We start from the raw sequence: 230,686 nt of genomic DNA, 5'->3' as shown, positions 1-230,686 counted from the left end.
TCCGCTGACCTCCTGAAGACATTAAATTGCTCTGCGACTCCAGCTATGATTGAACTGATAGAAAATAAATGATCGCTCCTATTCGAGAGTTCCTACGAAAAAATCTTCCGGCTCAGGCCTATCGGTCCATTGATTGGGTCTGGTGGACTGGGCGCCATTATCTACCCCGCCGGGGAGCCTCTCTCTTATCCCGTCGCAATCCGAAGGTTCAAAGCTTCCCGGCTAAAAAGACCGCCTCCAAGTTGAAGGACCAGCTTGGCAGTATCAACGTCATTAGGGTCACGAAGATATGCCATATCATGACCTGGCATGGCAGCGACAAGGGTATAGGTCGTCACGACTATACGAAAGTTTATTCTGCTCTCTTCCATAGCCTGCAGGATAAACCCCTGCGCCTTTTCGAACTTGGCCTCGGAAGCGGAAATCCAAGCATGCCGTTCTACATGGGAGAGAATGCCAAACCGGGGGCGTCTCTCCGCGGATGGAGGGAGGTCTTCCCCTCTGCGCGGATCTTTGGCGCGGATCTCGATCGCGATATCCTCTTCCAAGAAAATCGCATTTCCACCTTCTACTGTGACCAGCTTGACCAGACTGCGATATCCAGCCTATGGTCACAACCCGAGATGCAGGGAGGAATGGACATCATTATCGATGATGGCTACCACAGCTTCGAAGCGAATATTTCATTCCTGGACGGATCGTTGAAGCACCTCCATCCAGGTGGTATTTATATTGTCGAAGACATTACGAGAGGCGCCCTGGAAGAATGGAGAACAGTGCTCGAAAACACCTATTCCCATCGATTTCCAAATCATGAATTCGTTCTCGTAGAGCTTCCAAATGCCATGAACAATGATGACAATAATATGTTGGTCATCCGCAGAAACACGTAGCTCTTAGCGGGAGTAAAAGTATTATCATGCCGCCAGAATCACTAATCTCGCAACCGGAGATCTCGAAGCACGAATCGACCATCGCGAGCAACACCGAACCCGTCAGAATCGACAGTCTCACCATCCTTCTACTTCTTCTTGAAGGAAAGAGGACGATCTTTCGATGGGGCTTCGGATTCCTGATCCTGTCGACTATCCTTGTGTTCTTCGTGCTCAAACCGACATTCACCGCGGAAGCGCTCTTTATCCCGCCCCAAAGTTCACCGGGGAGTGCCATGTCACAGTTGGCTGGGCAGATCAGCTCGATGGGAGCCGTTGGAGCATTAACGGGACTCAAGAACTCTGGAGAGGTCTATGTCGGTATTTTGCAAAGCCGCACGATTGCAGATGCAATCATCAAACGCTTTCATCTCCAGGATGTTTACAAGACAAAGAAACTTAGCGATACCGAAAAAGTTTTGAAATCACACGCCAAATTTACGACCGGCAAAGACACGATGATCAAGATTAGCGTGGACGAAAACAATCCCGACCGTGCTGCCGATATTGCGAATGGATTTCTCGATGAATTGCAGCGGCAGAACAGTCGACTCGCCCTCACAGAGGCATCACAGCGACGATTATTCTTTGAGCAGCAGCTTGTGAATGAAAAAAACGCCTTGGCAGATGCGGAAGTAGAGCTAAAAAAAACGCAGGAAGCCACCGGCCTCATTTCCCCCACGGGACAGGCACAGACCGAAATACAGACCATGGCCAACCTTCGCGCGCAAATCATAAATCGTGAAGTTGAACTTACAACTCTGCGGCAGAGCGCCACGGATCAGAACCCGGAAGTAATTCGCCTGCAAAGCGATATTTCTGGTATGCAGCACCAATTGCAAAACCTTCAAAATAGTGATCAACAGCAGCAACCGGGAAATATCCAGGTTCCCACCTCAAAAGTCCCTGCATCGGTTCTTGAATACATTCGAAAGCAACGTGACGTGAAGTATCACGAGTCACTGTTTGAGGCTTTATCCAAGCAATTCGAGATGGCGAGACTCGACGAATCCCGCGAAGCCCCTGTGCTGCAGATCATCGATCGTGCCACCATACCAGACAAAAAATCGGGCCCCCATCGCTTACTGCTTATGGCTGCATTCACTATCCTGGGCACAATCATCGGTGCCATCGTCGTGATCTTTAGGCAATATCTGGCAGTGGCGAAAGAGAATCCAGCTACTGCTGAGCGGATCGCATCTCTTGAAAAAGCTGCTTCATTGCGGACCTAATAAAGGCTTGAGCGACGCAATATGAGAACTATAATGGTTAGACTGCATGTTGATCACGATCATCACCCCCAGCAGGAATCAGGGGCAGTACATCAAGGACTGTCTTGAATCCATCTTCGGTCAAACACATAAAGAGATCGAGCACATTGTGCTTGATGGAATGTCCACCGATGATACTGCTGATGTCGTAGCCCGATATCCCTCTACATTCCTGCAAAAAAAAGACTCCGGTCCAGCCCAGGCAATCAATAGGGGCCTGAATATGGCTCGGGGAGAGATTGTGTGCTGGCTAAACTCAGATGATTTGTTCTTTAGCCCGACGACCCTGCAAACCGTAGCCGAAATCTTCAGCCAGCAACCTAGTGTTGATGTCATTACAGGCGATGGTTACTACATGAACCATCACGGCAAGATGGTTCAACCTATTGTTCCGACACACCCTAACCGGATGACGCATGCCTGGATCAGACGGTATGACATGTTTCTGCAGCCAGCCACATTCTGGCGTCGCAACTCGATACAACTTGACGAGAATCTCCACTACGGCTTCGACTGGAAACTATGGAATGATTTCTACCTTAATGGGTTGAGCGTTCTCTATGTTCCACAATACTTCGCTCTTTATCGAATCCACACCAGCAGCCTAACGCAACTGGATCCCCCAGCTCGCCGCAAAGAGCTCTATCAACTCGTCTGCAAGTACAGCGGCAGCAAAATGCAAAGGGTTTGGTGCTGGATCGTATGGAAGGCATATTGCTTGGACGAACACTTGCCCGGCAACTTCGTGAGGCCGCCACTAAACATAATGAACCGTATTCTGGGAAAACTTACCTCTGGAAAGATTACCTCGGTCTAGCAGGTCAACCCCCTGCTGACGCATGTGAATACAGGAAGATGTCATGGCAACAGAAGCACCAGGAAGAGTGGAGGGCGGAGCACGGCTGACAGAGACGCCTCAAGGCCACCCCCTGCTCTCCATTATTATCGTGGTCTTCTGCGACAAGGATGATCTTCAAGACATCCTTGAAAGCATTATGCCTCATAAGATACAGGATCTCGAGATCGTTGTGATCGACGGCGGATCCCGCGACGGGACTGTAGCGCTTCTTCAATCATTTGGATCTAGGATCGATTATTGGCTTAGCGAACCAGATAGCGGCATCTATAACGCAATGAACAAGGGGCTCCAGTTTGCCCGCGGCCAGTACATTCTCCACCTGAACGCCGGCGACCGTCTCCTCATGGTCCCTTGGCAGGAGCTCAGGAAGTGCGCAGCAAGTCGGGTGGATGTCATCTGCTGTCGAGTATTGCTTGATAATTCCATCCAATTTATCTCTACAACGGGAGTTCTCTCCAAAATCGTAAACACCTGGCACCACCAGGGGACCTTCTACCGGCGCACATCGCACCTTGGATACAACGAAACCTATAAGGTCTTCGGCGACTTCGATCTTAACCAGAGATTGTTAAAGTCAGGATGCATCATTGCAAACTTCGATCACGTGGTGGCCAATCACAACAGTGATGGACTCACGGCACACATTACAGATAATCGCGAGACATACAAAATTGTTCGTAAGAACTTCGGATGGCCGTATATCTTACCTGCGCGTCTTCGATTCAGATTTCTGCAGTTACGTTCGTATCTTAGACAAAAAGCAGCGCCTAAAAGCTAGGCATTCCCTCATCCGCTATCGAACCACGCCCAAGGAAAACCGTAAGTGTTCTCTTAAAAGTTGATAGCGCCACCTCAGCCTACTGAGAAGGGATATCTGGCGGCTATAGTTCCGCGGATGACGCCTGTAAAAGAGAAGGGGTTCATCGATATACGCGACCTTCCCTCCTATGCGATCGTTGCTCGTCCCAATCCAGGCATCATGCAAAAACTCCACATTTTTTGGCAAAGGAAGAATATGTGCCAGTAGCGTTGCTCGAAATGCCATCGCCGACCCCTGGTATCGATTCACCACGACGTTCTTCCAAAAACCTGGTCGAAACTTAACCTGGTTTGAATAGATTTCGTCGAACGTAGCATTATCGTCCTTATCGATCAATGAAACACCTGACGTAACGATCTGGATAGAGTGATCCGAACGAAACGCTTCCAGCATCTTGGCTACTTTATCGGGAGCCCAGATATCATCATCGTCAGACAGAAAAATAATGTCGCCCGTTGCGTTTTCCATTGCTTCTTGAAATGTCGCAACCACACCGCAATTGCGCTCGTGCTGAATCAAACGAATCCTCGGATCGCGTATCAATTGAATCACCGACAAGGTCCGATCTGTAGACTTATCCTCCACGATCACGACTTCATCCCGACTGCCAAGCTGCGAAAGTATTGAATTCAACTGCTTCTCTACAAACTCTTCGCCGTTGTAAGCAGCCATGCATACTGAGATTTTTGGCTCAAGAGGTAATGGCCTAGTGTTCATTGCAGCAGGTTGTATCTCTGGCCTGGAATCACCGAAGCGCTCCACCATTTCCTTTTGCCAGGCGGCGAGCCTGCCACGCCTTGTCCAAAATAACCTGCGAAGCAGAAATTGCCCCGTCACCCGTCGATATTTCGACGAAGTGCTTCTCACCTGCCTGAAATAACGAACAAGGAGCCGTAAAGTTCTTTCGCCGCCTGCAAGCATCCCCATATCCAGATCCCAGAATGCCGACTCTGCAGAGAGAGCGTTTCTATAACGCTCCAGCGACATGCTCTTTTCAATACTGAGCATCGAGAAGTTGTGTTCTAGCTGAAGATCGCCTGCGATGTACACCGATTTTCCATATCGTTGCAGCTGATAGAACATATGCGTGTCGCTATTGTCCAGCCAGAACCATCTCGCGTAACCATGGATCTGCTGAAGTGCTGTCACACGCACCATCGTGCCCGAATTGAAGGCAAAAACAGCATCGTCTGGAATCCCAACATAGTCCTTTCGAAACCAGCGAGCCGTCACGCCACGCCAGAACCAATATGGTGAAAGCAGCCGCTGACCACTGACAACATGAGGAACGATCGCTCCCACCCGGGGGGTATTCGCTACCTTGATTGCAATCTCTCCCATTCGCGACAAAAAATTAGCAGGGAGCTCCGTGTCTTGATCCAAGGTCAAGAGCCACTGACAACCCTTTTCCTCAGCAATACGAGCAGCAAAGTTGTAAGCCTCAGCAAGACCTTTGTTTTGAAATGGGTGGTAGTACTCAACTCCAGTCGGCAAATCGGGAGGAAGAAGGGCCCCCGGCGTATTGTCGTACAAGACGACGCGCAGAGAGATAACGTCCAGCGATGCATTTTCTGCCGCCACCATAAGGCTCTGGTAGCTCTTCGATTCGTCAAGATGCATCTTATATAGCACGATAACGGCAAGCAGCTCGACTGGCTTGATCTCGGGAGCTGTTGCTTGAATAGCGAAATCCGTATCTCCCAAAGCCTTCATCAATATCCTCATCCGTTAAACCTGCATCACAACGGATCGTTCGATTTCTCAATCCCATTTCAATACAATCAATTCCGTACTGTGCGACACGCGCTTTGTGCTTTTTAAAGCATAGACCGCCAGCAATCGATCAGCATAGAGGAGGGCGGGTTGTTTGACTTCATCAGCAGTCTCGGACTTGACCCCAACGCCCTTCTGGCTTCAATCGTCATTGCAGCGGTCGTACTTTATCTCGCTTATCGTCGTTACATCGTTGCTGCGCTTGAACCACTGACGATGTACGTACTCATACTCATTGCAGACTCGACACTGATGTTTGCTCTCCCTTGGAATAACACAGACCGCTGGAAGTATGTCGGCTTCCTCTTTGCCTTCTGGATAGGATTCGTCTGTCGCCGCAAGGCCCGCCTCTCCAAAGATCGAATACAGCTAAAGAGTGAGAGCGTGTTCGACCTATGTACCATCCTCGTACTTTTATGCGCCATCATTGTCGCAGGCAATCTTTTTCTTGGCCTGACTGCCGGATTTCCACTTTTATCCGACAACCCAAGCGCCGCAAAAGTGACTGACCTGACAGGCGGTCTAGGCACTATCAAACGCCTCAATATGGGGCCTTACCTTTTCTTTTGTTGTGGCTGCATCCTCATGGCGGCCTTAGGACACCAGCGGCGACTGGTGTTATTCATGCTCTTTCTTGCCACATCTCTGGTCATACTCGGAGGTAGCAAGAGCGTTCTCCTGCCCGTGGTCTATGTCATGTCTCTTGTCGTGTACCACAAAGGGATGGGGGTAGGAGTCGCGCTCCAGAAGGCTGCACGTAAGTACACACTAATTGCCTTGGGAGCCGCCATCGGCATTGCTCTTCTCGTTACAACCAAAGATCAGGGTAGCCTCATGATGGGCGTGTCCAACCTTTTCTCAAGAGTGCTGCTTTCAGGAGACGTCATCCTGTACTACTTCCCCAGACGGGACGCCATTATCGGCGCTTTGGATGCCAGCTTCTTTGGTTTCGTCAGCAACCTGTTCTCCGATACGCTTGGATTTCTCCGTCTGGCCTCCTATCAAGAGGCTCTTGGGTCTATTATTTTAGGAAATAGTGAGGGCTTTGGCCCTAACGTTCAGTTCTTCATCCAGGCAGACTTATTTTTCAACCTTGTTGGCGGTCTCATCTTTAGCTGCTTGCTGGGTTACCTCGTAGCCAGCCTGCGGCATCTCTACTTTGCATCCCGCACCAAATCAGCGATCACTCTCACCTTTCAGTGTGTTCTCGCTCTCTGTGCCTTTGATCTAGCAATTGAGTCCGGTATGTTCATGACGGAAATCTTCACCCTAATGCTTATTGTTATGCCACTATGGGGCATGGCAAGGATCATTCGTCTCGTCCTAACCACGATCGCATCGGCAACGTCTACCGAACCAGTCAAGAGCTCCGGTTAGCAGCGAAATCTCCGGCACTCTTTCCGCTGCTAGTTGTACTCCAGCTCATGCGGCGCAGGATAAGTCAGCGTGCCATCCTTCTTCTCGTACCACATGAAGATCTTCTTCCCCCCGTTGACGCGCACCGCCACGATGATGCCCGTGCCGAAGGTTCCCGTGCCGTCTGTCTTCGAGATGTCGACGTGGTGGGTCGTGATCGGGCCGACCGGGCTCTCCGTGGTCCAGTCCTCGGTGAAGCGCTTGAGACTGTAGTCGTACTTCTGCGGATGCTGCTGCCAGTCGGCATCGTTCATCCAGATGCCGTACGCCTTGTTGTAGTCCTTGGCTTCGAGCGCGGTAAAGAAGTGGTCCACCGTATGTTCCGCATGCGTATTGGTGAACATCCAGCCGTGCCCCAGCAGAAATCCGCCGACTCCCACAAGCAACAGGACAAGCACCAAGCCGATTCCGCCAAAGATCAGCACGCTCTTGCGCTTCTCGTTCCCGGCGTCATACTTCGGCGCATTCAACAGCGTCATCGATTCCTCCACCTCACTCAAATCACTCGCCTAATATTAGACGCTTCCTGCCACCGCGAATGTTCCCTCGCCCCCGCCCTCTTCTTATAATCTGTAGCCCATGACGACAACCTCCCCGTCGGCATCGCTGCTGCAGCGAGCATGGCTTCGCCTCCAGACGCGCACCATGCGCCGTCTGGCAGCGCTCGCGCGTCGCCGCAGCCAGCGGCCGGCGCATCTGCTCACCGGCGAGCATGGCGAACGGGAGGCCGTCTTCTACCTGCGCCGGCGCGGCTACGTCGTCGTGGCGCGGCGATGGCGATCCGCCAAGCTGCGCGGCGATCTCGACCTCGTCGCCTGGGACAGCGGCACGCTCTGCGTCCTCGAGATCAAGACCCGCTCGCAGCGGCATCTCGTCGCGGCAGAGGCCGCAGTCGATACCGACAAGCAGACCACGCTGCTCCGGCTCGCCCAGGCCTACCAGCGGCGGCTCCCCGCAGCAGCGCAGCAGGCGCCCATCCGCTTCGACATTCTCTCCGTCTATCTCCCCTCGGACACCCATCTGCAACCAGACTCCGAGCCTGACTTCGCTCTCTATCAAGGAGCCTTCTCGTGGAAGTGAACTACACCCCGCCGACCGATCCAAAGCTGCTCGACCCTGTCGCACTCGCAGACCAGCTCTCTGCGACGCTCGATGCCGCTGCGCCATGGCTCGGCCGCCTGACGCCGCAACTGGCGGCGACGCCGCTCGCTGAGGGCAAATGGTCGCCGCAGCTGGTCATCGGGCATCTCACCGACTCCGCCACCAACAATCTTGCCCGCATCGTGCGCCTGCAGATCAGCCCGGAGCCATTGCCCAGCTACGACGCCGACACCTGGATCGCGCTGCAGCACTACGCAGGCCGCGAGTGGAAGCAGGTCTTCGATCTTTGGCTCGCGCTGAACCGCCATCTCGCCTGGACCATCCGCCAGGTTCCGCAGCACAGCCTCTCCAACCATGGCACCGTGGGCGGTACCGTCGTCTCGCTCGGCTTCGTCATCGAGGACTACATCGCCCACCTGCGCCACCACCTGGATCCTCTGCAAGCCTGGGTGCGGGCACAATCTCAGGGCTAGACCATCATTTTCTCCTGCAAAAACAAGATCTTTATCAAGCGGTAATTTGACACTGCAATGCCTTAACGGCAGAATACTGTCATGAGTTCGGCAATGCCCACCTTGCGCGACCGACAGACTGCCTCCACCCGCGAGCAGATCCTGCAGGTCGCCATGCAGCAGCTTGGCCAGGGGCCGCGAGGCACCTTCTCGCATGAGTCCATCGCCAACGCCGCCGGCATGGGTGCCCGGACCGTCTATCGCCACTTCCCCGATCGCGCGAGCCTGCTCGAAGCGCTCTGGGCGAGACTGCGCGAGGCCACGCAGGTCAGCTTTCCCACCGCGGAGAGCGACATCCTGCCCATGGCCCGCACCGTCTTCCGCGAGTTCGACGCCAACGAGCTGCTGGTGCGCGCGGTGCTGAACTCACCGGCCGGGATCGAGGTTCGCGAGCGCGGAGGCGTCGAAGGACGCGCCGCATTCGAGCAGAGCCTGGCTCCCCTCATCGACGACCTGCCCGAGCCTCGGCGCGCGCAGATCGTCGCCGTATTTCTTGCGATCTACAGCGCTCAATTCTGGGATCTCCTCCGCGAGCGCGGAAGACTTTCGGGCCCCGACGCACAGGAAGCCGTAGTCTGGGCCCTCGACACGCTCCTGCGCGCCACCAAAAGCTAGTTCCCGCCATCCGCCACCAAAGAGCGGACGGGGACGAAGAAAGTGAAGCGCATCATCATGAATCCGTCCGAGAAGTTCGATATTCTCGGCGTCGAGCTGGAGTGGAAACTCACCGCCGCCGAGACAGACCATCAGTACTGCGTCCTTGAAGCAGTTCTTCCCCCGGGAGTCGTTGTCCCTCCCCATCGTCACCCCGAACAGGAGGCCTTCTTCATCCTCGAAGGTGCGCCCGAGTTCGTCACCAGCACGCCCCGCGGGCTTGAGTGGTGCTTCGCCGTCCCCGGCGAGACCATCAACGTCAACCCGATGTCCATCCACGGCTTCCGCAACCCCACCCACTCCGACGTCCGCATGCTCATCACCTGCCCGGCGGCGCTGGGGAATTTCTTCCACGAGGCTGGCCTGCCCATCCTCCACGGCAGCCCCTACCGCTTCACCGTGCCGGCAGCAGAACAGATCGCCCGCGTCATGGTGATCGCCGAACGCATGGGCCACAGCTTCTCCTCCGAGAAGCCGGGCCAGTGCGGCTCCGCCCCGCACCCTCACGCACTCGGCCGCCTTCTCAGCCATCCCACGCGGTCCAGCGTGAACCGGGCCTACCTGTTTTAAGCCGATATACCCGCTTTAAGTCACAGAGAAACCCCACCGGCAGGCTACGATGCACTCACCGCAGCCTGCCAGTACACCTCACCTCACCCCACGGGCCCCGTAACGACAATCCCTTGATGGAGTACACGTCATGACGACGCCTGCAACCCTGTATGCGCCTTCACCGAAGGCCTCTCTGCCACACCGCGCCCTCGACAGGATCTTCTTCGGCGTCATGTCGCTGGTGATCCTGGCGATCGTCTTCTTCGGCTTCGCCCGCACCTACTTCCTCGCCGGCACCGTCCACGCCCCGCTTCCCAACCTGCTCATCCATATCCATGGAGCCGTTTTCACCCTCTGGATCGTGCTCTTCCTCGTACAGACCGCGCTCATCGCCACGCACAACGTCCGTATTCACCGCAGGCTCGGCATTGGAGGCTTTACTCTCGCCTGCTGCATGATCGTCCTCGGCGTGCTGGCCGCGGTCGACGCCATGCGCCGCGGCTCCGGTCCGCTCGGGCTCGACGCGAAGAGCTTCTTCATCATCCCCATGTCCGACATGCTGCTCTTCGCCATCTTTATCGCGGCCTCCTTCCGCGCGCGCCGTCGCCCCGAGGCCCACAAGCGCCTCATCCTCATCGCCACCATCGCCCTCACCGACGCCGCCGTCGGACGCTGGCCCATCGCCCTCTTTCAGCACCATCCACCCACGCAGGACATCGTGCCGCTGCTCCTGCTGCTGATGATCGCCGCCTTCGATCTGACCACGCTGCGCCGCCTCAGCCGCAGCACCCTCTGGGCAGGGGCCCTGCTGATGGCCGTACACCTCACCCGCGTCCCCATCGGCTTGAGCCACGCCTGGCACACCTTCGCCGACTTCATGCTGCGCACCGTCTGAAGCATCCCGTCAACAGAACATCGCAGACGCAAAAAGACCCGGCCATCTCGGCCGGGTCTCTTCTCTTTCTTTGCTCAAGGACTACTTACCGGCAGACTTCCCGGCGCCAACGTAGCTGATGCGCCAGATCGCGTCATACGCGTCGTCGCTCACCAGCAGCGAGCCGTCGCTCGCCGCAGTCACCGCAACCGGACGTCCCCACGCCTCACCCGAAGGCAGCACGAACCCGGTCATGAAGTCCTCGTACTCGCCCTTGGCGCGGCCCGCCGGTGTCATCGGTACGCGGATCAGCTCGTAGCCCACGCGGTCGGAGCGGTTCCACGATCCATGCTCAGCAGCGAAGAGGTCTCCCTTGTACTCCGCGGGAAACTGATTGCCCTCGTAGAACATGATGCCCAGCGAGGCGTTATGCGGATTCAGCAGAACGTCCGGCACGATCGCCTTGGTCTTCAGCTCCGGATGCTTGCCTGCATGGCGCGGGTCCTGGTTCGCGCCCATATACCACCACGGCCAGCCGTAGAAACCACCCGGCTTTACATGCGTGATGTAGTCCGGCACCAGGTTGTCGCCCAGCGCGTCGCGCTCGTTCACCGAGCACCACAGCTCGCCCGTCTTCGGATGGATCGCCTCGCCCGCGCAGTTGCGGATGCCGTAGGCGTAGACGCTCATTCCGCTGCCGTCCGGATTGAACTCCAGCACATCGGCGCGATCCTTCTCGCCCGGCGTCGTGTCCGGGTCATCCACGTTCGAGCCCGAGCCCACCGAGACCAGCATCTTCTTGCCATCCGGCGTGAAGCGGATATCGCGTGTCCAGTGGCCGCTGCTGCCGTGCGGCAGGTCGGCGATATGCTCCGGCTTGCCCGTCGCCGTCAGATCGCCGTTGCTGTACGGAAAGCGGACCACCGCATCGGTATCGCCGATATACAGCCACTTCGGATTCGGCCCCTCCGGATAGAACGCGATGCCGTAAGGCCGGTTCAGGCCGGTCGCATAGACGCTGGCCTTCTCCGCCTTGCCGTCGGCGGTCATGCCATGCAGGATCGTCACCTGCCCCTTCACGCTCTCCGCGACGACGATATCGCCGTTCGGCGCGGTGCGCAGCATACGCGGGCCGTCGACATCCTTGGAATACAGCTCGACCTTGAAGCCCTCCGGCACCTTCGGCCACACGCCGTCGGGCTTGGTGACGACCTTCGGCGAATTGGCAGCGGACTGCGTCGCATAAGGCTTCGGCAGGTCGGCGACCGTGATCTTGCGGCTCAGTCCCGGCTTCTCGAAACGGAAGTCGGTGAACGGAGGCGCCGGATCGGGAGCCTCGAACTTCGTCGTCGAGGGAGCGGGCTTCACCTCGGCACCGGCAGCAGCCTTCGTCGCCGCCGCTCCACCGCCGCCCAGAGACTTCAGATAGCTGACCACCTGCCAGCGATCCGTCTCCGGCAGCATCGCCCACGAGGGCATGCCATTATTCAAATCACCCTTGGTGATGTACCAGAACACCTCGCCCGGCTTGGCCGCCTGGGTCGCTCCGGTCGCCAGAGCAGGAATATTGGCCTGTCCCTTGGCGGTCGGTCCGTGACACGCCGCGCACCGCGCCTGGTAGACCTTGCCGCCGGCCTCGATATCCGCCGCCGACATGTACTTGTTCTCCTGCGCCGCCGCATCCGCGGGAGCACTATGAAAGCTCTGCGCCGACAGTACGGCAGAAGCAGCCAGTACAGCGACCGCCAGGGCGGAATCTCTCAACTTGAGGCTCGTCTTATTCATGTTCATGCTCAATCCATCTCCTCCCGGCGGTCTGCGCAGGGGATGTTTTTCGGGGTCGGAAGATACTCTAGCAGCCAGGCACTGCAACCTCTTGGGACCTTTGCCCTAATCCATTTCTACGGGTCTGGCAATAAGACGCTGGTCGAACTATTTAGGCCTCATCCGCTCGTCAATCTTGATGCAGATTTCTCGCTCCACACCTACTTTTGGCGTCTTTTGAATGCGCCGCACAGCCTCCCGGGGCACTTCGCCCGCCTTGCCTCAAGCCCATAACCCTGCGATACTTAATCGTGCACACCACGCACAAATCTCCAAAGCAATTCAAGAGGTCGCGGAAATGTCTGCAAAGTACATCTTCGTAACGGGCGGCGTTGTGTCTTCGTTAGGAAAAGGTCTCGCAGCAGCCTCCATTGGCTGCCTGCTGGAGGCTCGCGGACTCCGCGTCAACCTGATGAAGTTCGATCCTTACCTGAACGTCGATCCCGGAACGATGTCCCCGTTCCAGCATGGTGAAGTCTTCGTCACGGACGACGGCGCAGAGACCGATCTCGACCTCGGTCACTACGAGCGCTTCACCCACGCCAAGCTCTCGCGTGACAACAATCTGACCACAGGCCGTATCTACGAGCAGATCATCACCAAGGAGCGCCGCGGCGACTACCTCGGCAAGACGGTCCAGGTCATCCCGCACGTCACCAACGAGATCAAGAACGCCATGCGCAAGGTCTCGCAGGACATCGACGTCGCCATCGTCGAGATCGGCGGTACCGTCGGCGACATCGAGTCCCTGCCCTTCCTCGAAGCCATCCGCCAGATGCGCCAGGACCTCGGCCGCGAGAACACCGTCTTCGTCCACGTCACGCTGATCCCCTGGATCGCCGCCGCGCAGGAGCTGAAGACCAAGCCGACCCAGCACTCCGTCAAGGAGATGCTCTCCATCGGCATCCAGCCCGATATCCTCCTCTGCCGCTCCGACCGCGCCGTGCCGCGCGAGATGCGCCAGAAGATCGCCGCCTTCTGCAACGTCGAAGAGGCCGCCGTCATCGCCGCCCGCGACGTGCCCAGCATCTACGAGGTGCCGCTGAACTTCGCGCAGGAGGGCGTCGATACCCTCGCCCTCAAGTATCTGCATATCGATACACCCACCCCCGAGCTCTCCAAGTGGCAGGACATCGTTCACCGCGCCTATAACCCGCAGGACGAGGTCTCCATCGCCATCGTCGGCAAGTATGTGGAGTACGAGGACAGCTACAAGTCCGTCAAAGAAGCTCTCGTCCACGGTGCGCTCGCCCACAATCTCAAGCTGCGCGTCACCTGGATCGAAGCCGAAGGCCTCGAGACCCGCGACGAGGACGGCAAGCCCAACTTCGACTACCAGCACCAGCTCTCCGGCTATGACGGCATCCTCGTCCCCGGAGGCTTCGGCAAGCGCGGCATCGAAGGCATGCTCAACGCCATCCGCTATGCGCGCGAGAGCGGCACCCCGTACTTTGGAATTTGTCTGGGCATGCAGACCGCCTGCATCGAGTTCGCCCGCAACGTCTGCGGCCTCACCGGCGCAAACTCCGGCGAGTTCGACCCCGCCACCCCGCACCGCATCATCTACAAGCTGCGCGAGCTCACCGGCGTCGAAGAGATGGGAGGCACCATGCGCCTCGGCGCGTGGCCCTGCCTGCTCGAACCCGGCTCGCTGGCCGCCACGGCCTACGGGACCACCGAGATCAGCGAACGCCACCGCCATCGCTACGAGTTCAACCGCGAGTACGAGGCGATCCTCACCGGAGCCGGTCTGCGCCTGACCGGTACCACCCCGGACGCCACCTACGTCGAGATCGTCGAGATCCCCGGCCACCCCTTCTTCCTCGGCTGCCAGTTCCACCCCGAGTTCAAGTCCAAGCCGCTCGAGCCGCACCCCATCTTCCGCGACTTCGTCGCCGCCAGCTACAAGAACCGCGGGAAGAAGGCACCGGCACAGCTGGGACAGGCCGAATCGCAAACCGCATAATCAGAAATACGGCATCAAGCGAAAGAGCCAGCATCCCCATTGCTGGCTCTTTTCGTTTTTTCCGCCATCTTCCAGCCGGAACAAGTGTGCCGGTGGTCCAACCAATGTCGTTCCTGATACTCTCCCCTGCGGAACAGATTCCCCGGTCCCGCTCAGGAGAACCATGAAGCCGACGTCGCTCGTCCGCCGTAACCTTCTCAAAACCCTCGTCGCCGCGCCGGTGCTCGGCAGGATCTCCCCCGCGCAGCAGACGGCTGCGCCTCACACGGCCAGGCGTCCCGCTCGCCCCAGGATGATGCTCAACGTCCGCGACTACGGCGCCACCGGCGACGGCACCACCCGCGACACCGTCGCTCTGCAGCAGGCCATCGACCGTTGCGGCGTCCTCGGTGGGGGCGAGGTGCTGTTTCCTGCCGGGAACTATCTCACCGGGGCCATCCAGCTGCGCTCGCACGTCCTTCTGCGGCTCGACAAGGACGCCACCCTCACCGGCACGCCCGACTTCGCCGACTACCCCGTCGCCCAGGTCCGTTGGGAGGGCAAGTGGATCCAGGGCCACTCCGCCTTGATCTACGCCAATGACGCGACCGACACCGGCATCGTCGGCCCCGGCAGAATCGTCGGCAACAACGCCCTCGGCGGCAGGCCGAAGCCCGATAGTCCGCTGCGTCATCCCGCGCTCATCGAGCCCATCAACTGCGCGAATCTGCGCTTCGAGGACTTCTCCAGCAGCTACCACCTGATGTGGTCGCTGCATCCCACCTGCTGCAAAAACATCACCATCAAAAATCTCACCATCCGCTCCACCGGCGGCAACGGCGACGGCATCGACATCGACTCCTGCCAGCACGTCCGCATCGACGGCTGCGACATCGCCACCGGCGACGACTGCATCTCGCTGAAGTCAGGCCGCGGCGAGGAGGGCTACCGGCAGCTCAACACCACCGAAGACGTCACCATCACCAACTGCACCTTCGCCGACTCCATCTTCGCCTGCATCGGCATCGGCTCCGAGACCTCCGGCGGCATCCGCAACGTCCGCATCGACAACTGCAGGTTCACCGGCGCGAAGACCTTTGCCTTCTACATCAAGAGCCGTCCCGGCCGCGGTGCGTTTATCGAAGACATCGTCGCCACCAATCTCGACGTCAAGGGAACGGTGGGCGGCTTCCTGAGGCTCAACATCCTCAACTCCGGCATCCAGGACGCCGACCCCGTCCCCGGCCGTGAGGGCATCCCAACCATCCGCAACTTCCGCTTTATGAACATCCACGTCGACGATGTGCCGGTACTGGTCGACGGCACCTCCATCCACCCGGACAAGCCGCTGCAGGGCTTCACGCTCTCCGACGTCACCGGCACCTGCCGCAGGGGCATCTCGCTGGCGAACGTAAAGAACGCCGTGCTGCGCGGAATCAGGGTCACCGGATACGAAGGGCCGCTTGTGAGTATCGCCGGTGTGACCGGCACAGGGCTCGAAGCAGCAGCTCATATCGACCCGCCGAAGACGCCCGATCCCGTTCCGGAACCAGCCACACCCTACAAGCTGCACTAAATGATGCGTTTTCGTCGCCGTTGAAATAGCATCCAAGCAACTATGACGACGCAATACAAGTCCAGCGGCAGCGGCCTGGGAATCTTCGTTGCCCTCATTCTTGCCTTGATGATGGGCGGAGCCGTGCTTGCCCTCTTCCTGCGCCACGCCACTACCGGCGTCATGGCCACTCTGGCCGAACGCATCGTCGGACGGCAGACGACCATCGAGCCCTCGGTGCCGATCGTCGTGCAGCGCATCCAGAAACTCAGCCGCCTGGAGACGGTCGTCTATTCGCTGGACACCATCATCGAAGGCTCGCGTTCGAGCACGGTGCTGCCCGATCTGCTGGCCGGCGACCGCATCCTGCTGGTCGTGCACGGCCAGTCCATCGCGGGCATCGACCTCGGCCAGCTCAAGCCGGAGGATGTGCGCATCACCAAGCAGGACAATGGCAATCGCTCCATCCGCGTCACTCTGCCCGCATCGCAGCTGTTCTCCACCACGCTCGACAACCAGCACACCCGCGTCTATGCACGCTCGACGGGGCTGCTGGTGCCAGTCGACCAGAATCTGGAGTCCGAGACCCGCGCCCGCGCCGAGCAGCAGCTGCAGCAGACGGCGCTGAAGGACGGCATCCTCGATGCCGCCACCAAGAACGCGCGCGCCTCCGTGACCACGCTGCTCTACAGCCTCGGTTTCCAGCAGGTTGACGTCAATTAATCTGGGCGGATCTGGGGAGGAATCGGCAGTCGACACGCCCCTGTGCGGCGATCCGTATTGGTACAGGATGTACCTTCCATGAGGCGGCATCCCCTGTGGAACCTGCCAGACATCCCCAACCTGCGCTATCATCCTTAGCATGACGTCCGCTGGCAAAGACGATTCCGCAACTCCGTCCAACGTTCTCCCCTTCCCGGAGACGCAGGGAGAGTCGGCTCTCATCAAGACCCTTGGCTGGATCTCGGCCGGTCTTGGCGCTGTGGCCCTCGGCCTGTTCGTCGGTCGTGAGCTGCGCCAGCGTTACAAGTTCAACCGCCGCACGCCATACGATTTCTATTCGCACTCCGGCGATGAGCAGGACGTGGACTTCGGAATCGGCATCTAAGCTTCTGTCATGAAATGAATGACTTTGGAAGAGCAGGCGCAGGATACGAAGCTGCGCTTACAGCCATAGTGAAGCGATTTGCCATCTAATCTCCGAGAACGAGAGACTTTCCTTCGCGCCGGTTCTGTACAGAGCTGCACCTGTGACCCGGACGAAGAGTCTAGCCCAGGTGAAGTTCATTGAACAGTTCCGCTGCCACAGACTCTCAGGTCAAGGGCTTGACTCCTGCACTTCGGAGCTTGACTCCTGCACTTCAAAGAGCGATCAGAAGACGGAAGCAGAGGTTGTCCATTCTGCGGGGCATCCAGCGCCGTCGGCTCATGCTGCACGTCTCCCTCCTGTTGCTCGTGCAGGCCATCTGCTCGCACGCCCAGCAGTTTACCTTCCGCCACTATGGGCAGGACGACGGCCTCCGCAACCTCGACGTCTTCAGCATGGTCGAAGACGCCGACGGCTCGCTCTGGATGGGCACCGAAAACGGCCTCTTCCGCTACGACGGCTCCTCCTTCCAGCGCTTCGGCGAGCAGCAGGGACTGGGCGAACAACTGACGCCCGGACTCTACAAAGACGACTTCGAGCGCATCTGGATCACCACCAACAATCACCTCTACCTCTTCAACGGGCAGCGCGCCACCTCCGTTCCGCTGGGCGACAGCGACGCCCACTTTACCGAAGGCCAGACCGTCGCCGCGCTGAACCGGACGCACCTGCTGGTGCTGATCCGCGGCGGCGTCCGCCTGCTGACCGATACAGGCTCCGGCTGGACGGCGGCTCCGTTCTTCGACGCGCAGAACCTCGTCGCGCATCCTGAGCTGGGAAAGATCCACAGCATCCTCTTCGCGGACAACACGCTGTGGATGGGCTGTGGCGCCAGCATCTGCCGCCTGCGTTATCCGCTCGAGACCGCACAGCACCCCGAGGTTGAGTTCTTCTCCTCCGGCCAGCAGCTTCCCGTTGACGACAACTGGCTGCGCCTCTTCATCGACCGCCAGGGCACGCTCTGGGCACGCGGCGAGCAGCACATCGTCGTGATGCTGAAGGGCGAGCAGAAGTTCATGCTGCGCGATATTCCCGACGGCACGACGCCCTATCACGGCTCCGGCATCCTCTCCTTCGCGCAGGATCCCGAAGGCGATCTCTTCACCCAGATCAATCGCGGCGTCGCCGTCTGGAAGAACAACGCCTGGCGCACCTACGACAAGAACAACGGCGTCTCCCTCAACGACATCAGCACCATCCTGATCGACCACACCGGCCACCACTGGTTCGCCACGCGCGGCCACGGCATCTACCGCTGGCTCGGCTACGGCGTCATCGAGAACTGGACCTCCGCGCAGGGCCTCGGCGACGACGTGGCATGGCCCATCTTCCGCGACAGCCGCAGCCATCTCTGGATCTCCGATCAGTACCAGGTCGGCCTGCTCGACCAGACAACGCATCGCATCAGCCCGCCACCGGCCTTCGCCGCGCATCCCTTCCCCCACGGCGTCGGCATCAACGAGAGCAGCGACGGCTCGCTCTGGTTCTCGCGCATCGACGGCGAACTCGTGCGCACCGATCCCCAGGCGCAGCAGATCACCTTCCGCTCCCATCTGCCCCCGCTCATCCGCTCCTTCGCCGACTTCGAGGGCCGCCTCTGGCTGATGAGCCGCAACGGCCTCTTCGTCGTCCGCGACCCCACCGCAGCAGATCCTGTCATCGAGGCCATCCCCGACAGCCCCCTCTCGACCGACGCCTTCGCCGACGCCGCCGAGACGCCCGATCACGATCTCTGGTTCCTCGCCGACCAGCACCTGTACCACTACACCAACAGCACCGGCCACTTCAACATCATCCCGCTCGACCCCGCAGCGACACGCGGGCAGCTGCGCAACCTCGCCGCCGCCGCAGACGGCACGCTGTGGATCGGCGGTGGCATCCCCGCACTGTTGCACCTCCGCATCACCGGTAGCGAGGCCCAGCTCATCGAGTCGGTCGCCATGCCGACCCTGGTCTCCAACGTCGTCCAGATCGTGCGCTTCGATAAGCGGGGATATCTCTGGATCGGCACCGACCAGGGCATGAACCTCTACGACGGCAAGACCTGGCGGCTTCTCACGCAGCGCGACGGCCTCATCTCCAACGATACGGACGAGGGCTCCTTCTTCGCCGACAACGACGGCTCCGTCTGGTTCGGCGTCAATGGCGGAGCGGTCCACGCCTCTCTGCCCAAACGCTTCTTCAGCGCCGTACCGCTCGACGTCACCATCACCTCGGCGAGCATCGCCGGCAGGACGCTGGAGCTGGATCAAAGAACGGCGCTGCGCTGGGAAGACGGTCCCTTCGACGTCAGCTTCACCTCGCACAACCTTGCCCGCGACTCCGCCCTCCACTTCCGCTACAAGCTCAACGGCCTCGAAGAGACCTGGGGTGAGACCGCGGCGCACCGTCTGCACTACGCCGCCCTGCCCCCCGGCAGCTATCGCTTCGAGCTGCAGGCCATCGATCCGGATCGCCAGTGGCAGTCGCCCGTTACCTCTCTCCGCTTCATCGTCCGCCCGCCCTGGTGGCGCAGCCGGTCGTTCTACCTTCTGCTCAGCATCGCCTCCTTCGCCGGCGTGGTCTTTATCTGGAACTGGAGGCAGCGCACACTGATCAAGCGGCAGCGCATGCTGCGGCACCTGATCGCGCAGCGGACCCGCGAGCTCGAGGCAGAGAAGGCAGAGCTGCTCGCCACCCGCGAAGAGCTGCGGCAACAGGCCACGCGAGACTCGCTGACCGGCATTTACAACCGCTCCGAGATCCTCAACGTGCTGCGCCGCGAGATCGAACGCGCCCGCCGCTCCAACGCTCCTCTCGCCGTCGTGCTGGCTGACGTCGACCACTTCAAACAGATCAACGATACCCATGGCCACCTCGCCGGCGATGCCGTGCTGCGCCAGGCCGCGCAGCGCATGCTCGAAAGCGTGCGGCCCTACGACTTCATCGGGCGATACGGCGGCGAGGAGTTTCTGATCGTGCTTCCCGGCCTTCCCTTCCAGGACCCCCACGCGCGGCTGAGCCAGCTGCAACATTCCTTCACCAGCGAGGCCTTCGTCTACGAGGAACGCGCCATCGGTGTCACCTCGAGCTTCGGCGTGGCCTGGCTCGATCCCACGATGGCGACGGTCGAAGACCTCATCCGCTGCGCCGACGAGGCCCTCTACCAGGCCAAGGGCGGCGGCCGCGACCGCGTCATCTTCTACGTCGAAGAGGCCGGCAGCAGCCTTGACAAGCAGTTCAGGCTCTGAGTCTTCGCCGATAAAACTCATTGGACAGATACTTCCGTTTGTTACAAACTGTGGTCCATGCAGAGGTTGGGGCTCGCACAATGATGGCGTTCCCGCAGCTCGATCCGCTGCATGGGACAGGTCGTGGGTATGCGGCAACTTCTCGATTCGTCCAGCCTGATCACCAGTCAGGCCATTCTCTCCACCTTCTTTGTCTGCATCTTTCTTCTGGCCGCAAAGCTCTACCGCACGATTCGCGGCACAAAAACCTTTGCCGCGGCATATCTCTGCATCATGCTCGCGCAGATCTGCTACTCCGCATGCGACTTCTCGCACATCGCTGCATTCTGCTCTCTCGCTGATGCTCTCGTAACCGTTGGCTCTGCTCTCGAATACTTCGGCCTGCAGGAGTTATTCAACGAGGTCGGCCGCCGATCCCGCCTCCTCACCTGGGCTGGCGTGGCACTCACTATACTGCTCGCCGGGTCCTTTCTCCTCTACCCTCCATGGGGATTCTGCAACCCCATCGTCTATTGCCTCTTTTTCTTCTCGATTCGCTGCGCGATGGCAAGACTGCTCTTTCGCCATGCCAAGCACAACAGGCTGGTGCGCGCCTTCGCCATCGTCATGACCGCCTTCACCCTCTACGCGCCAAACCAGTTCGTCCGGCAGATCCTCAGCCACAACGGCATCCTCACCATCTTTGGCCTCGCCCGCGTCGAGATCGTCTTCCTGCTCGCCAATATCCTCTTCTCCTCGCTCCTAGGCTTCTTCCTGATCTTCCTCGTCGTGCAGCGCATCCTGCACGCGCTGGAGAAGGAGTCCCTCTCCGATCCGCTGACCGGCAAGCTCAACCGCCGCGCGCTCGACCAGATGCTCGGCCGCGAGCTCAACCGCGCCCTGCGCCAGCGCGCCAGCGTCTCCGTCGCCATCATCGACATCGACAACTTCAAAACCATCAACGACCGCTGGGGGCACGCCGCCGGCGACGACGCCATCCGCTCCGTCGCCTCCCTCATCGCCGCCCACGTCCGCCCCTACGACGAGTTCGGCAGGCACGGCGGCGACGAGCTCATGATCATCATGCCCTCCACCGAACGAGAGCAGGCCATCGCCATCGCCGAACGCATCTGCCACAAGGTCAGCGAAGCCCCCCAGGCCCACGGCGCCCCCCTCTCGCTCAGCATCGGCGTCGCCCAGTCCGAGCGCGGCGACTCCATCGAATCTCTTCTCCAACGCGCCGACACCGCCCTCTATCAGGCAAAGAATGAGGGCCGTAGCCGCGTCCGCTTCCACCCCTTCACCCCGTTCCCCGCTCACTGATCGCAGCCGGGGGCGCGATTTTCGCTCCGCCCCCCGGCTTTCCCACGCGGCCTTTCCGTCATCTAAACTGGATAGCGATGAATAAACCAGTATTTCTCTTCCCCGGACAAGGCTCGCAGAGCGTAGGCATGGGTCGCAGCTTCTACGACACCCACGCCATCGCCCGCCAGACGTTCGAAGAGGCCGACGAGGCGCTCGGCTTCTCCATGACCAGGCTCATCTTCGAGGGCCCCGAGGACCAGCTCAAGCTCACCGAGCACACCCAGCCCTCCATCCTCACCGTCTCCGTCGCCGTTGCGCGCGTCCTCGCCGCGCAGGGCATCACGCCCGCCTTCGCCGCCGGACACTCGCTCGGCGAGTACTCCGCGCACGTCGCCGCAGGCACGCTCAGCTTCGCCGATGCCGTCCGCACAGTGCGTAACCGCGGCCGTTACATGCAGGAGGCCATCCCCGAAGGCGAAGGCGGCATGGCTGCCATCCTCGGACTCGACGCCGCGCTCATCAGCGAGATCTGCGCCCAGGTCTCCGACCAGATGACGCCGCTGCCCACCGACCCCGCCGCCAGGGAGTTCAATCCCAACTCCGCCATCGTCGCCCCGGCCAACTACAACTCGCCCGCGCAGGTCGCCATCTCCGGCTCCAAAGAGGCCGTCGAACGCGCCGCCGCTCTCTGCAAAGAGGCAGGCGCCAAGAAGACCGTGATGCTGCACGTCAGCGCACCCTTCCACTGCCCGCTGATGCAGCCCGCACAGGATCGCCTCGCGCAGGACTTTCACGCCATCGCCTTCAACGACCCCACGATCCCCGTGGCATCGAACGTCGACGCCCTGCTCGTCCATCGCGGCGACACCGCACGCGACTGCCTCGTCCGCCAGGTCACCGGAACCGTCCGCTGGGTCGAGTGCGTCAACCTCCTCGTCGCCCAGGGAGCCACCCACCTCTTCGAGGTCGGCCCCGGCAAGGTCCTCACCGGCCTCAACCGCCAGATCCTCGGCAAGGACTCCACCCTCCCCGCCGCACACATCGACGATGTGGCCTCAATGGAGAAGGCGCTCGAGACCCTGCACCACCCTGTAAGCGCATAACCGCAGCAGCATCGAAGCCCCGGACAGAACCATCTGCTCCGGGGCTTTGCTGTGTATGCCCGCGTATCGCCATCTCCGCGTATCGCCATCTTAGTCCGTCCCTTCCCCCTCCCCCGGCCTGTCATCCCGACCGGAGGCGCGTAGCGCCGTAGTGGAGAGATCTGCTTTTCGACCACTGCTGTCCGGGCACACTTCCGAGCCGCTTTCAACGTAAAGACCGCCCGCGATTGAACTCAAATTCACAATCTGCTGCCCGCGTATCATAGGCAGTACAGGAGAACAGCACCCATGAATCCCGGCGACCTCGTAGAAGACTTCACCCTCAAGAACCAGGACGGCAAGGACGTCTCTCTCTCCGGCTTCAAAGGCTCGCCCGTCGTTCTCTTCTTCTATCCCCGCGCCGACACCCCCGGCTGCACCATCGAGTCCTGCGGCTTCCGCGACGCCTTCACCAAATTCAAGAAGGAAGGCATCGTCGTCCTCGGCATCTCGCGCGACACCGTCGCCGCGCAGAAAAAATTCCAGACCAAGTACGACCTGCCCTACGACCTGCTCGCCGACGACCAGATGGAGCTCATCAACCGCTACGACCTCATCAAGCCGAAGAACATGTACGGCAAGCTGGTCAAGGGCGTCAAGCGCACCACCTATCTCATCGGACCCGACCAGAAGCTCATCCACGTCTTCGAAGACGTGAAGCCCGAAGGCCACGCCGAAGAGGTCCTCAGTTTGTTGAAGCAGCAGAAGGCGTAGCCGTCGCCGCAACAGCGGGCGGCGCAGGCCGCTCGCCCGACGGCTGCTGACCGCCGCCGTCCGTCCCAGCCGCATCGTCGATCTTCTTCGGATAGATGTCGTGCTCCGACGTGATCCACCAGATCCCCATCGAACGCTTCAGCGTCAGTCGCGACGGAATCCAGCGCTCGCGCACATGGCCTCCCTGCGGCTGCTCCATCACATGCTTCAACAGCGAGATGTTCGCAATGTCACCCTTGCGATCCACCTTGACGTTCTCCATCTTCTCCGTCCACAGGCCGCGCCGCTTCGCAATCTCCGCCTGCTTCAACACCTCAAGATCGTGGCGGCTGACGTTGTGCTTCCACATGTACTGCTCGACCGGCACGGCATAGTAGGCCACCTGGCTCGCCGCATCGCTCGAGCGCATCGCCAGCTCCCACTGCCGCAGCGCGCCCTCCGGCCCGGCATCGACCGGCGGAGGCACGGGCTTCGCAACCTGCGCCTTCTCCAGCTGGATCACCGGGGCGGCCTGCTTCGGCTGCACAGCTCGCCACACAAACGGCGCTGCCGCCAGCACAAGACCGGCCGCCACCACCCAGCGCAGCCACGGACGATTCGGCTCCGCCGGATCATCCTCTACCGTAGCCTGCGCCTGCGCCTGCGCCACAGCTTCAGTCTGCGCTTCGGCCGCTGCCGCTCCCGCTTCTGTCTTCGATTCTTGCGCAGCCTGCGACTCTTGCGCTGGCAACGACTCCTGCACTTCCTGCACTGGCAACAGCACACTCGCCACAGCAGCTGCACTCTTCTCCGCTTCCCCGTTCTTCGCTGCAGGAAGATCCTTCGCTACAGGACTCGCTACAGGAAGAGGCGCCTGCGCAGCCTCACTCACCGCCGCCTCAACTTCAGCCCGTGTCTCGCTGCGTCTCTCAGCAGGAGCAGCCGCCGCAGGCTTCACTTCAAACTCACGCGCAGGCGAAGCAACCTCACGCACAGGCGGAGCGACCACCTCGCGCCGCGGCACAACCGGCACCGTCCTCTGCGCTCCGCTCTCCGTCAGCTCTGCCTCAAGCTGCTCCTTCGTCGCGCCGAAGATCCGCTGCAGCTTGCCGCGAACGATCTCCTCCTGCCCCAGTGGAGCCATCAGCGACGATGCCTGGAAGCTGACCTCCGCATCGATCATCGTGCCACCCTCTTCCGGGCGCACCTCAATCACCGTCATGTCGCGCAGGTTGATCGTGCGCGGCGAAGGCCCCAGGCCCGAGAGGATCAGACGCCTGCCTTCGCGCTCCACGCCACCCGCAACCCTACGGCGCGACTGCTGCTCCAGCACCGCGAGCACATGCTCCGCATCGCCCTCGGGAACTCTTTCGACTGCCTGAAAATGCACGCTGTTCCCCCTTATTGCGATGGCCCTCTCTCCCTCTCCGGTACAGCCGAGAGCAGATGCGCATGCACGATGAACCGCTTTGGAGCAGGCCCGATGTAGTCGAACGGATAACAGGTCACCAGCGTCAACCCCGGCCGCTCTGTTACCGCAAGCACGTCCACCCTGTCCGGCATCACGATCTCGGTTGAGTCAACAGTGTAGCGATACGTTCCTGTTTTGTCAGAGAGAAGGATCTGCGTCTGCGCCGCGATATGCCGCAGCGGACGGAAGTACGAATCGCGATGACCCGCGAGCCCCGCCGTGCCCAGACCTCCCGGCATCGCCGTGCCGCGAATGTGCCCCACGCCACGCCGCAGACTCTCAGGATCGTCGTCCGACGTAATCGGAGCCGAGAGCTTCAGCACCGGAATATCGATGCGACCGATCACCTCGTCTTCTTCCGATGCAGGCTTCGCCGCAGTCTCCGTCGTGAGCCCTGTCTCCGTTGTTGTTGCCCCTGTCTCCATTGCAGGCCCCGATGCGACCGACGCCGCCTGCACCATTCGATCCGCAGCGCGGCGGCTCGCAACTCCCCTCGCACTCACGCACACGCAGTACGTCAGGCAGAGCGCGCCGCCAGTCCACAACAACCTCTCAAGCCGACGCTGCAGCATCGTCTGTCCTGCGCGTCAGCCGCAGCAGCCCCGCCGCCAGCATGCTCAGCACACCGGCCAGCCACAGCAGCGGCATCCCGCTCGCCGTATGCGGCAGCGCAGCCACCACCGGCCTCTGCTTCGGCGAGGCGGAGGCCATGTAGTGCTCCGCCTGCACACCGCCGCCCTCGCTGCCTACGCGGTCAACGTGCAGCAGCCACAGGTTCAGCAGCTGCATATCGTTCTGCGAGATGGTGTTGTCCGCGGGCTTGCCCTCCGACGCCGGATCCACCGCAGGCACCTTCGCAGGATTGGCCTGCGCAATCTTCACCGCAGCGTCCTTGGGATACACAAACTCCACCGGCAGTCGCGAGCCGCTGAAGCTCCAACCCTTCATATATTTTTCGCCGCCCACATCGTTGTTCCACAGCACCGCGCCGCCACTGGACTTCGGCATCACGCTCTTGCTCTCCACGCCGAGAAACGTCGTGTTCACCGCGCCATCGCCACCATCGATCCGCAGCACCACGCGATCCGCAAGCCGGTTGACCACATGCAGCGTATACGCTCCCGGAGCCAGCACCGCGCCAGGAACCGCCGTCTGCTCCGTCACCGTGAACGGAGATCCCTTATCGCTTCCGGCAGCCATCATCTGCCGCACCGGCATCAGCAACACGACCATCGCAACAGACACAGCCTTCCACGTTTTGAAGATCATCATTGGAGTACGACCTCAATCTTTGAAATTGCACTGTCTGTTACGACGCCTCTCTTCCGCTCCGCAACGGCCCGCACCAACTCAATCTCTCGAATCTTTGGTTTCCCCTTCGAACAAACCAAGGTAACCCTGCAAAGGCCCGGCAAAGTCCGACAGATAAACCGCGTGCCGGCTCCTGTCCGCGCCCTGCGGCGTCTGCATCGGCGGTAAAGTATGAAACCATAGGAGATATGGCTGACGGTGACAGTCCCATTCCCCTGCGGGCGACCGACGCATTCCGCTCCCGCAACTTCCGCCTCTATCAGAGCGCGCGCCTTATGGTCATCCTCGGGGCCGAGGCGCAGGCCGTGGCCGTCGCCTGGCAGGTCTACCAGATCACCCACTCCGCACTGAAGCTCGGACTCACCGGCCTCGCCCTCTTTCTGCCCGGAGTCTTCTGCATGCTCGCCGCCGGGCACGTCGCCGACCTCTACGAGCGCCGCAACATCATCCTGCTCTGCTACGCTCTGCAGGCCGTCTGCACCGGCGTGCTCCTCTGGCTCTCGCTCACGCCCTGGACCATCGCCAACGGCCGCGTCTGGCCCATCTACGCCGTACTCATCGGCATCGGCATCAGCCGCGCCTTCTCCGGCCCGGCCTCCAGCGCGCTGCTGCCTTCCCTCGTTCCCAAGGAGCACTTCGTCAACGCCGTCACCTGGGGAGCCACCGTCTTCCAGGTCGCCAACATGTCCGGACCCGCCGTCGGCGGCCTGCTCTTCACCCTTCCGCTGATCGGCGTTCTTCGCGGCGCGCCTGTCGTCTACATCTTCACGCTCATCATGCTCGCCGGATTCCTCGTACTCATCAGCATGATCCGCCCCGCACCCATCGAGCGGAAGCCCACCGTCTTCAACCTGCGCACCATGCTCGCCGGACTCGAATACGTCTGGACCAACAAGCTGCTGCTCGGCTCCATCTCGCTCGATCTCTTCGCCGTCATGCTGGGCGGAGCCGTCGCCCTGCTGCCCATCTTCGCCACCGACATCCTGCACGCCGGTCCGCGCGGCCTCGGCCTGCTGCGCGCCATGCCCTCCGTCGGCGCGCTGCTGGTCTCTCTGCTGCTCGTGGTCAAGCCCATCAAGCGCCGTGCCGGCAAGACCATGCTCATGTGCGTCGCGCTCTACGGCGCGGCCACCATCATCTTCGGCCTCTCCAAACATCTTCAGATGTCCCTGCTCGCCCTCTTCATCCTCGGAGCCGCCGACATGTTCTCCGTCGTCGTGCGTTCGTCGATGCTCCAGCTGGCCACGCCGCCCGAGATGCGCGGCCGCGTCTCCGCCGTCAACTGGCTCTTCGTCGGCGCCTCCAACGAATTCGGCGAGTTCGAGAGCGGCCTCACCGCCAGCTGGTGGGGAGCCGTCCCCGCCGTCGTCGTCGGCGGCATCGCCTCCCTCTGCGTCACCGCCACCGCCTCCATCATCTTCCCCCGCCTGCGCCGGGCCGACGCGCTCACCGCAGAGTCCCTGCTCGCAGCCGAACAAGAACTCGCCACCGCCGAACCCCGCGACTGAAGACGCCTCCCCGGCAGCCACTTCTCACCGCCAGAATCTTCCCCGACAGGCATTTCACACCGCCAGGATCTTCCCCGGGCAGGCATTCCACATCACCAAAAATCCTTTCCCCGGACAGGCGCCGCACCTCCAGAACATCTCTCCCCGCACCTCTCACACCTCCAAAACTGTCATCCCGACCGGAGGCGCGCAGCGCCGTAGTGGAGGGATCTGCTTTTCGACCACGAACGCCTCCCAGCCACCATCTCCCCACCCCACATCCCTTAGCCCTCCGTTTACCGACAGCCGGCGTCATTTTTTGCATTCATGAATAAAACATTTCTCTTATGAGCAAAATATGTGGTTGACAGACCTTGAGGCTCACTCCTACCCTGTTGGGCGATTTTCATCCATGAATATTGCCGTTTGCAGAGGAAAGGCGCCTCACATGCCAAGCACCATCCGCACCCGTTTTTTTCCGTACCCCGCTCTTCTCGTACTCCTTTTCCTCGTCGGTCCTTTCCTCTCCATTCCGGCACTCGCCCAGCTATCCTCTGCCGCCGTTAACGGCACCGTCCGTGATCAGACCGGCGCCAGCGTCCCCAAGGCGATCGTGACCCTGCGCAGCACCGCCACCTCTGTCGAACGAAGCACCCTCACCAACGATGACGGCAACTACGCCTTCCCCAGCGTCTCGCCCGGCACCTACATCCTGCGCATCTCCTCCCCGTCCTTCCAGACCGAGCAGATCAACGCCTTCACCGTCGCCGTCGACCAGGTCGTCGCCCTCAACTCCACACTCAAGCCCGGCGACGTCAAGATCGCCGTCGAGGTCGAGGCCCAGGGCGTGCAGATCGAAAGCTCCACCTCGCAGCTCGGCACCGTCATGGAGCAGAAGAAGGTGCAGGACCTGCCGCTCAACGGCCGCAACTTCACCCAGCTGCTCACCCTCACCCCTGGCGCCACCCCGGTCAGCGTCGGCCAGAACTCCAACGGCGGCAACACCGCCGTCACCGCCGGATCGACGTTCTCCTTCCCGTCGATCAACGGCCAGCCCAACCGCTCAAACCTGTACCTCGTCGACGGCATGAACGACAACAACGCCTGGTACAACACCTACGCAGTCGCTCCCGTCGTCGACTCCATCCAGGAGTTCAAGGTCAACTCGCACAACGACGCCCAGTACGGACAGGTCACCGGCGGCGTGGTCAACGTGGCCACCAAGTCCGGCACCAACCAGTACCACGGCACCCTCTTTGAGTACATTCGCAACAACGCCTTCGACGCGCAGCCGCGCTTCACCGCCCTGTCGGCCTATCACCTGAACCAGTTCGGCGGCGTCCTCGGCGGTCCGCTCAGCATCCCCAAGCTCTACGACGGCCGCAACAAGACCTTCCTGTTCCTCTCCTATGAGGGCACACGCTACAGCAAAGGCAACGGCACCTACTTCCTGCAGCCCACCGCCGCGCAGTTAGGCGAGAGCACCTGGGGCGGACCGCAGGACCTCGGCGTCGCCGACTTCAGCACCGCGACCACCGGCATCTCCGGCTGCGCCGACAAGACCGCCACCAGCACCGCCAGCTGCCAGCTCTACGACCCCACCGTCGCCAACACCGCCTCCAGCCGCCCGGCCTTCACCGGCAACCAGATCCCCGTCTCCAAGATGGATGCGCGCGCCGTCGCCACCATCCACAAGATCTTCTCTGCGCCCGTCACCGTGCCCGGCTTCGCGCCCACGCAGTACAACGGCGTGATCACCACACCCACGCGGCAGACCAGCGACAACTACAGCGGCCGCATCGATCAGCACATCGGCGATAAGGACTTCATCTTCTTCCGCTACAGCGGCTTCCAGCTCAACACCACCGCACCCGGAGCCATCCCGCACCTCAAGGCCCTCACCGACCTTCCGGCGCAGCAGTACGGCGTCAGCTGGCTGCACATCTTCGGACCCCGCACCAGCATGCAGGTGCAGTATGGCCGCACCCACGTCGAATACAACACCACCACCCTGTTCGACATCTCCAACTCCGACCTGCTCGGCACCTATGGCGTCGATCCCTCCTTCTCCACCTATGTCGGTGGCGTCTCACTCTTCCCCACCCTCGGCCTCACCGGCTACTTCAGCGGCGGTGAGAGCAGCACGCCCTCCAAGAACCTCTCCAGCATCCACGAGTGGAAGGGACAGGTCATCCATACCCTCGGACGTCACCAGGTCAGCTGGGGCGGCGGCTGGGACCAGGCCAATTTCGAGCAGTACCAGCGCAACGGCTCCATCACCTTCAACGGAGCCTCCACCGGCAACTTCACCGGAAATCCCGGATCGACCATCTCCTCCGGCCAGTCCGCGCAGTCCGGCAACGCTCTCGCCAGCTATCTGCTGAACTATCCCTCCAACTTCAACTTCCGCAACGTGCTCATCACCGAGCGCCCCGGCGGCATCGCCTCCGCCTTCGTGCAGGACTCCTTCCGCATGACCTCCACGCTGACCGTCAACATCGGCGTGCGCTATGACCGCGGCGTCACCCCGCAGTACGGCACCGACGCCACCATCGGCCAGCAGGGCTCCATCGAGACCGGAGACTTCGACTTCGCCACCGGCAAGTACATCATCCAGGTCGCTCCGCCGCTCTGCTCCATCCGCGGACACGCTCCCTGCCTGCCCTCGGCCAGCCTGCCCGCCAACGTCGTCATCTCGCCCAACCGCAAGATCATGCGCGGCACCAAGACCAACATCGGCCCGCGCTTCGGCATCGCCTACAGCGCCAACTCCAAGCTCGCCCTCCGCGCCGGCTTCGGCATCAACTACGACAACTGGTCCACCATCATCCAGCTGCCGCAGAACTTCCAGGGTTCATGGCCTGACGTAGGCACCCGCGCCCTCGACAACACCAACGCCGCTGGCACCAACTACACCTCCGCGCAGAACCCCTTCGGCTCCAGCTCCGGCTCCGTCCCCGCCGCCACCCCCTTCGACGCCAGCAACGTCAACTACTTCGTCGATCCCAACATCAAGAACCCCTACTCCGAGCAGTGGAACCTCGGCCTCGAACAGCAGCTCGGCAATTACACCGTCTTCTCCCTCAACTACGTCGGATCGCAGGGCCACCGCACCGACATCGGCGGCTACACCAACATCGGCCAGCCCGGCCCCGGAGCCTCCTTCGCCGCTCGCCGCGCCGCCGGAACCGCCGGTCAGCCCTTCCCCTACACCGTCCCCAATCGCTGGGACAGCTCCAACGGAAACTCCAACTACAACGGCCTGCAGGCCTCCCTGCTGCGCCAGTTCCGCAACGGCTTCGGCTACACCGTCGCCTATACCTGGAGCAAGGCCATGGACTCAGGCCAGTCCGGCTGGTTCGGCGTCGAAGGCAACAGCCTGCAGAACCGCTATGACCTCCGCGGAAGCCGCAGCGTCGCCGCCTACGACATCCCCCATATCCTCGCCGTCGGCATCAACGGCGACCTGCCCTTCGGCAAGGGCAAGCGCTTCTACACCGGAAACCGTGCCGCAGACTTCATCCTCGGCGGATGGCAGGTCAACGTGATCTTCACCGCACGCTCCGGCCAGCCCTACACCATCACCGCCGCAGGCGACATCGCCAACGTCGGCAACGGCAGCACCTATGAGCGCGCCAACCTCGTCGGCAACCCCACGCTGGACAGCCCCTCGGCCAGCAAGTGGTTCAACACCGCAGCCTTCGCCACACCCACCCAGGGAACCTACGGCAACTCCAGCCGCAACATGCTGCGCACCCAGCGGCTGTGGAACCTCGACACCTCGGTCTTCCGCGTCTTCCCCATCTACAAGGAGATGAACCTCAACCTCCGCGCCGAATCCTTCAACGTCGCCAACCACCCCACCCTCAGCACGCCGGGCACCACCATCACCACACCGTCTACCTTCGGCATCGTCACCAGCGTCGTCGGCAACCAGCGCCTCATGCAGTTCGCTGCCAAAATCAACTTCTAACCAGCTCAACGTCTAGCCAGTTCGACCTTCGCTCGGGTGGACCTTCAAAAGACGGAGCAACCCAACTCCGCACAGCGAATCAATCTTGCCTCCGGCCTGCGCCCGCTAAGCGCAGGCCGCTTTTTTTGGCGCCGGGCCCTCCCCACCTCACCGCCATCGGGCTGCTGCGGGAACCCGGCCCGCGCAATTGCCGTATCTCCAGCAGCTCGCGATTGACCTTTACCCGGCGTCAAAGTCCAATGCTCCACAAAGCCTTTGCAGAGGAAAGCTCGACATGCTGCTTCGGTCCTCCTGCCTGATCCTCGTTGCCACCACGACCTGCGCCGCCGTGTGAGCTGCGTCTCGCTCTTATCTGGCAGAAGCATCAAGGTTTTCCACCGCTTCTCCACAGGCCTCGGTGCAAAACCGGCTCGAAATACCTGTCAAGCCCCATCCTCCTGTAAGCTGATTCCATTCAGCAGGTTACAGGTGCCTATTTGCTCCCTTCCATCCGGTAAAATAGAAACCGATACCTGAAATCAGGCTGTACCGATACACTTCCTCTGCCATAAATATCTTTACTTTCAATACTTTGACTGCAAATCCTTTCAATGGAAGACTTTAGCAAGGTCCAGCGATAAGTCTTTCTTTATCAAGATTTTGCTGGAATTGTGATGGGGGAGGGTACCCGGCTTGTCCGTTCCCGCACCCATCGTTTAGCGTCAGAGCGACCCTGGATGAGGTGAACGAAGGCATGGAGAACGGCAAGAAGGCTGCATTCGGAGGAACCCTCCTGTTCCTCGCGGTGATCGGTGTACGGGTTGGCATGATCTACCGCGAGCGCAACGCCCCCGAGAAATCGGCCCCGGCTCCGGTCCGCGAGAAGATGCCTGACGACGACCTCGTCTTCCTCAAGCACAAGCGCCAGGACAAGATGGCCGACACCGACGAGCTCATCGGCAAGCCGCTCTGGGTCTCCGCCGGCGGGCAGATGGAGTACTACCCCGCAACCGGCAAGCGCGTCGACTACACCAAGGTTGCCGGCACGCTCCTCGGCGCCGAAAAGCTCGACATCAAGGGCTTCACCCAGCAGGTCGCGCCCAAGGCCGCCACCTACCGCGTCCCCGGCGGCGACCGCCAGGTGCTGATGCTCTTCTCCCTGCCCAACTCCGTCGCACCCGGCACGGTCTACGGCGTCCCCGTTGGCTTCCACAAGGACGATCTCTATACCTTCTACCTCGACGAGATCTTCTTCTACGACGACCCCCACACTCTCTACAAGCACTGGGGCCCCGAGGTCTGGAAGGCGATCGACTCCCACCAGGTCATCCTCGGCATGAGCGAGCGCCAGACCCAGATGGCCCTCGGCCAGGTCTCCAGGAGCCTCTCCAACGACTACGGCAACCGACTCGTCGTCTACGCGAACTTAGGCAAGCCCTTCGCCGTAACATTTGTGAAGAACAAGGCGACCGCCTTCCGCCCCGACCAGGGTTTCTAGAAGAAAACAACGTTCCTGCAAAACAGAGGCCGCTTCCGAAGAAGCGGCCCGCCTGTTTCAGTCTTCGCAGCAACCGCATCAGCCTGTATTGCGCAGACCAGCGCTGATGCCGTTGATCGTCGCCGAGATGGCGCGGTCCAGCTCAGCAGGAACCTCTTCGCCCGCCGCGACCACGGCACGCTTGCGGCGGATCAGCTCCACCTGAATGAGGCTCATCGGATCGACGTAAGGATTACGCAGGCGGATCGAGCGCTCGAGCACAGGATTCGTCTCCAGCAGCTTCTGCTGGCCCGTCACCGCGAGCAGCATCTTTTGCGTCAGGTCGAACTCGTAGCGCAGCATCGTGTAGACGCGCTCGCGCAGCCCCTCATCCGCCACCAGCGAGGCATACAGCTTCGCAATGCCGAAGTCTGACTTGGCCAGCGCCATCTCCACGTTTCGGATGATGTCGACGAAGAGCGGGAAGCTCTTTGTCATCTCCTGCAGCAGCTTCAGGCCGTCCGGCGTCTCGCTGACAAACTTTTCCAGCGCGTGTCCGACGCCGAACCATGCCGGCACCAGCTGGCGCGACTGCATCCAGCCGAAGACCCACGGAATGGCGCGGAGGTCAGCCATCGACTTTTTGCCCGTGCGCTTGGTCGGCCGCGAGCCGATGCGCGCATTCTCCAGCTCCGCGACCGGCGTCGCCTGCTCGAAGTAGGTGAACGTCTCCGGGTCGTCGATGATGTGTTCGCGGTAGAAGGCGTAGGAGCTGGCCGAGATGCTCTCCATCGCGGCCTCCCACGCGGGCGTGATCTCGCCGGTCAGATGCGGCGCCGCAGGATTCTTCTGCAGCACGGCGTCAGGCCGCGCGATAGCGTCCAGCGAGGCGGCGATCATCAGCTCAAGATTGCGTTCGGCGAGGATCACATCCGAGTACTTCCAGTTGAGCACCTCGCCCTGCTCCGTGAGGCGAAGCTCGCCGGAGAAACTGTCCATGGGCTGCGCGAAGATAGCGCGATGCGTCGGGCCGCCGCCGCGTCCCACCGTGCCGCCGCGGCCGTGGAAGAGGCGCAGCTTGATGCCGCACTCGGCGGCCACGCGATGGACTTCGCGATGCGCCTTCCAGATCTGCCAGGTGCTGGTGATCATGCCGCCGTCTTTATTCGAGTCCGAGTAGCCCAGCATGATCTCCTGCCGGTGCCCCCATGACTTGAGCAGCGGCTGATAGGCCTCGGTAGACCATAGGCTGCGCATGATGGCGGGAGCGTTCTCCAGGTCTTCGATCGATTCGAAGAGCGGCACCGGCTGCAGGCCGGGATCGTAGTCGTCGCCCTCACCGCTGGACTCCACCTGAACGCCGCCCAGGCGAGCGAGCCATAGAACGTTGAGGATGTCCTCCGCGCTGGTGGCGCCGCTGATGACATACTGCTGCAGCGTCTCCGCCGGGTACTCCTTCTTGAGCGCGGCGATGGCGCGGAAGGTGTCAAGCACCTCCATCGTCTGCGGCGAGAGCGCTGGCGGCAGGTGCAGCTGGCCGTCGGTGTGCGCGGTGCATCCGGCGATCTCTGCGACTGCCGCTGCGTGAACGCGGGCGTGCTGACGAATATCCAGCGTCTGCAGGTGCAGGCCGTAGGTGCGGACCTCCAGCAGCAGCGGGTCGATCAGCATCTCCGCCAGCCGCGAGCCGTTGTTCTCCATCAGCGAGTTGCGCAGCACCGTGAGGTCGCTCAGCAGGTCGGCCGCGCGAGTGTAGCGCGAGAGCGCCGGGTTGGGCGGCAGCGGCACGGAGCTCTGCGGCGAGGCGCCCAGGCGCATCATGATGCAGGCGATCAGCAGCCGCAGGTACTCGAAGTGGAAGCGCTCCTCGAGATGCGTCTGTCCGGCGGTGCGCAGCTGCGTAAGGTAACCGTTGAGCAGTGCCTGCAACTCGGCCGAGACCGGGACCTGCTGCGTCGAGCTGCCCAGCTGCTCGAAGACATTCTGCAAACGGCGCCGATAGTGCGTCATCAACACGCTGTTGGCCATCACCAGGGCGTCGCGCGTGGTCTCGGCGGTGACGAATGGGTTGCCGTCGCGGTCGCCGCCGATCCACGAACCGAAGCGCACCAGCAGGGGCAGCTCGGCGGGGGAGGCATGCTCGTCGTACTCCGCTTCGAGCGCGGCGGCGACCTCGGCGTAGAGCACCGGAAGCGTGTCGAACAGCGAAGCCTCGTAGTAGTCGAGGGCCATGCGAATCTCGTCGCGCACCATGGGGCGGGCGCTGCGCACATCGTCGGTCTGCCACAGCGCGGTGATCTCGCCGGAGATCTCCCTTTCCAGCGACTCCAGCTCGGCCTCGGGCACGGCGACGCGATCCAGCTTCTCGAGAAGGTCGGAGATGCGGCGGCGCTTGAACATCACAGAGCGGCGTGCGACCTCGGTGGGGTGCGCCGTGAAGACCGGCGTGATGACCACGTGCGATAGCAGCTCTGCGGCCTGCTTGGCGTCGAAGCCGGCCTCTTTCAGGCGGCGCAATGTGCCGCGCAGATCGCCGCGCGGCGGTGGGGCGTCATTCAACTGCGCCGAACGGCGGCGGCGCTTGCGATGGTTGGTCTCTGCAAGATTGATCAGCTCGAAGTAGAAGCTGAAGGCGCGGGCCAGCTGATAGGCGCGCGCGGTGTCGTCGCCGTAGCCGTGAACCGCCAGCAGGGCATGCTGCAGCGTGGAGTTTGCGGCAGCCACATCGCCGGTGGCGTCGGCTTCGCGGCGGGCGATCGCGGTGCGGCGCAGGTTTTCGACGGCGTCGTACAGCTCGTCGCCCGACTGCTCCTTGAGCACCTCGCCCAGCAGCATGCCGAGCGAACGGACATCGCGGCGCAGAGGCGCTTCTTTAAGCTCGCCGGTTGGGGCGAGGAGTTCGGCTAGGCGCTGCGGCCAGTTTGTGGGAGTCCAGAGCGACGGCATCTCTATGATTATGCACCGCCACGCGCAATGCTGGCTTGCAGCACCAACTCACGGCAAACGATTTGCCGCATTAAACAACGACAGGCTGCCAGCGGTTTGTTTCCGCACTGGCAGCCTGTCTCCCGCAACGGGTAACCCTGACTTACATCACGCGGGCCAGCTTCTCCAGCGCTTCCTGCATGCTCTGGAGCGAGTAGCCGGTTCTCTCGATACGCGAGACCATCTCACGCGCCTCGGGGTACGAGACGCCGTAGCCGCGCGTCGAAAGGTAGTTGCTGATGACATCGCCGACCTGCCATGAATCCAGGGGGGCGCGCAGCAGCTCCTCACGCAGACCTGCAAGATCCGCCTGCGAAAACTTCTCCACTCCTGCCTGTATCGTCGTGGTCATGCCATCCCCTCTCCGCGCGTGGCGCTCGTCCCTTGGTGCAGTGTCTTTGTCTGCACTCTTATTGGATGAACCAGCGGCCCACAGGTTGCGCGTCGTTGCAAATCCATCCGTTCGAAGAGAGATACGTCACCAAAGCGGCAGAAGTTCATGAAGCGGCGGCAGAAGTCTGTCGCAACGGCAGAGCGGCGCGGATCACTCCGCCCGGCTCTCCAGCAGCACCGGAATGCCGTCGACGATGGGATAGCTCCGCGCGCACCCCGTGCAGACGACCGCATTCTCTGCGGCGCGCAGGCTCTTGTGGCACACCGGGCAGACGACCTGCTGCAGCCCGCGAAAGATCTCCGTCAGCTCAACCATGTTTCTTATGCTAAGCCACCGTTACGGGCAGGGCAGCCGCCCTCGCGATACCATTAACACCAGCTATGACAAAACAACCGCACGTTCTGGACGGAGTCGCCATCGCCTCGGAGATCAAGGCCGAGGTTGGTCTTGAGGTCTCCAAGCTGGTCGAGCAGGGCATCACCCCTGGGCTCGCCGTCATCCTGGTCGGCAACGTCGCCGCCTCCGAGATTTACGTTCGCAGCAAGGTGAAGACCTGCGGCGAGCTGGGCATCTTCAGCGAGCTGATCGCGCCGCCCGAGACCGTCACCACCGAAGAGATGCTGGAGCTGGTGGCGAAGCTGAACGCCCGCGAGGACATCGACGGCATCCTGATCCAGCTGCCGCTGCCCAAGCACGTCGACACCAAGAGGCTGCTCGAAGCCGTCTCGCCGGACAAGGACGTCGACGGCTTTCACCCGGTCAACGCGGGTCGCCTGCAGAGTGGCCAGCCCGGCCTGCAGCCGTGCACGCCTGCCGGCATCATCGAGGTGCTGAAGCGCGCCAGGCTGCCCATCGCGGGTCAGAACGCGGTCGTCGTCGGCCGCTCGGACATCGTGGGCAAGCCCGCCGCCCTGCTGCTGTTGAACGAATCGGCCACGGTGACGGTCTGCCACAGCAGGACGCACGACCTGGCCGCGGTCACGCGCGGCGCGGACATCATCGTCGCCGCCATCGGACGCCCCGGCTTCATCACCGCTGAGATGGTCAAGCCCGGCGCGGTGCTGATCGACGTAGGCATCAACCGCCTGACCGACAAGGCAGACGTCGAGAAGTTCTTTGCAGGAGACGAGAAGCGCGCCGCAACCTTCGAGAAGAAGGGCTCCGTAATCGTGGGCGATATCGATCCCGCGGCGTTCAAGATCTCCAGCGCCTACACCCCGGTCCCCGGAGGCGTGGGCGCGCTGACGATCGCGATGCTGATGCACAACACCGTCAAGGCCGCCAGGCTGCGCCGCGGCTTCAGCGCAGAGAGCAAGTAACCACACATGCTGCGTGTTGGACTTACGGGCGGGCTGGGCAGCGGGAAATCCACCGCTGCCCTCCTGTTCGCGCAGTACGGCGCGTACGTGCTGCAGGCCGATGAGATCGCCCGCGACCTGATGCAGCCGGGCGAGGCGGTCTACAACGCCATCGTGCACCGCTTCGGCAGAGGCGTGGTGCAGCAGGACGGCCAGCTCGACCGGCAGGCGCTGGCGAAGATCGCCTTTGCCGACGGCCGCGTCGAGGAGCTGAATGCGATCGTGCATCCGGCGACGATCGCGGAGCAGGCCGCCATCATGACCGAGATCGCCGAAGAAGAGCCTGCTGCCATCATCATCGTCGAGTCGGCGCTGCTCTTCGAGACGAAGCACGGAGCAGCGGCAGGCGGCGATCCCGATGCTCCCTGGCGCTCGCGCTTCGACTGCATCGTGCTGGTCACGGCAAACGACGAGACCAAGATCGAGCGCTACATTCAGCGTGTCTGCGGCGATACGCCGCCAACACCCGAGCGCCGCCAGGAGCTGGAGGCCGAGGCGCGGCGACGCCTTGCGCAGCAGATTCCCGATGCAGAAAAGGAGTCGATGAGCGACTTTATCCTGCCCAACGACGGCACGCTGGAGGAGCTGGAAGAGCTGGTGGAAGAGCTGTGGGAGATGCTCGACTTCGCCGCTCGCAACACACCATAGCCAATGGCCGATACAGCCCGAAGGCTGCGTAAGGCGTCTGTCATCAGTAGGAAAGCATTGCGGCAGTTGCCGTATCTCTCGATACGCTGGCTGACAGCGAAACCTGTCGATACAATTTACGGATAGTCGCGTTCTCAACGGCGACAAGGGAGAAGACTTGCCCGGTAAGACGAAGAAACTCCGCCCAGTTCTGCTTGTCCTGCTGCTGCTCAGCGGCTTTTACTACGTAACGACGCACTCCTCGTCCGCAGGAAAGCTCTTCCCGTGGCTACATTCGGCTCCGGATGCGAATACCACGGCGGAGGAGATCTCCGGCCCTGGCGGCAGCTTTCATCTGACTGAGGCTGCGGCCGCCCCTGCCTTCGACACGGAGGAGCAACAGAACATCGGCGTCTACAAGAAGGCGCTGCCTTCGGTGGTGAACATCACCTCCACCGAGGTCGCGTTCGACTTCTTCTACGGGCCGGTGCCGCAGCAGGGCCAGGGCTCGGGCTTCGTGCTGACCAAGGATGGCCTGATCCTGACCAACAATCACGTGATCGGCAACGCGCAGCGCGTGGAGGCCTCTCTCTCCGACAAGCACAAGTACAAGGCCAAGGTGCTGGCTCGCGACGCCAACCACGACCTCGCGCTGATCAAGATCGACGCACCCAACCTGGTGCCTGTAACGCTGTCCGATTCGCGCAACCTGATGGTGGGCCAGCGCGTGTATGCCATCGGCAATCCCTTCGGCCTGAACGGCACGATGACGCGCGGCATCATCTCGGCCATCCGCTCGGTGCGCAGCCCCAACGGCGCTCCGATCGAGGACGCCATCCAGACGGATGCTGCGGTCAACCCCGGCAACTCCGGCGGACCGCTGCTGAACTCGCGCGGTGAGGTGATCGGTATCACCACGATGATCGCCAGCAACGGCGCAGACCAGAGCTCTGGCATCGGCTTCGCCATCCCCATCAACACGGCGCGCGCTATCCTCGACGACTATGCGAAATACGGCTACATCCGCCGTCCGTCGCTGGATATCGTCACCATTCCCATCGGCCCCTACATTGCCGAGCAGCTGAAGCTGCCTGTCGATTACGGCGTGCTGATCGAGCGGGTGCTGCCGGGAGGCGCAGCCGAGCATGCCGGGCTACACGGCGGCACGCAGCGCGCCTACCAGGGCAATGAGCCCGTCATGCTGGGTGGAGACCTGATCGTGGCCATGGACGGCGACGAGATCACCAGCGCACAGGACCTCGCCGCGGCGATGAACTCTCACCGTGCCGGTGATGCAGTCACCGTCACCATCTTCCGCGGAAGAAAGAAGATGGACATCAAGGTCACGCTAGGAGACGCGAAAGACCACGACAGTCGCGACCAGTCCACGTAGGCGCTGGAAGAAAAAATGACGCCGGAAGAAATACAGAGGGGCATGACGAACAATCGTCATGCCCCTCTGCTTTGCGCTTCTTTAGCTCGCATCTATTTCAGAAAGTGCCGGCCTGCTTCAGGAAGTGGCGGCCTTCGATGCGATATTCTCCGCTCAGCACACGGGCGATGGCTTCCGCGTAGGCGATGTGCTCCTCGACAAGGATGCGAGCGGAGAGCGTCTCCGCCGTGTCCTCGTCGAGCACGGGCACGGTCTTCTGCAGGATGATGACGCCATGGTCGACGGCCTCATCGACGAAGTGGACGGTGCAGCCTGCAACCTTCGCTCCGTAGTCGAAGGCCTGGTGTTGTGCGTCGAGGCCTGGGAAGGCCGGGAGCAACGACGGATGGACATTGAGAATGCGGTTGGGAAACGCCGCAACGAACGCAGGCGTGATGATGCGCATATAGCCCGCGAGACACACCAGATCGATGCCAGCCTCCTGGAGCGCGGCGATCATCCTGGCATCGTGCGCGGCGCGTGCCTCGGGGCCTTTGCCCTCCTGCGGAATGGCCAGCGCCTTCAGGCCGAGTGAGCGTGCCGCATCGAGCCCGGGCGCATCGGGCTTGTTCGAGAGCACGACGGCGATCTCGGTGTTCGGAATGCGACCCTCCGCGATGGCGCGATGGATTGCAAGAAAGTTCGAGCCTCTACCCGAGAGGAGGATGCCAAGTCGATGCACGAGAGTATTCCCTTCGCTCTCGATTTTAAACGAGGCGTTCAACACAGAGAATCCGCGCTCAGTTCGCGGAGTTGCCGATGATGTTGAATGGCGAGGTGGAGTCCACCTCCACGCGCTCCGGAGAGAAGACGTGCATCATCTCGCGCCATGCGTTCCCGATCTTGTCGGAGGCGAAGTAGAGATGCCCCGCGGTCAACGGGCCGACAACGCGGTAGTGCCCGACGGCAGCCAGCGCCATCGACGCCATGCAGCCGCACTGCGAGCAGTCCGGTTCGCCACCGAACTGGCACGGCGTGATCTTCGTCTTGAGATCGGCGGAGATGGTGTGCGTCGTGCGCGCAAAGATGCAGTCCTTCGGACTGGCCGGAGGATGCGCAATCTCGTCGACCAGACGCTCAGGCATCTGGAGTTTGGGAAAGAGGGCGCGCAGGCGATGCAGATCTTCGACCACGTAGGCGCGCTGCTCCTGGGTAAGAATCTCCGGCCCGGTGGCGCCGATCTGCGGCGTGAAGAGGCTGAACCAGATGCGATGCACCTGCGGCTGCTCACTCCAGAAACGCACGAACTCTTCGAGATAACCGGGGCGCGCGGCGATGTTGCCGGTGATGGTGGAGTGGATCGTGATCTTCGCGTCGGCCGTCGTCTTCAGGATGCGCTCGTAGGTCGCGGGCTTGCGGCGCTCATCGTGTTCCGGCTGCAGGCCGTCGATGGAGACGGCGACCGTGAGGCGCTTGAAGCGCTGCCACTCCGCCGGAATGACGCGAAAGGCGCTGGTGACGACCTGCGTGAAGATGCCGCGCTCTTCGAGAGCAGGAAGAATCTTCTCCAGCTCGCGATACCGCACCAGCGGGTCGCCTCCGACGATCGAGACGTGCAGCGGACGCTCGCGATCGACGATGGCAAGAATCTTTTGCACAAGCTCATCGCCCTTGAAGTCGGACAGCTGCCGTAGTTCTGTCTCACCGCCAAGATGAGCCGCATCGAACGCGTAACAACCAGGACAGCGGAGTGGGCATTCCTTCGTGATCTCTATCGAAAGAGAAGGCTTACGGCCGGCAAGTATCCCAGCCCAAGCATGCAGTATCTCCGATGTCTTCATCAGCCTCCTCAGGCGCTTCAACTTGTCTTATGAGATAAGACGCAAATGACGCGATCATGATTCATTGGACGCACAAAACGTGGAAAATGGTAATAATGGTGCCCAGCAGGAGTGAACCATTGACCGAGATGCTTGCGCTACAAGAATACCGCCGCGAACTGGTCCGCTTCGGACGCTGGCTCTATCGCAAAGGCTTCATGCCGGGAACTTCAGGCAATCTTTCCGTGCGCCTCGAGGACGGCACGATCCTTGCAACCCCAACAGGTTGCAGCAAGTACCTGATGCGAGCCGCGGACATGGTCATCGTCGATCTCGACGGGCGGCAGATCTCGGGCACGCGCAAAGTTACCAGTGAGATCGGCATGCATCTGGCCGTTTATCGCGCGCGCCATGACATTCGCGCTGTCGTACACGCGCATCCTCCCATTGCGACAGGATTCGCCTGTGCGGGTCGCGCGCTTGACGAGCCGCTGTGCGCCGAAGCCGTGATGACGCTAGGCCCTGTGCCGCTTGCTCCCTACGCCACGACGGGGACCGATGCGCTGGCACAGAGCCTCGCCGCGCTTATTCCTCATCACTCCGCCATCCTGATGGCAAATCACGGCGCGGTGGCCTATGGAGAGAATCTGCTGGATGCGTTTCTCAAGATGGAGACGGTAGAGCACTTCGCCAACATCTGCCTGGTAGCCCATCAGCTAGGCTCGGCGCGGCCGCTGCAGCAGCTCGCCATCGACGATCTGCTGCAGGCCAAGGAACGCTACGTGCAGAATGCACTGGCGAAGATGCACTAAACGACGAAGAGGCACTGAGCTTCCCCCTCAGCGCCGAACATCTTCAAGCGCCATCACGGCGTAGCTGGTCGCTGCATCGTTCATAAAGCGCGCGGCATCGGTCGCAGGATCGCGCTGCTTGTTGAGCGAGTAAGCGGGCCACAACCCCTGCGTTGCATCCTGGTTGACGATGAGCCACTGAACCGCACGCTTCATCTCGGGCCTGCGCGGCGAGATGCCCGACTCCTTCAATGCGAAGACCGTAAGGCCGGTGGCGTAGCCATCGCTGCGCGCATCGACCGGCGTGTTGTCACGACGCTTCCATTGGCCGAAGTCCTTGAGGCTCCAGCCTCCATCGGGCCGCTGCAGACGCTGCAGATCCTCCAGAAGCGCCTTGTGCTGCGTCTTCGTCAGAAGGCCCGGAACATTCTTCGCCGCCCACAGCACGACAAGCCGATTGGCCATCGGCTGCTTGTCATAGTTCTTCGTCAGGTACTCACGAAGCGATGCGAGACCCTTCTGAATCTCGGGGCGATTGCGATAGTGATCGGGAGCAATCGCGACAGTGACGGCAGCCAGAGCAGCGCCGTAGTAGTGCGACTCATCGGACTCCCACGGCGCATTGTGGAAGTTGAGCCACTCCCACGAGCCTGCAACATCGCCGCTGGTGAGCTGCGTGGCCCACATGTTGTGAAGCGCCTGTTCGGTAAGCGGAGAAAGATGTTTCCCCTGCAGCGAATCGTAGCGCACAAGAATCAGCGCGTTGAGCACGGACTCCGTGCCGCGCGACTCGACCGTCTTGCGCGGACCCACCTTCTGATCGCTGTAGAAGGGCTCGAGCTCATTCCACAACGTCACCCGCCGCGTGATGTAGCCGAGCATCTCCCGCTCGGGCGCAGACGGTGACGATTCGTTGAGCGCGTGACGCAGCGTCAGGCGCGACAACGCATAGGGCACCGCGGTGTGGCAGGAGATGCACGCCGTCTCGTGATCGCGGCGCGCCTTGGGCCAGTTCATCCACCACGTCTGCCGCGTGTCCAGATACTTTGCCGCGGTAAAGCGGTTCCACCCGTGCGGCGCTGCATTCGCAGAGTCACCACCGCCTGCATACGCAGAACGGCACGACGCAAACGAGAGGGACAACAGCACTGCGGCGAGGAAAGAGGCCTTCACGCGAGCGGTCTCCGGGCAGAGAAGAATGTTCAGGAAATTACGGTGAGCTTAGCACAGCTCCTGCGAAACGCAGCCGTCCTGCGTTCCCGGCACGACGCATGATGCATGCAATGGAAAGCAGCGATTCTCCCGGCTTGTCGAAGATCGAACGCTATTTTTTTTCGACTGCGCGGTAACCGAAACACCAAATGCAGCGGGACAAAAACAGTGACGAACGGTAGAAAACCGCAAGGCGACGGCTCGGCATCCGTTATTGGTAATAGTCCGTTAACCAATCGTCTATCAACACTTAGGCGAACAACGGAAGGAGTAAACAAATGAAGTACCAGTTGTGTTTCCTGTTGCTGCTTGGAACGACCGCGGCATCGCTTGCACAGGGGCTCGATGGAGTCAGTTCCAGCGCAACATCCAGCAGTTCAAGCACCGAGGTGAGCTCCGTTACGGCGCCTGCCATCGATGCTCCTCTGCCGGAGAACACTCGCGCTGCACAAACCTCGACGATGACCACCATGCAGCAGAAGAAGAAGGATCAGACACCGATCGGCTCGGTTGCGATGAGCTACGTGTATCTCTTCCAGACCAGCCCCACCGACCGCAATCACAGCATGATGGGTTTTGCGGTAACGCCTGAGATCAACCTGACCAGGCACATCGGCTTCCAGGGAGACTTCACCAGCCTGTACGTGATGGGAGTGGACTACAACCAGCGCCGGCTGATCATGGCTGCCGGACCGCGCTACACGTTTGCCCCGCACTCGCGCTTTACCCCCTTCGTCTACGGCGAGGGAGGCGAGATGCGTTCGGTGAGCTCACAGAACAACCTCGTCGACTGGAACCCCGTGGCCAAGGCCGGTGTGGGCATCGACATGAAGGTGACGCGCAGCATCGCCTTCCAGCTCATCCCCGGCGAATACCAGGGAGAGAGGGTGGACGCAAGCGGCAAGTGGAATCAGAGCTTCTCGTCCCGCGCGGGCATTGTCTTCAACCTTTACAAGTGACGCTCAAAAAAAAAATCGCGCCTGAACGCGAAAGGAGCCAGTCGATTCGACTGGCTCCTTCTTTCTGCGCTGCAGAGAAAACTAGTTGTAGCTGACCTTGCGCTCGCCGCGCACGATGCGGCCGATGATGTGGAAGCGCTCGTTGGCACGGTTGAGGATGGCCTTGGCCTTCTTCACCTTCTCGGCGGGAACGACGATGATCATGCCGATGCCCATGTTGAAGGTGCGCATCATCTCGTCCTGCTCCACCTTGCCCAGCACCTGCAGATGCTCGAAGAGCGGCGGAACCTGCCATGATGCGAGATCGACATGCGCGCCCATGCCCTTGGGGATGATGCGGGGAAGGTTCTCGGTGATGCCGCCGCCGGTGATGTGCGCCATGCCTGAGACGACCTCGCCGTTAATGAGCTTCTTGATGATGCTCAGATAGCTGCGGTGAATGCGCATCAATGCGGCGCCGGTCTTGTCCTTCAGTTCGTTGACGTACTGCTCGGGACCGTACTTGGCGACGTCGAACAACAGCTTGCGGGCCAGCGAGTAGCCGTTGGTGTGCAGGCCGTTGGAGGGCAGGCCGAGCAGGACATCGCCCACCTGGATGCCATCGCCGGTGATGATCTTGTCGCGGCTGACGGCGCCGATAATGGTTCCGGCAAGGTCGTACTCGCCGTCGCCGTAGAAGCCGGGCATCTGCGCGGTCTCGCCGCCGATCAGGGCGCAGCCGTTGGCGCGGCAGGCATCGGAGATGCCCTGCACGACGGTTTCGACGACCGAGTTCTCCAGCTTGCCGGTGGCCAGGTAATCGAGGAAGAAGAGCGGCGTCGCGCCCTGCACCGCGATGTCGTTGGTGCAGTGGTTCACCAGATCCTGCCCGACGGTGTGGTGAATGCCCAGCTCGAAGGCGACCTTCAGCTTGGTGCCCACGCCGTCTGCCGAAGAGACCAGCACGGGATTGGGATACTTCTCCAGGTCGAGTGCGAAGAGGCCGCCGAAGCCGCCGATCTCACTGAGAACCTGCTTGTTGAAGGTCTTGCGCGCCAGCATTTTGATGCGGTGCTTCGACTTGTCCGCGGCGGAGATATCGACGCCCGCGTCAGCGTAACTGATGGGCTTCTTGGCCACCGATACTGGCTTCGGCTTAGCGGAATTCTGTTTCGTCGTGTTGGCCATGGTAGCGGTGACGTTCTCCGGCAAAATGCTCTCCGTGGGTAGGGAAATATGCTGTGACGCAGAGGTTTAAGTCTAGCAGCAGAGCGGTCGCTGGCGCTAAATCCTGTATTCACAGGGGTTACGTCGGTGCTGTGCCTTTCCGCCGCTCATCGCAAGCCCACGAAGCGCTTTCGATGCTCCGCTGCAGGCAGCGGGCACACCGCGTACCTCCCAAAAAGCCGGTAACGCAGCCGGGCCACGATACCGTAGCCTGACTCGCGCAGCGGACGAGGAACTGCTGCCAAAAGCGCCGCACGCCGCCGCCACCCCAGTAGCCGCAGCGCCTCGGCGACCGCATCGGAGCGATACAGAATGCGCTGCGCTGCCGTAAGCGGCTGCAACACCAGCGCGACGCCGTCCTGCGTAGCCGCCGCGCCGTCCATAAGCTCGCGGGCCGCATCGCTGTCGAGCGCGGCGAAGCGAAAGACTCCCGCACGATCGTGCCGCAGCACAAAGCGCACCACGCCGTTGCACAACGCGCAGACGCCGTCGTAGAGCAGCGTCGGGTGGTCCGCGATGGCTGTGCGTTCGTCTGGCGTCATTCTTCGTCCGTTTACCGCAGCGTCAGCAACGACGCTATGCAGCAACCTTATACTGATTGCAATGCCGCTCAATCTCACACGCTCCCGCCAGCTGCAGCAACGCGCCGAATCGCTTCTTCCCGGCGGCGTGGACTCGCCCGTCCGCGCCTTTCGCTCCGTGGGTGGCGATCCTCCGTTCCTGGTTCGCGCCGAGGGCGCCTATCTGTACGACGAGGACGGCAATCGCTATCTCGACATGTTCGGCTCGTGGGGGCCGATGATTCTGGGCCACGCCTTTCCTCCAGTGGTCGAGGCCATCCGCGAGGCGGCAGGTTTCAGCGCGAGCTTCGGAGCATCGACGGCAGCGGAATCGACGCTGGCAGGACTGGTGCAGCAGTGCTTCCCTTCTCTGGAGAAGATGCGCTTCGTGAACTCCGGCACCGAGGCCTGCATGACGGCCATCCGGCTGGCGCGCGGCTTCACCGGCCGCAAGTTCGTCATCAAGTTCGAAGGCTGTTATCACGGCCACTCCGACGCCATGCTGGTCAAGGCAGGTTCGGGCGTTGCGACGCTCGGCATCCCCGGCTCCGCCGGCGTGCCGGACGAGACGGTGATGCACACCATCGCTCTGCCCTACAACGATCTTGAGGCCGTCAGGCAGGCCTTCGCCACGCGGCCACGCGAGATCGCATGCATCATCGTCGAGCCGGTCGTCGGCAACGCCGGAACCATCGCTCCGCTGATCGGCTACCTGGAAGGGCTGCGCGACATCGCGCACCAGCACGGCGCTCTGCTGATCCTCGACGAGGTGATGACCGGCTTCCGGCTCTCGCTCGGCGGCGCGCAGCAGCTCTACAGCATCAAGCCGGACCTGACGACGCTGGGCAAGATCATCGGCGGCGGGCTGCCCTGCGCCGCCTTCGGCGGACGCGCCGACATCATGAATCATCTCGCGCCGCTGGGGCCGGTCTACCAGGCCGGAACGTTGAGCGGCAATCCGCTGGCGATGGCCGCCGGTATCGCCACCATCGAGCACCTGATCGCCAACCAGCACACGATCTATCCCAGGCTGGCAAAGACAACCGCGGAGATCGCCAGTGGCGTCGCCGCGATTGCAACAGAGCGCGGCATCAAGCTCACAACCAACCAGGTCGGCTCGATGTTCACATGGTTCTTCACGGGAAACGAGGTGTTCGACTACGCCTCGGCCGCGACCTCGGATACAGCCGCCTTCGGTCGTTTCCATCGCGCGATGCTCGAGAACGGCGTCTGGCTTCCACCCAGCCAGTTTGAGGCGGCGTTCGTCTCGATCGCCCACGGCGAAGTTGAGGTCGCGCTGATCCTCGAAGCAGCAGGCAAGGCACTCCGGCGGTAGTTCGTTTTAACGACCGTAGCTCGTTCCCATGGCAGTAGTTCGTTTCGATGGCAGATTCCAAATAACCAACGGAGTATCGATGAGAACCAGAAGAAGCGTCCGCCTTGCTGCAATCCTGCTTCCCTTCATGATGGGCTTTGCGCCGCTGGTTCAGGCGCAGGAGAAGCTCTCCGCGCACTGGGAGGAGCTGACCGGGCCGGACTTCGTGAAGGCGATCCACCAGGCGCAGAACACCTGCCTTCTTCCCATCGGCATCCTCGAGAAGCATGGGCCGCACCTGCCCATCGGCTCCGACCTGCTGAATGCGCGTTACGTCGCGCTGCACGCCGCGGAGAAGCAGTACGCCGTCGTCTTCCCCGAGTACTACTTCGGCCAGATCGCCGAGGCGCGGCAGGAGCCCGGCACCGTCTCCTACAGCCGCGAGCTGCAGCTGGCCCTTTTGCAGGCGACGACCGACGAGATGGCGCGCAACGGCTGCAAGAAGATCCTCATCGTCAACGGGCACGGCGGCAACAACCACCTGCTGCCCTACTTCCTGCAGTCGCAGCTGAATACGCCGCATGACTACGTGGTGTATCTCTTCGACCAGCGCGTACCGCCCACCGGCGGCCCGAAGAAGAAGACCACCAACGATCAGCATGCGGGCGAGAGCGAGACCTCGAAGCTGATGATCGTGCGGCCGGACCTCGTGCATCCCGATCGCGCCGAAAAGGAGTCAGGCGCCGACCAGCATCGCCAGCCGCTGCCCGACGGCGTCTACACCGGCATCTGGTGGTATGCGCGCTTCCCCGATCACTATGCGGGCGATGGCGGCGCAGCATCGCACGAGCTGGGCGAGTTCCAGATGAACTGGTGGGTGGATTCGGTGACCAGGGCGCTGGCCGCCATCAAGGCCGATGACGTCAGCCTGAAGCTGCAGACCGAGTACTTCGAGAAGTCGACGCACCCGTTGGACACGCCGCAGTAGCGGCTACGTCCAGGCGGATATGTTCAGGAAGCTACGTCCAGGCATCGACGGTGACGAAGCTTGTCTTCTGATGCTTCGCAAGAAAGCGCTCGGTCGCCTGTACCGTCTGCATGCGATCCTGGCCCAGCCCCTGCTGTCCGCCATCGTGCAGCACGATGTTGGAGGCGAAGCCGCGGCTGCGGTTGCGGGCGACGCCGCGCTCGATGCGCTGATGCAGCTTGTCGGCGCCGATCTGCATCCAGTCGCCGCAGATCAGGTTCCACTGTACCGGCGTCATACCCATCTCGCGTGCTGTTGCGAGAACGACAGGCCGACGTGCGCCGTGGGGTGCGCGAAAGAAGCGAACCGGCTCGCCGAGGACGTCTTCGAGGACGGCGCTGGTTCCGTGAAGCTCCTCGCGAATGCGTGCAGCGCTCTGCCACGGCAGCCAGGGGTGCGTCATCGTGTGATTGCCGAGGAGGTGCCCCGCGGCGTGCATCTCACGCACGATCTGCGGACACTGGCGCACGAATCCGCCGATGAGAAAGAAGGTGGCACGCACGTTGTACTTCGCCAGGACCTCAAGCAGTGCGGGCGTGGCCGCAGGATTTGGGCCGTCGTCGTAGGTCAGCGCGATCTCCGCCGCATTGCGCGGCGCGATCAGGGTGGGGCCGAAGATCTGCGATCCGGGCGAAAGCGCGGCCCATGCCACCGTACCCGCCGCAGCCATTGCGACGGCCGCCGTACCTGAGATTGCCGCGACGTTCATGGCTTCATCATCTCGTTCATGGCTTCATCACCTCACCGATGCTTAATCATCTCACCGCCGCACCCAGCTGCCTGAGCGTGGCGTCGTCCATCGCGCCATCAAAATACTGATCGAGTGCGCGCTCAAAGACAGAACCATCACCGGAAGCCTTCGCAAACAGGGTGAGGCTGGAGCGAAACTTCAGATCGTCGGGATAGCCGAAGATCTCATCGGCGGTTTTGCCGCGTACCGCCAGAACCGCCTCGACGCACTCGATCAGTCGCGCCCCCAGAACAGGATGCGCAAGATAGGCCTTCGCCTCATCCAGTGAGTAGATCGCAAAGCGCACCGACATCTCGCTCATGCCCAGCCCCTTGATCTGCGGAAAGACGAACCACATCCAGTGGCTGCGCTTCTCGCCCGCACGCAGCTCAGCGAGTGCGCGGTCGTAGACACCGGCCTGCGCTCTGACAAAGCGCTCCAGGTCGTATTGATTGTTCTCCATCGGTCGCTCCAATTCCAGAATCCCGGTGGTCCGTTATGGACCATAAGATTATTTGATGTAACGAAACATCTCCTGCAGGGCTCTAAGGAGATGTGACGATAGAACGTTCCAGCCTGCCACGCGTCTTGTTTTCGCTTGTCATCATCGGATTGCTGGTCTTTCTGGCCGCGCAGTTCGTGAGGCCTGCGATCGGCAATCCTCCAGCGACAGCCGAGCTTGCGGCACCTCCCGAGGTCAAGCGCGTCCTCCGCAACTCCTGCTACAACTGCCACTCGAACGAGACGCAACTGGCATGGTTCGACCAGGTGGCGCCTGCCTATTGGATCGCTGCCCGCGACGTGAAGATGGCCCGCAGCCACCTGAACTTCTCCGAGATCGCGAAGCTTCCCGCCGCCCAGCAGAAGGGCCTGCTGTGGGAGGCGGTCAACCAGGCACAGCTGGGCGCGATGCCCCTGCCGAGCTATCTTGCGCTGCATCCGCATGCGCGTCTCTCCGATGCCGATCTTGCCGTCCTGAAGAACTATCTCAACCCGCCGTCTCCCGCTCCCGCCCCCGACGACAAGGCAAAGACCGCAGCCGACGAGCAGTACAACCACTGGATTCAGGCGAGCGGCACGAAGCTTGAGGTGCAACTCTCACCCAACGGCATCGCCTACCCGCAGGATTGGAAGAACTGGAAGGCGATCAGCACCACCGACCGCTTCGACAACCACACCATGCGCATCATCTTCGGCAACGACGTCGCCGTGCGCGCTATCGCGGAGCACCGCATCAACCCGTGGCCCGACGGCACCATCTTCGCCAAGTCCGCATGGCAGCAGCAGCCGGACGCGGACGGAAACACGCGCGCCGGAGCCTTTCTCCAGGTGGAGTTCATGATCAAGGACAGCGCAAAGTATGCGTCAACCAGGGGCTGGGGCTACGCGCGCTGGCGCGGCATGGACCTGAAGCCCTACGGCAAGGACGCAGGCTTCACCGCAGAGTGCGTCGGTTGCCACAACCCGGTGCGCCACAACGACTACGTCTACACCTTTCCGCTGGAGGGACTTCAGTGAACGCGCCCTGGAAGAAGTATCTGCCCGCCATCGCCTGCGGCCTGTTGGTTCTGGCCGGCTGCAACGAACGCAAGCCGGAGGCCGCAGCCACAAACCACGTCGCTGCACTCACCGGACAGCTTCCCTATAATCCGCTGGCGTGGAAGCCGATTACCACCTTGACCAATCGCGCCGCAGCGACGACCTCGACGCTCTACGGCAACGATGCAGCGGTCGCCTATGCGCGCTCCACGGCGGGCGCGGCGTATCCCGCTGGCTCGGTGCTGGCGCTGGTGACCTGGGCAGAGCGCGACGACCCGCACTGGTTCGGCGCGAAGATTCCCGGCAAGCCGCAGACGGTTGAATTTGTCAGTATCGGCGCACAACCGCAGTATGCGGTGTATCGCGGATCGCCGCTGGCACAGGCAGCAAGCGATCAGTCCGGCAGCCGCATCGACTTCATCCTGCACCTGCGTGCCGCGGTTATACCTTAGCCGTCTGGCGATTGAGACGCAGGATGAGATAGACGCTGACCAGCACCAGCGCCGCTCCCACGAGCATGCGCGGCGTAATCACCTCGTCGGCGACAAAGTGACCGAGGACGACCGCCACGACCGGGTTGACATACGCATAACTGGCCACAGTGCTGGCGGGCATATGGCTCAGCAGCCACACGTATGCCGTGTACGCAATCAGCGAGCCGAAGGTGACCAGATACGCCAGCGCCAGCCCCGCACTGCGCGAGATGTGCGGCCACGGATGCATCTCGCCGATGGCAGCCGAGAAGACAAGCAGCACCGCACCGCCGATCATCATCGAAGCGCCCGCCGTCACCGGCTTCGACGCAGGCAGCGGCAGCTTCTTGCTCCACACCGTGCCCAGCGACCAGCCGGCGACGCCAACGATGATGGCCAGTACAGGCAATACCGGCACGGTCAGCCTGGCGTCGGGGATCATCAGCACGCCAACGCCGCAGAAGCCCAGCAGTACGGCGGCCATCGCGGTCCAGCGGAAGGCCTGCAGGCCGAAGAGGATCTCGCAGGCGACGACCATCAGCGGGATCGTCGCGCCAACCACGGCGGCGATCCCGGACGAGAGATACTTCTCCGCCCAGAAGAGACCGGCATAGTTGACGGCGAACATCAGCACGCCCATGATGCTGAGGCTTCGCCACTGCTGTACTGTCGGGCGAGTCGCACCGCGCAGCTTCATGAAGCCGAGCAGAATCACCCCGGCGAGGAGCATACGGGTGCCCGCGGCGAAGAGCGGCGGAATCTCGCGCACCGCGACGCGGATGGCGAAGAAGGTCGTTCCCCACAGAAAGTAGATGGCAAAAAAAGCAGCAAATGCGCCAAACGTAAGCCCGGTGCGCGCACGGGTGCTCTCGTCGATGGGGCTGGCCTGTGCCATGGGTGATATTCACCTTACCAGCAGAAAGCCGGGCCGTCGTCGCCCTGCTGACAGCAGAGGCCAGAACGTTGACGGGTGGCGGAACTCTCGCCCTGCCCGAGTTTTCCGCCGTTAGGCCAGGGAAGCCCGCCTGCCGTGTTTCAATAGATGAGGACAGGACAAACACAGAAAATGCCTTTGAACTGCGGAATCGTCGGCCTCCCCAACGTCGGGAAATCCACCATCTTCAACGCCCTCACCTCGGCCAAGGCCCAGGCGGCGAACTACCCCTTCTGCACCATCGAGCCCAACACCGGCACGGTCGTGGTGCCCGACGCTCGCCTCGACAAGATCACTGAGCTCGTCGTCCCCAACCGCACCGTGCCCACCACGATGGAGTTCATCGACATCGCCGGTCTGGTCGAAGGCGCAAGCAAGGGCGAGGGCCTCGGCAACCAGTTCCTCGGCCACATCCGCGCCACCGACGCCATCTGCCACGTCGTGCGCTGCTTCGACGATCCCGAGGTCGTCCACGTCGCAGGCGGCGTCAATCCGCTGCACGACATCGACATCATCAACACGGAGCTGCTGCTGGCCGATCTCGACACCGTCGACAAGCGCGCCCAGCGCGTCGAAAAGCTCGTCCGCAACTCGCAGGACCCCAAGGTCAAAGCTGAGTTCGAGGCCGTCAAGAAGCTGAAGGCCGTGCTCGAAGCAGGCAAGCCCGCACGCACCGCCGACCTCACCGACGATGAACGCAACGCCGCACGCGAGCTCTTCCTCATCACCATGAAGCCTCAGCTCTACGTCGCCAACGTCGACGAGGCCGCGCTCACCGCCGGCAACCCCTACACCGAGGCCGTCGAGAAGCGCGCCGCGGAAGAAGGTTCCGAGGTCGTGCGCATCTGCGGCGCTCTCGAGAGCGAGATCGCCCTGCTGGAGCCAGCCGAGCGCACCGAGTTCCTCGAGTCTGTCGGGCTGACCGAACCCGGCCTCAACCGCCTCATCCACTCGGCCTATCACCTGCTCGAGCTCATCACCTACTTCACGGCGGGCGTGCAGGAGGTGCGTGCCTGGACGATCAAGCGCGGCACCAAGGCCCCCGGCGCGGCAGGCGTCATCCACACCGACTTCGAGCGCGGCTTCATCAAGGCCGACTGCTACTCCTCGGACGATCTCTTCAAGTACGGCAGCGAACAGGCCGTGAAGGAGAAGGGTCTGCTGCGCTCAGAAGGCAAGGAATACGTGGTGAAGGACGGAGATATTCTCTTCTTCAAGTTCAACGTCTAAACGCGACCCTTCACTTGAACAACAAAGAAGAGGGATCGGCTCTGCATCTGTAGCGCATGCAGCAAGCCGATCCCTCTTCTTCATTACCGCGCAGATCTAGCTTGCCAGTATCCGCTTCACCGCATCCACATCCCCGCCCAGCCACTCGGGATGCTTCACCGTGCCATCGAACGTAGTGCTCGTCTTGAAGAGTTCGTACTTGCCCTCCATCGCCACATCCCTTGTCTTGCCGACCAGCGTGGCGAACTCGGCGTTCGGCATCGGCTTGAAGTTCTTCACCACGGCGAACGCCTGATCCAGCACCTTCTTTGAATCGATGCCCGTAATCTGTACGGCAACCGGCAGGTTCAGCGAATAGTGCAGACACTCCGGCGCGGTCACGACTCCACTCTTCAGCAGAATGCCCGAGCCGATCGACTTCATGCCCAGCACCGCGACCTTGTCTTCCATCGCACGCGGAACCACCATCTGCGAGAAGCTGCGATAGTGCGCGTCCATCACGTTGATGGGGCACTGCAGCGTGTCGAAGTGGAAGCCGTGCTGTTTCGCCACATCGAGCATGTAAAGATGCACGCGCGGGTCCTTGTGCCCCGTAAAGCCGATGAAGCGAATCTTGCCTGCCTTCTTCGCTTCGACCAGCGCCTCCATCGCGCCGCCCTCGGCGAAGATGCGGTCAGGATCGTCGAAGCGCAGAACCTCGTGGTGCTGCATGAGGTCGATGCGGTCGGTCTTCAGACGGCGCAGCGACTCTTCAATCTGCTGTGCTGCAAGCTGCTTCGTCCTGCCGTCGATCTTCGTCATCAGGAAGGCCTTCTGCCGGTAGCCGGACTGCGCCAGCGCGTCGCCCATGCGCGTCTCGCTGCGGCCTTCGTTGTAGTCCCAGCAGTTATCCATGAAGGTGATGCCGCGGTCGATGGCCTCGTGCATCAGCTTGATAGCCTCGGCGTCAGTCATATTTCTGCCGCCGAGATGCGCTCCCCCCATGCCGATGGCGGAGACCTCTTCCCCTGTCGCGCCCAGCTTGCGGTAGAGCATCTCGTCGCGCATCTCGCCCGCAGTCGCTGCCGTGATGCGAGGAATCTTCGCAATGTCGTTCGATGTTGAAGCCGGGGTAGAAGTCGAGATGGACGTCGCGCGCGTCGCGCCGCCCTCACCCCTGGCCGTCGCCACCAGGCCGGCTGCCGCACCGGCAGCAAGGAACTCTCTACGCTTCATGGCATGCCTCCGTCTGGTCTGTCTGGTCCGTCTGATCTTCAGATGCCGACTAACAGGGCAAGGCAACTACGGAAGGCTCCGCGAGAGCAGGTTTAATGCGAATGGCCGCCACTGCTGCTTCCACCGCCGCCGGAGGGAGCGCCGCCGCCGTGGAAACCTCCACCGCCGCCTGATCCGCCGCCATGGAAGCCGCCACCTCCACCGGCCCCGTTATAGCCACCACCATGATTGATGCCGCCACTGCCGCTGGCCTGAGCGCCGCTGCGATTGAAGCTGCTCTGCGCCGCTCCTGATGGCCGCGCGCCACCTGCGTTCTGCGAGGGACGCTGCTGATTTGTATTTGCCCCCGCCTGCTGGGTCTTCCACGCGAAGCGGTCGCCGCCGGAGACCATACCCTCGGGCGAGGGACCGCGGCGCAGCGACAGTGGCGCCTGCTGCATGTTTGTCCTTGCAGCCTGATCGGCGTGGTTGCCGCGTGCCATCATCCCGTGAACCGGGCCAACGGGAGATGCGTAGACCTCGCGGTTGGCGAAGCCATGCCTCTCCACGTCATGCGAGACACCGTGCAGTCCGCCCAGCGACCCGCGCGGCACGCCCAGACCCGCTGAGTCGCGGCGGAAGACGAAGTTGTCCTGCGCATCCATCATCGACCGCACCACCGGTCCCTGCGACTGAACGATCATGGAACGCGATCGCGCTTCGGGCCGGGTCCCAGTGAGAACTCCGGGAGGGTGCACCAGGTTGCGCAGGTTCCGATTCGTGTTGACGAACGCAGTATTCTGCAGGCCGTAGAACGAGCCGCCCGGCTGCCAGCCCCAGCCCACACCCGGGCAGAAGTTCCAGGCACCGGAGTGATACGGGAGCCAGCCCCACGGGTAGGGCGACACCCAGGAGTAACCCGTCGAATACAGGGTCCACATTCCCTGCGAGTAGGGGCTCCATCCCGCGCTGACGAAGTAAGGCTGCCAGAAGCTGCTGCCGCAGCCGCCGACGAAGCTGCCGTAATAGTTCAGATCGCTGACGCCGTAGAGCGAGGTCGAACCGAAGTTATTGCCCGTCTTCATGTAGCGCTCGTGATACTTCATCGCGTCGCGGTCCCAGCCGTCGTAGGCCGTCTCGTAGATCTCCTTGTTCAGCTCGGTCGGGCCGCTGCCGCTGGGGTCGAGCGTCAGCGTCTGCTTCTTGCTGACGACCGTGCCTGCGCCGCCATCGGCCTGCACCGAGGCCTCGCCCGTAATCACCGACAGCTCCGCCTTGTTGCCCGACTTATCCAGACGAAGATGCGTCCCCGGCGCGACCGCGATCCGCGCCTTGCCCATCGCCAGCGTGAAGTCCGAATCCTTCGACTTCATCATGCTGAGGTAGACGATGCCGCGATCGATGAGGATCGTCGAAGCCTTCTGGCCGGAGCTGTGCAGCACCAGCAGAGGAAACCTGACTTCAGATTCGGGTGCAAGGCGGAGAGAACTGCCATCCTCAAACTCCACCTCGGCGTAACCGTCGCTGCCCGTCGCCAGCCCCATGCCCTGCGTGACGGGCATGTTCTGCAGCGTGGCCTCGGGGCCGCGGCCGATATTGCGGTCCATCACCACCTTGCCCTGCACCTGGCTCAGCCGCACGATGCGTACATGCGAGTCGCCGGCCTGCGTTCCTTCCGCGGCAATGGAGTGAGTCAGCGCGACATCTTCGGGATCGGGCTTCGCAGGAGCAGGAGTTTGCGTCGCAGGCTGCTGCGGACCGGGTGGCGTTGCAGAGTCCTGTTGCATGGCAGGCTCAGCCTGCGCCGCTGCATTTGTCTCGGTGGGGGTACTTTTCTGCGCAGCCGGAATATCCTGCGCACTACCGCGCGCGGCCGCTATTCCCAGCGCCGCCAGCATCATCGTTGCGAAGATCCTGCTCATTGGGAACCGCCTTCTGCGAGAGCACCAAGTATAGCGTTCGCTTCCAGGGCACGGCGAAACGCCCTCTTTATCCACTAGATGCGAAGCCAGACTTTCTGTAGCGCAAATAATATATGAGGCCGCAGATAGTGTCGCTTTCCCATCATGCGTTGCTTTTCTGGCGGCTAGACATCCTTCTCAATCACCGCTTCCGGCCGCGAAGCGTACTCCGCCCACGAGCCGTCGTAGAGCGTCACCTTATCCGCTCCCGCCAACTCCAGCCCCAGCGCCACAACCGCTGCCGTCACACCGGAGCCGCAGCTGGTGGTCATCGGCTGATCGAGCTTTACACCCTTTGCCGCAAAGACCCCGCGCAGCTGCGCGGCAGGCTTCATGCGCCCCTCTTCAACCAGCTCCAGGAACGGTGTGCTGATCGCGCCCGGCATATGGCCGGAGCTGAGCCCCGCCCGTGGTTCGGGAGCGGCGCCCGAGAAGCGCCCCGCGGAACGTGCATCGAGAATCTGGCTGCCGTTGGGACCATGGCTCTCACGCGCGGAGATCATCGTCTGCATCTGATCGAAGTCCTTCACCTGCGCACGATCGAGCTTTGCCGTAAACGTCGCCTGCGGACGGCTGACCTCGCCCGACTGCAAAGGCTGGCCAGCTTCGGCCCATGCCTTCAATCCACCATCCAGCAGGTACACCTGCTTCGCACCATAGGCCTTCATCATCCAGCGCGCGCGGGGAGCGGAGAAGACGCCCTCCTGCTCGTACACCACGATGGTCATACCGTCGCCGATACCCAGCGCAGAGATGTTGCGCGAGAACTCCTCATCGCTCTGCAGCATGTGCGGCAGCGAGGTCGCGTGATCCGAGAGTGCATCGATGTCGAAGAAGACCGCGCCGGGGATGTGGCGCTCCACGTAGCGCGCATGGGTATCGACTGCGGGCGTCACTCCCACGGGCGGCAGCGTCGCATCCAGCACAACCAGGGAGTCCACGTTGGAGTCCATGTTTGAGTCATTGATGCGCTCAGCAAGCCACGAGACGGAGACCAGAGGATTCATGCCATCCAGCTTACTAGGCGGCAGCAGTGTGGTGGATCGCAGAGGAATAACAAGTGTGCGGAGGATGCCGCTACCGCAGGGAAAGAAGCGGCTGAACTATGCGAAGCCGGGAGCATCGTTCTACTCCCGGCCTGCGTTATTCGTGTTGCTAGAACTTCAGCACAGCGACGCCGTATTTTTCGAGCTTCACGCTGGAGACGCTTCCGCCCTTCAGCACATCGCTCATCGCCTGCGGCAGCGTCACGGTGGTCGACTCACCGAGGTTTTCCATGATGACGACGTGCCTGCCGTCGCCCTCGCGCACCGAGACCTCCACCGTCTCCGGCACATCGGCCATGAAGGTCTTCGCTCCGCTCTCTTCGACCATCCACTTCGCGGCCTGCTTCATCGTCGCCTCGTCGAGACCAGCGCCAATGTAGGTGATGGAGCCCTTGCCCACCTTGCGCGTCACCGCCGCAGGCTGGCCGTCGAGCCAGCCGTTGCTCGTGCCGTAGCGCATCAGCACCTTCGTGTCAGGCGACTTCACGCCGATCTGCTCCGCCCACATCGGACTGGTCCCGGAGCCCCAGTCGCCTGTGACCGGCACCGGCTGCTGCAGCGCATACCACTGCTCCACGCGAGCGCCCAGCATCCCGGCCAGCGGCCCCGGCTGACGTTCGGGATAGAGCGTGTTGTCCTCATCCTTCATGCCGCTGCGCTGGCCCAGCACCAGGTGTCCACCGCCACGCACGTAGGCTTCAAGATTCTTCACCGCCTCTGGCGTCAGCACGTTCAGTGCCGGGGCGACGACCAGCTTGTAGCCACTGAGCGGAGCCGTATCGGAGACGACGTCGACCGAACGCACCAGCTCGCGCACCGGGCCGTAGTAGCTCTTCAGCGCCTCCACCGGATCGAAGGCCTTGTTATGACGCTGCCAGTTGATCGACCAGCGGCTGTTGTAGTCGTTGATCAGCGCGACCTCGGACTTCACCGTGGTTCCTGCGAGCACAGGCTCGGCCTTCACGAACTCCTCGCCCGTCTGCTTTACCTCGTCATACAAAGGCACCGGCGTTCCATCGGCCCCGACCAGCACGCCGTGATACTGCTCCTGCCCGTTGAGGTCGCTGCGCCACTGCCAGTATTCGACCGCCTCGGCGCCGTGCGCGATATCGTGCCACGCCATCGCGCGAACCTCGCCCTTGTCGAGTGCGTTGTTGTTCGCGTGCCAGTTGACGAAGCCCGGCTGCGTCTCCATCACCCAGAAGTTCTTGCGCAGGAAGCCGCGCGTCAGGTCGTGCCTTGCACCGTTGTCGACGATGTTGAGATGGCCGGAGCCGACATAGTCATCCCACGAGGCGAAGTCGAGATCCTGCGAGACCGTGTAGTGATCGTAGGCGTCGAACCAGCCCATCATGTTGGTCGTGATGATCTGACGCTTCTCCGCGTGAGCGCGAATCGCGTCGAGCTGCACCTTCTGATAGCCGCGCCATGTATCGGAGACGAACTGCCTCCAATTGAGCATCAGCCCCGGATTGCCGCCCTTCTCCGGGGAATCGGAAGCTGGTTCCAGTCCTGGTAGGTCTCGCTCCAGTAGGCCGTCGTCCAGCGCTGGTTGAGATTGTCCAGCGTCCTGTACTTCGCCTTGAGCCACTGCTGAAACTGCGCCTGCGTCGAAGCGCCGTAGCTCTCGTTGGCGTACTCGTTGTCGATCTGCCAGCCGATCACGTTCTTGTCGTGGCCAAACTTCTCCGCCATCTTCGCGGCCATCTCGCCCGCAAGCTGGCGATACTTCGGGTCGGACCAGTCGAACTGCTGCCGGGCGCCGTGACCGTCCTTGCGGCCGTCTTCCAGGGTGCGCAGCGTCTCGGGATACTTCTGCGTCAGCCATGCGGGCGGCGCAGCCGAAGGTGTGCCGAGCACAACGGCGATGTGATGCTTCTCAGCCAGCCGAACGGCGTGCTCCAGCCAGTCCAGCTGATAGTCGCCCTCCTTCGGCTCCATCGTGCTCCAGGCAAACTCACCGACACGCACAAAGTTGATGTGCGCCGCCTCCATCAGCGCCAGGTCAGCGTCCCAGCGCGACTCCGGCCACTGCTCGGGGTACCACGCCGCGCCCAGCATCATCGCATTGCGGCGGGGAGCAGAAGGAAGAGGAGCCTGAGCGACCAGCTGCGTCGACAACACGAGGGCAGAGAGCGAAAAAACCAGGGATCGGATCACCACAACACTATAAAAGCCTCGCCTGCGCCATGCCCAATCTCTGGACAAACCGCGCCACCCGACGCACAATACTCACATCGAGTTCATCTCCAGCTCAGGGCATGGGTCCGCGACGATCCGCTCCGCTTCCTCCGAAATCTTCTGTAAGCCCTGACGGCGATTCTTCGCTTCATCCGTACATGCTGCGTGTCCCACGTCTGCGACACGCGCTATAGCCAGCTGCAGCCCTTCGACCCAAAAAGGAGCCTTTGATGACCCGTCCCTTCAATCGCCGCCGCTTCCTTGGCGCCTCTGCCGCGCTTCCCTTCGCCGCCGCAGCTGCCCGCTCCGCCTTCGCCGCCGCACCCGCTGCCGCATCCGGCGGCGTGCCCGCCATCGGCTACATCGACACACCGGCCAACGTCACGCTGCTGAACATCAACGAGTATCCCTCCGGCCCCACACCAGCGGCGGTCGCGATCATGACCCAGATGGCTACCAATGGAAACCGCTACTACATGGCGGAGGTCGCAAAATTCAACAAGGAGCTGGCGACGTATCACGAGCTGAAGCCTGAGTACGTCACCATGTACGCCGGTTCCAGCGAGGTGCTGCAGTTCACCACCATGGCCTTCACCTCGCCGACCAAGTCGCTGGTCGTCGCCGACCCCACCTTCGAGTCGCCCTGGCGCGTGGCCGAACAGGTAGGAGCCAAGGTGCACAAGGTGCCGCTCAAGTCCGACTACAGCTACGACATGAAGGCGATGGTCGCGGCCGATCCTAACGCCGGACTCTTCTACATCTGCAACCCCAACAACCCCACCGGAACGACGGTGAAGAAGTCCGACATCGAATGGCTGCTCGCCAACAAGCCCGCTGGTTCTGTCGTTCTGGTGGACGAAGCCTACATCCACTTCTCCGACGCCGAGAGCGTCATGGACCTCGTCGCCAAGGACAAGGATCTCGTCATCTCGCGCACCTTCTCCAAGATCTATTCCATGGGCGGCCTGCGCTTCGGTTACGCCGCTGCCCGGCCCGACCTGATGAAGAAGCTGCACTACTACGGCGTCAACATCCTTTCGACCACCGCCATCCAGTGCGCACGGGTGCAGCTGAACGACAAACAGCTGATTCCACTGCGCAAGCAGGCCATGGCCGACACCCGCAACCGCACCTTCGAATGGCTGGCGAAGCAGGGCTACGACTTTTCTCCCTCGCAGACCAATCACTTCCTGCTGAACGTCAAGAAGCCCGGCGCACCGGTGATCAATGCACTGGCTCACCACTCCGTCATGATCGGCCGCACCTGGCCCGCAATGCCGAACTGGCCGCGCGTCACCGTGGGCAGCCCCAGCGAGATGCAGAGCTTCCAGTCTGCCTTCCTCGAAGTGATGAAGATGCCCGACGGCAAGATGAACGCTCTCGCGCATCCCTATCCACACCTGGCCGGGGAGCACACCTGCTAGCATCCCTGTTCTGATAGCGAAGGGCCGGCGACTGTCCGGCCCTTTCTCTTTTGCTCCCTTTTCAGCGACTCCTGGGATATCTGCTCATCCCGAAGCCTTCTGCCTAAAACTGCTATTTCCAAAGGGATTCATGCTGGTTCTATGTGTTTCGGTGTAGCATGAGTTACCCGCCGGAGCGACTCGGCAGGAGGCAGCTTTATGGCAGCCACAGCAACGTTTACTTGCGTCTGCGGAGTTCAGAAGAAGGCCACCAACCATTGGATTCTGGCCCGGGTGACCTCGAACTCCATTCAATTCATGCCCTGGGACTGGAATCTCGCCCTCTGTGACGACATCATTATCCTCTGCGGAGAGGGCTGCGCCGCCGCCCTGCTCAGCCGTTCGCTGGGCGAGTGGAAGGAGCTTCCCGCAGGGATGACCGATCTGTCTTCAGCCAGCTTTTCCCGCTGTAGTCCTTAGCGAAGCTGCACTTAGACGGCCTACTTCGCGGAGATGTGCTCCGCCAGTTGCACCGGCACCGAGGACGGTCTCTCGGTTGACGGCGTAGTCTTCTGCTCGGCGAGGATGCGGTAGTTTCCGTAGTCGATGGTCAGCGTTGCCTCCCCTCCGATGCGCACGTGGCTCATCGCCGTGCTGCGTTCGGGAAGCCAGAACCTGCCGTGCCTGCCGTATCTCCAGTCGAAGCTGGCGCGGTTGATCCACCAGGATGGATTCTTCGCCGGCTCCCCCTGCACCCGCACGACGGCAAAGTCGTCTTCGCTCACCCAGATGCGGCCACGATAGGTCAGCTTGTTGTCCACCTTCGGCGCGACGCGAAGCACCCAGGCCTCCACGCCATCGACCATCTCCTGTCCCTGCAGTTCGAAGCTGTAGTTCTCTTCGGAGAGCATCATCTGCATGCGCTCCGACCGCTCCGAGGCCTCCTGCTCCGTCGCCATCATCTTGCGCAGGACACGCTCGCAGATGAGCTTCGATCCCGACTCCGAGACCACGGTGAAGTGCTTCTCGCCATGGTCGCCATACTGCATGTGTACGTTGATCTCGCCGCGATGCTCGCCGCCGGTGCCGTGGTACTCCACGCGGTAGGTGCGTTCGGCGGTGTAGCCTTCCAGCTCGCGTTGCCGCTCGCTGTTTTTCTGCTGCATCTGCGAGACGATCGTCTCAACCGCGGGCGCGTTCTCCGCCCTCACAGCGCGCCCGGCCAGCAGACACGCCCCGATACAGACCAGTCCTTTGAACCTGTGCCGCATGGAAACCCCTCCATACTGAGGCGATTCCAGCACAGTTGCACCATGATTAGTGCAAACGCCGGGTTGCGGGGAGGCTATTTCTCTGTGAATCGGTTTGCACGTAAGTGGCAGCCAACCTATGGATAGCTCGTCACCTTCGGCGTCACGCGCCCGGGAGCCACGTGCGTTGGGCCGCCCTTGTTGTTGATGACATTGTCGATAGAGCCGAGATTATCCAGCGAGACCGTGATCATGTGCTCGAAGCGCACGCCCGGCGTCTGCGGCACCTCGATGGCACGGGTGAGCCGCACATCCGGATGTCGGAAGACGCTGTAGATGCCCATGCCATGCGCCTCGTGGCTGGTGACGTTGTCCGCCACCTTGTACGAGGCCCAGCCGTTGACGTTCGGCGCGCTCGTCCACTCCGGCTGCGTCGGCGGATCGTAGGGAATCTCCGACTGGTAGAAGAACGTCCTGCCGCCGTTGCCCGTCCACAGCACCTGGTACTGCTGATAATGCTCGACGAAGAGACCATAGGCCGTCACATCGTTGCCGTTGACCACGACGCCGTTAGCCGCCGTGTTGCTCGTCCAGCCGACGCCCTTACCGTGATCAGCGCGCCACACCCAGGTGTGGTCGACGATGACGTCGTTGGAGTGAATGGCGAGCGATGTCTTCGCCCTGCCCACGCCTGCTCCACCCACACGGAAGAAGACATCCGCCACCAGCGCCGGTCGTTTGATGTGACGCAGACGCGAGCCCTGGTGACCGACCTCAAGCAGCACGGGCGACTCCTGCTCCCCTGCATCGAAGAGCAGCCCGGCGACCGTGACATCGTTCACATCGGCGACCGTCATTGCAGCGTTGCCGCGCATGGGCTTCAGCGTCGCAAAACCCAGCCCCATCACCACGGTGCCGGGGTGGTTGACGCGAATGGTGTCCGTCAGCTCGTAGACGCCGGGCGTGAACAGCAGGTTCATCCCCTGCGCCAGCGCCGTGTTGATCGCCTCCACGGTATCGCTCGGCTTCGCGAGGAAGAACTTCTTCAGCGAAATCGTCCGCCCCGGCGTCTCACCGCCATGCCACGTCACGCCGACACTGTTCTTCTCCAGCGCAGGCACACGCACGGCATAATTGCCCTTCTTGTTGAGGAACAGGAACGGGCGTTCGCGCACCACTGGCGTGCGGTCGATCTTCGTATACGGCGGCTGCGGCCAGTCGCCCTCGGGCAGCTTATTCGCGCCGACGAAGACCATGTTCCAGTTCGAGCCCTTCCAGCCTCCCCACTCCACGTTGCGCGAGATCCACTGCTGCTGCGTGCCCGAGTTCACCTCGCCATCGACCATGGTGTCCGCCATCCACCCGCCGCTCGACCAGCCATGCTTCTGGTTCAGCACCAGGTTGCCCTTTACATGCATGCGGCGAAACGGCGCAGCCTGCGAGACGGCCCACTGCATCGTGTTCTCCGCCGGCCCGCCGACCGGTGTGACGGAGAAGCCCTGCATCGCGCGCCAGAAGGTCGTCGTCGCGTTATCGTTGCCGCCCGCGGCGTCGCTGCGCACGTTGCCGGTAATGTGCACGGCATCGGGCGTCGCTCCCAGCCCAAGCACCTCGGTGTAGAAGCCCACCGGCACATCGGCCTTGTACTCGCCCGGCGCAAACAACAGCGCGTAGCGCTCCGGCCCGAACTCATTGTGATGCTCCACCGCATAGACCTTATCGACCGCGGCCTGCACCTCTGCCGCCGGTGTCTGCGGCGTGAAGACCATCACGTTGGGACCGAAGTCCGGCCTGCCCTGCGCCATCGCGACGCCAGTGCACATCATCACCGCGGCCGCAAGACGCCGCATGGAAGCTAACTCTACATACAAGATCGACTCTCCTTGTTTGGGAGGGATGACTACTTGAGGCCGCGCAGTCTGCGGCATGCCTCTTCGAGATCCTCGTCCTTCTTCGCGAAGCAGAAACGCAGCAGATCTTCGCCCTTGCCCGCACGAAAGAACGCCGAACCCGCCACCGCAGCGACGCCCGTCTTACGCAGCAGCGAACGCGCACGCTCGGCCGCGCCCTTGCCTTCCAGCACATCGCCAAGATGCTTCATCGAAGCAAGAATGTAGTACGCGCCATCCGGCACATAAGGATCGAAGCCCGCATCGCGCAGCGCTCCGACCAGCATCTCGCGCTTCACCTCGTGCTCCATCGCAAGCCCGGCGTAGAAGGTCTTGCCCAGCTTCTCGATACCTGCTGCGACGCCATGCTGAAACGGCGAAGGCGCGCAGACATACAGCAGGTCGCTGAAGTACGCGATCGCCGGAATCCACTTCGCATCGGCGATCACATACCCGATACGCCAGCCCGTGACCGAGAAGGTCTTCGAGTAGCCCGACATGATGATGGTGCGCTCGCGCATGCCGTCGATCGCGGCCGGAGAGATGTGCTTCATCTCGCCATAGATGAAGTGCTCGTAGATCTCATCGGTCAGGATGAAGAGGTCGTGCTCCTTCGCGATCTCGGCCAGCCCCTCCAGCTCAGCGCGCGTAAAGACCTTGCCTGCCGGGTTCGATGGCGTGTTCACCACGATGGCGCGGGTCTTCGGCGTAATCGCCGCACGCACGCGCTCCAGATCGAGCGCCCAGTTCGCCGTCGCGTCCAGCTCCACCGCGACAGGAACCACATGCAGCGTCCGCAGCGTGCCCACGTGATAGCCGTAGAACGGCTCGAAGAGCAGCACCTCGTCGCCGGGATCGAACAACGCCAGCGCGACCGCATGAAACGCTCCGGTAGCGCCACTGGTGACCACGACCTCGCGCTCCGGGTCGACGACGATCGACTGCATGCGCTCGGTCTTCTCCGCAATGGCGCGGCGCAGGCGCGTGATGCCGTCCATGCGCGTGTAGATATTGTGGCCTTCGTCGATAGCCGTCTTCGCGGCCTCGGCAACAACGGCGGGCACCTCGGTATCGCAGACGCCCTGAGCAAGATTGACGCCGCCGATCAGGTCGCTCTCCATCGTCATGGCGCGAATCTCCGACTGCACCACGCGCGGAGCCAGCGCGCTCAGCCCCAGACCGCGCTTCGACGTCACCTCAGATTCAACCATCGCCTGCCTCCGTACCATTCACCAAAAATGCGTGCCTCCATCTTACGTCCGTGGTGTATTGAGGTCACTCCTTTGCGTCCCGGCTTGTTGATCGGAATCGGGACTTTGCCTTGCTAAAGGCACGGCTTCAGCCCTTATCACCACGCGAGGACGGGGGGTCAGCCCTGAGGGAGATACCGGGCAGCGGACGCGCAGAATGCGCCTGCTATCCTCACACCACACATGCGCCGAGCACTCCCAGCCGCAGCCCTCGCTCTTGCATCCTTCGCTCTCACCACCACCGCCCATGCGCAGTTCGAGATTCAGGACTCCCATACCACCGCAAGTTTCCGTGGCATCCACTCCATCGGCAACGGAGTCGCATGGGCCAGCGGCACCGAAGGCACCGTCCTGCGCGCCACCGACGACGGCAAAGACTGGCAGCGCTGCACCACACCACCCGATGCCGACAAACTCGACTTCCGCGGCATCCAGGCCTTCGACCAGAACACCGCCATCGTCATGTCCTCCGGCAAAGGCGACCTCTCACGCCTCTACAAAACCACGGATGGATGCAAGAGTTGGAAGCTTGTCTTGATCAATGCCGATACAGAAGGATTTTGGGACGCCCTCCAATTCAAAGACCGCAGCTTTGGTACCCTTCTCGGCGATCCCGTCAAAAACGTCTTCGTCGTGATGCTCACGTTCGATGGGGGTGAGAAATGGGAGAGACAGTCGCTCAACGCAACGGTGGACAGTAGTGGTGAAAGCGTCTTTGCGGCCAGCAACTCTTCGCTTCTCGTCTCTCATCCGGGATATCGAAAATTTTGTACGGGAGGCTTTGGTGGTCCCCGAGTGATTAGCCTCGGAGCTGGGCCGCAGAACACGGGTGAACACACCCCAAAGAAGCTCAAATGGAATGCAGGTCTTTTTACTGATCGGCTAAGAAGCCTCAAACACAGCCCTTCAAGCGGCTGTTTTTCCATTGCGGAAGATCAAAAAGGAACCACGGTCGCCGTCGGAGGCGACTACTCAAGACCTAACGACTGGAATTATTCTGCGTGGACGACCGCGGCCGCCGACTACGAGAAGACCGATGAAAAAACTGCATTTCGCCTCTCACACATCCTGCCTGGTGGCTACCGCAGCTCCGTAGCCTACGACGCCACCACCAAAACCTGGATCACCACAGGCCCCAACGGCACCGACATCTCCCGCGACGACGGACGCAACTGGAGCGCACTCAAACCCGCGGCGAGCGATGCCCCCGACGCCGACAAGAACTGGAACGCCCTCTCACTTCCCTTCGTCGTCGGCCCGAAAGGTCGTATCGGAAGACTCCGCCCCGAAGCACTCAAACAATAACCCGCCCAAAATCGGGTGCCCCATCTTCGACCGCAAAGCGGCCTAAGGTGGGTTCGCAGGATGCTTCCTCATGTCGAGAAATTAAGCCACGCAAAGATACCGCGTGCCCCATTCGAGCGAAGCCCGAACCGTTACCTCGCCATCTCCTCCAGATAAATCTTCGTGTAGTCGAGGTAGTTATTCGCGTACATGCGGATCAGTTTTCTGTCCTCTTCGCCCAGCGTCTTCTTCACCTTTGCCGGCACCCCCACCACGAGCGAGTTCGGCGGAATCACCATCTGCTCCGGCACCACCGCTCCTGCGGCGATGATCGATCCTTCACCAATGCGCGCATTGTTCAGAATCGTCGCGCCGATACCCACCAGCACCTCATCTTCGAGTACGCAGCCATGCACCGTCGCATTGTGGCCGATCGTGACCATCTCGCCAACGATGACCGGGTAGAGGTGGCGCATACCGTGCAGCACGGCGCAGTCCTGCACATTGGAGCGCGCGCCGATGCGGATGGAGTTGACGTCGCCGCGCACCACCGCATTCATCCACACACTGGCATGCTCGCCCAGTTCGACGTCGCCGATCAGCTGCGCCGAGACATCCACATAACAGCTCGCCGGAACGACCGGCGTCTTTCCCTGGTAACTCCTGATCATGGGAGAAATTTTACGGCGGCCAGAGGCCTGGGACATCGTGGAACTCGACCGGAACTTCTTTTGCGAGCGGGATGCCCGCCTTCTCCTTTCCAAAAGGTCACCATCTCGAAAGGTGGGTTACATAGACCCGGTCATGTAGCGTCGGCCAGCCGGATATATTTGTGGCAAATCGATCTATATCAACAGTTCCCCCCATTGAATCGTCTCAAAGAATCCCCTGATTACTTTGGTGGCTGTATGTGACTGTGGTTACTAGGCAATCCTCTGACCACCCTTTGGGTACTACCCAAAGATTCTGTGGTTATCTCAGAAAAACAGTTAAAAAGGCCGAACATCGGGTATCCTTACTATGTCCCTGCAAGGGAATGTTTGGAGGTGTATCTCTCTTGGCAGAGGTTCGAGTTCAGGAAGGCGAGCCCCTTGAGAACGCACTGCGCCGCTTCAAGCGCAAAGTGCAGACGGAAGACATCATCAAGGAGGTCAAGCGCCACTCCTTTTATCTGAAGCCGGGCGAAAAAAAGCGCGTCAAAGAAGCGCTGGCCCGTAAGCGTAATCGTAAGAAGGTCCGCAAGGAGCAGGACTAAAAGCAAGCTCCCAGCAAGAAGGGCCCGGTTCCCTCGGAACTATTCCGAAGGGAACCGGGCCATAACCGCCAGTCGCTAGACTCCCGCTACGACCGGCATGCAGCGCGCTTTCGAGTACATTGCCGCTGCTGGATTTCCTGCAGCATGCTGCCATTCTTTTGGCGGCCCGGGCCCCTTAGAAATCCAATACGTTTGTCTGAGACCAACGACAGGTCGATGGCTTTTGAGCATGCTCATCGGTTATCGTGCTGTCCCGCAGACGGGAGACGCGGTTATGGAATTCGTAGATCGCCTATTAACCTGTGCAGACTGTGGTGGTGAGTTCATCTTCACCGCCGGGGAACAGCTTTTCTTCTTCGATAAGCAGTTCAAGAACGATCCAAAGCGCTGCAAACCCTGCAAGTCCAAGCGTGCAGGCGCTGCCATGCGCCCCGGGTCGGGTCCTGCTGCTGCCGGAATCTCGCGCACTGAGACACGCACGGTGTGTTCGGAGTGCGGCATCGAGACGACCGTACCGTTCAAACCGACGCAGGGGCGTCCCGTGCTGTGCAGGGCCTGTTTCCAGGTCAAGCAGCGCGAGGTGGTTCCGGCTGAAGTTGGCGGTGATCCAGCACTGATCGGCGTCACGAACGAAAGCCTCCTGGCCGCCGTTCCGCACGCCTGACGCACCTGTCACGACGTCGCTGCGCTCCCTTCACGTACGATGGGAGCCATGCCTGTAACCAGCAGCCCTCCCCTTACTGCCGACCTGGTACGTGGGCTTGCGACGATCGGCGACTTTGAGTTGACCGTGTGTACGGACGGTCCATACCGCCTCGACGGCGGCGCGATGTTCGGCGTCGTACCAAAGCCAATGTGGCAGAAGCGAGCCCCCGCAGACGACAACAACACCATCCTGCTCGGCTTGAATACGGTCGTGGTGCGCACCGGCAAACACACCGTCGTCATCGAGACCGGCATCGGCAATAAGCAACCGGACAAGATGCGGCAGATCCACCAGAACCAGGAGCTGCTTCCGCAGTCGCTCGCCGCCGCAGACGTACGCCCCGAAGAAGTCGACGTCGTCATCAACACGCATCTGCACTTCGACCACTGCGGCTGGAACACGACGCTGCACCCCGATGGCTCCGTCACACCGACCTTCCCCAACGCACGCTACTTCGCACATCGGGGCGAGGTCGAGCACGGCCACATGCAGTACGACCGCGACCGCGTCAGCTATCTTTCGCCCAACTACGATCCTCTGATCGCCAACGGCCAGATGACGCTGCTGACCACGGAAGGCATCGCAGCCAATCCCGAGATCGTCCCCGGAGTCAGCGTCGAACTCTTCCCCGGCCACACGCAGCAGTTGATGGGCGTCCACATCGCGTCCGGCGACGAGCACGCCTGCTACATCTCCGATCTGATTCCCACCACCGCGCATCTCGATCCCACATGGGTCATGGGCTTCGACCTCGACCCCATGCGCTGCATCGCCGAGCGCAAGCGTTTCTATCAGCGTGCTATTCCCGAGAAGTGGCTCGTGCTCTTCACCCACGACCACGCCACGCCGATGGCGTATGTCGAATGGAGCGACAAGGGCAAGCCGATCGTCTCCGCAGGCGTCACACGCTGACGCCGCAACATCCCTCTGCACATGCAAAGAGGCCCTGCCAGAAGCAGAGCCTCTTTGCGCGTCCACCCACCGTTAGAATTTGAAGCGCGCCGCCAGCTCGAAGATGCGCGGATCGGCCGCCGCAGTCGCCTGACCGAAGGTGGCCGCACCATACGACGTCGAGATGGTCGTAAAGTTCGTGTGATTGAAGACGTTGAATGCCTCGCCGCGGATCTCGAGGAAGCGCGAGTCGGTGAAATGGAACTCCTTGTAGAGGCTCATGTCGAAGAGGATCAGCCCCGGACCGCGCAGGATACCGGTTCCTGCGTTGCCATAGTATCCGGCGGCGGGAGCGGCAAAGGCCGACGTATTGAACCACTGATCCTGGCTCTTCGGCCCTGCGGTCGACTGGCCCACAACCAGGTTGGGACGCATGGCGTTGCCCTGGTTGGCGATGCTGAGCCCCGGCGATAGCGCGGTGCCGCTGCGCAGCGTCGTGATGTCGGAGTACTTCCAACCGCCCAGCAGCGTGCGCTCGGCGAGGTTGCCCTTGCGGAAGAACGGAAGGTTGTAGATCGCAGTCAGCGAAGCGGAGTGGCGGAAGTCCAGCCCCTCGGCGTTGCCGTAGTACCGCGACGGATTGTATGGATCGATGACGTTGTAGGTGCCCGAGGTGTAGTCGGTCAGATCATGCGAGTAGGTATAGGCAAAGGTCAGGAAGAGCGTGTCCGAGACCGGATGCTTCACGTTCACTTCGAGCGCGTTCCAGTTCTGGTTGTTGCGCGAAGCGAAGGTGGTGATGGCGCCATAGCCCTGGTAGGGAGCGTAGTAGTACGGCGTTACCGTGCCGGTATTGATCGCGGGATTGAAGTCGTACGCTCCCGTGTGCGGCGCCTGGTTGTAGTTCCACGTCCCCAGCATGTGCCGCGCCTGGCTCGCGGCTCCAGTCACCGAAGCGATCCACGTATGCGGGAACTGGTGCTCCAGCGAAGCCGAGTAGGTATGCACCTGTGTCGCCTGAATGTTCAGGTCGGCGTTGTTCAGCGTCTGGATCGTCGCGGGCGCGGTGGTCCCGGTGCCCACCGGGTTGGCGAAGGCCGGGTTCTGCAGGTTCACCGTCGACAGCGACGGCGGGTTGCTGGCGCACTGGAACGAGCAATCCTGGTTGCTGAAGATGCGGGTGAAGGTGATGCCGTAGCCGCCGCGGAAGCTGGTCTTGCCATCGCCGAAGACATCCCACGCCACGCCGAACTGCGGGCCGAAGTACCAGTTATGTGCGTTGGAGTAGTTGCGCGGCAGACCTCCAGAGTGACCGGTGTTCGCCAGCAGGCCATTGAGAGGGTTATAGCCAGCCGTCGTCGTAAGCGAGCCGTTGGCATTGACGATAGGCGCCTGCGTTGCAAGGTACGCCGATGGATCGAAGATCGTCTGCGTGCCGCGCGGCCCCTGCGGCAGCGGCATCCAGTAGGCGCGCAGACCGGCGGTCACCGTGACGTTCTTGGTCACCTTCATGCGGTCTTCAAAGTACGGCGAGATCGACATGCCATGAACCGGCACGCGGATCTGGTCGCTGGACTGGGTGAAGGTCGTCGCCTTGCCCAGCAGGAAGTCGGCCAGAGCATCGTCCAGCGTCACTCCCCCGGTAGTCGGCTTGGTGAAGTTGCCGGTGAAGGTGTACTGGCCGTTGGTGGCAGTCGCCACGTTCTGCCGCTTCGTATTGAAGACGACCGTCAGTCCGCCCTGGAAGTAGTGCCGTCCGTGCAGCCAGCTGAAGTCGTCGCCCACCGTGTTGTCCAGGTCGGCAGCGTGCGTCAGCGGCCGTGATGCCGGGATGCCCTGCGGCGAGATGCCGCCGGAGAACGTCACCAACGGAAGACGCGTCGAGAGGTAGCCGTTGTAGGGCTGATTAGTCGTGAAGCCCGAAACCTGGTCATTGGTCGTCGTGCCGACCAGATCCAGATCCAGATCGAAGATGTTCATCGCGATGCTGGTGGTGTTGACCAGGTTCGGCGTCAGGATCTGCGTCAGCGCAACCTGCGCCAGCTTGTTGTGCGTGTAGTCCGTCTCGGAGTTGACGTTGAAGACCTCGCCGCTCTGCGCGCTGTTCAGCGAGTTCTGCTTGTACTCCTGGTACTCGTCCAGATACTCGCCCAGCAGGTGATAGTTCTGGTTGAAGTTGTGATCGATCTTGATCTCGTCGTCGCGCTGGTTGGTGACCTGCTTCTGATTGTTCAGGTAGTTCTGCGTGCCGCCGCTGTTGTAGTTGGGCAGCGGATACAGCGCGTTGAGATAGGCCACCGCATTGGCGTTCATCGCGCTGGTTGGCACCACATACTGACCGGCGGAGTTCTGCGCGAAGTTCAGGCCCGTCGTCGGGTCCTTAATCGGCGAGGTGAAGATGCCCGCGCGCTGATTGGCCGTCGGCGTCACGCCCAGCAGGTTGGTCGGAACCTGGTTCAGGCGCACGAACTGCTGCGACCAGAAGAAGAACGTCTTGTTGCGCTTGTTGTTGTACAGGCCGGGGATGGTCACCGGTCCGCCGATGTTGTAGCCGAAGATGTTCTGCTTGTACGGCAGCACCGAGTTCGCAAAGTACGGCTTCGAGTTCAGCTTGTCGTTGCGCAGAAACTCCCACACCGTGCCGTGGAAGTTCGACGTGCCGCTCTTGGTCTGCAGCAGCACAACGCTCGAACCCAGCAGCGAATACTTGGTCGAGAAGTTGTTCTGCAGCACCTTGACCTCTTCCAGCGAATCCGGATTCGGGATCACCGATTGCTGATTCATGTTGCCGGTGTTCTCGTTCCACACGCCGTCCAGCGCATAGAAGGTCTTGTTCTGCTGCATGCCGTTCACCGACAGCGTATTGTTTGTCGAACGGCCGCCGCTGGTGAGACCCGTACCGGCCGAGGTGTTCTGCACGCCGGGCATCATCGTGGCCATACCCTGGTAGTTGCGGCCGTTCAGCGGCAGCGTGCTCAGCTGGGCGCCCTCAACGTTAGCCGACTTGTCCGAGGTCTGCGTCTCCACCATGGGAGGCGCCGCCGAGACCTCAACGCTCTGGCTCGACGATCCATTCTGCAGCTGGATGTTGACCGTCACCGTCGCCGCCGGGTGCAGCTCGATGCCCGTCGTCTTGTACGACTGGAAGCCGTCCATCTTCACCGAGAGACTGTAGCGGTCTACCCCCAGGCCGGGCAACACAAAGACGCCCTGCCCGTTGGAGGTCGACGTCGCCTGCGTGCGTGTGCCGTTGGCTTCGACGGTCACGGCCGCTCCGGGAATAACGGCGCCGGTACTGTCGGTGACCGTGCCGGTGATCGTCGCCGTCGTGGAGAGCTGGGCTCGAAGGGGAGAGGTGGAGAGCAGTACGAGAAAGACGAAGATGCCGAGGAGGAGAGGGTGCTTCTTGATCATGGTTCTGGGCCCCGCCGGACACGTACTCTCCGGAATTCAATTTCAATACAGATAAAGTTTCTAAAAGCGAAGACTTTGTAATTGGTCTAACCAACAGTTGTCAAATTACTCAACTGGCAGCCGTAGGCGATCTTCTGCGAGCGCAGAGAACACTTCGATACGCTCATGTTTGGAAGCTATTGTCTTCAAGGGGCTTAGGCGCAGCGCAGGGAACACTGCTGTCGGACACGGCAGAGGTCAGACCAGGAGAGGAAAAGGAAACACAGAAAGCCCCGCACGAAGCGGGGCTTTTGCTGGAACAGGAGTGCTGAAGTCGTTCTTAGGCGACGACTGCGATCGGATCGATCGAGACGAAGCGGCCGTTCTGGCCACGGTCCTGGAAGCGGACCACGCCGTCGATCTTGGCGAACAAGGTATCGTCCTTGCCGCGGCCGACGTTGAGGCCGGGCTTCAGCGGGGTTCCGCGCTGGCGAACCAGGATGGAGCCGCCGGTGACCGTCTGGCCGCCGAAGCGCTTCACGCCGAGGCGCTGCGCGTTGGAGTCGCGACCGTTTTTAGAAGAACCTAGACCTTTTTTATGTGCCATCTCTATTGCCTCATTCTGCGCCGGCGAGCGAACGGTTTATCGGTCCCGCCCGGTGCGCTTGATATCTGAAACTGAACTCTCTGCGGGCGGCTTAGCCGACCAGAATGTCGTTGATCTTGACTTCAACGTAGTTCTGACGGTGACCCTGCATCTTCTTGTACTGCTTCTTGCGCTTCAGCTTGAAGACGAGAATCTTGTCGCCACGGCCCTCGCCGAGAACCGAAGCCGTTACCTTCGCGCCGCTCAGGTCGCTGACGAACTTGCCCTCTTCCTTGCTGACAGCAAGAACGTCGGAGAACTCGATGTTGCCCTCGGACTGGCCGGTGGTCTCGATCTTGAGGGTGTCGCCGGGAGCGACCTTATACTGCTTGCCGCCGGTGCGGATAACTGCGTACATGGCTCTAAAACCTTTCGCGCGCGCTCATCCGAGCGCTGACCGCTTCCTTCATAGAGTTTTGCTGCGGGGCGCATCACGATCTTTCAAGCCAACAACAGACTGAACCTGATCGATCGGCTCTAAGCCTGCACCCCAACCCCGATCACGCAGGGATAGAGACGCGCTGGCTGGTGCGCCAAACTTAATGAGTGTACCGAGGTTTCCGTCTGCGGTCAATGGAAATTGCATGCAAATGCCCAGTAATCAGTGCATTAACATCTGCATCCTCAGCAAAAAATGGCACTTAGCTTAAGTACTTCCCTGCTACAAGTACTTCCCTGCTACGCCGTCCCCTCCCGCGCGCCCTTCCAAAGGTCGAGTCCGCCATCGGTCGCATAACGGTCGATCGCCTTCAGCTCCCCATCGCTGAACTTCAGGTTCTTCAGCGCGTCGAGCGAGTCATTCAGCTGCTCCACGTTGCGCGCCCCGATCAGCGCCGAGGTCACCCGCGCATCGCGCAGCACCCAGGCAATGGCCATCTGCGCCAGCGTCTGCCCACGCCTCTGCGCAATGCGGTTCAGCGAACGCACTCGATTCAGGTTCGACTCGCTCAGCATCTTCTTCGAGAACGATCCGCCGCCGCCCGCACGCGAACCCGCAGGCACGCCCTTCAGATATTTACTGGTCAGCAGCCCCTGCGCCAGCGGCGAGAAGGCAATGCAGCCCGCGCCCAACTCATCCAGAGTCGCCAACAGCTCGTCCTCAATCCACCTGTTCAGCATCGAGTACGACGGCTGATGAATAAACAGCGGCACACCCTCGGCCTTCAGCAGCGCCGCCGCCTCGCGCGTGCGCTCCGGGCTGTACGACGAGATGCCCACATACAGCGCCTTGCCCTGCCGCACGATCTGCGTCAGCGCCGCCATCGTCTCCTCCAGCGGCGTGTCCGTATCGGGCCGGTGGTGATAGAAGATGTCGACATACTCCAGCCCCATGCGCTTCAGGCTCTCGTCCAGCGAGGCGACCAGGTACTTCCGCGAGCCGCCGATGCCATACGGCCCGGGCCACATGTCCCAGCCCGCCTTGGTGGAGATGATCAGCTCGTTGCGGTGCGGCGCGAGATCCTTCTTCAGCATCACGCCGAAGTTCTCCTCCGCCGAGCCGTAAGGCGGCCCATAGTTGTTGGCCAGGTCGAAGTGTGTCACTCCGCGATCGAACGCCCGCCGCACAACGGCGCGACCCGTCTCAAAGACATCGGCCCCGCCAAAGTTCTGCCACAACCCCAGAGAAATTGCCGGCAGCACGATGCCGGACCGGCCACAGCGGCGGAAGTTGGCGACCTTGTAACGGTTCTCAGCGGGAACATAGCTCATCGGTGAAACTCTCCTTCGGCCGGGGACTCCCAGCCCTGCAACTTTTGTGTGCCGTTCTTAGGATGCTATCCCGCATTTTTTCCATAGCCTACTGCGCCGAGCTGCGATATCTGTACATCATGCGTTTAATTGCTGTTCTGTTCGCCTTTGCCTTGGTGACGTTATCGGGATACGGGGTTGCTCAACAGGCTGGTGGTGCTGCACCGGCACCGGCTTCTGCAAAGTCTGCGGATTACACCTCTGAACCAGTCGTTGTAGAACATCTCGACCTGATCTACCGCTTTGCCGCCGACGGGACGGGATCGCGCGAGATCAACGCCGTCATCCGTGTGCAGTCCGATGCCGCTGCCCGGCAGTATGGCGTGCTGAACTTTTCCTTCGCAAGCAACAGCGAGCACGTCGATCTGGACTATATCCGCGTGCGCAAGCCGGATGGCAGCATCGTCGAGACCCCGGCATCCGACGCGCAGGAGATGCCGCTCGAGGTCACGCGACAGGCTCCTTTCTATAGCGACCTGAAAGAAAAACAGGTGCCGGTCCGCAACCTGCGCCAGGGTGACAAGCTGGAATACAAGGTGCACATCGTCGGCACGCGCGCCGACGCGCCGGGGCAGTTCTGGGGACAGGAGACCTTCGGCCTGTGGGCAGTCATCCTGAGCCAGAACATCGAGCTGCATGTGCCGAAGACGAAGTATGTCAAGGTATGGAGCCCCACGGTCGCGCCAGTGAAGAGTGAGACCGGCGACGAGGTGGTGTATCGCTGGACCGGCTCGCAGCTGGAGTCGACAACCAGCAAGGACAGCAAGCTCAAGCATAGGGAGATCGCCCCAAAGGGTGAGCTGCCGACGATTGCGTGGACGACCTTCAAGAGTTGGGAGGAGGTCGGCGGCTGGTATCGCGGCCTCGAAGCCGACCGCGCTGTACCCGATGCCGAGATCAAGGCGAAGGTCGCCGAACTGATCGCAGGCAAGACCACAGAGGATGAGAAGGCACACACCCTGTACAGCTACGTGGCCACGCAGATTCGCTATATCGGTGTCGCCTTCGGCGTCGGCCGTTACCAGCCACATTCGGCGTCGGAGGTACTGCGCAACCAGTACGGTGATTGCAAGGACAAGCACACTCTGCTGGCCGCTATGCTGACGGCAGCGGGCCTGCATCCTTCGGCCTCTCTGATCGGGGCAGGCATTCGCCTGAACGAAGAGGTACCTGCGCCCACCGCTTTCAACCACATCATTACGACCGTCCCGATTAACGGCCGACAGGTATGGCTCGACACGACCGCGGAGGTCGCTCCATGGGAGATGCTGATCTCCAGCACACGGGACAAGCCGACACTGGTGGTGCCGGATACCGGAGCAGCGATGCTCGAAAGGACACCGCAGAAGCTTCCCTTCACTCCCTTCAGCACCTTCACAGCCAAAGGAACGCTGTCCAAGGACGGCACCATGACGGCGCAGATGGAATACACCACCCGGGGCGACGATGAGGTCGTGCTGCGTACCCTGCTACGCCAGATATCGCCCGGCCAGTGGGACGAACTCTCGCAGACTCTCTCGCAGGGAATGGGCTTCGGCGGCACAACCAGCCACACCGAGGCTGGACGGCCCGAGCAGACCGCCGAGCCGGCACGTCTCTCCTACGACTACGCGCGCGAGAAGACCGGGGACTGGGAGAATCACCGCATCCTGCCACTGTTTCCCGTGGTCTTCATCAATCCGGTTGACGATAAAAATCCGCCACAGAAGTACCCCATCCAGCTGGGCGAACCACGCGTCGAGAGCGCGCTCTCCGTCATCAAGCTGCCGGCCGGCTGGGGAGCCGACCTGCCCGCCGCCGTACACCAGGAGACAGCCTTCGCTACCTTCAACAAGACCTATCTCATCGAAGGAGATACCCTCACGATCACTCGCCGTTTAGTGATCCGGCAACGCGAGGTCCCTGCCTCCCAATGGGCAGCCTACAAGAAGTGGTACGACGACTCCATCGGCATCGGAGAAAATTTTGTTCAACTCACCGGTTTTGGTGAATCCCAACCGAAGCAGGCGACAACAGGCGACGACAATTCAAACGAGCTGCAAGCTGCAGAAATCGCATTGCAACGAAATGATCTGAAGTCAGCGAAAGAACGGCTCGAACTGGTTCGAACAAAGAATCCCAATCAGATTGGCCTCTGGGCGGCATACTCTCAGCTGGACCTGCGTGAAGGAAAGGATGAATCTTCCTTGCGCGATATGGAGCAGGAGCTGAAGCTTCACCCCGATCAGCCAGAGCTCTACGATCCGCTGGTACGGATGCAGCTTGGCCTGAAACACCATGAAGATGCGAAGGCAACGCTCAAAAAACAGATCGAACTGCAGCCAATGGCGATGAAGCCTGTACTGGCTCTGGCCCAGCTCCTGATGGATGACAACGAAAACCAGGCTGCCGCAGAGGCACTTAGCTCGGCCATCAAGAAAGATTCACAGGACGACACTCGCCCACTCCTCATCGCACGCCTGGGACTCGCTCAGCTGAAAACAGGCGACGAGGATGCGGGCCGTGCCACGCTCACAGGTCTACTTGATGTCTCATCGGATCCTCTCATCCTGAACGATACGGCTTATGAGCTGACAACCTCGTCCGGCGATAAAGAGATGGCCGAGAAGGGCGCTTTGAAGGCAATCGATATTCTTACCACGCAGTCCTCTCAGTGGACGCTGTCTGGTGATACGAAGCTGCAGGGTTCCAGGTCGAACCTCTTGGTTGCCACATGGGATACGCTCGGCTGGATCTATTTTCAGAAAGGCGAATTCGAACTCGCGGAAAAGTATCTTCATGCGGCATGGCGGAATGACCCTCAGCCCGTCATCGGGCTTCATCTCGGAGAGGCACAGGAAAAACAAGGCAAATCGCGTGACGCGTACAAGACGTACGAGGTCGCACTGAGCCTTGGCCACTCAACTGAAAATGACACCTCAAGCCAGCTGAAGGGCCGCTGCGACGCCCTGGAGAAGAAGGGATTGAGGCTTTTACCTAAGGAACTCGACGAATCGATTTACATGGCGCGCAGAGTCCGCATTCCGAACCCTGCACACGCTGCAGGAATCGCTGATTACGACCTCATACTATCCAACGGGAAGATTCTAGATGTGCAAGCAACGCCCGATGCAGCTACAAAGATCGACGGTGGCATCGACATGATGCGCAGCGTGGATTTTCAGGCGTGGGAACCATCCGGGGCAGCAGCCCGAATAAGATTACGTTTCATCCTGAACTGCAAGCCGGACAGATGCGAACTGGAGAAGCTGCCTATCTAGTAGCTCCAAGCTCCAACGGGTGAGAATCCTATCCATCTTTTCGCTACACTGATAAGTGGAATGGCAATCATCAAGGCAGTACGAGGGACACGGGATCTTCTCCCGCCCGACACCGAGTTGTGGAATCACGTCGAGGCGACGGCGCGCAGCGTCTTTGCCCGTTACGGCTTCGGCGAGATCCGCACGCCGCTCTTCGAGGCGACCGAGCTCTTCGCCCGCGGTGTGGGTGAAGAGACCGACATCGTCTCCAAGGAGATGTACACCTGGGAGGACCGTGGCCGCGCCGAGAGCGACAAAGGCCAGTCCCTCACGCTGCGCCCCGAGAACACCGCCGGGGTCGTGCGTTCCTATATTGAGCACCACCTGAACGACAGCGGCATCCTGCAGAAGCTCTTCTACATCGGGCCGCAGTTCCGTCGCGAGCGTCCTCAGCGTGGCCGTTACCGCCAGTTCTGGCAGATCGGCGCCGAGGTGCTGGGACCGCAGTTCTCCGGTTCGGACTCCGCTCTGCGCGACGCCGAGGTGCTGGAGATGCTGGCGACGCTGCTCAACGAGCTGGGCGTCAAAGGATGGCGGCTGGCGCTGAACTCCGTCGGCTCGGCCGACGACCGTGCCCGCTACTCGCGGGCCCTGCGCGATGCGCTCGCCCCGGTGAAGCACAAGATGTGCGAGGACAACCAGCGCCGCGCCGAGACCAATCCCCTGCGCGTGCTCGACTCCAAGGACGAGGGCGACCAGGAGATCATCAACAGCCTGCCCAAGATCGCCGAGTTTCTGGGCGAAGACTCGCGCGAGCACTTCAACCAGGTCAAGGATGCGCTTGAGGCCTGCGGCGTGCCTTACGTCATCGATCCCCGCCTCGTACGCGGCCTGGACTACTACACCCGCACCACCTTCGAGTTCACCGTGCCCCGACGGCAGCGGTCTGGGTACGCAGAATGCCCTGCTCGGCGGCGGCCGCTACGACGGCCTCTCCGAGATGCTCGGCGGCCCGAAGGCCCCGGGCATCGGCTTCGCCATCGGCGAAGATCGCCTGATCCTGACGCTGCAGGCGCAGGCCGAAGAGAAGCAGGCTGCCAAGCTCGACGCCTTCATCGCACCCATGGGCGTGGCGCAGAACCCCGCGGCCCTCAAGCTGGCGCACGAGCTGCGCAAGGCCGGTCTGCGGATCGAAGTCGGCGATGGAGCCTTCCGCCTGCGCCGCTCCTTCGAGACCGCCGACAAGCTGGCCAACAAGATGATCATCGTCGGCGAAGACGAGGTCAGCTCCGGTCTGTTCACCGTCAAGAACTTTGCCAAAGGCGAGCAGGAAAAGATACCGCGTGAGGGTTTAGCAGCGGCACTGAAACTCTGATCGAGAGCTCCGAACTCCGTTTGACCAGCGAGGCCTGATGGTACGCAGAGAGTTCTTCAAGATGGCAGCCGCTGCCGGGCTTACCGGCGCGGCGCAGGCAGGTGCGCAGACCTCCCCAGCCGAGCCGCCGGTCATCGAGCGAGCCAATCCGAACCAGCCCGGCAAGGGCAAGGTCTTCGCGCTCATCACGCCGCATCTCGACGACGGCCCCATCTTCGCGGGCGGCACCATCGCCAAGCTGCTGAACGAGGGCTACACCGGATACTTCATCCGCGTCAGCAACGATGAGAAGGACTCCTACAACCTCACCCTCGGCGAGACCGTCCTCGCCAACGAGCAGGACGCCGCGCACTTCGTCGAGGTCGCCGGTCTCAAGAAGCGCTACGACCTGCACTACCGCAACCACGGCCTCGACGACGTCTCGCGCATGGAGATTCGCGTACGCCTCATCTTCCTCTTCCGCCTTCTCAAGGTCGACACCGTGCTCAGCTACGACCCCTGGGGACACTACGAGGAGAACCCCGATCACTACGTCACCGCGCAGGCCGTCGAAGCCGCCTGCTGGATGTCAGCCGACCACCTCGACTTTCCCGAGCAGTTCGACGCGGGATTGAAGGTGCATGCCGTCAGCGAAAAGTATTACTTCGCCCGCGGTCCGCAGATGGTCAATCGCGTCGTCGACATCGGACCAACGCTGAAGCAGAAGCTCGCCTATATCCGCTCCTGCCGCACGATGATGACCAACATGGTCCGCAGCACCAACGACTCGCTCACCGCGCAGGGCATGCGCATCCCCGCCTTCTCCGGCACGCAGGAAGCGGCCAACGATGCCTTCATCGAAGCCGCATTCCTCGAGCGCGACAAGCGCATCGGCAGCAAATACGGCCTCGAATACGCCGAGGAGTTCCATTACATCGGCCCCGACCACTCACTGGACGGCTATATCAAGGCGCACGCGGAGCGGATTTAAACGTCCTGCTTCATTCGCAGAAACCTTATACGACCAGCTGCCTCGCGAACAGCTGACGACAAGCCGACGTGTAGGGACTCACCTTGGATTATGGAACCGCCGGTCGATCATAAGTAGTTAAGCCCAAAGCGCAAGACGTCTTTGCAAACGATTGTGTATCGTTTTTCCAGGCCATGAGTCAGCCAGATACACGCATCCAGCCCAAGCAGCATTTCGAAATACTCGACGGCCTCCGCGGCGTCGCCGCCATGGTCGTGGTCATCTTCCACATGTGCGAGGCATGGAACGGCGGCGATCACGCCAGGCAGATCGTCAACCATGGCTACCTCGCAGTGGACTTCTTTTTCATGCTCTCTGGCTTTGTCGTCGCCTACGCGTACGACGACCGCTGGCACCCTGCAAATGGCCAGCGACGCATGACGCTGTGGGACTTCTTCAAGCGCCGCCTCATCCGCCTTCAACCCATGGTCGTCATGGGCACTCTCCTTGGCGCGCTGCTCTTTTACCAGAGCGCCAGCCCCAGGGTCTTTCCACTTGTCGCAGCTACATCGGTGCCCAGGCTCATTCTCATCGCACTCATCGGCTGCACGCTCATTCCGATACCCATCTCCATGGACATTCGCGGCTGGCAGGAGATGCATCCGCTCGACAGTGCGGCCTGGTCGCTTATCTTCGAATACATCGCAAACATCGCCTATGCGCTCGGCCTGCGCAAGGTATCCAATCGCGTGCTCCTGGTGCTCGCGGCGCTCTCCGCCGCCTTACTCACCCACTATCTTGTCACCACGCCGCGCGGCGACATCACGGGTGGCTGGACGCTCAACGCGCTCGAACTTAAAATCGGCTTTATTCGGCTGTTTTACCCATTCCTGGCCGGCATGCTCCTGCAAAGGATGCAAATACGCATCCACGTTCGCAACGCTTTCCTCTGGTGCAGCCTGCCGCTCGTCCTCTCTTTCGTCCTGCCGCGCTTCGGCACGCCAGCCACAGGCTGGAAGAACGGCCTCTACGAGGCACTCGTCGTCATCCTCTTGTACCCGGTCATCGTGGCCATGGGTGCGGGCGAGCAGGTCAGCGGACGCATGACCACGCGCCTGTGCCGTTTCTCAGGCGCCATCTCCTACCCGCTCTACATCACGCACTACGCGCTCATCTACATCTACACAGCCTGGGTGGCCGAGGGGAAATTCACTCCGGCGCAGGGCCTGGCATGGGGTGCGGCTTTGTTCTTTACCGCCATCGCCATCGCCTATGCCTGTCTCAAGCTCTACGACGAGCCGGTGCGCCGTTGGCTGAACCGCCGCTTCCTGGTCACTGGCACCACGACACCCTAGTTCGAAGCCTCCCGCAAATACCGGGAAACACCGTTATCGGCAGCCGGGCAATCTGTTACCCAACTGCCAGGCTAACCAAACAGCCTTATTCCCTGCCGTTTAGCCAATCCGCCCCGCTCTTCGTACAATAGAAGACATTGTGACACTCGACTTTTTAGGTACTTTGCAACGCACCCATAAGTGCGGTGAGCTCCGCGTGGAGCAGGACGGCCAGGACGTGGTTCTGATGGGCTGGGTCAACCGCCGCCGCGACCACGGCAATCTCATCTTTCTCGATCTCCGCGATCGCACCGGCATCACCCAGGTCGTCTCCGACATCGAGATCGCCGGGCCCGCCCACGACAAGGCCGAGGCCGCCCGCTCCGAATACGTCGTCGCCGTCAAAGGCACCGTGCGCAAGCGCGGCGAAGGCCTCGAAAACCCGAACATGGCCACCGGTCAGATCGAGGTCGTCGTCAAAGAGCTGCTCCTGCTCAACGAGAGCAAGACGCCTCCCTTCTCGCCCTCCGAAGACGCCATCGCCAACGAAGAGGTCCGGCTGAAGTACCGCTACCTCGACCTGCGCCGCGAGCAGATGCAGAAGAACTTCCTGCTGCGCCACAACGTCGCCCGCGCCATCCGCGAGTATCTCTCCAACGACGGCTTCCTCGAGATCGAGACGCCGTTCATGACCCGCTCCACGCCCGAAGGCGCACGCGACTATCTCGTCCCCAGCCGCGTCCACGAGGGCGAGTTCTACGCCCTGCCGCAGTCGCCGCAGATCTTCAAGCAGATCCTCATGATCTCCGGCTTCGACCGCTACTTCCAGATCGCCCGCTGCTTCCGCGACGAAGACCTCCGCGCCGACCGTCAGCCCGAGTTCACCCAGATCGACCTCGAGATGACCTTCCCGCAGCAGGAGATGATCTTCCGCACCGTCGAAGGCTTTCTCTCCGCGGCCTTCAAAACCGCAGGCATCACGCTGCCCTCAGGTCCCTTCCTGCAGATGAGCTACGACGACGCCATCCGCAGGTACGGCATCGACAAGCCCGACATGCGCCTGCCCGCAATGGTCGAGCTGTCGGACGATCTCGACGCCGCACTGCGCGAGACGCTCAAGATCGAGCAGAAGCTGCCCATCCTCGGCTTCATCATTCCGAAGGCCGGCGGCCTCTCCGGCACCGAGCGCAAGAAGCTGCTCTCGGAAGTCCGCACCGGCTTCGGCGAGACCGGCCTCGACCTGCTCGACACCGAGCGCCTGAAGACCAGCGAGACCTTCGCTCCGCTCGCCGCACTCATCGCGCAGAAGCTCGAAGCCACGCCCGAAGACCTCATCGTCGTCGTCACTCCTAAACTCGGCACGCCCGAGATGTGGAACTTCGACCGTCAGTGGATCTACAAGCGCGTCGGCGCGCTGCGCCTGCAGCTCGCGCAGAAGTTCGCCGACAAGCACGGCCGCTTCACCCAGACCGGCACCGCCGAAGACTTCAAATTCCTCTGGGTCACCGACTTCCCCATGTACGAGTGGGACGAGGAGGCGAAGACCTGGAACGCGGCGCATCACCCCTTCACCTCGCCGCATGAGGACGACATCAAGTCCGGCGCTCTCTTCAATGACAAGGGCTCCGTCCGAGCACTCGCCTACGACATCGTGCTCAACGGCACCGAGCTCGGCTCCGGCTCCATCCGTATCCATCGCCAGGACGTGCAGGCAGAGATCTTCCGCTCGCTCGGCATGAGCGACGAAGAGGCCAAGCAGCGCTTCGGCTTCTTCCTCGAAGCCCTCGAATACGGCACGCCTCCGCACGGCGGCATCGCACTAGGCATCGACCGCATCGTGATGATCCTCGCAGGAGCCACCAGCCTGCGCGAAGTCATCGCCTTCCCCAAGACCGCCAAGGCCATCGACCTCATGGTCGACGCCCCCAGCCCCGCAACCGAACAACAGATGCGGGAGCTTCACCTGAGGATCGCTCCGCGCAGCTAAGGCTACAGTTTCCTCTTCCAAGTAAAGAGAAGCAGCGGACAATCTCCGCTGCTTCTCTTATTTAACAACCGTCAGCGAAGTAGATAAATCGGGTGCCCCATCTTCGCTGCGTAGCGGCTAAGGTGGGTTTGCAGGATATACATGCAGGCAATACATCGTGCCTTCGGATACAACCCGCCTTTTTAGCGACGATAAGACCACCGCGAAGATGGGGCACCCACGGATCTAAACGTCCGCACAGACCTTCACTTCACCGCACAAACAAAGCTCCCCGCATCATCCACACTCCCACTGCCCTTGTACTTCGCAACCTGCGGATATGCGCACAACGGACGCGTGCGATCCACCTTCCCCGCAGCATGATGCGACGCAACGATCCTCGCAGGCACCTTGCCCCGCTCCACCCAGTCCTCCATCACGCCGATCTTGTCGAAGCTGTCCGGCCCTTCACCACCTGAGCAGTGCGCCATGCCCGGAGCCATGAACAGCCGCACCCAATCGCCGTTCACATCATGCAGCGCCTTGTAGAACTCCACCGTCGATCCCGGAGCCACCTGCTGATCCGCCCAGCCGTGATACAGCAGCAGCTTGCCGCCGCGCTTCGCAAATGCCTCAAGATGCGGATCGAGCGCGTCGACATCCCTGTTTACCGCATTCGCCTTCGCAGGGTCGCGATCCAAATCGAAGCTGCGCCAGTCCCACTGCGCATTCTGGTAGACGACATAGCGAAACTGATCCCAGAAAAGCTCCGCTGGATCAGGCCCACCCGCAACCCGCGCCCAGCGCATCTCCGTCCCCGGCTCCAGACGAGGAAAGAGCTGCTCCCCCTTCGAATCTCGAAATGGGCTGATGATCGTCTGCGCCGTCTTCACCTGCCGCTGCGTCAGGCAGTCCGCTGCATCGCCGCCTTTGCAGGCAAGCTTCGCGAAGTCTACCTTGCAGCTCGATGGATCTTCGATCAGCCCATCCTTTACGCCATCGTTCGCATCGCACGCATCCAGCACGAAGCGATGAATCATCGCGTACTTCGCTGGCGGAATATAGTCCACCGCATCTTTGAAGGTCTTCGTCGCGAGCCACAGCGCCCACGCATTACGTCGCATGTCCGCAGGGTCACCAGCGATGATGCCATCGAACTCCTCGGGATAGCGATACGCCTGCAGCAGCCCCTCGCGCCCTCCGCCCGAGCAGCCGTTCCAATACGAATAGCGTGCCGCGCGCCCATAGAACGCATCCACCACCGCCTTCGCAACCACCGTCATCTCATGTTCGGCTCTGTACGCAAAGTCGACAAACTTCTCCGGATGCCCCACGACGAAGCTCGCGCTGTCGCCCACGTGGCCATCATCGGTGGCAGCCGTGGCATAGCCGCGCCGCAACGCCTCCGCCATGCTGCTGTAATTAATCGAGCCGCCCCAGCCGCCGCTGCCCACCGCCATCAACTTGCCATTCCATCCAGCCGTCGGCAGCCAGATCTCCGCATGGATGTCGGAGTCCGCCGTCGGCTTCAGCGTCACCGCGACGCGACAGAAGGCCGGCAGTGCGGAGAGCTTCGCCCCACCGTTCGGCTGCGGTAACGCGCCCTCCACCACCGGCTTCGCTGCATCGACCACAACCTTCGCCGTGGACAGCTTCGTCAGCGACTCACACGGCTGCGCACGCGGCAATGGCGAAACAAGCAATGGCGGCAAAGCAAGCAGCGGCTCCGAAGCAAACAGCAATGGCGAAGCAAGCAAACACAACGCGGCGAGCAGCACAGTTCGTCCAGGCATGGACGCAACTATAGCTGCTCGCCGCATGACGACTCCAGCGACGAAGCCTTCCGCTACGCTCAGTAGGCGCTGGCGTCCGTCAGCAGCTTCACCTGCTCCGCCGTCAGCTTCAGATCAACCGCCGCAAACAGCGACTCCAGCTGCTTCGTGCTCGTCGCACTCACAATCGGCGCCGTCACCGTCGGCTGCGCCAGCAGCCATGCCAGCGCGATCGACGCCTGCTTCGCGCCGGTCTGCTTCTCAACCTCTTCCAGCGCCTTCAGGATCTTTATGCCGCGATCGTCGAAGTACTTCTGCACGCGGGCCTCGCGCTGCGCGCCCTTCGTGTCCTCCGTGCTCTTGTACTTGCCGGTAAGAAAGCCCGACGCCAGCGAGAAGTACGTGATCACGCCGATGCCATACTTCTCCGCAACCGGAGCGAGATCCCTCTCATACTCCTCGCGCGTGTGCAGGTTGTACTCCGGCTGCAGCGTCTGATACACCGGCAGGCCCTTCTGCTCCGAGGTCTCCATCGCCTTCGTCAACCGCGCGCCGTTGTAGTTCGACGCGCCGATGATGCGCACCTTGCCCTGCCTGATCAGCTGATCGTAAGCCTCCAGCGTCTCCTCAATCGGCGTCGACTCATCATCCTTGTGAGACTGGTACAGATCGATGAAGTCCGTCTGCAGGCGCTTCAACGAAGCCTCCACCTCTTCGAGAATGTACTTCTTCTTCAGGCCCTCTTTGCCGTCGCCCATATCCATGCCGACCTTGGTGGCCAGCACAATCTTGTCGCGCTTACCCGAGCGCTTCAGCCAGTTGCCGATGATCGTCTCCGACTCGCCGCCCTGGTTGCCCGGCTTCCAGCGCGAGTAAACATCCGCCGTATCGATGCAATCGAAGCCACGGTCTACAAACGCATCGAGAATCGCAAACGATGTCGCCTCGTCGATCGTCCATCCAAAGACGTTGCCGCCGAAGACAATTGGCACGATGCTGATATCGGAGTGTCCAAGTTTTCTGGTCTGCATTTAATATCCTCTGCCTGGTTGGATTGCAAACCTTCGCCTAAAGTTTCGTCGCGCATCGAACAGTAGCCGCTTTTCGCGCACAAAAACGCCGCGGAGAAGAAGATCTCTTCGCCGCGGCGGGTTGACTTCGGTTAAACCGTCACTACTGCACGGTAATGGTGATGGTCTGCGTGCTGCGGTCGTACTGGTTGGTGGCGTACAGCGTGTACGTCGTCGTCTTCGTGGGATGCACCGTCGCGCTGGTTCCGCGCACCGCACCGATCTCCGGCGAGACGATGTAGTACGACGCATTGTCCGCCGCCCAGCTCAGCGTCACCGCTGTACCCGCAGCCACAGCCGTCTTATCCGCCGTCAAGCTCTTGATCGTGGGAGCAGCACCCGTCGGCACATTCGCCGCCGTGTACACCGTTCCCATCTGCACCACGTCGAACGCCGAGGCAGGTACCTGCTTCAGCGTCGAGAGGTCATCGTTGTTCCAGCGATCGTCCGGCGCTCCAATCATGAACATGCTGCTGCCGTTGTCGGCCATGATCATGCCGTAGTTCTTCAACGCCGTCAGAATCACCTTCGCCTGCGCCGGATACGACGAGATGTCGAAGTCCGCCTTCAGGCGCAGGCGCATGCCCATCACCGCTGCGTTGGGATCGCTGTTATTGGCCGCCCAGTGCGATGCCGGAGCCACGAAAGCCGCACGGCTGCGCGCCAGCGTCACGCGGATCGCGTGATCGATGTGCCCCGCCGCCACCTCGTCGTAACGCACCAGCCCCGGAAACACCGGCAGGCCGGCTGCATCGGTCGAGGTCCAGCGGAAGGGACGCTGATTGAGGTTGGTCAGGTCCCACACCGCGCCGGCAGAGGCATTCCACGAACCGTCGCCCTGCACGTAGGCGTTACCCAGCTCGTAGAGCCAGCAGTTGTCGCGGTCCAGCACAAGGCTGTGCCGGTCGCCTGCATTGGGATCGCCCTCGATCGCCGTGCTCGACGAGAAGGGCATCGGGCCAGGATCGCTCTCATCGCCATAGTCGGTGTAGTTGACGTTGACGAACGACGAGCCGCTGACCACGGTGTACGGAATGCCGATCGTCGCGCCGTCATACAGCCCCGCACCGAAGTTCGCATACAGATGCGAGCCGCCGATGTAGCCGATCATGCCCGCCGAGCTGGCATCCACCGGCGACGAAGCGATGTTCTGCCGCCAGGCATCGTTAGCCGCAAATGGCAGAAAACCGTTGAGGTTCGCACCCTGGCCCAGGTCCATCGCGCTGCACGCGGAGCTGGTGGGTGTCGTGGTCGCCGGTGGAGTGGTCGTGCTACCCGTTCCAGTGCCAGTACCGCTACCTGGATCAGTTGTCGTCGGAGGCGTCGTCACCGGCGAAGTCGTCACAGGTGGAGTGGTGACAGGAGTGGTGACAGGCGGAGTGGTGACAGGAGTGGTCACCGGCGAAGTGGTCGTCGTACCTCCACCCGAACCCGCCGTCGTACCGCCAGAGGTCGTCGGCGAGGTCGGTCGTCGTCGGCGTCGTCACAGTCCCGCCGCCTGAGCCCGTCGCTGTACCGCTCGTTGCTGTGGCCGTGGAGCCTCCTGTAGAGGTTCCAGTCGTGGTTGGAGTCGTGGTCGTGGTCGGAGTCGTGGTCGTACCCGAACCCGTCGCGGTCGTCGTCGACGAGGTTGTGGTCGTAGGAGTTGTCGTCGTTGTAGTTGTAGGCGTTGTAGTTGTTGTAGGCGTCGGGGAACCCGTTGCCGTCGAGACCGTGGTTGGGGCAGTCGTCGTCGTTGTTGTCGGCGTAGTCGCCGAAGAGGCGCTCGTCGTCGTGGACGCATTCGACGTCGTTGCCGACTGGGTTGCCGACGAGGAGTTGCTCGACGTGGCCGATGACGCTGTGGAGGCAAGCAGCTCCGAACCGGGCAAACCGATCATGCCCGCACCGCAGCCGCTCAGCGCCGTCACACTGGTCAGGATAAGTAACTTGGGGAGGATTCTTGGCAAGGTACGACTCCTTTGCAGTTCCATGAGGAACCGCTGGATGAATTGCCAAGACAGATCTTTGGAATTCCTTACTCGGAGAAAAAGCCTAGTTCAAAAACTCAGGAAGAGCCTAGTGCCGAACGCAGTTTTGCAGGTGAATGACCTTAATTGTTGCACAACAATGCATGAATGCTGGGTAAAGAATTACCACCAGGCAACAGACCTGTTATGTGGCATATAGCTACACCATGCCCGGCATCTCAGGCTTTTTTAACAGAAATCCTCAGGCAAACCGGGGCTTGGGAGGAAGGTCAGTTCATCCAGCGGCGGTCGTTCGGATCGCGCTTCAGCTCGTCCGGATCGATGTAACGGCCATCCTCGTCGAAGTGAACCTCGCGGTTCTGCTTGCGCATGTACACCTCGAACTTCCGCGCCGCCCGCCGCCGCTTATAGCGGTAATACGAGTTGCGCACGCCGTAGAAGCTCTCCGTCATGCCGAAGGCAAATCCCCGGCGCGGCGCAAACTTCACAAACAGGAAGCCCGCCAGCGCGCCCGAAAGCTGCAGCAGCGCACCGAAGCTGTCCGCCTGCTTCAGCAGCACGGCGACCGCAATCAGGATGTAGATCGCGACCATGTACTTCGCCTTGAGGCGCAGCACAAACCACAGCAGGAACTCCTGGTCGCCGAAGAGCATGGCGATCGCCATCAGCAGCCCGAAGATACCCGCCCATGCGCCCACTGAGGCCACATCCGGCCGCAGCCCAAAGACGTGCGTAAACGAGACCGCCGTCGCCACCGCCGCGCCGCCGATCACCGACGTCCAGTACAGCTCCATCAGCCAGCGGCCGCCGTGTGAGCTCTCCAGCAGCGAGCCGGTGAACCACAGCGTCAGCATGGCGAACACCATCGACAGGATTCCGGGGTTGACCAGCGAGTACGTGGCCAGCTGCCACACCTCGCCGTGCATCACCGCCAGCGGTTCCAGCACCATGTGCGGCATCAGCAGCCGATCGAAGCCCGGCGACACCCAGGAGATCAACGCCAGAGCAAAGAACGCGACGACGTTGATCAGGATCAGCCGCCGCACAGCGCCGCCAAACGACGGCAGGTTCAACGAGATGGGTCCGGATCGGGGCATGACTCCGTCTATTTCACCACAGCGCGGCCCCTGCCGTACGAGGCGGCCCGTTACTGCTTCGCCGGCTGTGCCGGGATGGCACTCCGCATGGCCCGCGAGGGCGTCGGCATCACCGCCGGGCTGCGATGCCCCGCCGCGTCCACCGACCGCACACCGAAGATAACGTTGTCCTTTGAGATCGGCAGCTTCAGCGACAGCGCCGCCCCCGCACTCTCGACCGTCGTCCACGTCGCATCGTCCGTCGACCGCCACACCACCTCATAGCCGGTCCCGGCAGGCGCACCCTCGGGAGCCATCCAGCTCAGCTCGGTGGAGTTATCCAGCGCCTCCGTCCCGATGCGCACCTCGCGCGGCTCCCCCGGAGCCGAAGCCAGCGTCGCCAGCGCCGCCGCGTTCATCCGCGCCACGTTCGCCACGTAGTCGAAGTCGACATAGGGCAGCAGGTCACCGTACTGCTTGCCGTTCTCCACGCGCAGCGTCTGGTGCTGATGATCGAAGTTCTCGCGCCACTCCGTGATCCGCACCGCGGTAAATCCCTCGGCGTTGAAGCTGGTGTGATCGCCGCCGCGCAGGTAGCGGTCACGCCGGAAGATCAGCACCGGATGAAACGCCGGCACCAGCCGGACCAGGTTGCTGCGCGGACGTCCCGGCGGCGTGTTCTTCCCCGCACGCTCGGTCGAGGACTTGAAGTACGCCGCGCTCACCTCCGCAATCGACCGCGCCAGCTCCCGCGAAGGCGAATCGCTCTCCGCGCCAAGGTTGATCAGCGCCCGCGCCTGCTCAGCCGTCGCCGTCGCCGGGATTCCCTCGGAGAAGACACGCACCACCGCCTTGTTCTGCTCCGTCTCGCCCGGCGTCGTATCGCCGCCGACGATGTCGTTATTCAGCACCGCCTCAAGATGCCAGCCCTCGGCCTTCGCCACCTGCGCCAGATGACGGCTGCCCACCAGCCCCTGCTCTTCCCCCGCGACTGCCACAAACACAATCGTCGCCGGAAACTTCAGCTTCGAGAGCACGCGCGCGCACTCCATCGAAACCGCCGTGCCGCTGGCATCGTCGTTCGCCCCCGGAGCCGGATCGTGCGTATTCATCACATCGGTGTTGCGCGTGTCGTAATGCCCCGTCACCAGCACCCTGCGCTCGGCCTGCGCCGGATCGGTGCCGCGTAACACAGCGTAAACATTCGTCAGCTTCGTCGGCTTCACGATGCGCGCCGTCGGCCCGGACTGCGGCTGCGCCACAAACTCGTCGCGCTTCACCTCAAGACAGCCGCCACACTCCGTCGAGATACGCTGGAACTCCGACTCGATCCAGTCCGCCGCGGCGTTGATTCCTGTTCCCGGCTTCAGGTCCGTCTCCATGCTGGAGAGCGTGTTGCGATTGTTGAAGCTCACCAGCTTCTCGATCGTCGCCTGCACATCCGCCGCCGACACCTGCCGCAGGGCTGCCGCGATCGCAGCATCCGGCGGCGGCGCTGTCACCGGTTGCTGCGCCTGCACAACAATCGATGCATTCAGAAGCACTCCAAACAGTGCCCCGTGAAAAACGCTCACCATGCGCTTGCTCAATCGTCCACTCCATGATTGGGAATGCAGAAGCTGGCTTCATCCTAATCGCCTGAGCCACTCTCTTGACGCGATGGCACAACTGGCCGCTAAATAATTTCAGCACCCTGTGCCATAGCGCCACGCTGCTGCAGAATCTCTGGAGGATGCTTCGATGGCTGTAGTCTGCCCTGAATGCGATAACCCGCTCGACCTCAACGACGATGTCGACACCGGCGAAACGGTGCAGTGCGAGGAGTGCGGCACCGAGCTGGAGGTCGTCGCCGTCGATCCCATCGAGCTCTCCGCCGTCGACGAAGCCGGCTACGACGACGAAGATCTCACGCCCCTCGGAACCGACGAAGAGGACTAGCCCTCACTCTCCCCGCTACGCTCGCGCAGCCCATGTTCGTATACTGGGTTTATGAACAGTCTGCAAAAGTTTCGCTCGCTTGCCGGTCGTGCTGCCCTGGCCTCCACAACGCTGATGGGAGTTGTCGTCCTTCCCGCAGTCGTCACCATACCGGCTGCCGCGCAGCGAGGCCCTGTGCAGCGCGTCGTTCAGGGCAAGGTGACTGACGAATCCGGGTCCGTCAAAGGCGCCGTCATCTACCTCAAGGATGGCCACACGGTGAAGAGCTTCATCGCCGACGACCAGGGTAGCTACCGCTTCGGCCAGCTGGCACAGAACACCGACTACGAGATCTGGGCCGAGCACAACGGCAAAAAAAGCTCCGTCAAAAGCATCAGCTCCTTCGACATGAAGAACCAGTTCTACATCAACCTCAAGATCGAGAAGTAGACTCACGCCTCCAGCAGCAACATGGTTCGCATCGGCGCCGATCGTGTGCCTGCAGCAAGAAAAAAGGGGACTGGATATCCAGTCCCCTTCTCGTTTGGACTTCCGTAAGAGTTAGAAGATAAACCGGATGAGGATCTTCATCTGGCGTCCCGTCTGGAAGATATTCGGCAGAGCATAATTGCTGGCAACCAGATTCTTCTTCGTGTTGCTGACGCCGACGTAGTCCCATCCCGTCATCATTGCGTTGAAGTCGAAGCCGGTGGGATTCGCCGTCGTGTTGGGATAGACCGCTGCCGTTAGCGGAACCTCGGTATACCCCGTTATGGCATGCTGTCCCAGTAGATTGGAAACATTGATCTCCGCGCCAAGCTTCCAGGGCTCATGCTGCTTGCTGACGCTGATGTAGTGCGTCAGATTCGCATCCGTCTGGAAGTAGCCCGGCGTACGACGGTTGTGCTGCACCGCTCCTGCAATGATCGAACCATCGCCGCCACGCGAGATCGGCACCCAGCTGCTCTGATCCTCGACAAACTGCACCGAAGACGTCGAGGTTCCTGTCGGCCATGCCGTCGAAACCGGCGTGCCCTGGTAGATGGCCTGCGAAAGACCCAGCTGCGTCTCCCCCAGGAACCACCTCTGCCGGAACGATCCATAGCCGCCCAGCGTATTCGGACGATCCGTCGGCAGCGGTCCGCCAAACGGCTTCCCGTGCGCCGTGAACTGCATCTGCGGCTGGTCGAACGAGCGGTTGTTGTTCGGGCTGTGACGACCGCCGCCACCATCGGTGTTGAAGGTCGAGGTCAGTCCGGGATAGTTGCCATACAGGCGGCTGTACGCGTAGTAAGCACTGAAGAAGTAGTGCGATCCTGCAGTCTTCATCACGCGTAGTTCAAAGCCGTCGTAGTCGCGCTCCGCCTTGGGCTGCGCCGGGCAGTTCGGGCACAGCGGCGAGGTGAAGTCGTTGGAGTAAAGCGTCCGATGCAGCAGGTCGCCGTATCCCGGTCCGGGATTGCCGATGTAGAAACCGAGGTTATCGGTCACGCCGATATCTTCGATCGTGTTATCCAGACGCTTGCGAGCATAGCGCGCCTTGATGCTCAGCGTCGGCGAGACCGCCCAGTCGCTGCCCAGCACCAACTCGTGCATCGACATCGGCTTGACGTTCGGATCGACACCGGGGTCCTGCGTACTGATCACGTTCTTGCGCAGGTCGAGGTTCTCGATAAAGCGATAGCTGCTTCCCAGGTTGATGGCGCCGCCGCTGGCCGGGCAGGCGTGACCGTCGCTGTTATTGCCCGGCTGCACCGCGGCAAAGTTTGGATCGTCGAGCGCGTATACGCACTCATGCCAATACTCGCCGCCGAACGAGCCGCGCGGAAGCGAGTACTTGATGATGTCGTAGAACTTGCCCCAGCTTCCGTAGGCCTTCAGCTTGCCATTGTGCAACACGTCATACGCCGCTCCGATACGCGGGCCGACTTTATCGGTGAAGCCAAAGCTGATATCCGAAGCGCCCGCGCTGTAAGGCGGCAGGTACTCACGATCGAAGCGAACACCGGCGTTGATCGTGAGTCCGGTGTGCGCCACGCTCCAGCTGTCCTGAACGTAGATGCCCTCGTTGTCGCCCCGCGCAATGCCGCCGGTCGAGTAGTCGTTGACGAAGAAGTAGCCGTACTTGCCGCGGCAATGATCCGCCGCTGAAGCTCCATAGGCAGCCACATTTGCGCTGATCACGCTATCGCAGGCCGTGGCCGAAGTCGCCGGCGTATAGTCCGTGCCGTAGTAGAAGTCGATCAGTGCCGTCTTGTAGCCGCTGTTCAGGTTATTGAAGGTGGTGTTGCGCATGAAGCCCACCTTGAAGTTGTGTGTGCCCGCCCATCCGGTCTTCAGGTAAGAGAGGTCGGCGTTAAGTGTCTTGCGTTGCAGGATGTTGTATTTCTGCTGCGTGTTCGCGCCAAGGTTGGAATATCCCGAGATCTGCTGATAGGCCGCAGGCACCGTCGAGCCGTCCAGGCCAACCGCGCCATTCCCCTTGCCGTCACCCGATCCTCCATCCAGCAACGCGCGAACACCGGACGGTTTTCCGCGATCCTGTGCGTTGCTGTACGTGTAGCCCCAGCGAACTGAGACCAGCAGGTTCGACGTCGGCGTGTAATCGCCGCCGAAGATGTAGATCGACGTCGGGATCACCTGCCCGGCGTCCGTGCGGAACGTCGTCGGGTCCGTCGTCGAGCTCGAGTTCACCTGGCCCGTCTTGCTGTCCGGGTTCGGCAGCGCGTTGCCCGTCAGGCGCGTGTACAGATCGTTCCAGCTCGCAAAGACGCGCAGCTTGCTGATCGGCGCATAGTCGAGGCGCATATAACCGAAGTGCGTATCCTGCGACTGGTAGAAGCTGCGCGGCCCGGGATTCGTTCCCGTGAACGTCACGTCGCGGCGCTGGCGATAAAACTCCGGCATATAGCCGATGTTCATCCACAACTTATCGGTCATCAGCGGCCCGCCGATATCGAAGCCCGGATTGATCACCCTGTAGTGGTCCTGCTTGCCCAGGTAGTACTGCGATGCCTGGTCCGTGCGCGTCGTGGAGTTGGTCGTCGTTCCGGGGTCCTTGCGCAGGCCGCAGGTGCTCGAGAAGATGCACTGGTCATTCGCATTCAGCGCGCTCGAGCGATAGTGCATCATGATCTGGCCATGCCACTGGCTGCCACCCTTCTGCTGCACCACGTTCACCACGCCGCCCATCGCTCCGCCATACTCGGCCTCGAACGAAGAGCTCTTCACCTGCACGTCCTGCACAAACTCCATGGGCACATTGAAGCCCACGCCGCCACCGACGACATCGGTGACGTTGACGCCTTCAGCCAGATAAATGTTCTCCGTATCCGATGCGCCGTCGATCTGGAACCCATTGGTGCGGTTGCCGTTCAGCGCCGCGCTCACCTGAGACGCCGTCTGCGTCGCCGTCTGCAGAGGCTCCTGGCGCGCACCCGGTGCAAACGGAATCACCGACTGGAATGAGCGGCCCTTCGGAATCTCCTGCAACACCTCGTTGGTGACAGTCGTCTCCACCTTGCTCTGCGTCACATCCACCTGCGCCACCGCCGTGCTCACGTCGATGACGGTCTCGGCTCCGACGACAAGTTGAAAATTGATATTGGGCAGGCCGCCGGGAAGCAGATTAATATCAATCGCCTTCGCCGACATACCGCCGCCCAGCACCGTCAGCGAGTATTTGCCCGGTGGCAACGCATTGAGGCGATAAAAGCCGTGGGAGTCTGTCTTCGCTGTTTGAGGACGGATCAGTTTGTCGCCGGTCGCCGTAACGGTGGCATCGGCAATCACAGCACTGGATGGATCGGTAACGGTGCCCTGAATAGCACCGGTTGTCTCCTGTGCGCTGGCAATCACGGTTGCAAACAATGCAACCACCAGCAGGCACACTGCCGCCGCAAGACGGCGCATGAGGAATGCGGTCTTCATCATCTGTATGGCCTCGGAAAAATATCTCTGCATGAAACCATGCAGAGGCTCAGCTGTGCTGCGTGCTCATCATGGGGCCGCAGCTGATCAATCAGACCGCCGCTGGTTGCAGAGCCACCGCGCCTTCATCGGGCAGAGGAGGACATCAACAGCCAGTAGAAAATCCGACATGTGACTGTCGGAGAGGTCTTTGATATGGAGGTCAACCTATAGGCCTCCATATCAAAGGTCAATGAAAAAAATGTGGTGAATTACATTTTTTTGTGACCAATTCCGGTATACGAGGGGTAGACGATCTTGACACATTTCGCGCGAACCTGAAGACAATTCATCGCCAGCTCTCAAGGCCCGTCTAAGGCTTATCGTCGATGCGATCTCCATGGCTCGGCGGCTGGCTCGTCACCATGATGCGCAGCGGCGACGAGCTGCGATTCATCGCCTGGTGCTGCTGCCCGGGATGAATCTCGATGCCCTCGCCCGCCTTCACCGTGAAGTCATGATGCTCGATCTCCATCGTCAGCTCACCCTCCAGCACGAAGAAGAACTGCCGCGCGCGTTCGTGATGATGCCGCGCCTCTTCAGCACCCGGCGGCATCAACTCCTCGATGATGTTTAGCTCCGGCGTACGGACGAGATACCAGCCATCGCTCTCGTTGTTGTTCGGGCCGCCCCACCTGTAGTGCTCCGCTGTCGCCGTTGAGATCACGTTTGCTGGCATTGCACTCAGATGACGCTCCGTTCCACGCGATGCAGAAACTTACAGCGGGATATTCCCATGCTTCTTCGCCGGATTCTTTTCGCGTTTCGTCGCCAGCATATCCAGCGCCGTGTTCAACCTGCGACGCGTCTCGCTCGGCTTGATCACCGCATCTACAAAGCCGCGCTCTGCCGCAACGTAAGGATTCGCAAACCGCTCGCGAAACTCCTCCACCCTCTCCTTGCGCGCCTCGGCCAGCACCTCGAGCTTCTGCTCCTCCGTCAGCGACACGCCCTGCGGCATCACCGCCTCCGCACGCTTCACCACCGCATCCAGCTCGCGCCTGTAGACGATGTTCACCGCGCCCTCCGGCCCCATCACCGCAATCTCCGCCGTCGGCCACGCCAGGTTCACATCCGTGCGCAGATGCTTCGAACTCATCACGCAGTATGCGCCGCCATAGGCCTTGCGCGTAATCACCGTCAGCTTCGGGACAGTCGCCTCGGCAAACGCATACAGCAGCTTCGCTCCATGGCGAATGATGCCGCCATGCTCCTGCCGCGTGCCCGGCATGAACCCCGGCACATCCTCAAACGTGATCAACGGAATGTTGAACGCATCGCAGAACCGCACGAACCGCGCGCCCTTCACACTCGCGTCGATATCCAGCACGCCAGCCAGCACCGCCGGCTGATTCGCCACGATGCCCACGGGACGCCCATTCATTCGCGCAAAGCCCACCACCAGGTTGCGCGCGAAGTGCTCATGCACCTGGAAGAGATATCCCTCATCCACGATCCGCGTAATCACATCGACCATGTCGTACGGCTGATTGCTCTCCTCCGGGATGATCGTCTCAAGCGAAGCGTCAGCTCGGTCCGCAGGATCGCTCGTCGCCCTTCGCGGAGGATCGTCGAGATTGTTCGACGGGATAAACCCCACCAGCTCGCGCACCATCGCCAGGCACTCGCGATCGTCCTGCGCCATGAAGTGCGCCACGCCCGAGATCTCGTTGTGCGTCGCCGCACCGCCCAGCGCATCCTTCGTCACATCCTCATGCAGCACCGTCCTGATCACGTCCGGCCCGGTGACGAACATGTAGCTCGTCTTCTCTGTCATCAATGTGAAGTCCGTAATCGCGGGCGAGTACACCGCGCCGCCAGCACACGGCCCCATAATCGCCGAGATCTGCGGCACCACACCCGACGCCAGCGTATTGCGCAGAAAGATATCCGTATAACCCGCCAGCGAGAGCACGCCCTCCTGGATGCGCGCCCCGCCCGAATCGTTCAGCCCGATCACCGGCGCGCCCACCTTCATCGCCATATCCATCACCTTCACGATCTTCGCCGCGTTCGCCTCCGACAGCGACCCGCCAAACACCGTAAAGTCCTGCGCAAACACAAACACCACGCGCCCATCGATACGCCCATGCCCGGTCACAAATCCATCACCCGGCACCCGCTGCGAGTCCATACCAAACTCACTCGCACGATGCGTCACAAACTTGTCCGTCTCCTCGAACGTGCCCTCATCCAGCAGCAGCTCGACACGCTCCCGCGCCGACAACTTCCCCGCCGTCTCCTCGCGAGCCCGCCGCTCCGCTCCACCACCCTCTTCGGCAATAGCATGCCGCGCAGCCAGTTCCGCAAGACGCCTCTGATGCGGCGTCAGCCCGTCGTGATTCCCCTTGGAAGTCGCAGGTGTTTCCGTAGCAGCCATGGTCAGCGATTTTAGCAGCGCAGCCCGGGCACCTATCTCCATGCGACCTGAGATCGAGGGATTTTCACGAAATCCTGGTCTTCACGATCTAGTGAGAATCGACAAACACTTGACTCCCGGAGGCAAAAACAACGGATGAACCGACCACGGCTCCATTCGTAGATGGCTTTGTTGCCGTCCACACTGGCTGTCCCGTAGCTAACGAAAAGATAGCGTTTTTTTCCGGTGAATAAATCTGATCGGATGTCACAACCTGAATACGGTTCAACAGCGGAATTGCAGATGTCGCCTGCTGTACGCCTGCCGCGTTATAGATCACCGCTCCCTTATAGACAAGGGAGGTCCCAGTGACACTGTCGACATCAAAGATGTTGGTCAAGAGTGTATTGTCATCGAGCCATCCTATAGCTCCGCCGGTAACTCCGCCGACGAGTGCGCCATTTTTATAGATCGGCGACGTGGGAGCTGGTAAACCGACTTGGCCGCTCGATATGGAGACCAAACTACCATCCGGAGAAATTTCAATTGGCTGGTTGGATGTCGCGGGCAGGGCAAATGATGTTGTACCGTCAACTGATCCTGTCATGGCTTGGATTGCGCGGCTATCGGTACGCTGGAATATTTGTCCAAAAAACGTACCTGATCCCGCGAGTGAGAAATCGATGCGTTCCAGGTTAGATCCGTCGCCCAATTGATTAGGAAGACTCTTGACAAGAGTGCCCGACGGCATCGAATAAAAATTTAGAGTCCGATCAGGCGAATAGGCACTATCGTTCAAATTTGCGACTGCTGCCAATACGGTATCGTCCGCAGACAGCGCTACCTTCGAGCTCGAAAAAGCAATGGATACATTCGACGACAGTTGAACAGGATTCAAATAAGTGATCGTTCCGTTCGCAGTTGCAATTGCTGCCCTGGTAGTTCCTCCGGCAATGCTCCACGCCTGGCCGAGATCCAACGCACCAGCGACATTAGGACTTGAGCCATCAGCGATGACACCATGTTCATTTGAGACATACCACTTCGCTGCGCTTGTTGCTGTATACGAACTTAGGAACGCAAAAGGAGTCGTAAAGTCGCTCTTGGATGGAGCCGACGCCGAGAGATCGACAATACTACCGGAACCGTAGTGATCATTCACAAGACCAATGGTCGTGCCTGAAGCGAAAAACTGTGTACCGTTTGCCGTCGCATAGGTTGCGGAGGGCGAATTGGCGCCAACCTCATAGATTGCGATTGAGGAAGGATAAAGCCGGATCGGCAGAGCCACAGAGATCCAATTTCCCTGCCCAGCTATGATTTCACCGCTTTGCAACGCTACGATCCCTTGCTGAACTCCCGCCGCGGAATAGGTCCAGACTGTCGTTCCTGTGCTTGTAAGGAAACGCTGCCCGTCGAGAAACCACGAATTGAAGGTACCGAAAAAAGCTGGACTCGTAGCAGATGCTCCGGTGCTGACGGCAATAGTTTCAATGACACTGCTACCCGCAGCACCAAGCGCAACTTGGATCTGATCTGGCGCGGCAAAGACGTTAGCCTTTGAATAATCTCCTTGTCGCTGAAACATCTGCTGACCAGTGGATGACCACACCGACAAGCCGGCAGAGGACCCGGCGCAGAGGTAACTTCCATCCGAAGCCAGCTTCCACCAGGCATTCCTTCCAAACGAAGTAACCGGGTCAATCATCGTTGGGGACGCGATCAACGAAAGGAGATGACCATCAGAGGAAGAACGGACTTCGACTCCATTTGATTGACCAATGGCTATGGAGCTACCTGCAATGTCGATGGGCCAGTAGACAGACTGTCCCAGAAAGTACTGGTCCCCGCTAGCCACCTTTGCATTGGAACTGCTGTCCCATAGAACCCAGTGACCGCTCTGATCTTGGCTAAGAATTCGATTACTCGCGGACCGCATGGCAGTGATAGCACTGCCATGACCCAGATCCATCAATGACACATAAGCTTTGCCCACAGACAACACAACGGTTGCAGTCGTACTGCCGCCTGCGTTGGAGGCAGTCACCGTATAGGATGTCTGCCCAAGAATGCTGGTTGGAGTGCCGGATATCGTTCCGTTGCCGCTGTCCAGCCCCAATCCTACGGGTAAAGCAGGGGAGACTGTAAACGACGTTACCGTCCCAGTGAAAGAAGGGATATTTGGGATAATCGGCTCGCCGACGGTCGCCGAAACACTTCCCTGGGGATAAGCCAGCGATGAGGGGGCCGCAACCGCTGCAGCCACGACGATCTGCAGGGAAGCACTTGTTGATCCAGAGGCATTCGTTGCAGATACGACATAGGTGGCTTGTGTCACCGCCGTCGTTGGAGTTCCCGTAATCGCTCCGGTCGTTGAATTGAGGTTCAAGCCCGCTGGAAGAGCTGGAGACGCGGTATACGCAACAACAGTACCTGTCACTGTCGGAACATCTGATGCGATGGCAACTCCTACCATCGCCGAAATGATCGTCTGGGGATACGTCAGACCGGTGGGCGCAGGAACGTTCACGGCCAGTTGAATGGTTGTCGTCGTCGAACCGCCGGAGTTCGAGGCAGTAATGGTGAAGGTCGTAGCAGGAATCGCTGCAGTCGGCGTTCCCGAAATAACGCCCGTCGATGGATTCAGAGTAAGACCGGCCGGGAGGGCTGGACTGATCGAATACGAGCTCACCGTACCCGTCACCGAAGGTGTGCTGCCTGTAATCGACTGCCCCACAATGACCGTGATCGCCGTCTGGGGATAAACCAGGCTGGATGGCGCTGCAGGAATGGAAGAGCTGTTTTGCCCCCCCGAACATCCCAAAACGAAGCACAGATACAGCGTTGCGAACAGCGAAAAGATACCTCTCCGAACAGAGACTGAAGGCAGGAAAAAGCTAAGCATAAGAAAGACCCCAATTTACTCCGTGAATAACCTGTACATCATCTTTCTCAATACTGACAATTGAAATAAACGAAATTGACCAGAAACTAAGAGTGCTCTGCACGGCCTTGATGGGGCAAATAAAAAGCGAATAAAATCTTAGCTTAGATAGCCGTCTCCACTTCCGTGTCCTTCGCCCCCCATCCCGACCGCTTCAGCTTCCTGCACATCGACCTCAACTCCTTCTTCGCCTCGGTCGAGCAGCAGCTGCACCCGGAGTACCGCGGCAGGCCCGTCGCCGTCGTGCCCACCATGGCCGACACCACCTGCTGCATCGCCGCCAGCTACGAGGCCAAAGACCTCGGCATCAAGACCGGAACCCAGGTGGGCGAGGCGAAGCGCCTCTGCCCCGGCATCATCCTCATCGAAGGCAGTCACACCGAGTACGCCAAATACTCCGCCGCCATCACCAAGGCCGTCGAGCTCGTCTGCCCCGTCTCGCACAACCCCTCCATCGACGAGATGAGTTGCGAGTTGATGGGCCGCGAGCAGGAGCCTCCACGCGCGCGCAAAATCGCCCTCGACATCAAGCAGTCCATCTACAGGAACGTGGGCGAGGCGCTGCGCTGCTCCATCGGCATGGCGCCCAATCGTTACCTCGCCAAGATCGCCAGCGACATGCAGAAGCCCGACGGCCTCATCGGCCTTCTGCCCTCACAGCTTCCGCGTGCCATCGCTCATCTTGAACTGCGCGACCTGCCCGGCGTCGGCGCAAAGACCGAGGCCCGTCTCAAGGCGAAGGGCATCCACACCATGCCCGACCTTCTCGCGCTCGACCTCAAGGGCATGCACAACCTGTGGAACAGCGTCTGGGGCGATCGCATCTACCACTGGCTGCGCGGCGGCAACACCGGCGACGATGGCGCGCCCGTCTCCAACGACGTCCAGAAGTCGCTCGGCCACTCCCACGTCATGGCGCCCGACTTTCGTAACGAAGAGGGAGCGTGGGCCATCGCCAACAAGCTTCTCCACAAGGCCTCCATGCGCCTGCGGATGGAGAAGTTCTACACCGGCGCGATGTCCGTCACCATCCGCTACCAGCTCACGCGCGAGCAGGCCGAGCGTATGAAATCGAAGCGCCACTTCAGCGGCATCAAACAATCAGGCTGGGGCATGGAGGCGCGCTTCCGCCAGTGCCAGGACACTCTTACGCTGCTCGAAGCCATGCGCGGCATGTGGGCGCGGCGACCTCAGGGCGAGGAGTTCCGCAAACCCTTCTTCGTCGGCATCACGCTGCGAGACCTCGTCCCCGAAGGCGAGCACCAGGAAGAGCTCTTCGGCGATCCCGACAACCGCGGCCAGCTCTCCGCCACCATGGACAGGCTCAACCTCAAGTATGGCCACACCACGCTGCACTTCGGCAGCATGCTTGCCGCACGCGAGGCCGCACCCACCCGCATCGCCTTCACGCAGATCCCCGTAGAGTACGGCGTGGACTATATGTAACCAGTCACCATTCCTCTCCTTTGTTGCCGGAAAGGCAGCGGGGGAATCTGCTTTTGCCTTTCACCAGCAAGTCACCAGCAAGACGATGATCGCTTGCGGTACGCTTCTTCAGTGAGCAGCATGCACTACACAGGCCGATTAGCTCCAAGCCCCACAGGTCTCCTCCATCTCGGCCACGCGGCTACCTTCTGGACCGCTTACCAGCGCTCTCTCCAACACCAGGGCACGCTCCTCCTCCGCAACGAAGACCTCGACCCGCAGCGCTCCAAACCCGAGTACGTCGACGCCATGATCGAAGACCTCGCATGGCTCGGCATCGACTGCGCGCCGCCCATGATCGTGCAGTCGCATCGCATCTCCATCTACCGCGCAGCCTTCGTGCGTCTCCTCTCCCATGGATACGTCTACGCCTGCACCTGCAGCCGCAAAGACCTCACGCAGATGATCGCTGCGCCGCACGAGGACACCGACGACGAACCCGTCTACACCGGCCACTGCCGCCCCGCCCCGAACGCCCTCCCGCAGACGCTGCAGCCCAGCACCAACTACCGCTTCCGCGTTCCCGATGGCGAAACCATTCGCTTCAACGACGCCAACCTCGGCCCGCAGAGCTTCACCGCAGGCAAGGACTTCGGCGACTTCCTCGTCTGGCGCAAGGACGACCTCCCCAGCTACCAGCTCGCCTGCGTCGTCGATGACGCCGACTCGCAGATCACCGAAGTCGTCCGCGGCGCCGACCTGCTCAAGTCCACCGCACGTCAGATCCTGCTGCAGCGCGCCCTGCAACTGCCCGCAGTCGACTACCTCCACACCCATCTCCTGCGCGACGAACAAGGCATACGCCTCGCCAAGCGTCACGACGCCCTGGCCCTTCGCACCCTGCGCCAGCAGGGGCACACCCCCGCCGAAGTCGTCGCCATGTTCTCGCGATGAGTTGCTTCGCAGCGCAAAAATAAATTTACCGCCACGCCTGCTGCGCTTTGCATCCCACCCCCATGAAGGACATGCCCCACTGAGGGATCTGAAGGAGCAGGACGCATGACATATTCCAGGAAGATTTCGCCACGCCTCGCCGCGGCTTGCATCGCAGCAACTGTCTTGTTCGCTGGTTGCAACAAGAAGGCCGACAACACACTCAACTACCTCAATGCCGTCAACACGTACTACAGCGCGCACCCTGCCTGCCTGTGGGCCTCTTCCCAGCAGTTCCCGCAGCAGGCCGGAACCTCGGACCACGAGAAGACGATGCCGCTCGATGCGCTCGTCGACCAGGGCCTGCTCGTACGCTCCACTGCCGATAAGAAGGTGATGATTATCGTCAGCAAGCAGTTCAATAACTATGACCTCTCCGACAAGGGCCGCTCCGCCTGGACCCCCGACAGCACCCAGCCCGGCTTCGGCAACTTCTGCTACGGACATCGCAAGGCCACCGCAATCGACAGCGCCACGCCCACCAGCGATCAGCCCGGAGCCACCACGCAGGTCAGCTATCACTACACCTTCGGCGACGCGCCTGCATGGGCCACCGCAGCGGAGACGCAGAACGCCTACCCCGATCTGCACACCAACCTCAGCGGCCCCCACACCGATACCGCCACGCTCACCAACACCAGCAATGGCTGGACACTCAGCACCCCCTCAACAACGCCATAGCGACAACGCGATAAGTGGTGGACAACGAAGAAGGCCGGCAGGAGATTTCTCTCCGCCGGCCTTTCATCTTTGCTTTTCAGACCTCGCGACTCGTCGCTCCCGGCTACTCCTCCTGCGGTCCGCCACCGCGCAGCGCAGTCTCCGCATCGTGCCACGACTTCATCCTGTACTCCTTCGGCGGCGTCTCCCCCGCAAGGTTCTTCACAAAGTAGTCCCAGCGACGCCGCATCATGTACAGCGACGCCGCCTGGTAGCCATGCGGCACATTCGGAATCATCAACAGGTCGAAGTCCTTGTTCGCCTTGATCAGCGCATCCACCACCAGCAGCGTATTGTTCGGCGGCACATTGTTGTCCATCGTCCCATGCGCCAGCAGCAGCTTGCCCTTCAGGTTCTTCGCGATGTTCTGATTCGCCTGGCTGTCGTAGTTGCTGGTGCCGTCGGCGTTCTTCACCTCAAGCCCCGCCCAGCGCTCCGCCCAGTCATCCTCATAGTCGCGCTGGTCGTGATTGCCGCTCTCCGCGATGCCCACCTTGAAGAAGTCCGGGTAGTTGAACATCGCCGCCGCCGTCGCATTGCCGCCGCCCGAATGCCCATACATCCCCACTTTGTCGATATCGATCCACGGATACTTCTTCGCCAGCTCCTTCATCCCCGCAACCTGATCGGGAATCGTGTTGTCGCCCAGGTTGCCGTAGTAGAACTCGTGAAACGCCTTCGAGCGCCACGGTGTTCCCATCCCGTCGATGCACACAACAACAAAGCCCAGCTCCGCCAGCGACTGCATATCGCGATGCGACGCCGTAAAGCTGCGTCCCCCGCACGAGCCCGTCTGCGGCCCCGGGTAGACGTTGTTCACAATCGGATACTTCTTCGTCGCATCGAAGTCCGTCGGCTTGAACAGAAAGCCATAGAGATCCGTCTTCCCATCGCGCCCCTTCACCGTAATCGGCGTCGGCGGCACCCAGCCCATCGCCTTCAAATCCCTGATGTCCTGCTTCGCCACCTCCATCGTCAGTGCGCCATCGGTCGAGCGCACCACCGTCGTCTGCGGCTCGGTCGTCGTCGACGCCACGTCGACAAAGTATCTGCCATCAGGCGATGCCGCGATCGCGTGATCCGCATTCTCCGGCGTCAGCAGCTTCATCCCCGTCCCATCGAAGTTCACGCTGTAGTAGCTCTGAAAGTAAGGATCGCGCCCCTGCTCCTTCCCCACCGCCCGAAAATAAATCTTCCGCTTCGCCGCATCGACCAGCAGCATCTCCGTCACGTTGCCATCGCCACGCGTCAGCTGACTCTTCTGCTTGCCCGTCGCACCGTCGTACAGATACATCTGTCCCCAGCCGTCGCGCTCGCTGAACCACAGAAACTCATTCGTCTGCCACAGCCACTTCCAGTTCGAGCGGCCATTCCCCGGCTCGAAGAACTTCGGCGCCGTCTCCGTCATCACCTCGCGCACCTCGCCCGTGGCCACATCGGCCATGCGCACCCACTCCTGCTTGTGATCGCGTGAGGTCGATACAAATGCGAGCTGCTTCCCGTCATCGCTCCACTGCACATCCTCCCACGGCCCGCCCGGTTCGCAGCTGATGTCGTCGCACAGCATCGAGCGATGCTGATCCGGCGCCATCTTCAACCGCGTCACCTTCGCTGCATCCACATCGACGATCACGCGCTCGATCATCGTCACATCCTTATCGCCTACCAGCGGATACTTCCACGCCTTCAGCTGCGGATGCGTATTCGTCACCGGCACCAGGTACATCTCGCCCGTCTTGCGCTGGTCCTGCTGAAACGTCGCGATCTTCTTCGAGTCCGGCGACCACACCAGGATCGGACGATCGCTCGACGACCATCCCGCGTTGTCCGTCGCATAGCCGTAGTCCTTCACCCCATCCGTCGTCAGCTGCGTCTCCGCACCCGTCTCCACATCGCGCACCCACAGGTTCCAGTCACGGATAAACGCCGCCTTCTTCCCATCCGGCGAAAGATCATACGGCACCGCCTGCGACGACTTCTTCTCCATCGCAACACATTGTCCTGCGCCGCTCAGATCGCAGCGCCAGTGCCGCGCATGCACCAGCACCGTCACCACCTTGTCGCCATCGCTCAACGCGAACTCCGTAACCGGAAGCTTCTTCACATTGAGTGCCGCCGTGTGACCCGTCGCATCCTCGGCCTGCATCGCCGCCGTCAGCGCGGTCGCCAGCTTCTGCTGATCGAACGCCGGGCCCTTCGTCTTCTTCACCGGATCGACCAGCAGAAACGTCGTTCCGTCACCCGCATAGTCGCGATACCAGAAGCGGCCATCCCCCAGCCACTGCGGCTTCTCCACGCTGTGATACACCAGCGCATTCACGTTGTAGTTCATGAAGCTCTCGGCGCGGGCATAATCCGCATCAGTCAGCTGACGTGGCTGCTGCGCCTCTCCCATCGCCGTAGCGCCCATCAGGCACAGCACCCCTCCAACACCTAGCAGCTTCCCTGAAGCCATTCGTAGAACCTCCCGCAAAACTGTTGATGCCTGTTCTATTCGCACGTTCTCTTGGACGGCAGGAGCCAGTCTAAAGTCCCCCGCGTCAAAGGCAAACCTTTCCCTCGCGGTCATCCTTCGCCGCCGCGCGCCTTCCACAACGCCTGCCGCAGAATCCCCATCCACACCGGCACATCCGCGGCCTTCAGCCCCATGCGCAGCACCAGGCGGCGAACCTCTTCCTCCGTCGCATGCGCATACTTGCGGCGATAGCCCGTCTCGTCCAGCACATCGCTCAGCATCTTCGTCACGCGCTCAATCTCCACCGACTTCGCCGCGTCCCTCACGCCCACCCCGGCATGCACACCCTCGCGCCGCACCAGCTCGTAGAGACACACCGCCGCAGCCTGCCCCAGGTTCATCGAAGGATGCCGCACATCCTCGTGCTCATACATCGGAATCGTCATCAGGAAGTTGCAGTGGCTCAGCTCCTCGTTGCTCAGCCCCGTCTTCTCCGAGCCGAACAGCAGCGCCACGCGGCCCTCCTCGCCGGCGCACGCAGCCTTCACCAGCTCCGCCGCCTCCGCCAGCGCGTGCAGCGGATGCTCCAGAGCACGTTCGCCCACTGCCGTCGTTCCCGCCACCAGCGTGCAGTCGGCCACCGCATCCGCAACACTCGCAAACACTCTTGCATCGGCAATCACCTGCGACGCATCCACCGCAGACTTCGCCGTCTCCAGCGGAACGCCATACTCGTTCACCACGCGCAGGTCGCTGAAGCCGAAGTCGTGCATCGCCCGCGCCACCGCGCCGATGTTATTGGGATTACGCGCGCGCACCAGCACCACCGCAACACGCCCAAGAAGCTGATCAGATATCACACATCCATTCTAAGAGAGCGGAAACTCTATCGAGTGCACAAATGAAAGATGGCCCGGCATCGGCCGGGCCATCTTGATCGTCTCCATCAAAGCAGGTTTTTCCAGTTACCGCGAGGCTTAGTGCCCGTGCTCCCCACCGTGCGACTCGTTATGCGGCGCCGCATGGCTCTGCTCACGAGGCTGCTGCCCCCCATGCTGCTGCGCTTGAGCGTGCTGTTGCTGGTTCACATGCTGTTGCTGCATTTCAGCGTGCTGCTGCTGATTGACATGCTGCTGTTGTGCCTCGGCATGCTGCTGCTGATTCATATTGTGCTGTTGCTGGTTCATGTTGCGCTGCTGCTGATTCATGCTGTGTTGCTGTTCATTCATATTGCGTTGCTGCTGGTTCATATTGTGCTGCTGCTCGTTCACACGCGACATCGCCATCGTATGCGGCTGGCCGTGATTCACCGAGGCCAGCTGGCCATGATCGTTGCGCATCGCCTGCTCATGCGCCATCTGGTTATGCGTCGGCTCCATATGGTGCTCGTTGAACGCAGCCCGCTCCGACTGAGACTCACGCGCGTTGATGCCGCCATGTCCGCCGTTGTAGCTCACGCGATTGACGTTATTCACCACCACCGTACGGTTGTACACATTCGTGATGTGCACATTGCCGAAGTTGTTCACCGAGTGGTTGTACGCGAACACGCCATGATTCCAGTAGCCGCCCTCATAGCCAACACCGCCGTAGCCGTAGCCATAGTTCACGCCGCCGTAGAAGCCGATGTGCGGCCCCCAGTAGCCGGCGTGGTAGACATAAGCGCTGCCGCCCCAGCCCCAGTAGCCCGGCGTCCACAGCACGCCAGCCGACGGAGGCATCACCCACACGCCCGGCACCCAGTAGTAGCCCGCAGGACCCCAAGCCCAGTAGCCCGGCGTCCACATGTAACCCGCCCCAGGAATTGCAGGCTGCGCATACACCGGCAGCGCCGGCGGAGGCGTCCCCACCGAGATACCGATTGCAATATTCACGGCACCAAAAGAGGCCGCTGGAACAAAGGCCGCCGCGCTTGCAGCTGCCGCCAAAACCATCACGCGTATTGTCTTCAGGGAGAACATCGTCTTTTATTAACCTCGCAAAACTTCATCTGCTCCGGGGTCTTCATCTCAACCTCTCCCCGGCCACAGACAAATGAACCCACCTGCCCGAACGAAGTTTCCCGCTTTCGTCAGATTTCCTGTGAACCTCGACAACAATTCTTACGTCTATCTCCTGCAACTATTTGTCACCATGGAGCATCGCCACGACTGCCCAACAGATGTCTTATTGCCGCCGTGCAGGAGCCACGCCCCGGCAAGGGCGGAAATACGCTACTCTCCGCAATCATTTAAACTTGATCTGTATCTTTTCCTGACCAGCAGCACAAAGCACCCTCCGTCCCTCCGTGGCCGATAACTTCGCCCAACTCGTCAAGCAGCAGGCCGACATCGTCCGCATCGTCGGCGACTACCTCAAGCTGCGCAAGACCGGCGCGCAGAACTACACCGGCCTCTGCCCCTTCCACAAGGAGAAGACCGGCTCCTTCTCCGTCAACGCCACGCACGGCTACTTCTACTGCTTCGGCTGCCACGAAAAAGGCGACGTCTTCACCTTCGTCATGAAGCTCGAAAATCTCAGCTTCCCCGAGGCCGTCCGCACCGTCGCGCAGAAGTGCGGCATCCCGCTCCCCAAGCGCGAGTTCAACTCGCCCGAAGAGGCACGCGAAGCCGGTCTGCGCCGCCAGCTGCTCGACATTCCACGAAGCCGCCACGCAGTACTTCGAGGCCGCCCTCAAGACACCCGAAGCCGCACGCGCCCGCGAGTACATGACCGGCCGCGGCATCACCCCCGAGACCGTGCAGAAGTTCCGCATCGGCTACGCGCCCGACGACTTCAACCACATGCGCAACGCCCTCGCGCAGCACTTCAGCGAAGAGGTCCTTCGCGCCAGCGGACTCTTCTCCGCCAAAGAGCAGGCCGACGGCTCGCAGGGACAGATGTACGCCCGCTTCCGCAAGCGCATCACCTTTCCCATCGCCAACGAGCAGGGCAAGACCATCGCCTTCACCGCGCGCGCCCTCGACAGCAAAGACGAGAAGGGCCGCGACATCGCCAAGTACCTCAACTCGCCCGAGACCGCGCTCTACACCAAGGGCCAGGTGCTCTTCAATCTCGACAAGGCCAAGGCCGACATGCGCACCCACGACTTCGCGCTCCTCGTCGAAGGACAGATGGACGCCATCAGCGTCTACATGGCCGGCATCCACAACGTCCTCGCCACATCGGGCACAGCGTTCACCGAGGCGCAGGTGCGCCTCCTCTCCCGCTTCAGCAAGCGCGTCGTCGTCAACTTCGACCCCGACACCGCCGGGGCCAACGCCGCAGAAAAATCCATCGCCATGCTCACCGAAGAGGGCTTCGAGGTGAAGATCGTCACCCTCGACGGCGGCCTCGACCCCGACCGCTTCGTCCGCGAGCAGGGCCTTGAGGCCTACATGGGCGCGCTCCGCGGGGCCAAACGTCACTCCGATTACCTCATCGATCGCGCCCGCACCCTCTTCCCCGCGCGCACCGCCGACGCCAAGGTCAAGGCGATGAACTTCCTCCTGCCCCACATCCGCCGCATGCCCTCGCCGCTGCAGCGTGACGAGTTCGCCGCCGACACCGCACAGAAGCTCGGCATCGACTCCGCCATCCTCCGCCAGGAGCTGCGCCAGGCCGCCGCCCAGCGCTCCGAAAGCGTCCGCTCCCACCAGCACGATCCCGCCAGCGAGACCGAGCGCATCCTCCTCCGCGCCCTCGTCCTGCCCGACAGCGACCCCGCACGCCAGATCGCATCCACGCGCCTCGCCGAGCGCCCCGACTACTACGACGGCCTGCCCTCCGCAGGCGTCATCGAGGTACTGGCCAGCGCTGCACCTCCCGAAAATCCGCTCGACGCCGCGCCCGATCACTCCACCAGAATCATGCTCGCCCGCGCCCTCGAACAGCCGCACGACGTCGAAGGCGCTGCCGTCGCCTCGCTCGCCGATCAGGTGGAGGATGCCCTCCACACCCTCGAGCGACGCGCCATGGAACGCCGCCTCCGCGAGGTGCGTTCCCAGATCGCCGAGGCCGACCGCCGCAACGACGCCAACATGAGCGTCCAGCTCACCCAGCAGCTCATCCAGCTGCAGCGCCAGCTCCGCGAACACTAATCTCGCAGCTCCATCTATCAACTAACGCTCAATCCATCCACGCTCAATCCATACGCTCACATCCATCCACATAAGCCTCCCTCATCCTGCCCCCTTACAATCCAGCGCTTAGCGCCTCCGCGCACAACGCCCTTGCGTGATCTTCATGGCCTCATGTATCTTTTGCAGCCGATCGCCAGCTGACACTGGCCGCGTCGCATAAAGTACGGAGTCCGAATGAAATCTACCCGCGTCCTCTTCAAGACCGCCGCCCTTACTCTTCTCCTCCCCTCAGCCCTGCTGGCCCAATCCGTCGCCCTCAATCCCGCGACGATGGCAAAGCTCGGCACCGTCGACCCGCGCTACCAGGGCTACAACATCGAGATGGTCGAGGTCACCGGCGGACGCTTCTGGGCGCCCTACAAGCAGCAGGGCGAACCCCAGGCCGACGATGCCTCCAAGGCCTCCGTCCCCGCCGGCATGGACCCCTCCCTCTACCGCTACCGCGCCCCCATCAACCTCTCCAACCCGAAGCTGCGTAAACTGGCCGCCGCCCTTGGGCCGTCCTACGTGCGCGTCTCTGGCACCTGGGCCAACTCCACCTACTTCCACGACTCCGACACACCCGCTCCCAAGACCCCACCCACCGGCTTCAACAGCGTTCTCACGCGCAGCGAGTGGAAGGGCGTGCTCGACTTCACCAAAGCCGTCAACGGCAGCCTCGTGACCTCGTTCGCCGTCAGCCCGGGCGTCCGCGACGCCAATGGAATCTGGACCCCCGTCGAAGCCAGCAAAATCCTTGCCTATACCAAATCCGCGGGCGGCTCCATCGCCGCCGCCGAGATGTTCAACGAGCCAAGCTTCGCCGCGATGGGCGGAGCGCCCAAAGGCTACACCGCTCAGACCTACGGCAAGGACTTTCAGGCCTTCCACGCCTATATCTCCAAGGCCGCGCCGAAGATGATCGTCCTCGGCCCCGGCTCCGTCGGAGAAGCAGGCGGCCTCGTCCCCGAAGCGATGAAGCAGTCCATGCTCAAGTCCACCGACATGCTCGAAGCCTCCGGCCCCGGCATCAACGCCTTCTCCTACCACTTCTACGGCGGCGGCTCCCAACGCTGCCTCAGCGCCGGAATGCCGCCCATGGTCTCCCCCGAGACCGCCCTCTCCGACGAGTGGCTCTCGAAGACCAACCACGACGAGGCCTTCTACGCCGAACTGCGCGACAAGTACGCCCCCGGCAAGCCGATGTGGCTCACCGAAACCGGTGAGACCGCCTGCGGCGGCGATCCCTGGGCCTCCACCTTCATCGACAGCTTCCGCTACCTCAACCAGCTTGGCTCACTCGCCAAACGCGGCGTGCAGGCCATCCAGCACAACACCCTCGCCGCCAGCGACTATGCTCTGCTCGATGAGGACACCTACACCCCCCGCCCCAATTACTGGGCCGCCCTCCTCTGGCGCCGCATGATGGGGACCACCGTCCTCGACGCAGACCCGAAGGCGGCCCCCTCAGGCACGCCATCCACCCCGGGCCTTTATCTTTACGCCCACTGCCTGCGTGACCAGCCCGGCGACGTCGCCCTCCTCGCCATCAACGCCGGCAAGGAGCAGCACACCATCACCCTCCCCCAGGCCGCCGAACGCTACACCCTCACCTCCGACAACCTCACCAGCTCGCAGGTAGCCCTCAACGGAGTCGACCTCGCCCTCACCGGCAAAGACGACCTCCCCACCCTCAGCCCCACCCCAACCCCCGCAGGCGAAATCACCCTCGCGCCCGACGACCATCACCTTCTTCTCCATCCCCAAAGCCAATAATCCCGCCTGCAGGAGGTAGCGGCCAGGTTATAACTTTCGTTATAATGACCACTGGAGGGCTTCCAGAATGGCAACGACCGCAAAGGTGATCTCGATCGGCAACTCCATTGGAATCGTTCTGCCTAAAGAGATTGCAGCACGGCTCCACGTAGAAAAAGGCGATACGGTCTATCTCTCCGAGAACCCTGATGGCGTGCACCTCTCCGTATACGACGAGGCACTTGCCCGCAAACTCGATGCCATGGAGCAGGTTATGCGGGAGAATCGCGACGTCCTGCGCAGGCTGGCCGAGTAGGTGAACGAACCGATCTGGATTGAAAAGCCCGAAACCCTGATCGCTCACTCCCGCCAGTTGGCGGAGCACGGTGGCGCCGACGGTATCCGCGACGAAGGTCTGATCGAGTCGGCTTTAGGCAAGCCACGCAACGTCTTCGCCTACGAAACGGACTGCGATCTACCTCGCCTGGCAGCCTCTTATGCCTACGGAATCGCACGCAATCATCCATTCGTCGACGGCAACAAGCGCACAGCTCTCGTAGTCTCCGTAGGTTTTCTGCTTATCAATGGTCTCCGCATCGTCTCCACGCCCGAGGAGAAGTACTTCACCTTCCTTGGCCTGGCCGACGGCACTGTCTCCGAAGAGCAGTTAGCTCAATGGTTCCGCACCCACGCTCAGGCCCTTTGAAGCCTTAAACTCTTCAAAGACTTATGCCTCGCCACAAAACCACAGACCCCGGCTACACCAACCCGCACGGCCAGCGCGTCATCGCCGGCACCGGGTTTCCCTCCGAAACCTTCCCCGGCCAGAAGATCTACCACCTGCGCTGCACCCACTGCGGGCACGACTACGGCGCCAACGGCACCGACATCCACACCCGCCGCTGCCCCCGCCACCAGGACGGCGCCAAAGGCGAGCCTCTCCGCGAGCCGCCTCCGAATCTTTTCTCGGCGTAGTGGCGTCTAAATATTGTGGTATCCTGTGATTCGCTGGGGAAGTGTGCCCTCGTATGCCCTGACCTCTCGGAAGGTCCGGCTGGCCAAAGGCGGTCTAAACCGCTACCTGCTCCCCTGACACCACAGAAACAACCCAGGGATACCTCCGCTCGGAGACCACGAAACTTCGCCTGAGCGGCATCCCACTAAAAGATTATTTGCAGGAGCGCGCACCCTCGTGGCTGAAGAAATCGACAAGTACGAAGAAGACATAGAAGACAAGCTCATTGAGACCGGGAAAGAAAAGGGATATCTGACCTACGGCGAGGTCAACGACCTGCTGCCGGGCGATATCACCTCCCCCGACGATCTCGACGACCTTCTCACCACCATCAACACCCAGGGAATCGATGTCCTCGCGGGCGATAAGTACGATCGCGACCGTGATCGCGACCGCGACCGTTACGACTCCGAGGCCGGCGAAGAGAGCGAAGACGTAGAGCTCGATCTCACCCCTGGACAGCTCGAAAAGACCAACGACCCCGTCCGCATGTACCTCCGCGAGATGGGCACCGTTCCCCTGCTCACCCGCGAGGGCGAAGTCGAGATCGCCAAGCGCATCGAGCGCGGACAGCTCCGCGTCATGAAGGCCATCTCGCGCTCCCCCATCGTCATCCGCGAGATCACCGGACTCGGCGAAGACCTCCGCCGCGGCGTTCGCAACATCAAGGAAGTCGTCACCTTCGACGAAGAAGAGCTCACCGAAGAGATCCTGCAGGCCCGCGTCAAGCAGACCGTCGGCCGCGTCGACCACATCCTCAAGCACCAGAAGAAGATCACGGCGCTCGAAGAACGCGTCGAAGCCCCGCAGGGCAAGGACGCCAAGGCAAAAGCCAAGGACGCCCGCAAGCACCGCTGGCTCATCGGACGCGAGCACGTCTACATCAACCGCATCGTCCGCGAGTTCAAGTACACCAACGCCGAGAAGAAGCGCCTCCTCGACAAGGTCAACAAGACCGTCGACTCCATGCGCACCCTCGAGCGGCAGGTCAAGACCCTCGACACCAAGTTCGAGGCCTCCAAGTCCGAAGAGCTGCGCAAAGAGTACCGCCGCCAGCAGAAAAACTGCCGCACCGACCTCGAGCAGCTCGAAAAGGACGCCGGCATCACCGTCATCGATCTCAAGCGCACCCAGCGCGAGATGATCCAGGGCGACATGGACGCCGAGAAGGCCAAGCGCGAGCTCATCGAAGCCAACCTTCGCCTCGTCGTCTCCATCGCCAAGAAGTACACCAACCGCGGCCTCCAGTTCCTCGACCTCATTCAGGAGGTGCAACATCGGCCTCATGAAGGCCGTCGACAAGTTCGAGTACCGTCGCGGTTACAAATTCTCGACCTACGCCACCTGGTGGATCCGGCAGGCCATCACCCGCGCCATCGCCGACCAGGCTCGCACCATCCGCATCCCGGTGCACATGATCGAGACCATCAACAAGCTCATCCGCACCTCGCGTCAGCTGGTGCAGGAGCTTGGCCGCGAAGCGTCCTCGGAAGAGATCGCCCGCCGCATGGACATCCCCGTCGCGAAGGTCCGCAAGGTCCTCAAGATCGCGCAGGAGCCCATCTCGCTCGAGACCCCCATCGGAGAAGAGGAAGACTCGCACCTCGGAGACTTCATCGAAGACCGCATGGCCGTCAGCCCCTCCGACGCCGTCATCTCCGTCAACCTCAAGGAGTACACCTCGCAGGTCCTCCGCACCCTGACGCCGCGCGAAGAGCGCGTCATCAAGATGCGCTTCGGCCTCGAAGACGGCAGCGAACACACCCTCGAAGAGGTAGGCCAGAGCTTCCAGGTCACCCGCGAACGCATCCGCCAGATCGAAGCCAAGGCCCTCCGCAAACTCCGCCACCCAAGCCGCAGCCGCAAGCTGAAGGCCTTCGTCGACGGAGTCAAGGAAGTCTAAAGAAGCAGCACTGCAGTAACAGCAAAGAGGCCGCGAGCAATCGCGGCCTCTGCTTTTACTGACATCAATTGAGACACTTGAAAGTCAATTTGCGCACTTGGTCCCAGGACTCAACCAACAAGCCGAAATCATAACTACGCCCACGCACAGATTGTTCAGCAATAAGAGACGTAGCTTCTCTGTTGATCTCGGCCGGACCAATGGCGGGTGGTCCATACATCCACCTCAACCCATTCCTCGGGTGCCCCATTCATGACGCAGCCTCATCGCGGCATGAGTGGGACATTCGAGCAAAGCTCGAACCGTTTCCGGGAACGCCAGGCCTTCAGGCTTGGCCATCTGAACCTCTTCCCATGAACCGGGGCTTTAGTCCGTGGGGTAACAACTGCCCACACACCAGGCGGGTGGCACACATCTAACCAGCCAAGCCGGGTGCCCCATCTTCGACGCGAAGCGGCTAAGGTGGGCAATTTTCGCGGAAGCGAAAATCCAACTCAGTCTCGCACTCATATCGCATCATCGCCGGATGCCGAATGATCCCAAGGTCACGGCTTCAGCCGCGCCGAACAGTCCAAAGCGATAGTGGCTTCAGCATCTGAGCGCCCCCGGATGGACTGTGCCACATCCCACCTGCTAAAGTCCTCCCGCAATCGGGCCGCGCCTCTCCATCCTTCGCAGCGGAGAAACCCGCATGAAAACGAACCTCCTCCTCGCCCTCTCGCTCGCCCTTTATTTTGCCCCCACGGCCGCTCAGGCCACGCCGCTCCCCGTCGGCACCTACACCCTCTCGGCGACCACGCCCACCTCAGGCATTCACTCCGGCTCCGATGAGGGCACGCTCACCGGCACCCTCACCTTCGACGCAGCCTCCAACCTCACCGCCGCCAATCTCGTCTTCGACGACCTCACCGTCGGCAGCCTCTTCTCCTTCACCGATCCAGGCCCCGTCAGCATCACGACACCGCCCGGCCTGCTCGCCGCCACCATCTACAACGCCATCGACCCCGCCGAGTACTTCGCCTTCAGTATCCGCATCCCCAGCACCCCCTCCGGCGCCTTCACCCTTACCTGCGGCACCGACTGCGACAACTGGATGCTGATCGACACCGGCGAAACAAACCTCACCTACGTCGAAGTCACCGGGGCGATCACCCCGGCGCCCGAGCCCTCCTCCCTCCTCCTCCTCGGAACCGGGCTGCTCGGCACCCTCGGCGCCATCCGCCGCACCAGGCACAGTTAGCCACGCGCCCCGCGGACGAGCTCAGCCTGCCGAAGATCCTCTGATAACGAAGAGGGGCTCGAACCCTGAGCCCCTCAGCAAACCGCTGTCAACCCACGAAACCCCGCAACCCAAACAAAACAAACCTCATCCTGACTGCCGATTCACCCCGCCCCACTTGCTACCGTTAAAGCAGCCCGGAAAAAAGGCAGGCGCCCCAAAGCAACACCTCAGAACATCTGCCTTTCTTTTCAAGAATTTACCTCTAAACCATGCATCATCAGGAATTTAGCCGAATCCTAAAAAATAAACCCTGCAAAATCAAGATTTTGCAGAAAAACAGGGGGGAGGGGAGGGTCCCCTCCTCCGGCCTTCATCACTCGAGCCTTCGAGTGCAGCTCCGCGCAGAATTATGATGGAAGAAGCCGTGAACTACACCATCGCAGCCTTCTACCGCTTCGTCTCCATCTCCGAACCATCCGTTCTGAGAGAGGAGCTGCTTGCGGCCTTTCACGGCACCGACCTGCTCGGCACCACGCTGATCGCCCCCGAAGGCATCAACGGAACCATGGCAGGCTCTGCCGAGACCATCGATCGCTTCCTCAAGCTGCTGGAAGAACGCGCCGGCCTCGATCGCGCAGAAGTTAAATTCTCCTCCTCCGAGGAACCGCCCTTCCGTCGGCTGAAGTTCAAAGCCAAGGCCGAGATCATCACCTTCCGCAACGTCAGCATCGATCCAAACAGACCCGGCCAGTACGTCGAGCCCGAGCAATGGAACACGCTCATCGCCGACCCCGACGTGCTGCTTCTCGACACGCGCAATCATTACGAGACCGAGATCGGCACCTTCGAAGGCGCGGTCAAGCCCGACCTCGAAAAATTCTCCGACTTCGTCGCCTACGTGCGCGAAAACCTCGACACCACCAGGCATCGCAAGGTTGCCATGTTCTGCACCGGAGGCATCCGCTGCGAGAAGGCCTCAGCCTTCATGCTGCAGGAGGGCTTCCCCGAGGTCTACCACCTGAAGGGCGGCATCCTGAAGTATCTCGAGCAGACACCCAGGCAGGACAGCAAATGGAACGGTGACTGTTACATCTTCGACGAGCGCATTTCCGTCGACCACGAGACCTTCGAAGACTAAGAACGTCCGACGCAGTTGCAGTTCAGGCCATGCATCCTTCCATGCCAAGCCTCAACCTTCAGGACATCATCTTGCGCTGAACCCGGGCAGCTCTCTTCTCCCGCGCACTCAGCCACGCACGCACTGGCTCGTCATACAGCTTCAGGCAGCCATAAGCGATCGTCACCGCAACGACGAACAGCAGAAGCCCCATCGGCGCACCCTGCGACAAGGGAACCTTCTTCACCGTCACCCATGCTGTGAACGTATAGATCAGCGCATAGTGCGTGATGTAGAGCGGGTAGGAGATGTCGCCGAGAAACTTGCAGATCTTCTCTTCGATACCGCCGCGCACGTTATCTCCCGCGCCCATCGCCACGATGACCGGGAAGATGACGATGATCGCAAACGCCTCATACACCCCGTTCATCCAGAGATGATGCTGGCCGCCGATTCGCGGAATCGCGAAGGTCGCCAGCAGCAGCAGACTGCACCAGGCGAAGGTTCCGCGCACACGGATGCGCTTACCCAGGCGCATCAGCAGCATGCCTGCGAGAAACGGAAACAGCAGCCGCGCAAAGCCGATGTGCAGCTGCTCGCCGTTCACCTCCCAGCCGCCGATCACGTCGCCCCTCGGCCCCAGCACCAGCAGGTGAATCAGCAGACCGGCCGACAGCACCACCAGCACCGAAAGCACTTTGTTCGAGACCTTCCGCAGGCCGCTGGCATAAAGAATATTCGCCACGTATTCAAAGAACAGTGACCACGCCGGGCCATCCAGCGGGTGCATCTCCTGCCACCCGCGTATATCCATCGACGGCAGCAGTGGAATCATCGTGAAGCCCACCAGCATCACCAGCAGCATCTTCCACAACGGCGTTGTCGCAACCAGAGGAAATACAGGAGCCGCCTGCGTGTAGAACAGCAGCGCGCCAATAATGTTGCCCATCACCACCATCGGCTGCAGACGGATCAGGCGCCGCTTGTAGAACTCCCACGTCGTCATCCGTTTCCAGCGGTCGTCGTAGGCATACGCCACAACGAAGCCCGAAAGCAGGAAGAAGAAGTCCACGGCAAGGTAGCCATGATTGAACGGATGCCGGAAGGCATCGCCCAGGTAGAACGTCTCCAGGATGTGAAACAGCACCACAGCCATGGCGGCCACACCGCGCAGGCCATCCAGGATCTCGTAATGCGGCTTGGTTCGCAGGTCGTTGGTATGCGGATTCATAAGCGCAACAAGAATAACGGAACAAGCTGCGCGGAGACATCTGCAACAGGCTTATGGGCCAACTTCGTTACAGGCCATCAGGTTCAGTCGTTCAAACCCATCGGCACAAATTAAATCCCATACGGCAGGCATAGCAGCCAGATGCCCCACCCAGGACACCCGGCTGCCGCACTATACGATTTCATCCTCTGCGAAGCCTGTCCTATCTTCAGCAATCTTCTGGAACGCGGTGTTGATCGTCTCCTGTGTGTCCCGCGTAGGGACATGAAGCTTACGCATGGTCTTCGATGCGGTCTGGCACAGCTGGTACCTGTTCTCAATAGTCTTCTTGGCGCGAAAGATGGCGTCTGAACGCATACCTGTTCTCCGATACATTTGCGGCGCGTCAGATTGTAGGTGTCCTGAAGTCGCAGGTGAGCTGCCGGGTCTGGAACCGCCTGCAGACCGATGCCTGCAAGCCCGCCCCCGCGCAGCATAAAAGGGGGATCTTTCAAGCTTATACCCGTTCCGACGGAAATACGCGCCGGCCGAAGCCAGAACATCACCGTCTCCTGCCCCACGTCTCGGATCGGCATGAAAACAAGCGGACAGGCTGCGAAAGGCTTTTACTGCCCCGAAGGCTTCGGCAGCTCCTGCCCGGTCGACAACGGCTCCCCGAACTGCGGCGTTCCGTCCGCATTCCACGAAAACGGCTGGATACGCGGCGAACGGAACCGTCCGCATCCCTCTCCCGTCTTCGGATTCGCGTGGTAGATGATCCAGTCCTGTTTGCCGTCCGGCGACTTGAAGAACCCATTGTGTCCCGGCCCGAAGACACCGGCCTCGCGGCTCTGTTTGAAGAACGCATGATCGTACTTCGTCCATTGCGCTGCATCCAACAGGTTCGCTCCTGACTTCGCGCGCACCACGCCCAGCTCGTAGTAGTCCGTCCAGCATGCCGAACCCGAGTACACCAGGAAGATGTCCGCATCGTGCTTCAGAATCTCCGGGCCCTCGTTCACATTCACATGCGGCATCGCCGGCCGGTTCGGCAGGTCGCCCACATGCTCCCACGGGTACTTCGGATACGACAGCAGCACGCGGTCCGAATCGATCGTCCACGGATCCTTCAGGTGCGCGATATAGATCCTCTGCTCGCCGTCGTTATCGCCCTCCCAGCCCGACCACACCATGTACTTCTGGCCGCTATCCTCAAACACCGAGGCATCGATCGCCCACTTGTCCGTCGCATCGCTCACCTTGCCCTTGAACGTCCATGTCCCCTCAAGAGGATCGGCCGACGCGTTCTCGATCACATAAATGCGGTGCGACTCGTTCTTCCCGTCATCCGCGGCAAAGTAGATGTACCACCGGCCATCGAGTTGATGCAGCTCCGGCGCCCAGATGTCATGCGAATACGCTCCCGTCTCCGGCGCCTCCCACACCACCTTCTTCTCCGCGTGCTGCAGGTCGGTGATGTCGCGCGTCTTCCAGATCGTCAGATTCTTCTGCGTCGAATTCATGTAGTAGTAGAAGCCGTTCGCCGTTACGACCCACGGATCGGGCCCGGTCGACAACAGCGGATTGTGAAAGGTCATACTCTGTTGCGCGAACGACCGCCCCTGCAGGCACAGCACCACCATGACAACAAAGACAAAGCGTAGACAAAACCTCATTGGGCCTCACGAATTTCGAGACCCATACTAAACGCTCGCGCCGCGACCACCCACCACTGGGCGCGGCGCTCTCCATTAAAGCCGTCCTTATGGAATCAACCAGCCTTACGGAATAAGCCGGTCCGCGCGCAGCCGTTCAAACAGCGCGAAGAAACTCTCATCCGTCGACTGGTAGTCTGCAAATCCCAGCCTGCGGCTCTTCGACATATCCGTCACCACCTCGACCGGCCGCCCCAGATCGGCGTCCGTGTGCCACGCCGAGACCAACCGATGAATGTCGCTCTCCGCCAGCCCATGTTTGTCTGCAATCTGCTTCCACACCGGCGCGGCGTCGGCCAGCTGCTGTTCCAGCGGAACGCCCTCGCCCTCCAGCTCCGCGGCCTGCACGCCAAACCAGTCCGCGAGCCGCTTCCACATCCAGCTCCAGCGAAAGACATCGCCATTCACCACATTGAACGCCTCGTTGCGCGCCGCAGGAGTCGTCGAGGCCCACAGAAGATGCTTCGCCAGCAGCCGCGCGTCCGTCATGTCGGTCAAACTCTTCCACTGCACCGACGAGCCCGGAAACACCATCGGCCTGCCCAGCTCCTGCGCGATGCTCGCGTAGACCGCCAGCGTCGTGCCCATGTTCATCGCATTGCCCACGGCGTAGCCGACGATGGTGTGCGGACGATGCACGCTCCAGCCAAACCCCTCCCGCTCCGCCGCGGCAAACACCTCATCCTCCTGCGCGTAGTAGAAGTTCTCCACATCGAGCCGCGGCTGCTCCTCGCGAAACGGCGTCGCCGGAAGAATGCCCTTGCCATAGGCCTCGAACGGCCCCAGGTAGTGCTTCAGCCCCGTTACCAGCGCCACATGCTGCACCGTCTTCGCCTTCGACACCGCATCGAGCACATTCCGCACCATGCCCGCATTCACGCGAATATTCTCCGCCTCAGTCGGCTGCCGCAGCCACGTCGCCAGAAAGATATGCGTCGGCTTCACATCCTTCAGCGCCGCCTCGACCGCCGCAGCATCCTGCAAGTCCACGGCGATTGGCGTCACTCCTTCGCGCGCACCCGGCCGCCGCGCCATCCCGTAGACCTTCCAGTCCTTCTGCGCTACCAGCAGGTCGGCCAGGTTGCCGCCCACAATACCCGAAACCCCAACAATCAACGCTGTCTTCATGATGCCCTCCCTTCGGCGAAGCCTATCGCTCCCCCGTGGCATCTACTACTCTGGGGCGTCTTTCATCATGGAACAAGTCATTAGCTATCCTGGGACTGGCACTCCCACTCTCGCGTCCGACATATCCTTCCACGGCGATTCCCGCCGCCGCGAGCTCGCAGGCTTCCTGCGCAACCGCCGCGCCAGCCTCTCCCCCGAGGAGATAGGCCTGCCCCGAACTACACGTCGCCGCGTCCGTGGTCTCCGCCGCGAAGAGGTCGCCGAGGCCGCCGGAATCAGCACCGCCTGGTACACCTGGATCGAGCAGGCACGCGACCTCAACATCTCCGTCGCGACTCTCGACAGCATCAGCCGCGCCCTCCACCTCGCCGAACAGGAGCGTGCCCACCTCTTCCAGCTCGCCGGCCAGCCCGTTCCGTCCCCTGCCGTCCCGGCCGATGACCACATCATGACGCCGCTCCAGGCCATGCTCGACGGCATGAACCCCAACCCTGCTTACGCACTCAATCCCCGCTGGGACTTCGTCGCCTGGAACAACGCCGCCTCCACGGCCTTCGGCGACCTTGCAGCCATGTCACCCGGCGAACGCAATTACCTCCGCCTCGTCTTCACCTCGCCCCATCTTCAGAACCTCTTCGTCAACTGGGAGGAGGTCGCACGATGCTCCCTCGCCCACTTCCGCACCGACTCCGTCGCGCTCATCGACGACCCCTCCTGGATCGCCATGGTCGCCGATCTCCGCCGCCGCAGCGCTACCTTCCGCGAGTGGTGGACCCAGCACAACGTCGCCTGGCCGCTCAGCTGGCGCAAAGAGCTTCGCCTTCCCGACGGCCATCGCATCTACAACACCTTCGACATGGAGCTCTCCCGCCCCTCGCGTCTCCGCGTCGTCACCTACATCCCCTCCACACAGCACAACGCAGGGCAGCACAACGCAGGCGAACCCACGGCCACACTATAATCCCGCAATCAGGGGTCGCCCTCCCTGAAGCTCCCCAACGGAGGACCGACTCTTTGTCCCGTACCGCGCTTCTGCTACTCGCCGCCACCCTTGCCGCACTGCCGCTTCACGCGCAGGACAGCGCCGCCGTTGAACGCCTCTCGCCCGCAGCCTCCGCTCTGATCCCCGCCGACGCGAAGCTTGAGAAGCTCGTCACCTGCTGCAAGTGGCTCGAAGGCCCGGCCTGGTCGCACGATGGCCGCCTCTTCGTCACCGACACCGATCTCAACGAGCTGCTCACCATCACGCCAGCCGGTAAGGTCACGGTCTTCAAGAAGCCCTCCGGCCTCACCGACGCCAGCAGCTTCCACGGCAAGGAGCCCGGCACCAACGGCAACGCCTTCGACTCCTCCGGCCGCCTCACCACGGCCGGTCACGCTCTGCGTAACGTCTTCCGCTTCGACACCCTCAGCGGCAGCTCCTCGCTCACCGTCCTCGCCGACCACTACCAGGGCAAGCGCTTCAACAGCCACCAACGATCTTGTGTACGCCAGCGACGGCTCGCTCTACTTCACCGACCCGCCCTACGGCCTCGCCACCCAGTCCGACACCGACCCCAAGAAGGAGCTTCCCTTCAACGGCGTCTTCCTCATCCGCAACCCCGCCGCCAGGGCCAGGGGCTCAGCACCGGTTGAGCCCGTGCTGGTCATCCGCGATCTCACACGCCCCAACGGCATCGCGCTCTCGCCCGACCAGAAGATCCTCTACGTCGCCGTCTCCGATCCCGCCAATCCCGTCTGGATGCGCTACCCGCGCAACCCCAACGGCACCGTCGGACCCGGAACCGTTCTGCTCTCCAGCAAGGGCGCAACCGGTGTCGGTGGCCCCGACGGCATGCGCGTCGATGTCAAGGGAAACATCTATGGCGCCGGCCCCGGCGGCATCTGGATCATCTCGCCGGAAGGCAAGCACCTCGCCACCATCCACGTCCCCGAGCGCGTCGGCAACTGCGAGTTCGGCGGCGACGGCAAGACGCTCTACATCACGGCATCCACCAGCGTGTACCGCATCCGCGTCAGCGTGTCGGGCCTCAGAAACAAGTAGCAAATACGGTTACACATTCACCGTCAGCTGCGATCACCGGAGATATACCGAAGGCTGTGCGAGGAACATAGCCTCCCGCTCCCACTGGAGTAAAGAACACAAAAGCAGAAATACTTCGCTTCTCACCCGCAAGCCGGTTCGCAAAATGAACACGCGTCCGGCTTCGCCAGCTAGTAGAAGTAAGGCGTCTTCGCGGTCCACGCCGACCTGGGATACTTCTGATGCAGCAGCGTGAAGGCCTCCTTGCTCACCGCCTTCTGCTCCAGCATGGCCTTGTCCCCGTCGCCGCCCACGTAGCAGCCATAGCGCGTGGCCCGCACCGTCAGCGCCAGCGCCTCGGCTGCTTCCTTGTCATCGGGATGCGCCTTTACATAGTCGATGGCACGTCGCCCCACCCACATCACACCGTTCGGCAGAGCGTTGAGGCGCTTGTTCTCGTAGTCCACCGCTGCCTTCTCCGCAGGCGAGAGAAAGCTCACCGGGATCGTCGTCTCCATCGGCTTGCCCGTCTCCGGCGATAGAGAAGCCGGTCCGTCGGCCCACTTCGAGCACCACCAGTTATCACGGAAGCTGTCCAACTCGCGGTAGCTTGCCGAGCGCTGCACTCCCTGTTCGAGATACGGCCTCACGCCCGGATTACGCAACAGCACCATCGTCGCGGCAAAGCCCGTCTCCGTGCCTGCCGTGCGCAGCGACTGAGGCAGCAGAGGCGCCGCCGCCTTCGCCACCGTATCGTCGCTCAACCCCACGGCGCGAATCCACGCTGCCATCGCCAGCGCCTGGCGCAGGTGTTCAGGAAGCTCCTTCCCCTTCGCCGCCTCCAACCACTTCGACAGCGGCAGCGAGCGGTTGAACGTCGAGGCCGCATCCCAATCGAACTGCGCCCGAGGAATCTTCTTCTCATCGCCGAGGTTCGATGCCGCCTGCGACCCGGTCTCGAGCGTCGTGCGTGGCGCGTCGGCAAGGAACTCGCCATAGCTGGTCGCGGTGCGAATGCGCTCGCCCAGCAGGGCGTTCTTCGCCGCAACCTTCCCCTCCGGCACGGTGTCGCGATTGATGCCGTCGATCACGGTGCTCGTCAGCTTGCGCGCTTCTGTCAGGTCGCCACGCTCAATCATCAGCCGTGCCCGTGCATAGCTCAGCGTCACGTAATCGGAGACGCCCGGCGGAACCTTCGCCGCCGCAGCCTCCATCTCACTCGCATCTGCATCGCCCGGCTTGGCCTGCATCAACGCCGTCACCAGCCACGGCTGCGTCTTGCGCTCGCGCCACATCGCGGCGGCATCCACATCGCCACCGTGTCCCATCCAGCGCAGCAGGTCCGCATCGCCGGTCACGTTGTGGCCGGTAAGAAAGAGCATGTCGGCCATGTCCTGCGCGAAATCCTCATCGGGCTTCGGCCCTGCCAGCGCCTGCGCCGCATCGTCCAGCCGCTTCTTCGGCTCCAGCCGCACCGCGATAAACTGCAGCTCCGCCGAGGCGGCCTGCGCCACGCGATCCTGTCCCACAGCCGCTATCGTCTTCAGCCGCTCCCGCGCCTTTTCGAGCAGAGCATTATCGAAGGTCGCCTGATCGCCCCAGTTCTTCGCAGGCGCAGCCGTAGTTGCCGCCTTGCGCACCTCGGCACGCGCCGCCAGGTACTCGCCCCACGGCTGCCACGGCGACGAGACGCTCCTGCCGATCGTTTCAAACCCCGCTGCCGCGCCATCATAGTCGCCTGCATAAAACTTCGCCGCTGCAGTCTGATACTCGCGATCCAGCTTCAACAGCGTGCTCGCGCCCGCATGGACCGGCTCCGGCATCGTGCCTGTCTTCGAGCAGTTCGAAAAGACCGCATCCTGCCCCTTCAACCAGTCCACGATATCCGCGCTGCCCGCACCCCACACCTTCGCCCGCGAGCGCAGCGCAGCCGAAGCAGCCACAAACGCATCGTTCGGGCAGTTCAAAAAGCTTTCGTTCGAGCTGAAGTTGTCGCGCTTCACCTCGTAGATCTTCTCCTGCTGAATCTCCGGCGTCGACTTCACGTCCACCTTCAGCGCCTCGGCCCGCGCCGCGCGCCACTGGTTCACCGGCTTTTCCGCCTCGATCGCCTGGAAGTCCGCTGCCGCGTAATCAGGCTGCTCCGGCGCAAGGTACGCCTCGCGCTCCGGCTCGCTGAGCCTGCCGCCGATCAGGTAGCGGTACGCCACCACCTTGTCCTTGCGCGCATACCCAGGCTGCAGCACGCCCAGCGTTCCCATCGCAAAGGCCTTGGCATTCTCCGGGTGCAGCATCGGCACAAAGACCTCCGGCTCGAAGTCCGGTCCGCACGCCAACACCACGATCAGCGGAACCGCCGCCGCCAACACCGCCGCTCCTGCAAGCGCCCACACACCTTTGCGTCCCCTGCCTTGCTGCCGGGTCACTTTCTGAATCACCATAGCTCCTTTACTGTCTCCTGCAGCCCATCGCGCTGCCAGCCGCCGTCGGGGAAGACGTACACTCTTCGTCCTGCGAGATTGCGCGGCCATGCCTCGCGCGTTGAGATGCCGACCGAGCCCATGCATACCGGCTCGCGGATCATAAAGTCGTTTGCCACCTCGCGCCTGCCATTGGGCGCGAAGCGCCTGCGGTCCGGCTCCATGCGAAACAGCATGGGCACCGCCTCATCCACCGGCAGACTGCGCAGCCATGCACTGTCGTAGCTGCACCACGAACCCAGGGCCGTTATGGAAAGCGGCATCGCCGCAGGCATCACCTTACGCACACGCTGCAGCACACCGCGATACCACGTGCGCTCTGAGAGTTTCGCGTCAAAATCAATCTGCAAAGCAGCCGACTCGGCCGGTCGAATCGCCGCGACAATCTCTTCCGCCGTACGATCTGCGGCCGCATCGTCCAGCACCGCGCCCGCCCCGGTCTCAATCCTCACCACGGGAATTCGCACCAGCGCCGATGATGCCGGAAGCAGCATCGGTTCGCGGCGGGGCACCACCGCAGGGCCGCGTCCATCAATGACGATGGTGCGATCCAGATAAGCCAATGCCGTCGTCGCCGGGTCCAGCGCGCGCATGTCTTCGCGACGTTCCCAGGCCCACACCGTGATGCGCGGCAGATGCGCCATGCGCGTGTTCGCATGAGCCGAAGGGCTGCGCCAGTCTCCCTTAAGAGCGCCGAGGGCCGCCAACACCGCGACCGCACCCAGCCCTCCTCGTGTCAACCTCAGCATGGTTCCAACGATGCTTGAGCTGGACAGGGAAAATCAAGCTGCCGCACCCCATCCGGCAACACGCACACCGCATCGTTCGCATCTCCATGCGCCCATAAATGCAAAAAACCCCGGTAAAAGACCGGGGTTTCCGCAAACGTAAGAAATTGTCGGTGAAGCGGGAAGATTTACGCCGATGCTGCTGCGGTGAAGCCGTCGCAACCGGAGATCGGGCTGACCTTCAGGTGCAGCGAAGAGTGCTTCGGGTGACCGCACTCGTCGAGCAGGCTCAGCTCAGCCTGCTTGGTGGTGATGATGCTCACGAGAGCCTTGTCGCTGTGGTGGCTCTCACCGAAGTGTGTACAAAGTCCGCACTGTCCTGTCTGAATCGTCTGCATAAGAACCTCCTGAACACTCTCTGAGAGCCATCGGGATCCGCTTGCGTTGCCTCGCGTCCGATGCCCTACAACCACGACTCTAGGACACGCGAAAACCCTTGTAAATTGCGACTGAAAGCGTCCTAATCCGTTACAGAAACACGACTTAAATCGTCGCAGATCGACTTCAAATCGGCTAAGCCCAAGCAGCGACAGTGGTTGAGCGAAATGGAACAATTCTGGTCCGCATTCCGTATGGAAACAGGGAGCGAGTCAAAATATTTTTCGCTCGGGAGTTCACCAACGCCATGCCGTTCCTCGATCCCATCTACACCGCATCCATGACCCCGCAGCAGCGCGCCTGGTTCTACGCCGAGTTCAACCATGCCAGCCGCGATGAGGTCGTCGGCGTTCTGCTCGCACTCTTTCTCGGCTGCTTCGGCATCCATCATTTCTACCTGCGCCGCAATGGCCTCGGCGTGCTCTACATTCTGTTCAGCTGGACCGGCATCCCTGCCATCCTCGGCTTCATTGAGGCTTTCCTCATGCCGGGACGCGTACGCGAGTACAACGCCGTGCAGGCCAGCTACATTGCCACGCAGATTTTCGCCACATCCCCGGCAGCCTATGCCGACCCCTCACCGCAGAGCGTGTCCTGCCCCGCCTGTGGAGGCGCATGCGACTACGCAGCCAGCTTCTGCCCTCACTGCGGCGCAACGATCGTCACGCACGCCTGACTACTGCCAGCTGACGTTCGTCTCCTTCGCGTATTCGAAGGAGACGAATGGCTGGCCGTCCGCACCCGTACCCAGCTTCGCCGCCGCGCCATTCACCGTCACGCTCTTCGGATGCAGGTTGCGAAACCGCACCGTCACCTGCGCTGCCTTCTCGCCTGTAATCTTCAACGACGATCCGCTGCGCTCAATGCTGCGACCTTCGAAGTCCTTGATCGACGCCGACCCCGCATCGCCGATCACCTCGTACACGCGGCGATCGTCCAGCGACTTCACTGCCTTGTTGCCGCTCTCCGATTCAGGCACCAGCGTCATCACATCCTCGGGAATCTTCGGGATCACCGCGCCAGCCCGCGCGTACACCGGAATCTGGTCGATTGCTGCATCCACCACGATCGTGCGCCCTCCGCTCACATGCACTCCCGTCCAGTAGTCCACCCACTCTCCCGCAGGCAGATAGACAGCACGCTGCGTGCCCTCGGCGATCACCGGGGCCACCAGCAGGTCCGGCCCGAAGAGGTACTCATCCTTCTGCTGCCGCGCCAGGTCGTCGTTCTGATAGTTCAGTGCCAGAGCGCGCATGATCGGCATGCCCGTCTTCGCCGCCTCCTGCGCCGCCGCATAGCGATACGGAAAGAGGCTCATATGCAGCACCGCAAACTTTTTGAACGTCGCCAGCGCCCTGTCGTCGCCACCCTTGTCGTAGTCCCAGGGCAGCACGTTCGCGGCTGACAGCACCTCCATCGTCGGTGTGAACGCCGCATACTCCGTCCACCGCTGAAAGAGCGCAGCATCCGGCGTCGAGGCTGTCTTCAGGTAGCCGCCGATATCCGCCGTCCACAGCGGCATGCCGCTGATGCCCGCCCCTAGCCCCGCCGTCACTACCGAAGGCAGGCCATTCTCCGGCGAGAAGGTTGCCTCGTTGTCGCCGCCCCACAGCATGCCGATGCCGTTCGCGCCCTGCGTCACCGAGCGGCAGAACAACACGCCGTTGCCCTTCAGGTCCTTTTGCATCAGCTCTTCCATCGCATTGTTGTAGAGCACGGCATAGCGATTGCGCATGAGCCGCGGATCGGTACCGTCGGCAAACTTCACCGGCCCGCTAACGAAGCTGCCCTCGGCGTCATCGTCCTTGAAGCCGTCCGCGCCGGCCTTGATCGCCTGCCGCACCTGGTCCTGCCACCACTGCTTCGCGTGCGGGTTGGTGAAGTCGATCAGCGAGCCCTGCCCCTTCCACCAGCGGCCCACGTACGGGCTGCCGTCGAGCGCCTTCACGAAGAAGCCGTTGCCGGCCGCCTCGTCGTAGTTCTCCGACTTCTCCGCCAGCTTGCCCGCGAAACCATCCTCGCCCGGCGGGTTCGACTTGTTGTTGATCCACGACGTATGCCACAGCACCAGCTTGTAGCCGTTGTCGTGGATGTACTTCACCATCGCCGGTGCATCGCCGAACTGCTTCGGGTTGAATTTGTAACTGTTATAGGCCGTCGTCCATGGCGAATCGATCAGGATGACCGACGCCGGAATCCCCAGCGCGCGCGCCTTGTCCACGTCGGCCTTTACCTCAGCCTCGTTGCGGTGAAAGTCGCGCCCCAGCCACGGCGCAAACGCCCAGTACGGCGGCAGCATCGAACGGCCGGACTGCGACGTGAAGCGATCGAGAATCTCCGGAAACTGCGGGCCGGTAAAGAGCACGATGCGCAGCTTCTCCGCCGGCACATCGACGATCACGTCGCTCTCCGAAGACGCATTCATGTCGAAGGTCGCATCCGCCGTGGTATCCACCCACAGCCCATAGCCACGCGTGCTCATGTAAAACGGCATCGGCTTGTACGTCGTCGAACCCTTGATATGCCCGTTGTCGGTCGAGACATTCCGAACGACGGTGTGCGAGTGATTCAGCTGGTCGAAGTGCTCACCAAGGCCGTAGTAGTTCGAGCCGTCGAGCACATGAAATCGCCAGTAGCCAACCGTGTACGCCACGCTCGTGATCTCGAAGACGCCCGGCGCCAGCTGCCGCAGATGCACCTTGTCGGTGGGTACGCCATCGCCCTCGAACTCGAAGCCGCCCAGCTCCAGCGTGTCGGTGGCACCCGAACCACCCGGCAGCGTAAGCGCCAGCAGGCCCGGGGTCTTGCGCACGAAGCCTGCAATCGGAGCCTCCGGTGCGCGTCCCACGGGAGCCGCTGCCGCAGGCGCGACATCCTGCGCCGCCGCCGTCAATGAAAACGCCAGCACCGCCAGCGCCCCAAGTCGAACTCCTGCCCCGTATGTCATCCCACCGCTCCTGTCGCCAACACACCCTGGTAAAAGACAAAGAAAAAGGCCCCATAGCAGGGACCTCTTCTTTCATTCTTTTGTACCAGCAATCAGCCGGCCGCGCAGCGATTCGCTACGCAAGGCGATTACATGGAGGTGTCGTGCGCAAGCTGAGCCTGATAACCCTTCTCGAAGTCCGAGCGGTAAGCATCCTGCTGGTCCTTCTTGACCGGGGGCTTCTTGTACAGGTGCGACACCTTTGCATCGATGGGACGCTTGGCGGCCTTGTCCAGCTTGGCGGCTTCGATGCCGTCACGGAAGGCCTGGTTCTGCGAAGCCTGCTCGGTACCTGCAGGAGCTGCGTTCCAGTCCTGAGTGGCGGGCTTGTTGTTCTGTGCATTCTGGGCCAGCATAATGACGGGGCTGGTCATAAGAGCCGCTGCGATCAGCGGGGTAGCAAGGCGAGTAAATTTCATGGTCGTTCCTTCAGAGGCAGGATTCCTATTCCGTCAGGATCCCAAGAAGCACATCATGGTGCATCTTCGTCGGCCGCTAGATATGATACGCCCGAGAAGGCAAAAGGTTGCAAAAAAATCGCGCCCCACTTGCGTGGAACGCGATTCATGCTTCCTTTACGGTTACACTTCTGCATCGCAAATGATGCAATAGCCACGGTTACATATTGGTGTGACCGGCGCGCATGTCCTCGTTAAAGCTGGGCTTAATGAACTTGAGACCCGCCTCCAGCTCCTGCACATATCCCTCGCGCAGGTTCATCAGCGCCTCGGTCGGCGTGGCGAACTCGGTATCGGCGGCCAGGCGGATGATGCCCTCGTGCGCGACCGCCTCGGCCGTCTTGCGCAGGTCTTCCACCGTCGTGTTCAGATACTGCGCATCACGCGGATCGGCCAGCCAGACAGGCTCGCTGCCGCCCAGCACGCCGGAAAGCCAGAAGATCTTCGAGGCCAGGAACTCCATGCGCTGCGCCTCGGTGGTGTCGTTGAAGATGAACTTCTTCTGCTTGGAGGAGTAGTAGCGCGTGGTGACCGGGACGGGCTGGCGATTGCCGCTCTTCACCATTTCGATCTGGCCCTGGTCCATCGTCTTGCGCACGGCGTTGTAGATGAAGCTCTCGGCGAAGGGCTGCTCGAGGGCAGGAACAACTTCGGCGAACGTCAGGGTCATCGAGGCCGCAACCTTGGCGTGCAGCACGCTTTCGTTACCGTCCTCCAGCTTGGTCTCGCCATGCACGATGTGCGTATCGGCGCCCGAGGTGGAGGTGTGGAACGGCCACGCAAAGTTCGCGAAGCTCAGCGGCAGACCCAGCAGCGTCAGGTAACAGTCCGGACGCGGATTCTTCAGGCGCGTCGCCGACTCCTTCAGGTAGGTCTCGACCACGCCCTTCAGCGGACCCTGCGAAAAATCAAACGCCGCGCTCAGCTCCAGCAGCTGCTGCTTCGCGTTGTTGGAGGCCAGTGCAAGGGTGAAGCGAGCCGTCGGTCCGCCCGAGAAGTCCTTCCCCTCTGCGACCGAAACCACGACCAATCCTGCGGCCTTTGCCGCTGCTTCTACCTGTCCTGCCAATACCGTCTGCGTCACTGTGCTCATCGCCTCTGTCGTCCTGAATCAGAATTTTCCGTAAACCAATCTATTTTACCGCTACCGGCTCGATTTTCGCCGTTTTTGCGCCCCCTTCAACGCGCTGGCGTCGTCGCCACCAGCACATCCAGCGCCGAACTCTGCGTCCCCGCATCCGGCGTCGTCACCGGCCCCGACCACACCGTACCGAAGGTATTCTGCGGCGTCCGATTCTTCTGCCAGATCGCCTCCGCGTTGACGGTAAAGGCCTTGGCATACTGCGAGTCCGGAGCCACCGCGTTCAGCGCGCTGAGGTTACGCACGAAGATGCCCTTGAACTGGATGCCGTCGCCCCCACAGTTGGGCTCGCAGGGATCGTGCAGCACGCCATCCTTGTCGGCAAGATGCGTCAGCGCGGCGTCAGCGATACTCTTCGCCGCATCCAGAGCGCCTGGATTTCCCGTCTGCTTCGACAGCTCCGCCAGGCCGCCCAGCACCACACCCTGGTTGTAGCTCCAAACCGTCTGCTGGTTGTTGCTGCAGATGCCCTTCACCTCGTCGATCTTCAGGCCGTCGTTGATCAGGTGATCGTCGTTGATCATGCCGCTTCCCTTGAACCACTGCCACTCCTTCGTGGCCCAGTTGGCGTAGTTGCCGCGATCGGCCTCGGGCACGCGGTTGGCCAGGTGCGCTGCCACCGAGAGAAACAACTCATTCGCGATCGCGTTCTTGTACTTCCTGTCGCGACTCCACCAGATGCCGCCGCCGCAGGTCTGGTCCCACGCCGCCGCCATGTCGTCGAAGATCGACCGCGACATCGTCAGGTAGCGGCCATCATGCGTCAGGTCCCAGGCGTCGATCCACGCCAGCGCCCACCAGCCTTCGTCGTCGTAATACTTGTTCAGAAAGCCGGGGAAGCCGGTCAGCTCCTTCTTCGCGTCGAGACGCTGCTCCACCGGAACCGTCTTCTGCGCCTGCTTGAACGTGTTCTTCAGCACACCCTTGTACTTCGTCTTTCCCGTGACGCGCATGTAGTCCGTTACCGTCGTGATGGCGTTGGCAGAGTTCCACCAGCCCGTCGTGCGATAGAGGCCCATCTTCGGCACATACCACTGCTGCAACGCCTGCACGCCCAGCTGTGCGCGATGCCGCGCTTCTTTGGGAGAGGTCTGCGCAGCAGGTGTGGCCTGCGCAAAGCATTCCGTGGCGACAACAAGACAAAGAACGAAGGGGAGGAGACGACGAATCATCCCTCCGTTCTACCAATAAACTTCATCTCTTTGTAATAGCCCGTCCCCAGAATCAACGACATGCGCAAAAAAATCGCCGGTTTTCTGCTGGCCTTCTCCCTTCCTGCCGCCCTCGCCGCCCAGGCCCAGACCATCGCCGTCCACGCGCATCGCGGAGGCCGCGCCGCCCGTCCGGAGAACACCCTTCCCGCCTTCCGGTACGCCGCTGGTCTGAAGGTCGACGCGCTCGAGCTTGATATCGCCGTCACCAAGGACAACGTCCTCGTCGTCTCGCACTCGCCTTACCTGACGCAGCCGCATTTTGACGATCCTCGTATTAGCGCCGCGCTCTCCGGCGAGCGTCACTGCGACGGCCCCGCGCTGCCCCCAGGCACCACCATCCACCAGCTCACCCTCGCGCAGCTGCGCCAGTACGACTGCGGCGCGCACACGCTCACGGCGTTTCCCAAGCAGGTCGCCGTACCGCACACCACCATTCCCACCTTCGATGAGGTGCTCGACCTCGCACCGCTCGGCGCCTTCGACTTCAACGTCGAGACCAAGATTCTGCCCAGCCATCCCGAGAACACACCCTCGCCCGAGGTCTTCGCGCAGATGATCGATGAGGCCGTCCGCAAGCATCACCTCCAGTCGCGCGTCATCCTGCAAAGCTTCGACTTCCGCACCCTGCACGCCATGAAGGCCATCGACCCCGAGATCCGTCTCTCCGCACTCTTCGGCGAGCCGAAGTACGACCACTTTATGGGCATCACCGATACCGACAAGGGCTTCCTGCACATGGCCGAAAGCGCGGGCCTGCGCAAGGGTGACTTCCTCTCGCCCGACGAAAGCCTCGTCACACCCGCCGAGGTTGAGGCCGCACATAAGGCGGGCTACCTGCTCGTGCCCTACACCATCAACGACGCCGCGGGCTGGCAGAAGCTGGCCGACGCGCACGTCGACGCCATCATCACCGACGACCCCGCCGGCCTGCTCGACTGGCTGCGCGCGCAGCAGCCTTCCCTGCATCGCTAGCAAAATCCTTCGCTTGCCATTCCGGCTCTCCCGGCGAGAAGCTGGAATGGCTTTGACCGCGAAAGGCAGTTGCATGCAGACACACAGGCTCCGATTCTCTCTTCCCATCCTCGTTCTTTTTCTCGCCACGTTCCTGCACGCGCAGACACCGGAGCATCACCAGCCCCCTCCCGATGCCGTGCCTTCATTTCTCGTCACCGGCATCAACGCCTACCGCTCCGTCGGTCCCGAGGCAGCGATCAAGGCATGGACCGAGTTCAGCGCCCTCGCCGAAAGCAAGGATGCCGCCGATCAGGCCGCCTACCTCCACCAGGTACAAGGCTTTTACGGCCCGCTCGAAGGCTACGACTTCGTTGCATCGCGCATCCTCACGCCGCGCACCCGCGTCATCTATCTTGCCTTCAACTACGAGCGCGGCCCTCTCTTCGCGAAGTTCGTCATCTATCGCTCATCGCAGCGGTGGCTGCTCGCCAGCATGGACTTCAACCTGAAGGAAGAGATGATCCTGCCACCCTCAACCTCCGAGTGAGGACCCTCGCAACGACCGCCGCAGTTATGCAGTTAGGTTCATTGCAGCAATCCCCATCACATTCCTCGATCATCCACAAAGGCGATTTCTAAAATCGCCTCACCTTCTATGCGCACGCCCACCATCACACGCCGTCATGCCCTCGCCACCATCGCCGCAGCAGCCGTAGCTCCCCGCACCCTGTTCGCCGCACCTGCCGATCTCTCCACCACACTCAACGCGATCGAGACGAAGAGCAAGGGACGCCTCGGCGTCACCATCCTCTTCCCCGATGGAAAGCGCATGACGCATCGTGGCGACGAACGCTTCCCCATGTGCAGCACCTTCAAGTTTCTCGAAGCCGCCGTTGTGCTCCAGCGTGTCGACGCAGGCAAGGAGACGCTCGACCGCTCCATCCAAATCAACCAGAGCGATCTGCTCGAGTACGCCCCTGTCTCCGCGCAGCACGTCGGCGGCAGCCTCACCGTCGCCGAACTGTGCAAGGCTGCGATTACCGTTAGTGACAACACCGCTGCCAACCTGCTGATGGCCAGCTTCGGCGGGCCACCCGCCATCACCGCCTTCGCTCGCTCCATCGGCGACACCTTTACGCGGCTCGACCGCACGGAGACCACCCTCAACGAGGGCACGCCCGGCGATCCACGCGACACCACAACACCCAACGCGATGGTCGGCAACCTGCAAAGGATCCTCTTCGGCGACGTGCTCAAGCCCGCATCACGCCAGCAGCTCACCGACTGGATGCTCGCCAACACGACCGGCAAAGCCAAGTTCGTCGCGGGCCTGCCCACAGACTGGAAGGTCGCCGACAAAACCGGCGCTGGCGGCCATGGTTCGAACAACGACATCGGCGTGCTGTATCCGCCCACCGGCAAACCGATCCTGATTGCGTCCTACCTCACAGAAACAACGCTGACGACGGATGAGAAAAACGCGATCCACGCCGACGTAGCGCGCTCTCTCTTTGCCAGCATGAAGTAGACAAAACCGCTTCTACTCTGATCTGGCTCCCTGTATCCCCTTTGTTCTTGCATCGCGTTGCCTTTTTGCATCGCCATGAAATCCTGCATTTCCATTGGCTTTTGCATTGTCATCCGGCAGCGTAGCGGAGGAATCTGCTTTCCGCACCCAGCCACCCATGCCAACACCCCGCGTCTCGCCTTGAGACATGGCGGCCATCCCATCATCCAGCCGCTACCATCGAAGGCAAGGAGCATTGCAATGAAAGCCGCCATCCTTCGTGCCTCTGCCGACAAGCTCTCCATCGAAGACGTACTGCGCCCCGAAGTGAAACCCGGCCACACACTGCTGCGCGTGCTCGCCTGCGGCGTCTGCCGCACCGACCTCCACATCTTCGAGCGCGACCTGCCCACGCTGCGCGACCCTCTCATTCCCGGCCACCAGATCGTCGGCGAGGTCGTCGACGGCGCAACCGATGCGCTTCCCCTCGGCTCTCGCGCGGGGGTCTCCTGGATCGGCGGCACCGACGGCACCTGCCCTTTCTGCAGGCGCGGTGAAGAGAACCTCTGCGACACACTCACCTTTACCGGCTATTCCGTCGACGGTGGCTACGCCGAGTACGCCCTCGTCCGCTCCGACTTCGCCTATCCACTTCCCGGCGACATCGAACCGCAGCTCCTCGCACCGCTGCTCTGCGCCGGCATCATCGGCTTTCGCAGCCTGCGCGTCGCAGGCGTGCAGCCGGGCGAGCGCGTCGGCCTCTTCGGTTTCGGCGCATCGGCATCGCTCGCCATCGAGGTGTTGAAGCACTGGGGCTGCGAGGTCTACGTCGCCACACGCGGAGAGAGCCACCGCGCGCAGGCCACACAGCTGGGCGCAACCTGGGTGGGCGAGGAGAGCGCAAAGCCTCCCGCCGCGCTCGACCGCGCCATTACCTTCGCGCCCGCAGGAGCCGTCGTCGTAGCTGCGCTCTCCAGTCTGCGCAAGGGCGGTGTCGTCGCCATCAATGCCATCCACCTCGACCAGATGCCTGCCTTCGACTACGACACGCTGCTCTGGGGCGAGCGGCAGATTCGCTCCGTCGCCAACATGACGCGCGACGATGCGCGCGATTTTCTAGCACTGGCGCATCAGATCGGCATCCGTCCGCAGGTGCGAACGTTTTCACTCAACCATGCCAACGAAGCGCTCGCAGCCGTCAAGCACGAGACGGCAGAAGGCCCCTGCGTGATCCTTCCCTGACCACGCAAACAAGGCAAACGGGCCAAATAAAAAGGGACGGCATATGCCGTCCCTTTTTATGCCTCGATAAGAATCTTTGGGTAGCCGTCTTCGACGTTAGTCAGTCGGGGCGCTGCTGTGCGTGGTGAACTTGCGGAAGATAAACTCCTGCGCCAGCGCATTCGCGATACGTCCGCCGGTGGAGATCGCAGCACCACCGAAGACAAGCCCCGGCCCGCGATCGTGCGGCGGATAGTAGATCTCCGAGAGCGCACCCGAGATCAAATCGCCGCCGATGCTCGAGTAGTTGAACTCCCAGTGACCGTCCTTGTCGCTCCTCGCCTCAAACGGCGCTGCCATCGCATGCAACATGCGGGACTTCTTTGTTCCCGTGCCCTGGTAGAAGTAGCGCGGGTCCTGGTGCAGCAGCGAAGGAAGAATCGCTCCACCGATAAAGATTGTCGTCGCGCCGCCTGCATAAGCCGCACCGAAGCGCTGCCCGTATCCCTTTGCACCCTGCACATAGGTCGGCGCTCCGCCCGAGGCCTGGTTGATGCCCGCAAGCAGTCCCGCCGCCGCGATGCTCGCCACGTCGGTCGAAGCGCGCAGCGCCAGCTGATACTTCAGCTTGGTCGAGAGCGGAGCATAGCGCTGATCGTAGACCACGTAGAAGTTCGGCACGATGCCAAGGACGCGCTGCTTCTCCGCGCTCTTCACCTGCTGCACCGCAAGCTGCTCCGGAGAGACCGCGGAGACCGTGGTCTCGACGATACCGACCGCGAGCTTCACCTCGGCAAGGTCCATCTGCTGACCTGGCGTCAGGGTTACGGTCTGCGAGGTCCAGTCAAGAAAACCCTTCGCCTGCACGTGCACGTGGTACGGCACAGCGGGGGAAAGATGCTCGAGCACGAACGATCCGTCGCCCGTGCTGGTTGCTGTCTGATGATCCTGCGGTGAGGAACCGTCCGCGCTCAGCGTAGCGTCAGGAATGATGCTGCCGTCGGTGTCCGTGATGACACCGATGATCGTCGCGCTCTGCGGCACGGGACCGGATACGACAGGCTGCTGCCCAAAAAGGGAGGGGGCAAACAGACATAAAAACAGGGAGGCAAAAGTTTGCTTCATCGCGTCATTCAAAAATTTCAAAAAAATAGTCTCGCTAATTGGACGGTTTGGGGGCAGAAACGATGCGAAATAATTCGGATTTGCCGCGCTGGACGCTCATTTGCCGGATCTTCGCCCGTATCCGAAAAGGCGTTTTATTTCAATGGTTTCGGATTGGGCAACGGCTTCGATCGATCCCGCAGCGTGTCCAGCGAGATCGACCCGGGCGGCATACCTTTGCCCGCATCCGGCATAAACATCTCCACGCCATTGTCCGGCGTCATGCGGCTGTAGCCCTTCACCATCTGCTGACGGTAGTTCGCAAGATCCAGATCGAACCACATATCGTCCGACGCATCGATCAATGTAAGGTCGGCCTTCTGCATCGTCAGCTTGCCGAAGCTGACGATGCCGCCGCGCAGCCGTAGAAAGTTATGCCACTTCTCCAGGTCCTTCTCGTCATCGATCGTGGTCGAGCCATAGGTCACCACAATGTCCGGCGCATTCACCACGATCGTGCCGATCTGCCCGCGCACATGCGGCGGCGGCAGCAGCTTCGTCGTGTCCAGGTAGATGTCGTTGCCGTCGATCTCCACACCCGCCATCGGCGTCTTGCCCATGATGTCACCGATGTCCACCTTGAAGCTGCCCAGCAGCCCCTTCACCGGCATCTTGAGCACTGCGATCCTTGTCACCTTGAAGTGCACACGCTCGTTGCGTTGCCGGCGACAGCGTGCCGTCTACCTCCACCGGCATCGGCACCAGCAGCTTGTGCAGCATGCCGGTCAGCTTCAGCTCCGAGCCTTGGCCGCGCAGCGTCATCGACTTCAATGGCGAGTGCGGTGCCAGCGCCGCATTCAGGTACGTGTCGATATCGCCAAGGTTGGCATGCACCAGGCCGCGGTCGATGTGGAATACAAACGACTGCTGGTCGTCGAGCGATGGCGTCCTGCCCTTGATGACCGGAACCATCTCCCCGCGCAGCCAGCGCACGTAGATGCGGAAGTTCGGCCCTTTGCGCAGCTCCAGATTGTGTGCGTACACCATGGTGACGTCCGAATCCGCCGCGCCGCCTGCGTCCTGAGGGATTGGCTCATAGAGCGATGTGTCGCCGTCTCCCATGAGGGAGCCAGCCTTGGGCCGGGCCGGCCAGACCAGCCACAACAGGAGAAACACAGCTGCACCAACTGCCGCAGCGAGGAGATAGCGTCTTGTATTCATCATGGTGTAAAGACAGGCTCAGGTACAGCATCCGGAGGGAAGCACCTGCATGGTGTGATGCGGGAACCCGCGAAATCACTGCACCGCCTGGTTGCACCTTTTTCATCGATTGCGGGAAACTATTCCGCGGGCTGTGGGTTATCACCCAAGTCTGTCGCCTTCAGGAGAACGTTTATGCAACGTTGCCGAGTTTGGACGCTTCTCGCTGTGACTGCATCCACAGCCATCCTTCCCTTAACAGCACAGCAACCGGCAACTCCGCCGCCACAGACTCCGCCAGCGCAGACCTCGCCAACCCCGGCGCAGCCCGCGACAGCGCCGCCAATCGCCGCGCAGTCGGTCAACAACGGCACCTACACCATCACGCGCAATGCACGCATCGTCATCCTCGACATGGTGGTGACCGACAGCAAGGGCAACATCGTCACCGACCTCAGGAAGGAAGACTTCCACGTCACCGAGATGAACGAGCCTCAGGTCGTGCTCAACTTCGAGGCTGCCGGAGCGCACGTCACACCGCCGAGCGACGACATCACCTCCACGCAGCAGCTGGACCAGATCGCGCCGCGCGCGCCGGTCAACATCGTTCTGCTCGACGAGTTCAACACCCGCTTCGAGGACATGGCCTTCGCCCGCTACTCGCTCAAGAAATTTCTTGAGCGGCAGCCGGGCAAACTCGCCACGCCTACCATGCTGATCGCCGTCGACCTGCAACACTTCACCGTGCTGCACGACTACACGCAGAACAAAGACGAGCTGATCGCCGCGCTCGATCATCACTTCGCAGCCTACCCCTGGCAGGTCCACCAGTATGGCTGGCTCAGCGAGCGCTATGCCACGGCCTTCATCACGCTGCGCCGCGTCGCGCAGGCAGTCATCGGTCACCCCGGCCACAAGAACATGATCTGGATCGGACGCGGCTTTCCCAGCCTCAACATGGCCAACTTTCCCGTCGACACCGCGAACCGCGTCAACAACGCTGTGCAGGACTGCGTGAACACGCTGCGCGATGCCCGCGTCACGCTCTACACCATCGACCCCGCAGGCCTGATGATGGACCCCGGCAAGTACGGCTCTGACGCCGCCTTCGTCGATCCCTTCGGTGGCAACTACCAGTTCTCCAAGCTCGCCACTGCCACAGGCGGCAAAGCGCTCTACGGACGCAACGATGTCGACCAGCAGATCGGCACCGCCATCCGCGATGGCGCAGCCTTCTACACGCTCACCTATCGCCCCGGCGATAGCTCTGCCAGCCCGCAGAAGTTTCGCCGCATCAAGGTCACCGTCGATCGCCCCGGCATGACCGTCACCACGCGCGAGGGCTACTACCTCGCCTATGGTCCCGGTCGCGTCGATCCGCAGAAGCCCTCGCAGCGCCTCGTCACCGACCTGCTCTCCGCTGAAGGCAGCACCATGGTCTACGACGGCGTGCCGCTCACGCTGACGCGCATGCCGGGCGACGCCGAGCACTTCGACATTCACGTCGACGAGCACGCCCTCTACTGGACGCCTGCTACCGACACCGAGCCACGGCATACCGAGGTCATCCTCATCGCCTCCACCTTCGACAAAAAGAACAAGGAGATCAAGCGCGATGCCAAGAGCATCCGCATCCCCGCCACCGGCAACGACGTTCCACCCACCGGACACTTCCTGCGCGGCATCGACTTCAAGTACACCCTCGCGCACGATCCCAAGGCGGTACGCGCACGCTTCGTCATTCGCGTCACGGCGTCGGGCCGCATCGGCACCGCCGACGTCGATCTCACCAAGCCACCACCAGCGAGCTAGCACTCAGCCGCACCGCATAGCGCAAACAAAGAGGGAGCCGCAAACATGCAGCTCCCTCTCCACCACATCAATGCACGCCACAGAAGAGTAGCGATGCAATCGTCTGACGACGATAGTTAGCCCAGCTTCTGGATCTTTGCGCGCAGCGTCTTCGCCGCCTCAGCCGGGTCCTTCGCGCCGTAGATCGCGGCACCGGCCACAGCGATGGTCGCGCCAGCCGACTCCACCGCGCCGATGCGCTCCGTGTTGATGCCGCCAGCTACCGAGAAAGCGATATCCGCATTGCGTCCCGCATCCAGCAGCGCCTCGATGCTGTAGCCCGCCTGCGCCTGCTCGTCGAGACCGGCATGCAGTTCAACCCAGCTCACACCCAGAGCCTTAAGCTCCTTCAGGCGCGTCGCCTTGTCCGCGACGCCGATCATGTCGGCCACCACGGCCTTGCCGTGCGCCTTGCCCGACTTCACCGCGCCAGCGATCGTGCTGTCCGCCGCCGACGCCAGCACCGTCATAATGTCCGCGCCCGCCTCAAAGGCCAGATTCGCCTCCAGCTCGCCCGCGTCCATCGTCTTCATATCCGCGAAGACCAGCTTGTCGGGATACGCGGCCTTCACATTCGTCACCACGCTCAGACCCTGCTGCTTGATCAGCGGCGTGCCCAGCTCAATCACGTCCACATGCTCGGCCACCTTGTTCAAAAGCGTCAAAGCATCAGCGGTCGAAAGAAGATCGATTGCGACTTGCAGTTTCATGGTTTTCCTTGCTCCATCTCAGTTGGTGTTGCGTTCGTCTTCCGGCACGCGGAGCCTGTCGCCCGCCGATGCCGCACAAATCGTGTTGAATCCTTACCGCTCTCGCGTCCGCCTACTCAAGGTTCGCGTGCCGCGTCCATAGCTCCTCAGCCGACTCGCCGCGCTGCCGCCATAGCCCCTGGAAGATCGCATCCATCGCCACCAGCAATGACTGCTCGAACAGAGCACCGGCATACTGCGCGGAGATCGCTCCACCGTGCTCCTGCTTCATCGCAGCCGGAATCGTAAGAACGGCATCGGCCATCCCGCCCAGCATCGATGCGGGTGCTGCCGTAATGGCCAGCACCCGCGCCCCCGTTCGCGCTGCCACCTTTGCCGCCTGCACCACACCGGCGGTCGATCCCGATCCTGAAGCCGCAATCAGCAGATCACCCGCCGCAATCGCCGGAGTCGTCACCTCACCCGCAACATGCACCGTCAGGCCAAGATGCATCAGCCGCATCGCCGCCATCTTCAGCGCCAGTCCGCTGCGCCCGGCGCCGATAACGAAGACGCGCCTCGCCGCAAGAATCTCCTCAGCCGCGGCAGCCATCTCCGTGCCAGACATCGCCGTCACGGCACGCTCCAGCTCGCCGAGAATCAGTGCGCGATCACCGATCGAGGCTTCCGCCAAAGAAGAATCTGTAAGAGAAGAGCCTGTGGTCTCTGCGAGCGATGCCATAACCCTTTCAGCATCCCACCTGCACACGCACCAAATCCAACAGGAAATTCAGATGGCCCGATAGGGATTTTCTATCGGGTAGAGACCTTATATTTCAACGCGCCGCAACCTTTTTCTTCACCGGCATCAGCCGTTGATACGCCGCCAGCATCGCGCGAATCTCCGTCACCATCTCCGCGCTGTGCGCCAGCTCCATCAGCGCATGCACCGGCTGCGGCAGTGGGTCCTTTCGTGCCGTCACGAAGCCAACGTTCGCCTGCTCGGCGGGAGTCTTCTTGATAGAGACAGCACGCAGCCCCGCAACGCGATCCATCGTCCCCGCCAGCGACTGCGGCAGAACCGTCGACCACTTCCCCGAGCGCAGATGCGCCGCCAGCACCGCAGGCGAATCCGTCTCGATCACCCGCTGTGCCCGCCGCAGCTCCTCGCGCACCGCATCCGGCACGCCCGAACGCAGCAGGCACAGCGGCTGTCCGGCGATCTCGTCCCATCCCATCCGTCCACCGGGCTTCGCCTCTGCCTGTGCCGCCGTCAGAAAGAACATCCTCTCCCGGTACAACAGGTGGGTCGTCAGTCCCTCGCCCGGAGCCTGGTCGATGTACGTCACCGCAATATCCAGCTCGCCCGAGCGCACCCCCTCCAGCAGCCTGCCCGCATCTTCCGTCACCACCGAAAGATCCAGCGCCGCGTACTGCTCGCCGAACGGCACCGTCAACACCGAGACCAGCGCCGTCGTCGCCGTCAGCGCGCCGATGCGGAACGGTCCCTGCATCGCGTTCTCCTTCAGCGTATGCAGCTCCTGCTTCAGCCGCAGGCAGTCATCCATCATCTGCTGCGCCCACGCCAGCACCCGCTCGCCCTCGGGAGTGAACCCCTCGAACCGCTGGCCGCGCTTCACGATCAGGACGTCCATATCCTCTTCCAGCTGCTTGATGCCCGCCGAAAGCGTAGGCTGCGAGATGCGACACGCCGCCGCGGCCCGCGCAAAGTGGCGCTCCTTGCTCAACGCCAGAAGATACTCAAAGTTACGAACGATCAATTGCGGCTGCCTTCCTCTTCCCTTCCAGTCTCGCAGCTTCGCCGATCCCCTGCACGCGACGCCGCCTCCCCGCAACCAGCTCCCTCGCATGCTCGCGGACGCACTATGATGGTCGATGATGAGCACCGACCTGAAACTCGCCACCCTGACGACCGAGACCCGCAACCCCCGCACCACCGAGATCGATCAGGTCTCCACCCTCGAGATGCTGACCATCATCAACGACGAGGACCAGACCGTCCCCCTCGCCGTCGGCAACGAGCTGCCGCAGATCGCGCGCGCCGTCGACGAGATCGCCGCACGCTTCGCCAGGGGTGGACGCCTCTTCTACATCGGCGCCGGAACCAGCGGACGCCTCGGCGTGCTCGACGCCTCCGAGTGCCCGCCGACCTTCTCCGTGCCCGCCACGCTGGTGCAGGGGCTGATCGCCGGCGGCGACTCCGCGCTGCGCAAGTCCAGCGAAAAGTCCGAAGACTCCAAAGAACAGGGCGCAGCCGACCTCCTCGCCCACGGCTTCGGCGAGAATGGCCTGCCCGACACCCTCGTCGGCATCGCGGCCTCCGGCCGCACGCCCTACGTCATCGGCGCCATGGAGCAATCGAAGAAGATGGGCCTGCTCACCATCTCGCTCACCTGCGTCGCCGCCTCCGCAATGGCCCGCGTCGCCGACATCGCCATCGCCCCCGTCACCGGCCCCGAGGTCGTCACCGGCTCCACGCGCCTGAAGGCAGGCACCGCCACCAAGCTTGTCCTCAACATGCTCTCCACCGGCGTCATGATCCGCACCGGTGCCGTCTACGGCAACCTGATGGTCAACGTGCAGCCCACCAACGACAAGCTGGTCGACCGCGCCGAACGCATCATCGCCGAGGCGACAGGCGTCGACCGCGCCGCATCAGCCGAACTGCTGAAGGAGGCGGGCAGCGTCAAGCTCGCCATCGCCATGCAGAAGCTTGATCTGGATAAGGAAGCAGCCGAGACAAAACTGAAGGCTGCAGGCGGAAGTCTGACCCGCGCGCTGGCTTAGTGAATCGGGCCTTCAGCCCTATTCGGCTATGCCGTCTTGCCGCTCTGCCTGGTCATTCCCATCCGCTCCACCAGCACCGGCTTGGCTGGAACCGCAGGGGCATCCTCATCCGCCACCACGCGGTTCCGTCCCTGCTCCTTGGCGCGGTAGAGCAGCGCATCGGCCCGCTTCAGCATCGTCGCCAGCGAGTCGCCTTCGCGGCGCTCCGTCACCCCCATGCTGACCGTCGTCATGATCATCCGGCCTTCATAGTGCACGCGCATCTGCTCCAGCGAGCGGCGCAGCTCATCCGCCATCCTGACGGCATCGGCTAGATCGCTCCCCGGCAGCAGCAGCACAAACTCCTCGCCCCCCACGCGCGCAATCACATCCGAGCGGCGCAGCTGATCGCGCACCAGGTCCACGAAGGCGCAGAGCGCAGCGTCTCCACCACCATGGCCGTAGGTATCGTTGAGCTTTTTGAAGTGGTCCAGATCGGCACCGATCACAACCAGCGGGGTCCCCAGCCGCTCGCTCCTCGCCAGCTCGCGGGCAGCGTGCTGCGCCAGGCTGCGACGGTTCATCGCACCCGTCAGCGCATCCTCCCCCGCCGCCTGCGCCACATTGGCATGCAGCTCCAGGATGCCGAAGACGATGTACATCATCAGCATGATGTACCCCACGACCATGATGACCACCATCGAGGACATCCAGACAGGATCGCCCCACGGCCGGCCGCTCACCACGGGGCAGCGCTGCGTCGAGATCACCATGCGCACGCCGAGCGCCAGCATATGCACGGACAGCAGACCTGCAGCGATCCGCGCCGGCGTCCGAAACTGCTCCTTGCCATCGCGCAGCAGCCCCCACACCGTAGCCCCCAACAGGCCCTGCATCGGAACACCGAATGCGAAAAACGACCACTGCCGGATCTTCGCAAAGGACAGCGCCGCATAGACCACCATCGCGAGCAACAGCATCGCCATCCAGCCCCAGGAGGCGAACGGTTTGCGCCGGACAAACCAGCGCAGTCCCAGGAATATGGCCAGCGTACAGAGGATGCTCAGCTCATCCGGCAGCATCACCGTCGCCCAGCGCGGCAGATGCCCTTCCAGCTGCTGCAAGGTGGTGCCGACGAAGTCCAGAACCGTGGAGGCCAGCAACCAGCGCGCGCCCACAATACTTCGATCGACCAGTGACAGCGACAACAGCGCTATCGAAAAAAGTCCCAGGCAGAACAGGCAAAACACATAAGACGTCGTGTAGTCCATCAGGGTGTCCCCGACACCGAAGCTTGAATCAGGCTGTCTCTACCGGCCAGCCGACAATACCTGTCGGATAACCTGCCGAAAGCGATACTTCTTCCATCATGTGCACACGCACCGATGACAGCAACGACTGCGGGCCACGGAGGTCCCAGACTATTTTAAATCAGGCTGGCTTTAAAAGAGACTCAACTTTCGTGGCATATCGATCCCGAGGTGCTCGTAGGCCAGCCGGGTCGCCACCCGCCCGCGAGGCGTGCGGTCCAGGAACCCGATCTGAATCAGAAACGGCTCGTAGACCTCCTCCAGCGCGTCCTGCTCCTCGGCCAGGGCTGCGGCGAGCGTGTTCAGTCCCACCGGTCCGCCGTCGTACTTCTCGATGATCGTGCGCAGCAGGCGGCGGTCCAGCTCGTCGAAGCCGTGCGCATCCACTTCCAGCATCTCCAGCGCCTTCTGCGCCGTCTCGCGGTCGATCTTGCCCGAGGCCCGCACCTGCGCGTAATCCCGCACGCGCCGCAGCAGACGGTTCGCGATACGCGGCGTCCCGCGCGACCGCATCGCGATCTCCGCCGCGCCGTCATGGTCGATTGGCACGGCCAGCACATCCGCCGAGCGCTCCACCACAAACCGCAGTTCGTCGTCGGTGTAAAACTCCAGCCGCAGCAGGATGCCGAAGCGCGACCGCAGCGGGCTCGACAGCAGCCCCGGCCGCGTCGTCGCCGCCACAAACGTGAATGGCCGGATGTCCATCACATGCGTGCGCGCCGCCGGCCCCTGGCCGATCATGATGTCCAGCTTGTAGTCCTCGAGCGCCGTGTACAGCTTCTCTTCCAGCACCGGCTGCAGCCGATGAATCTCGTCGAGGAACAGCACCTGCTTCTCACGGATGTTCGTCAGAATCGCCGTCAGGTCGCCCTGAATCTGCAGTGCCGGGCCGCTCGTCTGCTGAAAGCCCACGCCCATCTCGTTGGCGATAATCGTGGCCAGCGTCGTCTTCCCCAGCCCGGGAGGCCCGAAGAGCAGCACATGGTCCAGCGCCTCGCCGCGCGACTTCGCCGCCTCCAGCGCAATCGCCAGCTGCTCCTTCGCCTTCGACTGTCCGATGAACTCGCTGAGCTTATTGGGCCGCAGCTTCAGCTCAAACGCCGCATCGTCGTCCACGCGGCCAGCCGAGACCAGCCGCTCGGCGTCGGACTTCGGTCCGTTGAGGCCGATCTTCTTGGCGGGCGGCTTGATCTGCGAGTAATCCACTAGGGCGATATTAAGGCGAAGAGCGAGGGGAAGCAACCGTATCGCCGATATTCCGACTCCCGAAGATCGGGGTATGACGTTTCTTCGCCGAGGCTACGGCTGTTTCCGTACCTTCCCTGTCGGGATCTTCAATGGCCGGCATTTGCTCGCCGATTCGAGACCCCACCGGGCTCCGCTCGAGAGGATGGCCTCCCGCATGGAGAGCGTCACCCGGCCCATGCGTTCCGCGTTCGGGTAAGGAACCGCAACCGTGTATGGCACGCCCGGATAGAAGATGCCCGTCTCGGTATGGCAGGCTGAACCATGCAGGTGCTGACTGGGCGAAGGCGCACAGGTGAGACTGAACTGTTCGAGCGGAACCTTGGCCGTGTCGCGAAACGTCACCGTGATCGTGTCCTTGCCGAAGCTTCCATCTACCAGCATCACGGGGCAGGCAATCTGTGCCCGGACAGAGCCTGTCGCCAACAATAAAAGCCCGGCAGCAACGCCTTTCCACATGCGGCCCATCCTACCACTCCGCGGCTTCCATACCAGCCGGATCCATTGCATCGCATCCGGCGAACGTGCCAGCAGCAAAGAAGCTGTTATACCGTGGTCAGCATGAATCGACGACAACTACTGACGGGTGCCGCCGCAATGACCGCTTTTGCCACGACGACCTCTGCCAGAGCGGCAGAGACGTCCCGCAGCTTCCTGGAGATCGCCACCTGGCGCCTCCACAACAGCGACGAAGACCAGATCAAACGCGTCGCCGCATACCTCGAACACGGCCTCTTTCCCGCGCTCACCCGCGCCGGTGCAAAGCCCATCGCCGCTCTTTCAACGCTGATCGGTCCCGACGGCCCTTCCCTTGTCTCCATCGTGCAGCACGCCTCGCTCGCCGCCATGCAGGCCGCGCTCGAAAAGGTCGCCTCCGACAAGGAGCACGTCGCCGCCTCCGAAGAGCTGGCCGCAGGTCCAGGCATGCCCTTCGTCACCATCGAGTCGAGCCTGTTGCACAGTCTCGCCATCCTGCCCGAGCCCGCTATCCCCACCGACACCGCAACCCGCCCGTCGCGCATCTTCGAGATGCGCACCTACGAGTCGCAATCGATGGCAGCCCGTGTCAAGAAAGCCGCCATGTTCAATGATGGTGAGATCGGCGTCTTCCAGCGCCTCGGCATGCGCCCCGCCTTCATCGGCGAATCCGTCATCGGGCCGCGCCAGCCCAACATCACCTACATGCTCTCCTTCGATTCGCTCGCCGAGCGCGAAAAGCTATGGAGCGCCTTCGGCTCCGACCCGGAGTGGAAGAAGATCAGCTCGCCCGCCGATCTCAAAGACGCAAAGATCGTCGCCAACATCAGCAACATCATGCTGAAGCCGCTGCCCTTTTCGCCGCTGAAGTAAGCCCTGACGGTGTTCCGGCAAGCCGGACGATCAGCCATCCACAAAAAGAAAAAGGGCCTGCGCGGCACAAAGCCAACGCAGGCCCTCCTCTTCGTCTCCCTTACTGCATCAGGTCGATCACGTTCGCAATAAAGTACGTGAGCGGGTCATAGACCACCACGTACCCCTGGTAGTAGCCCATCTGATACCCCGGCGGCGGCGGCGGCAGGTAGCCGTACACCTGCGGAGGCACCGGGGTAATGTAGCTGACGTAAGACCACGGGAAGAATCCACCCACCACAAAGCGCGGGCGCATCCCCATGTTGACGTAGCCCAGGTTGCGCGAATAGTAGCGGCGCAGATAGCTGCGATCGTTCGGACGGAAGGCATAGTTCGGACGGTTCGGCGGGCGCTGTCCCCATTGTGGCGGACGTCCCTGCGGCGGGCGACCACCACCCTGGTTCGGCGGACGGCCTCCTCCATTGTTCGGCGGGCGATTGCCACCATTGTTTGGCGGACGATTGCCACCGTTATTTGGCGGGCGATTGCCGCCATTATTCGGTGGACGGTTGCCGCCATTATTCCCACCAGACGGTGGACGATTTCCGGGATTGCCACCACCGCTGGGAGGACGATTTCCGCCGTTGTTGCCACCACCGCTGGGGGGCCGGCTGCCACCATTGCCCGGTTGTCCACCACCGCCTGGCCGGCCACCACCACCCTGAGGCTTGCCGCCGCCGCCCTGCGGGGGACGACCGCCCTGAGACAAAGCCGTCGAGCTATCAAACGCCAGAACACTGAACAGAAGCAGACCGCAGAAGATCTTACGTTGTAGCGACAAGAGGCTCCTCCACCAAAACAGAATGACGTTCGTTGCTGTGCCACCAGCCTAACCCAGCCACCTCATCGTGCTATGACACCGCAGCATCACACAGTACAAGCCCGGGTGTCTAACCATATCTGGCACGAAGTGACGTGAATGGACTTCCACAGAAGTAGAGCCCTTCGCCGCGCCTATCCATCACACGCTCTTTACCGGCTCAACACAAACAACACACAGCCATGCGGTGGAATCGTCTTTCCAGTCACCGCATCCTCGACATGACCGAGATCGCGTCCCTCCCATACGTCGCGCACCTGGTAGCTTTTCAACCTTGTCGCACCATAGTTTCCAAAGGGCTTCTGCATCACCGGGAGAGCAGTCTCCCCGAGATTGAAAAACGCCAATGCCTCCTGGTCATTGCTTAGCGTTGTGTGCCACACCACAAGATCGCCCTCGCGGCTCACCTGCCGCTGCCCATGCCCTGTCTGATCGATCGCCACGATGTCTTTATTCGTCAGCAGCCCCAGCGTGAACGCATCCAGCTCAGTCAGATTCGCCCCCACAATCAGCGGACTCCGCGCCATCGCCCACAGCGTCATCAGCGTCCTCTGCTCGTCCTCCGTCAGCCGCGTCGTTCGCGGCTTGCCCCATCCCGGCACCGGCCCCAGCGTGCCCAGCGGAAGCATATCGGCATCGGGCCAGTTTCCTGCTTTTACCGAAGGCACCCAGTCGGCCAGCACGGCGAACTGGTTCCACACGCCCTGCGGAAAGTCCTCGCTCTCGGGCCGCTTCCATCGGTCCCACACATCGTTCGAGATGCGCCACAGCTGCGCGTTCGCCGCCACCTCTGCCGACTTCTCCAGTGGCGCCGGCCCCGGCGAAAGGCTCAGCACCATCGGCCGGTGCGTCTGTCCCGTCGCCTTCACAATCGCGCGGTGAATCATGCGAATCTCATCGCCCTTGTACGGGTGCGATGCAATGCAGTCCACCTTGATGTAATCAACGCCCCACTCCGAGTACTGCCGCAGCAGCGCGTCATACCAGGCCTGGCCCGCGGCATTGTCCTTGACCCCGAAGTTGTCCGGGTTCCACGAGCAGGTATCGCTCGTGTCCGCCGCATCCACCGCATGAAACCCACTCGCGGCAATCGGCGTATTTTTCGCCACCGCGCCCTTGGGAATGCCTCGAATGATGTGGATGCCGAACTTCAGCCCCTTCGCATGAACATAATCGGCCACCGGCCTGAAGCCCGCCGCACCCTCCGCCGACGCATAGCGGTTGACCGCAGGCTGATACCGCCCCGTCGCATCCATGCGGAACCGGAACTCCTCGCCCTTCGCCTTCTGCGGATTCAGCAGGTACCAGCCCTCATCCACCACGGCATACTGATAGCCCACCGGCTTCAGCTTCGCAGCCAGCACATCCACGTTGGCCTTGAACTGCGCCTCGTCGATCGTCAGGCCATACGAGTCCCAGCTGTTCCACCCCATCGGCGGCGTGGGAGCCAGCACGCCCGTCTGCGACACAGCTCCAACCGCGCACCACAACAACGATGCAGACAGCACCTTCCACACAACTCGAAATCCCACGATCACCCCGTCCGTTACATGTGTGAGCAGATAAAGAGGCCGCCGGAGATCGCCAGCAGGTCCTCCACGACAGCGACGACAAAGTCCGGCAGCTTGGTCTGCAGCACCAGCCCACGGCGCACGTAGTAGCCGACGAAGGCTCCCCCGATGCCGCCCGCTGCGCCCAGCAATGCGCCCACCTGCGCTCCCTTACCGGCGCTCATCGCCAGCGCCGCGCCGCACAGTCCTCCGGTGATCGCGCGCGCCACCAGGCCCACCGGCATCGTACGCGCGGGGGTCTGCGGCAGCTTGTCGACGATCAGTTCACCGATCGCGCACAGCGTCCAGAGCGAGAGCGCCAGCCTCGTGTCCATCCACGCCAGCGACGTCCCCTCCAGGTGAATCCAGCGCAGATACGCAGCAGCGGCAACGATCGCCGGAGCCATCATCGAACGCAGACCGGCCACGCAGCCGATCAGAAAGCAGAGAACCAGAACAGAGAAGAGCATGGGCGCACATCCTTTCCTGCAGCAACAACGTGCGACGCTACGCATTGTCTTCCAGAAAGCTCCCCGTTGCAAAGTGCAGGGAGCGCATCACAGCTCCAGCTGCACTACAGCGCCAGCTGCATTACAGCGCCAGCTGCATCAAGGTGATGTCCTGCGGCTGGTCGAACTTCCATCCAGCGCCGCGCAGCACACCCGCCTCTACAAAGCCCAGCGCACGGTGCATCGCCATCGACGGCTCATTCACGCCGCCGATGACCGCGATCATCTGGCGCGCTCCGTACTCGCGGCAGGCATCGATGACAGCCGCAAGAATCTGCCGCCCATAACCAAGCCCCGCTTCCTCGGCGCGCACATAGATCGAGTCCTCGACCGTATAGCAGTACCCGGGGCGTGGACGAAACGGCGCGGCATAGCCATATCCCACCGTCTTTCCCTCCGCCTCGGCGATGAAGAACGGCAGTCCGCGGCCATGCACATCGTTCAGCCGCCGCCGCATCTCGATCCCGTCCGGAGGCTCCAGCTCCATCGTCGCCGCGCTGGTCAGCACATAGTGCCGGTAGATGGAGGCGATCTCCTCAACATCCTCCGGCGTCGCATCGCGCAGTTCGAGAGCAGGCATCTCCCTACTCTATCCCCGCGCAGCAGCCTCTACGAATGCTAGGCTGGAGTACGGATGCACCTTCCGTCTCACCCCCAGGCACGCAACGCACGCCGCAGCCGCACGCCCCTCGCCGTCACCGCGACCGCCGTGGCCGCCTTCACCATCGCCTGCGCCAGCCCCCTGCCGCCCAAGCCGCCCTCGCTGCACCTGGTCAAGATCCCCAACGATGTCACCGCCGAGCGCGTCGGCAACGAAGTCCACCTGCACTGGACCACCCCCGAGCGCACCACTGACAGCCTGAAAGACCCCGCTCCGCTCACTGCCGAGCTCTGCCGCGAGACCGGCGCTCCCCCGGCCAGGATCCACACCCTGCCGCCCTGCACCATCGTCGCCCGAACTCCGGTCAAGCCCGGCCCGTCCACCATCGCCGACGTGCTGCCCGCATCGCTCACCGCCGACCCCGTCACCGTGCTGCGCTACCGCCTCCGCATCCTGAATCCCAACAACCGCACCGCCGGCGATACCCCCGTTATCCTCGCTCCCGCCGGAGCTGCGCCCACGCCCGTCGCCGGCCTGCACGCCTCCGCCGCACGTGCCGGTGCCGTCATCGAGTGGCAGCCCACCCCCACGCCCTCCATCGTCGAGCTGGTCCGCGAGCACACCGATCCCAAACCCGCCGCCAAGCCCAAGGCCCAGGGCAAGACCCCGGCCGCCCCCAACCTCAACAAGGACGAGGAGCCCGTCGAGATCCGCCTCCGCTCCGCCGACCCCAGAACCCATCCAGACGCCGCCGATCCCGGAGGCACCGTCGACTCCAGCGCCACGCGCGGCGCCAGCTACACCTATCGCGCCCAGCGCCTCCGCACCGTCCTCCTCGAAGGCAAAACCTTCGAGCTGCGCAGCGACTTCTCCGCGCCGGTCGCCCTCAGGAACGTCGATACCTTTCCCCCGGCGATACCCACCGGCTTAGCCAGCGTCCCCTCCGCCAGCAACGGCCATCCCGCCATCGACCTCTCCTGGCAGCCCGTCGCCGACAGCGACCTCAAGGGCTACAACGTCTATCGCAGCGACGCCTCAGGCAGCTTCAACCGCCTGAATGCCGAGCTGCTCGACGCCCCCGGCTACAGCGACGCCACCGTCACCACCGGCGCCAGCTACCGCTACCGCGTCACCGCCGTCGACTCCAGCGGCAACGAAAGTAAGCCATCCTCCGAGATCGACGAGACGGCAGAGGCTCCGAACCCGTAGACTGCTCTGCGTTCTTCGATCCGAACGGGAAAGGAAACGCAATCGCCGATGAAGTACTGCCGCTATCTCTCCACGGAAAAGATCATCCGCTACGCCATCGTCGAGGAGCGCGAAGGCGCTCTCTGGGCCGTCGACCGCATGGAGCCTCCGGTCGAAGACCTCTGCGCCCGCCTCGCCGCAGCCACCGAGCCCAACTTCCCCGACGACCCCGTCCCGCTCTCCTCGCTGAAGCTGCTGCCGCCCGTCGCGCCCTCAAAGATCGTCTGCGTCGGCCGCAACTACCGCGACCACGCCACCGAGATGGGCAACGACATCCCCACCGAGCCGCTGCTCTTCCTCAAGCCGCCCTCATCGCTGCTCTCCCCCAACGGCACCGTCAGAATGCCCGCGCTCTCCAGCCGCATTGACTACGAGGGCGAGCTGGCCATCGTCATCGCCAAACGCTGCCACAAACTCGGCCCTAACGAGGACGCAGCACGCTATATCCGCGGCTACACCATCGTGAACGACGTCACCGCCCGCGACATCCAGAAGTCCGACGGCCAGTGGACCCGCGGCAAGGGCTGGGACACCTTCTGCCCCGTCGGCCCTATCGTCTCCGACGAGATCAACCCACTGCACGGCGCATCCGTCACCGTCACGACTCGCCTCAACAACCAGGTGATGCAGCAGGGCTCCACCGCCGACCTCATCTTCCCCATCGACCACCTGCTGCGCTACATCTCGGCCACCATGACGCTCGAACCCGGCGACCTCATCCCCACCGGCACCCCCGCAGGCGTAGGCCCGGTCGCTACGGGAGATACCGTCGAGGTCGAAGTAACAGGCCTGGGCGTGCTCACCAACCGCTTCGCGATAGAAAGCTAAAACGGCCTCATCGCCATCTCCTGGCGCAAACAGGCAGGAGCGGCTCATCTGCTCCTGCCCGTTGCCAGCCCTTTCCTCAGCGCGATTAGAGATTCGGATGCAGGTCTCGTAGAGGACTTACTTGCTCCAGCAGGGACGCGACATGAAGAATCGTCGACTCGGCCTGCCAGCTACCAACGATCTGCACGCCGATCGGCATTCCGTCACTACTGGTGCCGAAACGCATGGAAACACCCGGCAAGCCCGTAACGTTCAGAGGCGTTGTCGCGGACATGATTCCCAGGATGTCCACCGTCTCGCCGTTGATCAGCAACTCCGCCTGGCCATGCTTGAAGGACGGTGTCGGCAGCACCGGAGTAAGTAAGACGTCGTACTTCTGGAAGTACTCGGCATAGCCATCCTTCAGCCGCTCCGCAGCTTGAGCAGCATCGATGTAGTCCGCCGCCGGAGTGTCGGGCGATGAGAGCATGAACCTGGCCGTTGCACCGATTTCATCCTCGCTGCGGCCGATCGTCGTCTTCACGAATCCGGGCTTCATCTCGAGGAGATGCAGACGGCTGAACACATCGAGAGCAAAATCGCGTTCCAGTGCAGGAATGCGAACTGACTCAACCGCGTGCCCGAGATCCTTAAGCGCTTCAGCGGCAGCTTCTACCGTCGCCGCAACCTCGTGGTCGATCGGACCAAAGCCGGGCTCCACCAGCCAGCCCACACGAAGCGGACGCTTGCTGGAACTTCCAATGCCGTTATCGAACGAGATGGCGCTGCTGGAGTAGCCGTCCTGCCCGTCCGGTCCAGCGAGTTGGGAAAAAGCCAACGACAGATCACGGATACTCCGCGCCATCGGGCCCACATGCCAGAAACGCCTCGGCTCACGCGGCCAGATACCGGTCATAGGGACGCGTCCGTGGGTGGCCTTGAGCGAGACAATGCCGGTGTGTGCTGCCGGGCCACGCACGGAGATCGCAAGGTCGGTACCCAGGCCAAGCGGAGACATGCCTGCCGCAATCGCTGCCGACTCTCCACCGCTAGAGCCACCCGGCGTCAGATCCAGGTTCCAGGGGTTGTTCGTGCGGCCGGTGAGCAGGTTGTCGCTTTCGATCCCGTAGGAGAATTCAGGAAGATTGGTCTTCGCCAGCAGAATGCCGCCTGCGTTCTTCAGACGCGCGACGCTGGTCGCATCCACATCGGGCGTTCGTCCCTTGAAGATCGGCGAACCACGCTGGGTCAGCACGTGCGCAGTGTCAATCGAATCCTTCGCGGTGAATGGGACACCATGCAGCGGTCCCAGTTCATCTCCACGTTGTACCGCTGCTTCCGCTTTACGCGCGGACTCCAACGCGTCCTCGACGATCGTAACGATCGCATTCACCTTCGGGTTGGCAGCCTCGATGCGATCGAGGTGTGCCTTCATGACTTCGACCGGAGAGACCTCGCGTGTGCGGATCAGTTCAGCCAGCTTCGTTGCGTCGGAATAAATCAGTTCGGTGCTCATTGCCTGCCTCTCTACCTGCCACTTGGCAGGTTATGGCTATTGAGATTCTACCTGCCACATGGTAGATTCAGAAATCGAGGAAGTTTTCTCAGACTGAAGGTGAGGAGGTTTGCGATGAGTGCAAACGCTCGCGAAGAGATCCTGGCCGCCGCAAAGCTTACGGCTCAGGCTCACGGTTATGCGGGGTTGAACTTTCGTGATCTGGCGGAACAGGTCGGCATCAAAGCCGCGAGTATCTACTATCACTTCCCGAGCAAATCCGATTTGGCTACGGCGGTGGCAAAGCGCTACTGGGAGGACGCTCAAGCTGACCTTGAGTCCCTGTCGCGGGACTCAGCGAAGCCGCTGGACGCACTGCGCCGCTATCCGGAGACCTTTCGCCGGGCACTGGAGAACGACAATCGCATCTGCCTTTGCAGCTTTATGTCCGCGCAGTTCGATGACCTGCCTGACGCAGTAAAGACGGAAGTTCAAGCTTTTACCGACGTCAACCTTGCGTGGCTGAAGAAGACCCTGGTTGCCGCTCAGCTCGCAAGCCCCACGGAGGCCGAGAAGCGAGCACGTGCCATCTATTCGGGAATCGTGGGCGCTCAACTGATGGCCAGGAGCAGGGCAGACATCGCACTCTACGACAGCCTGATCGAAAGTTACCGTACCGCAGGTTTGCTTCCCGCTTAGGCAGAGTGGCACGGACAACGTGCTTATGAAGTGATTCGATCATTCGCTCTGCTTTTGTGGATAGGCAAAAAGCTAAAGCCCCGCCTGTGCTACCGTTTCTTCGAACACGATGATCATGCCGACCTCTCGCCGAGCCCTTCTGCAGGCAGCTGCTCTTCTGCTGTCGACGACCGTCACCTTCGCTCAGATCTCCCTCCAGGTCTCCACCGACAAGGGAACCGTGGAAGGCACAGCCACCACCGACGGCAAGGTCGTCGCCTTCAAGGGCATCCCCTACGCCGCGCCTCCCGTCGGCGACCTGCGCTGGGCGCCACCCGCGCCCGCAGAGAGCTGGACCGGCGTGCGTCCCGCGAAGGGCTTCGGCTATCACTGCGAACAGACCTCCGTCTTCCGCGACATGATGTTCCACGATCCCGGTGCCTCCGAGGACTGCCTCACCCTCAACGTCTGGACTCCCGCCAATGGCACCAAGGGCAAGCTGCCCGTCATGGTCTGGATCTACGGCGGCGGCCTGCAGGGCGGAGCCACCTCCGAGGGACGCCAGGACGGACAGTTCCTCGCCCACAAGAACGTCGTCGTGGTCAGCATGAACTACCGCCTCGGCATCTTCGGTTTCTTCGTCCACCCCGAGCTCACCGCCGAATCGTCGCATCACGCCTCCGGCAACTACGGCCTGATGGACCAGAACGCCGCCATCCAGTGGGTGAAGCGCAACATCGCGGCCTTCGGTGGCGACCCCGACAACATCACCCTCTTCGGTGAATCCGCCGGCTCCTTCTCCGTCAACTTCCACGTCGCGTCGCCCATGACCCGCGACCTTATCAAGCACGCCATCGGCGAGAGCGGCGGTGCCGTCGCCTCAGCCCGTGGACGCGACATGACCCGCGAGCAGGCCGAGAAGGTCGACACCGCGGCTGCGCTCTCCCTCTACGGCACCTCGAAACTCTCCGACCTGCGCGCCCTCTCCACCGAGGACATTATGCGGCCCATCCTCGCGCCCGGCGCGCCCCACTTCACCGCCGTCGTCGACGGCTGGTTCCTGCCCAAGTCCGTCGCCGACATCTATGCCGCAGGCGAAGAGGCCCACATCCCCGTACTCGCAGGCTGGAACGCTGACGAGGTGCGCGGCGGCATCACCGGCAGCCTCAACACCTTCACCTCCGCTGGCTTCGCCTCGCAGGCGCAGATCGAATTTCCCACGCGGAGCGATGATTTCCTGAAGCTCTACCCGCACTCCACCGAGAGCGAGGCCCTGCGCTCCGCCACCGACTATGCGGGTGACAAGTTCATCGCCTACGGCACCTGGAAGTGGCTCGAATCGCAGGTCGCCACCGGCCAGGCCCCCGTCTACCACTACCTCTTCGCCCTGCCCAACCCCGGCGACCGCTTCCATACCCCGGCCGCAGGAGCCTACCACTCCGACGACATCGAGTACGTCTTCGGCTCCCTCGACTCCCGCCCCGAAGCCCTTTGGCGTCCCGAAGACCGCAAGCTCTCCAACGAGATCCAGTCCTACTGGACCAACTTCGCAAAGACCGGCGATCCCAACGGTCCCGGCCTGCCAAAGTGGCCCAAGTACGGCCCCACCGAGTGGCAGACCATGCACCTCGACCAGACCTCAGCCGCCAAACCGGACAGCCACCGCGAGCGGTATCTCTTCCTCGACAGCATCTGGGGCAAGCCCGCGCCGCCACCCACCGTAGTGCCCTAACCGTGGTGCATCTTTACCGTAGTGTCTTATGCGGGCAGTAAAATGAGGTGTTTGCATCATCCGGTCCACGGACGGCGCGAACAATCGTCCTCGGGCCGGTCAAGGCCTTCTACAGGCGTCGAACGCAAACGCAACGCGCGGCGCCTTGCTAAAATCTAAGTAAGCAGCGAAGGAGCGCAAAGATCATGGCGACAATTCTCGAACAGCTTCGTGGCATGACCACCGTGGTCGCCGACACCGGCGACATCAACTCGATCAAACAGTTCAAGCCGACGGACTCGACCACCAACCCGTCGCTCATCCAGGCCGCAGCCGGGATGCCCGAGTATCAGCCCATCGTCGACGGCGTCCTGCAGCAGGCCCGTAAGGACGCAGGCTCGAGCGCAAGCGACGAAGAGGTCGCAGCCCTCGCCTTCAAGACCCTCGCCGTGGCCTTCGGCAAGAAGATCCTCGACATCGTTCCCGGCCGCGTCTCCACCGAGGTCGATGCGCGTCTCTCCTACGACACCGAGAAGACCATCGCCGCCGCGCACGACATCATCGCGCAGTACCATGCCGCCGGCATCTCCAACGACCGCGTCCTGATCAAGATCGCCTCCACCTGGGAGGGCATCAAGGCCGCCGAGGTGCTGGAGAAGGAAGGCATTCACTGCAACCTGACCCTGCTCTTCGGCCTGCACCAGGCCATCGCCTGCGCCGAGGCCAAGGTCACCCTGATCTCGCCCTTCGTCGGACGCATTCTGGACTGGTACAAGAAGGACACCGGTAAGGATTACACCGGCGCCGACGACCCCGGCGTCCAGTCCGTCACGACCATCTTCAACTACTACAAGCACTTCGGCTACAAGACCCAGGTCATGGGAGCCAGCTTCCGTAACACCGGCGAGATCAAGGAACTGGCAGGCTCCGACCTGCTGACCATCGCCCCCAAGCTGCTGGCCGAGCTCGAAGCCGAGCAGGGCACGCTCGACAAGAAGCTCGACGCCGAGAAGGCCAAGACCCTGTCCATCGAGAAGATCCCCATGGACAAGGCGACCTTCGACAAGATGCACGCCACCGACCGCATGGCGCACGACAAGCTGAAGGAAGGCATCGAAGGCTTCTCCAAGGCCCTCGAGGAGCTCGAAAAGACGCTGGCCAAGCGCCTCTCCGAGATCTCCGAGCCCGCCGTCGCCAAGTAAATACCCTGGCACTCAGGACACAACAAAGGCCGCGCACATCAGCGCGGCCTTTGTCTTTCCATGCAGCTGAGGTCAATGCAGCTGAGGCGATTACTGGCGAAACATCGGCCCGCCCAGCGGCGAGGCCGTTGCTCCGCCATCCACGAACAGCTCCACCCCCTGCACGTAGCTCGCGTCGTCCGAGGCCAGGAAGAGCACAGCCTTCGCAATCTCCTCCGGCTCGCCCATGCGGCCCAGCGGCACCGTTCCCGAAATCCACTTCTCCAGACCCGAGACCTGCTCCTCCGTTCGCGATCCATCGCGGTTCCAGATCGGCGTCTTCGTGCCTCCCGGCGCCACCACGTTCACGCGAATGCCGCGCGGCGAAAGCTCGGACGCCAGCACCCGTGCAAATGCACGCACACCCGCCTTCGTCGCCGCATACGCCGAGTACCCCGGCAGCCCCAGCGTCCCGATCACCGAGCCGTTGAAGATGATCGAAGCGCCTTCGTTGAGATATGGCAGAGCGTCCTCCACCGTGAAGTACGCCGACGTCAGGTTGATGTCGATGATGCTGCGGAACAGCTCCTCTGAAGCCGCCCCCGCAGGCGTATTGCCGGGGATGCCCGCGTTCACGAACAGGACATCCAGCTTGCCGAACTTCTCCGCAGCTTCCTTGAAGGCCGCCTTGCGCGCCGCCGAATCCGTAATCTCCACCGCAATGCCGTGCGCCTTCGGTCCCAGCAACTGCAACGCCTCGTCGATCGTCTTCTGGTTGCGGCCGGTGATCACCACCTCCGCTCCCTCTTCGACGAACAGCTTCGCTGTTGCCAGTCCAATGCCGCTGTTGCCACCCGTAATCAACGCCTTCTTGCCCTTGAGTCTCATCGTGTCATCTCCTATTGGTGCTGCCGAATCTGCTGTTGCCGAATCACTGCAACCGGATGTTTGGATGGATCAATGTGGTTTCAAGATGCAACTAGTTTTGCTAAAATATTTCCAGGGAGGCCCGCCATGAAACATAAGTCCAACCAGGACAGCGTCTGCCCCATGGCCCGTTCGCTCGATATCGTCGGCCAGTGGTGGTCGCTGCTCATCCTCCGCGATGCCACTCTCGGCGTCAAACGGTTCTCCGAGTTCGAGCGGCGTCTCGGCATGGCCAAAAACATCCTCTCCTCACGCCTCAGGATGCTGGTCGAGGCCGGTGTCCTCCAGCTGGTCCCCGCGTCCGACGGCAGCGCGTACAGCGAGTACGAGCTGACCGCCCGCGGCAAGGATCTTCTGCCCGTCATGGTCGCCCTGCGTCAGTGGGGAGAAAAGTACATGTTCCCTGACGGCGACGGCCACTCGATCCTGCTCGATCGCCGCGATCACCTGCCGCTGAGGCCCCTCGTCGTCGAAAGCGCCGACGGCCGCGCCCTCACCACCGACGACATTGAAGTGATCCTTCCCGCGCCCCGCTGATACCGATACGGTCAGCAAGCCGTTCCGACCGCAGCGCGCAGTGGAGGAATCTGCTTCTCTACCGCAGCATCATCCCAGCCACCCAAACAGCTACAGAATGTAGCGGCTCAAATCCTGATCCTTCACAATGTCCGCCACCTGCTGGCGCACATACTCGGGATCGACGACGATTACCTTTTCCTTCACGCCATTGGTCTCGCGCTCGATCACCGGAAGCGGCGACGCAGGTGTGCTGCCGGTCGCCGCAATCTGCGCGACCACACCCTCCTCCGTCGGCTCCGTGCGCGAAGACTTCATCAGGTCCGGCGCCTGGAAGCTGATCTCATCCAGCACGCGCTCGAGGATCGTGTGCAGCCGCCGCGCGCCGATGTTCTCCGTCGTCTCGTTCACGCGGAAGGCAAACGACGCCATCTCCTGGATCGCCTCCTTGGTGAACTCCAGCTTCAGCCCTTCCGTCTCCAGCAGAGCCACCGACTGCTTCACCAGCGACGACTTCGGCTCCGTCAGGATGCGCACAAAGTCTTCGACCGTCAGCGACTTCAGCTCCACGCGGATCGGGAAGCGTCCCTGCAGCTCCGGAATCAGGTCGCTCGGCTTCGACACATGGAACGCACCCGCCGCGATGAACAGAATGTGATCCGTCGAGACCATGCCGTACTTCGTACTCACCGTCGTGCCTTCCACGATCGGCAGGATGTCGCGCTGCACACCCTCGCGCGACACATCCGGCCCGTGCGCACCCTCGCGCCCGGCAATCTTGTCGATCTCGTCGAGGAAGACCATGCCCGCATCCTCCACGCGCTCCACCGCTAGCCGCGTCACCTGGTCCATGTCGATCAGGCGGCCCTCTTCTTCCTGCACCAGGTACTCGAAGGCCTCGGCGATCTTCATCTTGCGCTTCTTCGTGCGCTGGCCGAACAACCCCGGAAGCATGTCCTTCAGGTTGACGTCCATCTCTTCCGTGCCCTGGTTGGTGATGATCTCGAAGCTCGGCGAGTTACGGTCGCGCACATCCAGCTCGACCATGCGCTCATCCAGCTTGCCCTCGCGGAACTGCTGCCGCAGCTTCTCGCGCGTGCGGTGCTCGCGGTCGACCGGCTTGTCTTCGTGCGTCCCGGCGGCAGCAGCGCCGTCCTCCGGCATCGACGCCGGAAGCTGGATCACATTCGTCCCGGGAACTTCGGTAGCAGCCGCAGCCACGGCAGCCGCGGGCGTCGGCGGAAGCAGCAGGTCGAGCAGGCGGTCTTCCGCAGCCATCTCGGCCTTATCTTCCACCTCCTCCATCTTCTCCTCGCGCACCATATCGATGGCGATCTCCACCAGGTCGCGCACAATCGACTCCACATCACGGCCGACGTAACCTACCTCAGTGAACTTCGACGCCTCCACCTTCAAAAATGGTGAGTTGGTCAGCTTCGCCAGCCGCCGCGCGATCTCCGTCTTGCCCACACCGGTCGCGCCGATCATGATGATGTTCTTCGGCATGATCTCGTCGGCCAGCTCGGGCGAAAGCTTCTGCCGCCGCTGACGATTTCGCAGCGCAATCGCGACAGCACGCTTGGCCGCCTGCTGTCCCACAACATACTTGTCCAGCTCAGCCACGATCTCGCGCGGAGTCATCTCATCCAGCGCCAGCGCCTGATCTTCTGCGGTTCCGGGTAGAAAAATTGCCATATGTCGAACTCCTGAAACTGAGCGAGTCAGCAAATTACCTGATTAAATCTCGACTCAACGTTATGTTTGTCATTCCGCAACGCCGCGGGGGAATCTGCTTTTAGCCTCTGCCTACAGCGTCGTCTTCAACTCTTCGATCAGCACATTGCTGTTCGTATAGATGCAGATATCTCCAGCGATCTTCATCGACTTCTCCGCGATCTCCCGTGCGCTCAGCTCCGTGTTCTCCAGCAGCGCCCGTCCCGCCGACAGCGCAAAGCTGCCGCCCGAACCAATCGCGCAGATGCCCTCATCCGGATCGATCACATCGCCCGTGCCCGACAGCATCAGGGTCGTCTTCGTGTCGGCGACGATCAGCAGAGCCTCCAGCTGACGCAGCATCTTGTCCGTGCGCCAGTCCTTGGCCAGCTCCACCGCGGCGCGGCCCAGGTTACCGGCATACTGTTCCAGCTTGGTCTCAAAGCGCGAAAAGAGCGAAAACGCATCCGCGGTCGATCCCGCAAAGCCCGCCAGCACCTTGTCCTGGTACAGGCGGCGGATCTTCTTCGCCGAGTGCTTCATCACCGTCGCGCCCATGGAAACCTGCCCGTCGGCGGCCATCACCACCGAGTCGCCCCGGCGCACGCAAACTACGGTCGTCGAGCGGATACGCCTGCCCTCGGCTAAATCCAGCGGATGCGCCAGGGGAATGGCTGCCGCCTGCTGGCTTGCATGCGAAATCTTCTCGCGCTTGGGGGGACGGGACGACGGCGAAACGCTGTGTTTAAGCACATCTCAGTATATCGCCGCATCCTCCGGCGCCGCGCCATACCTCCCCGGCATTGCCATCCCGCCCGCCTTGCTTGCCGTCACCGTCATCCCGACCGAAGGGAAGCCGGTGTGCCCCAGCGAGCCTGCTCGTTGGGGTAAAAAAAACCGCTTTTCGACCACGACACCTCCCGTCCTCCCACCTTCGCGCCATCTCATCTCCCCCAAATCTTTCATTCGTCCACCACCGCGGCTGGGCTATGCTCTTTCTCAGGATCCCTGCCGTGCTCGATTCTCTGCCTTCACTCCTGCCGCCCACGCTGCGCCTCTCCCGGCACACGCTGGCCATCGCCGCCGCGACCGCTGCCGCCGGCGGCCTGGCGATCTACCTCCTGCGCCGCCCCCGTCTCAGCCCCGACGACATGGAGCGCGAGCGCCGCGAGCGGCTCGCCGCCGTGGGACGCATCACCGACGGCATCATCCTCGAGACCGCCGAAGGCCACCTGCATCACCCCGCCGACGTCGAAGACTCCCACGTCACCCCGCAGGTCATCGTCTACAACTACCGCATCGCCGGCGTCAGCTACGAGGCCGCGCAGGACGTCACCAGCCTCGCCGAGATGGTCCGCGACATCCGCACCGACCTGCCCGTCCAGGTGCGCTACGAGCCGCAGAATCCAGCCAACAGCATTGTCGTCGCCGAGTCCTGGAGCGGCCTCCGCCTCTCCGCCGAGGTGCCCCGTCCCGTCCTCGGCATCGACCGCCACCACCAGCCCGCCGCCGAATAGAACCGCCCCCCGCACAATTGAACCTGTCCTCCGACGGGACTACACTCGAACTATGCACATGGTCGCCGGACCAAACCGACGCATGCAGAACGTCCTCCGGCTCTCCATGGGGCTTACCGCCGCCTATGTGCTGGCGACCTTCATCTTCGGTCTGCGCGCCCACTCGCTGGCCCTCATCTCCGAGGCCGGGCATAACCTCTCCGACCTGCTGGCCATCGTCCTCTCCTACGTCGCCGTCTACTTCCAGGGACGCCCCGCCACCGACCGCAAAACCTTTGGCTATCAACGCGCCGGCGTGCTGGCTGCCTTCGTCAACGCCTCCACCCTGGTCGTTCTCTCGGTCTGGATCGCCATTACCGCCGTGCAGCGCCTCAGCGCTCCGGTCGAGGTGCAGCCGAAGCTGATGATGGAGGTCGCCCTCGCAGGCGTCCTGATGAACGGCACCGTCGCCGCGCTGCTCTGGAAGTTCTCCGGCGACGTCAACATCCGCAGCGTCTTCCTGCACATGCTGGGCGACACGCTCTCCACCGCCGCCGTCATCGCCGGCGGCGCGGCCATCCTCTTTACCGGCATGAGCTGGGTCGACCCCGTCCTCTCGCTCCTCATCGCCGCCATGATCCTGTGGAGCTCGGTCGGCATCATCCGCGAGACGCTCAACATCCTGCTCGAAGGCACGCCGCAGGGCATCGACCTGTCTGCCGTCCGCGTGGCTATGGCCGGGGTCGAAGGCGTGCTCGACGTCCACGACCTCCACGTCTGGAGTCTAGGCTCCAGCTCCCACGCCCTCGCCAGCCACATCACCGTCTGCGAGATGCCCGCCTCCGAGTGCACACGCATCCTCGACGCCATCAACAAGCGGCTGCACGACAAGTTCCACATCACCCACACCACCATCCAGTTCGAGACTACCGGCTGCGAGACCACGCACGGCTGCTCCTCCCCCCCGGAGCCCGAAGAGGTCGGAGCCCACGGTCATCATCACCACGGCCACTCGCACTAAACCGCGCCTCCGCACCCGCTCTCTCCCGCACCCCTAAGTACCCCCTTCAAAATCGTCATTCCGAGCGAAGCTACACTCGGCAGCAGAACCGCCCCAAAAACTGTCCCCTCCCCAAAATTGTCATTTCGACCGGAGCGAAGCGCAGTGGAGAAACCTGCTTCTCTACCGGCAACGCCAAACAACCACCCAAACAAAAAGGGCACGGCCAAAGCCGTGCCCTTCTGCAACCAAATCAGTTACAAACTACTGAAGCGTAGCATCCAGCGTAATCTCCGCCGCCTTCAGCACCTTCGACACCGGACAGCCTTCCTTCGCCGCATGCGCCAGCTCGTCGAACTTCGCCTTGTCGATACCCGGAATCTTCGAAGTATTTACCAGGTGAATCTTCGTGATAGCAGGCGCGCCGTGCAGGTCGAGCGTCACCGTCGCCTTGGTCTCGATCGTGTCCGGAGTGAAGCCCGCCTCGGTCAGCTGAGCGCTCAGCGCCATGGTGTAGCAGCCGGCGTGCGCGGCGGCGATCAGCTCTTCGGGGTTGGTGCCCACACCCTCGGCAAAGCGGGCGGCAAAGCTGTACTGCGTGTCCTTGAGCGTGCTGCTCTGGGTGGTGATGGCGCCCTTGCCCTCTTTGAGCGTGCCGTGCCAGACTGCGCTTGCGTAGCGATCCATGTTCGTCTCCTTCTCTGTCGATTCAACTCGTTCTACGAACGTACCTCATTCGATGCGCCGCCGTCGTACCTTGGACCGTTGAAAAACATCTCAGTCCGTTGAAAAACACTTCGGCTGTCGAAAAAAATGAAAAGTACGTTACGCTTACCAGGTGTCCGCTCCCTTAAATGCTGAGAACACCGGCACGCATCCTGCTGCTTCCATGCAGGATCAGGCACAGTGTCCCATCGATGCCGGGCATCACCAGGTATGGTGCCCCACCTGCTCCTCGCGCCTCGAAGACAGCCGCTGCAAGCTCATCTGCCGCACCTGCGGTTACTTCCTGAGCTGTGCCGATTTCTACTAAGTACCGCTTCCCTGCTACATTTTCTGCGATGAACGTTATCGTGAAAGCCCTCCTCCTGCTGTCGTTGCCCACGGCTGCCTTCGGCGCCGTCGCGCCTCCCAGGGGCAACATCGACGAGGTGAATCCGTACATCGGCACCGGCTCCGGCAAGATCGGCTACGGCGGAACCATGCCGTTCGTCACGCCGCCCTTCGGCATGACCGACTGGACACCGCAGACGCGGCAGAACCGGCTGAGCGTCGTCAGCTACAAGTACGAGGACACCAACATCCAGGGCTTTATGGGCACGCATCAGCCCGCCATCTGGATGGGCGACTACGGCTACATCACGCTGATGCCGCAGGTCGGCCCGCTGGCCACCACGCCCGAGACGCGGCAGATGGCTTTCAAGCACAGCGAAGAGGTCACACGCCCCGACTACTACTCCGTGTGGATGACGGCGAAGGACGGCGCGCGCATTCACGCCGAGATGACGGCCACCGAGCGCTGTGCCTACCTGCGTTTCAGCTTCCCCAACGGCAAGGCGGGCCGCGTGCTGGCCGAGATGTCGCGCCCCGGTGTTCCGGGCATGGTCAACATCAACGCCGCGCGCCACGAGATCACCGGCTATAACCCGCATCGCATCGACCGCAACCTCGGCCCCTTCGTGCTGCCTAACTTCAAGGGCTACTTCGTCGTGCAGTTCCGCCACGCATGGAAGAACGCCGCGACCTATGGCATGGACAACTACGGCGCGCGCGTCGCCCGCGGCGGCTTCGCCGAGTTCGCTCCCGGCGAGCCGGTCGACGTGCGCATCGGCACCTCGTTTATCAGCGTCGAGCAGGCCCGCGAGAACCTGCGTCGCGAGATCCCGGTGTGGGACTTCAACGCAGTGAGGAACAAGCTTTGTTCCACATGGAACAAGAAGCTTGACCGCGTGCAGCTGGATGGAGCAAGCGAAGACCAGCGCAAGATCGTCTACACCGCGCTGTATCACGCGCTGCTGTATCCGCGCCTCTTCTCCGAGTACGGCCACTACTACTCGGCCTTTGACGACAAGGTTCACGCCGGCGAGAGCTACAACGCCTACTCCATCTGGGACACCTTCCGCGCCGAGCACAGCATGCTGACGCTGATGGCGCCCGAGCGCGTGCCGGGCATGATCACGGCGCTGCTGCAGGACTACAAAGAGGGCGGCTGGATGCCGAAGTGGCCCAACCCTTCCTACACCAACATCATGATCGCCACGCACGCCGACTCGATGGTAGCCGAGGCGATCGCAAAGGGCTTCACCGGGTTCGACCGAAAGACCGCGTGGGATGCCGTGTACAAGGACGCGATGACGCCGCCCGACGGCGATACGACGCGGCGCTGGCTCGACCGCGAACAGCACACGCCGTACGAGGGCCGCGGCGGATTGACGTACTACAAGCAGCTTGGCTTCATTCCCACCGACAAGACGGACGAGGCTGCGTCGCGCACGCTCGAAGACAGCTACGACGACTGGTGCGTGGCGCAGGTGGCGAAGGCGCTGGGCAAGGAGAAGGACTACGAGTTCTTCCTGAAGCGCTCCCTGAACGACCGCAATCTTTACAACCCTGCGCTGGGCCTGATGAACGGCAAGACCTCAGACGGCAGATGGGCGCCGTTCAGCGGCGACCGCGACTCGCACGAGAGCCGTGCGCTCTCCGGCTGGACCGAGGGGGGCGCCTGGGTCTACACCTGGTCGCCGTTCCACGATATCGCTGGCGTGTTGCAGCTGATGGGCGGCGAGGCACAGTACAACGCCAAGCTGGATCAGCATTTTTCGGGCGGACACAACGTGCACTCCAACGAGCCGAGTCATCACTACGGCTACCTGTACGACTACTCGGGCGAGCCGTGGAAGACGCAGGCGAAGGTGCGTGAGATCGCGAACGCCGAGTATGCCAATCTGCCTTCGGGCATCGACGGCGACGATGACTGCGGGCAGATGTCGTCGTGGTACCTGTTTACCGCGATGGGCTTCTACCCGGTGAACCCGGCGAGCGCGGAGTACATGATCGGCGCGCCGATGTTCGGTCGCTTCGCGATGAAGCTGGCCAACGGCAACACCTTCGCGGTAGTGGCGAAGAATGCGGCACCGGCAAATATTTACATCCAGTCAGCGACGTTGAACGGCCGTCCGCTAAACGATCCAATTGTGCGATATAAGGACATTATGAGCGGCGGCACGCTGCAGTTCGTGATGGGCCCACAGCCTTCGAAGTGGGCCAGCGCATGGCGCGCGAAGGCGATCGCGGTGAAGTAGCGCAGGCGTTATGTGCACGGCTGGGCTACAATTCCGCCAGTCTTTGCAGGCCGAGGGTTTCCGCGTTCCATTCGCCTGAAGCGAGGGTGTCAGCTATGAACGATCTTCGTCAGGAACCACTTTCCGCCGGTGTGCGCTTTCAGCCACTCGCCATCATCATTGCCACGCTCTGCTACTTCGGGCTGGGGGCGGTGTGGTTCACGCTGCTGAAGAACCCGTGGATGGAGGGCATCGGCAAGACGATGGAGCAGCTGATGGCAAGCGGCGTCAGCCCGGCGCTGATCTACATCATCGCCCTGTTGCTGACGCTCGTACTGGCGCTGTTTCTCTCCTGGCTGATACAGAAGACCGGGCCGTTCACGGTCGCGCATGGCGTGCAGGTCGCGGTCATCGTCTGGTTCTGCACGGTCTTCGTGACCTTCGCCACCGAGTATGCCTTTGAAGGGCGAGGCGTGAGGACGCTCGCGATCGTCGCGGGCTATCCGCTGGTGGGGATGGTGCTGATGGGAGCGGTGCTGGGTGGGTGGCAGAAGCGGTGAGGTCTGGTTCTTCTCCTGCTGCATGAGCATCTGTGGCCGAACAGCAGGTCTCTCCACTCCGCTTCGCTCCGGTCGAGATGACAGTATTTGGGGTGCTGCGACATTTGGGGTACTGCGACAAAAAACCTTTCGTGCGGCAAAACGGTTTGTGAAGCTGGACAAGCAGCGTATGGATTGCTGCGCTTTTGCAAGCTATCACTACTACTTCCAAGCTAGATGTTTACTACTTCTCCGAGGCCTTGCGGGCGGCTTCGAACTCGTCGCCGGGGAGCCATTCGATTTGTTTGGGAGAGGCGATGGCCTGCCAGCCCAGGTCGATGCCGAACGCTACAAGTTTGGCGTTGCCCTTGAAGTCCCAGTCGGCGTGATAGTTGTCGGAGAAGTTGTGATAGTCGTTGTCGACGAAGGCCTTGTCTTTAGCAGCTCCCCATTCGCGGTCGTGGCCTTCGAAGAGTTCGCCCTGATCGACGGAGAAGGCGGGAATGCCGACGCGGGAGAGGGAGAAGTGGTCGGAGCGGTAGTAGCCGCCCGCCTCGGGGTGCGCGTCGGGCACGACGGTGAGATGGAAGCGTCTTGCGGTGTCGAGCACGGTGGCGTGGAAGCTGCTGCGCTGCTCGCCGTTGAGGTTGACTTCAAGCGGGACGCCGATGGGGAGGATCATGTCGTAGTTGATGTCGAGCGCGATCTGTCCGGCGGGAACGGGTGGGTGCTGGCCGAGGTACTCGCTGCCCAGCAGGCCCTGCTCTTCGGCGGCGACCGAGGCGAAGAGGACGGAGTGCGGCGGGGGCGTCTTCATGGTGGACCAGACGCGGGCCATCTCCAGCAGCATGCCGACGCCGGTGGCGTTGTCGGCGGCTCCGTTGTAGATGTTGTCGCCGGGTTTGCCGGGCACGATGCCGAGATGGTCGTAGTGCGCGGTGTACATCACAGCCTGGTCGGGCTTGCCTGCGGCGACGTTGGCGCCGGGGATCATGGCGACGACGTTGGGTGACTGGAAGCTGCGCACCCTGGCTTCAATGTGAGCTTCGAGCGAGACGGGCAGCGGCATGGCCTTGAAGCCCTTTTTGCCTGCGGCGGTCATCTCGGTCTCGAGGTCGAGGTTCGCGGCGTGCAAGAGCGTGCGTGCGGACTCGAGCGTGATCCAGCTGGCGGCGGCGAGCTGTGGGTCCTTGTTATCGCGGAGGTAGGTCTTCTCGCTGGTATTGGAGTTCCTGACGACATCCCAGCCGTAGCTGGCAAGGTCGGTGCGGTGGATGATGAGCGCGCCGATGGCGCCGTGCCGGGCTGCCTCTTCGAACTTGTAGGTCCAGCGGCCGTAGTAGGTGAGGGCCTTGCCGCCGAAGAACTTGGGATCGTCGGAGGGCGGGTCGCCGACGATGCAGAGAACGACTTTATCTTTCACGTCGATGCCAGCGTAGTCGTCCCAGCCGTACTCGGGCGCGGTGACGCCGTAGCCGACGAAGACGATGGGGGCGTTGATGTCGACGGACTCGGTGAGGCGGCGGTTGTTGACGGTGTAGTCGTCGCCGAATTTGAGGTCGTAGCTGTGCAGCATGATGTTCATGCCGCCGCCCTTGGGCTTGTCGGGGACGAAGGAGAGGTGGGTCTTGTCGGCGATGGTTTTGGTACCAACGAAGTTGACCATCTGCAGGTACGTGCCGTTGTCGCCCGCGGGCTTGAGGCCGTCGAGGGCGAACTGCGTGGCGATGTACTGGGCGGCGATCTCGCCGCCGCGGGTGCCGGGGCCTCGGCCTTCGAGGAGATCGTCGGAGAGAAATTTAACGTGGGCGCGAATCTTTTCGCCATCGACGGTGGACTCTGCGCTTTTGACCGCGGGCGGGATGCTCTGCGCGGAGAGCAGGGCGGAGGCGAAGAAGGACGAGACGGTGATGAAGCGAAACACGTTCACGGAGGCGGCTCCCGGAGGATGGTGGCGGAGCTGAGACGTCAGCTCCGTGCAGACTTGAGTTTACCCTTGAGGCGCTTTTGCCTCTTCGCATCGTGCGCAGGCTGCTCTTCTTCGGCCAGGCGGATGGGGGTGATGGACATGATCTCCAGGCGCTGAAGGATCTTGCGGGCCAGGCCGGTGAGCGCGAGCTGATTGAGCCGCGAGGCGCGGACCCACTTGAGGTCGGCGCGTGCGGCGGGAACGGCGCGGCGCAGGGCCTGGTCCTTGCTGCCGCGCGGGGCGAAGACCTGCACGTAATAGTTGGTGTTGGTGATGGCGTGGCGGAGGCGGATGGTGGGCTCGCGTCCGTGGACGACATCCTGCGGCAGCGGTGGCAGCTCGTACATGCCGGCCATGAGGGTAGCGTCGTCGGGGCGGCGCTGGAGGAGGACCTCGGTGATGACGCCGCGTTTGCGCAGGCTGAGCAGGTAAGCGGCGGGACGGCTCTTCTGCGCGGCGCGGGGCTGCGTGGCGTGCTCACCGCGGGTGGAGCACATGGCGTAGACAGGACAGTTGAGGCAGAGCGGGGCGCGGGGCAGGCAGATGGTGGCGCCGAGCTCCATCATGGCCTGATTGTGATCGCCGGCGGCGTTGGTCTCGCCCTGGAGGCGTCGACGCGGGACGAGCAGGTTGGCCTGCTTCTGGATGAAGGCGCGGCCCTGGGCGTTGGCCTGCTCGGCGCGGCCGGTGAGGCGGAGGAGAACGCGGTTCGACGTTACCGTCGACGACGGCGATGCTCTCGCCGAAGGCGATCGAAGCGATGGCGGCGCTGGTGTACTCGCCGATGCCGGGCAGGGTGCGCAGCTCAAGCGCGCTGTGAGGCAGGATGCCGCCGCGCTCAGCGGTGATAAATCGTGCAGCCTTGTGCAGCATGCGGGCGCGGCGGTAGTAGCCGAGGCCTGACCAGGAGGCGAGCACCACCTCTTCCTTGGCCAACGCGAGGGCGAGGACGGTGGGAAAGCGGAGGAGAAAGTCGTGGTAGTGATCGATGACGGCTTCGACGCGGGTCTGCTGGAGCATGACCTCGGAGACCCAGGTTCTGTACGGGTCGTGGATGCCGCGCCAGGGCAGCTCGCGCGCGTGGCCGCGATACCAGTTCATCAGGCGGCGGCGAAAGACGGGTGGATCGAGTGCGAGTGCGGCTTCGGCCGGGGTGGCTGGAGTTGAGATCGGCGCGACGATCTCGAGACGGTGTCGTGCTTGCATCGCATGTCAGTCTATCGTCTCCGATGCAGACGTAGTATGGGAACGTACAGTTTTCCGACATCGACATTCCCGCAGAGGATGAGGGTTCCCGCATGGTGACACGACGCAGCATGGTAAAAATGGCCACACTGGCAGCAGGACATACGACCGCTGCAGGCTTACTGGGGCCGCTGGCGCGCGCGCAGCAGGCGACGGATACATCGACAACGACAACGGCGGCAGCAGCTCCCCCGAAGGATGAGACGAAGTGGAAAGAGACGTGGGACGCGGCGCTGGCCGTGCTCGCGGGCAATGTACGCAGCGTGCCGCGCTTCGACCGGCCGGTGCTGTTTGAAGGCGCGGTGTATGCGGGCATCTGGCAGGAGTGCGGGCCACACGAGGGGCTGGTGTACGGCACGCTGGCGAAGTACGTGCATGCGACGGATGCGCAAAAATCTGCACTCGCAGCGGCACGCAACAATCACATGGCCTTCTTCGCGCTGCAGAAGGAAGACGGGCAGCTGCCAGCCTCGGTGAAGCTGAGCGAGGTGGGCTATGGGCAGATCCAGATGGTGGTGCCGATCGCGGCGACGGCGTGGGAGGTCTCGCAGCTTACAGATGACGACGAGCTGCTGGTGACGGCATATAAGTCGTGCAGCCGGTGGGATGCGTGGCTGCGCGAGTTTCGCAATACGCGCGGCACGGGGCTGGTGGAGGGCTTCTGCACCTACGACACGGGACATGACAACAGTCCGCGATGGAAGGGCGTGCCGAACCGCTGTCCAGACGCGGACGCGAAGAAATTTCCTCCGGGCGTGGGAGTACCCAGACTGTGTCCCGATCTGTCGGCTACGGTATACGGTGGACGCGTGGCGCTGGCGAAGATGGCAAAGATGCTGGGCAAGCCGGATGAGGCGGCGCGGTGGGAGCAGGAGGCAGAGACGCTGCGGCAGCTGATCCTGACGAAGCTGTATGACCCGCAGGACGCAGCCTTCTACGATCTGGACACGGAGAACAAGTTTGTAAAGGTGCGCTCGGATGTGATCAGCCGCGTGCTGGGCGAGCATGTGCTGAAGCTGGACGAGGCGAAGGACAAGGCGATCTTCGACGCGGTGTGGACGAAGGAGATTCATAATCCGAAGGCGTTCTGGGCGCCGTATCCGCTGACGTCGGTGGCGATGGATGATCCGGCGTTCGTGAAGCCGATCCCGCGCAACAGCTGGGGCGGAGCGACGCAGGCGCTGACGGCGCTGCGCGTGCCGCGCTGGATGGAGCACTACGGCAAGGGCGCGGAGATGAAGGTGCTGATGTCGGCGTGGTGCGAGGCGATCATGCGGCATGGCGAGTTTCGCCAGCAGATGGATCCGTGGACGGGTGACTTTACGCAGAAGGACCCGAGTGGGTACTCGCCGTGCGCGCTGGTGTTTCTGGAGTTTGCGCGGCGGCTGGGGCATGCTCCGGAGGCTTAGGAATTCGCCGTTGTCGATTCGGTAAAAAGCGTGATGTGGTTGCCTGGGTTGTCGTGGTCGAAAAGCGGGTTTCTCCACTACGCGCTTCGCGCTCCGGTCGAAATGACATTCCTGGTTGATTACCTGGGGAGCAGGACGGGCTCCTTGGCTGCTCAGTTGCCAGATGGTGTTGCATTGGAAGATTCTGACTGCGTGATGTTTTGGGAGAAGAGATGAGGGTTGCTACAGGGCTTGGCCTGCTTGGCTTGATGGCTGCTTCGATGGGGTCGCTGCGTGCGGCTGTGGCTCAGGGGACGGTTCCGACGTTTACGCAGAAGCATGGTGCGGCAACTCTGACGATGGTTGGCGGCGATCCTGCGAAGGGGAACACGACGACGATCCCCACGGTGATTGCGCCGGTGCGGCTGGAGTTCGAGTCGAAGAAGGTTGCAGGCAAGCCGTTTGCGATGGATGCCGCGGGCGATGTTGCGCCGATCGAACGGTCGCCGGTGTTTGCAAAGTTCCGCTACGGCAAAGAAGCGCCAACGCAATACGCCGATGCGATGCTGCGGGCGACGTTTCCGAAGGAGAAAAACTGGCATACGGAGCTGGCGAAGCCGCGTGTGAAGCCGGTGACGGTGACGGTTCCCGCGGGCTATGGCTATGTGCTGGAGTCGAAGTCGACGGGGACGTATGCGGCGATCGTGGACCTGGAGTTTGTGCAGCAGGAGGTCTTCAAGAAGCTGCCGAAGCAGGACGGCGCGCTGGTCTTCGTGGTGACGCACAATACGGCGTTCTACGCGATGGGCGATGCGACGGTGTGCTGCTCGTGGGGGACGCATGGTGTGGACCGCGCGACGGGCAACTCGTTTGTGCTGGCGAGCTATCTGCGCAATGCGCCTGCGGTGATCACCGATAAAGATGCGCAGCCGCTGACGCAGCAGCTGGCGGAGTTTGTGAACGATCCGCTGATGGACCCGCTGTTTCAGCGCGAGTTGTATGAGAAGAAGCTGAACCCGGCGACGGCTCCGGGCAATGCGGTGAGCTGGATGCGGCCGGAGGGGATGAAGCCAGGTGACGGTGGGCGCTGCGGCGGCAATCGCGTGGCGTCGACGTACTTTCAGCTGGAGCCGACGGACACGAATCCGAAGAATAATTTTCCAGCGTCGCAGCCGCAGGTGGTGCATGGCGCGGGCGGACTGTATCACGTGCAGAACGTGGCGCTGATGCCGTGGTACGTGGGGGCGGCGGAGCCCTATGGCAAAGCATTCAGCTTTCCTGACGCGACGATGCTGGGCGAACCGGCGAAGGCCTGCCCGGAGCGCAGGCCGGGTGCGATGGCGGCGGCGCCGAAGCCGACGGAGGAGCCTTTCTATCCGACGGCCAAGCCGAACGGGCATAAGCTGATCGGCTACTGGTCGGGCTATGGTGCGAAGGGGACGAGCTTCTCGCTGCGTGAGGTTTCGCCGCAGTGGGACTACATTCTGGTGGCCTTCGCGACGCCGGACAAGACGGCGCCCGAGGGCACGATGACGTTCCGGACGCCGCCGGACTTCGACACGGAGCAGTTCAAGAGCGATATTGCGTGGCTGAAGGGCAAGGGCAAGAAGGTGATGATCTCGCTGGGCGGCGGCGGGCAGCACTTTACGCTGGCCGACCCGAAGCGCGTGCCTACCTATGTTGCTTCGGTAGAGCAGATTGTGGCGGAGTATGGATTCGACGGGATCGATATCGACTTTGAAAGTCCGTCGCTTTCGATCGATGCGGGCGACACGGACTTCAGGCATCCGACGACGCCTTCGATCGTGAACCTGATCGACGCGCTGCGGCAGCTGCACGATCACTTCGGCAAGAACTTCATGATCTCGCTGGTGCCGGAGGGCACGCAGATTCCAGCGGGCTATCCGAGCTATGGCGGGCAGTTTGGATCGTACCTGGCGATTACGTATGCGATCAGGGACATCCTGACGTTTATCGATGTGCAGGACTACAACACGCCGCCGCTGCAGGGGCTGGATGGCGAGATCTATCAGCCGGGCACGGTGGACTATCACGCGGCGATGACGGAGCTGCTGCTGCATGGCTTCAACGTGGGCGGCGATCCGAAGATGTTCTTCCCGGCGGTTCCGGCGAAGCAGGTGGCGGTGGGTTTTCTGACGGGCGATACGACGTCGGGGATCGTGGACCAGGCGATGGACTACATCATCACGGGCAAGCGGCCGGAGGGCGTGAAGTACAGGATGCGCAGTGCAAAGGGCTATCCGGAGATGATCGGCGCAATGTTCTGGACGATCGATGCGGACCGGCGGCTGAATTATGTGTTTTCCAACAGCGTGGGGCCGCAGCTGCATGGGTACCCCCCGTCAAAATAGGCCAAAATCTTCATTCGGCTGAGGTTAGGTCTGGACCTCTCTTTGTAAAAGGCTGACCTGAAATGAATATGGCCCGGGGGATTTCCCGGGCCATGCCATTTTCTGAGGGTATGACTAGTTTAGTGGATGGGGTGGGGCGGATCGGCGCTTTTGGGCGGGTTCTTTGCCGGGGCGTAAGTGGCTTATCTGCCTGGTGTTGATGATGGGTGGGCCTGTTTTTGGGGTGGTCGGAGGGGTTGACACTCTTTGGAGGGTTGACCCTCTTTGGAGAGTTGACCAATCAGCAGTGGTGGGCGTGCTCTTTGAGAGAGCGGTTCGAGCTGTGCTCGAATACCCACTCATGCGGTGAGACTGCATGAATGGGGCACCCGGCGTTATGGGCTGGGATGCGATCGTGGTCGAGAAGCGGGTCCCTCCACTGCGGCGCTGCGCGCCTTCGGTCGGGATGACGGCCTTTTTGGGGAGTCCCGGCTTTTGCAGCGGTCCTTTTTACAGGGTGCCGCTGCGGGCGAATGCGGGGGTTCCTCGGCTCGCTGCGCTCGCTCGGAATGACACCTCCATGGGTGGCTGAGGTAGTGGTGCGGAGCAGGCTGATGAGGTGGTGATATGCAGCAGGTGGGTGAGATGGTGGTGCACAGCAGGTGGGTGAGATGTGACGTGCGCAGCGCTAACAGTTCTGATACTTCCAGTTGCGCTGTTTGCCTTCGGCGATCCATTCGATGGCCTGGGCGATGCGTTTCTCTTTCGTCTCTTCGCGCTTGGCTTCGGTGATCCAGTCGGTGTATTCGCGCCGGCAGCTGGGGCTGAAGTCGTTCCAGACTTTGGTGGCGGCTTTGTTCTTCTTGAGGGCAGCGGCTAGCTCGGTGGGGATTTCGGGGGCGGCCCTGGCGGCTTTTTTGGTGCGCGTCATGGTTTTGGCGCCGTCGTCGACGAGCATGGCAGCGTGCCTGATATAGCCAGCGAGTGTCTTCGTTGGCGGCAGGTCTTTGAGGGTGGCGATCTTGCCCATCGAGCCCATGCCTTCCTTCTGGTCGACGCCCTGCTGCTTCAAGTAGTCACGCATGGCGTTGCCGAAGAGGCCGAAGCTGCAGTGCGCTTTGAAGGCTGCTATGTTGCCTAGCATCTGTCCCTTGTAGAGGAAGAACGGCATGGACCACTTGATGTCTTCGGTGACATCGGGGAGGGTCTTGTGGACGAGTTCGCGGAGGTGCGTGAGGATGGGCTGCGCGAAGACGGCGGACTTGTTGATGTATGCGTCGACGCGGGGGTCGAAGGTGGCGACGGGCGGCATGGTGCGAGCAGTTTACAAATGACGGCGTGGTGATGGAAGGGATTTGCGGTTGTGGCGGGGTAGAGCGGTTCGAGCTTCGCTGAAATGCCCACGCATGCGATGAAACTGCATGTATGGGGCACCCATTCGACTTCGGTGGTTGGGGTGACTGATTGTGACTGTTTAGGCCGCCGTGGTCGAACAGCAGGTCCCTCCGCTTCGGCTTCGCCTTCGGTCGGGATGACAGGCACTTTTTGTGGCTGCACACGCTGGGTCATGGTGCTCGGTGCCGGGCGCCCGATGCTGAGTGGCCAGTAGTCGACAGGCGGTGGCTGGTGGGCGGCGCTGAGTGATCGGTACCTGACTAGACGGTGTCGCCGGGTTTGGGTTTGGGGGCTATGGGATCGGGTTTGATGGGGTAGGGCGGGCCTTTTTCGAGGACCTTTTCCATCTGCTCGTCGTAGTGGTAGATGTCGTCGAAGAAGTGGACGCTGCCGTCTTCTTCCACCTCGGCGGTCATGTAGAAGATGACGATCGGCAGGGGTGTTTTGAGGTTGACCTGGTGGTTGTCGTCGCCGTCGTACATGGCGTCGTGGACCTTGTCGAGATCCCACTCTTCGCCGTCCTTGTCCTTCTGGCCGTCGAGAACCCAGACGGCGAGGTCTTCAGGCTTCTGGACGCGGATGCAGCCGTGGGAGAAGTCGCGGCGGGTACGGCTGAAGAGCTGCGGGGCCGGGGTGGAGTGCAGGTAGATGTCGTACTGGTTGGGGAACATGAACTTCACCAGGCCGAGGGAGTTTTTGGGGCCGGGCTTTTCGCGCACCATGACGGAGCCCTGCGCGACCTGCTGCACGGTGTAGTTGGGATAGGGCTGGCCCTTGGCGGTGACGACCTCGAAGTTTTTGCTGGCGAGGTAGCCCTTGTTGGCCTGCATGTGCGGCACCAGCTCCTTGCGGGTGATGCTGATGGGGACGGTCCAATAGGGGCGGAAGACGAGGTAGCGCATCATGTGCGCGAAGACGGGGGTCTGGTGCTCGCCCATGACCTGGCCGACGACGACGCGCATGGTGAAGTCGAGCGTGTTGTCGGGCGTGTAGCCGCGCAGGACGAACTCGGGCAGGTTGACCATCAGGCGCGGGTTGACGTACTTGTCGGGCAGCCAGCGCCAGCGCTCGAGGGTGTTGTCGAGCTGCTGCACGCGCTCGGACATGGGCACGTTGAGCGAGGCGATGGTCTGCGAGGTGAGCTTGCCGTCCTCGGTGAAGCCGTGCCGGCTCTGGTATTTTTTGACCGCCTCGGAGAGACGTTTGGTGTAGACCTTTGGCGCGGGCTTGCCGGATCTGGTTTTGGCGGGCTGCTTTGCGTCGTCGTCGCCGCGGTCTGCGCCGGCCTGGGTGTTACGGCTGGCGTCGCCATCGAGGTCGCCGTCGGGATCTCCTCCGTCGAGGTCGCCTTCTAGCTGGAGGCGCTGGGTGAGGGCGGTGGCGTCGTCGAAGGTATCGCCGACGTTGAGGGCGCGCTCGTACTCGGGGAGTGGGTCGGCGTCCTCCTGGACCTGTTTGCGCTCGAGATCGAGGTAGCGGGCGAGGGCCTGCTCGGTGCGGCGGTAGAGCTCGGAGTTGGGCTCGACTTTTTTGATGAGCGCGGGGACGTCGGTGGCGTCGACGGCGTTGTCGGAGACGAACTCGGCGAGGTTGTACTTCTTGTCGGCGACGTTGATGTCGAAGTTGAAGTGCTGGGGGTTGACGCGGCCGACGCGGAGGTCGGAGATGAAGCGCATGACGTTGACGGTCATGGCGATGTCGAACTGGACGACGTCCTTGTCGCGGCGGCCGGTGAGGGCGCGCATGCGGTCCTCCCACTTCCTGGCGTCGTAGTCGTCGGGATGGAGGCCGTGCAGCTCGGCCTGGGCGAAGGCGGTCATGAAGCCCATGGCGGCGGGGGTGGGGTTGCCGTCGCGGGTCCAGGCGATCTCGTCGTTGCGGTCGTCGTAGAAGGTTTTGACGAGGGGCTGATAGTCGGTGATGTCGGGCCAGCGGAGGAAGGGGAGATGGGTGGTCTCGGTGAGGGGCTCGATGGCGTCGGAGTAGCTGGTGGTGTTGGGGGCCGAGGTGGTCTTGCGGTGGCGGCGGCAACCGTCGGCGGACAGCAGCAGAGTGAGCGTGCAGAGAGCGCCGATGGAACGGCGAGAGAGCTTCAACATGTGCGGGGCGTGTCCTTCACGGCTTCGAGTGGTCGTCGCGGCTTTTATTTTATGATGCGCGGTTGAGAGGTGGTGTCGGGTGGGGGATGGGTGGTCTCTTTTACTTCGTTTCGGTTGAGATGGCTTCCCGTTTGGTGTTGGTGGCTGGCCCACTCATGCGATGAAGCCGCATGAATGGGGCACCCGGCTTCGCTGCGGCGCGCCTTCGGTCCCTTTGGGGAGCCCTGGCTTCCCTTTTTGCGGGGTGGCGATGCCGGCGAAATGCGGGGGGTTCCTCGGCTCGCTGCGCCCGCTCGGAATGACAGGGTTCGGGATGCTTGAGCGGCTGGGGTCTGTGAAGGCCTGTGCTCCCTCTGCGGGCTACATGCCTTTCGCAACCAGCGGCAGGACGGCGACGGAGAGCGCGGCCTGGGTGATGAGGATGAGTCCGGCGAGGGCGAGGAAGAGTTTGCGATGGCGGGTTTCGAGCACGTCGGCGAAGACACCGCCGGCGAAGGTGAAGAGGAAGGGGAGCGCCCAGAGCATGGGCACAGCGACGATCTGCGAGGCGACAAGTGGCATGATGGCCAGCGCCATCAGCAGCGGCGCGGTGTTGCCGAAGTAACGGCAGCGCGGGATGAGAATCCAGAGCACGGCGGCGATGGCCAGCGCTCCGGTGATGGAGACGTTGGTGGGGTCGGTGAAGAAGGCGCGGGCAGGTTCGAGCGAGAACCAGAAGCGGGCGCTGCCGCCGGTGAAGACGTAGCTGAAGGACGCGAGGCGGAAGGCGTAGGAGGCGAGGAGGACGACGAGCGATCCCAGCGCGGAGAAGATGACGATCTGCATGACGTAGCTGCGACGGCGCTCGGCGAGATACATCATGAAGACGCAGGCGGCGGCGAAGCCGATCATGGCGGGCAGAAGATGCGCGGCGGCGGTGAGTCCAAGGGCGAGCGTGAGCAGGGCGATGCGCGGCTTCCATTTGCGGCGCGGCCCCTGGATGGCGTGGGCGACGCCGATGGCGGTGTAGACGAGGCCGTAGAGTCCCCACATGGCGAGGACCTCGTTGTTGGGCGTGACGGCGTAGCGGATGATCGCCGGACAGAAGCAGTAGAGGCCGAGGGCGAAGAATCCGCCTTCGTTGCCGAAGAGACGCCGCGCGACCCACCAGAGCCCAGCGCCGAGCCAGATGGCGAAGAAGACGAAGGGCAGATGCATGAGGTACTTGACGCTGGTGATCTCGTGGCGCGCCTCCCAGGTGGAGCCGTTGAGGGTGCCTGCGCTGTAGAGGCGGTTTTCGGGCTTGCGGAGCTTGTCGGTGGCGAGCAGAACGAGGCGCTGCGCGGTGAGAGGCAGACCGGCGACGCGGTAGGCGAAGGTTCCGTCGCCGTTGAGATTGCCGCAGGAGGTGAAGTAGCCGGAGAGCGGCGAGGGCCGCTCCCACATCTCGCGGCCGCAGCGGGCGAAGCGATAGTCGCTGGCGGAGAGCTGCTGGTGCCAGATGACCCAGGTGCACTGGGAGAGGAAGAGAACGAGCAGGAGCGCGGCGAGCCGCTGCGGCAGGCCAAGCTTAATGGCAGGCAACTTCAAAATCGACTTTCCGCCTTCCCGGGATCTGAAACAGTGGGCGCGATGCGTGTCGTAGCAGGAGCGATCGCGAGCCTCGTCCTTCTATCGTATCGCGGCGGCATCTATCGTATGGTGGAGATATGCAGTCGCTGACCTTTACCCCCGGACGCGCCTTTCTTTCCGCCGACTCGACGACACCGCCGTGGACGGTGGTGTTTGAAGACGAAGGAGTTGCGGCCTACTTCTATGCCTGCGACCGGACGAGCACAACGCATGACGACTCGATCCTGGACGCGATGCTGATCTACAACGTCTCGGCGCTGGCCAAGAGCGATGAGGAGAATGAGCGGCCGACGGCAGAGCGGATCGCCGCGGTGGAGTGGTCGAAGGACGGACTGAGAGCCGTGCTGTATCTCGACGGAATTCCGCAGGGGATGTATGACTTCGGCACGCGCGCGGGATACTGCCGCATGGACTTCCCCAACTTCATGGGAGAGCAGGGCGATACGTGGCGGAAGTCGACGCATGCGTGGTCGGAAGAGGCGATTCGCCGGTTTGAGGCGGAGATGTACGGGATGGCTGAGTCTAACGGCTGAGGCTGAGACCGTGCCCTTAAGCGAGGAGGTTCGAGCTTCGCTCGAATGAACCCACTCATGCGGTGAAGCTGCATGAATGGGGCACCCGCCGTGGCACCTAATGATGATGGTTGGGATGCTGTCGCGGTCGAGAAGCAGGTCCCTCCGCTTCGGCTTCGCCTTCGGTCGGGATGACGGGATTGGTGGTTAAGCCTGGTGTGGTCGCTCCGATTAGAGTGGCTGCCACGACTGGGGTGGTCGCGCCGATTGAAGTGGCTTCCACCACTGGAGTGGTTTCTCCGATTGAAGTGGCTGCCATGACCGGCAGTGGCGACTACGACTGCGTTGTGTGGCGGTGACGGGGTGGTCCTACGGCGAGGAGAGGATAGTGTTCTGCGTCTCCGGCTCGGGCTGCTGTTGTTTTGGCGGGGTGGGATGCCTGAGGCCTTCGTGGGCGGCGCGCAGGAGGTGGCCTTCGGCGGTGTCGCCGCTGAGCTCCCAGAACATCATGCCGCCGAGGTGCTCGGTGTGGGCGTAGGAGGCCTTGGCTTCGACGGAGAGCGGGTCGTCGAAGGTCCAGAAGGCGTCGCCGTCGAAGAGCCAGGGCGTCTGCGCGACGGGGTCGCGGTAGAGCTTCGACCTGGAGGCCATCGCAGCAATCTCGCGGTAGGAGTGGTCGCCGTGGATGGGCTCGCCCTCCTGTTCGACGCCGTTGGCGACGTCGGGGACGAGGCGCCAGCCGTAGCCGTAGAAGGGTACGCCGACTAATAGTTTTTCTGCGGGGATACCGGCCTTGATGAAGCTGGCGACGGTGCGCCGGACGCTGCCGTCGTGGTCGGGATCGGCGCTGGCGAGCTGGGCGACGAAGCCGGTGTGGTCGCTCCAGGGGCCGCTGAAGTCGTAGGTCATGAGGCCGACCTGGTCGACGGTGCGTGCGATGGCGGACATGTCGACGCCCTCGTACATGTGCGGGCTGGGGCCGACGGCGATGCTGAGGGTGAGGCCGGGGCGCAGCTGGTTCATGCGCTGGCGCAGCTCGGTGAGCAGGGCGAGGAAGTTGGCGGAGTCGGCGCCGTGCGGGTACTCCCAGTCGACGTCGATGCCGTCGAAGAGATGCGGCTGATGGATGCCGGGGGCGAGGTTGCCGCGCAGGAAGATGTCGACGCAGGAGTCGATGAAGGCCTGGCGATGCTCGGGCTGCGCGTCGTAGGCGAAGTCGGAGGCGCGGCCTTCGAGGGAGATGAGCAGCCGGAGGTGCGGATTCTTGCGCTTCAACTCGGCGAGCTGGTGCAGGTAGCCGCGGAAGGGCTTCTTGGGCGAGTCGGCGCGACCGGTGACGGACTCTTTTGCGGTAAAGACAGTGTTGAGGTCGGCGTTGGGATCGGCGACGGAACAGCGGCCGTTGGTGACGAAGCCCTGCGCGTAGTTGATCTGGTCGAGCAGGCGGATGCTGCCGCTGGTGACGAGATCTTTCGCGAGGTAACGCTGATCGTTATAAAGCGCCCACTGCGGGAAGTAGCCGACGAGTTTTGTTGCCGGTGCGGGAGATTGGGCGGGCGCAGCGATGGTCGCGGCGAAGAACGGGAGAAGAAGTGCAGCGATGCGGCGAATGAACACTACTGTTTAAGACGCAGGTTGCGGACGAACGATGCATGAGAATGCGGGTTCGAGCTTCGCTCGAATGGCCCACTCATGCGGTGAAGCTGCATGAATGGGGCACCCGGCAGGGTTTTCACGTTGTGGATAGGACGTCCCGACTCGTACCTGCCACGGAATTGTCATTCCGAGCGTAGCCGAGGAACCCCCGCATTTTGCCTGTGTCGCCACAGACGCCTCAAGACGGTTGCTTCTCTGAGTAAGGCGCAATGGGCTTGCCCCACTCCTCGCTCAGATCCTGCCATGTGGGATTGTTCTCCACGATCAGGCTGATCTTTTTGAGCCGCGACCACTTTTTGAGCCGCGTTTCACGAGCGATCGCATCCTCAATCATTCCATATCGTTCAAAGTAAACCAGATGGTCAATGCGATAACGCGCCGTAAAGCTATCCGGATAACGATGTTCCTTGTGTTGCCGGACCCGAACGCCAAGATCGCTGGTCACGCCGATGTATAGCCGCTTGAAGCTGCTGGCCATGATGTAAACGTATCCGCAGTCGGGCATGATGTTCGCCAATCTCTTCCATCTGTGGTGCCACGGGCAAAATGCGGGGGTTCCTCGGCTTCGGCTTCGCCTTCGCTCGGAATGACAGATCTTCGCTCAGGATGACAGACCTGCGCTCGGAGAGCGCAGGTCTGCGGTGTCTCTCATCGCTCTGCTACTTCGTCTCCATCACGACGACCTGGATGGAGTAGGGCGGGATGGTGTGGGAGAACTTTGCTCCGGTCTTGATGGTGGATTTGACCGGCACGATGCGTTTGGGGTCGGTGATGGAGTTGGTCTCGGCGGTGGTATGGCCGGTGAGGGTGTAGACGGTGGCGGTGGAGCCGGGGGTGGCTCCGGTGATGGCGGTCTCGATGGGCTGCGGCGTGGAGGTTGCGTTGACCAGCTTGAGGTAAGCGACGCCCTTCGCGGGATCGTTGGTAATGGAGTAGAAGAGGCGGTCGCCTGCGTTGGCGATGGACGAAGCGGGCACGCTGGTGCCGAGGTGCTGGCCGAAGAGCACCTGCGCGTAGTAGCCGGGTGAGCCGTAGGCGCTGGAGGCGTCGTAGCCGATGAGGTCGGACTGCCACTGCATGCCGCCGGGGTTGACGTTGACGAAGAGCGGAGCGTAGGAGGACATGACGATGAGGTCGCTGTTGCGCTCCATCGCGGTCATCCATGCGGCGTCGCCGAGGGCTGCACCGAGGTTGGTGGTGGGGCTGCCTTCGCGGGTGGCCCACTCGCCGACGAAGATCTTGGGGCCGTTGCGGTCGGCGTCGTCGTAGTGCTTGACGAAGTTGAAGAATTCATCGGCGTTCTTGTAGTAGTGGTCGTCCTGCACGTCGGGCTTCATGCGCTTGAGCGGCATGGTGGCGATGAGCTGCAGCTGCGGGTACTTCGCCTTGATGGCCTTGTAGAACTGCGCGTAGCGGCCTTCGTAGCTGCCGGAGCGATCGAACCAGTCCTCGTTGCCGATTTCGACGTAGTGCAGCGGGAAGGGCTGGGGATGGCCGAGCTTCGCGCGGACGGCTCCCCACTTGGTGGAGGTGTCGCCGGTGACGAACTCGAGCTCGTCGAGAGCATCGTCAACATACGGCGTGAGCGCGGGGCCGGGGTGGATGTAGTCGTGCTTGAGCGCGTATCCGGCGAAGACGGCGAGGACGGGCTCGATCTTCAGGTCTTCGGTCCACTCGAGAAATTCGAGCAGGCCCATGCCGTCGCTGGACTGGTAGTTCCAGGGGCTGCGGTGGGTGGGGCGATCGACGAGCGGACCGAGGGTGGTCTTCCAGTCGAAGCGCTCGTCGATCTCGTCGCCTTCGAGGTAGTTGCCGCCGGGCATGCGCAGGAACTTCGAGTGCATGGCGGCCATCATCTCCATGAGGTCGGGGCGATTGCCGTTTTCGCGGTTCTTGTAGGTGGGCGGGAAGAGGGAGATGAGGTCGAGCCAGAGCTTGCCGGTGTGTCCGGCGGAGATGAGCAGGTGATTGGTCGACGACGGCGTGAGCTTCGCGGTCTTCAGCGTGAACTCATACTGCTTCCATGCGGTGGTGGCGCTGCCGACGGTGGCGGTGGCGAGGATGGCGCCGGTGTTGTCGTTGACGAGCGAGACGGTGATGGGGCCGAAGTTGTCGGCGTCGGCTTTGGCGTAGAGCGAGCCCTTGTAGGTGGTGTCGGGCTGAAGGGCCATGCCCCACCAGCCTTCGTTGCGGACGCCTGCGGTGTTGGCGGCGTCGGCGGAGGCGATCTCAAGACGCATGCTGCCGGGGAGGGCCTCGCTGGGGCCTTCGGTGCCGTCGTAGTGCATGGTGCCGCGCGCGGTGCCCTTGTTGTCGAGGTTCCAGCTGGCGAGGCCGCCGAAGCCGTGGTCCTGGAAGGTGCGGTTGCGGACCATCTCGGCGTAGAGGCCGCCGTCGTAGGAGTAGTTGATCTCCTCGGTCATGAGGCCGTAGAGCATGGGGCTGACGGGGTGCAGCGGCTTGTCGAGCTGGATGGAGAGCTGCGCGGGGCCGCTCTGTGCGAAGGCTGCGGTGGCCAGGGTAGCGGCGAATAAACCAAGGGCAAGAGAGCGCGTTGCAGTCATAGAAACGAATCCGGTTCCTGAGAAGGCTGTGAGGCGTTTATGTTGTCGGGAATTCTTAGGCAGAGGATACGTGCTGCGGAAGAGGATGGGCAACCGTGTTTGGTGGCTGGGGGGAGATACAGCGGTAGAGAAGCAGGTTCCTCCACTGCGCTGCGCTTCGGTCGGAATGACAGGTTTTGGGACGGGGATGGGAAGACGCGAGGGGGAAGGCCGTGGTCGAAAAGCGGGTTTCTCCGCTGCGCTTTGGTCGAAATGACAGCCTTCTTGGGGGGGGACGGAAGGGCGAGGGTGGCTTCCGGGTTGAAGTGTGGCGCTGCTGGCAAAATGCGGGGGTTCCTCGGCTTCGCCTTCGCTCGGAATGACAGTTTTTTGCCTGAGATGACGATGCCCTCCGCGGTGGGAGGGCATCGGGTGAGGCGGGTTGTGTGTTTTGGCTACCTGGTCTTGAGCACCAGCACGGTGGCGATGGGGTCGAGGGCTGCGTCGGGGAGCTGTACGTCGAGCGCGCCGCCCTTTTGCGTGAACTTGAGCGGCTTGTGCGAGGTGTCGGCGAGGAGGTACGCGCCGGTGACGGTGCGCGGCATCTTCGCGACGTGGAAGGTGTGGGTGGAGGGCCACTCGAAGAGGTGGATGTAGACCTTATCCGCCTTGGTGGTGGAGCGCCACTTCCATTCGGGAACGAACTTGGGCTTGCCCTGCTTGTCCTTCTCGGTGGTCGAGAAGGCACCAGCCTCGGAGCCGAAGAGGGTTGGCTTGGTGGCGTAGATGGATTCGCCGTTGACGTCCATCCACTTGCCCATCTGCTCGAGGCGAGCGACCTCCTCGGGCGGTACGACGCCGGTGGATTCGGGTCCGATGTTGAGCAGGTAGTTGCCGCCCTTGCTGGCGATGTCGATGAGGTTACGCAGCAGCGTTTCGGTGGACTTGAAGTTCTTGTCGTCCACCTTGTAGCCCCAGGTGTCGTTGATGGTCATGCAGGACTCCCAGTCGCGGCCGGGATAGCCGTTTGCCGGAATGTACTGCTCGGGGGTCTCGGTGTCGCCGTTGTAGCCGCCGCCGAGGCGGTTGTTCCAGATGAGCTTAGGACGGGTGTTGAGCAGGGAGACGATCTCGGACGCCCACTGCGGGGTCATGCCGTGGACATCCTTCGGGTTGGGGTGATCGTTGGACTGGTAGCCGGACTCGTAGGGGGTGTCGAACCAGATGATGTCGGGGGACTCGCCGTAGTTGGTGAGCAGCTCCTTCATCTGGGGGATGGCCTTGGTGTGCAGGTAGTGCGAGAAGTCGCCGTCCTGCGCGGGGTCCCAGTGATAGGTGGGCGGCTTGTGGTCGCCGGTCTTGTAGGCGGCGCCGCCGGGGGCGGTCCAGTCCTGGTACTGCGAGTAGTAGAAGCCGAACTTGATGCCCTGCTTATGCGCCTCGACGGCGAGCTCATGCAGGGGATCGCGCTTGAAGGGCGTGCCGGACATGATGTTGAAGGGGTCGGCCTTGGAGTCGTACATGGCGAAGCCGTCGTGATGCTTGGCGGTGATGACGATGTACTTCATGCCGGCGGCCTTGGCGAGGGCGACGATGGCGTGCGCGTCGAACTGCGTGGGGTTGAACTGCGGCGCGAAGGCCTTGTAGTCGGCGACCGGGATGGAGCCGCTGTTCATGATCCACTCACCGAGGCCGGGGACCTCCTTGCCCTGCCATCGTCCTGCAGGCACGGAGTAGATGCCCCAGTGGATGAACATGCCGAAGCGGGCCTCGCGGAACCACTTCATGCGGGCGTCTTTTTCGGCGGGCGTCTCCTTGTCCTGGATGGAGGGGACGGGGTGGTGACCTTCTGCGGGCCACTTCTCGTCGGCAACCTGCGCGGTGATGGCGTGGGTTGCGAACAGAGCGCAACAGCTGACGAGAGCAAGGCGGGCGATACGTTTCATGACGGAACCTCGGACAGAGTTCAGAACTGCCGGAAATTATAGGTAAAAAAAATCGTTCATGGGTAGAAGTTAAAAGATTTGGTTTGGAGAGGCCGGTCGTGGGGGTCGAGCAGCGGGTTTCTCTGCTGCGCGCTTCGCGCTTCGGTTTTTTGGGGGGCCTGCTTTGTGCGTGCCGCTGCCGGCGAAATGCGGGGGTTCCTCGGCTCGCTGCGCTCGCTCGGAATGACACGGCGAAGGCTGCTTGAGCGGCCGGGGTCGAAAAGCGGGTTTCTCCACTGCGCGCTGCGCGCTTCGGTCGAAATGACAGAAAGTGGAGGGAGATGACAGCAAGGTGGGGATGACAGCAAGGTGGGGATGACAGCAAGGTGGGGAGATGGGAACAGAACAGCCAGTCTTTGCAGACTGGCTGTTCTGTTTGCCGGATTGAGGACCGCGCGCTCTGCGGAGAGATGCGGCTCGGTCTGCGAAACGTCAACGGCTGCTACTGGAAGCGGAGCTCCATGAAGACGTTGGCGCGGGAGTAGGGTGAGGGGCGCGGGGGCAGGTGTTCGAAGCCGAGCGACTCGTAGAGGTGGATGGCGTTCTTGAGCTTCGAGTTCGTCTCGAGGTAGAGCATGTGCGCGCCGAGGAGGCGGCCCTGCTCAATGGTGTAGGTGAGCAGCTTGCGGCCGATGCCTGCGCCCTGGAGGCGCTCGTCGACGGCCATCTTGGCGACCTCGTAGATGCCGGGCTCCATGGGGATGAGGGCGCAGCAGCCTACGGGTACGCCGTCGGCGATGGCGAAGAAGATGTGGCCGCCCTGGGCGAGGACGTAGCCCTCGGGATCGAGGAGCATGTCGTTGTCGTGCGCTTCGATGCCGAAGTGTTTGCGGATCCACCACTCGTTGAGCGTGCGGAAGGCCTCGGCATCGCCGGGCTGGTAGGGGCGCAGCTCGATGCTGGGCAGCTCAGGTGTGGATGGGATCTCGGCGAGGTGCAGGGTGGTGACCATGACGTTCTCCTGTACTCTCTGACGGTAGTCGCAGTCCGGCGAGACGTCCAATATCTTGTTTGTTCGGATTATGATCTTTTAGATATGGATCGTGACCTTGAGCTGAGGCACCTGCGGTACTTTGTGGCGGTGGCCGAGGAGCTGCACTTCGGTCGGGCGGCGGCGCGGCTGCACCTGGCGCAGCCTCCGCTTTCGCAACAGATTCGCAGGCTGGAGGAGATCCTGGGGTATCCGCTGTTCGTGCGCACGTCGCGCGCGGTGCGGCTGACGGCGGCGGGAGAGATCTTCCTGGAGCGGGCGCGGAGGACGCTGCGCAACGTGCAGGACGACCTGGAGGAGGCGCGTTCGATCGGTCGCGGCGATGAGGGTTCGCTGCGGGTGGGCTTTATCGGATCGGGCATGCTGACGCCGCTGCCGGAGGCGCTGCGACGCTACCGCGAGCTGTATCCGAGGGTGCAGCTGCAGCTGGCGGAGATGTATACGGCCAGCGTCGCCGGGGCGCTGAACAAGGGCGTGGTGGATGCGGGCTTTCTGCGCGACGGTGGGCCGATCGAGGGGCTGCACGTGGAGACGATCTTCTCGGAGCCGTTTGTGGCGGTGCTGCCGGCGACGCATCGGCTGGCGAAGCAGAAAGATATCTCGCCGGAGGAGCTGCGTGACGAGCCGTTCGTGTTCTACACGCCCGCGGCGGGACGGCTGGCGTATGAGAAGCCGATGGGGATCTTCGAGCGACATGGGTTTCGTCCACGGGTGGTGCAGGAGGCTCCGCACTGGCTGACGATTCTGCAGCTGGTGGGCGCGGGGCTGGGGGTGTCGGTGGGACCGGCGTGCACGCGAAGGATCGGCGTGCAGGATGTGGCATGCCTGGAGCTGCGCGGAACGAAGGTGAAGAGCGAACTGGAGCTGGCATACCGGGATAACGAGAGCCGCGCCGTGGTGAAGGCGTTTGCAGAGGTGGCGCGGGAGAGCTTTCGTAACGCGAAGCAGCCGTTGTAGGGTGTGGGGTTGGTTGAGCTGTGGTCGGAAAGCAGGTTTCTCCACTGCGCTGCGCTCCGGTCGAAATGACAGGATTTGGGGGACGGGTAAGGGCTGGGGGAAGATTGTGGCCGGAAAGCAGGTTTCTCCACTACGCGCTGCGCGCTCCGGTCGAAATGACAGGTTTTTGGGTGGGGGGCCTGTTTATGTGTGCCGCTGCCGGCGAAATGCGGGGGTTCCTCGACTCGTTGTGCTCGCTCGGAATGACACGGCGAAGGCTGCTTGAGCGGCCGGGGTCGAAAAGCGTGTTTCTCTACTGCGTGCTGCGCGCTTCGGTCGAAATGACAAGGCTGTGGAGGCTTCCTTTACGACTTCAGTTGAGGAAGAGTTTTTCGACGTCGAGCCAGTGGTTGACGCGGCGGTAGCCCTGCACGTGGATGTTGTGCGGCGAGGTGTAGAGGATGCCTTCGCCCTGGAAGCGGCGCAGCTGGCGGGGATTGTCGTCGATGAGGAAGTCGGCGTTGAGGATGCCCTTGTCGCCGCAATAGACGATGTGCGAGGGCTGGATGGAGGGAAAGTGCCTGGCGAGCCAGCGGAACTTCTGTGCGAAGGAGGCGGGGACTTCCATGGCTGCGGTGGCGATGAAGACCTCGTAGTTCTGCTGCAGCTTGCGAATGACGCGCTGGGCGTCGGGCATGACTTCGAGGCTTTCGAAGAAGTCGTCGGAGTCGAGATAGCCCTGGAGGGCGTCGTGGCGGTCGGCGGCGACGACCTCCCATAGCCACTTGCCGTCGAGGTCGGCCAGCGAGATGCCAGCCTGAAAGTCCCGGTTGTAGCGGCGGATGTGCTCGCCGAGAGCATCCGCCATGACCTCATCCATATCAATACAAATTCGTTTCACAGGGTGGCTCTCACAATCGAGGCGGCGATGCTCTCCTGGCGCTCGGCGGGCTTCTTCTGCGGGGCGTCGCGGGCGGGGTCCCAGTAGAGGATGCGTCCGCAGGTCTCGCAGGTGAGCATCTGGTCTCCGTTGGAACCGTCGCGGAGGTCGTTCCAGCGCTGCGGGCGAAGCATCATCTGGCAGGCGGAGCACTTGTGATCGACGCCCTCGGAGAGGGCGGTGCCGCGGCTTTTGGAGATGCGGTCGTAGATGGAGAGGGAGTCTTCGCCGATCTGGGGGCGAAGCTCGGCGCGCTGGGCTTCGATTTCCGCGAGCCGGGCGCGATCGCTAGCGATGTGCTCGGCGGTGGAGGCGCTGAGCTCGGCGTGGCGGCGGGTGAGGTTGGCGACGGTCTCTTCGGCGTCCTTCTTCTGCAGGTCGAGGGTCTCGGTGCGCTCCATGCTTTCGAGCTCGGCGTCTTCGAGGCGGGAGACTTCGTTCTTGGCGAAGGCGATCTCGTGCTCGAGGGCGTTGGCCTGGGCGGTGGTGGTAACCACGTCCATCTGCTTGCCGAGGCGGGCGGCCTTCTGCTGGTGATCCTTGATCTCGAGCTCGTGGCCGCGACGCAGGGACTCTTCTTTGGCGAGGCTGTCGCCGGTGGCGGCGAGCTGCCTGCGGGCGGCGGCGCCTTCGGCGGCGAGCTGGGCGACGCGCTTGGGCAGGGCGGCGATCTCCTCGTTGAGCCTGTGAGCCTCAACGTCGAGACGCTGCAGGGCGATCATCTTTTCCAGATCCGGGTGCATACGACGAGTTCGCTCCTTGGGCTGGCGTGGAACAGGTGAGCCGGGGTGGTGGCCAGCGTGCGCCGTGAGGTTCCTGTTTCGATCTTACGACGTTGCGGGCGTACCTGCGAGGGTACGGGGCAGGAGGCCTGGGATCACAACGCGGCTGGAAGAGATTGCATCTACGCGGGATGAGAAGTTTGTAAAGAGAACCATCCCTGAGGCCTGCGTGCATTGATGCGTCTCGTAGCGATGGAGGATAATGGAGGGCATTGAAGGCGCTCCTCCGTGCACGCCTCCGGAGAACGAGGGTGGCCGAATTGTTGGATTTGCCCTTACAGGGCCCCTTCCCTGCATAAATTTTTCCCCAAGGAACGGTGTGTGCCATGAAGCTGTGGAGTGATTACGAAGGCAGAACGATTGCGGAGGCGTATCCGCTGAAGAAGCTGGTTCGCCCGGAGGGCCGTAGCGCCTTCTTCCTGACGACGAACGGGACCGGGACGCCGGCGCTGGTGCGGCTGATCGAGGCTCACTTCGATGAGCCGGAGATTCTGAATCGCTGGAAGACGGTCTCGGAGATCGGCCAGGAAAACCTGATGGTGATACGGAAGTTCGGTCAGACCGAGCTGGACGGCACGCCGCTGGTGTATGCCGTGATGGAGCCGACAGAGATCTCGCTGGACGAGCTGCTGGGGAACCGCACGCTGACGGCGGAGGAGACGAAGGATCTGGCGCATAGCCTGATTGGCGCGCTGCAGGCGCTGCACGCGCGCGGCCTGGTGCATGGACAGATTGAGCCGGTCAATATTCTGGCCGCGGGGGAGATGGTGAAGCTGCGCAGCGACTGCGTGCGCGAGATCATCGATTACCCCGACAGCGACGGACCGACGCTGGAGGAGATGAAGGCGCAGGACGCGCAGGCGCTGGCGGTGGTGCTGCTGCAGGCGCTGACCGGGCGCACGACGCTGCAGGGTTCGGCGACGCTGCTGCCGCCGCCGTTCGACGGCATCATCCGCAACGGCCTGAGCGGACGCTGGGGACTGGCGGAGATGGCTTCGGCGCTGGGACCGGCGAAGCCGAAGCAGGTTCCGGTGGTGGAGACGAAGCCTGCGGTGGCTGCTCCCGTGGCTGCGGCTGCGACGACAGGGGCAAAGGCCGCTGACGGCGAGAAGAAGATCGAGGGCACTGTTCCGGCTGGTGTGACGGCGAAGAGCGCGGTAACGGGTTCAGCGGCGTCGACCGCTTCGCCCAGGGCGGAGGCGGCTCCGGTTGCGGCCAAGACGGAGCCGCAGGTTCCCCTGCAGGAGAACCTGTTCGCTCCGAAGGCGGGATCGTCGACCTCGGCGAAGGACGTGGCGGCGGCGCTGGGTGCAGGAGCTACGGCAACCCCGGCGACGGCTCCCGATGTGCGCCATCGTTTTGTGAAGCCGGTGGAAGACGTCGAGAAGGACCGCTCGAAGATGTGGATTGCGGTCGCGGCGGCGCTGCTGGTGCTGATGGTGCTGGGCTGGAGGCTGATGCGCTCCGAGCCGGCGAAGGCCAACGGCACCGCGAAACCGGTTTCGACGCTGGGCGATGCTCCGGCGGCGAATGCTCCCACGGCAAATACGGCTGCGTCCAAGCCCTCGGCGACGCACAGTACCGGAGGGAAGGCTCCGGCGGCGGCTCCGGCACGCTCCAATGCCGCGGTGGTGACCGGCGGCGCGGGACCGAAGACGCAGTGGAGGGTGGTGGCGTTCACCTATAACCACCAGGAGCAGGCGCAGCAGAAGGCCGACTCCATCAAGAGCCAGCATCCGGGGCTGAATGCGGAGGTCTTCTCCGCGACCGGCCGCGCGCCATACCTGGTGACGGTTGGCGGCCCGATGACGCGGGATCAGGCTGAGGCGTTCAAGCGCAAGGCTCGCAGCGAGGGCCTGCCACGCGACACCTACGCGCAGAACTACTCGCACTAAATCGTCTTGCGGGCAGCAGGAGGGCGGTCGTCAGGATTGACGTATCGTGCTCCTGCTGCACTATTTAAGGGGCAAATCGTCACAAACAGCGCGAGAAATTGAATCCCGATCTATTCGGTAGAATCGAAGACTCAACGCATGGCTTCCACAACAGTAGATTTTCCCGATCTCCCAGACGCGAAACCGGCCCCCACAGCACAAGCGTGGCGACCGAGCATAAACCCATGGATCGTCGCAATGACGGTAACGCTGGCGACGTTCATGGAGGTCCTGGACTCGTCGATTGCGAACGTGGCTCTGCCGCATATAGCCGGCAGCCTCGGATCGACGCAGGACGAGGCAACGTGGGTGCTGACCGCCTACCTGGTCGCGAACGCCGATCATTCTGCCGGCAGGCGCCTATATGACGACCTTTATCGGGCGCAAGAAGTTCTACATGATCTGCGTGGCGCTGTTCGGCGTCAGCTCGGCGCTGTGCGGCATCGCCCCATCGCTTCCGATCCTGGTCTTCTGCCGCATCCTGCAGGGCATCGGCGGCGGCGGCCTGGCGCCTTCGGAACAGGCGATCCTTGCCGACACCTTTCCGCCGGAGAAGCGCGGGCAGGCCTTTGCGATGTACGGCCTCGCGGTGGTGTGCGCTCCAGCCATCGGACCTACGCTGGGCGGCTATATTACCGACAACTTCGACTGGCGCTGGATCTTCTTCCTGAATGTGCCGATCTGCCTGCTCTCACTCTTCCTGACGTCGCGCATCGTCGAAGATCCGCCGTGGGTGGAGAAGCAGGTGAAGGAGTCGCAGAAGGGCGGCATCAAGCTCGACTTTCTCGGCTTCGGCCTGTTGGGGCTGACCTTCGGTTCGCTCGAATTCATCCTGGACAAGGGACAGGAGGACGACTGGTTCTCCTCGCCCCTGATCACATTCTTTGCGGTTGCGATGGTGATTGCCTTCGTAGTGATGATCTGGTGGGAGCTACGCCAGCTTCGCGTGGGGCAGCGACCGATCATCAACCTGACGCTATTCAAGCGGCCGAACTTCGCCATCAGCTTTGTGCTGATGTTCGTTCTCGGCTTCTCGCTGTACGGCACGACGGTGCTGATCCCGCAGTTTGTGCAGACGCTGCTGGGGTATACGGCGGAGCTGGCGGGTCTTGTGCTGTCCCCGGCGGGCCTGATGATGATGGCGATGATGCCCGTGGTGGGTATTCTCTCCGGCAAGGTGGATCCGCGGAAGCTGATGGGCTATGGCTTCGGCATGCTGACGCTTTCGCTGATCCTGATGCACACGATGGATCTGGGTATCAGTTACGGCCGACTGGTCTTCCTGCGCTGCTTCCAGGCTTCGGGGCTGGCTTTCCTGTTTATTCCGATCAACACGATCGCTTACATCGGCGTGAAGCAGACGGAGAATAACGACGTCTCCGGCCTGACGAACCTTGCGCGCAATATCGGCGGATCGTGCGGGACGGCGTTCGTCGCGACGCTGCTGACCCGCAGAACTGCGACGCATGAGACCAACATGATTCGCAACCTGACGACGGGCAATCAGGCGTTCGTCAACCAGGTGAAGCATCTGAAGGAGATCTTCGGCGGTCATGGGGGAGGCAACCCGATGGTCGGCGACGCGGCGCACACGGCACAGGCGTATATCTACAACCAGATGCATCGTCAGGCGGGGATGCTGGCTTACCTCGACATCATCCAGTACCTTTCGATCTTCTGCGCCTGCATGCTTCCGCTGCTGTTCTTCATCCCGAAGCCGCCGGCGCATCTTGATCCGGGCGCGGGTCACTAACTAACCTGTAATCGACACAGCAAGGCCCGGCTTCCCGCCGGGCCTTTTGCTTTGCCTGCAGGCGGGTTATTTCGGTGCAGGAGACGTCGGCACGGGCAGGTCGGAGCTCCAGGTGTCGGCGACGCACTTCCATTTGCCGTCGGACTGCTTCTTCCAGATCTCGAGGATCTTGCCGTTGTCGGTGAAGGGCAGGCCGTGTTCGTCCTTGGCAGTAAGGGTGTAGCCGCCGTAGAGGTAGCCCATGTCGGCTGCCTGCGAGATGACGACACGGGTGGGATGCCAGGTGAGGAAGAGGCTGGGAAGGGTGAGCAGGCCGGCGACGCTGCGGCGGATGGAGGTGTGGTCGGTGGCGATGGGCTCGTTGGGCGCGAGGACGGCGGCGTCGGGGGCGTAGAAGGAGACCCATCCGTCGATATCTTTTGCCGCGGCGGTCTTGAGCCAGTCGGTGTCGAGCTGGCGGAGGGTGGCCTCGGCATCGGCCTGTGCCCTGGCGACGGCTGCGGCGTCAGGGGGTGGGGGCTGGCAGCCGGTGGCAACGAGGAGCAGCGACAGGCCAAGAAGGAGTGGGGCCGGGTTGAGTGCTTTGCGGCGAGGGGTGCGCACGAAAAATCCTCCGACCAGTATTTGTTCCGGTCGGAGGACTATACCAACGCACAGCAGTTTTCGCGAACGACTACTTTGTCGGGCCGAGATCGAGGTGGTCGAGGCCCTTGAGGGTTGCGCCGGTCTTGCCCTGCGCGTCGAAGACGATGGCCTGGTTGCGGCCCTGCTGGAGGAACGGTGCCGGAGCGTAGAGCGCGCGCTGCGGTCCGACGTTCCAGATGCGTCCGAGGTTGATGCCGTTGAGCCAGAGCTGGCCCTTGGTGAAGGCGGTGGTGTCGAGGAAGGTGTCGGCGGTCTTCGCGACGTCGAAGCTGCCGCGATAGAAGCATGGGCCTTCGCAGGGCTTCTTCGCGAAGGGAAGCTTGTCGGTGTGCGTCATGGTAAGCGGATAGATCTCCCAGCCGAGGAGCTGCCTGCCGGCGAGGGTGACCTGGTTGGTGAGACCGGCGCGCTCGCCGTTGATCATGCGGCCGAAGTTGACGCGCGCGGTGTTCTCGACGAGGATGTCGAGCTGCGCGCCGGGATGAGCGTCGATGGTGAGCCGGTCCTGCTTGAGGCGGCGATCGACGGTACCGACGAGCTTCCTGTTGACGTAGACCTGGGCATAGCTGTGGAGCTGATCGAGGACGAGCTCGCCTGCAGCGTTCGACTTGAGGTGGGTGCGGTAGAGGATCCAGCCGTAGCTCTGTCCGATCTCCTCCATGCTCTCGACGTTGTCGGAGCTGATCGCGAGCGGCAGGTTATCCCAGAGCGAGGCGCTCTCGGGCATCTGTACGGTGGGCACGGTGATGGCGGGAGCCACGGTGGGCACAGGTGGCGGCGTGACGCCGGTGGCCTTGGCGATGGTGTCGCGCATGGCGAAGTACTTGGGCGTGGGGCGGCCGCTCTCGTCGAGCGCGGAGTCGTAGTCGTAGCTGGTGACATCGGGCTCGTAGCTGCCCTTGCTGTCGGTGTTGGCGCCGTTCATCCAGCCGAAGCTGGTGCCGCCGTGAAACATGTAAATGCTGACGGAGTAGCCCTGATCAAGCATCCACTTGAAGTTGGAGAGCTGTGCGTCGGTGTTGGTGCTGGCGTGCTTGGAGCCCCAGTGATCGAACCAGCCTGCCCAGTACTCGCTGTTGATGAAGGGGCCGTTGGGGCGATATTTCTTCAGCTCGGCGAAGGCCTTCTGCGCGTCGCCGACGCTTTCGCCGCCGAAGTTGATGCCAACGGGAAGATCCTTCAGCGAGCCATCGGGCACCTGCTCGGGGCCGTCGGCGGTGTAGAGCTGCGACCTGGTGAAGCCGGCGTCGACGACCATCTTGTGGATCTGCTTCATGTAGTCGTGATCGTTGCCGAAGGAGCCGTACTCGTTTTCAACCTGGGTGAGGATGATGGGGCCGCCATTGCCGATCTGCAGCGGGGCAAGCTCCTGACCGAGGCGATTCATCCAGCTGGCGGCGGGCTTCATGAACTTGGGATCGGTGGTGCGGAGGACGATGTCCTTCTGGCGGAGCAGCCATGAGGGATAGCCGCCGAACTCCCACTCGGCGCAGACGTAGGGGCCGGGACGGAGGATGACGTAGAGGCCTTCCTGCTGCGCCTCGCGGATGAACTCGGCGACATCGTTGTTGCCGGTGAAGTCGTAGACGCCGGGCTGGGGCTCGTGCTCGTTCCAGAAGACGTAGGTGGTGATGGTGTTGAGGCCCATCGCTTTGGCCATGCGCAGGCGGTCGCGCCAGTAGGCACGCGGGATGCGCGGGTAGTGCATCTCGCCGGAGATGACACGGAAGGGCTTGCCATCGAGGGTGAACTGGCCGTTCGCTACAGCGAAGGTGTGCGGCGTGCTCTGCGCCTGGGCGAAGGGTACGGTTGCCAGCAGGCAGGCGAGGGCGATGAGACTCTTACGCAATGCGGTCACTCCAGATACAGGGTCGGCAGAAGATATGCGCCAGTCTTGGTTATATCAATTTGCGCGGGTGCTCTGCCTATCGCCCGGCGCGGCAGGCGTCGATCGCACCAACAACACCGCCGATCGCACCAACAACACACAAAGACGAGGAGACACCGTGCTCTGCCGGCGAGCTGAGAAGAAAGGGATTGCGTCGCGGCTGCGGCTGGAACTTCGTCCTGTTGGAGTGTGGCCAGGACTTTTGGCTAGAACTTGTAGATGAGGTCCGCGCCGAAGAAGACCTGGTTGCGTGCCGTGCCGTTGTTGTAGCCTTTGCGGTCCCAGGAGTGATCGAAGCGAAGCTCGGGGCGCAGCATGACGGTGGTGCCGAAGTTCTTCGTCGCGTAGAGGGTGTTCTCTGTGTACTTGCCGGGGATGCCGGTGCGCTGCCCTTTCCTGTCGTCGAGCATGTCGGAACGGAAGCCGACGTAGAGGTGCGGGTTGATGGCGCGGTTGAGGTAGTTGACCCAGGCGTACGCAGGCGCGGTGCAGGCGAGCTGTCCCGCGATGCAGTGCGCCCCGTTGGCCCCGGTCTCTGGCGGCAGAGGATTTTGCACGTTGCCTTCGACGTTAGGCACGGCGCGCTCGTACATGTACCAGGCCTCGGAGGCCATGTGCCACTTCGCGTTGAAGCGATGGTTCCAGGTGAGGTCGAACTGCTGCACGTTGTTGTAGGCGTAGCGTCCATCGTTGATGCCGTTGGCGCAGGCGTAGAGGTTGTCGTGGTTGCTCTGCGTGGAGTAGTTGACGCAGGCGATGGCGGAGGGCTTGCGATCGACGGTCCACGGAGCAACGTCGTGACCGGCGGAGATGCCGAGCTGCGCCATCCACTGGCTGGTGAGCTTGAGCGTGGCGACGGCACCGGTCTCTGTCGATGGCGCGGCGGAGAAGGCGAGCGAGTGCGTGATGGTGAAGTTCGATGGCGCGAGCTGGGTCTCGATGCCGGGCATCGAAGGAAAGCGCCCGATGCGGATGACGAGTCCTTCCTTGATGGGAAGGTAGAAATCGACCGATTCCCACAGGGGATCGAAGCCGTACTGGTGGTTGTCCTTCAGCAGCTGATTGCTGACGTAGCCCTTGGAGGTGGTGTAGCGATAGTCGGTGCCGAAGAAGCCGGAGACGTGAAAGCCCCAGTCGAAGCGGCTGGCCTGCGTGGTGTCCGGCAGACGCTCGAGGATGAGCATGGCCTGATTGAGCGCGGGTCGATTGGGAACGAAGCCGTAGGTGACCGGATAGTTTGTGCCGGAGGAGCTGCTGGCGTTGGCGGAGGCCTCGACCCAGCCGTACAGGTGCGTGCGATGGCCCTCCTGCTGCAGCGCCGACATGGTGGGGTAGACGTTGCCGTCGGCGGCGCCGATGGTGGATGCGCCGCCGTAGCTCCAGTCGGAGGATGGGAACGGCGGCGAGCTGAGAGGCGCTTCGAGTCCCCGGCGGATCACGGGTTCGGCTGCAGCGGGAGCGGTGGCCTTCCAGTCGGCGAGATAGAAGTCAGCCATGCGATGCCACACCGTGCCGGGCTGCCGCAGACTGTTGGGAGAAGAGTCGACGAACTGCGCGGCTGAGGGCGGAAAGAGATCGGGCACGGCATGAGACCATGCTGCGATGGTGGCGCTGCCTGCGTGGGTGCGGCCTGGCTGGTCGTCCTGCGCCGGGGCAAACGCACACCCGAACACAAGGATCAGGACGAGGCGTAATGCCCCGCTGGTCCTGCGGCTGATCAATGAACTCTCTCCGTGGTTCCGCGGCCCATAACAGAACTCCTGCGGCGGAGTTCAGGGCCATCTCAGAACGGCGGAAAGTTTAGCATTCGGAATGTTCGATCGAACAGGCCGAGACAAAGGAAAAGTGCGATATTTTTCAATACGTTTCGCGGAAAGAACAAGATCGCCCGAAAGTTATTTATTGGGGTGCATTTGATCAATCGATGCGGGAATCAATAAGCGCCTGACCGAAGACAGGCGCTCTTGGAACAGAGCTGCATTTGGCGTGCAGCTTCAGAATTTTCTGCGGAGCATGCTCAAAATTTGTAGATGAGGTCCGCGCCGAAGAAGAACTGGTTGCGCGCCTTGCCGTTGTCGTAACCGCGCGCGTCCCACGAGTGATCGAAGCGAAGCTCGGGGCGCAGCATGATGGTGGAGCCGATGTACTTCGTCGCGTAGAGCGTGTTCTCGGTGTACTTGCCTGCGATGCCGGTGCGCTGTCCTTTCTTGTCGTTGAGCAGGTCGGAGCGGAAGCCGATGAAGAGGTGCGGATTGACTTCGCGGTTGATGTAGTTGACGAGGGCGTACTCGGGCGCGATGCAGGTCTGCTGTCCTGCGGCGCAGTAGGCACCGTTGGCGCCAAGCTCGGTCGGCACAGGGTTGGCAACGTTGCCCGCGATGTTGGGCACGGCGCGCTCGTACATGATCCAGCCCTCGGTGGCCATGTGCCACTTCGCATTGAAGCGGTGATACCAGGTGGCGTCGTAGTCCTGCAGATTGTTGTAGGCGTACTTGCCGTCGTTGATGCCGTTGGCGCAGGCGTAGAAGTTGTCGTGGTTGCTGGCGGTGGAGTAGTTGAGGCAGGCGATGGCCGAGGCCTTGCGATCGTCGGACCAGATGGCGACGTCGTGGCCGGCGGAGACGCCGAGCTGCACCATCCACTGCTTCGTCAGCTTGAGGCTGGCGATGGCGCCGGTGTCGGTGAAGGGGTCGATGGTGTAGAGCAGCGAGTGCGTCATGTTGTAGTTGTTGGGCGCGAGCTGCGCTTCGATGCCGGGCACGGAGAGGAAGCGGCCGATGCGGATGTTGAGGCCCTGCTTCACCGGGAAGTAAAGATCGAGATATTCGAGTACGGGATCGAAGCCGTAGCGGTGGTTCTTCTGCAGCAGCTGCTGGCTGAGATAGTCCTTCGCGGTGGTGAAGCGATAGTCGATGCCGTAGAAGGCGGTGAGGTGGAAGCCCCAGTCGAAGTGCGCGTTCTGCACGGTGTTGGGCAGGCGCTCGGCGTAGATGACGGCCTGATTGAGCTGCACGGTGTTGGGGAAGATGTCGTAGGAGACGGGGAAGTTATTCTTCGACGAGGTGCTGGCGTTGACGCTGGCGGCGATCCATCCGTAGACCTTGGTGCGGCTGTTCTGTTTGCCGAGCGCTGTCATCAAGGGATAGACGTTGCCGTCGGGGACGCCGATGGGTGACGAGCCACCGTAGCCCCAGTCGGAGCTGGGAAAGGGTGGCGAGTCGAGTGGGACATCGAGCATGCGGCGTGGCGATGAGGACGAGGGCAGCTTGCCGGTCCAGTCCGCTTTGTAGAATGCGCCGAGGCGATGGAAGAAGTTGCCGCTCTCTAACGAGGATGACGTGCTTTGGGATGGTGATGACGTTTGCGTGTCGTCGACACCGGGCAGCTTGTAGATCGTTCCATCGTTGTTCTCCTCGGCGAGAGCGCGGCCACACAGCAACGCAGCAAAAAGTCCCGCACCAGCGAGCAGTGCAGAGCCAGATCTCCAGACATTCCTTCTCATAACTCTCCTGCCGTGCACAGCCGTGGACATCGTGGTCCGAGCGGCTTAGAGGAACGGCATGACTGATGCTAGGCAGCAAGGCATAAGAAAACCGTAAGGAAGCTGTAGAGAGTTCGTAGAGATTCGCAAAATGAAGAACGGCCCGCGAAGATGGCTTCGCGGGCCGCTATGTTTGTGTGTCGTATTGCAGGAGCTAGATGCTGACGGGGAAGGGGTTGCGCTCTTCGAACTGCGCCTGGTGCCAGTAGGGATAGGCGACGGGCGTCTTGCTGGCGTCGTCGAGCTTCTTGACCTGCTCGTCGGTGAGCTTCCAGCCGACGGCTCCGAGGTTGGCTTTGAGCTGCTCCTCGTTGCGGGCGCCGATGATGAGGGAGGAGATGGTGGGCCGACGCAGCAGCCAGTTGAGCGCGATCTGCGGGATGGTCTTGCCGGTCTCCTTAGCAACCTCGTCGAGCGCATCGACGACCTTGTAGACATGCTCGAGATCGGGCTGCGGGCCGGCGTCGTGCGCGACCTTCGACTGCAGGCGGCTGTTCTCGGGCAGCGGCTGACCGCGACGGATCTTGCCGGTGAGGCGTCCCCAGCCGAGGGGCGACCAGACGAGCGCGCCAACGCCCTGATCGGCGGCGAGCGGCATCAGCTCCCACTCGTAGTCGCGACCGACGAGCGAGTAGTAGACCTGGTGGCCGACGTACTTGGCCCAGCCGTAGCGCTCGCTGGTGGAGAGCGACTTCATGAGGTGCCAGCCGGAGAAGTTGGAGCAGGCGATGTAGCGGACCTTGCCCTCGCGCACGAAGTGGTCGAGGGTGTACATCACCTCGTCGATGGGGGTGAGCGCGTCGAAGCCGTGCATGTGGTAGACATCGACGTAGTCGGTGCCGAGGCGCTTGAGGCTGCCGTTGAGCTGCTGGATCATGTGGTAGCGGCTGGAGCCGGTGTTGTTGGGGCCCTCGCCAAAGCGGAAGGTGGTCTTGGTGGAGATGAGCACGTCATCACGCTTGTGCGCCTTGAGCGACTTGCCCAGAGCCTCTTCGCTTGAGCCGTTGGAGTAGACGTCGGCGGTATCGAAGAAGTTGAGGCCCGCGTCCATACAGATGCCGATGATGCGGTCGGCCTCGGCCTGCGTGGTATCCGACCACGCCTTGAAGAACTCGTTGTTCGCACCCAATGTGCCTGCGCCGAAGCAGAGTTCCGGCACCTTCAATCCCGATTTGCCAAGCAGTCTGTATTCCATGCTCTTAAGGATGCGCTCTAAGGTGCAATTGTTTCAACCGCGGGAGGCTGCTGGGCGGTGATCGACCAGGGAAGATTCGATGAATTTCTTTTGCGATCAGTCCTTTGGAGCGGCCATCGTGACGTCGCGCACAATCTTCCATCCCTGCGGCGTCTTTTCGAGCACGAGCATGTAGGAGCCGCTGGCATCGCCGCCTCCCGCTGCTGTGCGCGCAAGGTGGAACTTGCCGGTGACGGTCGCAAAGTGCGCGTCGAGCGGCTGGGTTTCTAGATCGGAGTAGGTCAGCGTGCCCATCGCCGCGCGCGTGGGATATTGCGTGCGATAACGCTCGAGCATCTGCGCGTAGCCGCGACTGATCTTCTTCGCGCCGACGAAGAGGATGTCGGGCGAGTTCTTGTAGCAGGTGGCGAAGGCGGTGAGGTCACCACGATTCCAGTCGGCGGCCTGCTGGTCGAAGAGTGTCCTGATGGCTGTGCTGTCGGCGGATGAGGCCTGCGCGAGAGAGAGGGGGGCGAGTGCAAGTACGAAGAGGAAGAGCGCGAGTTTGCGAGCGATCATGAGGCTGACTCCGAAGGGTGTAAAGCTGGCCTTTGCATTTTATGCTTCGGCCTCGACGGGTTTGTGTGTTGATTTATCGGCTTATCGGTCGGCTTATCGACCTGGGACTGGTAGATCTCTTCCACGCGGGCGATGGTGTCGATCTCGTCGAGCGGCTTGTCGTCGCGGATGCGCACGATGCGTGGAAAGCGAAGCGCGAAGCCGCTGGCGTGGCGATCGCTGCGCATGATGTTGTTGAAGGCGACCTCGAGGATGGTGAGCGGCTCGACGGTGCGGAAGTAGCCCTGGTCTTCGAGGGTGTGCTGCATCATCCACTCGCTCATGGAGGCGATCTCGCTGTCGGTGAGGCCGGAGTAGGCTTTGCCGACGTTCTTCAATTCGCCTGCGGCGTCGCGGACGGCGAAGGTGTAGTCGCTGAGGATGCCGGCGCGGCGGCCGTGGCCGAACTCGGCGCCGGTGACGACGACGTCGAGCGTGGCCAGCTCGCGCTTGAGCTTCATCCATGCGAGGCCGCGGCGGCCGGGAAGATACTGCGAGCCTGCGGCCTTGAGCATGACGCCTTCGTTGGCGCGGGCGCGGGCCTCGGCGTAGGCGCGGTCGATGTCTTCAGCGGACTCGACGAGACGTGACGGCGAGAGCAGCAGGCGCTCGACGGATTCCTCTTCGGGCTCGGTGAACATGAAGCTCTGCGGCTGCTTTGCGTGTTCGTCGATGGCAATGGGCGAGCGAACCTGTTCGACGAGTTTTTCGATGACGGCCTCAAGGCGGTTGCGGCGTTCGCTGAGCGGCAGATCGAGCAGCAGCGTGCCGTTGGCGAACATGAGATCGAAGGCCATAAAGACGACGGGCACCTGACGACGCCACTCGTTGGAGACGCGCTTGCGGCCGATGCGCTGGCCGAGGACGGCGAAGGGCAGGGCGCGGCCGGTGGCGAAGTCCCAGCCAAGAATCTCGCCGTCGAAGATGAGCGGGCCGGTGACTGCATCGCCAACTTTGGCGAAGGCCTCTTCGAGCTCGGGGTAACTCTCGGTCACGTCTTCGCGGTTGCGCGAGTAGATGGCGACGCGGCTGGGCTGCGTGGGATCGCCGCAGTGCACCTGCGCGCGCATGCCGTCGTACTTGTCTTCGAGGTAGGCGGAGATATTTCTGGCGGCTGCTGGCTGGGCTGCGGGTGCTTCGCCTTCGGGTGCTGATGCGGGCTTCTTCTTTTTGCCTGCAGGCTTTTCGGCGAAGCGTTCGGCGGCTTCCTCGGGAGAGTCGACGGGCGAGGCGAGCATGAAGCCCAGCGGGTGAAAGAGACGCATGCGCGCCGCGTCGAGCGTTCCCGCGAAGGCGCGTTCGGCGGCGAAGGCGAGATCGGCTTCGAGCATGACGGCGTTGCGCACGGCGGCGACGGGGACGGAGGCGGCTTCGGCGATGGCCTCTTCGACGAGGCTCTGCTTGACGCCGATGCGCATGTCGCCTGCGACGAGCTTGAGCAGGTACTTGGCTTCGAGCGGCGAGGTGCGCTCAAGCAGACCTTCGAGCAAGGCGGAGCGGATGGCTGTCGTCTTCGCGGTAGCCATTGCGGCGAAGGCCTCGGCCATTTCGCTGAGTGTGAGCTGGCTGCCGGGATGATTCTTTGCCGCCAGCAGATCGTACGCCGCTGCGCCGATGTCGCCGTGTCGCCGATAGGCCGCAGTGAGTGCCACCTGCGTGGCTCCGCTGACAGCGAGCAGAGCCTTCGAGAGGAGGGCTCCACCGGCGTTGAGTTTGCGCGGATCGGCTTCGGCGAAGGGCGTGCCCGCGAGGTAGAGGGCGAAGCGTCCGGCGTCTACAAATGCGGCGTTGTCAGCATGATCGTGAACGCGGCGGATCGCCGCGGCGATGGCGGTGCGCTTCTTCAGCTTGCCCGGTTCAGCGGCAAGCTGTTCGGCCAGTTCGGCGATCTTGTGAAACAACGCCATCGTCTCTTCCCTGTCGCCCCCCTTTGTCACTATGGATGCAGAAACCCGGCTCCGCAATCTAGAATCACCCAGAGGCTTTTGCGCTAACGGGCCAACATCTTGCCAGAGGAGCAACACAGTGGAACACAAGCATGGCAGCATCCTTGAGACCGTCGGCAATACGCCCGTGGTTCGCATCAACCGTCTCGCGCCCGAGGGCGTGAATCTTTATGTAAAGATCGAGGCCTTCAACCCGATGAGTTCGGTGAAGGACCGCCTGGCGCTGGGCGTGATCGAAGAGGCCGAGCGCACGGGCAAGCTTAAGCCGGGGCAGACGGTGGTGGAAGCCACGAGCGGCAACACCGGCATCGGACTGGCGATGGTCTGCGCGGCCAAGGGATATCCATTAGTCGTCTGCATGGCCGAGACTTTTTCGGTGGAGCGCCGCAAGCTGATGCGCTTCCTGGGCGCGAAGGTGGTCATCACCCCTGCGGCCAGCCGCGGCACCGGCATGGCGGCGAAGGCGGCCGAGCTGGCGGAGAAGCATGGCTGGTACTACACGCGGCAGTTCACCAACGAGGCGAACGCCGACTTCCACTCGAAGACGACGGCGGTGGAGATTCTGAACGACTTTCCGGATGGCTCGCTGGACTACTGGGTGACGGGCTTCGGCACGGGCGGCACGCTGAAGGGTGTGGCGCGTGTGCTGGCGAAGGAGTCGCCGAAGACGAAGATTGTGGTGTGCGAGCCTGCGGATGCGCCGATGGTCGCAAGCGGCGAACCGCAGCCGCGCGACGTCAACGGCGATCCCACCAGCGGCCACCCGGCTTGGAAGCCGCATCCCCAGCAGGGCTGGAGCCCGGACTTTATCGCCAAGCTGGCGGAGGACGGCGTGAAGGACAACACCATCGACCAGGTGCTGGGCATTCCCAACGCCGAGGCGATGCAGATGAGCAAGGAGCTGGCGCGCAAGGAAGGCATCTTCGTCGGCATCACCTCGGGCGCGACCTTTGCCGGTGCGCTGAAGGTGGCCGCGAAGGCGCCGAAGGGAACGAACATCCTGTGCATGCTGCCGGACACGGGCGAGCGCTACCTGAGCACGCCGTTGTTTGCGGACGTCGCGGTGGATATGACGGATGAGGAGCTGGAGATCTCGCACTCGACGCCGAGCGCGTGGCTGCCTCCTGCGACGCAGGTTTAGAGGAATCATTCACGAGGGATACGAAGCGCGGTGAGACGGTCTACGGTCTCACCGCGCTTTATCTTGCGTGCCTGCCGGTGCAGGTGCCGAATGGGATCGTCGGGGCCTCCTGACTCTTCATCCTCCGAGTCTTCGTCCAGCTTTTCTTCGATGACGTATTGCATCCGCGGTTCAGCGATGGTCTGAAGCTGATGCAGCGCGTTGCCCAGCATGGCTCCGCGTGGCCTGAAGCCGCGGCCGGAGATGCGCCAACGGATGCGCTGGGTGATGAATACGATTGCGAACACGAACACGAGGCCGTACAGGCCCATTACCAGAATCTGATCCAGGGACACGGAGTTCTCCACTTGACTTGAAAGACACGAGGCGACGTACCCGCGCTGGCAGGAGCGCGGACGGGGTCAGGCGTTTTCAGGCAAGTGAAGGAGGCGGACGCTGAAAGAGCGACGGCGAGGCATCGTCGAAGCCGGTGGCGCGCTCCGGCTCTTCGGCGGTTTCGCAGGAGGGCAGCTCAAGGAGCGCGAACAGGAATACCGGGACGAGGACCAGGCAGCAGACGGCCGCAGGGCTGTGGCTGACGGCGGATAGCAGAACCACCAACAACAGGAGAGAGACGACTGCCGCCATCCATGGCGACTGCGACGAAACCCTCTGTCGGCGGGGATCAGACATAGGCCCAGTATAGGGGCGCCGCGCTAATTCCTTAGCCGCATCGCGGAAGACGGGAGTAACATCTAAAGAGAGATGCGATTTACAGTCGAGATTCCGGTGTTGTTCCCCGGCGTGGCCTCCAACCGCCACGACTTCGCCTAGCTGCGCCCAACGGCCGCATTCGTCTCTTTACCCCTTATTTTCAAGTCCCTTACAAGATTCAGGAGTCACCATGTTCGATCGTCTCGACCAGATGGAAGCGCGTTATGAGGAGCTTGGCCAGCAGCTGGCCGATCCGGCGCTTGTCACCGACCAGAAGAAGTTCTCCGCCACGGCCAAGGCGCACCGCGACCTTGAGCCGGTCATCGAGAAGTTCCGCGAGTACAAGAATGTGAAGCAGGGCGTGGGCGATGCGAAGACCATGCTGGCCGAGGACGACGCCGAGATCAAGGAGATGGCCCAGGCCGAGCTGCTGACGCTGGAACCGCGCGTCGTCGAGATTGAGGAAGAGCTGAAGGTGATGCTGCTGCCCAAGGACCCCAACGACGACAAGAACATCGTCATCGAACTGCGGGCCGGAACGGGCGGCGACGAGGCCGCGATCTTCGTCTCGGAGATGTTCCGCACGTACCTGCGCTTCGCCGAACAGCACAAGTGGAAGGTGCAGGTGCTCTCCACCTCGGAGACGGGCATCGGCGGCGGCATGAAGGAAGTGACGGCGATCTTCGAAGGCGACAAGGTCTACTCGCAGATGAAGTACGAGTCGGGCGTTCACCGCGTGCAGCGCGTTCCGGCGACGGAGACGCAGGGCCGCGTGCACACGTCGGCCATTACGGTTGCGGTGCTGCCCGAGGCCGAGGAGGTCGACATCAAGATCGAGACCAAGGACCTGCGCGTCGATACGTTCTGCTCGTCGGGCCCCGGCGGACAGTCGGTGAACACGACGTATTCGGCGATCCGCATCACGCACATCCCCACCAATACGGTGGTCAGCTGCCAGGACGAAAAGTCGCAGATCAAGAACCGCGAGAAGGCGATGCGCGTGCTGCGCGCGCGTCTCTACGAGGTCGAGGCGGAGCGCATCCACCAGCTGCAGGCCAAGGACCGCAAGCAGCAGGTCGGCTCGGGCGACCGCTCGGAGAAGATCCGCACCTACAACTTCCCGCAGAACCGCCTGACCGATCACCGCATCGGCCTGACCAACCACCAGCTGAACATGGTGATGGAGGGCATGCTGCAGCCGACGATCGACGCGCTGATCGCTCACGATATCGCCGAGAAGATGAAGGCCGAGACGACCGCGGCGTAACGCCGGCTACGGCCTGGAGATCCGGTCTCCGTTGTATCTTCGAGAGGTTCCTCTTTTTCGAAGGACAACGGAGGCCTTTTTCGTTGCGCTCTCATCTCTGCCGTATCGTGCTGATCGTCCTGACGCTGGCCTGTGGCGTGGCTGCGGCGCAGCCGACGGATGCGGACGCAGAGGGCCTGCCCCTGAACGGGGTACTGCTGCGGCTGCAGATTCGCCGTTGGGAGTATGCCCGCAATATTCCTGACTTCTTTGCGGATGAGAGGATCGTCTCGGAGATGCATGGCAAGCGGGTGGCGGACGTGCAGACGGTCACCGAGTCGCTCTTTCGCCTGCGCCGCGGCGACCGCGACACCTATCCGCCGGATCTGTTTGAGACACGGACGGTGAAGCGCAGAGATGGCGTGGATATGCCTCCGGGCACGGCGTTCCAGGGACCATCGGTCATCATTGGCGCCTTCAGCAACGGACTGAGGACGATCACGCTGGAGCAGGAGGCCTGCTACAACTTCCACATCAGCCACCATCGCGACGTGCATCACGAACCGGCGATCACGATTACGTACCGGATGAAGCCCGGTGCGGAACGGAAGGTCCGGTGCCTGCCCTGGGGGGACGTGCGGGGTGAGGCTGTGGTGAATCTTAACAACTTCGACGTGCTGCACTTCGAGATGAAGGTGCCCCACTACAACATGGTCCCTGGCGTTGTGGGACCGTGGCGCTGGAGCATCGACTACGAGCCGGTCAGCTTCGACGGCAGAAGCTTCTATCTTCCGCAGCGGATCGAATCGGAATCGGCGTCCGAGGACGGCAAGATGGAGTGGAACTTCACGGCGACCTACCGCAACTATCACAAGACGGGCGTTCACTCGCGCATCATTCCCGATCTGAACGACGGCCTGACGCCGCCATAAAGATCGTTGTTGCGGGCTGCGAATTGCTGTGCGTAAGATGACACCTCATTCGCAGCAGGTGCAGTCATGAATCGTCATTACACACTTCTTCCGGGAATACTTTTTGCGGCGTTTCTTCTGGCAGCACCCTGCGTGCGGGCCAGTTCGCCGGAGCCATCTGTGGACGCGCAGCCCAGGCTGAAGGAGCTGCTGCGCCACCTGCAGGAGAACCTGTGGGAGTACCGGGCAGCGGTGCCGGACTTCTTCGCCGATGAGCACATTGTCTCCAGCCGAACGCAGCGAGGCACGCCGGATGTGACGGCGACGAGCGACTCCACCTTTCGGCTGGTGCGATCGCATGTGATCGGCGACGGCCCCCGCTTTATCGAGAGCCGTGTGGTGCGGATGGTGAACCACAATCCCATTGAGGGCAGAAGCCTGAACGGCCCGGCGATCTTCAGCGGAGGCTTCTCCATCGCCTCGGGCGTGGTATCGCAGGAGATGGCGCGGTGCTTCAACTACACGCTGGAGCCGGATGCGGAGCTGGACCAGCGGCCTGCGCTGGTGGTCCGCTACCGGCTGAAGCAGGAGATGCTGGAGGATGACGGCTGTCCCGGACCGGAGGCGCAGTCGGGCCGGGCGTGGATCGACCCTGCGGGGTTCCACCTGATGCGCATGGAGATGACGATTCCCAACCACCTGGACAACACCGGCAACCATATTGCGTGGGTGTGGTCGGCGGATTTCACGCCGGTCACCTTCGACGGCCAGGTCTTCTGGATTCCGAAGACGATCGAGTCGCAGGCGGAGACGAAGGACGGCGCGGCGCACTGGAGCTTTACGGCCGAGTACACGAACTATCACAAGGTCAGCGTGCGATCGCACATTATCACCAGCCTCAACGAAACGCCTGCCAAGGACACGGCTCGCTAGCCCTCGCCGCGAGCGGACTTGCTCTGAATGAGGGCTTCGGGGGAGAATCCCCGTGAGTCCTTCCGTAAGGAGCTTCGCATGCGGCTGCTTGTTGCCAGCATCGTCTTGGTCGCAGGCCTGCAGCCTGTCCTCTGCCAGCAGCCGGACCCAGCGGCGCAGGCGGCGGCGCTGCACGCGATCCTCGTGCACCAGCAGAGCAGCCTGTGGGACTACGAGGCCAACGTCCCGAACCTCTTCGCCGAGGAGCACGTCGTCTCCACGCTGAAGCAGAAGGGCGCTCGCGATATGAAGCGGACGACGGATTCCACCTTTCGCCTGGTCCGCGTTCATGCACCTGGCGAGAGCACCACATTTAGCGAGAGCCGCGAGATCCGGCTGGTGAATAAGAAGCCGGTGCAGGGTGGCGATCTCGGAGGCCCCGCGATCTTCTCCGGAGCGTTCAGCGCCGGGGTCGGCGTCGTCTCGCTGGAGATGTCACGCTGCTTCGACTACACGATGGAGCCGACGGCGATGCTGGGCGGGACGTCTGCCGTCGTGATCGACTATGCCATCAAGGCAGACGCGGAGAATGACTGCCCGGGGCCGGAGAGCCGGTCGGGGCGAGCATGGTTCGACGCACAGAGCGATCAGCTGCTGCGCATCGAGATGAGCGTGCCGCACCACTGGGACGAGAGCAGCCATACGCGGTCTCTGTGGACGTGGTCGGTCGACTATGCCCCGGTGAACTTCGAGAGCAGAACCTTCTGGATGCCGAAGACGATCACGTCGAAGGCCGAGGCCAACGACACCGCGGCCACGTGGATGTTCACGGCCAGCTACAGCAACTATCACCGGCTCACGGTGACCTCGCGCATCATCGCAGACGTCGGCGACGATGCTCCGCGATGATGGTCAGTGCATCATGCGCACGAAGACGCGTGTGAGGAGCACGGTGTTGTAGAGCACGAAGAGCGTCCAGATTGAAACGTAGACGGCGACGCACCAGAAGAGGAAGCGGTTGCGCCTCTCCGGGCGAACGACGGTTCCGGCCAGGATGAGGGCGATGGCGAGTACAGCGATGAGTCCTGCGGCGCCGTACCCGAGCAGGGTTGCCGTCGTGATGGCCTCGCTCATCTCCTCATAGCCTCGCTCATCTTCTCATCGTCTCATGCGGCGGCGATTGACAAGATGTGCCGGAGACAGTCTGATGGTTCCGTCGCTGAAAACCACGGAGGTCCATCGCTCAACATGCGTCGCTGTCTTGTCTTTACTGCCGCTCTTCTCCTTGCCACCCTTCCTGCCGCCGCGCAGAAGCTCGCCGCCACCCCGCCGATGGGCTGGAACAGCTGGAACTGGTTTGCCGGAAAGGTGACCGACGCCGATATCCGCAAGGCGGCTGACCTGATCGTCTCGAGCGGTATGCGCGACGCCGGCTACGTCTACGTGAACATCGACGACACGTGGGAGGGCAAGCGCGACGCCAGCGGCAATATCACCTCCAACGAGAAGTTTCCCGACATGAAGGCGCTGACCGCCTATGTGCATTCGAAGGGGCTGAAGATCGGCATCTACTCCTCGCCCGGGCCGCAGACCTGCGCGCGCTATGAAGGCTCGTTCGGACACGAGGAGCAGGATGCGAAGACATACGCCGATTGGGGCTTCGACTATCTGAAGTACGACCTGTGCAGCTTCGGGAAGAACATGAGAGAGGCTCACCCCAACGATCCCGCGGCGCAAAACAAGATGATGCGTGACGCCTACGTCAAAATGCATAACGCTCTGGTGAAGACGGGGCGGCCGATTGTCTTTTCGCTGTGCCAGTACGGCTTCGACCAGTCGTGGCAGTGGGCGCCCGAGGTGGGCGGAAACCTGTGGCGCACCACCGGCGACATCCAGGCCAACTACGAGAGCATGATGCATATTGCCCTTGCGCAGGCAGGCCTGGCGAAGTTCGCTGGACCGGGCCACTGGAACGACCCCGACATGCTGGAGGTCGGTAACGGCAAGCTCAGCCACGACGAGAACATTACGCACATGACCATGTGGTCGATGCTGGCGGCGCCGCTGATCGCAGGCAACAACCTCACGCAGATGAACGATGACGTCAGCTCGATCCTCACCAACAAGGAGGTCGTCGCCGTGAACCAGGACAAGCTTGGCCACGAGGGCGACCGTGTGTGGGCAGGCGAGGAGACGGAGATCTGGGCGCGTCCGCTGGCCGACGGCTCGGTGGCTTACGCGATCCTGAATGTCTCGCAGGACCGCAGCGTGATGCGCGGCATGAAGCTTCATCTGAAAGAAGCAGGCTTCCCCTCGGGCACGGCGCATGCGCGCGATCTGTGGGCGCATAAGGACCTTGGCGTGATCAAGGATACTGACGTCTTCACCATCCCGAAGCACGGCGCCGTCATGCTGAAGCTATCGAAGTAAGCTGCAGGTGCATCCGCCGAAGAAGGGCACGGTCCTCGACCGTGCCCTTCTTCTTTTCCCACCATCCTCCCGATCTTTGAGAGAATCGCTTGAGAGACTCCGCTTCAAGGGACACGACGATATGTTTTCAGGCCTGACTGTATCTCTCCTCCGCCGGACCGCCGCGCTTGCTCTGATCGCCCTTGCCGCACCATGCCTCCACGCGCAGGACAAGACGCCGCCGCTGGCCGGTGTCGCGCATATCGCCATTCGCGTCCGTTCGCTGGATGCCTCGGTCGCCTTCTACAACAACCTGGGCTACGAAGAGGCCTTCAGCCTGAAGGGCAAGGACGGCAAGGTCAGCGAGAGCTTCATCAAGATCAACGATCACCAGTTCATCGAGCTGTATCCGGCTGACCCCACCAATCCGAAGACGTCGCATATCGGCTTTCTGCATGTCTGTTTTGAGGGCGACGATCTTGAGGCCATCTACGAGGACTACGTCGCCCACGGCCTGACGCCGAACAAGGTGCGCAAGGCGGGCGCGGGCAACCTGCTGTTCACGATGCATGGGCCGATCGACGCCAACGGCGAGCCGCAGAACATGGAGTACACGCAGTATGAGCCGGGCTCGCTGCATACCAACGACCAGGGCAAGCACCTTGGAGAGGACCGCGTAGCCGACTCGATCTATACGGTTGCCATTGCGCTGCGCGATCCGGCGGCGGGGCGGGATTTCTACCTGAACCAGCTCAGCTTCAAGTCGATCGCGGGCGATCCGATGTTCCTGCACATGCCGGGGAACTCCGGCCAGGAGATCGAGCTGACCACGGCTGAGTCGCTGGGCCCGAAGGCGCGCTTTACCCTGCGCTCCAGCAGCCTGGGCAAGGCCGCCCGCATGCTGCATAAGCACGAGATCAAGGTCATCAAGAGCAAGGACACACTGACGATCTCCGACCCTGACGGCAACCAGATCATGATTCGCGAGTAGCCCCGTCCCTGGGCTTGCAGGCTGCCTGCACCCTGTTCTACTCTCCCTTTCTCGTAATTCTGTCTACGATATGACCATCCAGCAGGCACTCGAATTCGCCACCAGCCGGCTCGCCGCCGAGGAGCCGATGCGCTCCACGGCACGGCGCGATGCCGAGCTTCTGCTGATGCACTCGGCCTCGCTGACTCGCACGGGACTGATCGCCTACCCGGAGCGCGAGCTGGCACCGACGCAGGCCGCCGCCTTTGACAGCGCCATCCAGCGCCGCCTGCGCCATGAGCCGGTCCAGTACATCATCGGCACGCAGGAGTTTTACGGGCTGGATCTCACCGTATCTCCGGCTGTACTGATTCCGCGGCCCGAGACCGAGCACCTGGTGGAGTCGGTGCTCGGCCTGCTGCCGCACGACCGGCCGCTGGCCATCGCGGACATCGGCGCCGGGTCGGGCGCCATCGCCATCGCGCTCGCCGTCCACCTGCCGCAGGCGCAGCTGACCGCTTTTGACCTCTCGCCGACCGCGCTGGCCGTAGCCGAGGCCAACGCCCGGCGCCATCAGGTCGCCGAACGCATCCGCTTTCTGCACTCCGACCTGCTGGGGGTGCTGGCACCGTGTGAGCGCGAGGCCTGCTTCGACGCCATCGTCTCGAATCCACCGTATGTGCCGCTGGCTGACGCCGCCTCGCTGGCACCCCAGGTCCGCGACCACGAGCCGCCGACGGCCCTTTACGCGGGCGAGGATGGACTGACCATCTATCGCCGCCTGATCCCGCAGGCGGAGAAGGCTCTGCGGCCGGGTGGCCTGCTGGCGCTGGAGATGGGGTATGGACAGCGGGATGCTTTGGCCGGGCTGCTGGGCGGGTGGCAGGACCTCCGCTTCGTCGATGACCTGCAGGGCATCCCCCGCGTGGCTCTGGCGCGACGTTAGCTCGTTCCTAAAACGGGCCTGATTATTCCCTAATGAAGATGATTCGTCTCAATTCCGAACAAAATGGACTTTTAGCCCCTTCTGGTCAGACCTATTGCACCAAAGTGTGCCGATTTGTCCAACGTTTCCGATCAATTTTCGTTGACAGCCGTTCGACGCCCTCCCTATAGTCCTCCCGCTATAAAATCGCATGTTTTTAACGACGCGAAAATGAACGTGCTTGCTCCATGGCAATCACCTTTTGAGGCCGAACCGATGTCAAAGAAACTACTAAGTGGACTGTCCACTCAAGGGCTGCTGCTTGCCCTACCCCTGATCCTCTCCCTGATGCTTCCGTCGGCGTTGCATGCCCAGGCTGCCGGTACCGCAAGCATCCAAGGCACCGTCACCGATTCAACCGGCGCCGCCGTTCCCAATGCGAAGGTGATCTTCACCCAGACCGATACCCACTCCTCGAGAGAGGCGACTACGAGCGGAAACGGTCTGTACTCCCTGCCGAACATTCCGGTCGGCCCCTTCTCGCTGATGGTCACCGCCTCCGGCTTCGCCAGCTATACCCAGACCGGCATGCTTGAGGTCGGCAACAGCCGTTCCATCGATCCACAGCTAAAGGTCGGCGATGCGAGTGAGCACGTCGAAGTACAGTCGACCGGCGTCGCGATCGAGACCGAGTCCAGCACCTTTAAGCAGGTCATCGACCAGAAGAACATCCAGGAGCTTCCGCTGAACGGGCGCCAGGCGACGCAGCTGGTGCTGCTGTCGGGCGGCGCGGTCACGGCTCCCGGAAACGACATGGTTGGCTCCAAGAACTATGCCAGCTCCGTGGTCATCGCGGTGGCCGGCGGCCAGGGCAACTACAACAACTACGTGCTGGACGGCGGCACCAACGTCGACGTCTTCACCAATGTGAACCTGCCGTATCCCTTCCCCGACGCTCTGCGCGAGTTCTCGGTGGAATCGAACTCGCTGCAGGCACGTAACGGCCTTCACCCCGGTTCGCTGGTCAACGGCGTCACCAACTCCGGCACCAACCAGTGGCATGGCTCGGCCTTCGAGTTCCTGCGCAACAACATCATCAACTCGACGAACTTCTTCTCGACGACCAAGGACACGCTGCACCGCAACCAGTTCGGCGGAACGCTGGGCGGCAAAGTCATCACCGACAAGCTGTTCTTCTTCGGCGGCTACCAGGGCACACGTGAGTCCTCGGCCACCAACGCAACCAACACCTGCGTTCCCACCGCACTGGAACTGGCAGGCGACTTCAGCCAGCAGCCCACGTCGGGAAGCTGCGCACGGGTGAACGTGACCGGCAAGCTGATCGACCCGGTCTCCGGCACCGATATCACCGCGACCCGCAAGCTTCCCTCGAGCAGCATCAGCCCGCAGGCACTCGCCATAGCCCAGGCGCTGCCGCTCTCGCAGGCTAACCCCACCAGCGGCCTGATCCAGGTCTCGCTGCCCGCTATCAACCGCGAGGACCAGTACGTCGGCCGTGTGGACTACACGCTCAGCCAGCGGCAGAACGTCTTCTTCCGCGCCTACGTCACCAACTACTTCGCACCGTCGTTCTACAGCCCCACCAACCTGCTGCTGACCACGACCGCCGGTAACGATGAGCGCGTGATGAACTACACGCTGGGCCACACCTTCATCATCTCGCCCAACGTGGTCAACACCTTCCATGGCAGCTTCGCCCGTCGCCGCAACAATCGCGGACCGACGGCCGGAGGGGCCAACGCCAACGCCTTCGGCATCAACATGTATACCTACGTGCCGAATGACTTCCGCCTGGCAGTCACCAACTACTTCAGCGTCGGCTGCGGAACCTGCTCGCCCGGCCACTTCAACACCTACACGCAGGACTACTCCGACGACATCGACCTGTTGCGCGGCAAGCACCAGATCGCCTTCGGCGGCGAGTACATCCGTGCCGGACAGAACACCAACGCGGGCTACCTGCAGAACGGTAACTTCAACTTCAGCGGCACGCTGAGCGGCCAGCAGAACAACAACGTCGGCGAGCCCCTGGTCGACTTCATCACGGGTCAGCAGAACTCCTTCGGCCAGAGCCGTCCGCAGATCACGAACTACCGGCAGAATATCTTCGGCCTGTATGCGCAGGACACCTGGCACGCGACGCAGAAGCTGACCCTCAACATCGGCCTTCGCTGGGAGCCCTACCTGCCCGCGGCCGACACGCTGACCCGCGGCAGCGTCTTCAACGAGGCGGCCTTCAACGCCAACCAGCACAGCGGCGTCTACCCCAATGCACCGGCCGGTTCGTTCTACTACGGCGATCCGGGTGTCTCGAAGGCGTTCACCAGCCATCGTCTGGCTAACCTCTCGCCCCGCGCAGGCCTGACCTGGGATCCGTTTGGCTCGGGTAAGACCGTCTTCCGCGCCGGCGCAGCCATGATGTACGACTCGCCCGCGCTGTACACGATGCAGCGTATGACCTCGAACCCGCCCGTCGTCAACGAGATCGACCTGACCGGCCAGATCAGCCTGGCGAGCCCGTGGGGCAACTACCCCGGCGGAAACCCCTTCCCGGGCGTCTTCCCGCCGAACGCCAGCGCCACCTTCCCGACTGCGGCCCTGTTCATTCTGGTTCCCCCAAATGTTCAGGTACCGATCGTCGAGCAGTGGACCGCCAGCGTGCAGCAGGACCTGGGCCATGGCTGGAACTTCTCGATGAACTACCTCGGCAACCACAACATCCACCTCTGGCTGGGCAAGGCGATCAACCAGGCGGTCTACATCCCGGGCACCTGGACCGGCCCGGGCTCCTGCGGAGCTCTGGTCACCTCGCCCGGAGTCGGCAAGGCGTGCTCGAGCACGACCAACACGTTGGCCCGTACCCGCCTGACGCTGGCCAACGCCGCGCAGGGACCGTACTACTCCAACGGCACCACGATCATCGACGACGGCGGCTACTCGACGTATCACGGCCTGATCACGGCGGTGCAGCACCGTATGTCGAACAACTTCAGCTTCCTGGCAAACTACACCTGGTCCAAGTGCATCAGCCTCGGCGATGCTCCTGGCGATATTGCATCTCCCACGTATGAGAACTCCAACAACCCCAACCTGGATCGCGGCCCCTGCGGCTTCGATGTCCGTCACATCTTCAACTCCAGCATCATCGCGGCATCGCACTTCTCCGGCCTGCACGGCATCACCGGCGCGCTGGTCAACGGATGGCAGATCGCTCCTCTGGTCCGCATCCTGTCGGGAGCTGTGCTGAATGTGACGACCGGCGCGGACAACTCGCTGACGGGCGTCAACCTGGATCGTCCGAACCTGGTCAACGCGCAGGCGGTTTACTCGAAGCAGAAGGTCACCTCGCAGGCAGCCGGCAACCGTCAGTACCTGTCGGCCAAGACGGTGGGTGCCTTTGCGGCCAACGCGACCGGAACCTACGGCAACGTCGGCCACAATGCCTTCCGTCAACCCAGCTATTACAACGTGGACGCTTCGCTGGTCAGGACCTTCCCGATCCACGAGCGCCTGAACCTCAATATCCGCCTGGAGGCCTTCAACGTCTTCAACCACCCGAATCTGAATGGGTTTACGACGTCGCTGAGCTCCAGCACCTTCGGATACGCCACCACCGCGCAGCCGGCTCGTATCTTCCAGCTGGCTGGAAAGTTCACCTTCTAACCCTCGCGATATCAACCAGTCCGCGAATAACCGAAGCGGCTGTCCCAAACCAGGGGCAGCCGCTTTTACTGACCCCGTGAAACTTATCCACCGATAATTCACGTCAAATGATCACCATGACTCAGGCACAACTCCAGGAACATATTCACTCTCTCGAAGAACGGTTGCTGCATCCGGACCGCGAGACAGATCGGAACGATCTGACCTCGTTGCTGGCCCCGGAGTTCAAGGAATTCTGTACATCTGGACGCATCTTCAACCTTACGCAGCTCGCGCATGCCTTGCTGAGCACGAACCCGCGCGCAGCGACGATGAGCCACTTCTACGTGACCTCTCTCGGGGAGGACTCCGCACTGGCCACATACCACATCGTCACGGCCAACTCGACCTCGCACCATTCCTCAATCTGGGTGAAGCGCGACAACGCGTGGAAGATGCTCTTTCACCAGGGCACCATCGCCGCCTAGACGCAGAAGAGGCGCTGCCGCGGCAACGCCTTTATCTTCTTACACTTCAAAATTGACCTGATCGGCTACGAGGGCTCGCTGCCCCGGTCTTCCCATTCGCGTTCGCGGTACGGGCGATCGACCCGGTCGTTGTGGTCTTCCTGCTCGCGCCATCTGCGGCGCTGTTCCTGCTCCTCGCGTTCTTCGCGTCCGTCGCTCATTGCTGCCCTCCTCCTCTCACCTCAGGGTAATGTGGGTCACTACGCCGCCGCCACCGGAGCAGCTTAACTCTCTACCTAAGGGTGATGTGAGCCGCCGCGCCGCCACCACCGGCGCAGCTCAACTCTCTACCTCAAGGTGATGCGAACGCTGGAGCCGTCGCCATCGTCGTAGCTCACCTCGCGGTCGCTCATCTCGGTCTTGGGCTGGTAGCTCGCGCCGCCCAGCGCCACCATCTCCGCATGATCGTTCGTCGTCCAGCAGACCATGCCGGAGAAGCAGGTCAGCGCCTTCGGGGTGCCGGGGACCTTGTTCCAGTTCTGCACGATCGTCATGCGCTGGCTGGCGTTCTCTTCGAGCAGCACATCGTTGCTGAAGTTGATGTAGACGTGCACGCCGCTCACCTTTTGGTCGCCGCGATAGAGCGTCGCCAGAGGATCGCGCACAAAAATCCGCTGCCGCATGGCCATGAAGACCACGATCAGCGCGATCGTCAGCAGAATAATCAGCTTCCTCACTGCACCCGCACCTCAACGATGTGTTCGACGGGCGCGCAGGCGATCAAAGCCAACCGTCCTACAGATGGTTGTACCATCTCAGCCTCCGGCCGGAACACGCAGGGCGGAGAATCTGACCGGCCGACGCCGCCGTTACTTCTTCTCTTCGTGGTACTCCTGCTCGGTGTTGATCTCCCACAGCGCGGCCTTGTCGACGCGGCCAGCCGCGAGGCCGTCCACGACGTTCATCGCGGTGAGCATGCTGTGGTCCTGGTTGTTGTACTTGTGCATGCCGTTGCGGCCGACGAGGAAGAGATTCTCGAAGCTGTCGGTGTAGGCCTTCAGCTCGTCGAAGCGCGAGTAGGTGCCGAAGTAGGCCGGGTAGGTCTTGGGCACACGCACCACGTGCGCATCGCTGACATCCTTCGCATCGATGATGCCGATCCTGGCAAGCTCGGCGATGGCGAACTTTTTCAGGGCGTCGTCCTGCATCTTCCACAGATCGTCGGTCTCGTAACAGAAGTACTCGAGGCCGATCCACACCTTCGTCGGATCGGCGACCAGGTATGGGCTCCAGTTGTTGAAGATCTGCAGGCGGCCCAGGAGCACATCGGGCTCCTGCACGTAGATCCAGGTGTCCTTCAGCAGGCCGCCATCCGGCTCCTTCACTTTCAGCTTGTCGACGAGCAGGCCGACGGTGATGAAGTCGCGGTACTCCAGGCCCTCAGAGACCTCGCGCACGTTCGAGGGCACAGGCGCATCCATGGCGCGCACCAGGTCGCGCATCGGCATGGTCGAGAAGAAGAAGTCACCGGAGTAGGTCTCACGCTCGCCCTGCGCATTCACGGATTCGATGGAGACAACGCGCGATCCCTCGCAGTGAATGCTGTCCACCGTGCGCTGCATGTGGATCTCTCCGCCCATCGCGATCACCTTCTCCGCGACGTGCTCCCACAGCTGGCCGGGGCCGAACTTGGGATACATGAAACGCTCGATGAGGCTGGTGTCGGTGCCCTTCTGCGCGATATCGCCTTTGGCTTTGCCGCCGCCAGCGAAGGTCTTCTTCACGAAGTGCTTCACGGCGGTGGTGAGGCTGAGGCCCTTGATGCGCTGCGCTCCCCACTCGGCGGAGATCTTCTCGCACGGCGTGCCCCACACCTTCTCGGTATAGCTTTTGAAGAAGGTGAGGTAGAGCTCGCGGCCGAAGCGATTGATGAGGAAGTCTTCGAGACTCTTCTCCGGCGTGATCTGCGTGACGCGCGACTTCAGGTAGCTTGCGCCCACCTTCACCGTGCGGGTAACGCCAAGATTGTTGAGCGTGGTTGCGGTCAGCGTGATGGGGTAGTCGAAGAACCTGCGCAGATAGTAGATGCGGCTCTTGCGCGGACGAATGAGCATGATGAGGTCCGGGTTCTCCGGATCATGCGTGACGACGGTCTCGGTGTGCCCGTGCTCCTTGATGTCTTCGTCGCCGAGCGCGTCGGTCTCCTCGGTGTCGGTGTCGATCTCGATTTCGCGGGCCAGCGGCCCCATGCCGCGCAGCGGAGGATGCTGCGGCTGATCGACGGGAACTTCGACCACGCGCTGCTGCCCCTGATAGCTGATGACGGCATCGTTGTCGGACGCAGGCGGCATCAGGTCGATCCACCACTGCATGACGCGATCGCTCTTGGAGAAGAAGCGGTGGCCGCCGATGTCCATGCGGTAGCCCTTGTAGCGAATGGTGCGCGAGATGCCGCCGATCTCGTCGCTCGCTTCCAGAATGATGGGCTTGATATCGGTTCTTCGCAGGAGCTCCAGCGCCGCAGTGAGCCCCGCCGGACCGGCGCCGATAATGATGGCAGTCCGTGTCTTATTGTTCATCCAAAACCTGGGACTTCAATACCTTTCCTCGCGCAGGAAGGCGAGCCCTTTATATCCCCATGCTATCAGGGGGGCCCTGCCTGCTTTCTCCTGCCTCCCCCATAGACGCAGAAGAACGCCGTTGGGCTGCAGACAACAAAAGAAAGCCATTGGCCAGAAAGCTATTGGGACACAGCAGATGGCCGCAACTCCAACGGCGCTATCGGCGTCCAACCCCGGAACGGACGATTCCTCCCCCACTCCGGAGTGTGTTGTATTGGCCCCCAGTTTTGAGAAAAGCAGCGTAAGCAGATCATTCTCTTCCACTTCCAGCCGCCTCGCCTCTTCAGGGTCGACGGTTGAGTCCATCGAACGGTCGCCATGGCGAGCCTTCGCCTTGCTATCGCTGGCGTACCTGGCCATCGTGACGACACTCTCGCACTACAAATTGCTGTGGCTCGATGAGCTGATTACCTTCCACATCGCGCAGCTTGGCAGCGTCACCGCCATCTGGAATGCGCTGGCGCATGCGGCCGACCCAAATCCTCCGCTGACGCACTTCGCCGTGCTGGCCTCGATGCGGCTCTTCGGTTCCAGCGAGCTGGCGCTGCGCCTGCCCTCGATCCTGGGCTACTGGACCGCGCTGCTTTCGCTGTTTCTCTTTCTGCGGCGCTACGTCCCTGTCACCTGGGCCGTGACCGGCGTTTTGTTTTCGATGGCGAACGCCGCGTTCGACTACAGCTACGAGAGCCGCTCGTACGCGATGATGTACGGCTTCACCATGCTGGCGCTCTTGTGCTGGCGCGAGGCCATCGATCCGCTTGCCTCCATCGCGCGGCATCGCCTTGCGCTGTGCGGCATGACGCTGGCACTCGCGCTCGGCGTCTCCACCAATTACTTTGCGGTGCTGGCGTTTCTGCCCATCGCAGGCGGCGAAGTCGCGCGCACCTTCTTCCGCTGGCGACGCGGTGCGGCGAAGGAGATCGATCTCAGCATCTGGCTTGCGCTGACCATTGCCATCACACCGCTGCTCGCCTTTCATCCGCTGATCGAGCGGAGTATCGCGCAGTTCGCTCCGCATGCGTGGAACAAGGTCTCCCTCGACCAGGTCTGCGACGCCTACCTGCAGATGGTGGAGGTCATCCTCTTCCCCACGCTGGCGCTGCTTCTGCTGGCCGGATATCTCGCGGTGGTTTCGCGCCATGAGAGCAAGATGCCGCAACGACCACAGTGGATCAAACGGCTCGTGCAGCATCATGGCGAAGAGGTGCTTGAGCGACACGAAGCGGTCGCGGTTTTCCTGCTGATGGCGTATCCCTTTCTCGGCTATCTCGTGGCGCGCCTGCACGGCGGGATGCTCTCGCCGCGCTTTGTGATTCCTGTGTGCCTTGGCTTCTCCATCGCTGGAACGCTGGCGGCGTTCCGCATCTTCGGTCGACTGCAACATGCGGGCGCCATCTCGCTTGCGCTGGTCGCATGCGTCTTTATGGGCCGCGTCGCGACGGTGGCGCATGACTATCGCGAGCAGCGGCAGACCTTCGCGCAGGTTCTGAATGACCTGCCCCAGGCGGCTGCGGGTCTGCCGCATGCAGACAAGCCCATCGTCGTCGCCGATCCACTGATGGTGCTCACGCTGCAGCACTATGCTCCGCCTGCGGTCGCATCGCGCATCGTCTTTCCGGTCGACTTTCCCGCGATCCGCTCGCTGCGCGGAGAAGACTCACCGGAGGAGAACCTGTGGGCGGGCCGCAACACCATCTATCATCTGCCTATCGTGCCGCTGGCCGATCTGCAGAAGAACACCGCCGACTACGTCATCCTCGCCAGCGACAACAACTGGCTGGTGCGCGATCTCGCCACGCACAGCTATCCCATCAACCGCCTGCCGTTCCGCTTTCCGACCGAGACCATCGAAGGCTTTACGCCGCTGAACCACGCCGACCCGGTGCTCTATCTCTCTGCCGGCGACCGCGCCGCGCGCACCAACCGCTGCCCTGAACCCACGCGTTTTCTTGCTCGCGCCAACCTGCCTGATGCACCCATGCGACGCTTCCCGAGCAGCATCGCGCATCGTTAAAGAAAACGCCGGATGCCCTTTGAAGACATCCGGCGTTCGATTGCATCCGCTGCAAAGGCTTACACCGCAGCAGGCTCTTCCGTTCGATTGTTGACCGTGAACGTCAGGCCATCCGCACCTGCATCCACCACCACGTGATCGCCGTGCAGCACGCTGCCGTCGAGGATACGCACGGCCAGCTTGTCCTGCACCAGCCGCTGGATCGCCCTCTTCAGCGGACGCGCGCCGTAGGCACGGTCGTAGCCCGCCTTGAAGATCGCCTTGCGTGCCTCGTCGGTCAGCTCGAGCGTGATGCGACGATCTGTCAGCAGCTTCTCGAGATCCTTCAGCCGCAGGTCGACGATGTGCGTCAGCTCCTTGTCGTCCAACGGATGGAAGACCACGATGTCGTCCACGCGGTTGAGGAACTCAGGGCGAAATGTTTGTTTAAGAGCATCGATCACGCGCTCCTTCGCCTCTTCAAAGCCCTCCTCGCCGTGCGCCCACGCGCTGGTCAGCTTGTCGGCGCCGGTGTTCGACGTCATGATGAGCACGGTGTTCTTGAAGTCCACCGTGCGGCCCTTCGAGTCGGTCAGGCGGCCATCGTCGAGCACCTGCAGCAGCACGTTGAAGACGTCCGGGTGAGCCTTCTCGATCTCGTCGAAGAGGATCACGGAGTACGGACGGCGACGGACGGCCTCGGTCAGCTGACCGCCCTCGTCGTAACCCACGTATCCGGGAGGCGCGCCGATGAGCCGGGAGACGGCATGCTTCTCCATGTACTCGCTCATGTCGATGCGCACCATCGCCTGCTCGTCGTCGAAGAGGAATTCGGCCAGCGCACGCGCCGTCTCCGTCTTACCCACGCCCGTGGGTCCGAGGAAGATGAACGAGCCGATAGGACGCTTTGGATCGGAGAGCCCCGCACGTGAACGGCGAATGGCATTCGCCACCGCGCTGAGCGCCTCGTCCTGACCGACCACACGCTCGCGCAGACGGTTCTCCATCGTGACCAGCTTCTGCGTCTCGCCTTCGAGCATCTTCGAGACCGGGAATGCCGGTCCACTTGGAGACGATGGCCGCGATGTCCTCCTCGTCGACCTCCTCCTTCAGCATGCGCGAAGGCCGCTTGCCTGCGCCGGTCTGGGCATCGGCCTTGTCTTCGGCGACGGCCTCTTCCTGCAGGGCGGTCAGCTCACGCAGCTCGTCCTCCTTCTTTGGAATCTCGCCGTACTGCAGCTCGGCGGCGCGCTGCAGGTTGCCCTTGCGCGTCTCCTCCTGCATCTGGAAGCGCAGCGCCTCCAGCTCTTCCTTCAGCTCGGCGATACGGCCGATGGCTCCGCGCTCCTTCTGCCAGCGGGCACGCAAGGCGGCAGCCTGCTCCTTGATCTCGGCAAGCTCACGCTCGACGACCTCAAGACGCTCCTGCGAGTTTGCATCCTTCTCGCGCTGCAGCGCAGCACGCTCGATCTCCAGCGACGTCGCACGGCGCTCCAGGTCGTCGATCTCGACCGGCACGGAGCCGATCTGGATGGCGAGAGCAGCAGCAGCCTCATCCACAAGATCAATCGCCTTGTCCGGCAGGAAGCGGTCGGAGATGTAGCGGTGCGACAACGTCGCCGCAGCCACAATCGCCGCATCCTTGATGCGCACCTTGTGATGCGCCTCGTACTTCTCCTTCAGCCCGCGCAGAATCGCAACCGTATCCTCTACGTTCGGCTCACCGACGTAGACGATCTGGAAGCGCCGCTCCAGCGCCGAATCCTTCTCGATGTACTTGCGATACTCGTTCAGCGTGGTTGCGCCGATGGCACGCAGCTCGCCTCGGGCGAGCGCAGGCTTCAGCATGTTGCTCGCGTCCATGGCGCCTTCGGCAGCGCCTGCGCCGACCAGCGTATGCAGCTCGTCGATGAAGAGGATGATCTCGCCGTTGGAGGCCTCGATCTCCTTCAGCACCGCCTTCAGCCGCTCTTCGAACTCGCCGCGGAACTTTGCGCCAGCAACCATCGAAGCGAGATCGAGTGCGCAGACGCGCTTGTTCTTCAGGATCTCCGGCACATCACCCAGGAAGATGCGGCGGGCGAGGCCTTCGACGATGGCGGTTTTGCCAACGCCGGGCTCGCCGATCAGCACCGGATTGTTCTTGGTCCTGCGCGAGAGCACCTGTACCACGCGGCGAATCTCTTCGTCGCGTCCGATGACGGGGTCGAGCTTGCCGCGACGGGCCAGCTCCGTGAGGTCCTTCGCATATTTTTCAAGCGCCTGGAACTTGCCCTCGGGGTTCTGGTCGGTGACGCGCTGCGAGCCGCGCACCTCGGCCAGCGCCTTGAGGATCGCATCGTGCGTCGCACCGAATGAACTCAGCGCCGTCGCCACGGCATCGCCCTTCTGCTTCGCCAGCGCGAGCAGCAGGTGCTCGGTCGAGACGTACTCGTCCTTGAAGTTGTCGGCTTCCTTGAAGGCCTGCTCCAGCACCTTCTGCATCGCCTGACCAAGGCCGGGCTGCGCTCCGCCCTGCACCTTGGGCAGCTTTGCAATCGCGGCGTTCACACCGCTCAGCAGCTGCTGTACCGGCACGCCGATCTTGTCGAGGACGGGAAGGACGACGCCCTCCTTGTCCTCCAGCAGCGCCGCCATCAGGTGCAGGGGCTGCACCTCAGGATTACCGTTCTCCGATGCGTGTCCGACCGCACCCTGAACCGCCTCCTGCGACTTCACCGTAAACTTGTCCCACTTGATCGCCATCCACTCTCTCCCTTGCGTGGAGATCAACGTCTCCACAGAATCCTAATCCTGTTTCAGCAGCCAACGCCGTGCTCCACGTCACCACGACTGCCCTGCAGCGCCCACAACATCTGTCATCAGCAGGCGGCATTCCCCGCACGCACCACACCCCATTCGATACACGAATGGCGGGAGACAGTTTCGTCTCCCGCCATACAGCGACATCCCACACAGCCCTGGCTGCCACAGCCTTATTAGCTGCGATACAGCGAGTTACCTGGTTGCAGCCTCAGCGGGCTGAGCTTCCACGGCATGCGTCGCGGCCGGGATGGGGGCCTCGGCGGGGGGACCAGTTTCGATCACCACCTGCTTCGGCGTGGCCTCGGCCTTCTTGGCCAGGGCGATAGTCAGAACGCCGGCATCGTAGTTCGCCTTCACGCTCTCCGTGTCCACGGTCTGCGGCACGGTAAAGGTGCGGGTAAAGCTGCCGTAGCTGCGCTCGATGCGGTGGAAGTTGGCCTTGCGGGCCTCTTCCTCGAACTTCCGCTCGCCCTTGACGGTCAGAATCTGGTTCTCCAGGCGGATGCTGAGGTCCTCCTGCCTGATTCCCGGAACCTCGAGCTTCACCACAACCTTCTGCGCATCCTCGTAGACATCAACCGCGGGCACAAAGCTCGACGGTGCAGTCTCGGGCTGCAGGCCCAGCTCGTCGAAGATTGAGTTCAAGCGGTGCTGCAGAAGCGTCGCCTCACCGAATGGGCGGCGAACTGGGGCAAAACGGGTGATGGTCATGGTTACTCTCCTCCTGATCCTGAACTGCTGAATCTAAACCTTTTGCCCGGGAGCACTCTCCGGAGCTATTTATATGACGCGCGCATTATCTAAAAGTTGCAGATAATCTGATAACAATACACTCACATAGAGTCCGCGAATATTTACCCGCCGGATTTCTACTCATCATTTAAGTGATATCTGCACGGTAAGTGGAATCGATGGAGGCGTTTACAAATTGCGAGGCATCGCCATCGACCGCGCGGATAACACGGGGTCGCCTGCTTCACCTGCAACTCGATCATTCGGATGATTGGAGGCGCCGCTACGCCGCTGCAGGCGAGCAGCCACGGCCAGAATGCCCCTGACCGCATGGGTTCATCGCTCGACGGCTGGAACTGCCCTATTTTCCGTCCAGCGTCAGCGCATAGAGCGTATCGCCTGCTCCCGCAATCACATACTGTTTGCCGTCCAGCTCCCAGGTCGATGGGCCGTTCGTGATCGCCGTGGCCAGCTTCTGCGACCACAGGATCTTTCCGCTGGCGGGATCGAAGGCGGCGAGGCGGTTGGAGTCGCCGGTAAAGAGCAGGTTTCCTGCGGTCGTCAGGATGCCGCCCGACATACCGCCACCACCACCGGGGGTGGTCTTGGCGATGTGCTTCCAGCGCACGCTGCCGTCCTTCACGTCGAGCGCGATCAGCGACGATGCCGGGTCGAAGTGTCCCGAAGCCCCGCCCCCATACCCCTGCGGATTGGGCGAGGTGTCGTAGAGATAGGCCACGCTGTAGCCCTCGGTCGCGTTGACGTAGAAGAGGCCCGTCTTCGGGCTGTAGCTCGGAGCCGGCCAGTTGGTGGCGCCGTTGGACGCGATATCGACCATCGAGCCGTCCACCTTGGGATCTTTGTCCGGGTCGGGGATCGGCTGACCGCGCTCGTCGATACCCTTCGACCAGTTGGCGGTCTTGGTAAACGGCTTCGACACCAGGTACTTGCCGGTGACACGATCGAGGACAAAGAAGTAGCCGTTGCGTCCGGCCTGCGCCAACAGCTTGCGCGGCTTGCCGTCGATGGTGGCGTCGAAGAGGATCGGCGTCTCGACGTTATCCCAGTCGTGGGTGTCGTGCGGCGAGCCCTGGAAGTACCACTCCATCTTTCCCGTATCCGGGTTGAGGGCCACGATGGAGTCGGTGAAGAGGTTCGCGCCTTTGCGGCTTTGGCCCGCGAATACCGGGTTGGTGTTGCCGGTGCCCCAGAAGATCAGGTTGAGCTCCGGGTCGTAGGTTCCGGGCATCCAGGTCATGCCGCCGCCGTGGTCCATGGCGGCCTGGGTGGGCCAGGTCTCGGAGCCGGGATCGCCCATCTTCAGCGGCTCGGACCACCAGCGCCACTCCAGCTCGCCTGTCTCCGGGTTGCGCGACTCCAGGTAGCCGCGCACGTCCATGGCGTCGCCGCCCACGCCGATGATGACGTGGTTTTTTACGATCACCGCTGCCATCGTGGTGAAGTACTGCAGCTTTTCGTCGGCGACCTTCTTGCGCCAGCGCTCCTTGCCGGTGCCGGAGTCGAGCGAGATGAACCAGCCGTCGGGCGTCAGGAAGTAGATCCACTTGCCGTACATGCCCACGCCGCGCTGGCCGAGCACATGGCCGCCGTGATCGACGAAGTCATACTGCCAGCGCTCCTTGCCGGTGCGCGCATCGACCGCAAAGACGTGGTCGGGCACGGTGAAGTAAAGCACGCCGTCAACCATCAGCGGCGTCGACTTGATGGTCGGCGATCCGCTGCCGCGAATGGTGACGCCCTGAATCCTGTAGGCCCACTTCGTCTTCAGCTGGGCGACCGTCTTCTGGTTCACCTGGTCGATCCCGATATACCGCTGCCCGGAGTAGTTGGCATTGTAGGTCGGCCACGTGTCCTTCGGATGGTCGAACAGCACCAGCGATTTGGGATCGAGCGAAGGCGTTGCGGCTGCCTTGCCCTGCTGTGCCAGCAGCGGCGCGGCCAGCAGAAACATCGCTGCCGCTCCTGAAGCCGCCCGCCGCACCATTCCGTTTGAAAGAAGACTGTTCCGCTTCATCTTTTGAAGTGAGCCCCGCTTCGCTTGTTTGAAGAACTTCCGCTTCGTTTACTTCGCTTCGTTTATTTAATCGTCATCAGGTACCGCGTCAGGTTGTGCAGGTCGTCGTCGCTGTACTGCGGCAGCAAGGCGCGATGCGGCGCGATCTTGTCCGGGATCTCGACCTTGACGGTATCGGTGGGCCACGTCTGCTCGCCGCCGTCGGCGGGCTTCAGCGTGGTCTCGAAGTCGTCGTAGTGGACCAGCGTGCCGGTCAGCCTGCGTCCGTCGGCCAACACCACGGTCGCCGCCTGCGGGCCGTGCTCGTCGGGCCAGGCGATACGCGCCATCAGGGCCGTGGGCTGGGCGAACTTCGTGCCGATTCCGGCCAGGTCGCCTGTGACCGAGTGGCAGCTGGCGCAGTGCGCGGCGAAGTAGAGCTTGCCCTTGCCGGCATCGCCGCTCTCCATCGTCTCGGCACCCTTATACAGGCCCCGGTTGGCCGACAGCTCAATCAACTGATGCAGATACTCGGCGATGTCGTGCACCTGCGCGTCGGTCAGCTGCTTGAAGGGGGGCATCCCCGCCTGTGGACGTCCGCTGCGGACCACCTGCGCGATCTCGGTGTCATCGTCGTCGTGCAGCACCAGCACCGACCGGACCAGGCTTGGCCCGATGCTTCCGCGGGCGCCCTCCCCGTGGCAGGCCTGGCAGTTCTGCCCGTAGAGCGGCTCGCCTCGTTTGGCTGCCGCCGCATCGGGGACGCGGCCCAGGCCCAGCGCAGTATGCGAGTCCATGCGCCTGGGCGTCGGCCTGGCCTGCTGGGGCTGAGAGCTGCTCTCCTGCCCTGCCGCCAGCACCGGCCGCAGAACTCCCCCATGGGCGGCGGCAAGCACAGACACAAGACCCACCACCGACAGCAGAAACGTTCGAGTCTTCGTCATGCCCCCTATAAGCCCCTTAGCCGCGCCAAGCCTCTCTCCCGCTCCGCGCACCTGGCTGCGAAAGAGGAATCTCCCTGAAACGCAACAAGTATATCTCTCGCGCGCGACAACTGGCCGGACCTGTTGCGACCGTCTGCGATGCCTTGCGATACACGGACGCCCGACACCTCATGCGCGAAGCCGCTTCGCCACATCCTCAGCAGGTTTCAACTTCAGCATGTTTCAACTTCGCTGCAACCAACTACGTCCACGCGCCAGGCATCGTAGTTATTGTGGCTAGTCGCCCGTTCGATAATTATCCCTCCAGAGCAGGTGAATCATGGCGTACCCACGGTTGCCCTCAGATGGACATCCTAGGAAACAAACTGATCGAGTCCTACCGTGACATGATCGACTCCGATGTCTCCGCAGCGCTGAACCACAATAACCGCGACAATCGCATCATCGATGTACAGCGAGAGATGATTGAGCACCGCAACAGCTGCATGCTGTGCAAGCGCAACATCATGTCCCGCACGATGAAGGTCGTGGCCACCAAGACGGCGTAACGCCAACGTATCTTCACCAGATTTGAAAAAGCTCCTGCGGGTTGATCCCGACAGGAGCTTTTCTTTGACCCGTTCAGAGCGGGCGACCTATCAGACTGCGTTCAGATCGTCAGCCCGGCACGCTCGGCGTGAGCTGCGATGGCCGACGTGATCTCGAGAGCCAGGGCCAGCGCGGCTCGGCCATCCTCGCCGGAGACTACAGGACGCGAACGATCGCGCACCGCCGTCAGAAACGCCGCGATCTCCAGCCGCAGCGGCTCACCCTGCGGCACCTCCACCTTCTTCAGCGAGAGCCCCTGCGAGGGATGCTCCCCTGTCGCGGTCAACATCTGCGCCATCGCAGCCAGCTGCTTCAGGTCCATGCCCGCGGCAGCGGTGACGTC

General features: G+C 62.1%; 194 protein-coding genes and 5 pseudogenes (1 of these 199 only partly in view). 95 read left to right on the top strand and 104 right to left on the bottom strand.

Annotation, left to right across the window (positions count from 1 at the left end; genetic code table 11):
- Positions 1-68: 68 nt before the first annotated feature.
- The 4 genes from PW789_RS10275 to PW789_RS10260 are packed head-to-tail and all read left to right on the top strand — an operon-like array spanning position 69 to position 3,840.
- Entirely contained in the window at positions 69-893 is an 825-nt protein-coding gene (locus PW789_RS10275; RefSeq protein ID WP_299375398.1) for a hypothetical protein, read from the top strand.
- A 26-nt stretch (positions 894-919) separates the two neighbouring features.
- Entirely contained in the window at positions 920-2,164 is a 1,245-nt protein-coding gene (locus PW789_RS10270) for a GNVR domain-containing protein (RefSeq protein WP_299375395.1), read from the top strand.
- 46 nt (positions 2,165-2,210) lie between these two features.
- Complete coding sequence (locus PW789_RS10265; protein WP_299375392.1) at positions 2,211-3,020, top strand: glycosyltransferase family 2 protein; 810 nt, start codon at positions 2,211-2,213, stop codon at positions 3,018-3,020.
- A gap of 43 nt (positions 3,021-3,063) precedes the next feature.
- Complete coding sequence (locus PW789_RS10260) at positions 3,064-3,840, top strand: glycosyltransferase (RefSeq protein WP_299375389.1); 777 nt, start codon at positions 3,064-3,066, stop codon at positions 3,838-3,840.
- A 15-nt stretch (positions 3,841-3,855) separates the two neighbouring features.
- Here PW789_RS10260 and PW789_RS10255 read toward each other — a convergent pair whose 3' ends face one another.
- Positions 3,856-5,595: a glycosyltransferase gene (locus PW789_RS10255; RefSeq protein WP_299375387.1), complete on the bottom strand. Its 1,740-nt coding sequence runs from the start codon at positions 5,593-5,595 to the stop codon at positions 3,856-3,858.
- 150 nt (positions 5,596-5,745) lie between these two features.
- Between PW789_RS10255 and PW789_RS10250 the strand changes: the two genes are divergently transcribed.
- A complete protein-coding gene (locus PW789_RS10250) occupies positions 5,746-7,032 on the top strand; it encodes a hypothetical protein (protein WP_299375384.1) in 1,287 nt (428 codons plus the stop codon).
- 29 nt (positions 7,033-7,061) lie between these two features.
- On the opposite strand, the gene PW789_RS10245 is transcribed toward PW789_RS10250, so the two are convergent.
- Positions 7,062-7,550, bottom strand: a complete 489-nt coding sequence (locus PW789_RS10245) for a hypothetical protein (protein WP_299375381.1) — start codon at positions 7,548-7,550, stop codon at positions 7,062-7,064.
- Positions 7,551-7,650: 100 nt separating this feature from the next.
- Here PW789_RS10245 and PW789_RS10240 point away from each other — a divergent pair, with 100 nt between their 5' ends.
- The 5 genes from PW789_RS10240 to PW789_RS10220 all read left to right on the top strand — a co-directional run bounded on the left by PW789_RS10240 (position 7,651) and on the right by PW789_RS10220 (position 10,785).
- Positions 7,651-8,151 carry a YraN family protein gene (locus tag PW789_RS10240; protein ID WP_299375378.1) on the top strand — a complete coding sequence of 167 codons (501 nt, stop codon included), beginning with the start codon at positions 7,651-7,653 and terminating at the stop codon, positions 8,149-8,151.
- Complete coding sequence (locus PW789_RS10235; protein WP_299375375.1) at positions 8,142-8,645, top strand: DinB family protein; 504 nt, start codon at positions 8,142-8,144, stop codon at positions 8,643-8,645. The genes PW789_RS10240 and PW789_RS10235 overlap by 10 nt, the downstream gene beginning before the upstream one ends.
- An 81-nt stretch (positions 8,646-8,726) precedes the next feature.
- Positions 8,727-9,299, top strand: a complete 573-nt coding sequence (locus tag PW789_RS10230) for a TetR/AcrR family transcriptional regulator (RefSeq protein ID WP_299375372.1) — start codon at positions 8,727-8,729, stop codon at positions 9,297-9,299.
- Between the two features lie 57 nt (positions 9,300-9,356).
- Positions 9,357-9,908, top strand: a complete 552-nt coding sequence (locus tag PW789_RS10225) for a cupin domain-containing protein (RefSeq protein WP_299375369.1) — start codon at positions 9,357-9,359, stop codon at positions 9,906-9,908.
- 130 nt (positions 9,909-10,038) lie between these two features.
- Positions 10,039-10,785, top strand: coding sequence for a hypothetical protein (locus tag PW789_RS10220; protein ID WP_299375366.1), 747 nt, complete (start codon positions 10,039-10,041; stop codon positions 10,783-10,785).
- Positions 10,786-10,866: 81 nt separating this feature from the next.
- Here the strand turns inward: PW789_RS10220 and PW789_RS10215 are convergent, their stop codons facing one another.
- A complete protein-coding gene (locus tag PW789_RS10215; RefSeq protein WP_299375363.1) occupies positions 10,867-12,555 on the bottom strand; it encodes a PQQ-dependent sugar dehydrogenase in 1,689 nt (562 codons plus the stop codon).
- A 331-nt stretch (positions 12,556-12,886) separates the two neighbouring features.
- Between PW789_RS10215 and PW789_RS10210 the strand changes: the two genes are divergently transcribed.
- From PW789_RS10210 to PW789_RS10175, 8 genes are all read left to right on the top strand, one after another.
- Positions 12,887-14,554 carry a CTP synthase gene (locus tag PW789_RS10210; protein WP_299375360.1) on the top strand — a complete coding sequence of 556 codons (1,668 nt, stop codon included), beginning with the start codon at positions 12,887-12,889 and terminating at the stop codon, positions 14,552-14,554.
- Positions 14,555-14,717: 163 nt separating this feature from the next.
- The gene (locus PW789_RS10205) at positions 14,718-16,109 is read left to right on the top strand and encodes a glycosyl hydrolase family 28 protein (RefSeq protein WP_299375356.1); all 1,392 of its coding nucleotides are present in this window, start codon (positions 14,718-14,720) and stop codon (positions 16,107-16,109) included.
- 42 nt (positions 16,110-16,151) lie between these two features.
- Complete coding sequence (locus tag PW789_RS10200; protein ID WP_299375353.1) at positions 16,152-16,811, top strand: DUF4230 domain-containing protein; 660 nt, start codon at positions 16,152-16,154, stop codon at positions 16,809-16,811.
- 139 nt (positions 16,812-16,950) lie between these two features.
- A complete protein-coding gene (locus PW789_RS10195) occupies positions 16,951-17,196 on the top strand; it encodes a hypothetical protein (protein WP_299375350.1) in 246 nt (81 codons plus the stop codon).
- A gap of 284 nt (positions 17,197-17,480) precedes the next feature.
- On the top strand, positions 17,481-20,465 hold the full coding sequence (locus tag PW789_RS10190; protein ID WP_299375347.1) for a ligand-binding sensor domain-containing diguanylate cyclase: 2,985 nt from the start codon (positions 17,481-17,483) through the stop codon (positions 20,463-20,465).
- A gap of 111 nt (positions 20,466-20,576) precedes the next feature.
- Positions 20,577-21,767: a GGDEF domain-containing protein gene (locus PW789_RS10185; RefSeq protein ID WP_299375344.1), complete on the top strand. Its 1,191-nt coding sequence runs from the start codon at positions 20,577-20,579 to the stop codon at positions 21,765-21,767.
- A gap of 77 nt (positions 21,768-21,844) precedes the next feature.
- Positions 21,845-22,852 (top strand): ACP S-malonyltransferase, encoded by a 1,008-nt coding sequence (gene fabD / locus PW789_RS10180; RefSeq protein WP_299375341.1) that lies wholly within the window; start codon positions 21,845-21,847, stop codon positions 22,850-22,852.
- 288 nt (positions 22,853-23,140) lie between these two features.
- A complete protein-coding gene (locus PW789_RS10175) occupies positions 23,141-23,605 on the top strand; it encodes a peroxiredoxin (RefSeq protein WP_299375339.1) in 465 nt (154 codons plus the stop codon).
- Here the strand turns inward: PW789_RS10175 and PW789_RS10170 are convergent.
- From PW789_RS10170 to PW789_RS10160, 3 genes are read right to left on the bottom strand one after another with little or no spacing between them, the layout of a single operon-like run.
- The gene (locus PW789_RS10170; protein ID WP_299375337.1) at positions 23,577-24,974 is read right to left on the bottom strand and encodes a hypothetical protein; all 1,398 of its coding nucleotides are present in this window, start codon (positions 24,972-24,974) and stop codon (positions 23,577-23,579) included. The two genes, PW789_RS10175 and PW789_RS10170, sit on opposite strands and share 29 nt — an antisense overlap.
- Before the next feature lie 11 nt (positions 24,975-24,985).
- Entirely contained in the window at positions 24,986-25,627 is a 642-nt protein-coding gene (locus PW789_RS10165) for a class D sortase (RefSeq protein WP_299375333.1), read from the bottom strand.
- Positions 25,608-26,327, bottom strand: coding sequence for a hypothetical protein (locus tag PW789_RS10160; RefSeq protein WP_299375330.1), 720 nt, complete (start codon positions 26,325-26,327; stop codon positions 25,608-25,610). Before PW789_RS10160 ends, PW789_RS10165 begins: the two co-directional genes overlap by 20 nt.
- 227 nt (positions 26,328-26,554) lie before the next feature.
- Between PW789_RS10160 and PW789_RS10155 the strand changes: the two genes are divergently transcribed.
- The 3 genes from PW789_RS10155 (at position 26,555) to PW789_RS10145 (ending at position 33,303) form a co-directional block, all read left to right on the top strand.
- Positions 26,555-27,874 carry an MFS transporter gene (locus PW789_RS10155; RefSeq protein ID WP_299375328.1) on the top strand — a complete coding sequence of 440 codons (1,320 nt, stop codon included), beginning with the start codon at positions 26,555-26,557 and terminating at the stop codon, positions 27,872-27,874.
- A 427-nt stretch (positions 27,875-28,301) separates the two neighbouring features.
- Positions 28,302-31,826 (top strand): carboxypeptidase-like regulatory domain-containing protein, encoded by a 3,525-nt coding sequence (locus tag PW789_RS10150; RefSeq protein ID WP_299375325.1) that lies wholly within the window; start codon positions 28,302-28,304, stop codon positions 31,824-31,826.
- Positions 31,827-32,547: 721 nt separating this feature from the next.
- On the top strand, positions 32,548-33,303 hold the full coding sequence (locus tag PW789_RS10145) for a hypothetical protein (protein WP_299375322.1): 756 nt from the start codon (positions 32,548-32,550) through the stop codon (positions 33,301-33,303).
- Between the two features lie 78 nt (positions 33,304-33,381).
- On the opposite strand, the gene ppc is transcribed toward PW789_RS10145, so the two are convergent.
- From ppc to PW789_RS10130, 3 genes are all read right to left on the bottom strand, one after another.
- Positions 33,382-36,228: a phosphoenolpyruvate carboxylase gene (gene ppc, locus PW789_RS10140; RefSeq protein ID WP_299375319.1), complete on the bottom strand. Its 2,847-nt coding sequence runs from the start codon at positions 36,226-36,228 to the stop codon at positions 33,382-33,384.
- A 142-nt stretch (positions 36,229-36,370) separates the two neighbouring features.
- Positions 36,371-36,619: a hypothetical protein gene (locus PW789_RS10135; RefSeq protein ID WP_299375316.1), complete on the bottom strand. Its 249-nt coding sequence runs from the start codon at positions 36,617-36,619 to the stop codon at positions 36,371-36,373.
- Between the two features lie 192 nt (positions 36,620-36,811).
- Positions 36,812-36,976: a Trm112 family protein gene (locus PW789_RS10130; protein WP_299375313.1), complete on the bottom strand. Its 165-nt coding sequence runs from the start codon at positions 36,974-36,976 to the stop codon at positions 36,812-36,814.
- Between the two features lie 65 nt (positions 36,977-37,041).
- Between PW789_RS10130 and PW789_RS10125 the strand changes: the two genes are divergently transcribed.
- From PW789_RS10125 to PW789_RS10115, 3 genes are all read left to right on the top strand, one after another.
- A complete protein-coding gene (locus PW789_RS10125) occupies positions 37,042-37,980 on the top strand; it encodes a bifunctional 5,10-methylenetetrahydrofolate dehydrogenase/5,10-methenyltetrahydrofolate cyclohydrolase (RefSeq protein WP_299375310.1) in 939 nt (312 codons plus the stop codon).
- Positions 37,981-37,986: 6 nt separating this feature from the next.
- The gene (coaE, locus tag PW789_RS10120; protein ID WP_299375307.1) at positions 37,987-38,667 is read left to right on the top strand and encodes a dephospho-CoA kinase; all 681 of its coding nucleotides are present in this window, start codon (positions 37,987-37,989) and stop codon (positions 38,665-38,667) included.
- 157 nt (positions 38,668-38,824) lie between these two features.
- A complete protein-coding gene (locus tag PW789_RS10115) occupies positions 38,825-40,039 on the top strand; it encodes a trypsin-like peptidase domain-containing protein (protein WP_299375304.1) in 1,215 nt (404 codons plus the stop codon).
- 97 nt (positions 40,040-40,136) lie between these two features.
- On the opposite strand, the gene purN is transcribed toward PW789_RS10115, so the two are convergent.
- Both purN and PW789_RS10105 read right to left on the bottom strand, forming a co-directional pair.
- Positions 40,137-40,760, bottom strand: coding sequence for a phosphoribosylglycinamide formyltransferase (purN, locus tag PW789_RS10110; protein WP_299375301.1), 624 nt, complete (start codon positions 40,758-40,760; stop codon positions 40,137-40,139).
- A 58-nt stretch (positions 40,761-40,818) separates the two neighbouring features.
- Entirely contained in the window at positions 40,819-41,859 is a 1,041-nt protein-coding gene (locus tag PW789_RS10105; protein ID WP_299375298.1) for a radical SAM protein, read from the bottom strand.
- Positions 41,860-41,987: 128 nt separating this feature from the next.
- Here PW789_RS10105 and PW789_RS10100 point away from each other — a divergent pair, with 128 nt between their 5' ends.
- Complete coding sequence (locus PW789_RS10100; RefSeq protein WP_299375772.1) at positions 41,988-42,650, top strand: class II aldolase/adducin family protein; 663 nt, start codon at positions 41,988-41,990, stop codon at positions 42,648-42,650.
- A 27-nt stretch (positions 42,651-42,677) separates the two neighbouring features.
- Here the strand turns inward: PW789_RS10100 and PW789_RS10095 are convergent, their stop codons facing one another.
- The gene (locus PW789_RS10095; RefSeq protein WP_299375295.1) at positions 42,678-43,802 is read right to left on the bottom strand and encodes a hypothetical protein; all 1,125 of its coding nucleotides are present in this window, start codon (positions 43,800-43,802) and stop codon (positions 42,678-42,680) included.
- Between the two features lie 317 nt (positions 43,803-44,119).
- Here PW789_RS10095 and PW789_RS10090 point away from each other — a divergent pair, with 317 nt between their 5' ends.
- Positions 44,120-44,800 (top strand): hypothetical protein, encoded by a 681-nt coding sequence (locus tag PW789_RS10090; protein WP_299375292.1) that lies wholly within the window; start codon positions 44,120-44,122, stop codon positions 44,798-44,800.
- 81 nt (positions 44,801-44,881) lie between these two features.
- Here the strand turns inward: PW789_RS10090 and purM are convergent, their stop codons facing one another.
- A complete protein-coding gene (gene purM, locus PW789_RS10085; RefSeq protein ID WP_299375770.1) occupies positions 44,882-45,967 on the bottom strand; it encodes a phosphoribosylformylglycinamidine cyclo-ligase in 1,086 nt (361 codons plus the stop codon).
- A 146-nt stretch (positions 45,968-46,113) separates the two neighbouring features.
- Positions 46,114-46,548, bottom strand: a complete 435-nt coding sequence (locus PW789_RS10080) for a thiol-disulfide oxidoreductase DCC family protein (protein ID WP_299375289.1) — start codon at positions 46,546-46,548, stop codon at positions 46,114-46,116.
- A gap of 61 nt (positions 46,549-46,609) precedes the next feature.
- Between PW789_RS10080 and hemL the strand changes: the two genes are divergently transcribed.
- Complete coding sequence (hemL, locus tag PW789_RS10075) at positions 46,610-47,902, top strand: glutamate-1-semialdehyde 2,1-aminomutase (protein ID WP_299375286.1); 1,293 nt, start codon at positions 46,610-46,612, stop codon at positions 47,900-47,902.
- Positions 47,903-47,981: 79 nt separating this feature from the next.
- Entirely contained in the window at positions 47,982-48,869 is an 888-nt protein-coding gene (locus tag PW789_RS10070) for a creatininase family protein (protein ID WP_299375283.1), read from the top strand.
- A 31-nt stretch (positions 48,870-48,900) separates the two neighbouring features.
- On the opposite strand, the gene PW789_RS10065 is transcribed toward PW789_RS10070, so the two are convergent.
- Both PW789_RS10065 and PW789_RS10060 read right to left on the bottom strand, forming a co-directional pair.
- Positions 48,901-49,617 carry a polysaccharide deacetylase family protein gene (locus tag PW789_RS10065; protein ID WP_299375280.1) on the bottom strand — a complete coding sequence of 239 codons (717 nt, stop codon included), beginning with the start codon at positions 49,615-49,617 and terminating at the stop codon, positions 48,901-48,903.
- 46 nt (positions 49,618-49,663) lie between these two features.
- Positions 49,664-50,101, bottom strand: a complete 438-nt coding sequence (locus tag PW789_RS10060; protein WP_299375277.1) for a DUF1810 domain-containing protein — start codon at positions 50,099-50,101, stop codon at positions 49,664-49,666.
- A gap of 92 nt (positions 50,102-50,193) precedes the next feature.
- Between PW789_RS10060 and PW789_RS10055 the strand changes: the two genes are divergently transcribed.
- Both PW789_RS10055 and PW789_RS10050 read left to right on the top strand, forming a co-directional pair.
- Positions 50,194-51,156 (top strand): cytochrome P460 family protein, encoded by a 963-nt coding sequence (locus PW789_RS10055; RefSeq protein ID WP_299375274.1) that lies wholly within the window; start codon positions 50,194-50,196, stop codon positions 51,154-51,156.
- Positions 51,153-51,629 carry a cytochrome P460 family protein gene (locus PW789_RS10050; RefSeq protein WP_299375271.1) on the top strand — a complete coding sequence of 159 codons (477 nt, stop codon included), beginning with the start codon at positions 51,153-51,155 and terminating at the stop codon, positions 51,627-51,629. The genes PW789_RS10055 and PW789_RS10050 overlap by 4 nt, the downstream gene beginning before the upstream one ends.
- Here the strand turns inward: PW789_RS10050 and PW789_RS10045 are convergent.
- Complete coding sequence (locus tag PW789_RS10045; RefSeq protein ID WP_299375268.1) at positions 51,619-52,545, bottom strand: EamA family transporter; 927 nt, start codon at positions 52,543-52,545, stop codon at positions 51,619-51,621. The two genes, PW789_RS10050 and PW789_RS10045, sit on opposite strands and share 11 nt — an antisense overlap.
- A 171-nt stretch (positions 52,546-52,716) precedes the next feature.
- On the opposite strand from PW789_RS10045, the gene ychF reads away from it, so the two are divergent.
- Positions 52,717-53,814: a redox-regulated ATPase YchF gene (ychF, locus tag PW789_RS10040; protein ID WP_299375265.1), complete on the top strand. Its 1,098-nt coding sequence runs from the start codon at positions 52,717-52,719 to the stop codon at positions 53,812-53,814.
- Positions 53,815-53,910: 96 nt separating this feature from the next.
- Here the strand turns inward: ychF and PW789_RS10035 are convergent, their stop codons facing one another.
- From PW789_RS10035 to PW789_RS10015, 5 genes and pseudogenes are all read right to left on the bottom strand, one after another.
- Positions 53,911-55,029, bottom strand: a complete 1,119-nt coding sequence (locus tag PW789_RS10035; protein WP_299375262.1) for an aldo/keto reductase — start codon at positions 55,027-55,029, stop codon at positions 53,911-53,913.
- A gap of 92 nt (positions 55,030-55,121) precedes the next feature.
- On the bottom strand, positions 55,122-56,930 hold the full coding sequence (locus PW789_RS10030; RefSeq protein WP_299375259.1) for a DUF6600 domain-containing protein: 1,809 nt from the start codon (positions 56,928-56,930) through the stop codon (positions 55,122-55,124).
- A gap of 164 nt (positions 56,931-57,094) precedes the next feature.
- Positions 57,095-57,976 carry a 3-mercaptopyruvate sulfurtransferase gene (sseA, locus tag PW789_RS10025; RefSeq protein WP_299375256.1) on the bottom strand — a complete coding sequence of 294 codons (882 nt, stop codon included), beginning with the start codon at positions 57,974-57,976 and terminating at the stop codon, positions 57,095-57,097.
- 148 nt (positions 57,977-58,124) lie between these two features.
- Positions 58,125-58,946 carry a beta-galactosidase trimerization domain-containing protein gene (locus PW789_RS10020; protein ID WP_299375767.1) on the bottom strand — a complete coding sequence of 274 codons (822 nt, stop codon included), beginning with the start codon at positions 58,944-58,946 and terminating at the stop codon, positions 58,125-58,127.
- 93 nt (positions 58,947-59,039) lie between these two features.
- Positions 59,040-60,010: pseudogene (locus PW789_RS10015) on the bottom strand (beta-galactosidase); the annotation flags it as partial.
- Between the two features lie 416 nt (positions 60,011-60,426).
- Here PW789_RS10015 and PW789_RS10010 point away from each other — a divergent pair.
- Both PW789_RS10010 and PW789_RS10005 read left to right on the top strand, forming a co-directional pair.
- The gene (locus tag PW789_RS10010) at positions 60,427-61,620 is read left to right on the top strand and encodes a pyridoxal phosphate-dependent aminotransferase (protein WP_299375253.1); all 1,194 of its coding nucleotides are present in this window, start codon (positions 60,427-60,429) and stop codon (positions 61,618-61,620) included.
- A 198-nt stretch (positions 61,621-61,818) separates the two neighbouring features.
- Complete coding sequence (locus PW789_RS10005; RefSeq protein ID WP_299375250.1) at positions 61,819-62,079, top strand: hypothetical protein; 261 nt, start codon at positions 61,819-61,821, stop codon at positions 62,077-62,079.
- A gap of 20 nt (positions 62,080-62,099) precedes the next feature.
- On the opposite strand, the gene PW789_RS10000 is transcribed toward PW789_RS10005, so the two are convergent.
- The 3 genes from PW789_RS10000 to PW789_RS09990 all read right to left on the bottom strand — a co-directional run bounded on the left by PW789_RS10000 (position 62,100) and on the right by PW789_RS09990 (position 65,949).
- Positions 62,100-62,870, bottom strand: coding sequence for a hypothetical protein (locus PW789_RS10000; RefSeq protein WP_299375247.1), 771 nt, complete (start codon positions 62,868-62,870; stop codon positions 62,100-62,102).
- Positions 62,871-62,986: 116 nt separating this feature from the next.
- Positions 62,987-64,699, bottom strand: coding sequence for a coagulation factor 5/8 type domain-containing protein (locus tag PW789_RS09995; RefSeq protein WP_299375244.1), 1,713 nt, complete (start codon positions 64,697-64,699; stop codon positions 62,987-62,989).
- A gap of 50 nt (positions 64,700-64,749) precedes the next feature.
- Positions 64,750-65,949 (bottom strand): pyridoxal phosphate-dependent aminotransferase, encoded by a 1,200-nt coding sequence (locus tag PW789_RS09990; RefSeq protein ID WP_299375241.1) that lies wholly within the window; start codon positions 65,947-65,949, stop codon positions 64,750-64,752.
- A gap of 222 nt (positions 65,950-66,171) precedes the next feature.
- Here PW789_RS09990 and PW789_RS09985 point away from each other — a divergent pair, with 222 nt between their 5' ends.
- Positions 66,172-67,293 (top strand): hypothetical protein, encoded by a 1,122-nt coding sequence (locus PW789_RS09985; protein WP_299375237.1) that lies wholly within the window; start codon positions 66,172-66,174, stop codon positions 67,291-67,293.
- 131 nt (positions 67,294-67,424) lie between these two features.
- Here the strand turns inward: PW789_RS09985 and PW789_RS09980 are convergent, their stop codons facing one another.
- Positions 67,425-67,943: a gamma carbonic anhydrase family protein gene (locus PW789_RS09980; protein ID WP_299375234.1), complete on the bottom strand. Its 519-nt coding sequence runs from the start codon at positions 67,941-67,943 to the stop codon at positions 67,425-67,427.
- Positions 67,944-68,329: 386 nt separating this feature from the next.
- Between PW789_RS09980 and rpsU the strand changes: the two genes are divergently transcribed.
- From rpsU to PW789_RS09965, 3 genes are all read left to right on the top strand, one after another.
- Positions 68,330-68,527, top strand: coding sequence for a 30S ribosomal protein S21 (rpsU, locus tag PW789_RS09975; protein WP_014267628.1), 198 nt, complete (start codon positions 68,330-68,332; stop codon positions 68,525-68,527).
- A 274-nt stretch (positions 68,528-68,801) separates the two neighbouring features.
- The gene (locus tag PW789_RS09970; protein WP_299375214.1) at positions 68,802-69,191 is read left to right on the top strand and encodes a zinc-ribbon domain containing protein; all 390 of its coding nucleotides are present in this window, start codon (positions 68,802-68,804) and stop codon (positions 69,189-69,191) included.
- A 48-nt stretch (positions 69,192-69,239) separates the two neighbouring features.
- On the top strand, positions 69,240-70,145 hold the full coding sequence (locus tag PW789_RS09965; protein ID WP_299375211.1) for an MBL fold metallo-hydrolase: 906 nt from the start codon (positions 69,240-69,242) through the stop codon (positions 70,143-70,145).
- A 72-nt stretch (positions 70,146-70,217) separates the two neighbouring features.
- Here PW789_RS09965 and PW789_RS09960 read toward each other — a convergent pair whose 3' ends face one another.
- The 4 genes from PW789_RS09960 to mgrA all read right to left on the bottom strand — a co-directional run bounded on the left by PW789_RS09960 (position 70,218) and on the right by mgrA (position 75,873).
- Positions 70,218-73,538, bottom strand: a complete 3,321-nt coding sequence (locus PW789_RS09960) for a carboxypeptidase-like regulatory domain-containing protein (RefSeq protein ID WP_299375208.1) — start codon at positions 73,536-73,538, stop codon at positions 70,218-70,220.
- A 319-nt stretch (positions 73,539-73,857) separates the two neighbouring features.
- Positions 73,858-74,124 (bottom strand): 50S ribosomal protein L27, encoded by a 267-nt coding sequence (gene rpmA / locus PW789_RS09955; protein ID WP_299375205.1) that lies wholly within the window; start codon positions 74,122-74,124, stop codon positions 73,858-73,860.
- 91 nt (positions 74,125-74,215) lie between these two features.
- Entirely contained in the window at positions 74,216-74,521 is a 306-nt protein-coding gene (gene rplU, locus PW789_RS09950) for a 50S ribosomal protein L21 (RefSeq protein WP_299375202.1), read from the bottom strand.
- 320 nt (positions 74,522-74,841) lie between these two features.
- Positions 74,842-75,873, bottom strand: coding sequence for an L-glyceraldehyde 3-phosphate reductase (gene mgrA, locus PW789_RS09945; RefSeq protein WP_299375199.1), 1,032 nt, complete (start codon positions 75,871-75,873; stop codon positions 74,842-74,844).
- Positions 75,874-75,992: 119 nt separating this feature from the next.
- Between mgrA and PW789_RS09940 the strand changes: the two genes are divergently transcribed.
- The 5 genes and pseudogenes from PW789_RS09940 (at position 75,993) to aspS (ending at position 84,796) form a co-directional block, all read left to right on the top strand.
- Positions 75,993-79,172 carry a DUF3857 domain-containing protein gene (locus PW789_RS09940; RefSeq protein WP_299375196.1) on the top strand — a complete coding sequence of 1,060 codons (3,180 nt, stop codon included), beginning with the start codon at positions 75,993-75,995 and terminating at the stop codon, positions 79,170-79,172.
- A 60-nt stretch (positions 79,173-79,232) separates the two neighbouring features.
- Positions 79,233-80,526: pseudogene (gene hisS / locus PW789_RS09935) on the top strand (histidine--tRNA ligase).
- Between the two features lie 37 nt (positions 80,527-80,563).
- A complete protein-coding gene (locus tag PW789_RS09930) occupies positions 80,564-81,496 on the top strand; it encodes a PIG-L family deacetylase (RefSeq protein ID WP_299375193.1) in 933 nt (310 codons plus the stop codon).
- Positions 81,497-81,669: 173 nt separating this feature from the next.
- A complete protein-coding gene (locus tag PW789_RS09925; protein ID WP_299375190.1) occupies positions 81,670-82,830 on the top strand; it encodes an acyltransferase in 1,161 nt (386 codons plus the stop codon).
- A 139-nt stretch (positions 82,831-82,969) separates the two neighbouring features.
- Positions 82,970-84,796, top strand: coding sequence for an aspartate--tRNA ligase (gene aspS, locus PW789_RS09920; RefSeq protein ID WP_299375188.1), 1,827 nt, complete (start codon positions 82,970-82,972; stop codon positions 84,794-84,796).
- Positions 84,797-85,041: 245 nt separating this feature from the next.
- Here aspS and PW789_RS09915 read toward each other — a convergent pair whose 3' ends face one another.
- From PW789_RS09915 to PW789_RS09890, 6 genes are all read right to left on the bottom strand, one after another.
- On the bottom strand, positions 85,042-86,568 hold the full coding sequence (locus PW789_RS09915) for a DUF6351 family protein (RefSeq protein WP_299375185.1): 1,527 nt from the start codon (positions 86,566-86,568) through the stop codon (positions 85,042-85,044).
- Between the two features lie 59 nt (positions 86,569-86,627).
- A complete protein-coding gene (locus tag PW789_RS09910; RefSeq protein ID WP_299375182.1) occupies positions 86,628-87,578 on the bottom strand; it encodes an aldo/keto reductase in 951 nt (316 codons plus the stop codon).
- 142 nt (positions 87,579-87,720) lie between these two features.
- A complete protein-coding gene (locus tag PW789_RS09905; protein ID WP_299375179.1) occupies positions 87,721-89,016 on the bottom strand; it encodes a hypothetical protein in 1,296 nt (431 codons plus the stop codon).
- On the bottom strand, positions 89,013-89,615 hold the full coding sequence (locus PW789_RS09900; protein ID WP_299375176.1) for a hypothetical protein: 603 nt from the start codon (positions 89,613-89,615) through the stop codon (positions 89,013-89,015). Before PW789_RS09900 ends, PW789_RS09905 begins: the two co-directional genes overlap by 4 nt.
- A 241-nt stretch (positions 89,616-89,856) precedes the next feature.
- Positions 89,857-90,684 carry a rhomboid family intramembrane serine protease gene (locus tag PW789_RS09895; protein ID WP_299375173.1) on the bottom strand — a complete coding sequence of 276 codons (828 nt, stop codon included), beginning with the start codon at positions 90,682-90,684 and terminating at the stop codon, positions 89,857-89,859.
- A gap of 50 nt (positions 90,685-90,734) precedes the next feature.
- Positions 90,735-92,252, bottom strand: coding sequence for a M28 family metallopeptidase (locus PW789_RS09890; RefSeq protein WP_367182528.1), 1,518 nt, complete (start codon positions 92,250-92,252; stop codon positions 90,735-90,737).
- 151 nt (positions 92,253-92,403) lie between these two features.
- Between PW789_RS09890 and PW789_RS09885 the strand changes: the two genes are divergently transcribed.
- Positions 92,404-92,601: a hypothetical protein gene (locus PW789_RS09885; RefSeq protein WP_299375170.1), complete on the top strand. Its 198-nt coding sequence runs from the start codon at positions 92,404-92,406 to the stop codon at positions 92,599-92,601.
- Between the two features lie 51 nt (positions 92,602-92,652).
- A complete protein-coding gene (locus PW789_RS09880; RefSeq protein WP_299375167.1) occupies positions 92,653-93,030 on the top strand; it encodes a carboxypeptidase-like regulatory domain-containing protein in 378 nt (125 codons plus the stop codon).
- A 111-nt stretch (positions 93,031-93,141) separates the two neighbouring features.
- Here PW789_RS09880 and PW789_RS09875 read toward each other — a convergent pair whose 3' ends face one another.
- The 4 genes from PW789_RS09875 to PW789_RS09860 all read right to left on the bottom strand — a co-directional run bounded on the left by PW789_RS09875 (position 93,142) and on the right by PW789_RS09860 (position 101,813).
- Positions 93,142-96,513 (bottom strand): TonB-dependent receptor, encoded by a 3,372-nt coding sequence (locus tag PW789_RS09875; RefSeq protein ID WP_299375164.1) that lies wholly within the window; start codon positions 96,511-96,513, stop codon positions 93,142-93,144.
- A gap of 349 nt (positions 96,514-96,862) precedes the next feature.
- Positions 96,863-97,228, bottom strand: a complete 366-nt coding sequence (locus tag PW789_RS09870; RefSeq protein WP_299375161.1) for a cupin domain-containing protein — start codon at positions 97,226-97,228, stop codon at positions 96,863-96,865.
- A 39-nt stretch (positions 97,229-97,267) separates the two neighbouring features.
- Positions 97,268-98,929 carry an acyl-CoA carboxylase subunit beta gene (locus PW789_RS09865; protein ID WP_299375159.1) on the bottom strand — a complete coding sequence of 554 codons (1,662 nt, stop codon included), beginning with the start codon at positions 98,927-98,929 and terminating at the stop codon, positions 97,268-97,270.
- An 88-nt stretch (positions 98,930-99,017) separates the two neighbouring features.
- Complete coding sequence (locus PW789_RS09860) at positions 99,018-101,813, bottom strand: Ig domain-containing protein (RefSeq protein ID WP_299375157.1); 2,796 nt, start codon at positions 101,811-101,813, stop codon at positions 99,018-99,020.
- A gap of 165 nt (positions 101,814-101,978) precedes the next feature.
- Here PW789_RS09860 and PW789_RS09855 point away from each other — a divergent pair, with 165 nt between their 5' ends.
- From PW789_RS09855 to PW789_RS09845, 3 genes are all read left to right on the top strand, one after another.
- Positions 101,979-103,298: a DNA polymerase gene (locus tag PW789_RS09855; RefSeq protein WP_299375154.1), complete on the top strand. Its 1,320-nt coding sequence runs from the start codon at positions 101,979-101,981 to the stop codon at positions 103,296-103,298.
- 120 nt (positions 103,299-103,418) lie between these two features.
- A complete protein-coding gene (gene gluQRS / locus PW789_RS09850; protein WP_299375151.1) occupies positions 103,419-104,231 on the top strand; it encodes a tRNA glutamyl-Q(34) synthetase GluQRS in 813 nt (270 codons plus the stop codon).
- Between the two features lie 105 nt (positions 104,232-104,336).
- Positions 104,337-104,951, top strand: a complete 615-nt coding sequence (locus PW789_RS09845; RefSeq protein ID WP_299375148.1) for a hypothetical protein — start codon at positions 104,337-104,339, stop codon at positions 104,949-104,951.
- A gap of 103 nt (positions 104,952-105,054) precedes the next feature.
- On the opposite strand, the gene PW789_RS09840 is transcribed toward PW789_RS09845, so the two are convergent.
- The 3 genes from PW789_RS09840 to PW789_RS09830 all read right to left on the bottom strand — a co-directional run bounded on the left by PW789_RS09840 (position 105,055) and on the right by PW789_RS09830 (position 109,379).
- Positions 105,055-107,445: a DPP IV N-terminal domain-containing protein gene (locus PW789_RS09840; protein ID WP_299375145.1), complete on the bottom strand. Its 2,391-nt coding sequence runs from the start codon at positions 107,443-107,445 to the stop codon at positions 105,055-105,057.
- 110 nt (positions 107,446-107,555) lie between these two features.
- Complete coding sequence (locus PW789_RS09835; protein WP_299375142.1) at positions 107,556-108,305, bottom strand: RNA methyltransferase; 750 nt, start codon at positions 108,303-108,305, stop codon at positions 107,556-107,558.
- A gap of 117 nt (positions 108,306-108,422) precedes the next feature.
- Positions 108,423-109,379 (bottom strand): YXWGXW repeat-containing protein, encoded by a 957-nt coding sequence (locus PW789_RS09830; RefSeq protein WP_299375760.1) that lies wholly within the window; start codon positions 109,377-109,379, stop codon positions 108,423-108,425.
- Between the two features lie 353 nt (positions 109,380-109,732).
- On the opposite strand from PW789_RS09830, the pseudogene PW789_RS20090 reads away from it, so the two are divergent.
- The 9 genes and pseudogenes from PW789_RS20090 to PW789_RS09790 form a co-directional block, all read left to right on the top strand.
- Positions 109,733-109,960, top strand: a pseudogene (locus PW789_RS20090) (CHC2 zinc finger domain-containing protein); the annotation flags it as partial.
- Positions 109,961-110,153: 193 nt separating this feature from the next.
- Positions 110,154-111,524, top strand: coding sequence for a DNA primase (locus tag PW789_RS09825; protein ID WP_367182527.1), 1,371 nt, complete (start codon positions 110,154-110,156; stop codon positions 111,522-111,524).
- Between the two features lie 216 nt (positions 111,525-111,740).
- Positions 111,741-113,321 (top strand): hypothetical protein, encoded by a 1,581-nt coding sequence (locus tag PW789_RS09820; protein ID WP_299375139.1) that lies wholly within the window; start codon positions 111,741-111,743, stop codon positions 113,319-113,321.
- Positions 113,322-113,388: 67 nt separating this feature from the next.
- Positions 113,389-113,616 (top strand): AbrB/MazE/SpoVT family DNA-binding domain-containing protein, encoded by a 228-nt coding sequence (locus PW789_RS09815; RefSeq protein WP_299375136.1) that lies wholly within the window; start codon positions 113,389-113,391, stop codon positions 113,614-113,616.
- The gene (locus PW789_RS09810) at positions 113,617-114,006 is read left to right on the top strand and encodes a type II toxin-antitoxin system death-on-curing family toxin (RefSeq protein WP_299375133.1); all 390 of its coding nucleotides are present in this window, start codon (positions 113,617-113,619) and stop codon (positions 114,004-114,006) included.
- Between the two features lie 23 nt (positions 114,007-114,029).
- Positions 114,030-114,275 carry a hypothetical protein gene (locus PW789_RS09805; RefSeq protein WP_299375130.1) on the top strand — a complete coding sequence of 82 codons (246 nt, stop codon included), beginning with the start codon at positions 114,030-114,032 and terminating at the stop codon, positions 114,273-114,275.
- A 217-nt stretch (positions 114,276-114,492) separates the two neighbouring features.
- A pseudogene (gene rpoD, locus PW789_RS09800) lies at positions 114,493-116,218 on the top strand (RNA polymerase sigma factor RpoD).
- Positions 116,219-116,909: 691 nt separating this feature from the next.
- Positions 116,910-117,458, top strand: a complete 549-nt coding sequence (locus PW789_RS09795; protein WP_299375127.1) for a PEP-CTERM sorting domain-containing protein — start codon at positions 116,910-116,912, stop codon at positions 117,456-117,458.
- A 391-nt stretch (positions 117,459-117,849) separates the two neighbouring features.
- Positions 117,850-118,578 carry a rhodanese-related sulfurtransferase gene (locus PW789_RS09790; RefSeq protein ID WP_299375124.1) on the top strand — a complete coding sequence of 243 codons (729 nt, stop codon included), beginning with the start codon at positions 117,850-117,852 and terminating at the stop codon, positions 118,576-118,578.
- 58 nt (positions 118,579-118,636) lie between these two features.
- Here PW789_RS09790 and PW789_RS09785 read toward each other — a convergent pair whose 3' ends face one another.
- The 4 genes from PW789_RS09785 to PW789_RS09770 all read right to left on the bottom strand — a co-directional run bounded on the left by PW789_RS09785 (position 118,637) and on the right by PW789_RS09770 (position 122,610).
- Positions 118,637-119,788, bottom strand: a complete 1,152-nt coding sequence (locus PW789_RS09785; RefSeq protein WP_299375121.1) for an acyltransferase — start codon at positions 119,786-119,788, stop codon at positions 118,637-118,639.
- Between the two features lie 171 nt (positions 119,789-119,959).
- On the bottom strand, positions 119,960-120,145 hold the full coding sequence (locus tag PW789_RS09780; RefSeq protein ID WP_299375118.1) for a DNA-directed RNA polymerase subunit omega: 186 nt from the start codon (positions 120,143-120,145) through the stop codon (positions 119,960-119,962).
- A gap of 248 nt (positions 120,146-120,393) precedes the next feature.
- Positions 120,394-121,443, bottom strand: coding sequence for a glycoside hydrolase family 43 protein (locus PW789_RS09775; protein ID WP_299375115.1), 1,050 nt, complete (start codon positions 121,441-121,443; stop codon positions 120,394-120,396).
- A 105-nt stretch (positions 121,444-121,548) separates the two neighbouring features.
- Positions 121,549-122,610, bottom strand: coding sequence for an SDR family oxidoreductase (locus PW789_RS09770; protein WP_299375112.1), 1,062 nt, complete (start codon positions 122,608-122,610; stop codon positions 121,549-121,551).
- Positions 122,611-122,677: 67 nt separating this feature from the next.
- Between PW789_RS09770 and PW789_RS09765 the strand changes: the two genes are divergently transcribed.
- Positions 122,678-123,571 carry a helix-turn-helix transcriptional regulator gene (locus tag PW789_RS09765; protein WP_299375109.1) on the top strand — a complete coding sequence of 298 codons (894 nt, stop codon included), beginning with the start codon at positions 122,678-122,680 and terminating at the stop codon, positions 123,569-123,571.
- A gap of 74 nt (positions 123,572-123,645) precedes the next feature.
- On the opposite strand, the gene PW789_RS09760 is transcribed toward PW789_RS09765, so the two are convergent.
- The gene (locus tag PW789_RS09760) at positions 123,646-124,083 is read right to left on the bottom strand and encodes a hypothetical protein (RefSeq protein WP_299375106.1); all 438 of its coding nucleotides are present in this window, start codon (positions 124,081-124,083) and stop codon (positions 123,646-123,648) included.
- Between the two features lie 10 nt (positions 124,084-124,093).
- Between PW789_RS09760 and PW789_RS09755 the strand changes: the two genes are divergently transcribed.
- Complete coding sequence (locus PW789_RS09755; RefSeq protein ID WP_299375103.1) at positions 124,094-124,654, top strand: SMP-30/gluconolactonase/LRE family protein; 561 nt, start codon at positions 124,094-124,096, stop codon at positions 124,652-124,654.
- A gap of 170 nt (positions 124,655-124,824) precedes the next feature.
- On the opposite strand, the gene PW789_RS09750 is transcribed toward PW789_RS09755, so the two are convergent.
- From PW789_RS09750 to PW789_RS09740, 3 genes are all read right to left on the bottom strand, one after another.
- Positions 124,825-127,074: a hypothetical protein gene (locus PW789_RS09750; RefSeq protein WP_299375099.1), complete on the bottom strand. Its 2,250-nt coding sequence runs from the start codon at positions 127,072-127,074 to the stop codon at positions 124,825-124,827.
- Positions 127,068-127,862 (bottom strand): hypothetical protein, encoded by a 795-nt coding sequence (locus PW789_RS09745; protein WP_299375097.1) that lies wholly within the window; start codon positions 127,860-127,862, stop codon positions 127,068-127,070. Before PW789_RS09745 ends, PW789_RS09750 begins: the two co-directional genes overlap by 7 nt.
- Positions 127,863-128,029: 167 nt before the next feature.
- Positions 128,030-128,239: a hypothetical protein gene (locus PW789_RS09740; protein ID WP_299375094.1), complete on the bottom strand. Its 210-nt coding sequence runs from the start codon at positions 128,237-128,239 to the stop codon at positions 128,030-128,032.
- 287 nt (positions 128,240-128,526) lie between these two features.
- Between PW789_RS09740 and PW789_RS09735 the strand changes: the two genes are divergently transcribed.
- Entirely contained in the window at positions 128,527-128,955 is a 429-nt protein-coding gene (locus PW789_RS09735) for a TM2 domain-containing protein (RefSeq protein WP_299375091.1), read from the top strand.
- On the opposite strand, the gene PW789_RS09730 is transcribed toward PW789_RS09735, so the two are convergent.
- The 4 genes from PW789_RS09730 to PW789_RS09715 form a co-directional block, all read right to left on the bottom strand.
- A complete protein-coding gene (locus tag PW789_RS09730; RefSeq protein WP_299375088.1) occupies positions 128,956-131,226 on the bottom strand; it encodes a TIM-barrel domain-containing protein in 2,271 nt (756 codons plus the stop codon). It lies immediately after the preceding gene.
- Positions 131,227-131,354: 128 nt separating this feature from the next.
- A complete protein-coding gene (locus tag PW789_RS09725; protein WP_299375085.1) occupies positions 131,355-131,684 on the bottom strand; it encodes a hypothetical protein in 330 nt (109 codons plus the stop codon).
- A 199-nt stretch (positions 131,685-131,883) separates the two neighbouring features.
- The gene (locus PW789_RS09720) at positions 131,884-132,816 is read right to left on the bottom strand and encodes a hypothetical protein (RefSeq protein ID WP_299375082.1); all 933 of its coding nucleotides are present in this window, start codon (positions 132,814-132,816) and stop codon (positions 131,884-131,886) included.
- Positions 132,817-132,902: 86 nt separating this feature from the next.
- Positions 132,903-134,036: a glycoside hydrolase family 76 protein gene (locus tag PW789_RS09715; RefSeq protein ID WP_299375079.1), complete on the bottom strand. Its 1,134-nt coding sequence runs from the start codon at positions 134,034-134,036 to the stop codon at positions 132,903-132,905.
- Between the two features lie 60 nt (positions 134,037-134,096).
- Here PW789_RS09715 and PW789_RS09710 point away from each other — a divergent pair, with 60 nt between their 5' ends.
- The 4 genes from PW789_RS09710 to PW789_RS09695 all read left to right on the top strand — a co-directional run bounded on the left by PW789_RS09710 (position 134,097) and on the right by PW789_RS09695 (position 137,781).
- Positions 134,097-135,050, top strand: a complete 954-nt coding sequence (locus PW789_RS09710; protein WP_299375076.1) for a glycerophosphodiester phosphodiesterase family protein — start codon at positions 134,097-134,099, stop codon at positions 135,048-135,050.
- Positions 135,051-135,123: 73 nt separating this feature from the next.
- On the top strand, positions 135,124-135,579 hold the full coding sequence (locus PW789_RS09705) for a hypothetical protein (RefSeq protein WP_299375073.1): 456 nt from the start codon (positions 135,124-135,126) through the stop codon (positions 135,577-135,579).
- A 108-nt stretch (positions 135,580-135,687) separates the two neighbouring features.
- A complete protein-coding gene (gene bla, locus PW789_RS09700) occupies positions 135,688-136,560 on the top strand; it encodes a class A beta-lactamase (protein WP_299375071.1) in 873 nt (290 codons plus the stop codon).
- Between the two features lie 240 nt (positions 136,561-136,800).
- Positions 136,801-137,781 (top strand): zinc-binding alcohol dehydrogenase family protein, encoded by a 981-nt coding sequence (locus PW789_RS09695; protein WP_299375069.1) that lies wholly within the window; start codon positions 136,801-136,803, stop codon positions 137,779-137,781.
- A gap of 96 nt (positions 137,782-137,877) precedes the next feature.
- Here the strand turns inward: PW789_RS09695 and PW789_RS09690 are convergent, their stop codons facing one another.
- The 3 genes from PW789_RS09690 to PW789_RS09680 form a co-directional block, all read right to left on the bottom strand.
- Complete coding sequence (locus PW789_RS09690) at positions 137,878-138,885, bottom strand: carboxypeptidase-like regulatory domain-containing protein (protein ID WP_299375067.1); 1,008 nt, start codon at positions 138,883-138,885, stop codon at positions 137,878-137,880.
- 134 nt (positions 138,886-139,019) lie between these two features.
- The gene (locus PW789_RS09685) at positions 139,020-139,544 is read right to left on the bottom strand and encodes a hypothetical protein (RefSeq protein ID WP_299375064.1); all 525 of its coding nucleotides are present in this window, start codon (positions 139,542-139,544) and stop codon (positions 139,020-139,022) included.
- A complete protein-coding gene (locus tag PW789_RS09680) occupies positions 139,489-140,088 on the bottom strand; it encodes a hypothetical protein (RefSeq protein WP_299375061.1) in 600 nt (199 codons plus the stop codon). The genes PW789_RS09685 and PW789_RS09680 overlap by 56 nt, the downstream gene beginning before the upstream one ends.
- A gap of 171 nt (positions 140,089-140,259) precedes the next feature.
- On the opposite strand from PW789_RS09680, the gene PW789_RS09675 reads away from it, so the two are divergent.
- Positions 140,260-141,876 (top strand): VWA domain-containing protein, encoded by a 1,617-nt coding sequence (locus tag PW789_RS09675; protein WP_299375058.1) that lies wholly within the window; start codon positions 140,260-140,262, stop codon positions 141,874-141,876.
- A 116-nt stretch (positions 141,877-141,992) separates the two neighbouring features.
- Here PW789_RS09675 and hxlA read toward each other — a convergent pair whose 3' ends face one another.
- The 3 genes from hxlA to PW789_RS09660 all read right to left on the bottom strand — a co-directional run bounded on the left by hxlA (position 141,993) and on the right by PW789_RS09660 (position 144,385).
- Positions 141,993-142,625, bottom strand: coding sequence for a 3-hexulose-6-phosphate synthase (hxlA, locus tag PW789_RS09670; protein WP_299375055.1), 633 nt, complete (start codon positions 142,623-142,625; stop codon positions 141,993-141,995).
- Positions 142,626-142,737: 112 nt separating this feature from the next.
- Positions 142,738-143,346, bottom strand: a complete 609-nt coding sequence (gene hxlB, locus PW789_RS09665) for a 6-phospho-3-hexuloisomerase (RefSeq protein ID WP_299375052.1) — start codon at positions 143,344-143,346, stop codon at positions 142,738-142,740.
- Positions 143,347-143,440: 94 nt separating this feature from the next.
- The gene (locus tag PW789_RS09660; RefSeq protein ID WP_299375049.1) at positions 143,441-144,385 is read right to left on the bottom strand and encodes a LysR family transcriptional regulator; all 945 of its coding nucleotides are present in this window, start codon (positions 144,383-144,385) and stop codon (positions 143,441-143,443) included.
- A gap of 115 nt (positions 144,386-144,500) precedes the next feature.
- Here PW789_RS09660 and murQ point away from each other — a divergent pair, with 115 nt between their 5' ends.
- Positions 144,501-145,412, top strand: a complete 912-nt coding sequence (gene murQ, locus PW789_RS09655; protein ID WP_299375046.1) for an N-acetylmuramic acid 6-phosphate etherase — start codon at positions 144,501-144,503, stop codon at positions 145,410-145,412.
- 26 nt (positions 145,413-145,438) lie between these two features.
- Here the strand turns inward: murQ and PW789_RS09650 are convergent, their stop codons facing one another.
- The 3 genes from PW789_RS09650 to PW789_RS09640 all read right to left on the bottom strand — a co-directional run bounded on the left by PW789_RS09650 (position 145,439) and on the right by PW789_RS09640 (position 148,405).
- Positions 145,439-146,662, bottom strand: a complete 1,224-nt coding sequence (locus PW789_RS09650; RefSeq protein WP_299375043.1) for a GGDEF domain-containing protein — start codon at positions 146,660-146,662, stop codon at positions 145,439-145,441.
- 171 nt (positions 146,663-146,833) lie between these two features.
- Positions 146,834-147,871, bottom strand: a complete 1,038-nt coding sequence (gene ruvB / locus PW789_RS09645) for a Holliday junction branch migration DNA helicase RuvB (protein WP_367182535.1) — start codon at positions 147,869-147,871, stop codon at positions 146,834-146,836.
- Positions 147,872-148,000: 129 nt separating this feature from the next.
- Positions 148,001-148,405: a hypothetical protein gene (locus tag PW789_RS09640; protein ID WP_299375040.1), complete on the bottom strand. Its 405-nt coding sequence runs from the start codon at positions 148,403-148,405 to the stop codon at positions 148,001-148,003.
- Between the two features lie 102 nt (positions 148,406-148,507).
- Here PW789_RS09640 and PW789_RS09635 point away from each other — a divergent pair, with 102 nt between their 5' ends.
- Positions 148,508-149,296 (top strand): NIPSNAP family protein, encoded by a 789-nt coding sequence (locus PW789_RS09635; protein WP_299375036.1) that lies wholly within the window; start codon positions 148,508-148,510, stop codon positions 149,294-149,296.
- Between the two features lie 100 nt (positions 149,297-149,396).
- On the opposite strand, the gene PW789_RS09630 is transcribed toward PW789_RS09635, so the two are convergent.
- The 4 genes from PW789_RS09630 to PW789_RS09615 form a co-directional block, all read right to left on the bottom strand.
- Positions 149,397-150,116 carry a hypothetical protein gene (locus PW789_RS09630; RefSeq protein ID WP_299375033.1) on the bottom strand — a complete coding sequence of 240 codons (720 nt, stop codon included), beginning with the start codon at positions 150,114-150,116 and terminating at the stop codon, positions 149,397-149,399.
- Between the two features lie 191 nt (positions 150,117-150,307).
- The gene (locus PW789_RS09625; RefSeq protein WP_299375030.1) at positions 150,308-151,687 is read right to left on the bottom strand and encodes a glycoside hydrolase family 27 protein; all 1,380 of its coding nucleotides are present in this window, start codon (positions 151,685-151,687) and stop codon (positions 150,308-150,310) included.
- 14 nt (positions 151,688-151,701) lie between these two features.
- On the bottom strand, positions 151,702-152,175 hold the full coding sequence (locus PW789_RS09620) for a DUF4126 family protein (RefSeq protein WP_299375027.1): 474 nt from the start codon (positions 152,173-152,175) through the stop codon (positions 151,702-151,704).
- A gap of 121 nt (positions 152,176-152,296) precedes the next feature.
- The gene (locus PW789_RS09615; protein ID WP_299375024.1) at positions 152,297-152,794 is read right to left on the bottom strand and encodes a GNAT family N-acetyltransferase; all 498 of its coding nucleotides are present in this window, start codon (positions 152,792-152,794) and stop codon (positions 152,297-152,299) included.
- A gap of 54 nt (positions 152,795-152,848) precedes the next feature.
- Here PW789_RS09615 and PW789_RS09610 point away from each other — a divergent pair, with 54 nt between their 5' ends.
- Positions 152,849-154,024, top strand: a complete 1,176-nt coding sequence (locus PW789_RS09610; RefSeq protein ID WP_299375021.1) for a hypothetical protein — start codon at positions 152,849-152,851, stop codon at positions 154,022-154,024.
- 48 nt (positions 154,025-154,072) lie between these two features.
- Positions 154,073-154,891: a fumarylacetoacetate hydrolase family protein gene (locus tag PW789_RS09605; RefSeq protein WP_299375018.1), complete on the top strand. Its 819-nt coding sequence runs from the start codon at positions 154,073-154,075 to the stop codon at positions 154,889-154,891.
- Positions 154,892-154,976: 85 nt separating this feature from the next.
- Here the strand turns inward: PW789_RS09605 and PW789_RS09600 are convergent, their stop codons facing one another.
- Complete coding sequence (locus PW789_RS09600) at positions 154,977-156,386, bottom strand: amidase (RefSeq protein WP_299375015.1); 1,410 nt, start codon at positions 156,384-156,386, stop codon at positions 154,977-154,979.
- A 114-nt stretch (positions 156,387-156,500) separates the two neighbouring features.
- Between PW789_RS09600 and PW789_RS09595 the strand changes: the two genes are divergently transcribed.
- From PW789_RS09595 to PW789_RS09585, 3 genes are all read left to right on the top strand, one after another.
- The gene (locus PW789_RS09595; protein WP_299375012.1) at positions 156,501-157,064 is read left to right on the top strand and encodes a TetR/AcrR family transcriptional regulator; all 564 of its coding nucleotides are present in this window, start codon (positions 156,501-156,503) and stop codon (positions 157,062-157,064) included.
- 115 nt (positions 157,065-157,179) lie between these two features.
- The gene (locus tag PW789_RS09590; RefSeq protein ID WP_299375009.1) at positions 157,180-158,775 is read left to right on the top strand and encodes a carboxylesterase family protein; all 1,596 of its coding nucleotides are present in this window, start codon (positions 157,180-157,182) and stop codon (positions 158,773-158,775) included.
- A gap of 185 nt (positions 158,776-158,960) precedes the next feature.
- The gene (locus PW789_RS09585; protein ID WP_299375006.1) at positions 158,961-159,956 is read left to right on the top strand and encodes a transaldolase; all 996 of its coding nucleotides are present in this window, start codon (positions 158,961-158,963) and stop codon (positions 159,954-159,956) included.
- 90 nt (positions 159,957-160,046) lie between these two features.
- Here the strand turns inward: PW789_RS09585 and PW789_RS09580 are convergent, their stop codons facing one another.
- A complete protein-coding gene (locus PW789_RS09580; protein ID WP_299375003.1) occupies positions 160,047-160,823 on the bottom strand; it encodes a glucose 1-dehydrogenase in 777 nt (258 codons plus the stop codon).
- Positions 160,824-160,949: 126 nt separating this feature from the next.
- Here PW789_RS09580 and PW789_RS09575 point away from each other — a divergent pair, with 126 nt between their 5' ends.
- A complete protein-coding gene (locus tag PW789_RS09575) occupies positions 160,950-161,399 on the top strand; it encodes a helix-turn-helix domain-containing protein (protein WP_299375000.1) in 450 nt (149 codons plus the stop codon).
- Between the two features lie 90 nt (positions 161,400-161,489).
- Here the strand turns inward: PW789_RS09575 and hslU are convergent, their stop codons facing one another.
- Both hslU and hslV read right to left on the bottom strand, forming a co-directional pair.
- Positions 161,490-163,073: an ATP-dependent protease ATPase subunit HslU gene (gene hslU / locus PW789_RS09570; RefSeq protein ID WP_299374997.1), complete on the bottom strand. Its 1,584-nt coding sequence runs from the start codon at positions 163,071-163,073 to the stop codon at positions 161,490-161,492.
- A 111-nt stretch (positions 163,074-163,184) separates the two neighbouring features.
- Positions 163,185-163,721 (bottom strand): ATP-dependent protease subunit HslV, encoded by a 537-nt coding sequence (gene hslV, locus PW789_RS09565; protein WP_299375753.1) that lies wholly within the window; start codon positions 163,719-163,721, stop codon positions 163,185-163,187.
- Between the two features lie 194 nt (positions 163,722-163,915).
- Between hslV and PW789_RS09560 the strand changes: the two genes are divergently transcribed.
- Positions 163,916-164,608: a hypothetical protein gene (locus PW789_RS09560; protein WP_299374994.1), complete on the top strand. Its 693-nt coding sequence runs from the start codon at positions 163,916-163,918 to the stop codon at positions 164,606-164,608.
- Between the two features lie 82 nt (positions 164,609-164,690).
- Complete coding sequence (locus PW789_RS09555) at positions 164,691-165,608, top strand: cation diffusion facilitator family transporter (RefSeq protein WP_299374950.1); 918 nt, start codon at positions 164,691-164,693, stop codon at positions 165,606-165,608.
- A 243-nt stretch (positions 165,609-165,851) separates the two neighbouring features.
- Here the strand turns inward: PW789_RS09555 and PW789_RS09550 are convergent, their stop codons facing one another.
- Entirely contained in the window at positions 165,852-166,274 is a 423-nt protein-coding gene (locus PW789_RS09550; RefSeq protein ID WP_299374947.1) for an OsmC family protein, read from the bottom strand.
- A gap of 151 nt (positions 166,275-166,425) precedes the next feature.
- Here PW789_RS09550 and PW789_RS09545 point away from each other — a divergent pair, with 151 nt between their 5' ends.
- The 3 genes from PW789_RS09545 to PW789_RS09535 all read left to right on the top strand — a co-directional run bounded on the left by PW789_RS09545 (position 166,426) and on the right by PW789_RS09535 (position 169,428).
- Positions 166,426-166,620: a hypothetical protein gene (locus PW789_RS09545; protein WP_299374944.1), complete on the top strand. Its 195-nt coding sequence runs from the start codon at positions 166,426-166,428 to the stop codon at positions 166,618-166,620.
- Between the two features lie 40 nt (positions 166,621-166,660).
- Positions 166,661-168,889 (top strand): GH92 family glycosyl hydrolase, encoded by a 2,229-nt coding sequence (locus PW789_RS09540; RefSeq protein ID WP_299374941.1) that lies wholly within the window; start codon positions 166,661-166,663, stop codon positions 168,887-168,889.
- 95 nt (positions 168,890-168,984) lie between these two features.
- Positions 168,985-169,428 carry a DUF1761 domain-containing protein gene (locus PW789_RS09535; protein WP_299374938.1) on the top strand — a complete coding sequence of 148 codons (444 nt, stop codon included), beginning with the start codon at positions 168,985-168,987 and terminating at the stop codon, positions 169,426-169,428.
- A 223-nt stretch (positions 169,429-169,651) separates the two neighbouring features.
- Here PW789_RS09535 and PW789_RS09530 read toward each other — a convergent pair whose 3' ends face one another.
- From PW789_RS09530 to PW789_RS20080, 3 genes are read right to left on the bottom strand one after another with little or no spacing between them, the layout of a single operon-like run.
- Complete coding sequence (locus tag PW789_RS09530; RefSeq protein WP_299374935.1) at positions 169,652-171,337, bottom strand: M28 family peptidase; 1,686 nt, start codon at positions 171,335-171,337, stop codon at positions 169,652-169,654.
- 38 nt (positions 171,338-171,375) lie between these two features.
- Entirely contained in the window at positions 171,376-171,873 is a 498-nt protein-coding gene (locus PW789_RS20085; RefSeq protein WP_367182524.1) for a hypothetical protein, read from the bottom strand.
- Positions 171,854-172,582 (bottom strand): hypothetical protein, encoded by a 729-nt coding sequence (locus PW789_RS20080; protein WP_367182522.1) that lies wholly within the window; start codon positions 172,580-172,582, stop codon positions 171,854-171,856. The genes PW789_RS20085 and PW789_RS20080 overlap by 20 nt, the downstream gene beginning before the upstream one ends.
- Positions 172,583-172,674: 92 nt before the next feature.
- On the opposite strand from PW789_RS20080, the gene PW789_RS09520 reads away from it, so the two are divergent.
- A complete protein-coding gene (locus tag PW789_RS09520) occupies positions 172,675-174,030 on the top strand; it encodes an alpha-L-rhamnosidase (protein ID WP_299374932.1) in 1,356 nt (451 codons plus the stop codon).
- Positions 174,031-174,242: 212 nt separating this feature from the next.
- Positions 174,243-176,381: a glycosyl hydrolase family 18 protein gene (locus tag PW789_RS09515; protein WP_299374929.1), complete on the top strand. Its 2,139-nt coding sequence runs from the start codon at positions 174,243-174,245 to the stop codon at positions 176,379-176,381.
- Positions 176,382-177,048: 667 nt separating this feature from the next.
- Here PW789_RS09515 and PW789_RS09510 read toward each other — a convergent pair.
- From PW789_RS09510 to PW789_RS09500, 3 genes are all read right to left on the bottom strand, one after another.
- Positions 177,049-177,672, bottom strand: a complete 624-nt coding sequence (locus PW789_RS09510; protein WP_299374926.1) for a YdeI family protein — start codon at positions 177,670-177,672, stop codon at positions 177,049-177,051.
- A gap of 343 nt (positions 177,673-178,015) precedes the next feature.
- Positions 178,016-179,854 carry a L,D-transpeptidase family protein gene (locus tag PW789_RS09505; RefSeq protein WP_299374923.1) on the bottom strand — a complete coding sequence of 613 codons (1,839 nt, stop codon included), beginning with the start codon at positions 179,852-179,854 and terminating at the stop codon, positions 178,016-178,018.
- Between the two features lie 360 nt (positions 179,855-180,214).
- Positions 180,215-181,423, bottom strand: coding sequence for a hypothetical protein (locus tag PW789_RS09500; protein WP_299374920.1), 1,209 nt, complete (start codon positions 181,421-181,423; stop codon positions 180,215-180,217).
- Positions 181,424-181,542: 119 nt separating this feature from the next.
- Between PW789_RS09500 and PW789_RS09495 the strand changes: the two genes are divergently transcribed.
- The gene (locus PW789_RS09495; protein ID WP_299374917.1) at positions 181,543-181,998 is read left to right on the top strand and encodes a DUF2251 domain-containing protein; all 456 of its coding nucleotides are present in this window, start codon (positions 181,543-181,545) and stop codon (positions 181,996-181,998) included.
- A gap of 348 nt (positions 181,999-182,346) precedes the next feature.
- Here the strand turns inward: PW789_RS09495 and PW789_RS09490 are convergent, their stop codons facing one another.
- From PW789_RS09490 to PW789_RS09470, 5 genes are all read right to left on the bottom strand, one after another.
- Positions 182,347-183,594 (bottom strand): glycoside hydrolase family 18 protein, encoded by a 1,248-nt coding sequence (locus PW789_RS09490; RefSeq protein WP_299374914.1) that lies wholly within the window; start codon positions 183,592-183,594, stop codon positions 182,347-182,349.
- A gap of 217 nt (positions 183,595-183,811) precedes the next feature.
- On the bottom strand, positions 183,812-184,138 hold the full coding sequence (locus tag PW789_RS09485; RefSeq protein ID WP_299374911.1) for a GIY-YIG nuclease family protein: 327 nt from the start codon (positions 184,136-184,138) through the stop codon (positions 183,812-183,814).
- 154 nt (positions 184,139-184,292) lie between these two features.
- Positions 184,293-186,197 carry an alpha-L-arabinofuranosidase C-terminal domain-containing protein gene (locus tag PW789_RS09480; RefSeq protein ID WP_299374908.1) on the bottom strand — a complete coding sequence of 635 codons (1,905 nt, stop codon included), beginning with the start codon at positions 186,195-186,197 and terminating at the stop codon, positions 184,293-184,295.
- 434 nt (positions 186,198-186,631) lie between these two features.
- Complete coding sequence (locus tag PW789_RS09475; RefSeq protein ID WP_299374905.1) at positions 186,632-188,122, bottom strand: alpha-L-fucosidase; 1,491 nt, start codon at positions 188,120-188,122, stop codon at positions 186,632-186,634.
- A 481-nt stretch (positions 188,123-188,603) separates the two neighbouring features.
- Positions 188,604-189,113, bottom strand: coding sequence for a GNAT family N-acetyltransferase (locus PW789_RS09470; RefSeq protein WP_299374902.1), 510 nt, complete (start codon positions 189,111-189,113; stop codon positions 188,604-188,606).
- Between the two features lie 84 nt (positions 189,114-189,197).
- Between PW789_RS09470 and PW789_RS09465 the strand changes: the two genes are divergently transcribed.
- On the top strand, positions 189,198-190,109 hold the full coding sequence (locus PW789_RS09465) for a LysR substrate-binding domain-containing protein (RefSeq protein WP_299374899.1): 912 nt from the start codon (positions 189,198-189,200) through the stop codon (positions 190,107-190,109).
- Between the two features lie 352 nt (positions 190,110-190,461).
- Here the strand turns inward: PW789_RS09465 and PW789_RS09460 are convergent, their stop codons facing one another.
- Both PW789_RS09460 and PW789_RS09455 read right to left on the bottom strand, forming a co-directional pair.
- Positions 190,462-190,968, bottom strand: coding sequence for a 5'-3'-deoxyribonucleotidase (locus tag PW789_RS09460; protein ID WP_299375750.1), 507 nt, complete (start codon positions 190,966-190,968; stop codon positions 190,462-190,464).
- 17 nt (positions 190,969-190,985) lie between these two features.
- Positions 190,986-191,771: a C4-type zinc ribbon domain-containing protein gene (locus tag PW789_RS09455; protein WP_299374896.1), complete on the bottom strand. Its 786-nt coding sequence runs from the start codon at positions 191,769-191,771 to the stop codon at positions 190,986-190,988.
- Positions 191,772-192,136: 365 nt separating this feature from the next.
- Between PW789_RS09455 and PW789_RS09450 the strand changes: the two genes are divergently transcribed.
- Together PW789_RS09450 and PW789_RS09445 are read left to right on the top strand one after the other, a co-directional pair.
- Entirely contained in the window at positions 192,137-193,705 is a 1,569-nt protein-coding gene (locus PW789_RS09450; RefSeq protein WP_299374893.1) for a hypothetical protein, read from the top strand.
- Between the two features lie 403 nt (positions 193,706-194,108).
- The gene (locus PW789_RS09445; protein ID WP_367182521.1) at positions 194,109-195,497 is read left to right on the top strand and encodes a DHA2 family efflux MFS transporter permease subunit; all 1,389 of its coding nucleotides are present in this window, start codon (positions 194,109-194,111) and stop codon (positions 195,495-195,497) included.
- 66 nt (positions 195,498-195,563) lie between these two features.
- Here the strand turns inward: PW789_RS09445 and PW789_RS09440 are convergent, their stop codons facing one another.
- The 7 genes from PW789_RS09440 to PW789_RS09410 form a co-directional block, all read right to left on the bottom strand.
- Positions 195,564-196,100: a DUF4440 domain-containing protein gene (locus PW789_RS09440; protein WP_299374890.1), complete on the bottom strand. Its 537-nt coding sequence runs from the start codon at positions 196,098-196,100 to the stop codon at positions 195,564-195,566.
- Between the two features lie 70 nt (positions 196,101-196,170).
- Positions 196,171-197,991, bottom strand: a complete 1,821-nt coding sequence (locus tag PW789_RS09435; protein WP_299374887.1) for a beta-galactosidase — start codon at positions 197,989-197,991, stop codon at positions 196,171-196,173.
- Positions 197,992-198,236: 245 nt separating this feature from the next.
- Positions 198,237-199,751 carry an outer membrane beta-barrel protein gene (locus tag PW789_RS09430; RefSeq protein WP_299374884.1) on the bottom strand — a complete coding sequence of 505 codons (1,515 nt, stop codon included), beginning with the start codon at positions 199,749-199,751 and terminating at the stop codon, positions 198,237-198,239.
- Positions 199,752-200,047: 296 nt separating this feature from the next.
- Positions 200,048-201,532 (bottom strand): outer membrane beta-barrel protein, encoded by a 1,485-nt coding sequence (locus PW789_RS09425; RefSeq protein ID WP_299374881.1) that lies wholly within the window; start codon positions 201,530-201,532, stop codon positions 200,048-200,050.
- Between the two features lie 193 nt (positions 201,533-201,725).
- The gene (locus tag PW789_RS09420) at positions 201,726-202,766 is read right to left on the bottom strand and encodes an aldo/keto reductase (protein ID WP_299374878.1); all 1,041 of its coding nucleotides are present in this window, start codon (positions 202,764-202,766) and stop codon (positions 201,726-201,728) included.
- A 96-nt stretch (positions 202,767-202,862) separates the two neighbouring features.
- Complete coding sequence (locus tag PW789_RS09415) at positions 202,863-203,324, bottom strand: nuclear transport factor 2 family protein (RefSeq protein WP_299374876.1); 462 nt, start codon at positions 203,322-203,324, stop codon at positions 202,863-202,865.
- Positions 203,321-205,270, bottom strand: a complete 1,950-nt coding sequence (locus PW789_RS09410; RefSeq protein ID WP_299374874.1) for an ATP-dependent DNA ligase — start codon at positions 205,268-205,270, stop codon at positions 203,321-203,323. Before PW789_RS09410 ends, PW789_RS09415 begins: the two co-directional genes overlap by 4 nt.
- A 118-nt stretch (positions 205,271-205,388) precedes the next feature.
- Between PW789_RS09410 and PW789_RS09405 the strand changes: the two genes are divergently transcribed.
- Complete coding sequence (locus PW789_RS09405) at positions 205,389-206,450, top strand: PLP-dependent cysteine synthase family protein (protein ID WP_299374871.1); 1,062 nt, start codon at positions 205,389-205,391, stop codon at positions 206,448-206,450.
- Positions 206,451-206,455: 5 nt separating this feature from the next.
- Here the strand turns inward: PW789_RS09405 and PW789_RS09400 are convergent, their stop codons facing one another.
- On the bottom strand, positions 206,456-206,785 hold the full coding sequence (locus PW789_RS09400) for a hypothetical protein (RefSeq protein WP_299374868.1): 330 nt from the start codon (positions 206,783-206,785) through the stop codon (positions 206,456-206,458).
- Between the two features lie 76 nt (positions 206,786-206,861).
- A complete protein-coding gene (locus tag PW789_RS09395) occupies positions 206,862-207,077 on the bottom strand; it encodes a hypothetical protein (protein WP_299374865.1) in 216 nt (71 codons plus the stop codon).
- Positions 207,078-207,333: 256 nt separating this feature from the next.
- Between PW789_RS09395 and prfA the strand changes: the two genes are divergently transcribed.
- From prfA to PW789_RS09375, 4 genes are all read left to right on the top strand, one after another.
- On the top strand, positions 207,334-208,410 hold the full coding sequence (prfA, locus tag PW789_RS09390) for a peptide chain release factor 1 (protein WP_299374862.1): 1,077 nt from the start codon (positions 207,334-207,336) through the stop codon (positions 208,408-208,410).
- Between the two features lie 83 nt (positions 208,411-208,493).
- On the top strand, positions 208,494-209,321 hold the full coding sequence (locus tag PW789_RS09385) for a hypothetical protein (protein WP_299374859.1): 828 nt from the start codon (positions 208,494-208,496) through the stop codon (positions 209,319-209,321).
- A 66-nt stretch (positions 209,322-209,387) separates the two neighbouring features.
- Positions 209,388-210,233, top strand: a complete 846-nt coding sequence (locus PW789_RS09380) for a hypothetical protein (RefSeq protein ID WP_299374856.1) — start codon at positions 209,388-209,390, stop codon at positions 210,231-210,233.
- Between the two features lie 78 nt (positions 210,234-210,311).
- On the top strand, positions 210,312-211,121 hold the full coding sequence (locus tag PW789_RS09375) for a hypothetical protein (RefSeq protein ID WP_299374853.1): 810 nt from the start codon (positions 210,312-210,314) through the stop codon (positions 211,119-211,121).
- 3 nt (positions 211,122-211,124) lie between these two features.
- Here the strand turns inward: PW789_RS09375 and PW789_RS09370 are convergent, their stop codons facing one another.
- Positions 211,125-211,346: a hypothetical protein gene (locus PW789_RS09370; RefSeq protein WP_299374850.1), complete on the bottom strand. Its 222-nt coding sequence runs from the start codon at positions 211,344-211,346 to the stop codon at positions 211,125-211,127.
- A 114-nt stretch (positions 211,347-211,460) separates the two neighbouring features.
- On the opposite strand from PW789_RS09370, the gene PW789_RS09365 reads away from it, so the two are divergent.
- The 5 genes from PW789_RS09365 (at position 211,461) to PW789_RS09345 (ending at position 218,667) form a co-directional block, all read left to right on the top strand.
- Complete coding sequence (locus PW789_RS09365) at positions 211,461-212,642, top strand: glycoside hydrolase family 27 protein (RefSeq protein WP_299374847.1); 1,182 nt, start codon at positions 211,461-211,463, stop codon at positions 212,640-212,642.
- A gap of 121 nt (positions 212,643-212,763) precedes the next feature.
- The gene (locus PW789_RS09360) at positions 212,764-213,612 is read left to right on the top strand and encodes a VOC family protein (RefSeq protein WP_299374844.1); all 849 of its coding nucleotides are present in this window, start codon (positions 212,764-212,766) and stop codon (positions 213,610-213,612) included.
- Between the two features lie 70 nt (positions 213,613-213,682).
- A complete protein-coding gene (prmC, locus tag PW789_RS09355) occupies positions 213,683-214,537 on the top strand; it encodes a peptide chain release factor N(5)-glutamine methyltransferase (RefSeq protein ID WP_299374841.1) in 855 nt (284 codons plus the stop codon).
- 255 nt (positions 214,538-214,792) lie between these two features.
- Positions 214,793-218,200 (top strand): TonB-dependent receptor, encoded by a 3,408-nt coding sequence (locus PW789_RS09350; protein ID WP_299374838.1) that lies wholly within the window; start codon positions 214,793-214,795, stop codon positions 218,198-218,200.
- A gap of 107 nt (positions 218,201-218,307) precedes the next feature.
- A complete protein-coding gene (locus PW789_RS09345; protein WP_299374835.1) occupies positions 218,308-218,667 on the top strand; it encodes a DUF4440 domain-containing protein in 360 nt (119 codons plus the stop codon).
- A 65-nt stretch (positions 218,668-218,732) separates the two neighbouring features.
- Here the strand turns inward: PW789_RS09345 and PW789_RS09340 are convergent, their stop codons facing one another.
- From PW789_RS09340 to PW789_RS09330, 3 genes are all read right to left on the bottom strand, one after another.
- Positions 218,733-218,867, bottom strand: a complete 135-nt coding sequence (locus tag PW789_RS09340) for a hypothetical protein (protein WP_299374832.1) — start codon at positions 218,865-218,867, stop codon at positions 218,733-218,735.
- 126 nt (positions 218,868-218,993) lie between these two features.
- Positions 218,994-219,383: a hypothetical protein gene (locus tag PW789_RS09335; protein WP_299374829.1), complete on the bottom strand. Its 390-nt coding sequence runs from the start codon at positions 219,381-219,383 to the stop codon at positions 218,994-218,996.
- A gap of 132 nt (positions 219,384-219,515) precedes the next feature.
- Positions 219,516-221,225, bottom strand: coding sequence for an NAD(P)/FAD-dependent oxidoreductase (locus PW789_RS09330; RefSeq protein WP_299374826.1), 1,710 nt, complete (start codon positions 221,223-221,225; stop codon positions 219,516-219,518).
- A gap of 376 nt (positions 221,226-221,601) precedes the next feature.
- On the opposite strand from PW789_RS09330, the gene PW789_RS09325 reads away from it, so the two are divergent.
- A complete protein-coding gene (locus tag PW789_RS09325) occupies positions 221,602-223,281 on the top strand; it encodes a glycosyltransferase family 39 protein (RefSeq protein ID WP_299374823.1) in 1,680 nt (559 codons plus the stop codon).
- Positions 223,282-223,340: 59 nt separating this feature from the next.
- Here PW789_RS09325 and clpB read toward each other — a convergent pair.
- The 4 genes and pseudogenes from clpB to PW789_RS09305 all read right to left on the bottom strand — a co-directional run bounded on the left by clpB (position 223,341) and on the right by PW789_RS09305 (position 229,755).
- A pseudogene (clpB, locus tag PW789_RS09320) lies at positions 223,341-226,005 on the bottom strand (ATP-dependent chaperone ClpB).
- A 252-nt stretch (positions 226,006-226,257) separates the two neighbouring features.
- Positions 226,258-226,776, bottom strand: coding sequence for an Hsp20/alpha crystallin family protein (locus tag PW789_RS09315; RefSeq protein WP_299374820.1), 519 nt, complete (start codon positions 226,774-226,776; stop codon positions 226,258-226,260).
- Between the two features lie 382 nt (positions 226,777-227,158).
- The gene (locus PW789_RS09310) at positions 227,159-228,769 is read right to left on the bottom strand and encodes an acido-empty-quinoprotein group A (protein WP_299374817.1); all 1,611 of its coding nucleotides are present in this window, start codon (positions 228,767-228,769) and stop codon (positions 227,159-227,161) included.
- Between the two features lie 125 nt (positions 228,770-228,894).
- Positions 228,895-229,755 (bottom strand): c-type cytochrome, encoded by an 861-nt coding sequence (locus PW789_RS09305; RefSeq protein WP_299374814.1) that lies wholly within the window; start codon positions 229,753-229,755, stop codon positions 228,895-228,897.
- A 344-nt stretch (positions 229,756-230,099) separates the two neighbouring features.
- Here PW789_RS09305 and PW789_RS09300 point away from each other — a divergent pair, with 344 nt between their 5' ends.
- On the top strand, positions 230,100-230,303 hold the full coding sequence (locus PW789_RS09300; RefSeq protein ID WP_299374812.1) for a hypothetical protein: 204 nt from the start codon (positions 230,100-230,102) through the stop codon (positions 230,301-230,303).
- A gap of 101 nt (positions 230,304-230,404) precedes the next feature.
- On the opposite strand, the gene PW789_RS09295 is transcribed toward PW789_RS09300, so the two are convergent.
- A protein-coding gene (locus PW789_RS09295) for a Gfo/Idh/MocA family oxidoreductase (RefSeq protein WP_299374809.1) crosses the window boundary here: on the bottom strand, positions 230,405-230,686 show its end. The gene runs 759 nt beyond the window's last position; the window shows 282 of its 1,041 coding nt (coding positions 760-1,041); its start codon lies beyond the right edge, outside the window — the gene reads right to left on this strand; its stop codon occupies positions 230,405-230,407.

This window comes from Edaphobacter sp. (genome assembly GCF_028283685.1).
GTDB lineage: Bacteria > Acidobacteriota > Terriglobia > Terriglobales > Acidobacteriaceae > Edaphobacter.
The sequence above is the reverse complement of the archived record's forward strand: the minus strand, read 5'-3'. Positions and strand labels throughout refer to the sequence as shown.

Bases quoted from the DNA above. Each gene is read 5' to 3' on its own strand.
- PW789_RS10275 (WP_299375398.1), top strand. From the start codon at position 69: ATGATCGCTCCTATTCGAGAGTTCCTACGAAAAAATCTTCCGGCTCAG.
- PW789_RS10270 (WP_299375395.1), top strand. From the start codon at position 920: ATGCCGCCAGAATCACTAATCTCGCAACCGGAGATCTCGAAGCACGAA.
- PW789_RS10265 (WP_299375392.1), top strand. From the start codon at position 2,211: ATGTTGATCACGATCATCACCCCCAGCAGGAATCAGGGGCAGTACATC.
- PW789_RS10260 (WP_299375389.1), top strand. From the start codon at position 3,064: ATGGCAACAGAAGCACCAGGAAGAGTGGAGGGCGGAGCACGGCTGACA.
- PW789_RS10255 (WP_299375387.1), bottom strand. From the start codon at position 5,595: ATGAAGGCTTTGGGAGATACGGATTTCGCTATTCAAGCAACAGCTCCC.
- PW789_RS10245 (WP_299375381.1), bottom strand. From the start codon at position 7,550: ATGACGCTGTTGAATGCGCCGAAGTATGACGCCGGGAACGAGAAGCGC.
- PW789_RS10240 (WP_299375378.1), top strand. From the start codon at position 7,651: ATGACGACAACCTCCCCGTCGGCATCGCTGCTGCAGCGAGCATGGCTT.
- PW789_RS10230 (WP_299375372.1), top strand. From the start codon at position 8,727: ATGAGTTCGGCAATGCCCACCTTGCGCGACCGACAGACTGCCTCCACC.
- PW789_RS10225 (WP_299375369.1), top strand. From the start codon at position 9,357: ATGAATCCGTCCGAGAAGTTCGATATTCTCGGCGTCGAGCTGGAGTGG.
- PW789_RS10220 (WP_299375366.1), top strand. From the start codon at position 10,039: ATGACGACGCCTGCAACCCTGTATGCGCCTTCACCGAAGGCCTCTCTG.
- PW789_RS10215 (WP_299375363.1), bottom strand. From the start codon at position 12,555: ATGAACATGAATAAGACGAGCCTCAAGTTGAGAGATTCCGCCCTGGCG.
- PW789_RS10210 (WP_299375360.1), top strand. From the start codon at position 12,887: ATGTCTGCAAAGTACATCTTCGTAACGGGCGGCGTTGTGTCTTCGTTA.
- PW789_RS10205 (WP_299375356.1), top strand. From the start codon at position 14,718: ATGAAGCCGACGTCGCTCGTCCGCCGTAACCTTCTCAAAACCCTCGTC.
- PW789_RS10200 (WP_299375353.1), top strand. From the start codon at position 16,152: ATGACGACGCAATACAAGTCCAGCGGCAGCGGCCTGGGAATCTTCGTT.
- PW789_RS10195 (WP_299375350.1), top strand. From the start codon at position 16,951: ATGACGTCCGCTGGCAAAGACGATTCCGCAACTCCGTCCAACGTTCTC.
- PW789_RS10185 (WP_299375344.1), top strand. From the start codon at position 20,577: ATGGGACAGGTCGTGGGTATGCGGCAACTTCTCGATTCGTCCAGCCTG.
- fabD (WP_299375341.1), top strand. From the start codon at position 21,845: ATGAATAAACCAGTATTTCTCTTCCCCGGACAAGGCTCGCAGAGCGTA.
- PW789_RS10175 (WP_299375339.1), top strand. From the start codon at position 23,141: ATGAATCCCGGCGACCTCGTAGAAGACTTCACCCTCAAGAACCAGGAC.
- PW789_RS10165 (WP_299375333.1), bottom strand. From the start codon at position 25,627: ATGCTGCAGCGTCGGCTTGAGAGGTTGTTGTGGACTGGCGGCGCGCTC.
- PW789_RS10160 (WP_299375330.1), bottom strand. From the start codon at position 26,327: ATGATGATCTTCAAAACGTGGAAGGCTGTGTCTGTTGCGATGGTCGTG.
- PW789_RS10155 (WP_299375328.1), top strand. From the start codon at position 26,555: ATGGCTGACGGTGACAGTCCCATTCCCCTGCGGGCGACCGACGCATTC.
- PW789_RS10150 (WP_299375325.1), top strand. From the start codon at position 28,302: ATGCCAAGCACCATCCGCACCCGTTTTTTTCCGTACCCCGCTCTTCTC.
- ppc (WP_299375319.1), bottom strand. From the start codon at position 36,228: ATGCCGTCGCTCTGGACTCCCACAAACTGGCCGCAGCGCCTAGCCGAA.
- PW789_RS10135 (WP_299375316.1), bottom strand. From the start codon at position 36,619: ATGACCACGACGATACAGGCAGGAGTGGAGAAGTTTTCGCAGGCGGAT.
- PW789_RS10130 (WP_299375313.1), bottom strand. From the start codon at position 36,976: ATGGTTGAGCTGACGGAGATCTTTCGCGGGCTGCAGCAGGTCGTCTGC.
- PW789_RS10125 (WP_299375310.1), top strand. From the start codon at position 37,042: ATGACAAAACAACCGCACGTTCTGGACGGAGTCGCCATCGCCTCGGAG.
- coaE (WP_299375307.1), top strand. From the start codon at position 37,987: ATGCTGCGTGTTGGACTTACGGGCGGGCTGGGCAGCGGGAAATCCACC.
- PW789_RS10105 (WP_299375298.1), bottom strand. From the start codon at position 41,859: ATGAAGACATCGGAGATACTGCATGCTTGGGCTGGGATACTTGCCGGC.
- PW789_RS10100 (WP_299375772.1), top strand. From the start codon at position 41,988: ATGCTTGCGCTACAAGAATACCGCCGCGAACTGGTCCGCTTCGGACGC.
- PW789_RS10090 (WP_299375292.1), top strand. From the start codon at position 44,120: ATGAAGTACCAGTTGTGTTTCCTGTTGCTGCTTGGAACGACCGCGGCA.
- purM (WP_299375770.1), bottom strand. From the start codon at position 45,967: ATGGCCAACACGACGAAACAGAATTCCGCTAAGCCGAAGCCAGTATCG.
- PW789_RS10080 (WP_299375289.1), bottom strand. From the start codon at position 46,548: ATGACGCCAGACGAACGCACAGCCATCGCGGACCACCCGACGCTGCTC.
- hemL (WP_299375286.1), top strand. From the start codon at position 46,610: ATGCCGCTCAATCTCACACGCTCCCGCCAGCTGCAGCAACGCGCCGAA.
- PW789_RS10070 (WP_299375283.1), top strand. From the start codon at position 47,982: ATGAGAACCAGAAGAAGCGTCCGCCTTGCTGCAATCCTGCTTCCCTTC.
- PW789_RS10065 (WP_299375280.1), bottom strand. From the start codon at position 49,617: ATGAACGTCGCGGCAATCTCAGGTACGGCGGCCGTCGCAATGGCTGCG.
- PW789_RS10060 (WP_299375277.1), bottom strand. From the start codon at position 50,101: ATGGAGAACAATCAATACGACCTGGAGCGCTTTGTCAGAGCGCAGGCC.
- PW789_RS10045 (WP_299375268.1), bottom strand. From the start codon at position 52,545: ATGGCACAGGCCAGCCCCATCGACGAGAGCACCCGTGCGCGCACCGGG.
- ychF (WP_299375265.1), top strand. From the start codon at position 52,717: ATGCCTTTGAACTGCGGAATCGTCGGCCTCCCCAACGTCGGGAAATCC.
- PW789_RS10035 (WP_299375262.1), bottom strand. From the start codon at position 55,029: ATGAAGCGTAGAGAGTTCCTTGCTGCCGGTGCGGCAGCCGGCCTGGTG.
- PW789_RS10030 (WP_299375259.1), bottom strand. From the start codon at position 56,930: ATGAGCAGGATCTTCGCAACGATGATGCTGGCGGCGCTGGGAATAGCG.
- sseA (WP_299375256.1), bottom strand. From the start codon at position 57,976: ATGAATCCTCTGGTCTCCGTCTCGTGGCTTGCTGAGCGCATCAATGAC.
- PW789_RS10010 (WP_299375253.1), top strand. From the start codon at position 60,427: ATGACCCGTCCCTTCAATCGCCGCCGCTTCCTTGGCGCCTCTGCCGCG.
- PW789_RS10005 (WP_299375250.1), top strand. From the start codon at position 61,819: ATGGCAGCCACAGCAACGTTTACTTGCGTCTGCGGAGTTCAGAAGAAG.
- PW789_RS10000 (WP_299375247.1), bottom strand. From the start codon at position 62,870: ATGCGGCACAGGTTCAAAGGACTGGTCTGTATCGGGGCGTGTCTGCTG.
- PW789_RS09995 (WP_299375244.1), bottom strand. From the start codon at position 64,699: ATGCGGCGTCTTGCGGCCGCGGTGATGATGTGCACTGGCGTCGCGATG.
- PW789_RS09990 (WP_299375241.1), bottom strand. From the start codon at position 65,949: ATGGTTGAATCTGAGGTGACGTCGAAGCGCGGTCTGGGGCTGAGCGCG.
- PW789_RS09985 (WP_299375237.1), top strand. From the start codon at position 66,172: ATGCGCCGAGCACTCCCAGCCGCAGCCCTCGCTCTTGCATCCTTCGCT.
- PW789_RS09980 (WP_299375234.1), bottom strand. From the start codon at position 67,943: ATGATCAGGAGTTACCAGGGAAAGACGCCGGTCGTTCCGGCGAGCTGT.
- PW789_RS09970 (WP_299375214.1), top strand. From the start codon at position 68,802: ATGGAATTCGTAGATCGCCTATTAACCTGTGCAGACTGTGGTGGTGAG.
- PW789_RS09965 (WP_299375211.1), top strand. From the start codon at position 69,240: ATGCCTGTAACCAGCAGCCCTCCCCTTACTGCCGACCTGGTACGTGGG.
- PW789_RS09960 (WP_299375208.1), bottom strand. From the start codon at position 73,538: ATGATCAAGAAGCACCCTCTCCTCCTCGGCATCTTCGTCTTTCTCGTA.
- rpmA (WP_299375205.1), bottom strand. From the start codon at position 74,124: ATGGCACATAAAAAAGGTCTAGGTTCTTCTAAAAACGGTCGCGACTCC.
- rplU (WP_299375202.1), bottom strand. From the start codon at position 74,521: ATGTACGCAGTTATCCGCACCGGCGGCAAGCAGTATAAGGTCGCTCCC.
- mgrA (WP_299375199.1), bottom strand. From the start codon at position 75,873: ATGAGCTATGTTCCCGCTGAGAACCGTTACAAGGTCGCCAACTTCCGC.
- PW789_RS09940 (WP_299375196.1), top strand. From the start codon at position 75,993: ATGCGTTTAATTGCTGTTCTGTTCGCCTTTGCCTTGGTGACGTTATCG.
- PW789_RS09930 (WP_299375193.1), top strand. From the start codon at position 80,564: ATGGTACGCAGAGAGTTCTTCAAGATGGCAGCCGCTGCCGGGCTTACC.
- PW789_RS09925 (WP_299375190.1), top strand. From the start codon at position 81,670: ATGAGTCAGCCAGATACACGCATCCAGCCCAAGCAGCATTTCGAAATA.
- PW789_RS09915 (WP_299375185.1), bottom strand. From the start codon at position 86,568: ATGCCTGGACGAACTGTGCTGCTCGCCGCGTTGTGTTTGCTTGCTTCG.
- PW789_RS09910 (WP_299375182.1), bottom strand. From the start codon at position 87,578: ATGCAGACCAGAAAACTTGGACACTCCGATATCAGCATCGTGCCAATT.
- PW789_RS09895 (WP_299375173.1), bottom strand. From the start codon at position 90,684: ATGCCCCGATCCGGACCCATCTCGTTGAACCTGCCGTCGTTTGGCGGC.
- PW789_RS09885 (WP_299375170.1), top strand. From the start codon at position 92,404: ATGGCTGTAGTCTGCCCTGAATGCGATAACCCGCTCGACCTCAACGAC.
- PW789_RS09880 (WP_299375167.1), top strand. From the start codon at position 92,653: ATGAACAGTCTGCAAAAGTTTCGCTCGCTTGCCGGTCGTGCTGCCCTG.
- PW789_RS09875 (WP_299375164.1), bottom strand. From the start codon at position 96,513: ATGATGAAGACCGCATTCCTCATGCGCCGTCTTGCGGCGGCAGTGTGC.
- PW789_RS09870 (WP_299375161.1), bottom strand. From the start codon at position 97,228: ATGCCAGCAAACGTGATCTCAACGGCGACAGCGGAGCACTACAGGTGG.
- PW789_RS09865 (WP_299375159.1), bottom strand. From the start codon at position 98,929: ATGGCTGCTACGGAAACACCTGCGACTTCCAAGGGGAATCACGACGGG.
- PW789_RS09860 (WP_299375157.1), bottom strand. From the start codon at position 101,813: ATGCTTAGCTTTTTCCTGCCTTCAGTCTCTGTTCGGAGAGGTATCTTT.
- gluQRS (WP_299375151.1), top strand. From the start codon at position 103,419: ATGCACTACACAGGCCGATTAGCTCCAAGCCCCACAGGTCTCCTCCAT.
- PW789_RS09845 (WP_299375148.1), top strand. From the start codon at position 104,337: ATGACATATTCCAGGAAGATTTCGCCACGCCTCGCCGCGGCTTGCATC.
- PW789_RS09840 (WP_299375145.1), bottom strand. From the start codon at position 107,445: ATGGCTTCAGGGAAGCTGCTAGGTGTTGGAGGGGTGCTGTGCCTGATG.
- PW789_RS09830 (WP_299375760.1), bottom strand. From the start codon at position 109,379: ATGGTTTTGGCGGCAGCTGCAAGCGCGGCGGCCTTTGTTCCAGCGGCC.
- PW789_RS09825 (WP_367182527.1), top strand. From the start codon at position 110,154: ATGACCGGCCGCGGCATCACCCCCGAGACCGTGCAGAAGTTCCGCATC.
- PW789_RS09820 (WP_299375139.1), top strand. From the start codon at position 111,741: ATGAAATCTACCCGCGTCCTCTTCAAGACCGCCGCCCTTACTCTTCTC.
- PW789_RS09815 (WP_299375136.1), top strand. From the start codon at position 113,389: ATGGCAACGACCGCAAAGGTGATCTCGATCGGCAACTCCATTGGAATC.
- PW789_RS09805 (WP_299375130.1), top strand. From the start codon at position 114,030: ATGCCTCGCCACAAAACCACAGACCCCGGCTACACCAACCCGCACGGC.
- PW789_RS09795 (WP_299375127.1), top strand. From the start codon at position 116,910: ATGAAAACGAACCTCCTCCTCGCCCTCTCGCTCGCCCTTTATTTTGCC.
- PW789_RS09790 (WP_299375124.1), top strand. From the start codon at position 117,850: ATGATGGAAGAAGCCGTGAACTACACCATCGCAGCCTTCTACCGCTTC.
- PW789_RS09785 (WP_299375121.1), bottom strand. From the start codon at position 119,788: ATGAATCCGCATACCAACGACCTGCGAACCAAGCCGCATTACGAGATC.
- PW789_RS09780 (WP_299375118.1), bottom strand. From the start codon at position 120,145: ATGCGTTCAGACGCCATCTTTCGCGCCAAGAAGACTATTGAGAACAGG.
- PW789_RS09775 (WP_299375115.1), bottom strand. From the start codon at position 121,443: ATGAGGTTTTGTCTACGCTTTGTCTTTGTTGTCATGGTGGTGCTGTGC.
- PW789_RS09770 (WP_299375112.1), bottom strand. From the start codon at position 122,610: ATGAAGACAGCGTTGATTGTTGGGGTTTCGGGTATTGTGGGCGGCAAC.
- PW789_RS09765 (WP_299375109.1), top strand. From the start codon at position 122,678: ATGGAACAAGTCATTAGCTATCCTGGGACTGGCACTCCCACTCTCGCG.
- PW789_RS09750 (WP_299375099.1), bottom strand. From the start codon at position 127,074: ATGGTGATTCAGAAAGTGACCCGGCAGCAAGGCAGGGGACGCAAAGGT.
- PW789_RS09745 (WP_299375097.1), bottom strand. From the start codon at position 127,862: ATGCTGAGGTTGACACGAGGAGGGCTGGGTGCGGTCGCGGTGTTGGCG.
- PW789_RS09740 (WP_299375094.1), bottom strand. From the start codon at position 128,239: ATGCAGACGATTCAGACAGGACAGTGCGGACTTTGTACACACTTCGGT.
- PW789_RS09735 (WP_299375091.1), top strand. From the start codon at position 128,527: ATGCCGTTCCTCGATCCCATCTACACCGCATCCATGACCCCGCAGCAG.
- PW789_RS09730 (WP_299375088.1), bottom strand. From the start codon at position 131,226: ATGACATACGGGGCAGGAGTTCGACTTGGGGCGCTGGCGGTGCTGGCG.
- PW789_RS09725 (WP_299375085.1), bottom strand. From the start codon at position 131,684: ATGAAATTTACTCGCCTTGCTACCCCGCTGATCGCAGCGGCTCTTATG.
- PW789_RS09720 (WP_299375082.1), bottom strand. From the start codon at position 132,816: ATGAGCACAGTGACGCAGACGGTATTGGCAGGACAGGTAGAAGCAGCG.
- PW789_RS09715 (WP_299375079.1), bottom strand. From the start codon at position 134,036: ATGATTCGTCGTCTCCTCCCCTTCGTTCTTTGTCTTGTTGTCGCCACG.
- PW789_RS09710 (WP_299375076.1), top strand. From the start codon at position 134,097: ATGCGCAAAAAAATCGCCGGTTTTCTGCTGGCCTTCTCCCTTCCTGCC.
- PW789_RS09705 (WP_299375073.1), top strand. From the start codon at position 135,124: ATGCAGACACACAGGCTCCGATTCTCTCTTCCCATCCTCGTTCTTTTT.
- bla (WP_299375071.1), top strand. From the start codon at position 135,688: ATGCGCACGCCCACCATCACACGCCGTCATGCCCTCGCCACCATCGCC.
- PW789_RS09695 (WP_299375069.1), top strand. From the start codon at position 136,801: ATGAAAGCCGCCATCCTTCGTGCCTCTGCCGACAAGCTCTCCATCGAA.
- PW789_RS09690 (WP_299375067.1), bottom strand. From the start codon at position 138,885: ATGAAGCAAACTTTTGCCTCCCTGTTTTTATGTCTGTTTGCCCCCTCC.
- PW789_RS09680 (WP_299375061.1), bottom strand. From the start codon at position 140,088: ATGATGAATACAAGACGCTATCTCCTCGCTGCGGCAGTTGGTGCAGCT.
- PW789_RS09675 (WP_299375058.1), top strand. From the start codon at position 140,260: ATGCAACGTTGCCGAGTTTGGACGCTTCTCGCTGTGACTGCATCCACA.
- hxlA (WP_299375055.1), bottom strand. From the start codon at position 142,625: ATGAAACTGCAAGTCGCAATCGATCTTCTTTCGACCGCTGATGCTTTG.
- hxlB (WP_299375052.1), bottom strand. From the start codon at position 143,346: ATGGCATCGCTCGCAGAGACCACAGGCTCTTCTCTTACAGATTCTTCT.
- murQ (WP_299375046.1), top strand. From the start codon at position 144,501: ATGATGAGCACCGACCTGAAACTCGCCACCCTGACGACCGAGACCCGC.
- PW789_RS09650 (WP_299375043.1), bottom strand. From the start codon at position 146,662: ATGGACTACACGACGTCTTATGTGTTTTGCCTGTTCTGCCTGGGACTT.
- PW789_RS09640 (WP_299375040.1), bottom strand. From the start codon at position 148,405: ATGTGGAAAGGCGTTGCTGCCGGGCTTTTATTGTTGGCGACAGGCTCT.
- PW789_RS09635 (WP_299375036.1), top strand. From the start codon at position 148,508: ATGAATCGACGACAACTACTGACGGGTGCCGCCGCAATGACCGCTTTT.
- PW789_RS09620 (WP_299375027.1), bottom strand. From the start codon at position 152,175: ATGCTCTTCTCTGTTCTGGTTCTCTGCTTTCTGATCGGCTGCGTGGCC.
- PW789_RS09615 (WP_299375024.1), bottom strand. From the start codon at position 152,794: ATGCCTGCTCTCGAACTGCGCGATGCGACGCCGGAGGATGTTGAGGAG.
- PW789_RS09610 (WP_299375021.1), top strand. From the start codon at position 152,849: ATGCACCTTCCGTCTCACCCCCAGGCACGCAACGCACGCCGCAGCCGC.
- PW789_RS09605 (WP_299375018.1), top strand. From the start codon at position 154,073: ATGAAGTACTGCCGCTATCTCTCCACGGAAAAGATCATCCGCTACGCC.
- PW789_RS09600 (WP_299375015.1), bottom strand. From the start codon at position 156,386: ATGAGCACCGAACTGATTTATTCCGACGCAACGAAGCTGGCTGAACTG.
- PW789_RS09595 (WP_299375012.1), top strand. From the start codon at position 156,501: ATGAGTGCAAACGCTCGCGAAGAGATCCTGGCCGCCGCAAAGCTTACG.
- PW789_RS09590 (WP_299375009.1), top strand. From the start codon at position 157,180: ATGCCGACCTCTCGCCGAGCCCTTCTGCAGGCAGCTGCTCTTCTGCTG.
- PW789_RS09585 (WP_299375006.1), top strand. From the start codon at position 158,961: ATGGCGACAATTCTCGAACAGCTTCGTGGCATGACCACCGTGGTCGCC.
- PW789_RS09580 (WP_299375003.1), bottom strand. From the start codon at position 160,823: ATGAGACTCAAGGGCAAGAAGGCGTTGATTACGGGTGGCAACAGCGGC.
- PW789_RS09575 (WP_299375000.1), top strand. From the start codon at position 160,950: ATGAAACATAAGTCCAACCAGGACAGCGTCTGCCCCATGGCCCGTTCG.
- hslU (WP_299374997.1), bottom strand. From the start codon at position 163,073: ATGGCAATTTTTCTACCCGGAACCGCAGAAGATCAGGCGCTGGCGCTG.
- PW789_RS09555 (WP_299374950.1), top strand. From the start codon at position 164,691: ATGCAGAACGTCCTCCGGCTCTCCATGGGGCTTACCGCCGCCTATGTG.
- PW789_RS09550 (WP_299374947.1), bottom strand. From the start codon at position 166,274: ATGGATCGCTACGCAAGCGCAGTCTGGCACGGCACGCTCAAAGAGGGC.
- PW789_RS09535 (WP_299374938.1), top strand. From the start codon at position 168,985: ATGAACGATCTTCGTCAGGAACCACTTTCCGCCGGTGTGCGCTTTCAG.
- PW789_RS20085 (WP_367182524.1), bottom strand. From the start codon at position 171,873: ATGTGCTCCACCCGCGGTGAGCACGCCACGCAGCCCCGCGCCGCGCAG.
- PW789_RS20080 (WP_367182522.1), bottom strand. From the start codon at position 172,582: ATGCAAGCACGACACCGTCTCGAGATCGTCGCGCCGATCTCAACTCCA.
- PW789_RS09520 (WP_299374932.1), top strand. From the start codon at position 172,675: ATGGTGACACGACGCAGCATGGTAAAAATGGCCACACTGGCAGCAGGA.
- PW789_RS09515 (WP_299374929.1), top strand. From the start codon at position 174,243: ATGAGGGTTGCTACAGGGCTTGGCCTGCTTGGCTTGATGGCTGCTTCG.
- PW789_RS09510 (WP_299374926.1), bottom strand. From the start codon at position 177,672: ATGCCGCCCGTCGCCACCTTCGACCCCCGCGTCGACGCATACATCAAC.
- PW789_RS09505 (WP_299374923.1), bottom strand. From the start codon at position 179,854: ATGTTGAAGCTCTCTCGCCGTTCCATCGGCGCTCTCTGCACGCTCACT.
- PW789_RS09495 (WP_299374917.1), top strand. From the start codon at position 181,543: ATGCAGTCGCTGACCTTTACCCCCGGACGCGCCTTTCTTTCCGCCGAC.
- PW789_RS09485 (WP_299374911.1), bottom strand. From the start codon at position 184,138: ATGCCCGACTGCGGATACGTTTACATCATGGCCAGCAGCTTCAAGCGG.
- PW789_RS09480 (WP_299374908.1), bottom strand. From the start codon at position 186,197: ATGACTGCAACGCGCTCTCTTGCCCTTGGTTTATTCGCCGCTACCCTG.
- PW789_RS09475 (WP_299374905.1), bottom strand. From the start codon at position 188,122: ATGAAACGTATCGCCCGCCTTGCTCTCGTCAGCTGTTGCGCTCTGTTC.
- PW789_RS09470 (WP_299374902.1), bottom strand. From the start codon at position 189,113: ATGGTCACCACCCTGCACCTCGCCGAGATCCCATCCACACCTGAGCTG.
- PW789_RS09465 (WP_299374899.1), top strand. From the start codon at position 189,198: ATGGATCGTGACCTTGAGCTGAGGCACCTGCGGTACTTTGTGGCGGTG.
- PW789_RS09460 (WP_299375750.1), bottom strand. From the start codon at position 190,968: ATGGATGAGGTCATGGCGGATGCTCTCGGCGAGCACATCCGCCGCTAC.
- PW789_RS09455 (WP_299374896.1), bottom strand. From the start codon at position 191,771: ATGCACCCGGATCTGGAAAAGATGATCGCCCTGCAGCGTCTCGACGTT.
- PW789_RS09450 (WP_299374893.1), top strand. From the start codon at position 192,137: ATGAAGCTGTGGAGTGATTACGAAGGCAGAACGATTGCGGAGGCGTAT.
- PW789_RS09445 (WP_367182521.1), top strand. From the start codon at position 194,109: ATGACGACCTTTATCGGGCGCAAGAAGTTCTACATGATCTGCGTGGCG.
- PW789_RS09425 (WP_299374881.1), bottom strand. From the start codon at position 201,532: ATGAGAAGGAATGTCTGGAGATCTGGCTCTGCACTGCTCGCTGGTGCG.
- PW789_RS09420 (WP_299374878.1), bottom strand. From the start codon at position 202,766: ATGGAATACAGACTGCTTGGCAAATCGGGATTGAAGGTGCCGGAACTC.
- PW789_RS09415 (WP_299374876.1), bottom strand. From the start codon at position 203,324: ATGATCGCTCGCAAACTCGCGCTCTTCCTCTTCGTACTTGCACTCGCC.
- PW789_RS09410 (WP_299374874.1), bottom strand. From the start codon at position 205,270: ATGGCGTTGTTTCACAAGATCGCCGAACTGGCCGAACAGCTTGCCGCT.
- PW789_RS09395 (WP_299374865.1), bottom strand. From the start codon at position 207,077: ATGGCGGCAGTCGTCTCTCTCCTGTTGTTGGTGGTTCTGCTATCCGCC.
- prfA (WP_299374862.1), top strand. From the start codon at position 207,334: ATGTTCGATCGTCTCGACCAGATGGAAGCGCGTTATGAGGAGCTTGGC.
- PW789_RS09380 (WP_299374856.1), top strand. From the start codon at position 209,388: ATGAATCGTCATTACACACTTCTTCCGGGAATACTTTTTGCGGCGTTT.
- PW789_RS09375 (WP_299374853.1), top strand. From the start codon at position 210,312: ATGCGGCTGCTTGTTGCCAGCATCGTCTTGGTCGCAGGCCTGCAGCCT.
- PW789_RS09370 (WP_299374850.1), bottom strand. From the start codon at position 211,346: ATGAGCGAGGCCATCACGACGGCAACCCTGCTCGGGTACGGCGCCGCA.
- PW789_RS09365 (WP_299374847.1), top strand. From the start codon at position 211,461: ATGCGTCGCTGTCTTGTCTTTACTGCCGCTCTTCTCCTTGCCACCCTT.
- PW789_RS09360 (WP_299374844.1), top strand. From the start codon at position 212,764: ATGTTTTCAGGCCTGACTGTATCTCTCCTCCGCCGGACCGCCGCGCTT.
- prmC (WP_299374841.1), top strand. From the start codon at position 213,683: ATGACCATCCAGCAGGCACTCGAATTCGCCACCAGCCGGCTCGCCGCC.
- PW789_RS09350 (WP_299374838.1), top strand. From the start codon at position 214,793: ATGTCAAAGAAACTACTAAGTGGACTGTCCACTCAAGGGCTGCTGCTT.
- PW789_RS09345 (WP_299374835.1), top strand. From the start codon at position 218,308: ATGATCACCATGACTCAGGCACAACTCCAGGAACATATTCACTCTCTC.
- PW789_RS09340 (WP_299374832.1), bottom strand. From the start codon at position 218,867: ATGAGCGACGGACGCGAAGAACGCGAGGAGCAGGAACAGCGCCGCAGA.
- PW789_RS09330 (WP_299374826.1), bottom strand. From the start codon at position 221,225: ATGAACAATAAGACACGGACTGCCATCATTATCGGCGCCGGTCCGGCG.
- PW789_RS09315 (WP_299374820.1), bottom strand. From the start codon at position 226,776: ATGACCATCACCCGTTTTGCCCCAGTTCGCCGCCCATTCGGTGAGGCG.
- PW789_RS09310 (WP_299374817.1), bottom strand. From the start codon at position 228,769: ATGTTTCTGCTGGCCGCGCCGCTGCTGGCACAGCAGGGCAAGGCAGCC.
- PW789_RS09305 (WP_299374814.1), bottom strand. From the start codon at position 229,755: ATGACGAAGACTCGAACGTTTCTGCTGTCGGTGGTGGGTCTTGTGTCT.
- PW789_RS09300 (WP_299374812.1), top strand. From the start codon at position 230,100: ATGGACATCCTAGGAAACAAACTGATCGAGTCCTACCGTGACATGATC.